This is a genomic window from Lentzea sp. NPDC004789, from assembly GCF_053601075.1.
In genome coordinates, this window is the sequence record NZ_JBSGBE010000015.1 from 54,487 (window position 1) to 247,056 (window position 192,570).

The 192,570-nt window shown below is 69.7% G+C and carries 172 protein-coding genes, 3 pseudogenes and 1 riboswitch (1 of these 176 only partly in view); of the genes and pseudogenes, 98 read left to right on the forward strand and 77 right to left on the reverse strand.

Features of this window, described 5'->3' with window-relative positions; translation table 11 throughout:
* The 4 genes from yajC to ACWEIJ_RS30090 all read left to right on the forward strand — a co-directional run.
* Nucleotides 1–104: the end of a preprotein translocase subunit YajC gene (yajC, locus tag ACWEIJ_RS30075; RefSeq protein WP_449840607.1), read on the forward strand. It extends 241 nt beyond the left edge of the window; only the last 104 of its 345 coding nucleotides appear in the window; its start codon lies off the left edge, out of view; its stop codon occupies nucleotides 102–104.
* A 129-nt stretch (nucleotides 105–233) separates the two neighbouring features.
* A complete protein-coding gene (gene secD, locus ACWEIJ_RS30080) occupies nucleotides 234–2,024 on the forward strand; it encodes a protein translocase subunit SecD (RefSeq protein ID WP_449840608.1) in 1,791 nt (596 codons plus the stop codon).
* A gap of 1 nt (nucleotide 2,025) precedes the next feature.
* Complete coding sequence (gene secF / locus ACWEIJ_RS30085; protein ID WP_449840609.1) at nucleotides 2,026–3,177, forward strand: protein translocase subunit SecF; 1,152 nt, start codon at nucleotides 2,026–2,028, stop codon at nucleotides 3,175–3,177.
* Nucleotides 3,178–3,200: 23 nt separating this feature from the next.
* Nucleotides 3,201–3,692: an adenine phosphoribosyltransferase gene (locus ACWEIJ_RS30090; protein ID WP_449840610.1), complete on the forward strand. Its 492-nt coding sequence runs from the start codon at nucleotides 3,201–3,203 to the stop codon at nucleotides 3,690–3,692.
* Nucleotides 3,693–3,885: 193 nt separating this feature from the next.
* Here the strand turns inward: ACWEIJ_RS30090 and ACWEIJ_RS30095 are convergent, their stop codons facing one another.
* Nucleotides 3,886–4,134, reverse strand: coding sequence for a hypothetical protein (locus ACWEIJ_RS30095; protein WP_449840611.1), 249 nt, complete (start codon nucleotides 4,132–4,134; stop codon nucleotides 3,886–3,888).
* A 284-nt stretch (nucleotides 4,135–4,418) separates the two neighbouring features.
* A complete protein-coding gene (locus ACWEIJ_RS30100; RefSeq protein WP_449840612.1) occupies nucleotides 4,419–4,685 on the reverse strand; it encodes a hypothetical protein in 267 nt (88 codons plus the stop codon).
* Between ACWEIJ_RS30100 and ACWEIJ_RS30105 the strand changes: the two genes are divergently transcribed.
* The 3 genes from ACWEIJ_RS30105 to ACWEIJ_RS30115 all read left to right on the forward strand — a co-directional run bounded on the left by ACWEIJ_RS30105 (nucleotide 4,678) and on the right by ACWEIJ_RS30115 (nucleotide 8,404).
* Nucleotides 4,678–5,160, forward strand: coding sequence for a hypothetical protein (locus ACWEIJ_RS30105; RefSeq protein WP_449840613.1), 483 nt, complete (start codon nucleotides 4,678–4,680; stop codon nucleotides 5,158–5,160). The two genes, ACWEIJ_RS30100 and ACWEIJ_RS30105, sit on opposite strands and share 8 nt — an antisense overlap.
* An 80-nt stretch (nucleotides 5,161–5,240) precedes the next feature.
* Nucleotides 5,241–6,086: a hypothetical protein gene (locus ACWEIJ_RS30110; RefSeq protein WP_449840614.1), complete on the forward strand. Its 846-nt coding sequence runs from the start codon at nucleotides 5,241–5,243 to the stop codon at nucleotides 6,084–6,086.
* Nucleotides 6,083–8,404, forward strand: coding sequence for a hypothetical protein (locus tag ACWEIJ_RS30115; RefSeq protein WP_449840615.1), 2,322 nt, complete (start codon nucleotides 6,083–6,085; stop codon nucleotides 8,402–8,404). The genes ACWEIJ_RS30110 and ACWEIJ_RS30115 overlap by 4 nt, the downstream gene beginning before the upstream one ends.
* Here the strand turns inward: ACWEIJ_RS30115 and ACWEIJ_RS30120 are convergent.
* Genes ACWEIJ_RS30120 through fxsA form a run of 4 tightly spaced genes read right to left on the reverse strand, consistent with a single transcriptional unit; the run spans nucleotide 8,352 to nucleotide 14,770 of the window.
* Complete coding sequence (locus tag ACWEIJ_RS30120; protein WP_449840616.1) at nucleotides 8,352–9,482, reverse strand: cation:proton antiporter domain-containing protein; 1,131 nt, start codon at nucleotides 9,480–9,482, stop codon at nucleotides 8,352–8,354. The two genes, ACWEIJ_RS30115 and ACWEIJ_RS30120, sit on opposite strands and share 53 nt — an antisense overlap.
* On the reverse strand, nucleotides 9,482–10,462 hold the full coding sequence (locus tag ACWEIJ_RS30125; protein WP_449840617.1) for a hypothetical protein: 981 nt from the start codon (nucleotides 10,460–10,462) through the stop codon (nucleotides 9,482–9,484). The genes ACWEIJ_RS30120 and ACWEIJ_RS30125 overlap by 1 nt, the downstream gene beginning before the upstream one ends.
* A gap of 15 nt (nucleotides 10,463–10,477) precedes the next feature.
* Nucleotides 10,478–14,611, reverse strand: a complete 4,134-nt coding sequence (gene fxsT, locus ACWEIJ_RS30130; protein ID WP_449840618.1) for an FxSxx-COOH system tetratricopeptide repeat protein — start codon at nucleotides 14,609–14,611, stop codon at nucleotides 10,478–10,480.
* 24 nt (nucleotides 14,612–14,635) lie between these two features.
* Nucleotides 14,636–14,770 (reverse strand): FxSxx-COOH cyclophane-containing RiPP peptide, encoded by a 135-nt coding sequence (gene fxsA, locus ACWEIJ_RS30135; RefSeq protein WP_449840619.1) that lies wholly within the window; start codon nucleotides 14,768–14,770, stop codon nucleotides 14,636–14,638.
* Between the two features lie 296 nt (nucleotides 14,771–15,066).
* Here fxsA and ACWEIJ_RS30140 point away from each other — a divergent pair, with 296 nt between their 5' ends.
* The 6 genes from ACWEIJ_RS30140 to ACWEIJ_RS30165 all read left to right on the forward strand — a co-directional run bounded on the left by ACWEIJ_RS30140 (nucleotide 15,067) and on the right by ACWEIJ_RS30165 (nucleotide 21,936).
* Nucleotides 15,067–16,179, forward strand: a complete 1,113-nt coding sequence (locus tag ACWEIJ_RS30140) for an FxsB family cyclophane-forming radical SAM/SPASM peptide maturase (RefSeq protein WP_449840620.1) — start codon at nucleotides 15,067–15,069, stop codon at nucleotides 16,177–16,179.
* Nucleotides 16,176–17,279: an aKG-HExxH-type peptide beta-hydroxylase gene (locus ACWEIJ_RS30145; RefSeq protein ID WP_449840621.1), complete on the forward strand. Its 1,104-nt coding sequence runs from the start codon at nucleotides 16,176–16,178 to the stop codon at nucleotides 17,277–17,279. Before ACWEIJ_RS30140 ends, ACWEIJ_RS30145 begins: the two co-directional genes overlap by 4 nt.
* 114 nt (nucleotides 17,280–17,393) lie before the next feature.
* A complete protein-coding gene (locus ACWEIJ_RS30150; RefSeq protein ID WP_449840622.1) occupies nucleotides 17,394–18,248 on the forward strand; it encodes a helix-turn-helix domain-containing protein in 855 nt (284 codons plus the stop codon).
* On the forward strand, nucleotides 18,223–18,399 hold the full coding sequence (locus ACWEIJ_RS30155; protein WP_449840623.1) for a DUF397 domain-containing protein: 177 nt from the start codon (nucleotides 18,223–18,225) through the stop codon (nucleotides 18,397–18,399). The genes ACWEIJ_RS30150 and ACWEIJ_RS30155 overlap by 26 nt, the downstream gene beginning before the upstream one ends.
* Nucleotides 18,400–18,521: 122 nt before the next feature.
* Entirely contained in the window at nucleotides 18,522–20,807 is a 2,286-nt protein-coding gene (locus ACWEIJ_RS30160; protein ID WP_449840624.1) for a RelA/SpoT family protein, read from the forward strand.
* 70 nt (nucleotides 20,808–20,877) lie between these two features.
* Nucleotides 20,878–21,936: a DUF1883 domain-containing protein gene (locus ACWEIJ_RS30165; protein ID WP_449840625.1), complete on the forward strand. Its 1,059-nt coding sequence runs from the start codon at nucleotides 20,878–20,880 to the stop codon at nucleotides 21,934–21,936.
* Between the two features lie 36 nt (nucleotides 21,937–21,972).
* Here the strand turns inward: ACWEIJ_RS30165 and ACWEIJ_RS30170 are convergent, their stop codons facing one another.
* Nucleotides 21,973–22,827, reverse strand: a complete 855-nt coding sequence (locus ACWEIJ_RS30170; protein WP_449840626.1) for a peptidylprolyl isomerase — start codon at nucleotides 22,825–22,827, stop codon at nucleotides 21,973–21,975.
* 114 nt (nucleotides 22,828–22,941) lie between these two features.
* Between ACWEIJ_RS30170 and ACWEIJ_RS30175 the strand changes: the two genes are divergently transcribed.
* From ACWEIJ_RS30175 to ACWEIJ_RS30185, 3 genes and pseudogenes are all read left to right on the forward strand, one after another.
* On the forward strand, nucleotides 22,942–23,637 hold the full coding sequence (locus ACWEIJ_RS30175) for an MBL fold metallo-hydrolase (RefSeq protein ID WP_449840775.1): 696 nt from the start codon (nucleotides 22,942–22,944) through the stop codon (nucleotides 23,635–23,637).
* A 5-nt stretch (nucleotides 23,638–23,642) separates the two neighbouring features.
* A pseudogene (gene hisS / locus ACWEIJ_RS30180) lies at nucleotides 23,643–24,893 on the forward strand (histidine--tRNA ligase); the annotation flags it as partial.
* 86 nt (nucleotides 24,894–24,979) lie between these two features.
* Nucleotides 24,980–25,609, forward strand: a complete 630-nt coding sequence (locus tag ACWEIJ_RS30185) for a hypothetical protein (protein WP_449840627.1) — start codon at nucleotides 24,980–24,982, stop codon at nucleotides 25,607–25,609.
* Here the strand turns inward: ACWEIJ_RS30185 and ACWEIJ_RS30190 are convergent.
* Nucleotides 25,606–26,442 (reverse strand): spermidine synthase, encoded by an 837-nt coding sequence (locus tag ACWEIJ_RS30190; RefSeq protein ID WP_449840628.1) that lies wholly within the window; start codon nucleotides 26,440–26,442, stop codon nucleotides 25,606–25,608. The two genes, ACWEIJ_RS30185 and ACWEIJ_RS30190, sit on opposite strands and share 4 nt — an antisense overlap.
* A 45-nt stretch (nucleotides 26,443–26,487) precedes the next feature.
* Between ACWEIJ_RS30190 and ACWEIJ_RS30195 the strand changes: the two genes are divergently transcribed.
* On the forward strand, nucleotides 26,488–26,841 hold the full coding sequence (locus ACWEIJ_RS30195) for a DUF1304 domain-containing protein (RefSeq protein WP_449840629.1): 354 nt from the start codon (nucleotides 26,488–26,490) through the stop codon (nucleotides 26,839–26,841).
* On the opposite strand, the gene ACWEIJ_RS30200 is transcribed toward ACWEIJ_RS30195, so the two are convergent.
* Genes ACWEIJ_RS30200 through pnuC form a run of 3 tightly spaced genes read right to left on the reverse strand, consistent with a single transcriptional unit; the run spans nucleotide 26,762 to nucleotide 29,749 of the window.
* Nucleotides 26,762–28,153, reverse strand: a complete 1,392-nt coding sequence (locus ACWEIJ_RS30200; protein WP_449840630.1) for a YibE/F family protein — start codon at nucleotides 28,151–28,153, stop codon at nucleotides 26,762–26,764. The genes ACWEIJ_RS30195 and ACWEIJ_RS30200 overlap by 80 nt on opposite strands.
* Nucleotides 28,131–29,192 (reverse strand): AAA family ATPase, encoded by a 1,062-nt coding sequence (locus ACWEIJ_RS30205; RefSeq protein ID WP_449840631.1) that lies wholly within the window; start codon nucleotides 29,190–29,192, stop codon nucleotides 28,131–28,133. The genes ACWEIJ_RS30200 and ACWEIJ_RS30205 overlap by 23 nt, the downstream gene beginning before the upstream one ends.
* The gene (pnuC, locus tag ACWEIJ_RS30210) at nucleotides 29,189–29,749 is read right to left on the reverse strand and encodes a nicotinamide riboside transporter PnuC (RefSeq protein ID WP_449840632.1); all 561 of its coding nucleotides are present in this window, start codon (nucleotides 29,747–29,749) and stop codon (nucleotides 29,189–29,191) included. The genes ACWEIJ_RS30205 and pnuC overlap by 4 nt, the downstream gene beginning before the upstream one ends.
* 45 nt (nucleotides 29,750–29,794) lie before the next feature.
* Here pnuC and ACWEIJ_RS30215 point away from each other — a divergent pair, with 45 nt between their 5' ends.
* Nucleotides 29,795–31,771, forward strand: coding sequence for an intein-containing Rv2578c family radical SAM protein (locus tag ACWEIJ_RS30215; RefSeq protein WP_449840633.1), 1,977 nt, complete (start codon nucleotides 29,795–29,797; stop codon nucleotides 31,769–31,771).
* Here the strand turns inward: ACWEIJ_RS30215 and ACWEIJ_RS30220 are convergent.
* From ACWEIJ_RS30220 to ACWEIJ_RS30240, 5 genes are all read right to left on the reverse strand, one after another.
* Entirely contained in the window at nucleotides 31,758–32,285 is a 528-nt protein-coding gene (locus ACWEIJ_RS30220; RefSeq protein ID WP_449840634.1) for a DUF4865 family protein, read from the reverse strand. The two genes, ACWEIJ_RS30215 and ACWEIJ_RS30220, sit on opposite strands and share 14 nt — an antisense overlap.
* A gap of 12 nt (nucleotides 32,286–32,297) precedes the next feature.
* Nucleotides 32,298–32,486 carry a hypothetical protein gene (locus ACWEIJ_RS30225; RefSeq protein WP_449840635.1) on the reverse strand — a complete coding sequence of 63 codons (189 nt, stop codon included), beginning with the start codon at nucleotides 32,484–32,486 and terminating at the stop codon, nucleotides 32,298–32,300.
* A complete protein-coding gene (locus ACWEIJ_RS30230) occupies nucleotides 32,483–32,644 on the reverse strand; it encodes a hypothetical protein (protein ID WP_449840636.1) in 162 nt (53 codons plus the stop codon). Before ACWEIJ_RS30230 ends, ACWEIJ_RS30225 begins: the two co-directional genes overlap by 4 nt.
* Nucleotides 32,645–32,730: 86 nt before the next feature.
* The gene (locus ACWEIJ_RS30235; RefSeq protein WP_449840637.1) at nucleotides 32,731–33,075 is read right to left on the reverse strand and encodes a nuclear transport factor 2 family protein; all 345 of its coding nucleotides are present in this window, start codon (nucleotides 33,073–33,075) and stop codon (nucleotides 32,731–32,733) included.
* Nucleotides 33,076–33,094: 19 nt separating this feature from the next.
* The gene (locus tag ACWEIJ_RS30240; protein WP_449840638.1) at nucleotides 33,095–33,826 is read right to left on the reverse strand and encodes a putative protein N(5)-glutamine methyltransferase; all 732 of its coding nucleotides are present in this window, start codon (nucleotides 33,824–33,826) and stop codon (nucleotides 33,095–33,097) included.
* A gap of 127 nt (nucleotides 33,827–33,953) precedes the next feature.
* On the opposite strand from ACWEIJ_RS30240, the gene ACWEIJ_RS30245 reads away from it, so the two are divergent.
* The 8 genes and pseudogenes from ACWEIJ_RS30245 to ACWEIJ_RS30280 all read left to right on the forward strand — a co-directional run bounded on the left by ACWEIJ_RS30245 (nucleotide 33,954) and on the right by ACWEIJ_RS30280 (nucleotide 43,279).
* Nucleotides 33,954–34,481, forward strand: coding sequence for a TetR/AcrR family transcriptional regulator (locus ACWEIJ_RS30245; RefSeq protein WP_449840776.1), 528 nt, complete (start codon nucleotides 33,954–33,956; stop codon nucleotides 34,479–34,481).
* A 76-nt stretch (nucleotides 34,482–34,557) separates the two neighbouring features.
* Entirely contained in the window at nucleotides 34,558–35,289 is a 732-nt protein-coding gene (locus ACWEIJ_RS30250; protein ID WP_449840639.1) for a TIGR03084 family metal-binding protein, read from the forward strand.
* Nucleotides 35,286–36,808 (forward strand): annotated as a pseudogene (locus tag ACWEIJ_RS30255) (acyclic terpene utilization AtuA family protein). Before ACWEIJ_RS30250 ends, ACWEIJ_RS30255 begins: the two are co-directional and overlap by 4 nt.
* On the forward strand, nucleotides 36,805–37,920 hold the full coding sequence (locus tag ACWEIJ_RS30260) for an acyl-CoA dehydrogenase family protein (RefSeq protein WP_449840640.1): 1,116 nt from the start codon (nucleotides 36,805–36,807) through the stop codon (nucleotides 37,918–37,920). The pseudogene ACWEIJ_RS30255 and the gene ACWEIJ_RS30260 overlap by 4 nt, the downstream one beginning before the upstream one ends.
* Entirely contained in the window at nucleotides 37,920–39,470 is a 1,551-nt protein-coding gene (locus tag ACWEIJ_RS30265; protein WP_449840641.1) for an acyl-CoA carboxylase subunit beta, read from the forward strand. The genes ACWEIJ_RS30260 and ACWEIJ_RS30265 overlap by 1 nt, the downstream gene beginning before the upstream one ends.
* Nucleotides 39,471–39,478: 8 nt before the next feature.
* Nucleotides 39,479–41,326 carry an ATP-binding protein gene (locus ACWEIJ_RS30270; RefSeq protein ID WP_449840642.1) on the forward strand — a complete coding sequence of 616 codons (1,848 nt, stop codon included), beginning with the start codon at nucleotides 39,479–39,481 and terminating at the stop codon, nucleotides 41,324–41,326.
* Nucleotides 41,323–42,462, forward strand: a complete 1,140-nt coding sequence (locus ACWEIJ_RS30275; protein WP_449840643.1) for an acyl-CoA dehydrogenase family protein — start codon at nucleotides 41,323–41,325, stop codon at nucleotides 42,460–42,462. Before ACWEIJ_RS30270 ends, ACWEIJ_RS30275 begins: the two co-directional genes overlap by 4 nt.
* A 13-nt stretch (nucleotides 42,463–42,475) precedes the next feature.
* The gene (locus ACWEIJ_RS30280) at nucleotides 42,476–43,279 is read left to right on the forward strand and encodes an alpha/beta fold hydrolase (RefSeq protein ID WP_449840644.1); all 804 of its coding nucleotides are present in this window, start codon (nucleotides 42,476–42,478) and stop codon (nucleotides 43,277–43,279) included.
* Here the strand turns inward: ACWEIJ_RS30280 and ACWEIJ_RS30285 are convergent.
* On the reverse strand, nucleotides 43,219–44,139 hold the full coding sequence (locus ACWEIJ_RS30285) for a hypothetical protein (RefSeq protein WP_449840645.1): 921 nt from the start codon (nucleotides 44,137–44,139) through the stop codon (nucleotides 43,219–43,221). The two genes, ACWEIJ_RS30280 and ACWEIJ_RS30285, sit on opposite strands and share 61 nt — an antisense overlap.
* 179 nt (nucleotides 44,140–44,318) lie before the next feature.
* On the opposite strand from ACWEIJ_RS30285, the gene ACWEIJ_RS30290 reads away from it, so the two are divergent.
* The 10 genes and pseudogenes from ACWEIJ_RS30290 to ACWEIJ_RS30335 form a co-directional block, all read left to right on the forward strand.
* Entirely contained in the window at nucleotides 44,319–45,479 is a 1,161-nt protein-coding gene (locus ACWEIJ_RS30290) for a S8 family peptidase (RefSeq protein WP_449840646.1), read from the forward strand.
* Between the two features lie 86 nt (nucleotides 45,480–45,565).
* Nucleotides 45,566–46,639, forward strand: a complete 1,074-nt coding sequence (locus ACWEIJ_RS30295) for a S8 family peptidase (RefSeq protein ID WP_449840647.1) — start codon at nucleotides 45,566–45,568, stop codon at nucleotides 46,637–46,639.
* 115 nt (nucleotides 46,640–46,754) lie between these two features.
* Nucleotides 46,755–47,924, forward strand: a complete 1,170-nt coding sequence (locus tag ACWEIJ_RS30300; protein ID WP_449840648.1) for a S8 family peptidase — start codon at nucleotides 46,755–46,757, stop codon at nucleotides 47,922–47,924.
* A 207-nt stretch (nucleotides 47,925–48,131) separates the two neighbouring features.
* Nucleotides 48,132–49,301: a S8 family peptidase gene (locus ACWEIJ_RS30305; RefSeq protein ID WP_449840649.1), complete on the forward strand. Its 1,170-nt coding sequence runs from the start codon at nucleotides 48,132–48,134 to the stop codon at nucleotides 49,299–49,301.
* 59 nt (nucleotides 49,302–49,360) lie between these two features.
* On the forward strand, nucleotides 49,361–50,941 hold the full coding sequence (locus ACWEIJ_RS30310; protein ID WP_449840650.1) for a hypothetical protein: 1,581 nt from the start codon (nucleotides 49,361–49,363) through the stop codon (nucleotides 50,939–50,941).
* 8 nt (nucleotides 50,942–50,949) lie between these two features.
* Nucleotides 50,950–51,312: a hypothetical protein gene (locus tag ACWEIJ_RS30315; protein WP_449840651.1), complete on the forward strand. Its 363-nt coding sequence runs from the start codon at nucleotides 50,950–50,952 to the stop codon at nucleotides 51,310–51,312.
* A 325-nt stretch (nucleotides 51,313–51,637) separates the two neighbouring features.
* On the forward strand, nucleotides 51,638–53,413 hold the full coding sequence (gene aspS / locus ACWEIJ_RS30320) for an aspartate--tRNA ligase (RefSeq protein ID WP_449840652.1): 1,776 nt from the start codon (nucleotides 51,638–51,640) through the stop codon (nucleotides 53,411–53,413).
* Nucleotides 53,413–54,354, forward strand: coding sequence for a DUF389 domain-containing protein (locus ACWEIJ_RS30325; protein WP_449840653.1), 942 nt, complete (start codon nucleotides 53,413–53,415; stop codon nucleotides 54,352–54,354). Before aspS ends, ACWEIJ_RS30325 begins: the two co-directional genes overlap by 1 nt.
* A gap of 102 nt (nucleotides 54,355–54,456) precedes the next feature.
* A complete protein-coding gene (locus ACWEIJ_RS30330) occupies nucleotides 54,457–55,629 on the forward strand; it encodes a hypothetical protein (protein WP_449840654.1) in 1,173 nt (390 codons plus the stop codon).
* 41 nt (nucleotides 55,630–55,670) lie between these two features.
* Nucleotides 55,671–56,213: pseudogene (locus tag ACWEIJ_RS30335) on the forward strand (SGNH/GDSL hydrolase family protein); the annotation flags it as partial.
* A 180-nt stretch (nucleotides 56,214–56,393) separates the two neighbouring features.
* On the opposite strand, the gene ACWEIJ_RS30340 reads toward ACWEIJ_RS30335, so the two are convergent.
* Together ACWEIJ_RS30340 and ACWEIJ_RS30345 are read right to left on the reverse strand one after the other, a co-directional pair.
* Nucleotides 56,394–57,743 carry a sensor histidine kinase gene (locus tag ACWEIJ_RS30340; RefSeq protein WP_449840655.1) on the reverse strand — a complete coding sequence of 450 codons (1,350 nt, stop codon included), beginning with the start codon at nucleotides 57,741–57,743 and terminating at the stop codon, nucleotides 56,394–56,396.
* Complete coding sequence (locus ACWEIJ_RS30345) at nucleotides 57,721–58,437, reverse strand: response regulator transcription factor (protein WP_449840777.1); 717 nt, start codon at nucleotides 58,435–58,437, stop codon at nucleotides 57,721–57,723. The genes ACWEIJ_RS30340 and ACWEIJ_RS30345 overlap by 23 nt, the downstream gene beginning before the upstream one ends.
* A 99-nt stretch (nucleotides 58,438–58,536) precedes the next feature.
* On the opposite strand from ACWEIJ_RS30345, the gene ACWEIJ_RS30350 reads away from it, so the two are divergent.
* The 3 genes from ACWEIJ_RS30350 to ACWEIJ_RS30360 all read left to right on the forward strand — a co-directional run bounded on the left by ACWEIJ_RS30350 (nucleotide 58,537) and on the right by ACWEIJ_RS30360 (nucleotide 61,125).
* Nucleotides 58,537–60,252: a bifunctional metallophosphatase/5'-nucleotidase gene (locus ACWEIJ_RS30350; RefSeq protein ID WP_449840656.1), complete on the forward strand. Its 1,716-nt coding sequence runs from the start codon at nucleotides 58,537–58,539 to the stop codon at nucleotides 60,250–60,252.
* A 74-nt stretch (nucleotides 60,253–60,326) separates the two neighbouring features.
* The gene (locus tag ACWEIJ_RS30355; protein WP_449840657.1) at nucleotides 60,327–60,782 is read left to right on the forward strand and encodes a hypothetical protein; all 456 of its coding nucleotides are present in this window, start codon (nucleotides 60,327–60,329) and stop codon (nucleotides 60,780–60,782) included.
* Nucleotides 60,783–60,792: 10 nt separating this feature from the next.
* On the forward strand, nucleotides 60,793–61,125 hold the full coding sequence (locus tag ACWEIJ_RS30360; protein ID WP_449840658.1) for a sunset domain-containing protein: 333 nt from the start codon (nucleotides 60,793–60,795) through the stop codon (nucleotides 61,123–61,125).
* On the opposite strand, the gene ACWEIJ_RS30365 is transcribed toward ACWEIJ_RS30360, so the two are convergent.
* Nucleotides 61,122–61,604, reverse strand: a complete 483-nt coding sequence (locus ACWEIJ_RS30365; protein ID WP_449840659.1) for an HAD domain-containing protein — start codon at nucleotides 61,602–61,604, stop codon at nucleotides 61,122–61,124. The two genes, ACWEIJ_RS30360 and ACWEIJ_RS30365, sit on opposite strands and share 4 nt — an antisense overlap.
* A gap of 16 nt (nucleotides 61,605–61,620) precedes the next feature.
* Here ACWEIJ_RS30365 and mug point away from each other — a divergent pair, with 16 nt between their 5' ends.
* Together mug and ACWEIJ_RS30375 are read left to right on the forward strand one after the other, a co-directional pair.
* Nucleotides 61,621–62,124 carry a G/U mismatch-specific DNA glycosylase gene (gene mug, locus ACWEIJ_RS30370; protein ID WP_449840660.1) on the forward strand — a complete coding sequence of 168 codons (504 nt, stop codon included), beginning with the start codon at nucleotides 61,621–61,623 and terminating at the stop codon, nucleotides 62,122–62,124.
* A 101-nt stretch (nucleotides 62,125–62,225) separates the two neighbouring features.
* The gene (locus ACWEIJ_RS30375) at nucleotides 62,226–65,078 is read left to right on the forward strand and encodes a BTAD domain-containing putative transcriptional regulator (RefSeq protein ID WP_449840661.1); all 2,853 of its coding nucleotides are present in this window, start codon (nucleotides 62,226–62,228) and stop codon (nucleotides 65,076–65,078) included.
* Nucleotides 65,079–65,082: 4 nt separating this feature from the next.
* Here ACWEIJ_RS30375 and ACWEIJ_RS30380 read toward each other — a convergent pair whose 3' ends face one another.
* Complete coding sequence (locus tag ACWEIJ_RS30380; protein ID WP_449840662.1) at nucleotides 65,083–65,634, reverse strand: hypothetical protein; 552 nt, start codon at nucleotides 65,632–65,634, stop codon at nucleotides 65,083–65,085.
* Nucleotides 65,635–65,777: 143 nt separating this feature from the next.
* On the opposite strand from ACWEIJ_RS30380, the gene ACWEIJ_RS30385 reads away from it, so the two are divergent.
* The 8 genes from ACWEIJ_RS30385 (at nucleotide 65,778) to ACWEIJ_RS30420 (ending at nucleotide 71,267) form a co-directional block, all read left to right on the forward strand.
* Entirely contained in the window at nucleotides 65,778–66,245 is a 468-nt protein-coding gene (locus ACWEIJ_RS30385; protein WP_449840663.1) for a hypothetical protein, read from the forward strand.
* A 47-nt stretch (nucleotides 66,246–66,292) separates the two neighbouring features.
* Nucleotides 66,293–67,051: an LLM class flavin-dependent oxidoreductase gene (locus ACWEIJ_RS30390; RefSeq protein WP_449840664.1), complete on the forward strand. Its 759-nt coding sequence runs from the start codon at nucleotides 66,293–66,295 to the stop codon at nucleotides 67,049–67,051.
* Nucleotides 67,052–67,126: 75 nt separating this feature from the next.
* Nucleotides 67,127–67,756 carry a DUF4041 domain-containing protein gene (locus ACWEIJ_RS30395; protein WP_449840665.1) on the forward strand — a complete coding sequence of 210 codons (630 nt, stop codon included), beginning with the start codon at nucleotides 67,127–67,129 and terminating at the stop codon, nucleotides 67,754–67,756.
* 21 nt (nucleotides 67,757–67,777) lie between these two features.
* Nucleotides 67,778–68,227: an SRPBCC family protein gene (locus tag ACWEIJ_RS30400; protein WP_449840666.1), complete on the forward strand. Its 450-nt coding sequence runs from the start codon at nucleotides 67,778–67,780 to the stop codon at nucleotides 68,225–68,227.
* Between the two features lie 28 nt (nucleotides 68,228–68,255).
* A complete protein-coding gene (locus tag ACWEIJ_RS30405; protein WP_449840667.1) occupies nucleotides 68,256–68,990 on the forward strand; it encodes an ABC transporter ATP-binding protein in 735 nt (244 codons plus the stop codon).
* Nucleotides 68,987–69,967 (forward strand): hypothetical protein, encoded by a 981-nt coding sequence (locus tag ACWEIJ_RS30410; RefSeq protein WP_449840668.1) that lies wholly within the window; start codon nucleotides 68,987–68,989, stop codon nucleotides 69,965–69,967. Before ACWEIJ_RS30405 ends, ACWEIJ_RS30410 begins: the two co-directional genes overlap by 4 nt.
* 42 nt (nucleotides 69,968–70,009) lie before the next feature.
* Complete coding sequence (locus tag ACWEIJ_RS30415; RefSeq protein WP_449840669.1) at nucleotides 70,010–70,387, forward strand: GntR family transcriptional regulator; 378 nt, start codon at nucleotides 70,010–70,012, stop codon at nucleotides 70,385–70,387.
* 19 nt (nucleotides 70,388–70,406) lie between these two features.
* On the forward strand, nucleotides 70,407–71,267 hold the full coding sequence (locus ACWEIJ_RS30420) for an ABC transporter ATP-binding protein (RefSeq protein WP_449840670.1): 861 nt from the start codon (nucleotides 70,407–70,409) through the stop codon (nucleotides 71,265–71,267).
* Between the two features lie 147 nt (nucleotides 71,268–71,414).
* Here ACWEIJ_RS30420 and ACWEIJ_RS30425 read toward each other — a convergent pair whose 3' ends face one another.
* Genes ACWEIJ_RS30425 through ACWEIJ_RS30435 form a run of 3 tightly spaced genes read right to left on the reverse strand, consistent with a single transcriptional unit; the run spans nucleotide 71,415 to nucleotide 74,349 of the window.
* Nucleotides 71,415–72,953, reverse strand: coding sequence for a phytoene desaturase family protein (locus ACWEIJ_RS30425; protein WP_449840671.1), 1,539 nt, complete (start codon nucleotides 72,951–72,953; stop codon nucleotides 71,415–71,417).
* Nucleotides 72,950–73,813 (reverse strand): NAD-dependent epimerase/dehydratase family protein, encoded by an 864-nt coding sequence (locus ACWEIJ_RS30430; RefSeq protein WP_449840672.1) that lies wholly within the window; start codon nucleotides 73,811–73,813, stop codon nucleotides 72,950–72,952. Before ACWEIJ_RS30430 ends, ACWEIJ_RS30425 begins: the two co-directional genes overlap by 4 nt.
* Nucleotides 73,810–74,349, reverse strand: a complete 540-nt coding sequence (locus ACWEIJ_RS30435) for a hemerythrin domain-containing protein (RefSeq protein WP_449840673.1) — start codon at nucleotides 74,347–74,349, stop codon at nucleotides 73,810–73,812. The genes ACWEIJ_RS30430 and ACWEIJ_RS30435 overlap by 4 nt, the downstream gene beginning before the upstream one ends.
* A 210-nt stretch (nucleotides 74,350–74,559) precedes the next feature.
* On the opposite strand from ACWEIJ_RS30435, the gene ACWEIJ_RS30440 reads away from it, so the two are divergent.
* Nucleotides 74,560–75,798: an ABC transporter substrate-binding protein gene (locus ACWEIJ_RS30440; protein ID WP_449840674.1), complete on the forward strand. Its 1,239-nt coding sequence runs from the start codon at nucleotides 74,560–74,562 to the stop codon at nucleotides 75,796–75,798.
* A 103-nt stretch (nucleotides 75,799–75,901) separates the two neighbouring features.
* Nucleotides 75,902–76,087: a hypothetical protein gene (locus ACWEIJ_RS30445; protein WP_449840675.1), complete on the forward strand. Its 186-nt coding sequence runs from the start codon at nucleotides 75,902–75,904 to the stop codon at nucleotides 76,085–76,087.
* A gap of 63 nt (nucleotides 76,088–76,150) precedes the next feature.
* Here the strand turns inward: ACWEIJ_RS30445 and ACWEIJ_RS30450 are convergent, their stop codons facing one another.
* Complete coding sequence (locus ACWEIJ_RS30450; protein WP_449840676.1) at nucleotides 76,151–78,481, reverse strand: Tex family protein; 2,331 nt, start codon at nucleotides 78,479–78,481, stop codon at nucleotides 76,151–76,153.
* Between the two features lie 48 nt (nucleotides 78,482–78,529).
* Here ACWEIJ_RS30450 and ACWEIJ_RS30455 point away from each other — a divergent pair, with 48 nt between their 5' ends.
* The 3 genes from ACWEIJ_RS30455 (at nucleotide 78,530) to ACWEIJ_RS30465 (ending at nucleotide 82,797) form a co-directional block, all read left to right on the forward strand.
* Nucleotides 78,530–79,621, forward strand: a complete 1,092-nt coding sequence (locus ACWEIJ_RS30455; protein WP_449840677.1) for an alkaline phosphatase family protein — start codon at nucleotides 78,530–78,532, stop codon at nucleotides 79,619–79,621.
* An 11-nt stretch (nucleotides 79,622–79,632) separates the two neighbouring features.
* The gene (locus ACWEIJ_RS30460) at nucleotides 79,633–80,493 is read left to right on the forward strand and encodes a patatin-like phospholipase family protein (protein WP_449840678.1); all 861 of its coding nucleotides are present in this window, start codon (nucleotides 79,633–79,635) and stop codon (nucleotides 80,491–80,493) included.
* 198 nt (nucleotides 80,494–80,691) lie between these two features.
* Entirely contained in the window at nucleotides 80,692–82,797 is a 2,106-nt protein-coding gene (locus ACWEIJ_RS30465; RefSeq protein ID WP_449840778.1) for a discoidin domain-containing protein, read from the forward strand.
* Here ACWEIJ_RS30465 and ACWEIJ_RS30470 read toward each other — a convergent pair.
* The gene (locus ACWEIJ_RS30470; RefSeq protein ID WP_449840679.1) at nucleotides 82,782–83,690 is read right to left on the reverse strand and encodes a phosphotransferase; all 909 of its coding nucleotides are present in this window, start codon (nucleotides 83,688–83,690) and stop codon (nucleotides 82,782–82,784) included. The two genes, ACWEIJ_RS30465 and ACWEIJ_RS30470, sit on opposite strands and share 16 nt — an antisense overlap.
* Before the next feature lie 71 nt (nucleotides 83,691–83,761).
* On the opposite strand from ACWEIJ_RS30470, the gene ACWEIJ_RS30475 reads away from it, so the two are divergent.
* From ACWEIJ_RS30475 to ACWEIJ_RS30485, 3 genes are read left to right on the forward strand one after another with little or no spacing between them, the layout of a single operon-like run.
* Nucleotides 83,762–84,340 carry an RNA polymerase sigma factor gene (locus ACWEIJ_RS30475; protein WP_449840680.1) on the forward strand — a complete coding sequence of 193 codons (579 nt, stop codon included), beginning with the start codon at nucleotides 83,762–83,764 and terminating at the stop codon, nucleotides 84,338–84,340.
* Nucleotides 84,337–85,185: a hypothetical protein gene (locus ACWEIJ_RS30480; RefSeq protein WP_449840681.1), complete on the forward strand. Its 849-nt coding sequence runs from the start codon at nucleotides 84,337–84,339 to the stop codon at nucleotides 85,183–85,185. Before ACWEIJ_RS30475 ends, ACWEIJ_RS30480 begins: the two co-directional genes overlap by 4 nt.
* Before the next feature lie 52 nt (nucleotides 85,186–85,237).
* Nucleotides 85,238–86,152: an alpha/beta fold hydrolase gene (locus tag ACWEIJ_RS30485; RefSeq protein ID WP_449840682.1), complete on the forward strand. Its 915-nt coding sequence runs from the start codon at nucleotides 85,238–85,240 to the stop codon at nucleotides 86,150–86,152.
* Here the strand turns inward: ACWEIJ_RS30485 and ACWEIJ_RS30490 are convergent.
* A complete protein-coding gene (locus tag ACWEIJ_RS30490; protein ID WP_449840683.1) occupies nucleotides 86,062–86,565 on the reverse strand; it encodes a hypothetical protein in 504 nt (167 codons plus the stop codon). The two genes, ACWEIJ_RS30485 and ACWEIJ_RS30490, sit on opposite strands and share 91 nt — an antisense overlap.
* A gap of 50 nt (nucleotides 86,566–86,615) precedes the next feature.
* Nucleotides 86,616–88,028: a WS/DGAT/MGAT family O-acyltransferase gene (locus ACWEIJ_RS30495; protein ID WP_449840684.1), complete on the reverse strand. Its 1,413-nt coding sequence runs from the start codon at nucleotides 88,026–88,028 to the stop codon at nucleotides 86,616–86,618.
* A gap of 263 nt (nucleotides 88,029–88,291) precedes the next feature.
* Between ACWEIJ_RS30495 and ACWEIJ_RS30500 the strand changes: the two genes are divergently transcribed.
* On the forward strand, nucleotides 88,292–89,068 hold the full coding sequence (locus ACWEIJ_RS30500; protein ID WP_449840685.1) for an esterase/lipase family protein: 777 nt from the start codon (nucleotides 88,292–88,294) through the stop codon (nucleotides 89,066–89,068).
* Here ACWEIJ_RS30500 and ACWEIJ_RS30505 read toward each other — a convergent pair.
* Entirely contained in the window at nucleotides 89,065–89,817 is a 753-nt protein-coding gene (locus ACWEIJ_RS30505) for a helix-turn-helix transcriptional regulator (RefSeq protein WP_449840686.1), read from the reverse strand. The two genes, ACWEIJ_RS30500 and ACWEIJ_RS30505, sit on opposite strands and share 4 nt — an antisense overlap.
* A 69-nt stretch (nucleotides 89,818–89,886) precedes the next feature.
* On the opposite strand from ACWEIJ_RS30505, the gene ACWEIJ_RS30510 reads away from it, so the two are divergent.
* Entirely contained in the window at nucleotides 89,887–90,615 is a 729-nt protein-coding gene (locus ACWEIJ_RS30510; RefSeq protein ID WP_449840687.1) for an SDR family oxidoreductase, read from the forward strand.
* 10 nt (nucleotides 90,616–90,625) lie between these two features.
* Here ACWEIJ_RS30510 and ACWEIJ_RS30515 read toward each other — a convergent pair whose 3' ends face one another.
* On the reverse strand, nucleotides 90,626–92,008 hold the full coding sequence (locus ACWEIJ_RS30515; RefSeq protein ID WP_449840688.1) for a glycoside hydrolase family 28 protein: 1,383 nt from the start codon (nucleotides 92,006–92,008) through the stop codon (nucleotides 90,626–90,628).
* A 77-nt stretch (nucleotides 92,009–92,085) separates the two neighbouring features.
* The gene (locus ACWEIJ_RS30520) at nucleotides 92,086–93,231 is read right to left on the reverse strand and encodes a helix-turn-helix domain-containing protein (RefSeq protein WP_449840689.1); all 1,146 of its coding nucleotides are present in this window, start codon (nucleotides 93,229–93,231) and stop codon (nucleotides 92,086–92,088) included.
* A gap of 95 nt (nucleotides 93,232–93,326) precedes the next feature.
* Between ACWEIJ_RS30520 and ACWEIJ_RS30525 the strand changes: the two genes are divergently transcribed.
* Nucleotides 93,327–94,205, forward strand: a complete 879-nt coding sequence (locus ACWEIJ_RS30525; protein WP_449840690.1) for an alpha/beta hydrolase — start codon at nucleotides 93,327–93,329, stop codon at nucleotides 94,203–94,205.
* Nucleotides 94,202–95,176, forward strand: coding sequence for a serine hydrolase domain-containing protein (locus ACWEIJ_RS30530; protein WP_449840691.1), 975 nt, complete (start codon nucleotides 94,202–94,204; stop codon nucleotides 95,174–95,176). The genes ACWEIJ_RS30525 and ACWEIJ_RS30530 overlap by 4 nt, the downstream gene beginning before the upstream one ends.
* Here ACWEIJ_RS30530 and ACWEIJ_RS30535 read toward each other — a convergent pair.
* Entirely contained in the window at nucleotides 95,141–96,109 is a 969-nt protein-coding gene (locus ACWEIJ_RS30535) for a DUF2332 family protein (RefSeq protein ID WP_449840692.1), read from the reverse strand. The genes ACWEIJ_RS30530 and ACWEIJ_RS30535 overlap by 36 nt on opposite strands.
* Nucleotides 96,110–96,212: 103 nt before the next feature.
* Here ACWEIJ_RS30535 and ACWEIJ_RS30540 point away from each other — a divergent pair, with 103 nt between their 5' ends.
* Nucleotides 96,213–96,971 (forward strand): enoyl-CoA hydratase/isomerase family protein, encoded by a 759-nt coding sequence (locus ACWEIJ_RS30540; RefSeq protein ID WP_449840693.1) that lies wholly within the window; start codon nucleotides 96,213–96,215, stop codon nucleotides 96,969–96,971.
* Nucleotides 96,972–96,989: 18 nt separating this feature from the next.
* On the opposite strand, the gene ACWEIJ_RS30545 is transcribed toward ACWEIJ_RS30540, so the two are convergent.
* The 9 genes from ACWEIJ_RS30545 to trxA form a co-directional block, all read right to left on the reverse strand.
* Nucleotides 96,990–97,955, reverse strand: coding sequence for a ribosome-inactivating family protein (locus tag ACWEIJ_RS30545; protein WP_449840694.1), 966 nt, complete (start codon nucleotides 97,953–97,955; stop codon nucleotides 96,990–96,992).
* Between the two features lie 146 nt (nucleotides 97,956–98,101).
* Nucleotides 98,102–98,701, reverse strand: coding sequence for an MBL fold metallo-hydrolase (locus ACWEIJ_RS30550; protein ID WP_449840695.1), 600 nt, complete (start codon nucleotides 98,699–98,701; stop codon nucleotides 98,102–98,104).
* Nucleotides 98,701–99,789: an S-(hydroxymethyl)mycothiol dehydrogenase gene (locus ACWEIJ_RS30555; protein WP_449840696.1), complete on the reverse strand. Its 1,089-nt coding sequence runs from the start codon at nucleotides 99,787–99,789 to the stop codon at nucleotides 98,701–98,703. Before ACWEIJ_RS30555 ends, ACWEIJ_RS30550 begins: the two co-directional genes overlap by 1 nt.
* A gap of 13 nt (nucleotides 99,790–99,802) precedes the next feature.
* Complete coding sequence (locus ACWEIJ_RS30560; RefSeq protein WP_355453319.1) at nucleotides 99,803–100,321, reverse strand: VOC family protein; 519 nt, start codon at nucleotides 100,319–100,321, stop codon at nucleotides 99,803–99,805.
* Between the two features lie 37 nt (nucleotides 100,322–100,358).
* On the reverse strand, nucleotides 100,359–101,222 hold the full coding sequence (locus ACWEIJ_RS30565; RefSeq protein WP_449840697.1) for a chorismate transformation enzyme, FkbO/Hyg5 family: 864 nt from the start codon (nucleotides 101,220–101,222) through the stop codon (nucleotides 100,359–100,361).
* A gap of 85 nt (nucleotides 101,223–101,307) precedes the next feature.
* Complete coding sequence (locus ACWEIJ_RS30570) at nucleotides 101,308–101,577, reverse strand: DUF4235 domain-containing protein (protein WP_449840698.1); 270 nt, start codon at nucleotides 101,575–101,577, stop codon at nucleotides 101,308–101,310.
* Nucleotides 101,574–101,861 (reverse strand): DUF3618 domain-containing protein, encoded by a 288-nt coding sequence (locus ACWEIJ_RS30575; RefSeq protein WP_355453327.1) that lies wholly within the window; start codon nucleotides 101,859–101,861, stop codon nucleotides 101,574–101,576. The genes ACWEIJ_RS30570 and ACWEIJ_RS30575 overlap by 4 nt, the downstream gene beginning before the upstream one ends.
* Nucleotides 101,858–102,247: a phage holin family protein gene (locus ACWEIJ_RS30580; RefSeq protein WP_449840699.1), complete on the reverse strand. Its 390-nt coding sequence runs from the start codon at nucleotides 102,245–102,247 to the stop codon at nucleotides 101,858–101,860. Before ACWEIJ_RS30580 ends, ACWEIJ_RS30575 begins: the two co-directional genes overlap by 4 nt.
* A 33-nt stretch (nucleotides 102,248–102,280) precedes the next feature.
* The gene (gene trxA / locus ACWEIJ_RS30585; protein ID WP_449840700.1) at nucleotides 102,281–102,646 is read right to left on the reverse strand and encodes a thioredoxin; all 366 of its coding nucleotides are present in this window, start codon (nucleotides 102,644–102,646) and stop codon (nucleotides 102,281–102,283) included.
* Between the two features lie 253 nt (nucleotides 102,647–102,899).
* On the opposite strand from trxA, the gene ACWEIJ_RS30590 reads away from it, so the two are divergent.
* From ACWEIJ_RS30590 to ACWEIJ_RS30605, 4 genes are read left to right on the forward strand one after another with little or no spacing between them, the layout of a single operon-like run.
* The gene (locus ACWEIJ_RS30590) at nucleotides 102,900–103,802 is read left to right on the forward strand and encodes a transporter substrate-binding domain-containing protein (RefSeq protein ID WP_449840701.1); all 903 of its coding nucleotides are present in this window, start codon (nucleotides 102,900–102,902) and stop codon (nucleotides 103,800–103,802) included.
* Nucleotides 103,792–104,595 (forward strand): amino acid ABC transporter permease, encoded by an 804-nt coding sequence (locus ACWEIJ_RS30595; protein ID WP_449840702.1) that lies wholly within the window; start codon nucleotides 103,792–103,794, stop codon nucleotides 104,593–104,595. Before ACWEIJ_RS30590 ends, ACWEIJ_RS30595 begins: the two co-directional genes overlap by 11 nt.
* Nucleotides 104,582–105,340 carry an amino acid ABC transporter ATP-binding protein gene (locus ACWEIJ_RS30600; protein WP_449840703.1) on the forward strand — a complete coding sequence of 253 codons (759 nt, stop codon included), beginning with the start codon at nucleotides 104,582–104,584 and terminating at the stop codon, nucleotides 105,338–105,340. The genes ACWEIJ_RS30595 and ACWEIJ_RS30600 overlap by 14 nt, the downstream gene beginning before the upstream one ends.
* 1 nt (nucleotide 105,341) lies before the next feature.
* Nucleotides 105,342–107,006: a PAS domain-containing protein gene (locus ACWEIJ_RS30605; RefSeq protein ID WP_449840704.1), complete on the forward strand. Its 1,665-nt coding sequence runs from the start codon at nucleotides 105,342–105,344 to the stop codon at nucleotides 107,004–107,006.
* On the opposite strand, the gene ACWEIJ_RS30610 is transcribed toward ACWEIJ_RS30605, so the two are convergent.
* The gene (locus ACWEIJ_RS30610; protein ID WP_449840705.1) at nucleotides 106,984–107,163 is read right to left on the reverse strand and encodes a DUF397 domain-containing protein; all 180 of its coding nucleotides are present in this window, start codon (nucleotides 107,161–107,163) and stop codon (nucleotides 106,984–106,986) included. The two genes, ACWEIJ_RS30605 and ACWEIJ_RS30610, sit on opposite strands and share 23 nt — an antisense overlap.
* Complete coding sequence (locus tag ACWEIJ_RS30615; RefSeq protein ID WP_449840706.1) at nucleotides 107,141–107,980, reverse strand: helix-turn-helix domain-containing protein; 840 nt, start codon at nucleotides 107,978–107,980, stop codon at nucleotides 107,141–107,143. The genes ACWEIJ_RS30610 and ACWEIJ_RS30615 overlap by 23 nt, the downstream gene beginning before the upstream one ends.
* Before the next feature lie 123 nt (nucleotides 107,981–108,103).
* Between ACWEIJ_RS30615 and ACWEIJ_RS30620 the strand changes: the two genes are divergently transcribed.
* From ACWEIJ_RS30620 to ACWEIJ_RS30645, 6 genes are read left to right on the forward strand one after another with little or no spacing between them, the layout of a single operon-like run.
* Nucleotides 108,104–110,377 carry a chitobiase/beta-hexosaminidase C-terminal domain-containing protein gene (locus ACWEIJ_RS30620; RefSeq protein ID WP_449840779.1) on the forward strand — a complete coding sequence of 758 codons (2,274 nt, stop codon included), beginning with the start codon at nucleotides 108,104–108,106 and terminating at the stop codon, nucleotides 110,375–110,377.
* Nucleotides 110,378–110,409: 32 nt separating this feature from the next.
* The gene (locus ACWEIJ_RS30625) at nucleotides 110,410–112,620 is read left to right on the forward strand and encodes a P-loop NTPase fold protein (protein ID WP_449840707.1); all 2,211 of its coding nucleotides are present in this window, start codon (nucleotides 110,410–110,412) and stop codon (nucleotides 112,618–112,620) included.
* Nucleotides 112,617–113,009, forward strand: a complete 393-nt coding sequence (locus tag ACWEIJ_RS30630) for a PPOX class F420-dependent oxidoreductase (RefSeq protein ID WP_449840708.1) — start codon at nucleotides 112,617–112,619, stop codon at nucleotides 113,007–113,009. The genes ACWEIJ_RS30625 and ACWEIJ_RS30630 overlap by 4 nt, the downstream gene beginning before the upstream one ends.
* Nucleotides 112,990–114,177, forward strand: coding sequence for a precorrin-6y C5,15-methyltransferase (decarboxylating) subunit CbiE (gene cbiE, locus ACWEIJ_RS30635; RefSeq protein WP_449840709.1), 1,188 nt, complete (start codon nucleotides 112,990–112,992; stop codon nucleotides 114,175–114,177). The genes ACWEIJ_RS30630 and cbiE overlap by 20 nt, the downstream gene beginning before the upstream one ends.
* Nucleotides 114,174–114,914 (forward strand): precorrin-4 C(11)-methyltransferase, encoded by a 741-nt coding sequence (gene cobM / locus ACWEIJ_RS30640; RefSeq protein ID WP_449840710.1) that lies wholly within the window; start codon nucleotides 114,174–114,176, stop codon nucleotides 114,912–114,914. Before cbiE ends, cobM begins: the two co-directional genes overlap by 4 nt.
* A complete protein-coding gene (locus ACWEIJ_RS30645) occupies nucleotides 114,911–115,630 on the forward strand; it encodes a cobalt-precorrin-6A reductase (protein ID WP_449840711.1) in 720 nt (239 codons plus the stop codon). Before cobM ends, ACWEIJ_RS30645 begins: the two co-directional genes overlap by 4 nt.
* Here the strand turns inward: ACWEIJ_RS30645 and ACWEIJ_RS30650 are convergent.
* Nucleotides 115,584–116,510: a LysR family transcriptional regulator gene (locus ACWEIJ_RS30650; protein ID WP_449840712.1), complete on the reverse strand. Its 927-nt coding sequence runs from the start codon at nucleotides 116,508–116,510 to the stop codon at nucleotides 115,584–115,586. The genes ACWEIJ_RS30645 and ACWEIJ_RS30650 overlap by 47 nt on opposite strands.
* A gap of 92 nt (nucleotides 116,511–116,602) precedes the next feature.
* On the opposite strand from ACWEIJ_RS30650, the gene ACWEIJ_RS30655 reads away from it, so the two are divergent.
* Complete coding sequence (locus ACWEIJ_RS30655) at nucleotides 116,603–117,784, forward strand: MFS transporter (RefSeq protein ID WP_449840713.1); 1,182 nt, start codon at nucleotides 116,603–116,605, stop codon at nucleotides 117,782–117,784.
* On the opposite strand, the gene cobJ is transcribed toward ACWEIJ_RS30655, so the two are convergent.
* Genes cobJ through ACWEIJ_RS30670 form a run of 3 tightly spaced genes read right to left on the reverse strand, consistent with a single transcriptional unit; the run spans nucleotide 117,759 to nucleotide 120,936 of the window.
* On the reverse strand, nucleotides 117,759–119,207 hold the full coding sequence (gene cobJ, locus ACWEIJ_RS30660) for a precorrin-3B C(17)-methyltransferase (protein WP_449840714.1): 1,449 nt from the start codon (nucleotides 119,205–119,207) through the stop codon (nucleotides 117,759–117,761). The two genes, ACWEIJ_RS30655 and cobJ, sit on opposite strands and share 26 nt — an antisense overlap.
* The gene (locus ACWEIJ_RS30665) at nucleotides 119,204–119,824 is read right to left on the reverse strand and encodes a precorrin-8X methylmutase (protein ID WP_449840715.1); all 621 of its coding nucleotides are present in this window, start codon (nucleotides 119,822–119,824) and stop codon (nucleotides 119,204–119,206) included. The genes cobJ and ACWEIJ_RS30665 overlap by 4 nt, the downstream gene beginning before the upstream one ends.
* Complete coding sequence (locus ACWEIJ_RS30670; RefSeq protein WP_449840716.1) at nucleotides 119,821–120,936, reverse strand: hypothetical protein; 1,116 nt, start codon at nucleotides 120,934–120,936, stop codon at nucleotides 119,821–119,823. Before ACWEIJ_RS30670 ends, ACWEIJ_RS30665 begins: the two co-directional genes overlap by 4 nt.
* An 8-nt stretch (nucleotides 120,937–120,944) precedes the next feature.
* Nucleotides 120,945–121,076: riboswitch (cobalamin riboswitch) on the forward strand.
* A 35-nt stretch (nucleotides 121,077–121,111) separates the two neighbouring features.
* Between ACWEIJ_RS30670 and cobN the strand changes: the two genes are divergently transcribed.
* Nucleotides 121,112–124,675 (forward strand): cobaltochelatase subunit CobN, encoded by a 3,564-nt coding sequence (gene cobN / locus ACWEIJ_RS30675; protein ID WP_449840717.1) that lies wholly within the window; start codon nucleotides 121,112–121,114, stop codon nucleotides 124,673–124,675.
* Between the two features lie 89 nt (nucleotides 124,676–124,764).
* Here cobN and ACWEIJ_RS30680 read toward each other — a convergent pair whose 3' ends face one another.
* Complete coding sequence (locus tag ACWEIJ_RS30680) at nucleotides 124,765–125,418, reverse strand: helix-turn-helix transcriptional regulator (protein ID WP_449840718.1); 654 nt, start codon at nucleotides 125,416–125,418, stop codon at nucleotides 124,765–124,767.
* Nucleotides 125,419–125,496: 78 nt separating this feature from the next.
* Between ACWEIJ_RS30680 and ACWEIJ_RS30685 the strand changes: the two genes are divergently transcribed.
* The 3 genes from ACWEIJ_RS30685 to ACWEIJ_RS30695 are packed head-to-tail and all read left to right on the forward strand — an operon-like array spanning nucleotide 125,497 to nucleotide 127,173.
* The gene (locus ACWEIJ_RS30685; protein ID WP_449840719.1) at nucleotides 125,497–125,877 is read left to right on the forward strand and encodes a DoxX family membrane protein; all 381 of its coding nucleotides are present in this window, start codon (nucleotides 125,497–125,499) and stop codon (nucleotides 125,875–125,877) included.
* Nucleotides 125,874–126,422: a GTP cyclohydrolase I FolE gene (gene folE, locus ACWEIJ_RS30690; RefSeq protein ID WP_449840720.1), complete on the forward strand. Its 549-nt coding sequence runs from the start codon at nucleotides 125,874–125,876 to the stop codon at nucleotides 126,420–126,422. Before ACWEIJ_RS30685 ends, folE begins: the two co-directional genes overlap by 4 nt.
* A 10-nt stretch (nucleotides 126,423–126,432) precedes the next feature.
* On the forward strand, nucleotides 126,433–127,173 hold the full coding sequence (locus ACWEIJ_RS30695; protein WP_449840721.1) for a maltokinase N-terminal cap-like domain-containing protein: 741 nt from the start codon (nucleotides 126,433–126,435) through the stop codon (nucleotides 127,171–127,173).
* Here ACWEIJ_RS30695 and ACWEIJ_RS30700 read toward each other — a convergent pair.
* From ACWEIJ_RS30700 to ACWEIJ_RS30710, 3 genes are read right to left on the reverse strand one after another with little or no spacing between them, the layout of a single operon-like run.
* Nucleotides 127,152–127,655: an EF-hand domain-containing protein gene (locus tag ACWEIJ_RS30700; protein WP_449840722.1), complete on the reverse strand. Its 504-nt coding sequence runs from the start codon at nucleotides 127,653–127,655 to the stop codon at nucleotides 127,152–127,154. The two genes, ACWEIJ_RS30695 and ACWEIJ_RS30700, sit on opposite strands and share 22 nt — an antisense overlap.
* Nucleotides 127,656–127,689: 34 nt before the next feature.
* Nucleotides 127,690–128,568, reverse strand: coding sequence for a prolipoprotein diacylglyceryl transferase (lgt, locus tag ACWEIJ_RS30705; protein ID WP_449840723.1), 879 nt, complete (start codon nucleotides 128,566–128,568; stop codon nucleotides 127,690–127,692).
* A gap of 40 nt (nucleotides 128,569–128,608) precedes the next feature.
* The gene (locus tag ACWEIJ_RS30710; RefSeq protein ID WP_449840724.1) at nucleotides 128,609–131,158 is read right to left on the reverse strand and encodes an AAA family ATPase; all 2,550 of its coding nucleotides are present in this window, start codon (nucleotides 131,156–131,158) and stop codon (nucleotides 128,609–128,611) included.
* A 280-nt stretch (nucleotides 131,159–131,438) separates the two neighbouring features.
* On the opposite strand from ACWEIJ_RS30710, the gene ACWEIJ_RS30715 reads away from it, so the two are divergent.
* Nucleotides 131,439–134,063, forward strand: coding sequence for a LuxR C-terminal-related transcriptional regulator (locus ACWEIJ_RS30715; RefSeq protein ID WP_449840725.1), 2,625 nt, complete (start codon nucleotides 131,439–131,441; stop codon nucleotides 134,061–134,063).
* On the opposite strand, the gene ACWEIJ_RS30720 is transcribed toward ACWEIJ_RS30715, so the two are convergent.
* The 3 genes from ACWEIJ_RS30720 to ACWEIJ_RS30730 form a co-directional block, all read right to left on the reverse strand.
* Nucleotides 134,017–134,379 carry a LapA family protein gene (locus ACWEIJ_RS30720; protein ID WP_449840780.1) on the reverse strand — a complete coding sequence of 121 codons (363 nt, stop codon included), beginning with the start codon at nucleotides 134,377–134,379 and terminating at the stop codon, nucleotides 134,017–134,019. The two genes, ACWEIJ_RS30715 and ACWEIJ_RS30720, sit on opposite strands and share 47 nt — an antisense overlap.
* A gap of 57 nt (nucleotides 134,380–134,436) precedes the next feature.
* Nucleotides 134,437–134,793, reverse strand: a complete 357-nt coding sequence (locus ACWEIJ_RS30725; protein ID WP_449840726.1) for a DUF742 domain-containing protein — start codon at nucleotides 134,791–134,793, stop codon at nucleotides 134,437–134,439.
* A 207-nt stretch (nucleotides 134,794–135,000) separates the two neighbouring features.
* Nucleotides 135,001–135,924, reverse strand: a complete 924-nt coding sequence (locus ACWEIJ_RS30730; RefSeq protein ID WP_449840727.1) for an anti-sigma factor RsbA family regulatory protein — start codon at nucleotides 135,922–135,924, stop codon at nucleotides 135,001–135,003.
* Between the two features lie 101 nt (nucleotides 135,925–136,025).
* Here ACWEIJ_RS30730 and ACWEIJ_RS30735 point away from each other — a divergent pair, with 101 nt between their 5' ends.
* The gene (locus ACWEIJ_RS30735) at nucleotides 136,026–136,847 is read left to right on the forward strand and encodes a MerR family transcriptional regulator (protein ID WP_449840728.1); all 822 of its coding nucleotides are present in this window, start codon (nucleotides 136,026–136,028) and stop codon (nucleotides 136,845–136,847) included.
* Between the two features lie 88 nt (nucleotides 136,848–136,935).
* Nucleotides 136,936–137,331, forward strand: a complete 396-nt coding sequence (locus ACWEIJ_RS30740; protein WP_449840729.1) for a subtilase-type protease inhibitor — start codon at nucleotides 136,936–136,938, stop codon at nucleotides 137,329–137,331.
* Here ACWEIJ_RS30740 and ACWEIJ_RS30745 read toward each other — a convergent pair.
* The 3 genes from ACWEIJ_RS30745 to ACWEIJ_RS30755 are packed head-to-tail and all read right to left on the reverse strand — an operon-like array spanning nucleotide 137,328 to nucleotide 139,514.
* Entirely contained in the window at nucleotides 137,328–137,966 is a 639-nt protein-coding gene (locus tag ACWEIJ_RS30745) for a GTP pyrophosphokinase (protein ID WP_449840730.1), read from the reverse strand. The two genes, ACWEIJ_RS30740 and ACWEIJ_RS30745, sit on opposite strands and share 4 nt — an antisense overlap.
* 28 nt (nucleotides 137,967–137,994) lie before the next feature.
* Nucleotides 137,995–138,966, reverse strand: a complete 972-nt coding sequence (locus ACWEIJ_RS30750; protein ID WP_449840731.1) for a D-cysteine desulfhydrase family protein — start codon at nucleotides 138,964–138,966, stop codon at nucleotides 137,995–137,997.
* A 17-nt stretch (nucleotides 138,967–138,983) separates the two neighbouring features.
* Nucleotides 138,984–139,514: an NUDIX domain-containing protein gene (locus ACWEIJ_RS30755; RefSeq protein WP_449840732.1), complete on the reverse strand. Its 531-nt coding sequence runs from the start codon at nucleotides 139,512–139,514 to the stop codon at nucleotides 138,984–138,986.
* 178 nt (nucleotides 139,515–139,692) lie between these two features.
* On the opposite strand from ACWEIJ_RS30755, the gene ACWEIJ_RS30760 reads away from it, so the two are divergent.
* The gene (locus tag ACWEIJ_RS30760) at nucleotides 139,693–140,043 is read left to right on the forward strand and encodes a hypothetical protein (protein WP_449840733.1); all 351 of its coding nucleotides are present in this window, start codon (nucleotides 139,693–139,695) and stop codon (nucleotides 140,041–140,043) included.
* A gap of 71 nt (nucleotides 140,044–140,114) precedes the next feature.
* Nucleotides 140,115–141,122 (forward strand): hypothetical protein, encoded by a 1,008-nt coding sequence (locus tag ACWEIJ_RS30765; RefSeq protein WP_449840734.1) that lies wholly within the window; start codon nucleotides 140,115–140,117, stop codon nucleotides 141,120–141,122.
* Here ACWEIJ_RS30765 and ACWEIJ_RS30770 read toward each other — a convergent pair.
* Complete coding sequence (locus ACWEIJ_RS30770; RefSeq protein WP_449840735.1) at nucleotides 141,019–142,479, reverse strand: IucA/IucC family protein; 1,461 nt, start codon at nucleotides 142,477–142,479, stop codon at nucleotides 141,019–141,021. The genes ACWEIJ_RS30765 and ACWEIJ_RS30770 overlap by 104 nt on opposite strands.
* Nucleotides 142,480–142,502: 23 nt before the next feature.
* Between ACWEIJ_RS30770 and ACWEIJ_RS30775 the strand changes: the two genes are divergently transcribed.
* Together ACWEIJ_RS30775 and ACWEIJ_RS30780 are read left to right on the forward strand one after the other, a co-directional pair.
* Nucleotides 142,503–143,972 carry an IucA/IucC family protein gene (locus ACWEIJ_RS30775; protein ID WP_449840736.1) on the forward strand — a complete coding sequence of 490 codons (1,470 nt, stop codon included), beginning with the start codon at nucleotides 142,503–142,505 and terminating at the stop codon, nucleotides 143,970–143,972.
* Between the two features lie 10 nt (nucleotides 143,973–143,982).
* Nucleotides 143,983–146,055: a glycoside hydrolase family 2 TIM barrel-domain containing protein gene (locus tag ACWEIJ_RS30780; protein ID WP_449840737.1), complete on the forward strand. Its 2,073-nt coding sequence runs from the start codon at nucleotides 143,983–143,985 to the stop codon at nucleotides 146,053–146,055.
* Here ACWEIJ_RS30780 and ACWEIJ_RS30785 read toward each other — a convergent pair.
* The 3 genes from ACWEIJ_RS30785 to ACWEIJ_RS30795 all read right to left on the reverse strand — a co-directional run bounded on the left by ACWEIJ_RS30785 (nucleotide 146,052) and on the right by ACWEIJ_RS30795 (nucleotide 150,130).
* Nucleotides 146,052–147,011 (reverse strand): chitinase, encoded by a 960-nt coding sequence (locus tag ACWEIJ_RS30785; protein WP_449840738.1) that lies wholly within the window; start codon nucleotides 147,009–147,011, stop codon nucleotides 146,052–146,054. The genes ACWEIJ_RS30780 and ACWEIJ_RS30785 overlap by 4 nt on opposite strands.
* A 123-nt stretch (nucleotides 147,012–147,134) precedes the next feature.
* On the reverse strand, nucleotides 147,135–148,043 hold the full coding sequence (locus tag ACWEIJ_RS30790; RefSeq protein ID WP_449840739.1) for a hypothetical protein: 909 nt from the start codon (nucleotides 148,041–148,043) through the stop codon (nucleotides 147,135–147,137).
* A complete protein-coding gene (locus ACWEIJ_RS30795; RefSeq protein ID WP_449840740.1) occupies nucleotides 148,040–150,130 on the reverse strand; it encodes a hypothetical protein in 2,091 nt (696 codons plus the stop codon). The genes ACWEIJ_RS30790 and ACWEIJ_RS30795 overlap by 4 nt, the downstream gene beginning before the upstream one ends.
* A gap of 272 nt (nucleotides 150,131–150,402) precedes the next feature.
* On the opposite strand from ACWEIJ_RS30795, the gene ACWEIJ_RS30800 reads away from it, so the two are divergent.
* The 3 genes from ACWEIJ_RS30800 to ACWEIJ_RS30810 are packed head-to-tail and all read left to right on the forward strand — an operon-like array spanning nucleotide 150,403 to nucleotide 152,571.
* On the forward strand, nucleotides 150,403–150,894 hold the full coding sequence (locus ACWEIJ_RS30800) for a helix-turn-helix domain-containing protein (protein ID WP_449840741.1): 492 nt from the start codon (nucleotides 150,403–150,405) through the stop codon (nucleotides 150,892–150,894).
* Nucleotides 150,830–151,390 (forward strand): hypothetical protein, encoded by a 561-nt coding sequence (locus ACWEIJ_RS30805; protein WP_449840742.1) that lies wholly within the window; start codon nucleotides 150,830–150,832, stop codon nucleotides 151,388–151,390. The genes ACWEIJ_RS30800 and ACWEIJ_RS30805 overlap by 65 nt, the downstream gene beginning before the upstream one ends.
* Nucleotides 151,390–152,571, forward strand: a complete 1,182-nt coding sequence (locus ACWEIJ_RS30810; protein ID WP_449840743.1) for an MAB_1171c family putative transporter — start codon at nucleotides 151,390–151,392, stop codon at nucleotides 152,569–152,571. Before ACWEIJ_RS30805 ends, ACWEIJ_RS30810 begins: the two co-directional genes overlap by 1 nt.
* Here ACWEIJ_RS30810 and ACWEIJ_RS30815 read toward each other — a convergent pair.
* From ACWEIJ_RS30815 to ACWEIJ_RS30825, 3 genes are read right to left on the reverse strand one after another with little or no spacing between them, the layout of a single operon-like run.
* Nucleotides 152,559–153,044, reverse strand: coding sequence for a flavin reductase family protein (locus tag ACWEIJ_RS30815; RefSeq protein ID WP_449840744.1), 486 nt, complete (start codon nucleotides 153,042–153,044; stop codon nucleotides 152,559–152,561). The two genes, ACWEIJ_RS30810 and ACWEIJ_RS30815, sit on opposite strands and share 13 nt — an antisense overlap.
* Complete coding sequence (locus tag ACWEIJ_RS30820; protein ID WP_449840745.1) at nucleotides 153,041–155,086, reverse strand: tetratricopeptide repeat protein; 2,046 nt, start codon at nucleotides 155,084–155,086, stop codon at nucleotides 153,041–153,043. The genes ACWEIJ_RS30815 and ACWEIJ_RS30820 overlap by 4 nt, the downstream gene beginning before the upstream one ends.
* Entirely contained in the window at nucleotides 155,083–156,246 is a 1,164-nt protein-coding gene (locus tag ACWEIJ_RS30825; protein WP_449840746.1) for a DUF3267 domain-containing protein, read from the reverse strand. The genes ACWEIJ_RS30820 and ACWEIJ_RS30825 overlap by 4 nt, the downstream gene beginning before the upstream one ends.
* A 322-nt stretch (nucleotides 156,247–156,568) precedes the next feature.
* Here ACWEIJ_RS30825 and ACWEIJ_RS30830 point away from each other — a divergent pair, with 322 nt between their 5' ends.
* Complete coding sequence (locus ACWEIJ_RS30830) at nucleotides 156,569–157,165, forward strand: flavoprotein (RefSeq protein ID WP_449840747.1); 597 nt, start codon at nucleotides 156,569–156,571, stop codon at nucleotides 157,163–157,165.
* A 4-nt stretch (nucleotides 157,166–157,169) separates the two neighbouring features.
* Here ACWEIJ_RS30830 and ACWEIJ_RS30835 read toward each other — a convergent pair whose 3' ends face one another.
* A complete protein-coding gene (locus ACWEIJ_RS30835; protein WP_449840748.1) occupies nucleotides 157,170–159,998 on the reverse strand; it encodes an ATP-binding protein in 2,829 nt (942 codons plus the stop codon).
* 208 nt (nucleotides 159,999–160,206) lie between these two features.
* On the opposite strand from ACWEIJ_RS30835, the gene ACWEIJ_RS30840 reads away from it, so the two are divergent.
* Nucleotides 160,207–163,320, forward strand: a complete 3,114-nt coding sequence (locus ACWEIJ_RS30840) for an AfsR/SARP family transcriptional regulator (RefSeq protein ID WP_449840749.1) — start codon at nucleotides 160,207–160,209, stop codon at nucleotides 163,318–163,320.
* Nucleotides 163,321–163,345: 25 nt separating this feature from the next.
* On the opposite strand, the gene ACWEIJ_RS30845 is transcribed toward ACWEIJ_RS30840, so the two are convergent.
* Nucleotides 163,346–164,806 (reverse strand): non-reducing end alpha-L-arabinofuranosidase family hydrolase, encoded by a 1,461-nt coding sequence (locus ACWEIJ_RS30845; protein WP_449840750.1) that lies wholly within the window; start codon nucleotides 164,804–164,806, stop codon nucleotides 163,346–163,348.
* 283 nt (nucleotides 164,807–165,089) lie between these two features.
* On the opposite strand from ACWEIJ_RS30845, the gene ACWEIJ_RS30850 reads away from it, so the two are divergent.
* Entirely contained in the window at nucleotides 165,090–167,093 is a 2,004-nt protein-coding gene (locus ACWEIJ_RS30850; RefSeq protein WP_449840751.1) for a glycoside hydrolase family 31 protein, read from the forward strand.
* 3 nt (nucleotides 167,094–167,096) lie between these two features.
* Here ACWEIJ_RS30850 and ACWEIJ_RS30855 read toward each other — a convergent pair whose 3' ends face one another.
* The 3 genes from ACWEIJ_RS30855 to ACWEIJ_RS30865 form a co-directional block, all read right to left on the reverse strand.
* Complete coding sequence (locus tag ACWEIJ_RS30855) at nucleotides 167,097–169,085, reverse strand: alpha-L-fucosidase (RefSeq protein WP_449840752.1); 1,989 nt, start codon at nucleotides 169,083–169,085, stop codon at nucleotides 167,097–167,099.
* A gap of 233 nt (nucleotides 169,086–169,318) precedes the next feature.
* Nucleotides 169,319–170,002, reverse strand: a complete 684-nt coding sequence (locus tag ACWEIJ_RS30860; RefSeq protein ID WP_449840753.1) for a FadR/GntR family transcriptional regulator — start codon at nucleotides 170,000–170,002, stop codon at nucleotides 169,319–169,321.
* A gap of 34 nt (nucleotides 170,003–170,036) precedes the next feature.
* The gene (locus ACWEIJ_RS30865; protein WP_449840754.1) at nucleotides 170,037–173,012 is read right to left on the reverse strand and encodes a tetratricopeptide repeat protein; all 2,976 of its coding nucleotides are present in this window, start codon (nucleotides 173,010–173,012) and stop codon (nucleotides 170,037–170,039) included.
* A gap of 166 nt (nucleotides 173,013–173,178) precedes the next feature.
* Here ACWEIJ_RS30865 and ACWEIJ_RS30870 point away from each other — a divergent pair, with 166 nt between their 5' ends.
* Complete coding sequence (locus ACWEIJ_RS30870) at nucleotides 173,179–173,550, forward strand: hypothetical protein (RefSeq protein WP_449840755.1); 372 nt, start codon at nucleotides 173,179–173,181, stop codon at nucleotides 173,548–173,550.
* Between the two features lie 80 nt (nucleotides 173,551–173,630).
* Here the strand turns inward: ACWEIJ_RS30870 and acpA are convergent, their stop codons facing one another.
* Nucleotides 173,631–175,289, reverse strand: a complete 1,659-nt coding sequence (gene acpA, locus ACWEIJ_RS30875) for an acid phosphatase (protein WP_449840756.1) — start codon at nucleotides 175,287–175,289, stop codon at nucleotides 173,631–173,633.
* 155 nt (nucleotides 175,290–175,444) lie between these two features.
* The gene (locus ACWEIJ_RS30880) at nucleotides 175,445–177,466 is read right to left on the reverse strand and encodes a GDSL-type esterase/lipase family protein (protein WP_449840757.1); all 2,022 of its coding nucleotides are present in this window, start codon (nucleotides 177,464–177,466) and stop codon (nucleotides 175,445–175,447) included.
* 279 nt (nucleotides 177,467–177,745) lie between these two features.
* Between ACWEIJ_RS30880 and ACWEIJ_RS30885 the strand changes: the two genes are divergently transcribed.
* Together ACWEIJ_RS30885 and ACWEIJ_RS30890 are read left to right on the forward strand one after the other, a co-directional pair.
* Nucleotides 177,746–178,528: a hypothetical protein gene (locus ACWEIJ_RS30885; protein ID WP_449840758.1), complete on the forward strand. Its 783-nt coding sequence runs from the start codon at nucleotides 177,746–177,748 to the stop codon at nucleotides 178,526–178,528.
* A 64-nt stretch (nucleotides 178,529–178,592) separates the two neighbouring features.
* A complete protein-coding gene (locus ACWEIJ_RS30890; RefSeq protein ID WP_449840759.1) occupies nucleotides 178,593–178,847 on the forward strand; it encodes a Smr/MutS family protein in 255 nt (84 codons plus the stop codon).
* A gap of 2 nt (nucleotides 178,848–178,849) precedes the next feature.
* Here ACWEIJ_RS30890 and ACWEIJ_RS30895 read toward each other — a convergent pair whose 3' ends face one another.
* The 6 genes from ACWEIJ_RS30895 to ACWEIJ_RS30920 form a co-directional block, all read right to left on the reverse strand.
* Entirely contained in the window at nucleotides 178,850–179,719 is an 870-nt protein-coding gene (locus ACWEIJ_RS30895) for an ABC transporter ATP-binding protein (RefSeq protein ID WP_449840760.1), read from the reverse strand.
* Nucleotides 179,716–180,111, reverse strand: a complete 396-nt coding sequence (locus tag ACWEIJ_RS30900) for a GntR family transcriptional regulator (protein WP_449840761.1) — start codon at nucleotides 180,109–180,111, stop codon at nucleotides 179,716–179,718. Before ACWEIJ_RS30900 ends, ACWEIJ_RS30895 begins: the two co-directional genes overlap by 4 nt.
* Before the next feature lie 45 nt (nucleotides 180,112–180,156).
* A complete protein-coding gene (locus ACWEIJ_RS30905; protein ID WP_449840762.1) occupies nucleotides 180,157–181,155 on the reverse strand; it encodes an ABC transporter permease in 999 nt (332 codons plus the stop codon).
* Nucleotides 181,152–181,895: an ABC transporter ATP-binding protein gene (locus tag ACWEIJ_RS30910; RefSeq protein WP_449840763.1), complete on the reverse strand. Its 744-nt coding sequence runs from the start codon at nucleotides 181,893–181,895 to the stop codon at nucleotides 181,152–181,154. Before ACWEIJ_RS30910 ends, ACWEIJ_RS30905 begins: the two co-directional genes overlap by 4 nt.
* A gap of 214 nt (nucleotides 181,896–182,109) precedes the next feature.
* A complete protein-coding gene (locus ACWEIJ_RS30915; RefSeq protein ID WP_449840764.1) occupies nucleotides 182,110–183,261 on the reverse strand; it encodes a right-handed parallel beta-helix repeat-containing protein in 1,152 nt (383 codons plus the stop codon).
* Between the two features lie 198 nt (nucleotides 183,262–183,459).
* Nucleotides 183,460–184,485 carry a LacI family DNA-binding transcriptional regulator gene (locus ACWEIJ_RS30920; protein ID WP_449840765.1) on the reverse strand — a complete coding sequence of 342 codons (1,026 nt, stop codon included), beginning with the start codon at nucleotides 184,483–184,485 and terminating at the stop codon, nucleotides 183,460–183,462.
* A gap of 141 nt (nucleotides 184,486–184,626) precedes the next feature.
* Here ACWEIJ_RS30920 and ACWEIJ_RS30925 point away from each other — a divergent pair, with 141 nt between their 5' ends.
* The 5 genes from ACWEIJ_RS30925 to ACWEIJ_RS30945 all read left to right on the forward strand — a co-directional run.
* Nucleotides 184,627–185,946 carry an extracellular solute-binding protein gene (locus tag ACWEIJ_RS30925; RefSeq protein ID WP_449840781.1) on the forward strand — a complete coding sequence of 440 codons (1,320 nt, stop codon included), beginning with the start codon at nucleotides 184,627–184,629 and terminating at the stop codon, nucleotides 185,944–185,946.
* Nucleotides 185,943–186,827: a carbohydrate ABC transporter permease gene (locus ACWEIJ_RS30930; protein ID WP_449840766.1), complete on the forward strand. Its 885-nt coding sequence runs from the start codon at nucleotides 185,943–185,945 to the stop codon at nucleotides 186,825–186,827. Before ACWEIJ_RS30925 ends, ACWEIJ_RS30930 begins: the two co-directional genes overlap by 4 nt.
* A complete protein-coding gene (locus ACWEIJ_RS30935) occupies nucleotides 186,824–187,648 on the forward strand; it encodes a carbohydrate ABC transporter permease (RefSeq protein ID WP_449840767.1) in 825 nt (274 codons plus the stop codon). Before ACWEIJ_RS30930 ends, ACWEIJ_RS30935 begins: the two co-directional genes overlap by 4 nt.
* 22 nt (nucleotides 187,649–187,670) lie before the next feature.
* A complete protein-coding gene (locus ACWEIJ_RS30940) occupies nucleotides 187,671–189,989 on the forward strand; it encodes a beta-xylosidase/alpha-l-arabinosidase (RefSeq protein WP_449840768.1) in 2,319 nt (772 codons plus the stop codon).
* Nucleotides 189,990–190,321: 332 nt separating this feature from the next.
* On the forward strand, nucleotides 190,322–192,570 hold a 2,249-nt coding region (locus ACWEIJ_RS30945), incomplete at its 3' end, for an SdrD B-like domain-containing protein (protein ID WP_449840769.1).

A 192,570-nucleotide genomic window follows, 5' to 3' on the forward strand; every position in this document is an offset into this window, starting at 1 on the left:
TCGAGACCGACGAGACCGTCGTCGAGGAGAACGCCGACGAGACCGAGGAGCCGGTGACCACCGCACAGGTCGCTGAGCCCCTCGACCACAACGCGAAGAAGTAACGACATAAGCTCGCACTCCTGGAGTTGGCAACTGTGAAGACCGCCAACTCCAGGTAGTGACGCGCAGCTCACGCTGCTCGCGTTACGCTGCGCGCTCGGAAACCATCGCTACTAGGAGACGGACGGATCGTGGCACCTCCGGCCGGGCAAATTCGCCCTGCGAAGTACTTGGCGAGTTTTGTCCTCATCGTGGTCGCGCTTTACGCCCTGGTGTTCTTCACCGGGAACGGTTCGGCCAAACCCAAGCTCGGTATCGACCTCCAGGGCGGCACCATCGTCACGCTGACCGCGCGTCAGGAAGACGGTGCCCAGCCCAGCGAGGACGCGCTGAACCGCGCACGTGACCTCATCGAGGTCCGCGTCAACGGTCTCGGTGTGTCCGGTGCCGAGGTCGTGCGCGACGGCAACAACCTGACGATCACCGTGCCCGGCGCGGACAGCGAGGGCGCGAAGGGCCTGGGCCAGACCGCCCGCCTCGCGTTCCGCAAGGTCCTCGGTCAGCCGTTCCCGGCCGCCGCGGCGCCGAACACCCAGGCGCCGTCGTCGAGCACGCCGCCGTCGTCGGGCAACCCGAGCACGCCGCCGTCCTCCGGCCAGACCGTCGCGCCGCCGCCGTCGAGCGGGGCCCCGCAGGGCCGTCCCGCTCCGAACCTGGCCGCGCAGCCGTCGAGCACGCCGCCGTCCTCCAGCTCCGCGCCCTCGTCGAGCGCGCAGCCGAGCACGCCGCCCGCCCCCTCCAACGTGGACCCGAAGCTCGCGAAGGAGATCCAGGACGCCAAGGCGCTGCGCCAGAGCACGGACCAGCAGGTCCTGCAGCAGGCCGCGCTCATGCTCGACTGCTCCAAGCCGGACCCGCTGCGCGGCAACGACGACCTGGACAAGCCGCTCGTCACCTGCGGTGAGAAGGGCACGTACAAGTACATCCTCGCGCCGGTCAACCCGCCGAAGGAAGACACCCAGACCAAGCCGGACGACTACGCCACCTACTCCCGCCTGACGGGTGAGGACATCAACAACGCCGCGGCCAACAAGAACCCGAACGGCACCGGCTACGTCGTCAACCTCGACTTCAAGAGCGAGGGCGGCTCGAAGTGGGCCAAGTTCACCTCGGCCAACGTGCAGCAGGCCGTCGCGGTCGTGCTCGACGGTGAGGTCATGTCCGCGCCGACCATCCAGTCGGCCATCACCGGTGGTTCCACCGAGATCAGCGGCAAGTTCACGCTGACCGAGGCGCAGAGCCTCGCGAACACCCTGAAGTACGGCGCGCTGCCGCTGTCCTTCGACGCCTCCGAGGCGCAGACGATCTCCCCGACGCTCGGCCTGCAGTCGCTCAAGGCGGGTCTCATCGCCGGTGGCATCGGCCTCGCGCTGGTCTTCGTCTACTGCATGTTCTACTACCGCCTCCTGGGCATCCTGACGATCCTGTCGCTGGCCCTGTCCGGCGTGATCGTCTACGGCGTGCTGGTGCTGCTCGGCCGCTGGATCGGGTTCACCCTCGACCTCGCGGGCATCGCCGGTTTCATCGTCGCCATCGGTATCACGGCCGACTCGTTCATCGTCTTCTTCGAACGCCTGAAGGACGAAGTGCGTGAAGGCCGCACGTTCCGCTCGGCCGTGCCGCGTGCATGGGTCCGTTCGCGCCGCACGATCCTTTCGGCCGACGCGGTCAGCTTCATCGCCGCCGCCGTGCTGTACGTGATCGCGGTCGGCCAGGTGAAGGGCTTCGCGTTCACCCTGGGCATGTCGACGATCCTCGACCTCGTGGTCGTGTTCCTCGTGACGCACCCGCTGGTCGCGATCGCGTCGAAGTCCAAGTTCCTGTCCAACCCGAACCTGTCCGGCCTGGGCGGCGCCGCCCGCGAGGGTGCGGCTCACCGCGCCGCCTCGACCGGCAAGACCGCTGCCGTGAAGGAGGCCTGACATGGGCAACGTGTTCACGCGCCTCTATGTGGGCAACGGCGCTTTCGACATCGTCGGCAAGCGCATCCGCTGGTACATCACCTCGGGCATCATCCTGTTGGTCTGCATCGGCTCGATGGTGTTCAACGGCTTCAACCTGGGCATCGACTTCAAGGGCGGCACGAAGATCTCGATGCCGGAGGTCACGGTCTCCGGCTCCAAGATCGCGACGAGCGCCGTCGAGGACGCCTACGCGAAGGCCCTGCCCGGCAAGAAGCCGAACGCCGTGCAGGCCGTGGGCCAGGGTGACAGCGCGACGATCCAGATCAAGTCGCCCGCGCTGACCATCCAGGAGGTCGCGACCCTCAAGACCGCGCTGGCGACCGACACCACGCCGAAGGGTGGCCAGGGCGCGATCTCGGACAGCGCCGTCTCCGCCTCGTGGGGCGGTGAGATCAGCTGGAAGGCCCTCTGGGCGCTGTTCTGGTTCTTCGTCGTGGTGACGCTGTTCCTGGCGTTCTACTTCGAATGGCGAATGGCCGTCGCGGCGCTCGTCGCCGTGTTCCACGACGTCATCATCACCGCGGGCGTGTACTCGCTCATCGGGTTCGAGGTGACGCCGGCGACGGTCATCGGTCTGCTCACCATCCTCGGCTTCTCCCTGTACGACACGGTCGTCGTGTTCGACAAGGTCAAGGAGAACACCCGAGGCCTGCTGGGCCTGACCCGCCGCAGCTACGCCGAGGCCGCGAACCTGGCGCTCAACCAGACCCTGATGCGCTCGATCAACACCTCGCTGATCGCGTTGCTGCCGGTCATCGGCCTGCTGGTCGTCGGCGTCGGCATCCTCGGCGTCGGCACGCTGCAGGACCTGGCGCTCGTCCAGCTCGTCGGCATGTTCATCGGTGCCATGTCCTCGATCTTCATCGCCACCCCGGTGCTGGTGGACCTGAAGATGCGCGACCCGAAGTACATCGCGCAGGCCAAGCGCGTGGCCGCCCGCCGCGCCAAGGCCTCCGGCCCGCAGGCCGAGGGCATCGAGTCGGCCGACGACGACGCGCTCGCCGCCGACCTGCGCCAGGAGGAGGCGCTCGCCGCCGCCGCGTCGGTGCCGCACCGCACCGCCAAGGCCGCGGACGCCCGCCGCCGCCCGACCGGAAAGCGTCAGCGTTGAAGCTCGACCGTGCGCTGGAACTGATGCGTGAGGTCCCGGACTTCCCCCAGCCGGGGGTCGTCTTCCGGGACCTCACGCCCGTCCTGGCCGACCCGGACGCCCTGCGCGCCGTGGTCGACGCCCTGCAGGACAAGATCGACGACAGCACCCAGGTGATCGCCGCCATCGAGTCGCGCGGCTTCCTCCTGGGTGCCGCGCTGGGCTACGGCTGGCGCTACGGCGTCGTACCGCTGCGCAAGCCCGGCAAGCTGCCCGTGGTGGCCGACTCGGAGTCGTACGACCTCGAGTACGGCACCGCGTCGCTGGAGCTGCCCGCGGATGCCGTTCAGCCCGGTCAGCGCGTCGTCGTGGTGGACGACGTGCTGGCGACCGGCGGTACGGCCGAGGCGGCGTGCAAGCTGGTGGAGCGGGCCGGTGGGATCGTGACCGGGGTGTCCGTGGTGATCGAGATCGCCGCGCTGAACGGCCGGTCGCGGCTGGCGGGGTACGAGGTCAGCGCCCTGATGGCGGTCTGACTGCGCGCGAAGTGAGCGGGGCGGCGGGCGCGGTGTCGCCGCGTCAGGCGGCTGCTCGCGGTCTGAGCGGGCGTGGCCGGTGAGGCCGGGTGTGGCGGTCTGCTGAGTTGTGCAGCGTGAGGCGGGTCAGGCGCCTCCTCACGGCTTGAGCGGGGCGGTGCGGCGACAAGCCACACCGCCCTGTTGCGTTACGTCAGGCGGGTGGCGGCGGGGCCACGAACGCGGCGCTGATCGTCACGAACACCAGCGCCACGATCGACACCAGCACCGTCCACACCGCCAGCTGCCACAGCCGCGCCTCGGCGGCGTCGCGGAACAGCAGCCAGCTCGCCGCGGTGGCGAGCACCCAGGCGACCGCGGTGCCGGCGAGAGCGCGCGGGTCGAAGTGGGCGGCGTCGTCCAGGGCGAGGTAGGCCATGCCGCCGAGCCAGACGACGTTCATGGCGCCGCACCACAGCAATGTCCTCACATCCGGTGAGTCTTCCAGGTCCCTTTCCGATACCCGGAGTCAAGGCCGGTAGTCCGTTCGGGGTCAACTGGCGGCGCCTTTGGGCAAAAGTGTCGTAATCACGCCCGAACCCCTTCACGATCTGTCGGAGGGAGTTACGGGAACCGATTCGGGAACGACACACGAGGTGTGCGCGGAGAAGAACGAACGTGGGGAGGCCGCATGACCGGCCGGGTGTCGCTCCTCGTTCTCCTGGTGCTGGCCGGCTGTGGTACTACTCAGACGATGTCCGATGCGGCACTCGTGTACTGCTCCGCCCACCGATCAGACACCATCGACGCAGCGGTGGCACTCGGTGTGGTGAATTCCAAGGCGATTGGAAATCGGGTCGTTCTGGGCGGGAGCACGGTGGAATTCGACGAATGGCGCAGAACTCGGCAGCGGGAATTCGAACGGGTCTGCAACGCGGTCTCCGAACCGGTGATGCGGCCGCCCTCGCCGAGTTCGACGCCGACCTGGCTCTCCACGCTCATCACGGTGCTCACCGGTCTTTTCTCCGCGTTCGTCGGCGCGCGGCTCACGTGGGTGACCACCAATCGGCGCGAGGACCGCAACCGCGCCAAGGAGCACAGCGTCGCGCTGCGCCGGGCGAGCCGGGAGTTCGTCGACGAGGTGCGGGCGTACTGCGACGCGCAGCTGAAGGGGCCGGCGACGACCGTTGAACTGCGGCGCAAGCGGGACCTGCTCACGACTCAGCTCGCGGTGACCAAGCTGATGCGGCCGGAGTGGACCGCGCCGGACGTGTTGCGGGCCGAGCTCGACGCGTTCAGCGCCGATGCGGAGCAGCGGTGGGGGTTCACGCGCGACCGGAGCGAGCGGCAGCCGAGGGTCGACGAGGTGACGAAGGCGGTCCGGGAGCTGGACCGGCGGATCGAGGTGGTCGTGCAGGCGTTGCAGCTGCCCTCCGGTGACGCCGCCGCGTTGCTGGACGCCGAGTTCGAGCAGGTGGTCGCCGCGTGAACCCGTACGAGATCCCCGGCATGGGGGCGCGGCCGGAACCGCTGTGCCCGCACGAGAACAAGGAGCACGAGCGGTACTACGTGCCGGTCGACCACACGCAGACGGCCTTCGAGGCGTTCCAGCGGGAGATCGGTGACGGCACGTCGCTGCGCGGCAGGGGAAGGCTCGTCGCCGCGCTCGGGTGGGACCGCTGCGGCAAGACCTCCCTGCTCAACCGGTGTGCCGCCTGGGTGCGGGACCAGCTGGGTGAGGAGAACTGCCACGTGCTGTCGTTCGTGGACGCCTGTCAGGTGAGCGACGATCGGGCGTACCGGGAGAAGACCGTCTTCCAGTCGTTGATCTACGAGCTGGGGTACAAGGAGCTCCTCTCACCGCAGCTGCGCGAGGAGATGACCGAGCAGCTCAACAGCGGCGAGCTCAACCTCGGCTACCGGCATGCCAGCAGGTACGTGCTCATGCCGAAGAAGGCGGTCGCGGTGATTCTGCTGCCGCGCACGGAAATTCCGCTCGAAATGGAAAACTACGCTCGGTGGGCGCATCCGAACCTGTTGTTCCTCGCCGAAAGCCGCCAGATCGGGGCGGTCCACGCGCACTGGCCGAGGATCGAGAGCGTGCACCAGTCGTCGACCCCGATCCGGCTCGACGTGGGGCCGCTCGCCCTGGACGACGGGTGGACCTTCGTCCAGGCCCGCGACGGCGATCGAACGGATGCGCCTCATCCGTTCGTGGCGAAGGAAACGATACGTGAAGTGATCGCGGCGCGAGAACTTTCGATCGGTGAGCTGCATGACCTGCTCTACGGGATGTACCAGGAGATTCTGGAAAAGAATGCGAAGCCGGGTTCGGTAGGCTCCAGCCCGATGGGCGAGGTGACCCTCCTGGATCTCATGAAGTTCTACATCCGGCGGTTGGGGAGTCAGAGATGAGCGAGCGCCCAGGACGAGCCCCCAGCGACGACAACCCGTTCCTGTCGGCCGGAGTCGCGAAGCCGAGGGAGTTCGACGACACCACGGTGTCGGTGCCGACGCCTGCCATCGCCGAGGCCATGAGCCTGATCGACGCCTTCCTCCGCCCGTCCGCGCGGCCGTCCGGCAACGTGATCGCGATCCAGGGCGAGTACGGCACCGGCAAGAGCCATCTCGTCGGTGCGCTGCTGCATCACGCGCGGGGCCGCGAGGAGGAGCACCGGCCGCGGGTCGCGCTGCTGGAGGCACGGCCTGCCACGTTCGTCGACCTCTACCGGCAGCTCGTCGGCGACGAGCTGACCAAGGACGACGTGCGCGAGCAGGTGCAGGAGTTCTACGCGCACGTGCTCGCGGACGAGCTGGGTGCCTCACCGTTCACCGCCGAGATCGCGGACCGGCTGCGCACCGGCCGCCTCGACCCCGTGGAGACCTCCGACCGGCTGAACCTGATGGAGAGCAGGCACCTGGACATGCTCCAGCGGGTGCTGGAGCGGGTGACGAACAACCCGGCGTTCGGGATCGCGCTGCCGTTGCTGCTGCGGCACGACTTCACCGACGCCGCGTGGGAGTGGCTCACCGGGCACCAGCCCGACCAGGTGCTCGTCGACCGCGGCATCGACACCGCCATCGACACCGAGGAGCTGGCGCTGGAGGCCATGGGGGTGCTGGCGCTGCTCTACAGCCAGCGCGGCCGCCGGTTCGTGCTGGCGATCGACGAGATGAACAAGGTCGTGTCGGCGAGCCGCAAGCCCACTGAGAACGCCGTGGAGGCGTTCGAGAAGATGCTGGAGGTCTTCGGGGGCGCGCAGGCGCTGCTCATCCTCTCCGGGCTGCCCGACTACCTCGACGAACTCGGCGGTGCGGTGCGGCAGCGCATCGGCCGCATCATCCAGGTGTCACCGCTGACGCCGGAGAACACGATCGAGTACATCCGGCAGAGCCAGAGCAGGCTCGGCCGCGGCCCGGTGCTCGACCCGTTCACCGAGAACACCGTGCGGTACCTGGTGAAGCTCACCGACGGCAACGCCCGGCGCATCATCAGGCTGTGCAGTCACCTGTACCGGCGGGCGATCGACGCGAGCCCGCGTGATCCGGCCCGTGCGCGGGTCACCGAGGCGATGGTCCGCGAGGTCGCGCGCGAGCACGCCGGAGCCACCACGATCGACCACGTGCGCAACGAGATCCGCCAGGTGCTCGCCGCGCAGGGCCTCAACTACGAGCGCGACACGTGGATGAACCCGGACACGGACTCGCGCGCGGACTACTGGGTGCCGTTCGACGAGACCGGGTCCGGCTGCGCGCTGGTGCTCAGCGAGTCGGTGCTCAACCAGACCGAGCGCGACGCGCTGGTCAACCGGGCGACGTTCCTCCAGTCCGCCGTCGAACGGATGGAGGTCGTGCTCATCGTCGTCGGTCTCGTGCACGCCGACCACGTGCCGGCGTTGACCGAGGCCTTCAGCGTCGAGCCGATCATCTACGACCAGTACACCTTCAACGACACGTTGTCCGCTGTGCTGGAACGGCAGCTGAGCCTGCTCGGCGAACCGGGTGACGACGCGCTGGCCGGGGTGCGGGAGCGGTTCAGCAGGCTCAGCCGGCAGCAGGCCAACACCCAGCGCATGCTCGAACAGGCGCTGAAGACGCTGACCGTGCTGCGGTCGTCGTCGGACCGGTCGCTCAGCCAGATCCACCGCGAGCTCGCGGAGTTCAACGCGGCACGGACGATTCCCGCGCAGCAGCACGAGGAACCGGTGCGCCCGGTCCGCCTGCCCCCGGTCGTGCTCAAGTTGTTCTCGGCCGCACGGAAGTCGCTCGACTCGCTCGACCAGGTCGACGCGACGCTGCGCGCGATGTTCGCCGCCACGGAAGGCGATCCCGCGCGCGCGATCGACGCACGCGTCGCAGTGCGCGCGCAGTTGCGGTCACAGCGCGTCTTCCCGGCGCTCGGGGTGTCGGCGATGCTGCACATGCTGCTCGCCACGTTCCAGGACAGCATCAACGAGTGGTTCCACACCTACGTGCCGGGTCCGTCCGGCCAGCCGTACCCCGTCGACCGGGACCGGCTCGGCGCGTTGTGCCGTGCCTACGACACGGTCTACGAGTACATCCCGTTCTTCCGCCTGGAGGAGCTCGACCAGTTCGCCCCGCACCTCGTCGACGGCGACGCCGCCGGGGTGGTGGTGTCGACGCCGCAGCTGGCCGAGTCGCGCGAGCTGTTCAGCCGGCTCAGCGCCCGAGTTCACGCCGCGGCTCTCGAGTCGGTGGCAGACGTGCGCTGAGCGCGTTCGCCATCCGGTCGCCGTACCGGTCGCAGAACCCGGTGAACAGGCCGTGCAACGTGTTGATCACCAGGATGGCCGGTGCCACGACGGCCGCGCTGTGCGGGAAGTCCGGTTCCAGCAACAACACCAGCACGATCGCGGTGATCCCGTTCTGCTGGGCGAACGCGATGTAGGTCCGGTCCTTGCGCGTCAGCCCGCCGGTGATCAGCAGCCCGACCACCACCTGGGCGAAGAACGCGGCGAGCCCGAGCACCAGCCCCGGCAGCGGTGCCCACCCGCCCACGAGCAGGATCCCGAGCGCGACCGCGGCCGCGAAGAACGCCACGCGGGTGACCCGGTCGAGCCACTGCCCGATCGGCGGCCGCGCGACCAGCCCGGCGATCGCCACGCCCAGCATCAGGAACTGCCAGACGCCGACGCCGAGCGTCGCCACCACCAGCACCACCTGGCCGGCGGTCCGCACGGTTCCGGACGACTTCCGCGACCACACCCACCACAGCCCGGCGACGACGGCGCCGAACGCGATGTTCGCGATCACGTTGACCCCGAAGGAGAACAGCCCGCCACGGGCCAGCGCGCCGGACGACGGCCCCAGCGCCAGCGCGGACAGGTACACCGTCAGCAGCATGGTGACCGGGTCGTCGAACGACGCCCACGCCGCGAGCACGCTCTTCGCCCGCTCCGACAGCCGCGTGCCCGCCGCCGACGCCGCGGTCGACAGCGGATCGATCTGCGCGACCGCGATGGCGAGCACGAGGTACGCGGGATCGCGGTACACGAGCCACAGAACGGCCGCGATCAACGCCGCTTTCAGCAGCACGCCGACGGTCACCGCGGTGACGACGATGCGCAGGTGCTTGCGAATGTCGTCCAGCCTGATGCCGTAAGTGCTGCTGTACAGGCCGATCGCGAGCAACGTGCCGGCGGCGACGAAGTACCACCGCGTCCGCGGCACGTCACCGAGGTCGGCGAACCGGGCCAGCAGCCAGCCCGCGCCCGTCGCCGCCGAGAGCAGCGCCAGCCGTCGCATCGTCAGGGCGAAGGCGCTCGGCCCGCTGACCCTCGCCTCGGTCATCACAACGAGCGTGCGGCCGCGGCGAGCCGGGCGATCTTCTCGTCGGAGGGGGCGACCTCGTTCTGGTTCAGCGTGACGCCGACGAGGAACTGCGAGGGCCGCACGCGGTAGTAGAAGATCGCGCCCTGCTCCACGTCGAGCACGAGTCGTTCCAGCCGGCCGCCCAGCGTCCTGCGGCACATCCGGCCGTACTGCGTGACGAGCTCCGGCAACCGCTCGCACAGGCCCTCGTAGAACCGGCGGCGCTGGGCCACGGTGATGCCCTCGTTGAAGAACCTGCCGACCTTGACGTCCTCGAAGACGTCGAAGGTGAACACCGGTTTCCCGTCCACCCACGACGTGGCGTAGTGCAGGTCGCGCGGGTCGACGATCTTGCGGCACTGGTCGGCGAGCACGCTCGACAGGTCACCGGTCTGGCGGAGCGATCCGGGCTTCGCGACCGGCGAGAGCGTCGGGTCCACGTCGTCGTCGGGGTCGTGCGCGGTCTGCCAGCCGCCGGGGTTCAGCGACTGCCGGCTCACCCGCGCGCGGAGGTCCGTGGCGAGCCGCGAGGTGAGCTCGTCGGCGGCACGCACGTTGCGGCCCTGGGTCAACGGCACCGCGTCCGGCAGCGGGTCGGTCCGGCCGAACCCGATCACGTGCTGGTCCGGCACGACGGAGTCGCAGTACGCCATGCCCTGACCGGTCTGCAGCACCACCCGGATCAACGACCCGGTGCGCACCTTGACCAGATCCGCTTCGAGCTCGCTCACCGCCGCGCTGAGGGTGCGCGCCGTCTCCAGGTACTCCTCCGGGTCGCACTCCTCGTGCTCCGCGGCGGGGTCGCCGAGCACGTCGGTGGCGATGTCGTCGAAGCCGTCGGTGTAGTGCCCGAGGTGACACAGCAGGTGCTCACCGCTCATCGCGGTCGTCAGCAGCTCGACGACGTCGTCCCAGCGGGCGTCGACGTGTGGCGCCCTGTGCACACGCGGTCCAGTCACATCGACCACCTCCGTTCACATGTCCGGTACATCGAGGACGACGCACTTCCATTCGGCGGCCGGGACTCTCAGGTTCGCCTCGGCCCGTCCGGTGATCGGGTGCGCGGTGCCCAGGAACTCCACGCAGTCCTCGTGCACCTCGCGCAGCTTGCTCGCGCCGCGGTCGACGTCCTCGGTGCGTGCGTCGATCACCGCGTGCGCGAGCCTGGCCGCGAGCGTCCACGGGTGGACGTCCCCGAGCCTGGTGACGAGCCCGTCGCGGGCTTCCTTCGCGGATTTCAGCGCCTCTTCCTGGCCGCGGCCGAGGCTGTGCAGGAAGATCGCGCAGTCGTGCAGGCTCATCAGCGTGAACGCGTGGTACGCGCCCAACCGCTGCTGGTAGGCGCGATGGCACTCGCGGCCGAGCCTGATCGCGGTCTCGAAGTCGCCGATGGCGTGGTGGTCGGCCGCGAAGCTGAGCTTGCACGCCCGCGTGTCGGCGTGGTCCTCGCCGAACACCTGCCGGTAGCCGCGCAACGTCTCCCAGGTGAGGCTCTTCGCGCCCGCGGCGTCGCCGAGCAACCGGTAGGTGATCGCCTCGTTCCACTTGATCCGCAGCTCGTACCGCGGACTGGCCGGGGCGATCGCCGCGATCCGCTGGAACGCCTCGTGCAGCTCGTCGAGCGCCTGGTCGTAGTGCCCGAGTTCGCGCAGGTACCTGCCCGCGGAGCAGGCCGACCACCACACGTTCGGGTCGTGGGGGCCGAGCACGGCGAGCCGGCGTTCGAAGTTCTCCCGCTGGACCTTCAGCGCCTCACCCGTCTCACCGGCGAGGAACAGCGAGAACGCGAGGTTGTTCGTCGCGGTCAGGGTGTCCGGGTGGTCCGGGCCCAGCACGGCACGCATCTGCCGCACGGTCCGCAGCTCCGCGGCCTGCGCCGAGCGGAAGTTGCCCAGCACGCGGTGCCCGTGCGCGACACCGCGGGCGGTGCGCAACGTGCGCGGGTGGCTTCTGCCCAGGAGCGCGGTCTGGTCGGTGAGGAGCTGTTCGTCGATCCGCAGCGCGACCATCGGCTGGTCGAGCGCGCGGTGCAGGTTGGCCAGGTGGAAGCGCAGCCGCATGGACAGCTCGGCCTGCTCACCGGCCGGCCAGTTCGCGAGCATCCGCTTGCCCAGCTCGACCGCGAACGTCCACGCCTCGGGGTCGCCCGCCTGCTGGAAGTACCGCAGCTGGTTGACCAGCCAGCGCCGCACGACCGGCGACGTCGACGTCACGGCGTCGCTGGAGACGATGTGCTCGCGCAGCTCCCGCACGTCGGCCGTGCGGCTGCCGTCGTCGATCTGCGACTCGGACGGCGCGAGCGCGGCGAGCCCGGCCAGCACGCCTTCGCGGACGGCCGCGCGTTCCTCGTCGTCCATGAGGTCCGCGACGAGTTTCAGGACCAGCCGATGGATGATCAACGTCGGCGGCTTGCCCCACGGCACGTCGAACAGGCCGTAGCGCACGCCGTACCAGACGACGCCGTCCAGTTCGAGGTCGTCGAGCTGCTCCACGTCCGGCGCGGCCGACGCCACCGCGAGCATCGGCGCGGTGTGCAGCAACGACAGCGAGACGCCGGCGCCGGACAGGAACGAGCACACCTTCGCCAGCTGCAGCACGGACCGGCCGAGCCGCTGCTGCGCCAGCGTGCCGGCCACCACCCCGAGGGCCCGCCCGGCGCAGGACTGGTGTTGCGACGCGGAGAACAGCTTGCCGAACTCGTCGGCGGCGCTGATCGCGGCCTCCTCCCGGGACGCGGTGTCCTGCCGCCGCCGCTTGGCGATCTGCCGGATCCACGCCCGCGCGAGCCGCAGTGCGAGCGGCTCGTTCTCGCAGAGCGCGGCGACGTGGGTCAGGTGCGCCTGCGGGAGGTCGCCCAGCTCGGTGCGCAGGTACGCCACGCTGTCCTCGGGGGTGAGCGGGCCGAGTTCGGTGACGGTGTGGCGGGCGGGGTTGCCGAGTCCGGTGCGCGGGCTTGGTTCGGTCACCGTGTGGCGGGTGGGGTCGCCGAGCGCGGCGCGTGGGTTCGCCACGCCGTCCGCGGCCGTGTGCGGGCCGGGTTCGGCGGCGGTGTGGCGGGTGGGGTCGCCGAGCGCGGCGCGTGGGGTCGCCACGTCGTCCGCGGCCGTGTGCGGGCCGGGTTCGGCGGCGGTGTGGCGGGTGGGGTCGCCGAGCGCGGCGGGCGGGGTCGCCACGTCGTCCGCGGCCGTGTGCGGGCCGGGTTCGGCGGCGGTGTGGCGGGTGGGGTCGCCGAGCGCGGCGGGCGGGGTCGCCACGTCGTCCGCGGCCGTGTGCGGGCCGGGTTCGGCGGCGGTGTGGCGGGTGGGGTCGCCGAGCGCGGCGGGCGGGGTCGCCACGCCGTCCGCGGCCGTGTGCGGGCCGGGTTCGGCGGCGGTGTGGCGGGCCGAGTCGCCCGGCACAGCGCGCGAGGTGACGACCACGTGTCCGCTGCCCCGCGCGGGCACCAGACCGCGCAGCACCTCGGGATCGTCGGCACCGTCGTAGATCAGCAACCAGCGGCGGCTCTCCGCGGCGGCACCGAGCCGGTCGAGCACGCTCTCGGTGACCCGGCTCTCCATCTCGATGCCGAGCACCCTGGCGAGCCCCGCGAGGTGCTCGGTGATCGTGCGGCGGTCGTGCGCGGGGATCCACCACACGTGCTCGTAGTCGAACCCGAACCGGTGCGCGTACTCCTTCACGAGCTCGGTCTTGCCCGACGCCGCCGGGCCGGTGAGCCACCACGTCCGCAGGACCGAGGCGTCCGAGAGCGCGTCGCGCATCGCCTCCAGCTCGGCGGCCCGGCCGGTGAACCCCTCCAGCCTGCGCGGCAGGTGCCGTTGCCGCCTCTCGCGCTTTTCGTTGCCGACCAACGGAAAGCGCACGCCGGTGGCCGGGCCGGCGACGAGTGCGAAGGCCTCCAGCAGGCGGGTGCGGGCGGTGGCCTCGTCCACGCCGGCCAGCGGCACGTGCTCGCCGTCGGGTGGTTCGCTGTCGTCGACCGTGAGGACGACGACGCGTCCGCCGAAGTGCTCGCGGTCGGCGGGGGAGTTCCGCGAGCAGATGCGCACGAGCGAGATGCCCGATCCCGCCGGGCCGGTCACCTCGGCGCCCGCGCACGTCAGCTGCGACCGCACCCAGTCCGCCCACGGCCGGTCCGCGGGCACGTAGTCGAGCGCGATGTGCGTGGGGTTCAGGCCGATGCTGCGCCGGTAGTTCTCCCGCAGCTCCTGCGGGAACTCCCGCACGGTGCCGATCTCGGCGCCCGCGAGGGCGGAGGCGAGCCGGTGGTAGGCGTCGAGCTGGGCGCCGCTCTCGTCGACGAGGACGGCGAGCGTCTCCACGACGGACTCCCTCAGGTACAGCGGAATCCCCACCAGCTCGGCCGACAGGTCCCGGCCGAACGGGTCGGTGTCGTGGTCGAGCAGGTCCTCGAACGCCGACCTGATCGCGATCTGCGTCTGCTCGGCGCGGTCGGCGTCGCGCTTGTCGAACTGCACCGGCACCGCGAGCACCCGGACGCCGACCGGGGCCGACTCCCACACCTTCTTCGCGAAGGCGGAGGCCTGGGAGATGCTGCTGCGCAACGGCTGGAAGCACACCGCCACCACGTCGCACAGCCTGGCCATCCTCGTGGCGGCCTCGGTGGACAGGTTGGTGGGGCTGTCGATCAGCACGTAGTCGTAGGAGGACCGCCGGACGCCCTCCCGCAGGGTCTCCACCTCGCCCTGGCCCCGCGGCGCCGGGGAGAAGCCGCGGATCGGCGTGCTCGGGTCGCGGGAGGACAGGATGTCGACGCGGCCGAGCCCGCCGGGCAGCTCGTAGCGGCGGGCCTGCAGCTGGGGGAACGTCTCCTCGTCGAAGAGCAGGCGGCGCGCCGGCGTGCTGTACGGCGAGACCTCCATGACCTCTTCGAGCAGCTCGGCGACCTCCAGCGTCCTGGCGTGGAACGGTTGCAGGAAGTCGTGCACGTGCGGTGCCTCGGTGCCCCAGTCGGCGACCGCGACCCGGTGCCCGGACGCGGCGAGCACCCAGGCCAGGTTCGCCACGACGGCGGTGCGCCCGATGCCGTTCGTGGAGGACGTGAACGCGGCGATCGTCGGCGCGTCCGGTGCAGGCCGATCGTCGGTCATCGTTGCTCCACCGTGAACTGTCGGTCAGATGCGGTTCTGGAACGACGCGAAGTGGTCGGTGCCGGAGGAGTTCTCCCGCAGCACGCGTCTGAGCGCATTGGTCAGCACCCCGGCGGGCAGCTCGTCGAGCAGGCTGAAATCCACTTCGCTCAGATCCACCAGGTCCGATCGCAAACCCGTGTCGGGCTGCTGTGCCATCCGCGTTGCCCCGTCCGTCGGTCTCCGCCCCTTTGCGGTGCGCACCGATTGTAGTTCGGGCGCGGACGATCCCGCGTTAGCAAACGACGCAATGTGTAATCTGGCAGGGCCTCGCTTTGCACCTTTGGAGTGACGCATTATCGAGCTACCGCGTGGACGTGTCGATCGGCCACTCGGGCGATCGGGGCGCACTGCCGGGTTTGATTCTCGTCTATCGTCGACACTGATTCTCGCAATCGCGGGGGAAGCGGTGCGATATGGACGAGCCAAGCCCATTCCGGCAGTTCATCCTGAAGGTGCACGAGCGGTGCGATCTGGCCTGCGACCACTGCTACGTCTACACGAAGGCCGACCAGCGCTGGCGCACGCGCGACCGGACGATGTCGCTCGCGACCGCGGACCAGGTCGCCCGGCGCGTCGCGGAGCACGTGCGCGCGCACGGCCTGCCCACGGTCGAGATAGTGCTGCACGGCGGTGAACCGCTGCTAGCAGGCGTTTCGCACCTGCGCGCGCTGGTGCGCCTCTTCCGCTCGCTCGTCCCCGTTCCGGTGCAGGTGAGCCTGCAGACCAACGGCACGCTGCTCGACGCGCCGACCCTGGCCGAACTGGCCGACCTGCGCGTCCGGGTCGGGGTGAGCCTCGACGGGGACAAGGCGGCGCACGACCGGCATCGCCGCAGGCACGACGGCAGCAGCAGCTACGACACGGTGGCCGCGGCCGTGCGGTTGCTGGCCACCGAACCGTCGGTCTACGGCGGCCTGTTGTGCACCATCGACGTCGAGAACGACCCGGTGCGCACCTACGAGGCGTTGCTGGAATTCGCCCCACCGGCTGTGGACTTCCTTCTGCCCAACGGCAACTGGTCCGACCCACCACCGCGCATCGGCTTCGGCACGCCCTACGCGTCGTGGCTGATCACGGTGTTCGACCGCTGGTACGCAGGTGGCGGCGAGACCTCGGTGCGGATGTTCACCGAGATCATCAACGTGCTGCTCGGCGGCACTTCCGCGGTGGAGGGTTTCGGCACGTCACCGCCCGCGATGGTGGTCGTCGAGACGGACGGCGCCATCGAGGTCTCCGACATGCTGAGCTCGGCGTTCGAGGGCGCCGCCGCCACCGGCCTGACCGTCTTCGAGTCCTCGTTCGACGACGCGCTGCCGGCACCGGGCGTGGTCGCCAGCCGATCACCCCTGTGCACCACCTGTCAGGCCTGTGAGCTGCGCGAAGTGTGCGGCGGCGGGCTCTACGCGCACAGGTACCGCGCGGGCTCGGGGTTCGCCAACCCGTCCGTGTACTGCGCCGACCTCCGACGCCTGATCACGCACGTCAGGGCCACTCTCGCAGCCGACGTGGCGAGGTTGTGCCGATGACGTTCGAGATGGGGCACCGGATGTTCGCCGAGCTGGCGAGCGGTGGTGGCGATGCCGGGACCTCGCGCTTCCTGCGCGGCGTCCGGCGCAGCCGCACGCTCCTGCTGCTCCACGCTGCAGGCGACCCGGCGTTGGCGCAGCTCAGAGCACTTCCAGCGGACGCGGTCCGCGCGGTCGTCGACCATCCGCGCGTGGGAGCGTGGGCACTGCGAGCCGCGTTGAACCGCTCCGGCGCGAGCGAGCTGGCGGCGGTGCTGGCCGCCGCGAGGTTCCACGCTCGGGTCGGCGGCGTGGTCGAGCTGCCGGGTGGTCGTCCGGTCGTGCTGCCGTCTGTCGGCACGTTCCACCCGGCGGGCACGGGTCCTGTACGTGTCGTGACCAGCCAGAACGGTGGTTTCGTCGCCGACGACGTGGTGTCCTGCGACCTGTCCGGGCCGGAGTCCGAGCACTGGCGTCCGCTGCGGCGGCTGCACGCTGAACAGGACGGCCTGCGCCTCGCGCTCGCCGTCGACCACCTGCCGGCCGAACGACTGCCCGACCACGTTGCCATGGCCTCGGACCTGCGGGAACGCGAATGGGGCCCGCTGCTGAGCGCCAGCTGGCGGCTGCTGGTCGAGCACCACCGCCCGGTCGCCGAGGAGATCGCGGCGATGTTGTCGGTGCTCACGCCCCTGTCGACGTCCCTGCCCGGCCACGCGAGCGTGACCTTCGCGAACGCGCTGGGCTGCGTGGCGATGTCCCTGCCGGACGACCCGCGCGTCATGGCGGTCGCCTTCGCCCACGAGGTGCAGCACGCCAAGCTGTCCGCACTGCTCGATCTCTTCCCATTGGTGGACCGCGACTCGCCCGTGCGTTTGCGAGTGGCCTGGCGGCCCGATCCACGCCCTCCGGTGGCCGTTCTGCACGGCGCCTACGCCCACCTCGCCGTGGCCGCATTCTGGCGCCGGCACGCAGACGCGGCGGCGCGCGCGGAATTCACCCGGTGGAGTTCCGCGACCCGTGCCGCGGTTGGTTCACTGGAGTCCTGCGGGGCGCTTACCGGGATGGGCCGGATTTTCGTCAGCCACATGCGCCGCAGGCTCGACTCGTGGATTCAATGACAACGGATGGACAAAAGCTGGCCACGGTTTGTTCTGGGTCGCGTGGAATCAAATAGAACTTTCACCCGATTGAGCTGGTTCTTGGACCGGGTTCAAGCCCTAGCGTCGGGTCGCATGACTGCGATGACCTCCACCGCCTACAGCCGTGACCTCGGTGACGAGCTGCGCCGGTTGCGCGAGAAGTTCACCGGGTTGACCGGCTTCGCGTTCGCCGAGCAGCTCGGGTGGGACCCGAGCAAGGTGTCCAACATCGAGAACGGCAAGGCGCGGGCGAGCGAGATCGACCTCGTGCAGTACCTGCTGACGTGCGGGCGGGACAGCGTCTTCTTCGAGCGCTTCCGCGACCGGTACCGCTACGCGTTCGACCCGTACGTGGTCCTCGTGCCGGACAACCTGCGCACGCTCGCGAAGGCGGAGGCGCAGGCCAAGAAGATCACCTGCTACGACGTGCTGTCGGTCCCAGGCCTCATCCAGACGCGCGAGTACGCGGAAGCGCTGCTCTCCACAGGTCGCAAGACGCCGGCCGACGTGGACAAGAGCCTCAGGTGGCGGATGGACCGGCAAGCGATCCTGAGTCGGGTGCAGAACCGCCCGGAGTGCCGCTTCTACGTGCACGAACTCGCCCTGCAGCTGCGGGTGGGCGACGAGCGGGTGATGGAGGAGCAGTACCTGCGCATGCTGTTCAACACCCACATCCTCCGGATCGTGCCCATGTCCGCCGGTCCCGGCCCGATCAGGATGTCGCCGCGCATGCTCTTCCACTTCGAGAAGCTGATCCCGGTGGCGTACAGCGAGACCGACCTCGGCAACGTCTTCGCGCACGAAGGCGTCGCCATCGCGGACAGCCGGGAGTTCTTCAAGTGGTTGGATGCCCTCGCCTTGGATGAGGGACAATCACGCAGCCTGCTGGCGAACTACGTCAGCGGACTGCGAAAGGACTCCCATGTTCCACGAGCGGAGTTGGCGTAAGAGCACCTACAGCGGTCCCGAGGGGGACAGCGCGTGCGTGGAGGTGTCGCTCGCCCAGGACGCTCTCGTGCGTGACTCGAAGGCCACTCGCGGTGACGTGCTGGCGTTCTCGATCTCCGCCTGGCAGGCGTTCGTGGCGAGCGTCGCCTGATCGGCCCAGTAGAAGTCCGGGCGGCGTTCACCGTGTGAGCTGCGCCGCTCGGCGCGCGTCCGGAAGTTTCGTCAGCGTGAACGCGTTATCCTCGGTACTCGCGAGACCCGAGGAGCGTGGGGTTGAGTCAAGACACCGAACCCGCTGCGACGGTTGTTCAACCGTCGGCTACCCGGCGTGTGCGCGCCCGCCTCGCGCGGCGCATCACCGCCCAACGTGCGGCCCCGGTGAAGCAGGTCCTCGAACCTCTCGCCGCCGTGCACCGTGACCTCCATCCCAAGGCCGATCTGGCGCTTCTGCAGCACGCTTATGACGTCGCCGAGGAGAAGCACCGCCCGCAGCGCCGCAAGTCCGGCGACCCGTACATCACCCACCCGCTCGCCGTGGCGACGATCCTCGCCGAGCTGGGCATGGACACCACGACGCTGGTGGCCGCGCTGCTGCACGACACCGTGGAAGACACCGACTATTCGCTCAACCAGCTGAAAGAGGACTTCGGCGAAGAGGTCGCGCGCCTCGTCGACGGCGTCACGAAGCTGGACAAGGTCAAGCTGGGGGCAGCGGCCGAGGCGGAGACCATCCGGAAGATGGTCATCGCGATGGCGAAGGACCCGAGGGTCCTGGTCATCAAGCTCGCCGACCGGCTGCACAACATGCGCACCATGCGGTTCCTGCCGCCGGAGAAGCAGGCCCGCAAGGCCCGTGAGACGCTCGAAGTCCTCGCGCCGCTGGCCCACCGCCTGGGCATGGCGACCGTCAAGTGGGAGCTGGAGGACCTCGCGTTCGCGATCCTGCAGCCGAAGAAGTACGACGAGATCGTGCGGCTGGTCGCCAAGCGCGCGCCGTCGCGCGACACGTACCTGCGCACCGTCGTCGAGGAGCTGAACTCGCAGCTCGACGCGGCGCGGATCGTCGCGAAGGTCGAGGGCAGGCCGAAGCACTACTACTCGATCAACCAGAAGATGATCGTCCGCGGCCGGGACTTCGACGACATCCACGACCTGGTGGGTGTGCGGATCCTGGTCGACGAGGTCCGTGACTGCTACGCGGCCATGGGCGTCGTCCACGCGGCCTGGCAGCCGATGCCGGGCCGGTTCAAGGACTACATCGCGCAGCCGCGGTTCGGCGTCTACCAGTCGCTGCACACGACCGTCATCGGTCCCGACGGCAAGCCTCTCGAAGTGCAGATCCGCACGCACGAGATGCACCAACGGGCCGAGTACGGCATCGCGGCGCACTGGCGCTACAAGGAGACCAAGGGCACGCACAACGGCAAGTCCGTCGAGATCGACGAGATGGCGTGGATGCGCCAGCTCCTCGACTGGCAGCGGGAAGCCGCGGACCCCGGCGAGTTCCTCGAAGGGCTGCGCTGGGACCTCGCCGCGCGCGAGATCTTCGTGTTCACCCCGAAGGGCGACGTGCAGACGTTGCCCGTCGGGTCGACGCCCGTCGACTTCGCCTACGCGGTGCACACCGAGGTGGGTCACCGCTGCATCGGTGCCCGCGTGAACGGACGTCTGGTCGCTCTCGAACGCAAGTTGGAGAACGGCGAGGTCGTCGAGATCTTCACGTCCAAGGCCGAAGGCGCGGGCCCGTCCCGCGACTGGCTGTCGTTCGTCGCGTCCCCGCGCGCCAAGGCGAAGATCAAGCAGTGGTTCGCCAAGGAGCGCAAGGAAGAGGCGATCGAGCAGGGCAAGGACGCGATCACCAAGGAGGTCCGGCGCGTCGGGCTGCCGATCCAGCGCCTGGTCAGCGTCGACTCGATGCAGGCCCTGGCGAAGGAACTGCACTACCCGGACATGAGCGCGCTGTACGCGGCGGTCGGCGAGGGCCACACCTCCGCCCGCCACGTCGTGCAACGGCTCGTCGCGCAGCTCGGCGGCGTCGAGCACGCCGAGGAGGAGCTGGCCGATCGCGCCACCCCGTCCACCGTCACCCGGCGCCGCCCCACCGGCGACGCGGGCGTGATCGTCAAGGACGCGGGCGACGTGTGGGTGAAGCTCGCCCGCTGCTGCACCCCGGTGCCGGGCGACGACATCCTGGGCTTCGTGACCCGCGGCGGCGGCGTGTCCGTGCACCGCACCGACTGCACGAACGCCGACGAGCTGCTGAAGTCGCCGGAACGCCTCCTCGACGTCGAGTGGGCGCCGTCCGCGTCGTCGGTCTTCCTGGTCGCCATCCAGGTCGAGGCGCTCGACCGGCACCGGCTGCTGTCGGACGTCACGAAGGTGCTGGCCGACGAGCGCGTGAACATCCTGTCGGCGTCGGTGACGACGTCGCGGGACCGGGTGGCGGTGTCGCGGTTCTCGTTCGAGATGGGCGACCCGAAGCACCTCGGGCACGTGTTGAAGGCGGTGCGCAGCGTGGAGGGCGTCTACGACGTCTACCGGGTGACGTCCGCGTCGTAACTGGGGAAAGACGAAAGGAGCCCTCGACTGTTCCAGTCGGGGGCTCCTGACTTTTGGCCGTGATTTGACCTTGAAATGTCGCACGCCCCTGGCAGGATTGCGATGCTCGTGCCGGATTTCGGGAAGGTGCGCCCGAATGTGGAGTTTTCTTTCCGCCTACTGGCCGGGTGTTGTCGTCGTCGAAGCGCTGATTGTCGTGTGGGCGTTGCGGCGCCCGATGTTGCCGCGAAAAATCCTGACGGTGCGAACCGACCGCGGCTGCGGTGCGGCGGCCGGTCGGCCCAAGCGCTACTGGTTGTACCGGTTCCGCTTCCTGCCGGCGGGGGTCACGGTGCGCGTCTGGCTGCTCAGGGACTCGTCGAAGCCGGTCAACGTGCGACTCATGGACGGCTGGAACTACCGCCGCTTCAAGAAGATGAAGCGCCACAGCTACATCGGCGGCTGCGTCGGCGACACCACGCCGATCGACCTCAGGGTGCCCAGGAACGGTCGCTGGTACCTGGAACTGGACCTCGGTGGCAGCCCGGGCAAGGTCGAGAGCGCCGTCGACGTCGTGACCGGGCCGCTCCAGCGAAGCCAGCCGGAAGCCGGTCCACTGGCGAAAATCGTGGAAAACCTCCGGAGAGTCCACAAGACCAGTCCCGGTGAAGAGCAGTACGACGTATTCATTTCTCATGCGCACAGGGATGGCGCTGAGGTGGCCCACAAGCTCAGCGATCACCTCAGGGCGCGCGGTGTCACCGTCTGGATCGACCAGCTGAACCTGAACACCATCGGCCAGAGCATCAGCACTGAAATCGACCGCGGTATCGCCCGCAGCCGCTTCGCCGCCATCATTCTCACGCCCGCGTTCTTCGAGCAGTCGTGGACTCGGCTGGAGCTGGGCGGTTGCGTGGCTCGGCACATCGCAGGACGGCAGCAGCTCCTGCCGATTCCGCACAACATCACGATCGACGAGGTGCTGGAGCACAGCCCGATGCTCGCCGACGTGCTCTCTCGAAGCACGGGGCAGTACGCGATCAGCCAGATCGCCGCGGAGATCGCGAGGGTCGTCAAGGAGAAACCCCGAGTGGCCGAGGAGCAGGTGGACGACCCTGCCAAGACCGGCCAAAACGGAACGGGCCCCTGAGCAGTCGCCCAGGGGCCCGTTCCGAGAAGTGAAGAGCTAGTTCGCGACCAGCGCCGACTTGATGTCGACCGGGGTCTTCGGCTTGCCGTCACCCTGGCCGGGGGTCTGCGAGATCGTGCCGGTCTTCGCGACCTCGTCGATCTTCTTCAGCGAGTCCTCGTCGACCGTGCCAAAGATCGTGTAGTCCGGCTTCAGGTTCGAGCCGTCACCGTAGACGATGAAGAACTGGGATCCGTTGGTGTCCGGGCCTGAGTTGGCCATGGCGAGCACACCGCGACCGTAGGTCTCCTCGGGGTAGGTCTCGTTCTTGAACGAGTAGCCGGGGCCGCCCATGCCGTTGCCGCCGGGGTCGCCGCACTGCAGGACCTGGATGCCGGTCACCACGAGGCGGTGGCAGGTGGTGTTGTCGAAGTACTTCTGCTTGGCCAGCGAGATGAAGTTGTTGACCGTGCAGGGGGCGAGCGACCGGTCGAGGTTGAACTTCAGGTCGCCGATCGAGGTGCCGAGCGTGACCGCGACCGTGCCGGTCGTGGGCTGCTCGCCGTTCGCGGGCGGGGTGTTCTCCTTCGCCGCCGGCTCCTGGCCCTTCGTGTACTCGCAGTTCACCTTCGCCGGCAGCGGCTGCGGCCGCTTCGGGATCTGGTGCATCGCGGTGGGGATGTTCTCCGCCTTGTCCACCGACTCCTGCTTCGGAGTCTCCGAGGCCGCGGCGTCACCGTTGCCGAAGTCGTGGGTCGCGAGCCACCACACACCACCTCCGACGAGCGCAACAACGACGACCGTCGAGACGACGGCGATGATACGACGCTTCTTGGCCCGCTCCTGGCGGTAGACCATCTGACGCTCAAGCTTGCGCTTGGCTGCCGCGCGTCGCTGCTCGTTGGTGGGCACGTGCTCCCTCCCCAGGGACTCATGCGAAAAGGGCGGACGGCTCGGGAGTCTAGGGCCTGCGCATATGAGCTTTGTGTGGTGGTTAGGCTAGGCGTGACCAGGGAGGTAATTTTCGTGCTCGTGATCGGGTTCCCCACTGGTGCCCTTCAGGCGAACTGCTTCGTCCTGGCGGCCGGTGAGGGCGAGCCCTGCGTGATCATCGATCCCGGTCAGGACGCGGTCGAGCCGATCGAGCAGGCCCTGCGCAAGCACCGGCTCGCACCGGTCGCCGTGCTGCTCACGCACGGTCACTTCGACCACACCTTCTCCGTCACGCCGGTCTGCGACGGCAACGACATCCCCGCGTACATCCACCCGGACGACGTCGAGATGCTCGCCGACCCGCTCAAGGGCATCAGCCGCGAGTCGGCCGCGTTCTTCGGCGGCAATCTCGAAATGCGGGAGCCTTCGGAGGTACGGGAGCTGACCGACGGCGTCGACCTCGACCTCGCCGGGTTGAAGATCACCGTCGACCACACGCCGGGCCATACCGGCGGGTCGGTGATGTTCCGCTCCGGCGTGCAGGAAGGGGGTCGCCTGGTGATCTCGGGTGACACGCTCTTCGCCGGTTCCATCGGACGCACCGACCTGCCTGGCGGTGACCACTCGCGCATGCTGTCGTCTCTGCAGAACAAGGTCCTGACCTTGCCCGACGACACGGTGGTGCTGCCCGGCCACGGACCGACGACGACCATTGGCCGTGAGCGTGCGACGAATCCGTACCTGCTCCAGCTGCAGGATGCTCCGGCCGCCCCGCACCGAGGACTTTGAGAGACGTGTTTTCCGCACCCAAAGGCGTTCCCGACTACATCCCGCCGACGTCCGCCGCTTTCGTGCACGTCCGGTCGACCTTGACCCGTGCCGCCGAGCTCGCCGGCTACGGCTACGTCGAGCTGCCGGTCTTCGAGGACACGGCGCTGTTCGCGCGCGGTGTCGGCGAGTCGACCGACGTCGTGTCGAAGGAGATGTACACCTTCCTCGACCGCGGCGACCGCTCCATCACGCTTCGCCCCGAGGGCACCGCGGGCGTGATGCGGGCCGTGATCGAGCACAGCCTCGACCGCGGCCAGCTGCCGGTGAAGCTCTACTACGCGGGCCAGTTCTTCCGCGCCGAGGCCCCGCAGGCCGGCCGGTACCGGCAGTTCCACCAGGTGGGCATCGAGGCGATCGGCGTCGACGACCCGGCGCTCGACGCCGAGGTCATCGCCGTCGGTGACGCCGGGTTCCGCGCGCTGGGCCTCACCGGGTACCGGCTGGAGATCACCTCGCTCGGTGACTCGAACTGCCGTCCCGCCTACCGCGAGCTGCTGCAGGCGTTCCTCGCGAAGCTGCCGCTGGACGAGGCGACCCGGCAGCGCGCCGCGCTGAACCCGCTGCGGGTGCTCGACGACAAGCGGCCCGAGGTGCGCGCGATGGTCGCCGACGCGCCGCTGATGGTGGACCACCTGTGCGACGCGTGCCGTGAGCACTACGAGCTGGTCAAGGGGTACTTGACCGAGCTGGGCGTGAAGTTCGTCGAGAACCCGCGCATGGTCCGCGGTCTCGACTACTACACGAAGACGACCTTCGAGTTCGTGCACGACGGACTGGGCGCGCAGTCGGGCATCGGCGGCGGTGGCCGGTACGACGGCCTGATGGCGCAGCTCGGCGGCCAGGAGCTCTCCGGCGTCGGCTTCGGCCTGGGCGTGGACCGGGCGCTGCTCGCCGCGCAGGCCGAGGGTGTGCTGCCGGAGTTCAGCCGGGTCGACGTGATCGGCGTGCCGCTGGGCGAGGCCGCGCGGGCCCGGCTGGTGGCGATCGCGGGCGAGCTGCGCGCGGCCGGCGTGCGGACCGACCTCGTCTACGGCGGCAAGTCGATGAAGGCGGGCTTCAAGGTCGCCGACCGGTCCGGTGCCCGGCTGGCGCTGGTGCTCGGTGAGCGCGACCTGGAGGCCGGTCTGATCGGGCTGAAGACGCTGGCCACGGGCGAGCAGGTGTCCGTGGCGCTGGCGGACGCGGTCGGCGCGGTGCTCACCGCGCTGGACCCGGCCGCTGCCGACGTGGTGGCCGGGGTGCCCGGTGGTGCCGAGGCGCTGGCGTCGGACCTCGGTGCCGAGGCGGTGCGAGAGCAGCCGTGAGCTCCGACGACAAGCTCGGTCTCGACCTGCTGGACCAGGAGACGGTCCGCAAACGCGCGCGCATGGTGGCGATCGGCGGCCTGATGGTCGCCCTCGCCTTCGGCGCGATCGTCGGGTTCATCGGCGGTCGCTGGGCCGGCATCATCGCGTTCCTGATCGTGTCGCTGCCGGTCGTGCTGCTGGCGCTGTCCGAGGCCCGTCGCACGGTGTGGCTCGAAGGCACGAAGGTGCACGTGCGGGCGTTCGGCACGCGCACCGTCGACCTGGCCACCGCCGACGACCTCGACCTGCTGGTCACGGACCTGCGCGGGGCCCGGACGGTCGGGCTGTTCGTGCGCGGCGGCAAGAAGGCGATCAACATCGCGTTGTCGATGTACTCCGGTGTCGGTGGCCGTGAGCTGGGCATCTACCAGCTGCGCCGGCTCGCCGACACGTTGGCGGGCCGTGGCGACACGCCGGGGCTGGTGTTCTCGGAGCTGCTCGTCGCCCAGCTGCGGGCCGAGGCGCGCGGGCTGGCCGCTCCGGAACGCCCGCTGTACCGGCTGGGGTCGCTCGCGCCGGCCGGGCGGATGGCGCAGAAGCTCCATCCGGACGCCGTCTCGAAGTTCGTGACCTCGCTGGACTAGGTGCCCCAGAGGCCCGAAGGCGGCGCGGGGGACAGGGTCGCGGTCGCATCGGTGGTGACGGGTGCGCCACCGATGAACTTCGTCAGCCCCGTGCCGTGCTCGACGCGGCCGGGGAACGGGTCACCGGCCGTGGCACGGGTCAGCTGCTGCATCGGCAACCCGGTGTGCGAGCCGAAGATCACGAAGTTGCCGAACCGGCGGCCCCGGAACACGCCGGGCTCGGCCAGCACGCAGACGTGTTCGAACACCGCGCGCACGGTCGCGCACTGGGACCGTGCGAACTGCAGACCGTTGCCGTCGCCGATGTTCGCCGCGTAGACCCCGTCCTCGGCCAGCGCGGCGGACGCCTGCCGGACGTACTCGACCGACGTCAGGTGCGCGGGCGTGCGGGCGCCGGCGAAGCAGTCCGTGACGATCAGGTCGAACGACGCTGGACGGCTGCGGGCGAGCACGGCACGGGCGTCCCCGGTGGTGATCTTCACCCGCGGGGGTGGCGGGAGCTCGCGGCGGATGAACGCGATCAGGCCCGCGTCGATCTCCGCCACCTGCTGAGACGACCGGGGCAGCAGGTTCGCCACGTAGCGCGCTAGCGTGAGAGCGCCACCACCGAGGTGGAGCACACGCGAAGGCGCGGTGAGATCGACGACGTGACCGAGCCGCCGGACGTACTCGAACTCCAGGTAGGTCGGGTCGTCGAGGTCCACATGCGACTGTGGGGTTCCGTTGACCCGCAACGTCCACGAGTTCCGTCCACCGAGGTCCGGGACGAGCTCCGCGACGCCGGAGTCGATCGACTCGGTGATCGCCTCTGTGTCGGGCCGTTGTCTTCCCACTGCTCTATTGTCTCACCGGGTGTGTCAGTCCAGAGGAGGACCCAAGTGCAGGTTATCGCCAACATCCTGATCGCCTTGGTGGCGCTGATTCACCTCTACATCGTGGTGCTGGAGATGTTCCTCTGGACGACACCGCGCGGCCAGAAGGCGTTCGACCTCACGCCGGAGTTCGCGCAGGAGACCAAGACGCTCGCGGGGAACCAGGGCCTCTACAACGGTTTCCTCGCGGCCGGTCTGATCTACGCGCTGGTCCGGCAGGACTTCGGCGCGGCCGTGCTGTTCACCGTGTTCGTGATCGTCGCGGGCGTCTACGGCACGTTCACGGCGAGCCGGAAGATCTTCTTCGTGCAGGTGGTGCCTGGCGCGCTGGCGCTGCTCTTCGTGCTGCTCGCGCACTAGGGCGTTCCCACGGCCCCTTGTCGGGGTCGTAGCCGATGAAGAGGTCGCCCTCGATCCGGTCCCGCCGCGGCTTGGCCACGGGCTTCGCCTTGGCCTTCGCGGCGGGCTTCTCGGGCTTTCCAGGCTTTTCGGGCTCGGGTTCCGGTTCGGCGGGGGCGACCTCCTGGCGCACGGCCACGAGCGCGGCCAGGGCGGTGGTCACCGGGACCGCCGCCACCAGGCCGATGCTGCCGACCAGGGTGCGGACGATCTCCTGGGCGATCTGCTGCGCGGTCAGGATCTCGCCCAGCGACCGGCCCGCCAGCGAGATCGCGAGCAGCAACGGCAGCGCCGCGCCCGCGTAGGCCATCACCAGCGTGTTGACCACCGACGACATGTGGTCGCGCCCGATCCGCGACCCTGCGGCGAACAGTTCGCGCCACGTCAGCTTCTCGTTGGCCCGCCGCAGCTCCCACACCGCGCTGGTCTGCGTCACGGTCACGTCGTCGAGCACGCCCAGCGCGCCGATGAGCGTGCCCGCCAGCAGCAGCCCGCGCGTGTCGATGTCGGTGCCGAGCACGGTGACGAGGTTGATCGTGTCCTCGTCGAGCCCGGTCAGCTTCGACACCACCGAGAACAACGCGCCCAGCACGCCGATCAACGCGAGGCTGACGAGCGTGCCGAGCACCGCCGTGGACGTTCTCGCGGACACGCCGTGCGTCAGGTAGAGCACCCCGAACATGATCAGCCCGGCGCCGACGACCGCCACGAGCAACGGGCTCTCGCCGGCCAGGATCGACGGCATCACGAACAGCACCAGCACCGCGAAGCTCAGCAGCAACGCGCCGAGCGCCGCGAGGCCCTGCCACCGTCCGAGCAGGAGCACCGCCGCGGTGAAGAGCAGGGCCAGCACGACGAGCGACCAGCCGCGCTGGAAGTCGACGATCTGGTACGACTCGGCGGCCTGCGGCTGGCTGCCCGAATAGGACAGCACCACCTCGTCGCCGATCTGGAAGTGCGGTGCTCCCGGGCCGTGCGCGGTCGGGATCGTGATGCTCTGGCCGTTGGCGTCGCCGCTGGTCATGCGCACGGTCACCGCGATGCACTTCTCGCCGCAGTTCTCCTGCATGCCGGTGACGACCGCGTTGACCGGTTTCTGGTGCAGCCCGACCGCGGCGCCGGTCTTCTGCTCGTGCCCGAACGGGTAGAGCAGCACCGCGCCGATGATCGTGGCCAGCGCCAACGGCACCAGCAGCCACATCAGCAACGTGCGGACGCGTTGCGAGGCGGGCTCTGCTGGTTGCGCGTGGCTATGCCCGTGACCGTGACCCACGCGCGACATCCTGCCCCATGAGCTGTTCGACGGCAGTGACGGCTGTGGCGAACCTGTCGTCCGTGAGCTTCAGCCACGGCACACCGCGCTCTTCCAGCTCACGTTCGAACAGACCGGTCATCCACTCCCGCAGGTGCTCGCCGTCACGCCAGCCGTCCTGTTCGAACGGAACGCCGGCGTGGTCGGTCAACAGGTAGAGGTCCGGTTCGGTGCCCTGGAAGACGTTCGGGCGGAAACCGAGGTAGCGCTCGCCCCAGACGGTCGCGGCGAACGCGTCGTTGTCCGCGACGACCAGCGGTGCGGTCTCGGCCTGGATGCGGCGTTCCTGTTCGCGGGCAACGTCTTCGAAATCACCGAGCGTCCACACCAGACTGTCCACGGTGGCTGTTCCCGAGAACGCCCGTGCGGCGCGCAGCTTGTGCTCGGTGTGCTCGCGCCCGTACTCGGGGATCCACGGCGCGGCGAAGTGGCCGGCGAGCTGCTTCGAGAGCGTGGTCGTGCCGGTGCTCTCGGCGCCGACGACCACGACCTTCCACCCGAGACCGCGCTGCGTCGCGGGCGCGAGGTGGTGCCAGTGCGCGAACGGGTCGTTCCGGACGGCGGTGCCGGAAACGGCGTGGGTGACGCGGTCCAGGTCGACGAGCACGTGCTGGGCGCCCAGCCGCCTGGCCAGTTCGTCGCCGTACTTCTCGCTGGAGAAAACGACGTCCACGGGTGCCTGCGCGGGATCTCCGTCGGCGATGGCGCGCCGGGCGAGCACCGCCTTCGCCAGTTCGACGTGCAGGCTCCAGATCTCGTCGGAGTCGAAGTCCATCGGGTGGTCGTCGAGGTCGCCGATGATCCGCACGCCGGGGGTCGCGCGGTGGGTCTCGGTGAGCCAGCGCACCCGGTCGTCGAGCGGGATGGTCTCCGCCGACGCCGCGAGCACGGTGACCGTCGTGCGTTCGCTGCGGGCCGCCGCGGTCTCGATCAGGTGATGATGGCCGTTGTGCGGTGGGTAGAACTTGCCGAGCACCAGCGCGTGGCGGAACTCCTTCATACGCGCACCACGTCCTTGCTCCACGACCGCAGGCCGATCACGCACAGCACCATGAACCCCACGTACAACACCGCTGTCAGATAGAGGTCCTTGTACGCGTAGAGCGGCACGTAGATCACGTCCGCGGCGATCCACAGCCACCACGACTCGACCTTCTTGCGCGCCTGGCCCCACGTGGCGAGCAGGGACAGCACCGTCGTGACCGAGTCCCAGAACGGCACGGTCGACTGCGTGAACGACATCAGGACCCAGTGCAGCAGGCCGGTGGCGAGCACGCCGGCGACCGCGAGCCAGATCCACTGCTGCGAGGTGGTGCGGGTGACGTGCAGGACGCTGTGCTGGTCACCGCCGCGCAACCACGCCCACCAGCCGTAGACCGCCAACGCGATGTAGACGACTTGCAAGCCGGAGTCCGCGTACAGGCCGCTGGTCCAGAACAGGACGAGGAACGCGACGTTGTTGGCGATGCCGATGGGCCAGTTCCAGGGGTTCTGGCGGGCGACGAGCCATACACACAGTGCGCCGGTGATGAAGCCTGCTACCTCAACGGGTGACACGCGCTCTCCTTGACCGATGTTCGAACATGTGTTCGAATCGATGATGTGCGATGGGACGGACAGAAACTCGAGGCAGAGCCGCAGCAGGCACTACCGGGGCTACCGGGACTGGTGCGCAGCGTACGAACTCCTGAGTTCGCGGACGTGGTGTTCCACGAGGTCCGCGCCAAATCCGTGCTCAACGGAGTACCGGGGTCGTCGCTGCCCTTCTCGTGGACGGTGAACCCGTATCGGGGCTGCTCACACGCCTGCACCTACTGCCTGGCCGGTGACACCCCGGTCCTGATGGGCAACGGGCGCACCAAACCGTTGTCCCAGTTGCGGGTCGGCGACGAGATCTACGGCACCGAGCTGGTCGGCAACTACCGCCGCTACAAGCTGACCACCGTGCTGGCGCACTGGGAGACGCGCAAGCCCGCGTACCGGCTGACCCTGGAGGACGGCACGTCGGTCGTCGCCTCCGGTGATCACCGCTTCCTGACCGACCGCGGCTGGAAGCACGTGACGGGCGAGACCGCGGGCACCGGCCGCCGCCCGCACCTCACGACCGGCAACAAGCTGATGGGCACGGGGGCTTTCGTCGAGCAGCCCGACGTGACCGACGACTACCGCCGCGGCTACCTGCGCGGCATGGTCGACGACGAGAACGAGTTCCGCATTCCGTTGGCCGACATAGAGGCCATGGACCGCACACAGGAGTACCTCGACTACTTCGGTGTGCGAGAGGGGAGGGGATTTCTGCACCAAGTGCGCGAGCTCGCGCACTGGCAGATAGCCCCGAACCCGGACTGGCTCAAGGGTTTCCTGGCCGGTGCGTTCGACTACCTGGGGACCTGCTCGCGCAGCATCCTGCGGATGTCGACGCGCAACGCCACCGTCGTCGAGGCGATCTGCCTGGCGCTGAAGCACTTCCACTTCGACTTCGCGATCGAGGAGCTGCGCCGCCGGCGTGGCGTCCGGGTCGTGCGCCTGCGCGGCGGCCTGCGGGAGAACCTCCGCTTCTTCCACACCGTCGACCCGGCGATCACCCGCAAGCGCGACATCGACGGCGTGGCGATCAAGTCGCAGCAGCCGTTGGGTGTGGTGTCGGTGGAACCGCTGGACGAGATGACGCTGTACGACATCACGACCGGCACCGGTGACTTCATCGCCAACGGAGTGGTGTCGCACAACTGCTTCGCGCGCGGCACACACTCCTATTTGGACCTCGACACCGGCCGCGACTTCGACAACCAGCTGATCGTCAAGGTCAACGCGGGGGAGGTGCTGTCGCGCCAGCTGCGCTCGCCGAAGTGGAAGCAGGAGCACGTCGCGCTGGGCACCAACACGGACCCGTACCAGCGGGCGGAGGGGCGGTACGCCTTGATGCCAGGGATCATCGAGGCCCTGACCGCCTCCCGCACCCCCTTCTCGATCCTGACGAAGGGCACGGTGCTGGCCCGCGACCTGCCGTTGCTGACCGCGGCGGCGCAGGTCGTGCCGGTCGGCATCGGGGTGTCGCTGGCGTTGATGGATCGCGACCTGCACAAGTCGCTGGAACCCGGTACTCCCACGCCCGCGGCCCGGCTGGAGCTGGTGCGCAAGGTGCGCGAGGCCGGTCTGCCGTGCGGGGTGTTCGTCGCTCCGGTGCTGCCTGAGCTGACGGACTCCGTCGAGCAGCTGGACTTCCTGCTGGAGCAGATCGCGGCCGCCGGAGCCACCGGGGTGACGGTGCTGCCGTTGCACCTGCGTCCAGGTGCTCGGGAGTGGTTCGCCGCCTGGTTGCGGCGCGAGCACCCGGACCTCGTGGAGACGTACCGGTACCTCTACGGTTCCGGGTCCTATGTGGACAAGCGATACCGCGCCCGGTTGCGCGCGCGAGTGGTGCCGTTAATCGAGAAGCACGGCCTGGCACCGCGCGGCCGTGCCACCGACGCCGTCACCGGTGTGCCCGGCGACGACGACGGCGTGTGGCCCGACGGCAGCCTGCCGGTGGGTGTGCCGGCGCCGCGCGTGGACCAGGAACAGCTCACCCTGCTGTGATCCGGTCGAGCTCCGGCTCGCTGAAGTGGAGGACCTCGTAGACACCCTCTTCCCCGGGGTGTTCCTCCCACAGTTCGAAGCGCACGACCTCCCACGTGCGCGGATCCACGCCGATGGCCGCCGAGTGCAGGCCCGGCGTCTTCTCCAGCTCCAGCTTCGCGACCTCGTCGATCGGGTTCGCCTCAGGCGCGAGCCGCGTGATCTTCCGTGTCGCGTAGTTCGCCTTCGCCGCGTCGCCGCGCAGGAACGCCACCCCCGGCCAGTGCTGGACCACGGGCCGCCAGAAGTCGTTGAGAATCCCCTGGAAGCCGCCGCCCCGGTAGAGGAAGTCGGCCATGCCGGCGGTGCTGTTCCACACGTAGAACGGCGCGTACTGCGTGCCTCGGGTCAGATAAGCCTTGAACCCCAGACCTTTGAAGTGGTCGAGCGCATGACCGCGGGTGCGGACGCGTTCGCGGATGATCTCCATGTCGTAGTTCGACGGCAGTGTGATCTCGTACTGCATCGCGATCATGCTTCCGTTCTATCAGTACGCGATCCAGTACTGGTCGTCGTGCCCGTTGCACAGCCATTGCACGACGGCGCCGCCACCGCCGACGATGCAGCCGTACTGCGGCAGCTGGAGCCCCTTGGTGAGCCCGTTGCCCGAAACGTCGAGGCAGTCCCCGAAGTCGTTCACGATCCACTGATAGGTGTGCCCGTACCGGTTGATCACCGCGCTGCTGGACCGCCGCCAGTGCTGGTCGGGAAGTGGCCGTTGCCGCCCTCTGCGGCCAGGCACAGCTTGGAGTGCTCGTTGCCCCACTGGGCCGCGCTGTCGGCCATGGCCGCCGGGGCCAGGGCGGCCGGCGCGACGAGAGGTCCGGTTCTCATGGTTCCTCCTGCTGTCGTTGAAGTGCCGGGGCGCTCAACCGACCACGACCGTCCTGGCCTCCGCGCGGCCTCGGATCAGAGCCGGCTCAGGCCCAGCCGCCCTGGACCATCGTCTGGAACTTCCACTCGCCGCCGACCTTCACCAGCAGATCGCCGTAGCGCACGGTCATCCCGTTGATCGTGCCGTCGGTGATCACGAAGACCAGGCCGTCGTTGATGAAGTGCGGGGTCCTCACCGACTCCATCTGCACGTCGCCGCCGAGCTGCGCGCTCATTTCGCTGAGGAATCTCTCGCGGTCCCACGACGTGGCCGAGCCGTCCGTGACCGTGTTGACCGGGAACAGGGCCATGTCGGCCATCTTCTCGACGTCGCCCCTGGTGGCCAGCTCGTCCCACCGCGCGAACCACTGCATGATCTCGTCGTACGTCATACCGTACATCGTACGGAGTTTAGGTCCTGCCGACCACTGCCGTGGTGTCCTCGCTGGTCACGAGCTTGGCGTCCAGTCCGGCGGCGGTGAACGCGGCGAGTGCTTCCGGTGCCTGGCGCTCGCTCGTCTCGCTCATGAGGTGGCCGCCGGGCCGGAGCCAGTGGGTGGCCTGGGTGGCCACGCGCCGAAGGATGTCGAGGCCGTCCGTGCCGCCGTCGAGGGCGATGCGTGCCTCGAAGTCGCGTGCTTCGGGCGGCATGAACCGGATGTCGTCGGTGGGCACGTACGGCACGTTGGCGACCACGACGTCGATGTGGCCCTTTATGTGTGTGGGGAGTGCGTCGAACAGGTCGCCTTCGAACACGTTCGTGAGGTTCTTACGCGCGCACTCGACCGCCACGGGGTCGATGTCGGCTGCGTACACCGTCGCGTCGGGGAGTTTCCGCTGGATCACCGCACCGATCGCGCCCGAGCCGCAGCACAGGTCGACGGCGATTTCCGGGTTGAGTTCGGTGGCGAGGTCGACCAGCAGCTCGGTGCGGTGACGCGGCACGAACACGCCCGGGGCGATCGTGATGCGTTGACCGCAGAACTCGGCCCAGCCGACGACGTGTTCGAGCGGCAGGCCCTGGACCCGTTGCGTGACCATCTCTTCGAGGTGCTGCGCGGACGTGGCGGCTTCGTGGAGCAGGGCGGCCTCGTCCTCGGCGAACACGCAGCCCGCGGCCCTGAGTCGATCAACTGTGCTCATCGGTCGTGGACGCTAGCAGCCGGTATTTACAAGCAGGCTTGACTGTTTGTTTGTGGCCCGGAACACTCGGGCCGTGGAGACGAGGCAGCGCCAGGCCGACCGCACGCGCGAGACCAAGCGCAAGCTGATGGAGGCGACCGTCGAGTGCCTGGTGGAACGTGGCTGGTCAGGCACCACGACGACTGAGGTGGCCGAACGGGCGGGGGTGTCGCGCGGCGCGCAGCTGCACCACTTCCGCACCCGCGGCGAACTGGTCGCGGCGGCCGTGGAGCACGTGGGCGCGGAGAGCGTCGAGGTGCTCAAGCGGCAGGCGGAGATCGCGGACAAGAGCACGCACGCCGTGGTGGAGCTGATCGCGGACTTCCACGCGAGCGACCTGTTCACCGCGGCGCTGGAGCTGTGGGTGGCGGCGCGCACGGATCCGGAGCTGCGCTCGCAGGTGCTGGAGCTGCAGGCGCGGCTGGGGCGTGAGGTGTACGCGCTGGCGCTGGAGCTGCTGGACGTCGACGACACCAAGCCGGGCGTGAAGGACGCCGTGCAGGCGACCCTGGACCTGGTGCGCGGTCTGGCGCTGGCCAACCAGCTGTCGGACGACGGCAAGCGCCGCGCGCACGTGGTGCGGTACTGGGCGGGGATGTTGGAGGCGCAGCTGTGATCGCCGGGCTGGTGGCCGACGACGGCAAGCGCGCGGACGTCGTGCGCTACGGGGCGAGGGTGCTGGAGGAGCAACTGTGATCACCGAACTGCTGGCCGATCTCGAAGCCGAGTCGCAGGAGCTCGACGACCTGGTGGCCGGCGCCGACCTGACCCTGCCGACACCCGCCGAGGGCTGGACGATCGGGCACCAGATCGGCCATCTCATGTGGACGGACAAGGCGGCGATCCTCGCCATCACGAACCCCGAGGCCTTCCAGGCCCAACCGCTCACCGGCGACATCGTGGACCGCACGGCCGCCGAGGCCGCGACGTTGCCGGACCTGCTTCCGTTGTGGCGCAACGGCCGTGCCGCGCTGCGCGAACACCTCGCGACCGCCACGGGGAAGATCGTGTGGTTCGGGCCGCCGATGAGCCCGGCGTCGATGGCGACCGCGCGGATCATGGAGACGTGGGCGCACGGGCAGGACGTCGCGGACGCGCTCGGCGTGGTGCGGGAGCCGACCGCGCGGATTCGGCACGTGTGCCACCTCGGGGTGCGGACGATGGGGTTCGCGTTCCTGCTCAACGGGTTGGCGGCGCCGGAGGCGGAGGTGCGGGTCGAGTTGACCGGGCCCGGCGGCGAGCTGTGGGCGTGGGGGCCGGAAGGGGCCGAGAACCGGGTTTCCGGGCCTGCGCTGGACTTCGCGTGGCTGGTGACGCAGCGGCGCAACCGCAAGGAGCTGGCGATCGAGGCGGTGGGGCCGGTGGCGGAGGAGTGGGTGCCGATCGCGCAGGCCTTCGCCGGGCCGCCCGGAGGTGGCCGATGATCAGGATCGGCAACGCCTCCGGCTTCTACGGTGATCGGCTGTCGGCCGTGCGGGAGCAGCTGGAAGGCGGCGAGCTCGACGTCCTGACCGGCGACTACCTCGCCGAGCTGACCATGCTCATCCTCGGCCGCGACCGCGTGAAGGACCCGAGTCTGGGCTACGCCAAGACGTTCCTGCGGCAGATGGAGGACTGCTTGGGGCTGGCGCTCGACAAGGGCGTCAGGATCGTCGTCAACGCCGGTGGGCTCAACCCGGAAGGGTTGGCGCGCAAGCTCGACGCCAAGGTCGGGTACGTCACGGGTGACGATCTCAAGGCGCGGTTCCCCGAAGCCCTCACCGCCAACGCCTACCTCGGTGCGTGGGAGATCGCGGAGTGCCTCAACCAAGGGGCGCAGGTCGTGGTCACCGGACGGGTCACCGACGCGAGTCTGGTGGTGGGGCCCGCTGCGGCGCACTTCGGGTGGGCGCGTGACGACTGGGACAGGCTCGCCGGCGCTACGGTGGCCGGGCACGTGCTGGAGTGCGGGACGCAGGCGACCGGCGGGAACTACTCGTTCTTCACCGAGATCGACGCGACGCGGCCGGGGTTTCCGATCGCGGAGATCGAGGAGGACGGGTCCTGCCTGATCACCAAACACGACGGGACCGGTGGGGCGGTCACCACGGACACCGTGACGGCACAGCTGTTGTACGAGATCGGGGCACCGGAGTACCTCGGGCCGGACGTCACCACGCACTTCGACACGATCCGGCTCGAAGAGCACGACCGGGGCGTCCGGATCAGCGGCACCAGGGGAAGCCCACCGCCGGACACGCTCAAGGTGTGCCTGAACACGTTGGGCGGCTTCCGGAACGCCACGACGTTCGTCCTCACCGGACTCGACGTCGAAGAGAAAGCCGCGCTGGTCAAGCGGCAGCTGCAGCAAGCCGTCGGCGACGACGGGCTGACGTGGACGCTGGCCAGGACCGACCACCCGGACGCGGACACCGAGGAACGGGCCAGCGCGTTGCTGCACGTCACGATCAAGACGACGGATCCCAAGCGGGCCAAGGGGTTCAGCCGGGCGGCGGTCGAGCTGGCGCTGGCGAGCTATCCCGGCTTCCACGTCACGGCGCCGCCGGGCGACGGGACGCCGTTCGGGGTGTACCGGGCGGCGTACGTGAGCCGTGACGAGGTCAGTGCGAAGGCGGTGTTGTTGTGAAGCGGCCGCTGGGAACGATCGCCGGTGCGCGCAGTGGTGACAAGGGCGGGGACGCGAACCTCGGGGTCTGGACCCGCACGGAAGCGGCCTACGAGTGGCTCAACGGCTTCCTCACGACGGAGAAGCTCAAGGAGCTGCTGCCGGAGGCGCGGGAGGTCAGCCGGTACGAGCTGCCCAACCTGAAGGCGCTCAACTTCGTGCTGCACGGGCTGCTGGGGGACGGCGTGGCGAGCAGCACGAGGTTCGACCCGCAGGCGAAGGCGCTCGGCGAGTGGTTGCGCAGCAGGGAAGTCGAGATCCCGGAGGCGCTGCTGTGATCACCAAGGATCTCTTCGACGAGCGCGAGGAACTCCGTCGGCTGGTCCGCGACTTCACGCGGAAGGAGATCGTCCCGCACCTCGCCGAGTGGGAGAACCGGGGCGAGGTGCCGCGCGAGCTGCACGAGAAGGCCGCGAAGATCGGCTTGCTGGCCATCGGGTTCGAGGACGGCGACCTGGTCGACTCGGTCGTGCTGACCGAGGAGATCATCCGAAGCGGAGGGTCGAGCGGGTTGATCGCGGCGCTGTTCACGCACGGCATCGCGATCCCGCACATCTGGCAGAGCGGGAACGAGGACCTGATCGAACGGTTCGCGAAGCCGGCCATCAGGGGCGAGAAGATCGGCAGTCTCGCGGTCACCGAACCCGGTGCGGGCTCGGACGTCGCGAACATTCAGACCAGGGCGGTCAGACAAGGCGATCACTACCTCGTCAACGGCACCAAGACGTTCATCACCTCGGGGTGCCGGGCGGACTTCGTCACGACGGCGGTGCGGACCGGTGAGCCGGGCTACCAGGGCATCTCGCTGCTGGTGATCGAGGACGGCTTCACCCGCCGCAAGCTCGACAAGATGGGCTGGCACTGCAGCGACACCGCGGAGCTGCACTTCGACGACGTGCGGGTGCCGGCGGGCAACCTCGTGGGTGCGGAGAACGCCGGGTTCGTGCAGATCATGCGGCAGTTCCAGGTCGAGCGGGTCACGATGGCGGTCGAGGCGTACGCGACGGCGCAACGCGCGCTGGACCTGACCGTCGAGTGGACGCGGAACCGGGAGACGTTCGGCAAGCCGTTGATCAAGCGGCAGGTGGTCGGGCACAAGCTCGCCGAGATGGCGCAGAAGATCGACCTCGCGCGCACGTACACGCGGGAGGTCGCGGCGCGGGTCAGCCGGGGTGAGGACGTGATCACCGAGGTCTGCTTCGCCAAGAACGCGGCCGTGCAGGCCTGCGCTGAAGTGGTGGACGCGGCGGTGCAGCTGCACGGCGGCATGGGCTACATGCGGGAGTCCGAAGTGGAGCGTCACTACCGGGACGCCCGCATCCTCGGCATCGGGGGCGGGGCGAGTGAAGTGATGACCGAGCTCGCGGCACGACGATTGGGGTTCGCCTGATGGGCAACAGGGAGGCGCTGCTCGCGAAGATCGCGGAGCTGGACGCCGAGCACGCGAAAGCGCTTGCGGGAGGTGGGCCGAAGTACGTCGAACGGCACCACAAGCGGGGCAAACTCCTTGCGCGCGAACGGATCGAGCTGCTGATCGACGAGGACAGCCCGTTCCTGGAGCTCTCGCCGCTCGCCGCGTGGGGCACCGACTTCCCGGTCGGCGCGAGCGTGGTCACGGGCATCGGGCGGGTCGAGGGCGTGGAGTGCGTGATCGTCGCGAACGACCCGACCGTCCGCGGTGGCGCGAGCAACCCGTACACGCTGCGCAAGAGCCTCCGGGCCAACGACATCGCGCTGCAGAACCGGCTGCCGCTGATCAGCCTGGTCGAGTCGGGCGGCGCGGACCTGCCGACGCAGAGCGAGATCTTCATCCCCGGCGGCCGGGCGTTCCGCGACCTCACGCGGCTGTCCGCGGCGGGCATCCCGACGATCACGGCGGTGTTCGGCAACGCCACGGCCGGTGGCGCCTACGTGCCGGGCATGTCCGACTACGTGATCATGGCCAAGGACCGGTCGAAGGTGTTCCTGGGCGGTCCGCCGCTGGTCAAGATGGCGACCGGCGAGGAAGCGGACGACGAGTCGCTCGGCGGCGCGACCATGCACGGCACCACGTCCGGGCTCGCGGACTTCGTGGCGGAGGACGAGACCGACGCCATCCGCCTGACCCGCCGGGTGGTGGCGCGGCTGAACTGGCGCAAACAGGGGCCGGAACCGCACGAGGTCGAGGAGCCGCTGTTCGACGCCGACAGCATCCTGGACGTCGTCTCCGAGGACCAGCGAGTGCCGTTCGACCCGCGCGACGTGATCGCGCGGATCGTCGACGGGTCGAAGTTCGACGAGTTCAAACCGTTGTACGGCAACAGCCTCGTCACCGGGTGGGCCAGGATCCACGGTTACCCGGTCGGCATCCTCGCCAACGCGCGCGGCGTGCTGTTCAGCGAGGAGTCGCAGAAGGCCACCCAGTTCATCCAGCTGGCGAACTCCAGCGACACCCCGCTGGTCTTCCTGCAGAACACCACCGGCTACATGGTCGGCGCGCAGTACGAGCAGGGCGGCATCGTCAAGCACGGCTCGATGATGATCAACGCCGTCTCGAACAGCCGGGTGCCGCACCTGACGATCACCATGGGCGCCAGCTACGGCGCGGGCAACTACGGCATGTGCGGCCGGGCCTACGACCCGCGGTTCCTGTTCACCTGGCCCAACGCCAAGTCTGCCGTGATGGGACCCGCGCAGCTCGCCGGCGTGCTGTCGATCGTCGGACGGCAGGCCGCCGCGGCCAAGGGCCAGGAGTACAACGAGGAGCACGACGCCGCCATGCGCAGGATGGTGGAGGCGCAGATCGAGGAGCAGTCGCTCGCGCCGTTCCTGTCCGGCAAGCTCTACGACGACGGCGTGATCGACCCTCGCGACACCAGGACCGTGCTCGGCGTGTGCCTCTCCGCTGTCCACAGCGGACCGATCAGGGGCGCCGACGGCTTCGGCGTCTTCCGGATGTGATGACTCCAGTGATCAAGACGTTGCTGATCGCCAACCGCGGCGAGATCGCCCGCCGGATCATCCGCACCTGCAAGGCCGGCGGCATCCGCACGGTCGCGGTCTTCTCCGACCCGGACGCGAACGCCCCGCACGTCCGGGAGGCAGACTTCGCCGTCAACCTGCCCGGCGCGTCGCCCGCCGAGACCTACCTGCGCGGTGACCTGATCGTCGAGGCGGCCCAGCGGGCGGGCGCGGACGCCGTGCACCCCGGTTACGGCTTCCTGAGCGAGAACGCGGAGTTCGCGCGTGCCGTGGGCGCGGCCGGGCTGATGTGGGTCGGGCCCGCACCGGACGCCATCGAGGCCATGGGCTCGAAGGTCGCCGCGAAGAAGCGCATGGCGGCGGCCGGCGTGCCCACGTTGCCGGAGCTGGACCCGGAGACCGTCACCGAGTTCCCGGTGCTGATCAAGGCCTCGGCGGGCGGTGGCGGGCGCGGCATGCGGATCGTCCGTGCGAAGAGCGAGTTCGCGGATGCGCTGGCCAGTGCACGCCGGGAGGCCGAGTCGGCGTTCGGCGACCCGACGGTGTTCTGCGAGCCGTTGCTGGAGCACGCCCGCCACGTCGAGGTGCAGATCCTCGCCGACGTGCACGGCACGGTGTGGGCGCTCGGCGAACGCGAGTGCTCGATCCAGCGCCGCCACCAGAAGATCGTCGAGGAGTCGCCCAGCCCGGCGGTCACCGACGACCTCCGCAAGCGCCTGTTCGCGGCGGCGACGGCGGCGGCCGAGTCGATCGGCTACGTCGGCGCGGGCACCGTCGAGTTCATGCTGAAGGGCGAGGACTTCCACTTCCTGGAGGTCAACACCCGGCTGCAGGTCGAGCACCCGGTCACCGAACTGGTGTACGGCGTCGACCTGGTGGAATGGCAGCTCAGGATCGCCGAAGGTGCCGAACTTCCGGTAGCGGCACCGGAACCGGACGGGCACGCCATCGAGGTCCGCCTCTACGCCGAGGACCCCGACCACGACTGGCGACCGGCCAGTGGCACGCTGCACCGGTTCCACGTGCCCGGCGACGTGCGGCTCGACAGCGGCGTGGAGGACGGGTCGGAGATCTCGGTCCACTACGACCCCATGCTGGCCAAGGTGATCGCGCACGCACCGACGCGCAGGGCCGCCGCCCGCAAGCTCGCGACGGCACTGGAGAGCGCGCAGATCCACGGCCTGATCACGAACCGTCAGCTGCTCGTGGACGTCCTCGAACACGACGCCTTTCTCAACGGTGACACGCACACCGGGTTCCTCAGCGAGCACGCGTTCACCCGGACCGTTGACCCGCAACCGTTTGCGCTCGCCGCCGCGCTCGCCCAGGCGGCCACGCGCAAGGCCGGGCACCTGCCGCTCGGCTGGCGCAACGTCCGGTCCCAGCGGCCGAAGGCGAAGTTCCTGTTCGGGGACAGCGAGATCGAGGTCGAGTACGACCCGGAGCAGGCCACCGCCGGCACCGTCGTGCTCGATCTGGACGGTGTCAGGACACCGTTCCACGTGGCGCGCTACGGCGATCTGGTCGAGGTCGACTCGCCGCGCGGCTCGGTGTCGTTGCGGGTCGTGCCGCGCTTCCCCGAACCGGAGACCAAGCTCGCGCCCGGCGCGACCATCGCTCCGATGCCCGGCACGGTCGTCCGGGTCAGCGTGGCCCGGGGCGACACCGTCGAGGCCGGCGCCGAGCTCCTGGTGCTGGAGGCCATGAAGATGGAACACCGCGTGCTCGCGACCAACGCGGGCACCGTCACCGAACTGCTCGTCCAGCAAGCCCAGCAGGTCAACGCCGGAGACGTCCTGGCCGTGGTAGCCGAAAAGAGTGGAGACGAATCGTGAGCTTCGTCGAGTCCGAAGAGCGGATCGCGCTGCGCAAGGCCGTGGCGGATCTGGGGGCCAAGTACGGCAACGAGTACTTCCTGGCCAAGGCCAAGTCGGGGGAGAAGGCCACCGAGCTGTGGGAGGAGGCGGGCAAGCTCGGCTACCTCGGGGTGGCCGTGCCCGAGGAGTACGGCGGCGGTGGTGGCGGCATCGGCGACCTCGCGGCGGTGTGCGAGGAGCTGGCGGCGGCGGGATGTCCGTTGCTGCTCATGGTGGTCTCGCCGGCGATCTGCGCCACGGTGATCGCGCGGTTCGGCACGGAGGAGCAGAAGTCCAAGTGGCTGCCCGGTTTCGCGGACGGCACGCTGAAGATGGCGTTCGCGATCACCGAGCCGGACGCGGGCTCCAACTCGCACCAGTTGAAGACGCACGTCCGGCGCGACGGTGACGACTGGATCCTCAAGGGCACCAAGACGTTCATCTCCGGCATCGACGAGGTCGACGCCGTGCTCGTGGTCGCGATCCAGCAGACCGGACCGGTGCTGGTGGTCGTGCCGACCGACGCCGAGGGCTTCACCTGGCACCAGATCGACATGGACCTCGTCGTGCCGGAGAAGCAGTTCACGCTGTTCTTCGACGACGTCCGGCTGCCGTCCGACGCCGTCGTGGGCTCGCCGGACCAGGGGCTGCTGCAGGTGTTCGCCGGCCTCAACCCCGAACGGATCATGGGCGCGAGCATGGCCACCGGTTCGGCGCGGCTCGCGATGGGCAAGGCCGTCACCTACGCCCGGCAGCGGCAGGTGTGGGACAACCCGATCGGCTCGCACCAGGGCCTCGCGCACCCGCTGGCGAAGATCCACGTCGAGATCGAGCTGGCCAGGCTGATGACGCAGAAGGCGGCCGCGCTCTACGACTCCGGTCGCGACAAGGAGGCCGGTGAGGCCGCGAACATGGCCAAGTACGCGGCGGGTGAGGCCATCGCGGCGGCCGTCGACCAGGCCATCCAGACCCACGGCGGCAACGGGCTGACGTCGGAGTTCGGCCTGGCGTCCATGCTCGGCATGTCCCGGCTGTCCCGCATCGCACCGGTCAGCAGGGAGATGGTGCTCAACTTCGTCGCGCAGAACTCGCTGAAGCTGCCACGCTCCTACTGACACACTGCGGGGCATGGGGACATTCAGGAACGCGGACGGCCTCGGCCTCGCCTACCACGGCGAGGCCGACGACCCGTTGATCTGCCTGCCCGGCGGCCCGATGCAGGCGTCGTCCTACCTGGGCGGTCTGCCGCTCGACGACGTGATCAGGCTCGACCTGCGCGGCACCGGCGACTCGGAGCAGGCCGGCCACTACCGCGTCGATCGCCAGGTCCACGACGTGGACGCGCTGCGGCGGCATCTCGGGCTCGACCGGATCAGCCTGCTCGGCCACTCCGCGGGCGGCACCCTCGCGATCCTCTACGCCACGCGATTTCCGCAGCACGTCAAGGAGCTCGTGCTCGTCGCACCGAGCCCGCGGGTCGTCGGCATCGACGTCACGGACGCCGACCGCAGGGAGATCGCGGAACAACGCGCGGAAGAACCCTGGTACGCCGAGGCGATCAAGGGGTTCGAGGAGATCTGGGCGGGCAACGTGACACCGGAGGCGTTCGCGAAGATCAGCCCGTTCTGGCACGGCCGCTGGGACGACGCGGCACGGGCGCTGGACGACCACCCCCGCAACCCCGAGGCCGCCCAGGAGTTCTACGCCGGCGGTGCGTTCGATCCGCAGGAGGTCCGCGAGAAGCTCGAAACCCTCGACGTGCCAACGCTTCTGATCGCGGGCGAGTTCGACGTCGCGCTACCGCCCAAGCGCGCGCAGGAGTACGCGGACCTGTTCCCACGCGCGCGGCTCTTCGTCCAGCCGGGAGCCGGTCACTTCCCCTGGGTCGACGACCCGGAGGCGTTCGCCGCCGCCGTCCAGCGCATGCCGTAGAGCCCAGGACCGAAGTCGAGAGCGGCGGCGTGCGCGTAACCCCAGGCGTCCACCGGGGCCGGCCGCGCGCCGCCGAACATTTCCGTTCCGGCCGGACCGGACGCGAATTGCTCGCACGACGCGGGCGGCGACTCGACCGGGAATTTGATCTCCAGCACGTAGTCGTGCACCGGCTCGGCGAACCGGCGGAAATGCGTGTGCTCGACCGTCGGATGTGGATAGATCAATTCGTACTCGATCGCGATCGAGTCACCGGCGGACATCGGTTCGTCGAACAACAACTCCGCGACGAGCACACCGTTGGTGCGTTCACGGGCAATCCGGCCGACCCTGCAGGCGCGGACCGCGGTGAGCGCGGGCAGAGCCGATCCGGTCTGGGCCGATCCGGTCTCGTGGCAGAGGATCCAGCGGTCCACCCCGGCCGACGTGGCCTGCATGACCTGACGTGACCGGACACCGCGCACCCCGCCGCAGGACGCGACGTCGACCCGGTCGTGCTGGGCGGTCAGCACCAGCCCCGAACCGTCCCACGGCGCCCGTGCCGACAGCTCCCGCCTGCGCGAACGTCCACGCGGCCGAGGTGGGCCCAGCAGCCTCGACAACGCCGTCTCCGGCAGGCCGAGCACGTCCTCCAGATGGGCGAGCGCCATCAGCGACTCCGGCCGTTCGGGTCTGCGGCGCCCTGATTGCCAGTAGCTCAGCGCGGTCACGCTGATCGGCGCACCGCGCATCCGCAGCCGGTGCTGCAACCGTTCCAGACTCAAGCCCCGCACCTGTATCGCCACTCGCAACGCGTCCGCGAACGGACCCGTCACCAACAGGTCGGCGAGCTCCTCGCGCGGTGGGTAAATCGTCAGCATCACCCCTCCGTTTCCCGGGGTCAAGGTCGGAAGGCTATCGGCAGCAATGGGAACGCGGTACAGCCGATCGGCGGTTTCGGCCCGGAACGAAACCGGGAAAGTTCAGATCTCGGACCTATTACGCCGCCAATGGTCTCGATTGGGTTCCTGATCACCCCTGCGACGAACAGGACTACGCAATGCGCAAGACAGCAACCCTCCTGGGCTCGGCGGTCATGATCGCCGCCTTCGCGGCACCGGCCTCCGCGGCGGTCGGCGAGATCCACACCTCTCCCGGCGAGAACATCGCGGGCAGCTTCATCGTCAAGCTCAAGGACAACAGGGTCACCGCGAGCGCGCAGACCCTCGGTTCCCGCTTCGGCGGTCAGGTCGGCTACGTCTACGACGCGGCGTTCAAGGGGTTCTCCGTGAAGATGAGCGACGCCCAGGCGCGCAGACTCGCGGCCGACCCTTCCGTCGAATACGTCGAACGCGACCAGGTCGTGCACGTCGAGGCGACGCAGACGAACCCGCCGTCGTGGGGCCTTGACCGGATCGACCAGCGCAACCTGCCGCTGGACCAGAAGTACACCTACAACTCGACCGGCGCGGGTGTGAACGCCTACGTCATCGACACCGGTGTCCGGATCTCGCACCAGACCTTCGGCGGCCGTGCCAAGAACGGCTACGACTTCGTGGACAACGACGGCGTCGCGCAGGACGGCAACGGGCACGGCACGCACGTGGCCGGCACGATCGCCGGCTCGCAGTACGGCGTCGCGAAGGCCGCGAACATCATCGCCGTGCGCGTGCTCAACAACCAGGGCTCCGGCACCATCGCCGGTGTCGTCGCGGGCGTGAACTGGGTGGCCGGCAACCACGTCAAGCCCGCGGTCGCGAACATGTCGCTCGGCGGCAGCGCCAACACCTCGCTCGACACCGCCGTGCAGGGCGCGATCACGCGCGGCGTGACGTTCGCGGTCGCGGCCGGCAACTCCAACGCCAACGCGTCCGGCTTCTCCCCGGCCCGCGTGGCCTCGGCGATCACGGTCGGCGCGACCGAGCAGACCGACGCGCGCGCCTCGTACTCGAACTACGGCTCGCTCGTCGACGTGTTCGCGCCCGGCAGCGGCATCACCTCGGCGTGGAACACCAGTGACACGGCCACGAACACCATCTCCGGCACCTCGATGGCGACGCCGCACGTCGTCGGCGTGGTGGCCCGCTACCTGCAGGGCAACTTCAACGTGACGCCCGCGCAGGTGGAGGCCGCGATCAAGTCCAACGCCACCAACGGCAAGGTGACCAACCCCGGTGCGGGTACGACGACCAGGCTCCTGTACTGGCCGCCGACCAGCTGATCACGCTCGACCCGCGGCCCCGGCTCCCCGCGAGCCGGGGCCGTTTTTCCCCTGCAGCTCTTACCCTGCGCCGAAAGGAAAACCCCGTGAGATCCCTGCTGGCAGTCGCCGCCCTGGGGGCAGCGGTCGTGGTCGCTCCGGCGGCCGCGGCCACGTCGTCCTACATCGTGGTCATGAAGGACGGCATCGCGTCGTCGTTCAGCGGTGCGGTGGAGCACCGGTACACCAGTGTCTTCAACGGTTTCAGCGCCCGGCTGACGGCCGCGCAGCTGCGTGCGCTGAAGGCGGATCCCAACGTGTCCCATGTGGAGCATGACGGGATCGTGCACGCCAACAGCACGCAGCCCGACGCGCCGTGGGGGCTGGACCGGATCGACCAGCGCGCGTTGCCGTTGGACCAGAAGTACTCCTACACGACCACCGGTCTCGGCGTGAACATCTACGTGATCGACACGGGTGTGCGCGTGACGCACACGGACTTCGGCGGCCGTGCGCGCAACGGCTACGACTTCGTCGACAACGACGGCGTCGCACAGGACGACAACGGCCACGGCACGCACGTCGCCGGCATCGCGGCCGGAGCAAAGTACGGCGTCGCCAAGCAGGCCACCGTGTGGGGTGTGCGGGTGCTGAACGCCCAGGGCAGCGGCACGATCGCGGGTGTCATCGCGGGCGTCGACTGGGTGACCAAGAACGCCGTCAAGCCCGCCGTCGCCAACATGTCGTTGGGCGGCACCGCTTCCACGGCGCTGGACGACGCCGTGCGCAAGTCGATCGCTTCCGGCGTCTCGTACACGGTCGCGGCGGGTGGCGGCAACACCGACCCAGGAGGTTCCTCGCCCCAACGGGTTTCCCAGGCGATCTGCGTGGGAGCGTTGATGCCGAACGACACGAAGTCCGGGTCGTCGAACTTCGGCCCGCTGGTCGACATCTGGGCGGCGGGCTTCAACGTACCGTCCGCGTGGAACACCAGCGACACGGCCACCGCTACGCTCAGCGGGTCCTCGATGGCCGCACCGCACGCGGCCGGTGTCGCGGCCCGTTTCCTGCAGTACCACCGTGCCGCCACGCCCGCGCAGGTCGAGCAGGCGCTGGTTACCACGGGAACTCCCGGCACACCACCCGTCACTCGTATCCTCTACTGGCCGCCAAGTCTGTGAATCGTCAATTGTTGGGGGCGGCAAGTCCGTCCAAGCCTTAGGACCCCCTTGGCAGGAACCGGATCGCTCCATAGCTTCGAATGTGTTCGTTCCCCTGCGAAGAACGGAATGCATGATGACGCGAAAGATCCGGTTCCTGGCCGGTGCCGGCGCGGCGACGCTCGCCATGTCGGTTCTGATGGTTCCTCAGGCCTACGCCGCCGAGGGCGAGGTCCTCTCGCTCAACGCGCCCGAGAAGGTCACCGGCAGCTTCATCGTGAAGCTGAAGGAGGGCAAGGGCAACGCGCGCTCGCTGGCGTCGCGGTTCGGTGCCGGCGTCGAGCGGGAGTACTCGACCTTCGGCGGTTTCAACGTGAAGCTGACCGAGAAGCAGGCCAAGCGCCTGGCCGCGGATCCGTCGGTCGAGTTCGTCGAGGCCGACCAGGTCGTGCACGTCGAGGCCACCCAGACCAACCCGCCGTCGTGGGGTCTCGACCGCATCGACCAGCGCAACCTGCCGCTGGACCAGAAGTACAGCTACACCTCGACGGGCGCGGGCGTGACCGCGTACGTCATCGACACCGGTGTGCGCATCACCCACTCCACGTTCGGCGGCCGTGCCAGCTACGGCAAGGACTTCGTCGACAACGACAACACCGCGCAGGACGGCAACGGCCACGGCACGCACGTGGCGGGCACCATCGCGGGCTCGCAGTACGGCGTCGCCAAGGCGGCCAAGATCGTCGCGGTCCGCGTGCTCGACAACAACGGCTCCGGCACCCTCGCCGGTGTCGCGGCGGGCATCGACTGGGTGGCCGCGAACGCGGTCAAGCCGGCCGTCGCCAACATGTCGCTCGGCGGCAGCGCGAACGCCACGCTCGACTCGGCCGTGCAGAAGGCCATCGCCAAGGGCGTGACCTTCGCGGTCGCGGCCGGCAACTCCAACGCCAACGCGTCCGGCTTCTCCCCGGCCCGCGTGCCCGAGGCGATCACGGTGGGCGCCACCACGAACACCGACGCCCGTGCCTCGTACTCGAACTACGGTTCGCTGCTGGACATCTTCGCGCCGGGCAGCAACATCACCTCGGCGTGGAACACCAGCGACACCGCCACGAACACCATCTCCGGCACGTCGATGGCCACCCCGCACGTCGTCGGTGCCGCGGCCCGCTACCTGTCGACCAACCGCGGTGCCACGCCGGCCCAGGTCGCCTCGTACCTGGTCGCGCAGTCGACGCCCGGCAAGGTGACCTCGCCGGGTTCGGGCTCGCCGAACCGCCTGCTGTACCTCGCGCCCACCGCGTGAGCTGACCGTTCCCGAGAAGGCCGCGACCTCAGGTCGCGGCCTTCTCGGCGTTCTGGCCACTCGTGTCCTTCGCCGGCCGCCCTCGTTGTGAATCGTGAATCGTTACATGTTCGCAGGACGTTCCGATCTTCGGGAAACCCTTGGCAGGAAACGGATCTCTGCTTAACGTCGTCGTTGTTCGTCTCCCTGCGAAGAACGGTGTGCACCATGACGCGAAAGATCCGGTTCCTGGCCGGTGCGGGCGCGGCGACCCTCGCCGTGTCGGTTCTGATGACTCCGGCGGCCTCCGCGGCCGAGGGCGAGGTCCTCTCCCTCAACGCGCCCGAGAAGGTCGCCGGCAGCTTCATCGTGAAGCTGAAGAAGGGCAAGGCGAACGCCGGCTCCCTGGCTTCGCGCTTCGGCGCGAAGGTGGAGCGGACCTACTCCGGCTTCGGTGGTTTCAGCGTGAAGCTGAGCGACAAGCAGGCCAAGCGCCTGGCCGCGGATCCGTCGGTCGAGTTCGTCGAGGCCAACCAGGTCGTGCACACGCAGGCCACGCAGTCGAACCCGCCGTCGTGGGGCCTCGACCGCATCGACCAGAAGAGCCGCCCGCTGGACCAGTCCTACAGCTACAGCTCGGACGGTGCGGGCGTGACCGCGTACGTCATCGACACCGGTGTGCGCGTCACCCACTCCACGTTCGGCGGTCGCGCCTCCAGCGGTTGGGACTTCGTGGACAACGACGCTGACGCGGACGACGGCAACGGTCACGGCACGCACGTCGCCGGCACGATCGCGGGCGCGGAGTACGGCGTCGCGAAGGGTGCGAACATCGTCGCCGTCCGCGTGCTCGACAACGACGGTTCCGGCACGATCGACGGCGTCATCGCCGGCATCGACTGGGTCGGCAACAACGCGGTCAAGCCCGCGGTGGCGAACATGTCCCTCGGCGGTGGTGCCAACACCTCGCTCGACACGGCGGTGAAGAACGCCATCGCCAAGGGCGTGACGTTCGCCGTCGCGGCGGGCAACTCCAACACCAACGCGTCGAGCTCCTCGCCGGCCCGTGTGTCCGAGGCGATCACGGTGGGCGCCACCACCAACACCGACGCTCGTGCCTCGTACTCGAACTACGGCTCGGTGCTGGACATCTTCGCGCCCGGCAGCAACATCACCTCGGCGTGGAACACCAGCGACGACGCCACGAACACCATCTCGGGCACGTCGATGGCCACCCCGCACGTCACGGGTGCCGCGGCCCGCTACCTGTCGGCCAACCCCGGCGCCACGCCGGCCCAGGTCGCCTCGTACCTGATCGCGCAGTCGACGCCGTCGAAGGTGACCAGCGCGGGTTCGGGTTCGCCGAACCGCCTGCTGTACCTCGCGCCCACCGCGTGAGCCCGCTCTGACGGAAAAGGCCGCGACTCCGGTCGCGGCCTTTTCCTATGCTCCGGCCCGTGCTGGAGGGACTGGAGGACATCGCGTGGGACCGGCTTGACCACAGCTTCGGGACGGCGGAGGAGATTCCGCACCTGTTGCGCGCCCGCCGGTACTCGACGAAACCGGACTGGGACCTGGGCGAGCTGCTGTGGGCCCGCGAAGGCGTGCACTCCGCCGCGATCGCGGCACTGCCCTTCCTGATCGACCTCGCGTCCTCTGTGGACACTCCAGGGCGGACGTGCGTCCTGATCACGTTGTCCCGGCTGGCCCGCGACGGTGCCGACGACCCGGAGTGGCGCGGTGTCTGGGACCGGGAACGGCCGCGCGTGCTGGCACTCGTCGAGGATGCCGAACCGGCCGTCCGGCGGCACGCGTGGCGCACGTTCGGTGAAGGTCGCGGCTCGGCCGACGGTGTGCTGGAGGTCGTGCGGCGGTGCTGGTCCGACGTGCCGTCGCGGCTCGACATCGTGGTGGCGGCCGGGAAGTTCGCGGCCGACGACGAGATCGCGGCGTGGCTGCGCGGGTTGCCGGTGCACGACGATCCGCAGCTGCGGCTCGCGGTCGCGCACGCGTTGCGGCTGGGCGTCGAGGAGTTCCTGCCGGGGTTCACCGGCGACATGTCGGTGTGGCGGGGGACCGCGTCGTTCGGGTTCGTGCCGAGCGCCGTGATCGGCGAGCTGACCGAGGTGTTCGCGGAACGCCCCGCGGAGCACACGGCGTTGCTGCGGCAGCTCAGCACGGCACCGCACCGGCGAGTTGCCGTCGTGCGCAACGCGGCCGCTCTGCTGCACCGGTGGCGGTCCCCTGCCGCGGACCTGCTGCCGATCGTGGCGTCCTGGCTCGGCGATCCGGACGTCCGCGGCTCAGCGCTGCACCTGCTCGGCTGCGCGCGGGCGCAGGAGTACGCGGACGAGATGGCCGCGCTGCTCGACCACGAGCAGGCCGGTGCCGAGGCGGCGTGGTCGCTGGCCAGGTGCGGACGGCAGGTGCCTGGTCTGGTGCGTCGTCTGCGGCCTGCCCTGAAGGAGACGCTGGGGTCACTGTCCACCACGGCCTTGCCGGATGTGTCGGAACTGGTTCCGTTGCTGGACACCGACCTGAGGCCGACCGCGTTGCTCGCGCTCGGCCGGATCGGGACGCCGGTGCCGGAACTCACCCCGGTGGACCCGCTCGCGGCGTGGGCGTGGTGGCGGTGCGGCGGGGACGCGGCGCAGGCGGCCGACGTGATCGCCGGCGAACTGGACGTGCGGGCCGTGCAGATGCTCGCGGACATCGGCCCGGCCGCCGCGCACCACGCCGACCGGCTGCCGTTGGCGGACGAGCGGATCGCGATGCGGGTCGCGACCCGGCACGCGTTGCTGCGGATGACCGGCGAGGCGGGGGATCTCGTGCCGGTGTGCCTCCAGGCGCTGGACGGTGTCGATGCCGGACGGTTCGAGCCCGTGATGATTCCTGCGGCGTGGGCGCTGGTGGCGGCGGGTGCGCGGGTAGAGAAGGCGCGGGCGGCGCTGGCGTCGGATCGGAGGTTGTGCCGCGTCGGTGGGGCGCGGGGATTCGACCAGGACGAGGACCTGCGCGCAGCGTTGCGGCAACTATGATCCGCGGGATGCTGGAGGGCTTGGACGCCGTCGCGTGGCACGAGATCGACCACGCCTACGGCCCCGCACTGGACACGCCGGGCCACCTGCGGGCGTTGCTGTCCGGTGATCCCGAGGTCGTCGCGCGGGCGATCACCGATCTCGACCGGACCGTGTACGAGGAGGGCGGGTTCGTGTGCCCGGCGGCCACGGCCGTCCTGCCGTTCCTCGTCCAGGTGATGCCCCTCGTGGACGTGGAGAGCCGGGCCGCGCTGCGCGACCTGGTCGAACGGATCGCCGACGACGGCGAGAACGCCGAGCAGGTCGACCCCGGCTGGCACGCTGCGTGGGCCGAGGCGAAGCCGAAGCTGGAGGACCTGTTCCGCGACTGAGAGCGCCACGAGATAGAGCGCGGAACCACGTCGCGAAGGTCGCGGACAGCCCGATGACGATGGTGCCGGCCGTCGCCATCATGAATGGCGCACAGCAGGCGCCGGTGCACGTGTTGACCGGCGTGAAGCCCAGAACGCCGAGGAACAGCACGCCGACGGCGACCACGAACATCACGACCATGCCGAAGACCGCCACCGGGATCCGCATACCGCGGACGGTGGTCAACCGAGATCACTTCCGCGGGAAAGCCCTGCCTGAAATTCTGTCGGTGCCGCCAGCTAGCCTTGACGGCAAAGCTGACTTCGTCTACAAGGAGCCACCACCGTGTTGCGCACGCACGAGGCCGGATCACTCCGGGCCGAGCACGCCGGGCAGTCCGTCACCCTGACCGGGTGGGTCGCTCGCCGGCGTGATCACGGCGGTGTCATCTTCATCGACCTGCGCGACGCGTCCGGTGTGGCCCAGGTCGTCTTCCGCGAGGGCGAGATGGCCGAGCGCGCGCACAAGCTGCGCAGCGAGTACGTCATCAAGGTCACCGGCGACGTGAGCAAGCGGCCCGAGGGCAGCGAGAACCCCGACCTCGCGACCGGCGCCATCGAGGTCTACGTCACCGACCTGCAGGTGCTCAACGAGGCCGCGCCGCTGCCGTTCCAGGTCGAGAGCGACACCGAGCCGGGCGAGGAGGCCCGCCTCAAGCACCGCTACCTCGACCTGCGCCGCGAGGGCCCGGCCAAGGCCATCCGCCTGCGCAGCGAGGTCAGCCGCATCGCCCGCGAGGTGCTGCACGGCGAGAAGTTCGTCGAGATCGAGACCCCGACGCTGACCCGCTCCACGCCCGAGGGCGCGCGCGACTTCCTGGTGCCGGCGCGACTGCGTCCCGGCTCCTGGTACGCGCTGCCGCAGTCGCCGCAGCTGTTCAAGCAGCTGCTCATGGTCGGTGGCCTGGAGCGCTACTACCAGATCGCGCGCTGCTACCGCGACGAGGACTTCCGCGCCGACCGGCAGCCGGAGTTCACCCAGCTCGACATCGAGATGAGCTTCGTCGAGCAGGACGACGTGATCGCGCTGACCGAGAAGCTGCTCGCCGCGATCTGGATCCAGACCAAGGGCGTCGAGCTGCCGCTGCCGTTCCGCCGCATCTCCTACGCCGAGGCGATGTCGAAGTACGGCTCGGACAAGCCGGACCTGCGTTTCGACCTGGAGCTCACCGAGCTCACCGAGTACTTCAAGGACACGACGTTCCGCGTGTTCCAGGCGCCGTACGTCGGTGCCGTGGTCATGCCCGGCGGTGCCTCGCAGCCGCGCCGCACGCTCGACGCGTGGCAGGAGTTCGCCAAGCAGCGCGGCCACAAGGGCCTCGCGTACGTGCTGCTGGCCGAGGACGGCACGCTGGGCGGCCCGGTCGCGAAGAACCTGACCGACGCCGAGCGCGACGGCCTGGCCAAGGCGGTCGGCGCGAACCCCGGCGACTGCATCTTCTTCGCCGCGGGCGACCCGCGGGACGCGCGCGCTCTGCTCGGCGCGGCACGGGTCGAGATCGCGCACCGCGTCGGCCTGATCGACGAGAACGCGTGGGCGTTCGCGTGGGTCGTCGACTTCCCGATGTTCGAGGCCGTCGACAAGCTAGAGGCCGGTGACGTCGCGGTCGGCGGTGGCAACTGGACTGCGCTGCACCACGCGTTCACCTCGCCGACGCCGGAGTGGATCGACAACTTCGAGACCGACCCGGGCAACGCGCTGGCCTACGCCTACGACGTGATCCTCAACGGCAACGAGCTCGGCGGTGGCTCCATCCGTATCCACCGCGCGGACGTGCAGCAGCGCGCGTTCAACGTCATGGGCATCGGTGCCGAGGAGGCGCAGGAGAAGTTCGGCTTCCTGCTCGACGCGTTCAAGTACGGCGCGCCGCCCCACGGCGGCATCGCGCTCGGCTGGGACCGCCTCGTCATGCTGCTCGCGGGGGTCGACTCGATCCGCGAGGTCATCGCGTTCCCGAAGAGCGGTGGCGGCTACGACCCGCTGACCGCTGCCCCGGCGCCGATCACCCCGCAGCAGCGCAAGGAAGCCGGCGTCGACTTCAAGCCGGAGCAGAAGGCCTGATGCTGCGGCTGAGGGTGGTCTGCCCGGCAGACCAGTCCGAAGCCGCGCTGACGATCCTCCGCGACCACGCAGGGGCCACCCACCTGGTGTTCCTGCGTGGCGCGGCGGTCGCCCCCGCCGGTGACCTGATCACCGCCGACGTGGCGCGGGAGGCGGTCGACGAGATCGTCACCGCGTTGTGCGAGCTGCACATCGACCACACCGGCGGCGTCACGATCGAGACGATCGACACCTCGCTGTCCGACGCGGCCGATCGGGCCGAGGAGCTCGCGCCCGGCGAGGGCTCCGACGTGATCGTGTGGGAAGAGCTGATCGCGAAGTCGGGCGAGGAGTCCCGGCCGAGCGTCACGTTCCAGGCGTTCCTGACCATCGCGTGCCTGCTCGCGGCGGTGGGCGTCGCGACGAACTCGCCGGTCACCATCGTCGGCGCGATGGTCGTCGGGCCGGAGTTCGGACCGCTCGCCGCCATCGCGGTCGGGTTGGTCGCGAAGCGGTGGGACCTGGTCAAACGGGCATCGATCGCGCTCGGGATCGGGTTCCCGCTGGCCATGGTGATCACGTCCGCGCTGACGTGGTTCGGCGAGTTCGGCGGGCTGTTCGACAGGACCGCGCTGGTCAACGGCCACCAGGTCGACTTCGTCTACCAGTTCGGCCCGTTCTCCCTGATCGTGGCGTTGCTCGCGGGCGCGGCGGGCATGCTGTCGATGACGTCCGCGAAGTCCGCGGCGCTCGTCGGCGTGTTCATCTCGGTCACCACGGTTCCGGCGGCCGGCTACGCCGCATTGGCCGCCGTTCTCGGAGTGTGGGACAGAGTGGGCCCCGCAGTAGCCCAGTTGGGCATCAACTTGATCGGTATTGTCGTCGCCGCCGCGCTCGTTCTGTTGATCCGCAGGCGCCGGGCAACGGATGGTGTTTCCACACGTCCACTGTCCAAGGGGTGATCCGGGAACAGCGCGAGCCGTTATCAACGAGTGGTGGTAGTCGCAGCCTGGCCGGATTAGCGTCGGTCCGGCTCACGGACATGGGGAGTAGGGTCGGAGGGGATGAGCGTGGAGATCACCGCGGGCCCTCCCGACACGACTTCACCTGAGATCGCCGAAGCTGTCGACGCGGCCGAGCGGGTACTGACCAGGCGTTTGGGCGCACAGGTGCGTCTTGCAGACCCCGAGGCTCTCGGGGGTACCGGTCGTTCCGTCGTGATCCGGGTCAGAGTGGCGTCCTCGCCGTTCTCGATGCCCCGCACGCTGGTCGTGAAGCGTTATCCGGCCGGTTCCGGAGATCGCGACCCGTGGGCGCACGAGGCCGTCAGCCACCAGCTCCTCACCGCGTTGCCCGCGGAGGAGCGCGCCACCCCGGAGCTGTTCGCGCACGACGTGACGTCACGTCTGGTCGTGCTGGAGGACCTGGGCCGTGCGCCGAGGTTGTCCGAGAAGCTGCACGCGAAGGACGCGCGCGCTGCGGAACGTGGCCTGCTCTCGTGGGCGCACGCGATGGGGCGCCTGCACGCCACGACGGCGGGCCGGGACGCGGACTTCGACGCGTTGATGCGCCGGGCCGGCGCGCAGTGCTGCCAGGACCCGATCGCGGTCGACGTGCACGCGGCCATCGCCGGGTTACCGGCGCTGCTCGAGTCCACGCTGGGCGTGGAGACGTCCCCGCAGGCCACCGAGTTCGCCGCCGCGGCCGCACGGGCGTTCAGCACCTCACGACGGCGTGCGTTCAGCCCGTCGACGTCGTGTCCGGACAACCACCTGGTCACCTCGCGCGGGGTGCGGTTCGTCGACTTCGAGGGCGGCTGCGTCCGCGACATCGTGTTCGACGCCGCCGCGTTGCGCGTGCCGTTCCCGTCCTGCTGGTGCGGGTGGGGACTGCCGCCGGGCATGTCCGAGGCCATGGTCGCCGCGTGGCGGGCCGAGGTCGGCTCGGTGTGGCCGGAGATGGACGACGACGCGATCCTCTTACCGCGCCTGCTGGAGGCCCAGCTGCTGTGGGTGTGGCTCGCGACGTGGCGGGCGCTGTCGAAGCCGATGCCCAACGTTGTCAACGCGCCGCCGCGCAGCGTCGTGCTGACCGGCCGGTGGGTGCGGCTGCGGGGCGACGCGCTGATCCTGGGCGAGAAGACCGTCGCGTCGCACGCCGACGCGGTGATCGGCGCACTGGTCGACCGCTACGGCGCTGAGGTGCTCGAACTCCCTCTTTACCCAGCATTTCGCTGAACGGTTCCCACACGGTCATTCCCGGATCACCGGGCACGCTGATGCTGAGTCGTGTGCTGGTGCTACTCGGTGACTCGACGGCGGTCGGGATCGGCGACCTCGTTCCCGGCGGCTGGCGCGGCTTCGGCCCTCTCCTCTCGTCCGCGTATCCGGACAACGGTTACCGCAACTACGCCGTCTCCGGTGCACGGCTGGCGGACGTGAGGCGCACCCAGCTGCCGCAGGCGTTGCGCGACCGGCCCGGCGCCGCCGTCGTCATCGCGGGCGTCAACGACACGCTCCGGTCGGACTTCTCGGTGCGGCAGATGCACGAGGACCTCGACCACATCTGCCGTGAGCTGACGAACATCGGCACGTCGGTCGTCACCGTGCGGTTCCACGACCAAGGCCGCGTGTTCAAGCTGCCCGGCAGGCTGCGGCGGGTGCTGAAGGAGCGCATCGACTCCTACAACCGCGTCGTCGACGTCGTGGTGGCGCGGCACGGTGTCCGGTGCGTCGACCTGCACGCGTTGCCCGGCGCGTACGAGCTGGAGACGTGGGCGGTCGACCGGCTGCACCCGTCCGAACGCGGCCACCGGATGCTGGCGCAGGCGTTCGCCCGCGAGCTGCGCGCGTTGGGCCACGCGGTCGGCGAGGTCAGCCTGGAGTGCTCGGGTGGCCGCGAGCTGACGGTCTGGCACCACGTGGCGTGGTTGCTGCTGAAGGGGATTCCGTGGCTGTGGCGGCGGGGCGCGGACCTGCTGCCGTTGCTGTGGAACGAGGCCTCAGACCGGCAGCGAGACGGTGAACGTGGTCTTGCCCGGGACGCTCTGCACGGACACCTGGCCATCGTGCGCGCCGACGACGGCGGCCACGATGGACAGCCCCAGCCCCGTGCTGCCGGCGGCGCGTGACCTGCTGCTGTCGCCGCGGGCGAACCGCTCGAACACCTCCAGCCCTTCCGGGATGCCCGGTCCGTCGTCGGTGACCGTCAGCTCGACTTGTCCGTTGTGGACTTTCAGGCCGGTGGTGACCGTGGTGCCGGGCGGCGTGTGGGTGCGGGCGTTCGACAGCAGGTTGCCCAGGACCTGGTGCAGCCGTTGCACGTCGCCGGGCACGGTCACGGGTTCCTCGGGCAGCTCGATCTGCCAGCGGTGGTCCGGGGCGGAGATCCTGGCGTCGCCGACCACGTCCAGCACCAGCCGCGACAGGTCGACCTCCGCTCGCTCCAACGGGCGGCCGTCGTCGAGGCGAGCGAGCAGCAGCATGTCCTCGACCAGCGACGTCATCCGCACGGCCTCGGACTCCACGCGGCTCATCGCGTGCGCGATCTGCGGTGACACGTCCTCCTCCGAACGCCGGGTCAGCTCGGCGTAACCGCGGATGGCGGCGAGCGGGGTGCGCAGCTCGTGCGAGGCGTCCGCGACGAACCGGCGGACGCGGGTTTCGCTGTCGTGCCTGGCTTTCAGCGCGTCGCCGACGTGGCCGAGCATGCGGTTCAGGGCCAGGCCGACCTTGCCGACCTCGGTGTCCGGGTCGGTGTCGGGCACGCGTTCGGCCAGCGCGACGTCACCCTCGTGCAGCGGCAGCTCGGACACGCGGGTGGCGGTGTCGGCGACGCGGTCGAGCGGCACGAGCGCACGCCGGATGATCCGCCGGCCGACGAGCGCGGCCGCGGCGACACCGGCCGCGGTGAGCGCCATCAGCAGCCAGATCATCTGCCACACGACCTGGTCGACCGGTCCGGACGGCAGGCCCTTGATCCGCGTCTGGCTGACCTGGACGCGGAAGTAGCCGATGTCCTTGCCCAGGTCGAGACCGTGGTTGCCGGGACCGAGCTCCTGCAGTTCGTGAGCCTCCTGGGAGCTCAGGGGGCGCGGCTGGCTCCAGAACGGCAACTCGATCGTGCCGGTCACGGTGCCGTCGGCGTTGATCTGCGCGTTGATGCCGCGCGCACGCTGCCCGACCGGCGGCTGCCTCATCTCGCCGATCTGCCGGTCGAGGTCGTGGGTGAGGAAGCCGTGCAGGGCCAGCGCCGCGATCGCGCCGGTGCCCACGGACAACGCCAGCAGCACCGCGATCTGGCCGGCGATCAGCTTGGCCCGCAGCGTCCTAGGCCGAAGGCTTGAGGACATAGCCCGCGCCCCGCATCGTGTGGATCATCGGTGCGCGCCCGGCGTCGATCTTCTTGCGCAGGTAGGAGATGTACAGCTCGACGATGTTGGCCTGGCCGCCGAAGTCGTAGCTCCACACGCGGTCGAGGATCTGCGCCTTGCTCAGCACCCGCCGCGGGTTGCTCATCAGGTAGCGCAGCAGCTCGAACTCCGTGGCGGTCAGGGAGATCTGCTCGCCGCCGCGGGTCACTTCGCGCGTGTCCTCGTTGAGAGACAGATCGCCGACGACGAGCTGTGCGCCCGCGTCCTCCTCAGTGACACCGGTGCGCCGCATGAGTGCACGCAACCGCAGCACGACCTCTTCGAGAGAGAAAGGCTTCGTCACGTAGTCGTCGCCGCCCGCGGTGAGGCCGGCGATGCGGTCCTCCACGGCGTCCCTGGCGGTCAGGAACAGCACCGGCAGGTTCGGCTGCTCGGCGCGCATGCGGCGCAGCACCTCGAAGCCGTCGAAGTCCGGCAGCATCACGTCCAGCACGACGGCGTCCGGCCGGAACTCCCGTGCCGTGCGAACGGCGGTGGTGCCGTCGAGCGCGGTGCGGACCTCCCACTTCTCCATGCGCAGCGCCATCGTCATCAGCTCGGCCAGAGTGGACTCGTCGTCCACCACGAGCACCCGCACGGGCTGCCCGTCAGGCCTGCGGAGTTCGGATTTCATCGTGCGCATGGCTCCTATCGTGGCTGCTGAGCCTGTGTATCACCTGTGAGAGCGGTCCACCGTTCGGGCGATTGGCGGTTACGTCAATTGTGAGCAGCTATGTTCGGTTTGAGGGCCCGGCGACTGACGGAGGTGAGCGGCCTGCGCACGTTCACGCTGACCGTCATGGGGTCGACCGACCTGCACGGCAACCTCTTCAACTGGGACTACTACCGCGACAGGGAGTTCGACGACTACGCACACGACGACGTCGGGCTCGCGAAGATCTCCACACTGGTGTCCGGAGTGCGAGACGCCGTGGGTCGGCAGCGGACGTTGCTGCTCGACGCCGGTGACACCATCCAGGGCACGCCGCTGGCGTACTACTACGCGCGCGTCGAACCGATCACGCGCGCGCACGTGCACCCGATGGCCGCCGCGATGAACGCCATCGGCTACACGGCCGCGGCGTTGGGGAACCACGAGTTCAACTACGGCCTGGAAGTGCTGCGGACGTTCGAACGGCAGGTCGACTTCCCGCTGCTCGCGGCGAACGCGGTGGACGTCTCGACCGGGCAGCCGGCGTTCACGCCGTACGTGGTCAAGACGGTGTGGCGGACGGGAGGGCCGCCGTTGCGGGTCGGCATCCTCGGGCTCACCAACCCCGGCATCGCGGTGTGGGACCGGGCGGTCGTGGAGGGCGTGCTGACGTTCCCCGGGCTCGTGGAGCAGGCGCTGCACTGGGTGCCGGAGGTGCGGTCCAAGTCCGACCTGGTGATCGTGGTGGCGCACTCCGGGGCCGACCTGTCGTCATCGCTGGGGGACCAGGTGCCGTTCCCGGAGAACTGCGCGGAACTGGTCGCCGAGACCGTGCCGGGCATCGACGCCGTGCTGGTCGGGCACGCGCACGTGGAGATCCCGCAGCGGTTCGTGACGAACAAGGTGACCGGACGGCCGGTCCTGCTGACCGAGCCGTTGTACTGGGGCAAGCGGTTGTCGGTGATGGAGTTCGACCTGGAGTTCGGCGGCCGGTGGTCGGTGGCGTCCTCGCGGTCGTCCGTGCTGTCGTCCTCCACCGCGGCCGAGGATCCGCGGATCGTGCGGCTGCTGCGGCACGACCACGAGAAGGTCGTCACCTACGTCAACGCCCGGATCGGCACCTGTGCGGCGGCGATGTCGGCGGAACGGTCGCGGTTCGAGGACACGCCGGCGTTGCGGTTCATCAACCACGTGCAGGCGCTGGAGGTGGCCAAGTCGACGTCGCTGCCGGTGCTGTCGTTGTGCGCGCCGTTCAACCGGACGGCGGCGATCCCGGCCGGCGAAGTGTCCATTCGGGACGTTGCCGGGCTGTACATCTTCGACAACACGTTGCTGGGCGTGCGGTTGACGGGCGCGCAGCTGCGGGACTTCCTGGAGGAGTCGGCGCGGTACTTCCGGCAGGTGCCCTCCGCGGGGCCCTGGTCCGCGGCCGAGGTGTCGGCGGACGTGCCGGACTACAACTTCGACATCGCCCACGGGCTGTCGGCGCCGTTGACCTACGACATCGACATCGCGCAGCCGGTCGGGTCGCGGATCGTCGGGCTGTCGTACGACGGGGTGCCGGTGGAGGACGATTTCGAGTTCGCGGTGGCCGTGAACAACTACCGGCAGGCCGGTGGCGGGGACTTCCCGCACATCGCCTGCGCGCCCGTGCTGCACAACCAGCAGCAGGAGATCCGGCAGCTGCTGATCGACTGGGTCAAGGCCGCGGGCGTGCTGGACCCGTCGGCCTTCGCGGGCCGGGACTGGCGGCTGGTGGCGTCCGGAGTGCCCGTGATGGTCTCCACGAACGGGTGAATTCGGGTGCCCTGTCCTGCGCCTTCTGCTCCAGGTGGTGGCATTCCTGCCGCCGGATGCGATAGGTCAGGCGCGTGCAGTTGCCGCAGCGCGTCTTCGTCGGCGCCCTAGTAGTGCCGATGCTGCTCGCCTCGGTGGGCACCGCGTTCCGCCCGGAAGCGGAGATCGCACCCGGCCACCTCGTGCTCGCGGTGCGCTCGGCCGAGATCGTGCTGGCCGGCACCGCGGGCTCCGCGGTCGAGCGTCAGGAGGTCGTGGACGCCGTGCGGGAGCTCACCGCCTCCCACCGCATCACCGACATGATCACCCCGAACGCGGGCGAGCGGATGCCGGTCACCCCGGCCGTCGCCGCCTCCGTGCTCGGCGTGGTGCTCGACCAGGACGTCACCGACTTCACCGGCGTCGTCCACAAAGGACACCTGACCGCGTCGGCCCGGGTGGCGGACCCGGAGCGCGCGGGCCTGCTGAGCGACGCCCTGCGCGCCGCCGCCCCCGGCCTGCGCGTCGACGAGGACTTCACTTCGGACTAGGAGCTCTGCGTTGTTCGGCTTCTTCATCCAGATGTTCCTGCTGTGCGCGGGCGCCTTCCTCGCGGGCGTGCTGCTGACGTGGGTGACCCTGCGCTCCCGCGCCGCCGCTTCCGCCCCGGCTTCGGCTTCGGCTTCGGTCGAGGGTCGCCTGTCGATCATGGAGGAGCCGGTCGCGCTGCCGCCCGCGATCAAGGCCAACTCGCGCACGATGATGTTCCACACCCCGGAGTCGCCGTACTACAAGCGGATGAAGGGGGACGCGTTCTTCCACTCGCCGGAGGACGCGCGGCGGGCGGGCTACACGATGTGGACGCCGCGGCCTCGGGTGCCGGCCGCGTCCTAGTCCTGGGTCGTGCGGAGCCAGGCGTCGAGTTCGAGGTAGTCGGCGTCGGTCAGGCCGTGGCGCGGGTTCACCTTGTGCAGCAGGGCTTTCGGGTGACGTTCGGCGACCCGCGCGCGGTCCCGCTCGGTGAGTTCGTCGTCCACCCAGGCGAACGGCCTGTTGCCGGCGAGCGTGACCAGGCCTCGGGTCTTCCAGTGCAGGCCCTGGCGCGCGTCGGCGGCCTCGGTGACCGGGTCGTCCGGCCAGGTCGCCACCGGCAGCGCCGGGAGCCCGAGCAGCGGTGCCAGGAGGTCGTTCGCGTCGTCCATCCACGTCGTGGCCCACATCAGCTCACACGGCAGTGCGGTGAGCCACGGGCCGTGCAGCGGGTCGAGCCGTGCGAGCAGCGGGTTGTCGTGCTGGAGTCCGCGCCCGGCGACGCCCTCACCGAACGGGAGCAGTGGGCCGTCGACGTCGAGGAACAGGATGGGGCGGCTCACCTCGTAAGCTTGGCCGGTGATTCCCGACGTGATCAAGCCCGGGCTCGACGTGCTCTTCTGCGGCATCAACCCCGGCCTCGTCTCGGAGGCGACCGGTCACCACTTCGCCCGGCCGGGAAACCGGTTCTGGCCCGCGCTGCATTTGTCCGGTTTCACCCCGCGTCTCTTCGCGCCCGCCGAGCAGTCGCGGCTCCTCGACCTGAACCTGGGCATCACGAACGTCGTCGCGCGCCCTTCGGCCAAAGCGGACGAATTGACGATTGACGAGCTGAAAGCCGGTGGGCTGGAGCTCACCGAAAAAGTCGAGCGGTATTCACCGAAGGTTCTCGCGGTGCTGGGCGTGACGGTGTACCGGGCGGCCTTCGGTCGCAAGAAGGCGCAGGTCGGACCGCAGCTGGACACCGTGGGCGGGGTGCGGGTGTGGTTGTTGCCCAATCCGAGCGGGTTGAACGCGCACTGGCAGCTGCCGGCGCTCGCGGAGGAGTTCGCGAGGCTCAAAGCGAGCATTCATCGTCACTGAAAGTGGGCGCTCTGCGTCCATTCGAGTGGCCTTCACCCTAAAGTGGAACCAGGTACGCCGGACTGCGTCAATATTTCGCGATGTCGCGCAGAACTCCGTGAATGTTCAACACTGGTGGGGGCACAGTGGAGGTCAGGATTCTGGGGCCGGTCGAGCCGTCAGTGCCGCCGAAGCCCGCGCAGATCCTAGCGGTCTTGGCGGTCGAATGCGGGAAGATCGTGCCGGTCGAGCGGTTGATCGACCTCATCTGGGGTGAGGAGCCGCCGCCGCAGGCCCGCAAGTCGCTGCAGGTGCACATCAGCAGCCTGCGCAGGGCCGGGTTGCCCGTGGAGCACCGGGCCGCTGGGTACGTGCTGAACACCGAGCCCGAGAAGGTGGACCTGCACCTGTTCCGCAGACACGTCGCGCGGGCGGCCGAGGACACCGACCTCAGGGTCAAGGCCGAGACGTTGCAGCAGGCGCTCAGGCTGTGGCGCGGGACGCCGGTGGTGTTCGCGCAGACGCTGGAGGTGCAACGGCTGGCGGCGGCCGAGGCGTGGGTCGACGCCGAACTGGCGCTGGGGCGGCACGCCGAGCTGATCGACCCGCTCGGGGCCTTCGTGTCGGAGTACCCGCTGGCGGAGCGGCTCCGGGGGCAGCTGATGTCCGCGCTGGCCAGGGCGGGGCGCCGGGCGGACGCCATGCGGGTGTTCCGGGAGACGCGCAAGGTGCTCGTCGACGAGCTGGGTGTCGAACCCGGCGAGCAGCTGCAGCAGCTCTACCGGGACGTGCTGGAGGGCGCGCGGGACAGCCGCCGCAACTACCTGCCGCGCGACGCCGGTGACTTCACCGGGCGCGCCGAGGAGCTCGGCAGGCTGCTCGACAGCGACGGCGGGGTGTGGTGGATCGAGGGTCCGGCCGGGGTCGGCAAGTCGGCGCTGGCGAACCACGCGGCGCATCGGCTCGCGGACCGGTATCCGGACGGGCAGCTGTTCGTCGACCTGCACTCGCCGTCCGGGGCGCTGGACTCGTTGCTGCGCGCCATGGACGTGCCCAGCGAGCGGATTCCCGAGTCGGCGGAGGAACGCGCGGCGCTGTGGCGGGCCACGGTCAGCGGGCGGCGCGTGGTGATCGTGCTGGACGGCGTCACGAGCGTGTCGCAGGTCCGGCCGCTGCTGCCGGGCAGCCCGGGGTGCCTGACGCTGATCACCAGCCGCAGCCGGTTGTGCGGGCTGGAAGGCGTGCGGCGGATCGCCCTCGACGTGCTCAGCGGCGAGGAGGCGGTCACGTTGCTCAAGCGGATCCTCGGCGACGACCGGGTGGCCGCGGAACCGGACCAGGCCCACGAGGTCGCGCGGCTGTGCGGGTACCTGCCGCTCGCGGTGAGGATCACCGGCGCACGGCTCGCCGGCCGGGCGCACTGGCCGGTGTCGAAGCTGGTCAGGAGGCTGTCGGACGAACGCAGCCGGCTCGACGAGCTGGTCGCGGACGACCTCGCGGTCCGGTCGAGCCTGGAGCTCACGTACCGGGCGCTCGACGAGAACGTCCGGCGCGCGTACCGGATCTTCGGGTTCCTCGGGCTGCCCGAGGTGCCGAGCTTCCTGTGGGTGCACCTGCTCGACGAGGACGTGCTCGACCAGCTCGTCGACGCACGGCTGCTCGACGTCATCGGCAGCGCGCGGTACCGGATGCACGAGCTGGTGCGGCTGCACGCGCGAGAGCTCGCCGAAGCCGAGGACCCGCAACAGGAACGCGAGGACGCCGTCCGGCGCGCCGTCGTCGCCGCCCTGTCCACTGTGGACGGACTGACCGAACAGCTCTTCCTCGCCGTGCCGCGCATGCAGGATTCTCTCGGCGTCGTCACGACGGCGGCGCGTCCCACCGACAAGGACGCGTGGTTCGGCCGCGAGGAGAACCTGCTGACCAAGCTCGTCGAACGCGCGGCGGAGCTCGGGCTCGCGGAGATCGCGTCGCAGCTCGCCGAGGTGCTGGTGTTCGCCTGGTTCGGGCTGAGAAACCGTTACGAGGCTTGGGAACGAACACACACGGCGGCGCTGGAGGCCGTGTGGCGCAGCGGGGACATCAGGCTGGAAGCGGTGCTGCGCTGCAGCCTCGGTCAGATGCACTACAAGCGCGACAACCTGACGGAGGCGCGGTCGTGGTTCGACACCGCGCAGACGTTGTTCGTGAACCTGGGCGACAAGCACGGCGAGGCCGTCGCGATGAACGGCATCGGCATGGTGTGCCGGGACCTCGGCGACTACCCGTGCGCGCTGGAGGCGCTGGGCAGAGCCCGTGAGCTGCTGGAGTCGCAGGACCAGGAGGGCGTGGCGCACGCGCTCTACGGGATCGGCTCGATCAGAAGAGAACTGGGCGACGACGAAGAGGCTCTGCACACCCTCGCGCTCGCGGAGACGACCTACCGTGCGGCGAAGAGCAGACGGGGTGAGGCCCTGTCGGCGCGGGGCATCGGGCTCGTGCACCGGGCAAGAGGAGAGCTGGACCTGGCGGAGGAGCACGTCGTGCGCGCCCACGAGATGGTCGCGGGCACCGGGGACGAGCTGCTCGGCTGCTACACCGCCCAGGCGTGGGCGAAGGTGCTGACCCGCAAGGGCCTGTTCGACCCGGCCGAACGGCTGCTCGCGACCGCGCTGGACGGCTGCCGCGACGTCGGCGACCGGTTCGGCGAGACGCTGGTGCGCCGCACAATGGGGGAGTGGCGGCTCGCGGCCGGCGATCACGCCGGCGCGCTGGTGGTGCTGACCGAGGCCCTGGCGTCGTGGACCGACCTGGGGCTGCCGTTGTGGCGGGCACGAACGCTCAGGGACCTCGGTGCGGCCCACGCCTGCCGGGGGGATGTCGCAGACGCGGACCGCTGCTGGGGGGAAGCCGCCGGGCTGTTCGCGCGGCTGGGCACCAGGGAGTCCGCAGAGGTGCCCAGCTGGCGCGTCCAGTGGGGGCTTGCCATCAGCTAGCTGGTCAGTCGCGGATCTTGTTGTACTTCCACGGCAGGTAGTTGCCGTCCTTCAGCGACGCGAGCGAGTCGATCTCGTGGTCCATGTCGTCGCGGGTGTTGCCCTCCTCGTAGATCCACACGGAGGTGTGCGCCGAGTTGGCCCACTTCTCGAACAGCTTGACGTGGCCGTTGCGCAGGATCATGTCGCCCGGCTTGAGGCTGCCCCACGAGATCCGCGTGGCGACACCGTCCAGGGTGTCCGTGGTGCGGCTGCTGGTCAGCTTCCACGTCATCGACACGAAGCCCGAGCAGTCCTGGCGGTACTTCTTGCCGTGGTTGACGTCCCACGCGTAGGAGGTCTGCGAGTACGGAACCTTGCGGTTCCACCAGTCCTTGGCCCTGGTGATGACCTCGTCGCGCTTGATGTTGCCGCCGTACCCGGCGGCCGCCTGCTCCTGCGAGATGGGCGTCTCCGGCTCGGCGGGACCTTCCGGCATCGCGTTGGCGATGCCGGACAGGCCGGCCAGCAGTCCGAACGAGAGTGCGGTCGCCGCGACGGCGTGGCGAATGCGCATCGTTGTAGCTCCGATCGACTGGGTGATGACGACCGGGACTGTCCACTCCCGCGCCAAAGATCGGCCTAAGGCCGGTTTAGGCGGCTCTTTACCGCTCGTTCCTAGCTTCTGCCCACCTTGCTTCGGGCAGAAGGAGAGAGAGCATGTTCGTTCGCACGATCGCCGCTCTGATCGCGATGTTCGCGGCGCTGATCATGGGCGCGTCCATCGCGTCGGCGGCTCCGGCCAAGTACACCCACGCGCAGGCGACCGCGCAGCTGCGCGCGGCCGGCATCACCTGGTCCTCCAGCGGCGGCTGCAGCGACCGCAACCGCTCGAACTGCACGTCGTTCGAGCAGATCAACCAGACGACCATCGCGGGCATCAAGACGTTCAAGAGCGCTTCCGGCTGCGCGGTGAACATCACCGGCGGCACCGAGACCGGCCACGCGTCGGGCACCTACTCGCACTGGAACGGGTACAAGGTGGACATCTCGCTGTCGAGCTGCGTGACCAACTACATCAAGAGCAAGTTCACGTCCATCGGTGGCGACAAGTGGAAGTCGAACGCGGGCAACATCTACTACTACGAGGGCAACCACTGGGACATCACGTACCACAGCGCCGGCTGATCCAACCCTGTTGCTGAACCACGGCCGCGGCCGGTAGTAGTGAACGGGTGACCACACTCGGCGCTGTCTACCGGCCTCAGCTTCCTCCGGAGAACCTGCGTTCCGTCGTCCTCGCCGCCGAGGAGTCCGCAGTGGACTCGTTGTGGCTGTGGGAGGACTGCTTCCTGGAGAGCGGCATCGCGACCGCCTCCGCCGCGCTGGCCTGGACGTCGCGGCTGAACGTCGGGGTGGGACTGCTGCCGGTGCCGTTGCGCAACGTCGCGCTGACCGCGATGGAGGCCGCGACGCTGGACCGGTTGTTCCCGGGACGAGTCACGATCGGCGTCGGGCACGGGCTGCAGTCGTGGATGGGCCAGGTCGGCGCACGGGTGTCGTCGCCGCTGACGTTGCTGCGCGAGTACACCGGTGCGTTGCGGGCCTTGCTGGCGGGCGAACGGGTCACCTGCTCCGGCACCTACGTGTCGCTCACGGACGTGGCGCTGGACTGGCCGCCGCACGCGCCGATGCCGGTCTACGTCGGCGGGCTCGGCCCCAAGACCCTCGACCTCGCGGCGGAGGTCGGCGACGGCACGATCCTGGACTCCTCGGCGGACCTCGACCGGGTCCGTGCGACGAGGGCGTCGCGGGAGCACCCGATCGTCGTCTACGTCGAGACGGACTCACGGGACCGCGCGTACGTCACGGATCTGGTGGCACAGGTGGCCGAAGCGGGCGCCACCAGCGTGATCTTGCAGCAGTCGGCCACGAGCGAGGACCCCGAAGGTTTCGTTCGTTTTGTGGGTTCACTCGATGGTGTGAGTGCATAGCGCGCTAGATAACGGTGGATACCTCCTTGCGATGGAACGGTCGTGGGCCTTTCGTCGCCGTTCGGGGAGGTAAGCATGCTCGGGCGCAAGAACCGCCGGATCGCTGAGCTGGAGCAGGCCGTGGAAGGCCTGCAGGAGCTGCTCGCTCGAATCGGTGACGCCCGAACAGCGCAAACCGACGCGCTGGAGGAGGTCGGCCGCGCGGGTGCCGAGCTGGTGGCGTTGCGCCACCGGATCAAGAACGCGCGGGCCGAGCTGCAGCCGTTGAAGGAGGAGCTGACCTTCCAGCGGGCCGGTGTGTTCCGCACCGAGGCGGCCGCCGACCACCAGGCCCAGATCGACCTGATCCACGACGAGATGAAGACGCTGATCAAGACCGGTGGCGCGGTCGAAGGTGGCGGGCAGGTCACCTACAACGGGTCGGACGTCACCGGACGGCGGCTCGTCGAGGACTGGTCGGCGCTGATGCTCCGCTCGTACAACTGCGAGGCCGAGAACTGCCTGCGCATGTTGCGCGCCGGTGGCCTGGACGCCGCCCGCAGGCGGCTCGATCGCGCGGCGTCGGCGATCGAGCGGCTCAGCGGCACGTTCGCCCTCCGGATCGCGCCGCGCTACCAGGCGTTGCGGACCTACGAGCTGGAGCTCACCGCCGACCACCTGCAGCGCAAGGCCGAGAGCCGGCGGACGCGCCGGATTGCCTCCTGACGCACGGGGTACCTCCTCGGCGTGGCTGAGGTCTCCCTGGACGTAGAAGCGCCCATCGACGCCGTCTGGACGGTGCTCGCCGACGGATGGTCTTACGCGGGCTGGGTGGTGGGCGCGTCGCACATTCGCGACGTGGACACCGGCTGGCCCTCGCCCGGCACGCGCATCCACCACAGCGTGGGGCCGTGGCCGCTGGTCATCCAGGACACCACCGAGGTGGTGCGCTGCGAGCCGTCCCGGCTGCTGGAGCTGGACGCGCGGCTGTGGCCGGCGGGCGCGGCGCGGATCACGATCACCCTGCACGCCCGGTCGGCGTCGCTCACCGAGGTGCGGATGGCCGAGCAGGTCGTGCGCGGACCTTCGGTGGTGCTGCCGAAGTTCATGCAGGACCTGATGCTCATTCCACGCAACAGGGAATCGCTGCGGCGCCTCGCTGCGATGGCTCGCGGACGCACACCTTTCACTAGGTGACTAGTGAAAGGGTGATACGGTCGCTCCCATGGGAGCGAGGGAGCACCTGCCGGTGCTGGCGGAGAACCTGGGGAAGAAGTACTCGCGGGGCTGGGCGTTGCAGGACTGCGCGCTGCAGGTGCCGGCAGGGCGGATCGTCGCGCTCGTCGGACCGAACGGGGCCGGCAAGAGCACGCTGATGGGTCTGATCACCGGACTGCTCCGCCCGACCACGGGCCGGATCGCGGTGTTCGGCGACGTGCCGAACGGCCGCGGGATGCACGCCTCGGTGGCGTTCCTGACGCAGGCCAAGCCGCTGTACCCGCAGTTCACGGTCGCGGACACGCTGCGGTTCGGCCGCAACGCCAACCCCGGCTGGGACCAGGCGTACGCCGAGGAGCTCGTGCGTCGAGCGCGGGTGCCGTTCGAGGCGAAGGTGGGGACGTTGTCGGGCGGTCAGCGCACGCGGGTCGCGCTGGCGCTGGCACTGGGCAAGCGGCCGCGGTTGCTGATGCTGGACGAGCCGCTCGCGGACCTCGACCCGCTGGCGCGCGAGACCGTGCTGCAGACGCTTCTGCAGGAGTGCCGGGCGCAGGGCATCACGGTGCTGCTGTCCTCGCACGTGCTGGCCGAGCTGGAGGGCGTCTGCGACCACCTCGTGCTGTTGACGTCGGGCCGGGTGCAGCTGGCCGGTGACGTCGACCGGCTGTTGCGGCAGCACGGCGAGCCGCGGCTCAGCCGGCTCGTGCTCACCCACCTGCGGTCGGAGAGGATGGCGGCATGACGTGGATCGTGTGGCGTCAGCAGCGCCCGGTGTTCATCTCGCTCGCGGTCGGGCTGGTCGTGGCGGTGGCGGCCATCCTGTTGATGCGGGCGGGAATGATCGCCGACCTCAAGGCCGGCAACCTCCTGGACTGCGCGGAGCAGAAGCTGCCGTCCTGTCGCGGCGAGGCCGTTCGTGACTTCCAGAACACGTGGTACGACCTGATGCACGGCGCGCAGTACGTGGTGCTCGTGGTGCCGTTGCTGGTCGGTCTCTTCATCGGAGCCCCGTTGTTCGCGCGTGAGTTCGAACAGGGCACGCACGTGCTGGCGTTCACCCAGTCGGTCAGCCGGACGCGCTGGACGGCGACCAAGTTCGTCGTCGTCGGGGTGCCCGCGGTCCTCTTCGTGGCGGCGTCGCAGCTCCTCGTGCGCAGCTGGCTGAACGCGGCGGGCAAGCTCGGCCCGTTGAGGGGAGGACCGTGGGACCCTGCCATTTTCGACACCCAGAGCGTGTCACCGGTCGCGTACACGATCTTCGCGTTCACGCTGGGCGCCTTCGCCGGCGCGCTGTTCAAGCGGACGCTCGTGGCCATCATGGTGACGCTCGGCGTCTTCGTCGCGGTGCGGGTCGTGCTCAAGACGCGAGAGGATCGGTTCGGCGAGCCGGTCCGAGTGCTGTCGGACGAGCTGACGGATCCCTACGCCGGCTCCGGAGTCGACGAGAAGGTGTTGAGCACGGGCTTCCTGGACGCCAAGGGAGCCGTGGTGGCCGACCCGGGTTCGGCACAGGCGCCGTGCGTGCCGAACACACGGGTGGAGGTCTCGGTCGAGGACCGGATCGCCTGCTGGCAGCAGCACGGCCTGGCGCGGAGGTTCCGGGAAGTCCTCCCGGTGGACCAGGCGACCACGATCCACCTCCTGCAAGCGGGGATCTTCGTCGGGCTCGCGGCGTTGTTCATGATCGGCCTGGTGTGGGCGGTGCGCAGGCAGTCGTGACAGAAGCGGTCGGGGACGGGGCAGGCACCTATGCTGAGCGGCGTGATCGAGTTTCGCATCGATCGGCACTCGGGGGTGTCCACCTATCTCCAGATCGCCGCACAGGTCAAGCAGGCCATGCGGATGGGCCTGCTCGGACCCGGCGACAAGCTGCCGACGGCACGGGAGGTGGTGGAGGCCACCAGGGTCAACCCCAACACCGTGCTGAAGGCGTACCGCGAGCTCGAACACGAAGGCCTCGTCGAAGGCCGGCGTGGCATGGGCACGTTCATCACGGCCTCGCTCGCGACCTCGTTCGCGCGCCCCGACGCACCGTTGCGTCAGGACCTGGACGAGTGGATGGGCCGCGCGGTGGACGAGGGCCTGTCGTCCGACGAGGTCGACGCGATCTACACGGACGTGCGTTCCGCGCACTACTGATGTCCATTGTGGAGTCTCGATGAACGCCAGTCCGGTGCACGCTCACGGCGTGGCCAAGCACTTCGGCCGCTTGCGCGCGCTCGACGACTGCAGTTTCTCGTTGCCTCCCGGCAGCGTCACCGGCCTGGTCGGACCGAACGGGGCGGGCAAGTCGACGTTGCTGTCGTTGATCGCAGGTCTCGCTCGGCCGACGCACGGCTCGGTGAGCGTGCACGGCACCCCTGTGCGCGGCCGCATGCATCCGGACGTGTCGCTGCTGACGCAGAAACGTCCGTTGTACGACCAGTTCACCGTCCGCGAGATGATGCGGGCGGGTGCGGCGCTGAACGACCGCTGGTCTTCCTCGCGTGCCTCCGAGGTGCTCGATCTCCTTGCGGGCGTGGACAAGGACGCTCAGGTGCACACGTTGTCCGCCGGCGCGCGCACGCAGGTGGCGATCGCGTTGGCGTTGGGCAGGCTGCCGAAGGTGTTGTTGCTGGACGAGCCGTTGTCCGACCTCGACCCGTTGGCACGTGACGAGACGTTGCGGATCGTCATGACCGAGGTCGCGGAACGGGGCACCACGGTGCTGCTGTCGTCGCACCTGCTCACGGATCTCGGCGATGTCTGCGATCACCTGTTGCTGCTCGACGAGGGGCGGGTGCAGGTGGCGGGGGAGATCGACGAGATCCTCGACGAGCACCAGGTCCTGGTGGGGCCTGCGGGGCTGGAGCTTCCGGTGGACGGCCTCGTCGAGTCCTCCCGCACGGCGCGGCAGACGACCGCGTTGGTGCGGGGCGGGGGCGTGCCGGTGGGGTGGGAGGCGGCGCGGCCCGATCTGGAGGTGCTGGTCATGGGGTACTTGAGGGCGTCGCGAGCGCGCAGGTCGGCGCGCCGGTAGGGGAGTTGCGGCTGCCGGGCGCGTGGAGGGCGAGAGGGCAGCGTTGCCTGGCTTTGCCCGCGGTGCCACGGGTGCCGTCGGATCGCCGCAGCAGCCCGCCTGGCCGCAGCCCGCCTCACCTCACCGCGGCCCCGACCACCGAACCCGTCAGTAGATCGCTTTCTGCAGGCCCTGAACCAGCGTCTTGTAGACCTCGCCCGCCGCCCCCCACCGCGCGAGCGCCGCCCGTGCCGCGTTCGCGCCCGCCGCGCCGTGCACGCCGCCGCCCGGCCAGGCCGACGACCCCGCCAGGTAGAGGCGGTCGAACGGGGTGTCCGCGCGGCCGAGACCCGGTACCGGGCGGAAGATCAGCTGCTGGTGGATGGCCGACGTGCCGCCGTTGACCGAGCCGATCTCCGCCGGGCCCAGCACCGAGCGTTGCAGGATGCGGGAGCGGAAGCCGGGCGCGCGTTCCTCGATCATCAGTTCCACGCGGTCGGCGCGGCGCTTCAGGCGGTCCGGCGTCCAGTTCCCGCCCAGCGGCACGTGGGTGTACGCCCAGGCGGCCTCGGTTCCGGCGGGGGAGCGTGACGGGTCGGTGGTCGTCATCTGGCCCATGACCATGAACGGGTTGCGCGGCACCTTGCCGCACGCCAGTTCGTGGGCCACGGTGGCCAGGCCGTTGACGTCGCCGCCGAGGTGGACGGTGCCCGCCCGCGCGGCTTCCGGGTTGGTCCACGGGATCGGGCCCGACAGCGCCCAGTCGACCTTGATCGTGTCGCCGTCCCACTGGAACCGCTTCAGGTCCTCGGCGAGCCGGGACGGCAGTGCGTCGGCGCCGATCAGGTCCAGGTACAGCGAAGGTGCTGTCACGTCGGCGAGGACGGCTCGCCGTGCGCGCACGACGGATCCATCAGCCAGACGCACGCCAACGGCGACGCCGCGCGCGTGCAGTACGGAGGTCACCCGTGCGTTCGTTTCGACGCGTCCGCCGAAGCGGCGCACGAGAGCCGCGGTCAGTTCGCCCGCGCCACCGCGCGGGACCGGGTTGCCGACCTCCTGCGCGAGCATGGCGAGCAGCCAGCCGAAGCCCGCGCCGCCGGCCTGGTCCGGACCGAGGTCCGTGTGCATCGTGTTGCCTGCCAACAACACACGCGCGCCTTCGCCCTCGAAGAGCTCCTCGCCCAGACGGCGCACCGGCAGCGTGAGTGTGCGCGCCAGGCGCAAAGCACCGCCGACGCCTGCGGCTTTCACGAGAGAAAGTCCGCCACGCACCGGTGGGAACGGACTCAGCAGCGAGTTGATCACGGCGTCACGGACGGACAGCCAGTGCGCGTACTCCGCCTGCCAGCGGTCGGCGTCGGCGTGTGCGAACGTGCCGACCGACTTGGCCGTGGTCTCGATCTCACGAGAGAGAAGAGCCACACGATCGTCCGGCAGGACGTGGGCGAGCACGGCCGGTGCGTGCTGCCACTGCACGTCGAGGTTCAACGCGCCGAGGACCGGCGAGCCGAGGCCGAGAGGGTAGAACGCGCTGTAGACGTCGTTCGTGAAGCCCGGCGCGGTGATCTCGGCGGACGTGACGGCGCCGCCGGGGGTGGCGCGCTGCTCCAGGACCAGGACGTCCCAGCCCGCGTCCGCCAGCAGGGCCGCCGCGACCAGGCCGTTGGGGCCTGAGCCGATGACGACCGCGTCCACCTCGTTCACACACGCCTCCCCATCGCCGTGACCACCTCACGCAGCACATCACGTGCGTCGTGTTCCGGCCACCATTCCAGATCTTGGTGCGCGCGGGTGGTCTGCACCAGAGGCGCCTGATCCGCCATCCGGACCCACTCCGGCGTGAGCGGCTGCAGGCCGAGCTTCGCCGTCGCGCCTGCCAGCTTCTCGACCAGCGGATACGGCACGGGGAGCCGGCCGGCGCCCACGAGGTCGGCGATCATCGGTGCCGTGAGCACAGGTTCGGCAGCCAGGTTGTAGGCACCGAACGCCTTGAGGCGCACTATCTGGACGATCGCGCGCGCCACGTCGTCGGAATGCACGAGCTGTAGGCGCAGACCGTTCCACAACGGCATGGGCAGCAACGGCAGCAGTTTCGGTGAGAGCCAACGGCTGAGCAGCCACCGTCGCAGCTGCTGGGCCGCCGACGCCTGACCGATCCCGCACGGCCTGATGACCGTGCACGGCAACGGATAGCGGCTGATCATCTCCTCCAGCCGCACCTTGTGGGCGCTGTACGTGCTGCCGGGAATGCCTGTCGTGGGCCACGTTTCGTCCACACGGCCGTAGCGCGCCGCCGGTGCGTAAGCCGCGACCGACGACGCGCAGACCAGGTGGCCGACGTCTTCTTTGACGCAGGCAGCGAGCACGTGCTCGCTGCCGTCGATGTTCGTCTCGCGGTCGGTCGGTTTGATCGCCCACGCCAGATGCACGACGACGTCGGCACCGCGAACGGCGTCCCTCAACGACGACAGGGTGCGCACGTCGACACCGACGTCATCGAAGTCGAGGTGACGCCGTAGCGCGGTGCCGACGTTGCCGGTGCCGCCGGTGACGACGATCCTCACCCGAGCACCTTGCGGATCGCGTCCCGTGCCTTGTCCACCACGGCGACCAGCGGGCCGAGCGCCAGGTTCGCGACCGGGCTCTCGACGCCGGGGTGCGGGCGGGTCGGCGCGATCGCCTCGGCGGCCTCCACGGCCTTCGCCATCCGTTCGAGGCGTTCCTGGTCGTGCACCTTGCGCAGCAGCGGGAACTCGGCCTGCTCCTCGTGGTCCGCGTGCGCGAGCACGTCGTCACGGAGCTGTACGAGCAGAGTGTCGAAGCCCTCGGCGTCGGGCCCCATGTCGTTCATCGTGCTGAGGAGCTCCTTGGCGCGTCGCTCCTCTGCGACCCGTGCGTCGACGACCGACTCTCCGCCGGCCACACGCGCGACGGCGGGATGAACGATCTCCTCCTCCGCGGTCTCGTGAATCGAAAGCAGACGCACGAGCCGATGCCACGCGTCGTCGCGTTCGTCGCCGGTGGCGGTCTCGACTTCGGCGAACAGCGTGCGGATGGTCTCGTGTTGCCGGTGGAGCAGCTTGATCACGTCATCAGCCATGCCGCGGGGATACCCGAAAAGTGATCGACAACGCCGTATCTCATTTCATTCGGCACCGAAGAGCTAGCACAGCGAGTAATCGAGCGGTAGTCACATGAACCTAACAATCCTGTGTCACGTACCACATAAGTAGGCAATATGTGACTGCTCAACGAATACTGAGCTACCGCTTAGTATGTTCGCCGCTGATCTTTCGACAAGGACTGCTGCATGCCCTCCCGCCGTCGTGTACTGCCCATCGCCTTAGCGCTCGCCGTCCTGGCGGCCGGCTGCTGTGCGAAGGAAGACCAGAAGACCCAGGTCAAGACAGGTCCGGGCGTCACGGCCGACACGATCTCGCTCGGCATCCTCACCGACATGACCGGCCCCTTCAAGGCGTCCGCACTGACCAGGATGAAGGGCTACGAGCTCTACCTGAAGCAGATCAACGACCGCGGCGGCATCTGCGGTCGCAAGATCGAGCTCAAGGTGAAGGACCACGCCTACGACGTGCAGAAGGCGCTCGACGCCTACTTCGACCTGGAACCGCAGGTCCTGGGCCTGCTGGAGCTCGCGGGCACGCCGATGACCGCCGCCATCGAGCCCGACATCATGCAGACCCGCACGCTGACCGCGCCCGCCTCGTGGGCCGCGTCGCTGCTCGGCAACCCGCACATGATGATCGTGGGCACGACCTACGACCTCGACGTGATCAACGGTCTCGACTACTACAAGCGCCGCGGCATCATCAGGGAAGGCGACACCGTCGGCCACATCTACGTCCAGGGCAGCTACGGCGACAACGCGCTCGAAGGCTCCACGTTCGTCGGCGAGCAGTGGAAGATGAACATCGCCAAGCAGCCCATCGGCGAAACGACCGCGGACCTCAGCCAGCAGATGGCCGCGCTGAAGGCCCAGGGCGCGAAGGCGATCGTGCTGAGCACCGCCCCCGCCCAGACCGCGGCCGCCGTGGGCGTCGCAGCGGCGATGAAGTGGGACGTGCCGTTCATGCTCAACATCGTCGGCTACGACCCCGCGCTCCTCGACTCACCGGTCGCCGCGGCGGTGGAGAAGCAGGTGTCCGTGGTGACCTCGGTGGCGCCGTTCACCAGCACCCAGCCGGGCCCGCGCGAGGTGGCGGCGGCGTTCAGCAAGAACTTCCCCAACGACAAGCCCGCGCTGTACGTCGACCACGGCTACACCGTGGCCAAGGTGTTCCTCTCGGTCGTCGAGAAGGCCTGCAAGAACGGTGACCTCACGCGGGACGGCGTGCTGAAGGCGTTCCACGACACCAGTGGCCTGGACACCCAGGGGCTGACCGGTGAGCTGCACTACTCGCTGGTCGGACGGCCCTCGTCCACGCAGTCGTACATCACCAAGGTCGACCGGTCGGCGCCCGGTGGTCTGACGACGGTGGAGGAGCTGTTCGAGTCCGGGCTGGTGAAGCTCAAGGGCACCCGCGCCAGGTAACGGCTCCGGCTCGGCTGGACAACGGCCGTAACTGTCCGTGAGATCCATGCGATGTGGTCGTCACACAGGCGCCGCCGCCTGTGCATGAACCACAGGAGTCGCCATGGCCGCATCCAGCGCGATCCATGAAATCCTCGTTGCCGCCGCTGTCCCGGAACCCACGCCGGGCGTCCTGCGGGCGGTCGGCATGTTCCTGATGCAACACCCGGTACCGGTATTCGTGATCATCGCAGCCCTCGTCATCGGCGTCTGGTACCTCGCCGCCTCGGCGACGAACAAGAAGCCGTGAGGAGAACCGGACCAACGCGGAAGAGCCCCTCCCGGCCTCGGGAGGGGCTCTTCCGCGTTCGCGCTACTTGCCGAAACCGGCCTTGCGGAGCGCGTCCGCCATCGACCCGTTCGCGGGCGGCGGCGAGTTGCGCTGCTGCCCACCGCGCTGCTGGCCACCACCGCGCTGCGGCCGGCGGTCACGACCACCGCCGCCACCGCCGCCCTGCTGCTTCGGCGCGGGCTTGCCCGGTTCGTCGGTCAGCCGCAGGGTCAGGCCGATGCGCTTGCGGGCCTCGTCGACCTCCAGCACCTTCACCCGCACCACGTCACCGGACTTCACGACGTCGCGCGGGTCCTTCACGTAGGTGTTGGACAGGGCCGAGATGTGCACCAGGCCGTCCTGGTGCACGCCGATGTCCACGAACGCGCCGAACGCGGCCACGTTCGTCACGACGCCCTCCAGCACCATGCCGGGCTTGAGGTCGGCGATCTTCTCGACGCCGTCGGCGAAGGTCGCGGTCTTGAAGGCGGGGCGCGGGTCGCGGCCCGGCTTCTCCAGCTCCTTCAGGATATCCGTGACGGTCGGCAGACCGAACTGCTCGTCCACGAACTGCTCGGGCCGCAGCTTGGTGAGCACCGCGGTGTTGCCGATCAGCTCGGCACCGGCGGCCTGCTGCATCTTCCGCACCACCGGGTAGGCCTCGGGGTGCACGGAGGAGGCGTCCAGCGGTTCGTCGCCGCCGCGGATCTTGAGGAAGCCCGCGCACTGCTCGAACGCCTTCGGGCCGAGCCGTGCCACGTTCTTGAGCGCCGTGCGGGTCTTGAACGGGCCGTTCTGGTCGCGGTGCAGCACGATGTTCTCCGCGAGACCGGCGGTGATGCCGGAGACGCGGGTCAGCAGCGGCACGGACGCGGTGTTCAGGTCGACGCCGACCGCGTTCACGCAGTCCTCGACCACGGCGTCCAGCGACCGCGACAGCTTCGACTCGGACAGGTCGTGCTGGTACTGGCCGACGCCGATGGACTTCGGGTCGATCTTCACCAGCTCGGCCAGCGGGTCCTGCAGCCGCCGGGCGATCGAGACGGCGCCGCGGATCGACACGTCGAGGTCCGGGAGCTCCGACGACGCGTAGGCCGAGGCCGAGTACACCGACGCGCCCGCTTCGGACACCACGATCTTGGTGAGCTTCAGCTCGGGGTGGCGCTTGATCAGGTCGGCGGCCAGCTTGTCGGTCTCGCGCGAGGCCGTGCCGTTGCCGATCGCGATCAGGTCGACGTTGTGGGCCTTGGCCAGCGCCGCGAGCTTGGCGATCGACTCGTCCCAGCGGTTCGCCGGCACGTGCGGCTGGATCACGCCGTGCGCCACGACCTTGCCGGTGGCGTCGACGACCGCGACCTTCACGCCGGTGCGGTAGCCGGGGTCGAGACCCATCGTGGCGCGCGTGCCGGCCGGTGCGGCCAGCAGCAGGTCGCGCAGGTTCGAGGCGAACACCTTCACGGCCTCGTCCTCGGCGAACTGGCGCAGGCGTCCGCGCAGGTCGATGCCCAGGTGGACGAGGATGCGGGTCCGCCACGCCCAGCGCACGGTGTCGGTGAGCCACTTGTCGGCGGGACGGCCGCGGTCGTCGATGCCGAACCGGGCCGCGATGCGCACCTCGAACGAGGACGGGCCGCCGTCCTCGTTGGGCTCCTCCGGCTCCAGGACGAGGTCGAGGACCTCCTCCTTCTCGCCGCGGAACAGCGCCAGGATGCGGTGCGACGGCAGCTTGCCGAAGGGCTCGTCGAACTCGAAGTAGTCGGCGAACTTGGCGCCCTCGGTCTCCTTGCCCTCGCGGACCTTGGAGACGACGCGGCCGCGCGTCCACATCTGCTCGCGCAGCTCGCCGATCAGGTCGCCGTCCTCGCCGAACCGCTCGACCAGGATGGCCCGCGCGCCCTGCAGGGCGGCTGCGGCGTCCGCGACCTCCTTGGCCGGGTCGACGAACTTGGCGGCCTCCTCCTGCGGGTTCAGGTTCGGGTCACCCAGAAGTGCGTCGGCGAGCGGTTCGAGACCGGCTTCCTTCGCGATCTGGGCCTTCGTGCGGCGCTTCGGCTTGTACGGCAGGTAGAGGTCCTCGAGCCGGGCCTTGGAGTCGGCGGCGAGGATCTGCGCTTCGAGCGCGTCGTCGAGCTTGCCCTGCTCGCGGATCGAGGTGAGAACCGCCGCGCGGCGCTCCTCCAGCTCGCGCAGGTAGCCGAGCCGCTCCTCGAGCGTGCGCAGCTGCGCGTCGTCGAGACCGCCGGTCGCCTCCTTGCGGTATCGGGCGACGAACGGGACGGTCGCGCCACCGTCGAGCAGCTCGACAGCAGAGCTGACCTGGCCCGCGGCCACGCCGAGCTCGTCAGCGATCTTCTGGTGGATGAGCGTTGTCACAGCGCGCCATTCTGCCCGCTGTCCGATTCCGCGTGGCACGGTGTCCAGGTGAGCATCGCCGAGGTCGTGCCTTCGCTGCTGTCGGGCCTGGACGTTCCGGGTGCCGACAACACCCTGGACCTGCCGTCCGCCCGGCGTGTCGTGCTGCTGCTCGTCGACGGGCTGGGGCACGAGCTGCTGCGCCGGCACGCCGAGCACGCTCCGTTCCTGTCGAGCCTGCCGGGCAGGGAGAGCTCCGCCGGGTTCCCGTCGACGACCGCCACCAGCCTCGCCTCGATCGGCACCGGCCTGCTGGCGGGCGGGCACGGCATCGTCGGCTTCACGTTCTGCATCGGCGACGAGGTGCTCAACGCGCTGACCTGGTCGCGGGCCGGCGACCACCACCACGACCTGCGCGAGGTGCTCGTGCCCGAGGTCGTGCAGCCGCACCCGACGCTGTTCGAACGGGCGGCGGCGGCCGGGGTGGCGGTCAGCGCGGTCGCGCCGCTCGCCCAGCGCGGCAGCGGCCTGACGCGGGCGGTGCTGCGCGGCTCGTGGTTCCGCGGCGCGGCGGGCTTCGGCGACCTCGCGCTGGGCGCGGCCGCCGCGCTGCGGCAGGACCGCTCGTTCTGCTACGCCTACCACGGTGACCTCGACACGATCGGCCACTTCTACGGGCCGGGTTCGGACGAGTGGTTGCTGCAGTTGCAGTTCGTGGACGCGCTGGCCGAGCGCATGGCGTCCCGCCTGCCGTCCGGCTCCCTGCTCGTGGTGACCGCCGACCACGGCATGATCACCACCGGCGACCGGATCGACTTCGACACCGAACCCGTGCTGTGGCAGGGAGTTCGCGTCATCACCGGTGAGCCTCGCGTGCGCTACCTGCACACCGAGAGCGACGAGGTGCTGTCCGTGTGGCGGGAGTTCCTCGGCGACCGCGCGGACGTGGTGTCCAAGCAGGACGCTGTGGACGCCGGCTGGTTCGGCCCGGTCAGTCCACTTGCGATGGACCGCATCGGAGACGTGGTCGTGGCGATGAAGGGCTCGGCGGTGGTCGTGCGCGGGCAGGCGGAACCCGTGCTGAGCAAGCTGATCGGCATCCACGGCTCGCGGACGCGGGAAGAGCTGGCAATCCCGGTGCTCTTCCACCGCACGCCCTAGGATCGTTCGCTGTGACGATCTCATTGCCCGGACCGGTCGCCTTCGTGCTCGGCGGCGGAGGCAGCCTCGGCGCCTCGCAGGTCGGCATGCTGCGCGCGTTGCAGGAACACGGCGTGCGCCCGGACCTCGTCGTCGGCACGTCCGTGGGTTCGGTCAACGGCTCGTTGCTGGCGCTGGACCCGGAGAAGGCGCCGTCCCGGCTGGCCGAGCTGTGGGAGGGGATGACGCGGCAGCGGGTGTTCCCCGGCGGCCCGCTCGCGCAGCTGCGGTCGTTGCGCACCAACAAGACCTACCTGTTCCCGAACACCGGGCTGGCGGACGTGCTGGCCGAGGGGCTCGACGGGTGCGCCGACTTCGCCGGCCTGACGCTGCCGTTCGGGGCGGTGTCGGTGGACTGCGTCTCCGGGGAGGCCGTCAACCTCACGTCCGGCCCGCTGGTCCCGGCGATCCTCGCCAGCGCGGCGATTCCCGGCGTGTACCCGCCGGTGCGCATCGGTGACCGAGTGCTCTACGACGGCGGCGTGCTCGCGAACGTGCCGATCCGGCAGGCGCTCGCGATGGGCGCGAAGTCGTTGGTGGTGCTGGACTGCGCGTTCCCCGGCCATCTGCCGGGGGTGCCGGGGACGCTGGCCGAGACGTTGCTGTTCTGGGCGACCCTGGGCATGCGGAACCAGGCCGTGCTGGAGGTGGAGCTGGCCTCGCAGCACGCGCCCGTGCTGTACCTGCCGGGGCCGCCGGTGCAGGCGGTGACGCCGCTGGACTTCTCGCACACGGCGGAGCTGGTCGAGGCCTCGTACGTGGCGTCGGCGGCGTTCCTGACCTCGGTGGAGATCGCCGGGGCTGGGCTGTACGGCCATCCGTCCCACGGCTGAGACATCGGCTCATTTGGAGCCTTTTTCGATTCAGTTCGCCCTGAAACTCGGTCATACCTCCGAGGACCTATTGAACTTGGACGGCTGAGTGGCGTAGACCTTTGCGCGGTAACACCGAGCACGTCTTCCTTCCGCCGCAGGAGGCGTCCACCAGGAGGCTGGCTCGTGCGCAAAACGTTGCGTCGTCTCGGCGTGTTGATGACCGCCGCTCTACTCGTTGCAGGCGTGAGCTCTCCGGCGCGCGCCGAGGTGCTGAATCCCCGCCAGGACTGGCTGCGGGCGTCCACGGCCGGGTTGTTCCTGCACTGGGGGATGCGGACGAATCCGGGCTACACCAGTTGCAGCGCCTGGGAAGCCGCCGTCACCGGTGGTGGCTGGTCCGCCAAGTACTGGGTGGACGAGGCGAAGAAGCTGCACGCGCAGTACATCGTGCTGGCGTCGTTCCACTCGCGCCTCGGCTACGCGCGCGCGTGGCCGTCGTCGATCCCGGGCAGCTGCTCGACGAAGCGGGACTTCCTCGGTGAGCTGATCGACGCGGCGTCGGCCGAGGGTGTGAAGGTCATCAACTACATGACCGACGACCCGCAGTGGCACGACGAGGGCGGGCACGAGTGGCTCGACTCGGCCGCGTACTCGAAGTACAAGGGCAAGACGGTCAACCTGCAGGAGCGGCCCGGGTTCGGGCAGTTCAGCTACGACAACTTCGTCGAGGTCATGCAGCGCTACCCGAAGCTCGCCGGGTTCTGGATCGACAACGACAACGCCTACTGGGAGCAGAACGGTCTCTACGAGCGGATCCGCAAGGAACGCCCGGACATGCTGCTCAGCAACAACAACGAAGACACGCCGATCATGGACACGATCAGCAACGAGCAGAAGACCGGCATGACGCCGTCGTACGACTACCCGCAGGCGATCTACACGGCGGCGCCGCGGCTGACCGAGGCGTGCTTCAAGCTGCCGACCGGCGGGGCGTGGTGGTACTCGGGCACGAACTCGACGGTCGACTACAAGCTGACGCTGGGCCGGCTGATCACCAACGCCGGGTCGGACGTCAAGGCGCTGATGGCCGAGACCGCGATGGTCAACGGCAAGTTCCCGTCGAACCAGGTGTCCTTCAACAACTTCGCCGACGGGTACCTGCGGGACATCTGGGAGTCGATCGGCGGCACGTACGGCGGCGGCTACCTGCACGGCGGGCTCAAGCCGGGATTCTGGAACGACGGCGCGCACGGTGTGACGACGGTGTCGAAGACCAACCCGGACCAGCACTACATCCACGTGATCACCAAGCCGTCCGGGTCGACGTTGAAGGTGCGCGACAACGGCTACAAGGTCAGCCGCGTGACGAACGTGCGGACCGGCGCGGCGGTGAACTGGTCGCAGTCCGGCGGCACGATCACGCTCAACGGCATCTCGAACTGGGACCAGTACGACACGGTGTTCAAGGTCGAGACCGCTGGGCGCGAGGGGATCATCGCGCCGTCCTCGTACACGATGAGCGCGTCGGCGTCCGCTTCCGGTCACCCGGCCTCGGCCGCGGCGGACGGCGACTACCAGACCTACTGGGACGCAACGGGTGCCGGCACGGTGTCGCTGCGCTTCGACCTCGGCTCGGCGAAGAAGGTCTCGTACGTGGCGCTGAACCAGCGCGAGGACTCGACCACGTATCCGGCCTCGGGTTCCGCGCGCATCAAGAACTACAACGTCTACACGTCCAACGACGGTTCCAATTGGACGAACGTGAAGTCCGGGTCGCTGCCGAACCACCGCGGTGTGCAGTTCATCGACCTGCCGGCGAACACGACCGCGCGGCACATCCGGGTGGAGAAGACGTCCACGCAGGGCAAGGCGCAGCTGCGGATCGACGAGGCGTGGCTCGGCTCCTCGTACCCCGGTTCGGGAGGCGGCGGTGACCCGACGCCGTCGTCGCGGTACGAGGCGGAGAACGGCGTCGTGACGCAGGGCGTGGTGGAGTCGAACCACGAAGGGTTCTCCGGCACCGGATTCGTCAACTACGACAACGTGTCCGGCTCCTCGGTGGAGTTCAAGGTGACCAGCGACGTGGCGGGTCCTCGCCCGGTCACGTTGCGGTTCGCCAACGGCACCACGGTGAACCGGCCGCTGGACATCTCGGTCAACGGCCAGCTCGCCGTGGACGAGCAGGCGTTCGCGGGCACCGGGGCGTGGACGACCTGGCAGTCCACGACCGTGACGCTCGACCTGGCGGCCGGGGAGAACACGATCCGCGCGGTCGCGACGACCGCGAACGGCGGGCCGAACCTGGACTACCTGGAGATCTGACCCAGCACGCGCTCGATGTTGTGGTCCGCGATTTCCCGCATCGCGTCGCGGTGCGGGAAATCGCCGTCCAGCAACCGAAGCGGGCCTTCCACCAGCGACAGGTGCTGGGCCAGGCGGTAGAGGTTCATCCGCGCCGGGTCGAGGTTCGCGGCAGGACGGTAGTACTGGCCGAACCTGAGTTCCAGGAACGCGTGCTCCCACTCGACGTCGAAGAACATGACGCCCTCGATGTCGATCAGCACCGGCCGCCCGTCGGTCACCAGCACGTGGTCCGGCCCGAGCTCGCCGTGGACCAGGCCGTAGGACGTGCGCGGCTCGATCACCGAATGCCGTTGGCGCAGCTCGGTTTCCAGGAGCTCTCGTTCGGCGGCGATCCGCGGAACCCGTTCACAACAGGCTTCCAGGTGCGTGAGGGCTCGCTGGAGGATCACGTCCGGCACCGGCGGCGCGTCCGCGGGTTGGAGGGCGCTGGGACGGCCGTAGCGCGGGCTCTGGCGTGCGTGCATGGCCTCCACGTCGTCCCACAGGCGTTCCAGCGCCTCGGTGTCGAGCAGCTTCTCCAGGAACTCGCTCCCCAGGTCCTCGACCACGACGGTGTCCTGGTCGACCAGCACCAGACGAGGCACGGACATCCCGGCCTCCGACAGCACGGTGTGCGCGGTGAGGAACAGGTCGCGCCCGCTCGCGTTGCCGAACAACGGGTCGGGCTCGTGTTCGGGCCAGTAATCCTCGCTCGCGCGCCACACGTAGGCGATGCCCGTGGTGCCGTCGTCGAGCGTCAGGCGGTAGACGCCCTTCTTGCTGCCGCCGTGCAGACGCGCCACCTCGCGCAGCGAACGGCCGTACGCCGCGTGCGCGAGGTCCGTCAGTTCCGCCACCCCCAGATGTGCCACGCTCCGCAACGTTAGGGAGGGGCACGTGAAACTGGTGCCAACATCGGCGCGGCGGGCGGACACGAACAGGTATGACAACCGAAGACCCTGACGACCGCGCCCTGTGGTCGCAGGCCGCCGGGGGCAGTGCGCACGCCTTCGGGGCGCTGTTCGACCGGCACGCCAAGGCGGTTTACAACCACTGCTTCCGGTTGACGGCCTCCTGGGCCGAGGCCGAGGACCACCTGCAGGCCACGTTCCTGCTGGCCTGGCGCAAGCGCGCCGAGGTGCGGCTGGAGCGCGACTCGGCGTTGCCGTGGCTGCTCACGGTGGCGACGAACGTGGTGCGCAACGGGCAGCGCTCGCTCACCAGGCGGCTGCGGAACCTGCGGCGGGTCGGGGAGGAGCCGCCGGTGCCCGACCACGCCGACCAGGTGGCCGAGCGGCTGGACGACCAGCGGCGGATGGCCGAGTTGCTCAAAGCCGTCGAGAAGCTGCCGCGCAACGAACGCGAGGCGCTCGCGCTGTGCGTGTGGTCCGAGGTGACGTACGCGGACGCGGCGGCGGTGCTCGGCATCACCGAGGGCAGCGTGCGCGCGAGGGTCAGCAAGGCCAAGTCGAAGCTCCAGCAGCAGCACCGCGAGCTCGTGCACACCGGGGAGGACCGATGACCAGCATGCTTCCGCCCACCCGCGACCTGCCGCCCGGTCGTCACATGCGGATCCGGGCCGAGCTCGAACAGGCGATCGGCCGCAAGCGGTCCCGGCTGACCGTGCCGATCCTCGCCGCGGCGGCCGCTGTGTTCACCGTGGCGGCGAGCGTGGTGTTGCTGCGGCCGGGACCGTTGGATCCGACGCCTCTCGTCCAGATCACCACGTCGCCGTCTCCGACCTCCGCCTCTGTCGACTTCGGGGTGCCACCGGAGACCGTTGCGGAGATCGAGAAGGGGTGTGCGAAGGCGGGTGGGGTCGGCAAGGCGACGCTGCGTCAGTTGGTGCTCGAAGAGCCCCGGTTGGCGTTGCTCTACGCCGACGACGTGGCGCTGAGGTGCGAGATCGGTGTCGGCGCCGGGGGGTACAGCGTCGGCAGTAGCAAGGGCGACATGAGGTGGTTGCCGGGGCACTTCTCGGTCGAGGAGACGAGGGCCGCCTCCGGTGGCGACATTCCGGCCGCCAAGCCCGCCGACGCGGGGAAGCGAGGTTTTCGCCAGGCCGTCGGGCGCGTCGACGAGAAGGTCGCACGGGTGACGATCAGCGCCGACAACCTGGTGGTTGACGCCAAGATCGTCAACGGTACCTATGCCGCGCGGATCTACTACCCGTCGACGTGGCACTTTCCGGATCCGGAGAACGACCCGGCGCCGGTCGTCCGGGCCTACGACGCGGCGGGGAACCTGCTCGGCAGCAGCGACACGTCGTGGCAGACGTGCTACCAGAACCCGCAGACCGGCGAGCTCGTCGGCAGCGTCCGGCAGAAGCCGACGGACCAGTGCCAGCCGGCGCTGCCCTGGAAGTGACCCCGCCAACGGCCGCTACCGACCGGTTGGGCTTACCGACATACTGGTTGGTATGACGACTGTGGCGAACTTCGGCGGCACCAGCCACTACGCGGACCTCGACGGGCCCGTGCACTGGGTCGACTTCGGCGGGCCCGAGGACGGGCCGCGGATGGTCCTCGTGCACGGGCTCGGCGGCTCCCACCTCAACTGGGCGTTGCTCGCGCCACTGCTCGCGAAGAAGGCACGGGTCGTGGCCGTCGACCTGGCCGGGCACGGGCTCACGAACCCCGAGGGCCGCCAGACCACGGTCCAGGCCAACGCGAAGCTGCTCGGCCGGTTCGTCGCGGAGGTGGTCGAGGAGCCGGTGATCCTGGTCGGCAACTCCATGGGCGGGATGATCTCCCTGTTCCACACCGCGTACAACCCCGACCTGGTCAGAGGCCTGGTGCTGGTCGACCCGGCGCTGCCGATGGTGTTCGGCACGCGGCCGGACCCGACGATGCTGGCCACGTTCTTCATGTACTCGGTGCCGGGGCTGGGCGAGCGGTTCCTCGCCAAGGCGAAGACCGTCCCGGCGCGCAGGCAGGTGGAACGGCTGCTGGAGCTGGTCTGCGCGGACCCGTCGGGCATCCCCGAGGAGCTCAAGCAGGCGAGCGAGCACCTCATCGGCGAGCGCGCCAAGGTCGAGGGGCTGGACGCGGCGTTCCTCGCGGCCGCGCGCAGCACCGTGTTCACGACGTCCAAGCGCGGTGCCTACTACGCGGCGATGGCCGAGCTGCGGGTGCCGGTGTTCCTGATGAGCGGCGACCGCGACCGGCTGGTCAACGTGGCCGCCGCCCGCTACGTGGCCCGCAGGCACCCGCACTGGCGTTACGACGAGTACGAGGGCATCGGTCACGTGCCCCAGATGGAGATCCCCGAGGTCGTGTCCGAGCGGGTGCTGGACTGGATGGACGCCAACCGCCTGAGCACCGCGGCCAGCTGACCGAGCGTGAGCCGCTCCCGCAGCACGGGGGCGGCTCCGGTCAGCACGAAGTGGTCGTCGAACTGCTCGACACCGGTCAGCCGGATGCCGCGGGGCAGCTCCGGCACGGCGAACACGCGCGCCGGCAGCCACCGGTGCAGGCGCACGTGCAGTTCCGAGCCGACCAGCTGGACCGTCAGCGGCAACCAGCTGATCCGCTGCAGCTCGGGGAGGTCGGACAGGGCCACCTCGACGCGGAACTCGACCGGCGCCGACACCAGCGTCGCGGGCGGGTTCACGTGGACGTCCCGGCACACGACGGTCGCGCGGCGGGCCCGCCAGCGCGACCAGCGCACGTTCTCCAGCTCGATGCGGACGTCGTCGACCTGGCCGAGCGCCACCCCGAGGGCGCCCAGCCGCGCGTCGAGTCCCACCACGGTCAGGTGCAGGTCGTGCGCACCCGCCTGGACCGTCAGATCGTGCCTCAGACCGTCGACTCCTCGGCCGCCTTCTCCTCGGCCTCCGCCGCGAGCGCCACCAGCTCGTCGAAGCCCGCCCGGATGCCGTCGGCGAGCAGCTGCACGTCCGGCACGCCGTCGAAGTCGGCGTTGATGCCGAACGTGAACTTGTCCAGGTAGGAGAAGATGCCGACGGTGATCCGGATCGTCGACGCGACCGGCACGTACGGGAACATCTCCACCAGCGGACGGCCGAGCATGTAGAGCGGGATGCGCGGGCCGGGCACGTTCGTGGTGACGGTCTGCAGGATCTGCTGCGGGAACCGCATCGCCGTGCGCGAACCCAGCGCCATCAACGTCGGCGCGGCGAAGTTCGACAGGTTCGTGATCACGTCGGCACCGGCGGCCTGGCGCGAGTTCTTGAGGTCGTCCATCTGCTCGCGGATCGACGCGAGGCGCTTCACCGGGTCAGCCTCACCGACGGGCAGATTGACCAGCACGGCGCTGACGCGGTTGTTCAGCTCGTTGTGCTGGTCGGCCTTGCGCATCGACACGGGCACCATGGTTCGCACGACCATGCCGTCGGTCAGCTCGCCGCGCTTCTCCAGCAGGTCGCGGAAACCACGCGTGATCGCCGTGAGGATCACGTCGTTGACCGTGCCGCCGGCGGCCTTGCGCACCTGCTTGATCTCGGCCAGGTTCGCGCGCGCCCACACCCAGCGGCGGTGCGGCCCGATAGGACCGTTCAGCGACGTGGCGGCCCGCGTGATCAGCCGGCGCGCGGTGCCGGGCAGCGACCCGAGCACCGACTTGCCGAAGTCGACGATCTCGTTGAGCGACCGCATGTTCCGCGCGATGGCGGGCAACGCGGAGAGGTGCTGCACGGGCGTCACGACGGCGTCGCGCACCCCGTCGACCACCAGGTCGAGCGTCGAGGGCGTCGGCGCGGGCTTCCACTCCTTCGGCTCCGGCAGCGCGGTCTCCTGGCGGAAGTCCAGCAGGAGCTGCAGCATGTCCGTTCCGGACACTCCGTCGATCATGCAGTGGTGGACCTTGGAGATGATCGCCCAGCGGCCGCCTTCGAGTCCTTCGACGAGCCAGGCCTCCCACAGCGGCTTCTTGTCGTCGAGCTTCTGCGCGAAGATCCGGCCCGCGAGGTTGCGCAGCTGGTCCTCACCGCCCGGAGACGGCACCGCGGTGTGTCGCACGTGGTAGAGGATGTTGAAGTGGTCGTCGTCGACCCAGACCGGACGGCCGACGTGGAACGGCAGCGCCTTCACCTTCTGGCGGTAGCGCGGCACCTGGTCCATGCGGGCCATGAAGAGGCGGATCACATCGCCGTAGGACGGCGCCGGGCCGTCGAAAACCAGGACGGAACCGACGTGCATCGGCACGTTCTCGTCCTCGATGAAGTAGAAGCCTGCGTCCAAAGAGCTCATCCGATCCACTCGAAAAATGGTAGAGGAGCTTTCCGTCTGAATCGACGTCCATGCAGGTGAGAGGCACTGCACACGTGTGAGGTTGCCGACGTGTTACCTGGACGTGGCGAATCGAGACTCGAAAGTACTGGCGAAAAGATCGTTCACGAAACATCATGGACTCACTGGGCAACGCCGCCCAGAGCGCCGGCTCGGGGTTGTCGACGTGTGGGGAGGCTCCTATGTCTGCCGTACCATCAGACGAGGTCTTCGACGTTCCTGTTGTGTCTCCCCTCCACCTGGTCAGAGGAAGCGCGCCGGGGCTCTTCTGGTACCTCACCGAGCCCACCCGCTGCGCCCTCGACGTCGGTGAGTTCGTCGCCACCCGGTCCATGCTGCGCGGTGCGCCCGCCGGTGACGGTCACCCGGTGCTGGTCTTCCCCGGTCTCGGCGCGGCCGACTCGTCCACGGTGATGCTGCGCCGGTTCCTCTCCGGTCTGGGCTACGACGTGCACCGATGGGGTCTGGGCCGCAACATCGGGCCGACGCGCAAGGCCGTCGACGGCATGCACGCGTTGGTGAAGAAGGTGTCCGACGACTTCGGTGGACCGGTCTCGATCGTGGGCTGGTCGCTCGGCGGGATCTTCGCGCGCGAGATGGCGCGCGACCACCCGCACCGCGTGCGCCAGGTGATCACGATGGGCTCGCCGTACAACATGAGCGATCCCGTGCAGTCACGGGCGATGCCCGCGTTCGCGTTGTTCTCGCGGCTGCACATCCCGCGCGAGGAGTTCCCGCCGCCGGAGTCGACCCGGCCGCCGATCCCGGTGCCTGCCACGTCGATCTACTCCAAGACGGACGGCATCGTGTCGTGGGAGTCGTGCGTCGAGGAACCGGGCCACCGCAGGGAGAACGTGCAGGTGTCGTCGTCGCACCTGGGCTACGGCTTCAACGCCACCGTGCTGTGGGTGGTGGCTGACCGGCTGGCGCAGGCGGAGGGCACGTGGGCGCCCTTCGCCGCGCCGCCGGGAATGGCCCGGCTGTACCCGCGCGCGGCTTAGCAGGGCTTCGGGTCGGCGTAGATCACCAGCGTGTGGTCGGGCTGCTCGGCGAGGTGGAACGCCGTGTACGCGTAGTCCACCGCGCCGAGTCGCCTGTGCCGCAGGCGTTTCCGGCCGCTGTGCTGAGCCTGCACGTCGTGGTGGGGCCACCAGGTGCGCACCTGCGGGCTGGCCTCGTGCAGCTCGTCGATCAGCCTGGCGAACCGCGCGGGGTACCGGGCCGCCAGCGCGCGCAGCCGGGCGAGCAGGCCGCGCGCCTCCGGTTCCCAGTCGATCACGACGTGCCGTGCCTCGGGATCGGTGAACACCCATCGCGCGAAGTTCGGCTTTTCTCCTTCGAGCACTGGGAAGAGCTCTGCTGCCGCCTCGTTGTGGGCCACCACGTCGTAGGTCGGGTCGATGATGTAGGCCGGGCTCGGCTGCAGCAGCGCCGGAACCGCGGCCGCTTCGGGCGAGAGGGCCTCCTCGCGCTCGTCCGCCGGTGCCCGGCCCGCCAACAGGAACAGGTGGTCCTTTTCGGACCGGTCGAGCCGGAGCGCGGCCGCGATGGCCCCGAGCACCTGGTCGGAAGCCTGCACGTCCCGGCCCTGTTCGAGGTACGTGTACCAGGTCGCGCTGACCCCGGCGAGCACCGCGAGCTCCTCCCGGCGCAGTCCCGGCGTGCGGCGCCGGCCGGTCTGCGGCAGGCCGGCCTCGGCGGGCGTGATCCGTTCCCGGCGGCTGCGCAGGAACGCGCCCAGTTCGCTCATGCTGGTACCTCCGGTTCCAGCACAAGGCGGCTCTGGATACGGGGATGAGCTCGCCGCAGGCTTGGTGTCATGTCAGGAATCAACGGCAAGGTCGTGGCGATCACCGGGGCGAGCAGCGGGATCGGGGCGGCGGCCGCGCGGTTGCTCGCGAAGCAGGGTGCCCGGCTCGTGCTCGGGGCACGCCGGGAGGACCGTCTCGCGGACCTGGTGGCGGAGCTCGGCGGCGACGCCGTGCAGGTCCGCACCGACGTGACGCGGCGAGAGGATCTGCGGGCGCTGGTCGCGTTGGCCCAGGAGCGGTTCGGCAGGCTCGACGTGCTCGTGTCCAACGCCGGAGCGGGACCGATCTCGCCGCTCGACGACCTGCGGGTCGACGAGTGGGACGAGATGGTCGACATCAACATCAAGGGCGTGCTGCACGGCATCGCGGCCGCGCTGCCGGTCTTTCGCGAGCAACAGGCCGGGCACTTCGTCACCACCGCGTCCACGGCGGCCTTCACCGTCGCGCCGGGCATGGCGGTCTACGCGGGCACCAAGGTCGCCGTGCGGGCGATCTGCGAGGGCCTGCGTCAGGAGTCGAACGGCGTTTTCCGCGTGACCACGGTGTTTCCGGGATTCGTGCACACGGACTTCGCGGAGGCGTCGAGCAATCCCGAGGTGCGGGCGCGCATCTCGGCGATGCGGGACGAGATCGCGATCTCGCCGGACGCGATCGCCCGCGCGGTGGCGTTCGCGATCGAGCAGCCGGCCGACGTCGACGTGAACGAGGTCGTCGTGCGACCGGCTGCCCAGGCCTAGCTGTTCAGAGCTAGCTGTTCATCGGCTTGCCGTTCGCCGTGACGTTGGTGAACTTCAGGCCGTCGACGTTCTTGACGGTGTTGGAGGTGGAGCTGACGGTGAACTTCGAGTCCCGCAGCTCCAGCCCCTTCACGTGCTCCTGCGACAGGCCGGACACGTCGAGGACCTTGGAAGCCTTGGTGCTGCTGCAGTTCGAGAGGGAGAACGGGCCGAACTTCGGCACGTAGCTGCCCGTCTGCGAGTTGTAGGTCGTTGTCACGTAGACGAACGAGCGCTCGAACACGCCGGACACGCTGTCGAGGTTGATGTTCTGGCTGAAGCCGCCGCGCTTGGTGTTCGACTTGACGTGCAGCGCGAACTTCGTGGCACCGACGCAGTTCAGCTGGTAGCCGTAGACGTTGCGGATGCCGCCGGTCTGCTCGGAGCCGCACGTGATGGCGCCCCAGTTGCCGTTCATGCGGCAGTTGACGACGACGAGGTTCTGGCACGGCACGTTGATCCGCCGGCCGTCCTCGTCGCGGCCGGACTTGATGGCCACGTTGTCGTCGTGCGCACCCAGGTCGCTGTTGGAGATCACGACGTGATCGCACGACTCCGGGTCGCACGCGTCGGTGTTGCTGGAGGCCGTCGACGGGTCGGTGTGCACGTCGTCGACCGTGACGTTCTTGCAGAGCGTCGGATGGATCTGCCAGAACTTGGGGTTCTTCAGCGTGACGCCCTGGATCAGCACGGTGTCGCAGTCGTACGGTTCGACGAACGTCGAGCGCATGTTCTTGCCGGAACCGGGAACCACGCGCTTCTCCGGCGGGGTTCCCTTGGCCACCAACGACTCCAGGTACGAGCGGTCGCTCCCTTTGTTCCAGCTGCCGGTGGCGCCCGCGTCGAGCGTGCCCTTGCCGGTCAGCGCGATGTTGGTCTGCTTGTGCGCGTAGACCATGGGGGAGCGGTTCATGCACTCGATGCCCTCGTACCGCGTGAGCACGGTCGGGAACTTCGAGGCGTCACCGGAGAACTTGATGAGCACGCCGTCCTCCAGGTGGAAGTCGACGTTGCTGAGCAGGTGGATCGCGCCCGTGACGTAGGTGCCCTTGGGCACGACCACGTGACCGCCGCCGGCCGCGTTGCAGGCGGCGATGGCCTTCTTGAACGCTTCGGTGTTGTCGGTCTTGTTGTCGCCCTTGGCGCCGTACGCGGTCGCGTCGAAGTTCTTGTCGGGGAACGACGGGAGCTTCGTGTTCCGCACGATCTCGTTGGCCGCGGGCCAGGGCAGTTCGGGTACCGCTGCCGAGAGTGAGATCGGGGCTGCGAGGGCGGTCCTGGTCAGGACCGGGGTGGCGATGGCGGCCACGACGGAGGCTTTCATCAGCAGTCGGCGGTTGATCCTGCCGTCCATTCGACGTCCTCTTCCACAGTGAAGGCAACGTTGGGCGGCGGCGTTTCAGAAACGACTGTAAACGTTTGCGACGCGTGTCACAACAGCCGGAAGGCCGCGAGGGCCAGGCGAACACGTCCGACGTCTGACACGTCCAGCACGCGGCCGATCTGGTCGAGGCGGCGGGACACGCTGCTGTGGTGCAGGTGGAGGAGGTCGGCGGCGCGGCGGAGTGAGCCGGTGGTGCAGTAGGCGTCCAACGTTTCGAGGTCGTCGGGGGACAGGGCGGCGATGGCGGCCACGTCGGCGTTGGCGCGCAGGGTGGCGGTGGGGACGTGGGCCAGCAGGGCCAGGGCGCCGAGGTCCGGGTGGCGGACGACCGGGGTGCGGGTGGTGGTGAAGCGGAGCGCGGTCTGGGCTTCGGACCAGGCGCGGGCGGGGTGGGGGTCGGCGCTGATGCCCGCGCGGACGCCGGGAGGGAAGTCGCCGAGGCTGGTCGCGAGGAGGACGCCGGTGCTGAGCGCCGGGGTGGGAGTCGCGGGCTGGGGCAGGTTGGCTGCCGGGGTGGGCGTGGGCAGGTGGGATGGGTTGGCTGGCGGGGTGGGCGCGGCCGGGTGAGATGGGCTGGCTGCCGGGATGGCCCAGCTCGGCGAGCCTGCCGCCGCGCCAAGCGGTGCGGCCTTCACCAGGTGCGCCGGGCACACCGCCGCCGCCACCCGGTCCAGCGCGAGCTCCGAGCAGACCGCCGCCACCAGCACCGGCCGATCGGCCGCGAACCCCAGCAACCGCAACGCCCGCGCCCGCCCCGCCTCGTCGCTGTCCGCACTGATCACCAGTTCCACCAGCGCGGGATCCGCCATCGTGGTGCGGGCGGGCCCGTAGCGTTCGACGACGGCGGCGACGGCGAGCGCGAGGCGGTCCAGCACGACCTCGTCGAGCGGCCAGGCGCCCCCGGCGCGCTCCAGCCACACCTCGCCGATCTCCTCGTCGTCGAGCGTGATCGGGCTGCGCGACGACATCGGTTGTGCCACACCGGCTTCGGTACCCGCGGGTGACATGCGGACCACCTTGCCCGTGCTGTGCAGGCGGATTCCGGCGATGCACTCGGCCAGCCCCGCCGACGCCCGCGCCAGGGCGGGGAGGTCGACGCGGCGGCGCATCAGGGTGTCGTAGAACATCACGACGCGGATCGCGCCCTCGACGTGCGAGTCGAGGTTGGACAGCCGGGTCGCCAACGCCTCCATGTCCTCGACGATAGCGACGAATGGCGCGCGGACGGGTCCGATTGCGCGACGAGCGTCGGCTGAAGATCGTCGCGATGCCCGTGAGGATGGACGGCATGGATCCCGAGTTGGAAGCATTCGTCCCGTTCTTCCCGAAGGCCGAGCTGGTCGACGTGGCGAAGGAACGTCAGGTCCTCGCCGAGCTCGCGGCCGGCATCCCGGCGGAGACGGACGGCATGGAGGTCGAGGACCGCCTGGTGCCCGGTGACCCCGATGTGCCCGTGCGGATCTACCGGCCGTACGAGGCGCACGGCACGGTCATCTGGATGCACGGCGGGGGCTGGTGCATGGGTGACGTGGAGACCGAACACCCGTGGGCGTCACGGGTCGCCGCGCGGTCGCGGGCGACGGTGATCTCGGTGGGGTACCGGCTGGCGCCCGAGCACCCGTTCCCCGCTGCCCTCGACGACGCGTGGACGGTGCTGCGGTGGGCGCATGAGACCGTCCCCGAACCCGACCTGATCGCGGTCGCCGGGCACAGCGCGGGCGGTGGGCTGGCGGCGGCGCTCGCGTTGAAGGCGCGGGACGAGCAGGGGCCGCCGATCCGGTTCCAGCTGCTGCACCAGCCCGGGCTCGACGACCGGCTGACCAGCTGGTCGGCCCGGCACTTCACCGAGACGCCGTGGTTCAACCGCGCCAAGGCCGGTCAGGCGTGGCAGCACTACCTCGGCGGGCGGCCCGCCACGCCGTACGCGGCACCGGCTCGTGCGGAGGACCTGTCGGACCTGCCGCCCGCCTACGTCGCGTCGGCAGAGTTCTGCCCGAACCGCGACGAGAACATCGCCTACGCGGTGCGGCTCATGCAGTCGGACGTCCAGGTCGAGCTGCACCAGTGGCCCGGCACGTTCCACGGGTCGCAGGCGTTGCTGTCGGCCGATGTTTCCCAGCGTCAGTTCGCCGAGATCGGCGACGTTCTGAGGAGGGCACTGGCATGAAGGCCGAACTGGAGGCGATCCACCGCGCCGGAGTGCCCGGTGTGTGGGCGGAGGTGCGCGAGAACGGCCGCGTGTGGCGTGGCGCTTTCGGTGACGTCACGCCGGATGTGCGGCACCGCATCGGCAGCGTCACCAAGACGTTCACCGCGGCGGCGATCATGCTGCTGGTGGAGCGCGGCAGGATCGGGCTGGACACGCCCGTGCACGGGGACGCCACGGTCCGGATGCTGCTGAACATGACCAGCGGCCTGGCCGACTACCGCTTCCTCGCGTTCCCGTCGTTGCTGGAGGGCTCGCCGAAGAGCCTGGAGGACAACCAGTTCCGGCACTTCCACCCGCGCGAGCTGATCGAACTGGGCGTCAACGCGCCCGCCGTCCCGCCGGGGACCTACTCCAACACCGGCTACCTGTTGCTCGGCCGGCTGATCGAGAAGGTCACCGGCATGCCGGCCGAGCGGTGGATCACCCGCAACGTCGTCGAACGCGCCGGGCTGTGCAACACGATGTTCCCGACCGGCACGCGCATCGCGGGGCCCCACCCGCCGATGTACGAGGCGCTGTTCGGACTGCTCGACCCGCCGCGCGACTACAGCGTCTACGACATGTCGTGGGTCGGTGTGTCCGCGTCGCTGATCTCGACCGTGGAGGACCTCAACCTGTTCTTCGCGGCACTGCTCGACGGCAAGATCGTGTCGCGGGAGTCGTTGGCGCTCATGCAGCAGACCGGTCCGGTGGTCGCGTTCGACGGCTCGACCGTCGACTACGGACTCGGGCTGCACCGCAAGGGCGGCTTCTGGGGCCACGACGGCTCGGTGTGGGGTGCCGGCACGTGGTCGTTCCACAGCGCGGACGGCGAACGGCAGGTGTCGCTGGCCGTCAACCTCCAGCGGTGGAACAACTCCGCGATCGACGAGGCGCTCGCGCAGTTCCAGCGGTCAGCTGTAGATCGTGACCGTCAGCCGGGGGTTTGAGCGGAAGTCGGTCGACTCGTAGGCGACGCGGGCGAGCGGCATCGACCCCGCCGCGGCCGTCAGCGTCGTCTCGATCTCGTTGCGCTCGTCCTCGGTCAGGTACGGCCAGAACGAGCTGTGCCAGATCACCGTGTACGTGCCGCGCTCGTCCGGCGGCACGAGGTTCTCCCGCAACCACCGCCCGGCCGGCGACCGCGCCACCTTCACGCCGACCTTGGCGGCCAGCTCGATCGCGTCGTCGAGGTCCCACCGCAACGAGTCGTGCTCTGGCGGGATGAACGAGTGCAGGATCATCGCGTGCTTGGGATCGCTCGGGTCCCGCGGCTGCAGGTCGCAGCCGGCGCGGTCGACGATCTCCAGGTCTGGCGGCCGCGGCCCGGCGGCGGCGAGGCGCACCGGCGAGTCCTTCTCGCCCCACTCCCAGCCGAGGCCGAACCAGCGGTAGCGGTCCAGGATCAGGTTGAGCCCCGCGCAGGCACCGAGCTCCAGCAGCCGGACCTTCGGCGCGCCGATCATGGTCAGGCCGCGCAGGAGGAACCCGGCGGTCTTCGGCTGGTGCTGCTGGACCGTGCGGTCGAGCGCGGCCAGGATCTCGCCCGCGTTCTCGACGATCGCGCGCCGTGCCGCGAGCCAGGCCAGCAACGCCGTGGAGTCCGACTCGCCGGCCATCGCGGCGGCGTGCGCGCTGGCGAACCGCTGGCTCAGCTCCGGCGCCTTGCCCGACAGCATCAGCAACCGCACCCCGGCGAGCGCCTGGATGCCGAACAACGGGCTGTGCACGGCGCTGTGCGAGCAGAGCAGGTCGGCCACCGGGCCGCCGCGGTCGAGCTCGCTCGCGAGCTCGGAGAGGATGCGCGCGGAGACCGGCGCGCTCGTGCGCAACCGCACCGCGAACGTCCGCAGTGTGGAGGCGCCGATGCCTGCCGCGGTCACGCACCCCTCCCTTCTTCGGCAGAGGACTTTACAAGGGAGGGAAAGCATTCATCCCATATGAGACCGAGCGTGACGCCACAGCCCGATGGGTATCGTGCGGCACGTGAGCGAGTTCCTGGAGCTGTCCGCGGCCGGTCCGGTCGCCACGTTGACGATCAACCGTCCGGCCAAGCGCAACGCCATGAGCTACGACATGTGGTCCGCGCTGCCGGGGTTGATGGCGCGTGTTTCCGCTGATGAGAGCATCCGGGTGCTGGTGATTCGCGGCGGGGGGCACTTCTCGGCCGGTGCCGACATCGCCGAGTTCTCGACCCTGCGCCGGGGTGCCGCGGGCGCCGCGCACTACGGCGAGGCGGTGCACAACGGCGAACGCGCCATCGCCCAGCTGGAGAAGCCCACGATCGCCGCGATCTCCGGCTTCTGCGTCGGCGGTGGGTGTGAGATCGCCCTCGCCTGCGACATCCGGGTGGCGTCCGCGGACGCGCGATTCGGCATCACGCCCGCGAAACTCGGCATCGTCTACAGCTTCACGTCCACCAAGCAGCTCGTCGACGTGGTCGGCCCGGCGTGGGCGAAGCAGATCCTGTTCTCGGCCGATCTGATCGACTCGGCCACGGCGTTGCGGATCGGTCTGGTCAACGAGGTCGTGGAGTCGGTCGAGGCCCGCGTGAAGGAACTCTCCGAACAGATCGCGGGGCGGGCGCAGGTGTCGGTGCGGGGCGCGAAGAAGATCATCAACTCGATCACGGACGGCGGGCACGAGGACGACTTCGTGCGAGCGCTGTACGCGGAGGCCGCGTCCAGTGCCGACTACGCGGAGGGCGTGTCGGCGTTCCTGGAGAAGCGGCCCCCGCGGTTTTAGAGGGCGTTGCCGGTCAGGTCAGCGTGAGCGCTGGTTCGAGGTGGCCAGCACGTACTGCGCGTAGTTGATGGCGGTGCGCAGCGTGTACTGCAGCGGACGACCGTTGACGATGCGTCCCCATCCCGTGTACGGCTGCTGGGTGTCCTGGGCACCTTGCGGCCGGCGCAGCAGGTCGTTGAAGCGGTTGCTCAGGTTGCCCCAGTTGTTCTCCTGGGTGGCGTACTCCTGCGGAACCCGGAAGTAGTTCCCGTTGTCGTTCATGACCAGGGCGATCTCGTCGCGCAGCGGCCGGAAGCGAGCGGCCTCCGAGAGCCACTGGGTCATCTGCAGAACACCCTGGGCCATGTGCTGCCTGTTGTTGGCTTCCAACAGGTAGCGGACCGCACCGTTGACCGTCCACGGATTGATCGCCAGACCGGCGCGGCCCTGCCCCGCGGCCTCCTCGATGCTGTTGTAGTTGTCGGTGAAGCCGGCAGAACGGTGCTGGTGGTCGTTCGGACCGCCGTCACCGTAGCGGCTGGACGGTCCGTTGTCCGCGTTCTGGCCCTCGGCACCCAGGTAGCGGTACACACCGTCAGCTCCCCACCAGCCGACGATGTACAGGTCTGAGCGCCGCACCTGGATGCGCACGTAGTCGGGGCTGCCCATCGCGTGGATGTCGACCCGGATGAAGTCGTTGCTGTCCCTGGTGGACACGTTGATCGTGTGGTTGACCTGGTAGGCGTTGCCGGCGCCGGGAACCACGCTGCCCTGGTTGTCGCTGACCCGGCTGCGCACGTCGTTGATGAAGTTGATGTAGCCCTGCGAGCCGCCGCCTCCGTCGAGGTAGAACGTGGCGTTGTTGTCCTCCGCGTTCGCGCTCGGCGCGGCGCCCAGCAGGCCGGCCAGCGTCGAAGTGACCAGTGCGAACGCGGCCGAAGCCAGCGTGAACCTGCGGCGACGGGAAATCGCCCGCTTCAGCCAGGGGGTGTCCGTTTTGGACATTCCTTTACCCTCCCGTTGTCCGGATTTCGCCGCGAGATCTTGCTCGCGGGCAGCACCGAATCTGCCGTCCGGCGGAACACCGAACAATGGGGGACGGAATTAGTGGGTAGGGCGGCACCGATGAATGGGTACCGCCCCCGGCCTGCCTAGAAGCGCTCGGCGTCGATCGTGGTGTCCGGGCCGTGTCCGGTGTGGACCACGGTGTCACCGGGCAGTTCGAACAGCTTCTCCCTGATCGACTGCTCGATCGTCGGCCGGTCCGAGAACGACCGCCCGGTCGCGCCCGGCCCGCCCTGGAACAACGTGTCGCCGGTGAACACCGCGCCCAGCGACGGCACGTAGAAGCACACCGCGCCCGGCGAATGTCCTGGCGTGTGCAGCACGTGGATCTCCTGGCCGGCCACGGTGAGGATCTGGCCGTCCTGCAACGCCAGGTGCGGGATCACGCCGGTGTGCGTCAACGACCACACCACGTGATCGGCCTGGTGCAACGCCATCGGCGCGCCCGTCGCGTGAGCGAGGTCCGGTGCGACGCGGACGTGGTCGTCGTGCGCGTGGGTCAGCAGGATCGCCACGACCTTCCGGCCGTCCACGACCTTGAGGATCGCGTCCACGTCGTGCGGCGCGTCGATGACGACGCACTCCGCGGAGTCACCGATCACCCACACGTTGTTGTCGACGTCGAAGGTCTCGCCGTCCAGCGAGAACGTGCCGGACGTGACGGCGTGGTCGACTCGCAGGCTCATCAGAAGACCACGACCGATCGCAGCACGTCGCCGTGGTGCATCTTCTCGAAGGCGGCTTCCACGCCGTCCAGCGGGATCTCCTCGGTCACGAACGCGTCGAGGTCGAAACGGCCCTGCTGGTACAGGTCGACGAGCATCGGGAAGTCGCGGGACGGCAGGCAGTCGCCGTACCACGAGGACTTGAGCGAGCCGCCGCGCGAGAAGAAGTCGATCAACGGCATCTCGAGCTTCATGTCCGGCGTCGGAACACCCACGAGGACAACGGTTCCGGCCAGGTCGCGGGCGTAGAAGGCCTGCTTCCACGTCTCCGGGCGGCCGACCGCGTCGATCACGACGTCCGCGCCGAACGAGTCCGTCAGCTCCTGGATGGCCTCCACGACGTCGGGCACCTCGCGGGCGTTGATGGTGTGCGTGGCGCCGAAACCCTTGGCCCACTCCAGCTTCCGCGGGTCGGTGTCGACGGCGATGATCTTCGCGGCACCGGCGATGCGGGCGCCCGCGATGGCGCCGTCGCCCACGCCGCCGCAGCCGATCACGGCCACCGAGTCGCCGCGCGTCACGCCACCGGTGTTCACGGCGGCACCGACACCCGCCATGACACCGCAGCCCAGCAGGCCGACGGCCGCCGCGCGGGCGGACGGGTCGACCTTCGTGCACTGTCCTGAGTGGACCAACGTCTTCTCGGCGAACGCGCCGATGCCCAGGGCCGGGGACAGCGGGGTGCCGTCGGCCAGCGTCATCGGCTGCGACGCGTTGAACGTCGAGAAGCAGTACCAGGGCTTGCCGCGACGGCAGGCCCGGCAGGTGCCGCAGACGGCACGCCAGTTCAGCACGACGAAGTCGCCGGGCTCCAGGTCCGTCACGCCTTCACCCACGGACTCCACGACACCCGCGGCCTCGTGTCCCAGCAGGAACGGGAAGTCGTCGTTGATGCCGCCCTCGCGGTAGTGCAGGTCGGTGTGGCAGACACCGCACGCCTGCACGCGGACCACGGCCTCGCCGGGGCCTGGATCGGGCACCAGCACCGAGGTCAGCTCGACGGGAAGACCTTTGCCACGGGCGACGATGCCCTTGACCTCTTGCGCCACTGCGACTCCGTTCTCACCTGATCAAGGTCGTGCCTTCGAACTCGCCGAGAACCTCCCGGTAGAACTCAATCCCTACACCGTTGGGGTCGCGGATGTACAGGCTGTCCTCGACGCCGCGGTCGGGGCCCAGGTACTCGATGCCCGCGTCGTCCAGCTTCGCCTTGATCTCGTCGAACCGCTCGGGCGAGGTCGACAGCGCCAGGTGCTGAACGGCGCCGATCGTCTCCGTGAACGCCGGGTGGTCGTGGCCCGGGAAGTCGAAGAATCCCAGCAGGTTCTTGTTGCCGAGGTCGAAGAAGAAGTGGCTGGAACCGCGGTAGTCGCGGTTCTCGACGAGCTCCACCAGCGGGAAGCCGAGGAACTCCTGGTAGAACCGGATCGTTTCCTCGACGTCCTTGCAGATCAACGCGATGTGGTGGACGCCGCTGGTGGGCGAGCCGCCGCGCTCGTCGAGCGGCTTCACGTATTTCTTGCGCAGCTCATCGCGTTTGGCGCGGATCGCGTCGAGCTCGGCACCCTCTGGCTGTGGCATGTCGCAGAGAATAGTTGAGAATTCAAACGTACGCAGGTCACCCGGCGACGCCTTCGAACTCGATGTCGCGTTCTTCCGGCAGCAGCGTGGCCTGCAGGAATGCCACGCTCGTCTCGCGATCCAACCGCGTCTCGCAGTCGAACCGCGCCAGCGAGAGTTCACCCGGTTGCCGAGCATAGGCCTTCAGCGTCGTGATGTCGTGCAGGCCGAAACCGTCGTCGATGCCCCAGTTCGCGAGGCTGGCCGCGCTCATCAGCTCCTCGGCGTCGTCCAGCGAGGGTGCCGTGAAGAACAGCCTGCCGCGCACGTAGACGCCCCGCGCGCCGCTGGGGGAGATCAATGTGACCGGGGCACCCGTGCGGCAGGCCAGGAAGTGGAACGCGATACCGCCGCCGAGTGAGCCCACGACCGTCGCCGCGGGCAGGCCGCTCCACGTGACGGGGCGTTTCGCGAACGCCTCCGCCTGGCCCAGCAGGAACTCGCGGTAGTTGCGCGGGTTGAGGTCCTGCAGGTAGTTCCACATCCGGAAGACGTGGTGGTAGCCGAGCTTCCCGGCCAGTTCCAGGGCCGCGCGGAACGCCAGCCTGCCCGCGTAGGTGTGCTCATCGGTCGGGGGGATCCGCCCGGCGCAGAACAGGTACTCGCCGTCGTGGGCGTAGGTGATCGCCTTGTGCTCACCGGACTCGACGCCGCGCGAGGTCGTCCAGACCTCGGCGAAACCGTGCCCCTCGTCCTCGGCCAGGTGCACGGTCAGCTCCGGATGCCCGTCCCGCAGCACCGGGTTGAACGACGTGCCGGCGAACCGCACGACACCCAGCCGGGAGCGGGCGGGGTCCTCCGCGACCGCGGAGAGCGGCTCGAACCTCGACGACAGCGCACGAACCCGCAACTGACGAGTCATCACTGGCCCTTTCGAAGGCGACCGGGCCCAGATTAAGTTGCGGAACGATTGCCGTGCACCACAGCGTCTCGATTGGGCGGTCCGCTCAATCCTCTTCGTCGCCGGGCCATTTGCCCGTCAGCTTCTGAAAACCCTTGGCGCCACCGCGGTCGATCGCGGCTTTGACCAGCCCGAAGATGGCTCCCTGCAAGGCCGCGGCCAGCAGCACCTCGCGCCAGGTCCGGTTCCGCATCGTCGCGCTCGGCGCTTCTTCGTCACCCGCGACGACCTTCCACACTTGACCGAAGATCATGGTGGCGAGGAAGCCGCCCAACGCGCCGAGCAGCATTCCCAGTGGGCGGTACAGCAACTTCATCCATTCCTCCTGGAAAGTTTCCAGATCAAGAGGACCAGCGTGATGAGCACCGCCGCGATCGCCGCCGGATGCCGGCGCGCCTTCTCCACCTGTTCCGCCACCGGGTCGGGCAGCGCCTCGATGGCCTCGCTGGTGGCCCTGGTCATCCTGACCTTGGTCTCGCGCGCCTGCTCCTTCACGCGACCGGGCACGTCGACCTTGTGCGCCAACGCTTCCACGGTCTCGCCCAGCTCACGGCGGGTGCGTTCGACGTCCTTCTGGAGCTCGTCCCTGGGGTCGCTCATCGGTGTGCACGCTCCTTGATCGTCGCGATGTCCTGCTGCACGTTGTCCATCGCCTGCCGCGGCACCGGCGGCGCGGCACGCCGGACCTGCGCGCGTCCCACGAGCGCCATGACACCGGCGACGAGCAAAAGGGCGGCCGCGACGATCAGTGCGGCCGCCCACGGCGGTAGTACGAGGCTGAGGGCGAGGATGATGCCCGCGACGACGCTGAGCCCGCCCCACCACGCGAACACGCCGGCCGCGCCGAACATCCCGGCGCCGACACCGGCGTGCTTGCCCTTGTCCTTCAGCTCGGCGACCGCGAGTCGGATCTCATCGCGCGCGAGCCTGCTCACCTGCTCGGAGAGCCGGTTGACCAGCTGTGCGGTCGACGTGTCGGTGTTCATGCACGTCAGGTACCCACAGCCGGGGTCGGTGAATCAGCCCTGCTGAGCTTCCTTCACCTTGGCGTGGACCTCTTCCATGTCCACGTCACGGGCCTGCTGGATCAGGCTGTCCAGCGCGTTCGCCGGCAGCGCACCGGGCTGCGCGAACAGCACGACGCCCTCGCGCACGATCATCAGCGTCGGGATGCTGCGGATGCCGAACGTCGCCGCCAGCTGCTGCTGCGCCTCGGTGTCGACCTTGCCGAACACGAGGTCCTCGTGCTTCTCCGACGCGGCCTCGAACGTGGGCGCGAACGCCTTGCACGGGCCGCACCAGTCGGCCCAGAAGTCGACCAGAACGATGCCGGACCCGCCGACCACGTCGTCGAAGTTCTCGGTGGTCAGCTCGACCGTCGCCATGGGGGTCCTCCTCGTTGTTCCTGGGGCTACCCGTTTCAACGGACGCCGTCGTTGAAGAATTCCCCGGCGTGCCGCCGGTCACCCCACCGGGCTCGCGTCTCGGCCTGACGTGCAGAAAGCAGAATTGAACAGAAATGGAGAAAACAATTTCCTGCCGGTTCCTCGTCCTCGACGGGCCGGCCTCGCGCGGGCGACCTGGGCGCTCTTCAACTTTTTGTGGACGTCTTCAACTGGGCGTTGTACCGTCCCGGCCATGATGCCGCGCCTGCTCGTGACCTCGTTGCTCGTCGCAACGCTCGCTGCCTGCGGAGGCACGTCTGACACCGCGCAGACGACCACCCCGCCGTCGTCGGACCTGTCCGGCGTCCAGAAGGACGACAAGCTCGCCGCGCTGGTGCCCGCCGAGATCGCGTCGGCCGGGAAGCTCCGGGTCGGGTCGAACATCCAGAACCCGCCGAACAACTTCTACGACCAGGACGGCAAGACGCCGATGGGGTCTGAGGTCGACCTGGTCAAGGCGATCGCGGCCAAGCTCGGGCTGAAGGCCGAGCACAGCGACATGGCGTTCAGCTCGCTGATCACCAGCCTGGAGACCGGGCGCGTGGACGTCACGATGGCGGCGATGAACGACACCGCCGAGCGCCAGCAGAAGATCGACTTCGTCGACTACTTCACGTCCGGCATCACGATCATGGTGCAGAAGGGGAATCCCGAGGGCGTCAAAGGCCCGGACGACCTGTGCGGCAAGGGTGTCGCGGTGAACCTCGGCAGCTCGCAGGAGCAGTTCGCCAAGGAGCAGACCGAGAAGTGTGTCGCCGCGGGCAAGCCGAAGGTCGAGCTCAGCGTCACCGACAGCGACACCGGCAACCAGAACCAGCTGCGCACCGGCCGCGTCGCCGCGATCCTCAACGACCTGCCGACCGCCGTCTACGTCGCGAAGACCGCGGGTGACGGCAAGTACTTCGAGGTCGTCCAGCTCCCGCCGATCAACGGCGGCCCGTACGGCATCGGTGTCAACAAGAAGAACGCCGAGCTGTCCGAGGCGATCAAGGGCGCGCTGCAGGCGCTGATCGACGACGGCACGTACACCAAGATCCTCACCACGTGGGACATCAAGCAGGGTGCGATCACCAAGGCCGCGATCAATGGCAAGTGATCTGGAAGTAGTGCCTTTGCGCCACCCCGGCCGGTGGATCAGCGCGGCGATCGTGGTGCTGGTCGTCGCGGGCCTCGGCTGGGCGATGGCCGGGGCGCAGATCCAGTGGGAGGACGTGCCGGAGTTCTTCACGCACCCCGTCATGCTCGAAGGCCTGCTCAACACCATCGTGCTCGCGGTCGCCGCGCAGGGCGGCGCGATCGTGCTGGGCGTGGTGATCGCGTTGATGCGGCTGTCGGCGAACCCCGTCGCCCGCTGGTTCGCCGTCGGGTACATCTGGCTGTTCCGCGGGCTGCCGGTGCTGCTGCAGATCCTGATCTGGTTCAACCTCGCGCTGGTGTTCAAGGAGATCAGCATCCCGATGCTGTTCACCGTGCCGACGAACGTGGTGATGACCGCGTTCGTCGCGGCACTGCTCGGCCTGGGGCTCAACGAGAGCGCCTACATGGCCGAGATCGTCCGCGCGGGCCTGAGCAGCGTGGACGCCGGCCAGACCGAGGCGGCCAAGTCGATCGGCATGACACCGCTGACGACGTTGCGCAGGGTGGTGCTGCCGCAGGCGATGCGGGTGATCATCCCGCCGACCGGCAACAACTTCATCAACATGATCAAGGGCACCTCGATGGCGTCGGTGATCGCCTTCCTGGAGCTCATCCACGCCGCGAACAACATCTCGTCGCGCAACCTGGAGATCATGGAAACCCTGTTCGCCGCCGCGGCCTGGTACCTCGTGCTGGTGTCCCTCGCGTCGGTCGGGCAGCACTACCTGGAGCGTGCGCATGGCCCTCGTTGAGGCGGTAGGTGTCCGGAAGTCGTTCGGCCACACCGAGGTGCTGCGCGGCGTCGACCTGGAGGTGGAGCGCGGCGAGGTCGTCTGCCTGCTCGGGCCGTCCGGCGCGGGGAAGTCGACGTTCCTGCGCTGCGTGAACCACCTGGAGACCATCGACGCCGGCCGGATCTGGGTCGACGGCGTGCCGGTCGGGTTCCGCGCGCACGGCGGGAAGCTCTACGAGCTGCGCGAACGCGAGGCCGCCCACCAGCGACGGGACATCGGCATGGTGTTCCAGCGCTTCAACCTCTTCCCGCACCGCACGGCGCTGGAGAACGTCATGGAGGGCCCGGTCCAGGTGCTCCGGCGTGACCGCGCCGAGGTGCGCGGGGAGGCGCTGGCGTTGCTGGAACGGGTCGGCCTCGCCGAGAAGGCGGGCGCGTACCCGGCGCAGCTGTCCGGCGGCCAGCAGCAACGTGTTGCGATCGCGCGCGCTCTGGCGATGAAGCCCAAGCTGATGCTGTTCGACGAGCCCACGTCCGCGCTGGACCCGGAGCTGGTCGGCGAGGTGCTCGACGTGATGACCTCGCTGGCCCGCGACGGCATGACGATGATCGTGGTCACTCACGAGATCGGTTTCGCCCGCTCGGTCGCCGACCGCGTGGTGTTCCTCGTCGACGGCGCCGTGGTGGAGAGCGGCACTCCGGCAGACGTGCTGGACAATCCACAACAGCCGCGCACGCAACAGTTCCTCGCAAAGGTGCTCTAAGTTGATCGACACCTCGTACCTCGCCCAGTTCCGCGAACCGGAGGGGTACCTCGACTTCGCCCGCTTCGGCCCGCCGTCCCTGGCGGTGGTCACGGCCACCTCGCGGCTGATGGAACAGGCCTCGCTCGCCGGGCCCTCCACAGTGGACACGCTGATGCGCGAGGAACAACGGGTGAAGGCCGCCGTCGCCCGGCTGTGCCGCTCCGACACCGACCACGTCGCTCTGGTTCCGAACACGTCGATCGGCCTCTTTCAGGCCGCGTTCGGGCTGTCGGGGACCGTCATGTACTCGGCGTCGGAGTTCCCGTCCAACACCTACCCGTGGATGCGGGCCGGGTTGCCCTCGGTGGTGCTGGACGGACAGCCGACGCCTTCCGCAGTTGCGGCCGGTTTGACCGCCGAGGTCTCCGCGCTGTCGGTGTCCGCTGTGGACTTCCGCACCGGCTACCGGGCTGATCTGGCCGTGCTGCGCGAGGTCGTCGGCGACCGGTTGCTGATCGTGGACGGCATCCAGGGCTTCGGCGTGGCCGACGAGCCGTGGGAGCTGGCCGACGTGCTGGTCGTCGGCGGGCAGAAGTGGTTGCGCGCCGGGTGGAGCACCGGTTTCGTGGTGCTGTCGGACCGGGCTTTGGAGCGGCTTTCCCCCGTTCTGTCCGGGTGGACGGGCGCGGTCGACGCCGGCTTGTTCGACAACTCGGTGCACGAGCCCGCGCCGGACGCCGCCTCCTGGAACATCACGAACCTCTCGCCGGTCGTGTCGGGCGCGTTCGCCGAGGCGCTCGAACTGGTCGAGCTGGCCGGGGTGGGTGCGTTGGACGCGGCCGTCTCGGACGTGGTCGCCGAGCTGGAGGAGATCGTGCTGTCGTGCGGCGGCCAGATCGTGTCAGCGCGCGAGCGGCGGGCGGGGATCCTCGCGTTCACCATGCCCGAGGCGGCGTCGGTGGTGGGGGAGGCGCTGAACGCCTTCGGTGTCACGGCGACCGTGCGGCCGGAGCACGTCCGGTTGTCGCCGCACGCCACGACCACGCGCGGGACGCTCGAACGCGTGCGGGCCGCGCTGAAGTCGCTGTCCGGGGGAGTTTCGTCGCCGGTGCCGGCCGCGTTGTCGGCGCTGGTGCCGACGGTCGACAGCCTCGCCTCGGCGTTGGGGCCGGACACCGAGGTCGTCGTGCACGACCTCTCGCGGCTGCCGAACTCGATCATCGCGATCGCCGGGTCGCTGACCGGGCGGCAGGTGGGCGGGCCGATGACCGACCTGTTGCTGGGGCTGGTCCGGCGTGGCACCACGACCGACATGCCGGGCTACGAGACCTACGCGCCGGACGGGCGGGCCATCTGGTCGTCGACCACCTTCGTGCGCGACGCGAACGGTGTGGCCGTGGGGTGCCTGTGCGTCAACAAGCTGGCGGCGCACGAGGCTTCCGGGCCGGTCGAGTCGTTCCCGCAGGACGTGGACACGTTGCAGCGGGTGCTGGTCGAGAAGGCCATCGCCGATGTGGGCGTGCCGGTCGAGCTGATGAAGAAGGTGCACAAGTCGCAGGTCGTGCGAGTCCTGGACGAGGCCGGGTTCTTCCTCATCCGGGACTCGGTCGACCATCTGGCGGGTGTGCTGGAGGTCACCCGCTACACGATCTACAACTACCTCAACGAGAACCGAGGGACCTGATCAGCGCGTTCCAGGCGGGGGGCGAGAACGCGAGGACGTCGCCGCTCGCGTTCTTCGAGTCCCGGACCAGCGCGTCATGGGCGAGTGACACCTCGACGCATGCACCGTCGTCTGTGCCGTCGCTGTAGCTGCTCTTACTCCAAGTGCGGTCCTGCATGATCGGGTTCCTCTCGCGGACGGCCGACGTACTCCGCCAGCCTGCTCCGCGATTGTTCCGCACTCAAGGCGATCTCATCCAGGCGGTCGAAGAGGAGCCTGGTTCGGGCGATGGCACCCGGATCCTGCACGAACACCTTCGCGAGATTGGTCTCGCTGTAGACCACCGCCCGCACTTTGTCGAATTCCCACAGCATGCAGCTGGTGGCGGCGATCGGTGCGTTCGCCGGTACGATCCGGATGGTGTGCGTGTTGAACAGCAGTCGGGCGTACTGGTCCTCCATGACCGTGCCGTTGCCGACCTGGAGTTGCAGCGCATGCTCATGGACGAAAAACAAGCAAGTCGGCCGATCGTGTCGACGCAGTACCGTTTGCCGCTCAATCCTGAACTGGACGAGGGTCGGGATGCGTGCCTCCGTCACCACGCCGGTCATCCGGAAGATGGCGTCCGCGTATTCGGGTGTCTGCAGGAGGCCCGGGATCGTCTGCGTGTCGTAGGTGACGATCGTGGTGGCAGTCGACTCGGCCATTGCGACCGTTCGCAGGTTGTCCGACACCTGGATGAAGTACTCGTCGAAGGCGTACTGGTAGCGGCGCTTGAAGTCGTTCACGAAGTCGATGTCCTTGCCGCACATGGACAAGTACTGGATCAGGTCGATCTCGCTCGCGCGCGACTTGCCGTGCTCTATGGTGGAGACCTTGCTGGGGTCCCAGCCGAGCTTCTTGGCCAGTTGGTGGCCCTTGAGGCCGGTGCAGGTCTCGCGGAGTCGGCGCAGCTCGTCACCCAGGTCCCGGCTGTACGCGGTGGAAGCAGTCATGTGTCGACGCTATGGCTTGAATCCAAAACAAGAAGCCGCTCGTTCGGGTGAAAACGTCGCTTGTTCAAAACTCTTCCGCCGCTTACCGTTCCAGGTGTGAGAGCGCTCTCAAAGGTGAGATGGCTGGCCTGTCTGGCCGCCGCAGCGACTGCCCTGTCGTCACTGGCGTCGTCCACCGCCGCGTCCGCGGCCGAGGACTACACGCAGACCGTGACGGCGCTGGACTCCACTCAGGCGAGGATCGACTTCACGCCGACGACCCCTGCCCTGTACGTCGACGTGCACTACCTGATCACCAACATCCCCCAGCAGAACTTCCGGATGACCAACAACGCCGGGACCTGGCAGAAGACCGTCGGGTCGCTGTCGTCCGGCACGCAGATCGAGTACTGGTTCACCTACGAGAAGGGCGGGCCGCAGTACGACACCCCGCACTTCACGTACACGCACGGCAGCGCGCCCGCGCAGGTCGCGACGCCGACGTTCAGCCCGCCGGGCGGTTCCTACGCGTCCGCGCAGACCGTGACGATCTCGACCACGACCTCCGGTGCCTCGATCCGGTACACAGTGGACGGTTCGACGCCCACGGCCAGTTCTCCGCTCTACACCGGGCCGATCTCCGTTCCCGGTACCAGGACCGTGAACGCGATCGGGATCAAGTCCGGTCTGGCGAACTCAGTCGTCGCCAGCGCGACCTACACGATCGGCACGCAGCAGGGTTGCGTCCAGTCCGACAACCCGAACTTCGGGCCGAACACGCGGATCTTCGACCCGTCGATGTCCGCCGCGAGCATCCAGGCGCAGCTCGACACGGACTTCAACGCGCAGAAGGACACCCTGACCGCGCAGATGGCGCCGCGCCGGGTCGCGCATCTGTTCAAGCCTGGCACGTACAACGTCCATGACGACGTGGGCTTCTACACGTCCGTTGCGGGTCTTGGGCGCAACCCCGGTGACGTCGTGATCAATGGTGACATCACGGTCGACGCGTTCAACGAGTCGGACAAGGGTGTGGCGCTGCAGAACTTCTGGCGGTCCGCCGAGAACATGACGGTCAACCCGAGCAGCGGCACCAACCGGTGGGCCGTGGCGCAGGCGGCGCCGTTCCGGCGGATGGACGTGCGCGGCAACTTGGCGCTGTACCCGGCTTCCTACGGGTACGCCAGCGGTGGTTACACGGCTGATACGCGGGTGTCCGGGCAGACGGCGTCCATCTCGCAGCAGCAGTGGTACACGCGCGATTCCAACTACGGCAGTTGGGACGGCGGTGTGTGGAACATGGTGTTCTCCGGAACTCCCGGGGCACCTGCCAACACGTTCCCCTCGCCGCCCGAGACCACGTTGGGCACCACGCCGGTGTCGCGGGACGTTCCCTACCTCTACTTCGAGGCCGGGAAGTACCGGGTGTTCCTGCCTTCCTTGCGCACCAACGCTTCCGGTGCGTCGTGGCTCAACGGCGGCACGCCCGGCACGTCGGTGCCGATGAGCCAGTTCTACGTCGTCAAGTCCGGTGACACGGCCTCGACGATCAACACGGCGCTGGCGCAGGGGTGCGACCTGTTCTTCACGCCCGGCATCTACCACGTGAACCAGACGCTGCAGATCACCCGGCCGAACACCGTCGTGCTCGGCATCGGGTACGCGACGATCGTGCCGGACAACGGGGTCAACGCCATGCAGGTCGCCGACGTCGACGGCGTGCGGATCAAGGGCCTCCTGTTCGACGCGGGCACCACTCGCTCGGACGCGTTGCTGACGGTCGGGCCTTCGGGTTCGTCGGCGGCGCACGGGAGCAACCCGACGACGTTGCAGGACGTGTTCTTCCGGGTCGGCGGGGCGGTGGCGGGCAAGGCGACCACCAGCCTGGTCGTGAACAGCAGCAACACGATCATCGACCACACCTGGGCGTGGCGGGCCGACCACGGCAACGCGGGCACCTACGGGTGGACCGAGGCGGTCGGTGACACGGGCGTGCTCGTGAACGGCAACAACGTGCTGGCCACCGGGTTGTTCGTCGAGCACTACCAGAAGTACCAGGTGATCTGGAACGGTCAGGGCGGACGGACGATCTTCTTCCAGAACGAGATGCCGTACGACGTGCCGAACCAGGCCTCGTGGATGGCGCCCAACGGGGTCACCGGGTACGCGGCCTACAAGGTCGGCGACAACGTCACCACGCACGAGGCGTGGGGGCTGGGCAGCTACTGCTTCTTCGACGTCAACCCGGCGGTGCGCGCCGAGCACGCGTTCGAGGTGCCGAACCGGTCTGGCGTGCGGATGCACAACCTGCTGACGGTGTCGCTCAACTACCGGGGAACGATCACGCACGTGGTCAACGACGTCGGGGCGGTGACGCCGCCGGGCACGGTGCCGGTCAACGTCGTCAGCTACCCGTAGCCGCCGGGGGATCATCCGCCACAATCATCGGTGTGGCGGATGATCTTCCTTGGGTGCGGGACGTCGACCGGACGAGGTTGCTGAGGGAGCCGAGCGGTTCTCCCAGCGTCTACCTGCCGCGCGATGTCGACGGTCAGCTCGACCGCGCGCTGCGCCGGCCCGGGGTGGTGATCGTGCAGACCGATCCGGGCGGGGCCGGTGCGCGCCGGGCCGTCTACGAGGCGTTGTTGCGCGTGTTGCCGGACAAGCCCATCGTGGTCAGTCCCGCGGAGGGCGAGGCGGCCATCCCGGACTCCGTGCTGTGGATCGACTGGGGCTCGGCGCCTGAGCACATGGACCTGAGCACACCACGATGGATCATCGTGTTCACGTCGGCCAACACGCGGGAGCTGCCGTTGTGGGCGCATGACGCGGTGGTCGTGCGGGTGTCGATCTACCTCAGCGATGACGAGAAGGAGACGGTGCGCCGGCTCTACCCGGGACTGCCCGAGGTGGAGACCGTGCCGGAGTTCCTGAGCCAGGTGCGCGAGCTCGGACCCATCCGGACGCACGCGGGCTACCGGCCGGACGTCGACGAGGGCGTGGACCGGCTCGGCATCTCCTCGGACGTCGAGATGCTCGCCGACCTGGCGGCCTCGCGGTTGATCAAGCCACCGCTGTCGATCGGGCTGTTCGGCAACTGGGGCAGCGGCAAGAGCTTCTTCATGCGGCAGATGGAGGCGCGGATCGACGACCTGGCGCGGCGGTCGGCCGCGGCGGACCACTCGGTGTACTGCGCGTCGGTGCGGCAGATCAGGTTCAACGCGTGGCACTACGTCGAGGCGGACCTGTGGGCGTCGCTCGCGACGCACATCTTCGACAACCTCGCCGGCGGGTCGACGCACGACCTGGAGCGGATCGCGGACGAGTTCGCCGAGCAGCGCAAGGAGAAGACGTCGCTGACCGATCGGCTGGCGAGCGTCCGGCTGGAACGGATGGCGGTCGCGGCCCGGCAGCAGAAGGTGCTCGGATCGGCGCGGCGGAAGCTGTCGAAGCAGCTCGGCGAGGGTGATCTGACGTTCGTCGCGCCCGGTGTGAAGGTGCCGGAGTTCGTCTGGGGGCAGGTTCGCCGGGATCGGGCGGCCGTGGTCACGCTCGTGCTGGGCGTGCTGGTGGTGGCCGGGCTGTTCTTCGTCTCGGTGAAGTGGCCGCTGGTGCTCGCCGCGTCGGTGGCCGCCGCGACACCGGTGCTGACCCGTGCGGCGAAGGCGGTGACGTGGTTCCGCGAGCTCAAGGACCGCGAGGACCCGCTGGACTCCCGGCTCGCCGAGCTCGACGAGGAGATCGAGGGGCTGGAGCAGTCGATCGCCGCACTCGCCCCCGACCTCGCCGAGTACGCCCGCGGCCGCGACTACCAGCAGCACCTGGGCGTGGTGTCGCTGGTGCGCAAGGACCTGGAGATGTTCGCGGCGATCCTGGCCCACTCCGCGGCCGGTCCGGAACGGATCGTGCTCTACATCGACGACCTGGACCGGTGCCCGCCGCCCGTCGTGATCAAGGTGCTGGAGGCGGTGCACCTGCTGCTCGCGCAACCGGTGTTCGTGGTGGTCGTCGGCGTGGACGCGCGGTGGCTGCTGCGGGCGTTGCGCGAGCACTACACCGAGATGCTCGACGACCCCGTCGACTACCTGGAGAAGATCTTCCAGGTGTCGTTCGCGCTGCGGCCCATGGACGGGCCGGGGTTCCGGCGGCTGGTCTCCGACCTGGCCGAGGAGTTCGGGGAGGCGACGCACGTCACGCCGGCCGATGCCCTGCGGGCCGGGGTGCCGGTCCTCCTCTCCGGCCGGAGCGAGCCGGTCGAGGAGGAGACCCCCGGCGCGTCGTACGACCTGACGCCGCGCGGCATGCGGTTCAGCGGGCCGGAGCTGCTCTACCTCGAACAGCTGTCGCCGCTGGTGCGCACACCGCGTGCCGCCAAGCGTCTGGTGAACCTGTACCGGCTGGTCAAGGCCCGGATGGCGCCTTCGGAGACGGACGCGTTCCTGGACGTCGACTACAAGGTCGTGCTGGTGCTGCTGGCCGTGCTCGTGGGCCGGACGAGGCAGTGCGACGCGCTGTTCGACGCCATCGAGTCGGGGCGGGACTGGCGGCAGGAGATGGACCGGCTCGTCGGCGACCTGGCCGTGCCGGACGACCTTTCCGCGTACCGGAAGTGGCTGCCCCTGGTGCGGCGATTTTCGTTCACGACCGCCGCTTGTGCATGATTCATGACATGTCGATCGAGCGGGGCGCCGAGTTCGCCGAGTTCTGGACCGAGCGGCACCTGTGCACGCTGTCGACCGTTCGTCCGGACGGAACGCCGCACGTCGTGCCGGTCGGGGTGACGCTCGACCAGGAGGCCGGCGTGGCGCGGATCATCACGGACGGCGGGTCGTGGAAGGTCAAGCACGTGCGGCGGGCCGGGTACGCGGCGGTGTGCCAGGTGGACGGTGGGCGGTGGTCCACGTTGGAGGGTCCCGCGGTGGTGCGGGACGAGCCGGAGGCCGTGGAGGAGGCGGTGCGGCGGTATGCCGTGCGGTACCGGCAGCCTCGGGTCAACCCGACACGTGTGGTGATCGAGATTCAGGTGCGGCGTGTCACCGGAACCCTCTGACGTCGTCGTTGTCGGCATCGGGGCCGACGGGTGGGACGGGCTTTCGCCCGCGGCTCAGCGGGCGGTGCGCGGCGCTCGGGTGTTGATGGGGAGCCAAAGGCAGCTCGACCTGGTACCGCGGGGGTTCGGCGGTGGGTCGGGGGCGGCGGAGCCGGTGCCGGGTGAGCAGGAGCGCGTCGCGTGGCCGTCGCCGCTGGTCCCCGCCTTGCCCGGCCTGTTCGAGAAGTACCGCGACGTCTGCGTGCTGGCATCGGGCGATCCCATGTTCCACGGCATCGGCACCACGTTGGTGCGCCTGCTGGGCCCGCGCGTCACGGTGATCCCGCACCCGTCGTCGGTGTCGCTGGCCTGTGCGCGGCTCGGGTGGGCGTTGAACGAGGTCGAGGTCGTGTCGCTGGTCGGGCGGTCGCCTGACCTGCTGCGGCCCGCGCTGACGCCGGGCCGGCGGATTTTGGTATTGGGTGGTGACCCGCAAACCGTTGCGGAACTGGCTGGGCCGATTACAGTGCTCGAACAGTTGGGTGGGCCCGCCGAGCGGGTCTACCAGTGGTCCGGGGAAAGTGCGGATCCGTTGTGCGTCATCGCTGCCGAGTACGCCGGGAGCGCCTATTCGCGGGTGCCCGGGCTGCCGGACGACGCGTACGAGACTGACGGCCAGTTGACCAAACGTGAGGTGCGGGCTATTTCGCTGTCGACGTTGGCACCGTTGCCGGGACAGGTGCTGTGGGACGTCGGTGCCGGGTCGGGATCCATCGCGATCGAATGGGCGCGGACGCATCCGACGTGCCGGGCGATCGCCGTGGAGCAGGACGCGGTGCGTGCTGAGCGGATCGGGCGCAACGCGGCCGCGCTGGGCGTGCCGGGGGTCGAGGTCCACATCGGACGGGCGCCCGTCGCGTTGGAGGGGCTGGAGAAGCCCGATGCCATCTTCATCGGTGGCGGGCTGACGGTGCCCGGTGTGATGCAGACCTGCTGGGACGCGCTGGGGGCCGGCGGCCGGCTGGTCGTGAACGCCGTGACGCTGGAGTCGGAGGCCGTGGTGGCGCAGTGGTACGCGCGGCTCGGCGGTGACCTGGTGCGGATCGCGGTGAACCGCGGGTCCTCGGTGGGCAAGTTCACCGGGTGGCGGCCGCACATGCCGGTGACGACCTGGAGCGTGACCAAGTGACCGTGCACTTCATCGGCGCTGGTCCAGGGGCCGCTGATCTGATCACCGTGCGGGGGCGGGACCTGATCGCCGCTTCGCCGGTGTGCCTGTACGCGGGTGCGTTGGTGCCGGTTGAGCTGCTGGACTTCTGTCCACCTGGCGCGCGGCTCGTCGACACCGCCTCGCTGACGCTGGACGAGATCGTCGCCGAGCTCGCCGCGGCCTCTGCCGAGGGCCTGGACGTGGCTCGGTTGCACTCCGGGGATCCCGCGGTGTTCAGCGCGATGGCCGAGCAGATGCGCCGGTTGGACGCGTTGGGGATCGACTACGACGTGACGCCCGGTGTGCCCGCGTTCGCGGCCGCGGCGGCTTCCCTGCAGCGGGAACTGACCGTGCCCGGAGTGGGACAGACGGTGATCCTCACCCGCACTTCGCAGCGGGCCACGCCGATGCCCGCCGGTGAGGACCTCGACACGTTGGGGCGCAGCCGGGCGACGATGGTGTTGCACCTGGCGGTGCAGCGGATTTCCGACGTCGTCGCCGAGCTGGTGCCGAACTACGGGCCGGACTGTCCGGTCGCGGTGGTCGCGTACGCCTCCCGCGCGGACGAGGTGGTGCTGCGCGGGACGTTGGACGACATCGCCGCGCAGGTCGAGGCCGCCGGGATCAAGCGGACCGCGGTGATCATCGTGGGACGGACGCTGGGGGCCACGCAGTTCCCCGACAGCCACCTGTACTCGACGACCCGCGTTCGATGATCCTGATCCTGGGAGGGACGGGCGAAGCACGCGAGTTGGCTGCTCGTGTCCCCGCGATCTCGTCGCTGGCCGGGCGGGTGAGTTCGCCTCGGCTTCCCCTCGGCGAGGTCCGGGTCGGCGGTTTCGGCGGTGTGGCCGGGCTGGCGCAGTGGTTGCGGGACAACGACATCCACGCCGTCGTGGACGCCACGCACCCGTTCGCGCGGCAGATCACCGCGAACGCGTTCGAGGCGTGCGCGCAGGTCGGGGTGCCGTTCCTGATCCTGCGGCGTCCCGGGTTCACGCCTCGTGCCGGCTGGCGCTGGGTGGACGGCGTTGCGGAGGCGGCGCGGGACCTGCCGGGGTCGCGGGTGTTCCTCACCACCGGGCGGCAGGACCTGGCGGAGTTCGCCTCGTGTCCGCAGTGGTTCGTGGCGCGGATGGTCGAGCCGCCGGAACCGCCGATGCCGCAACGGATCGAGGTGCTGCTGTCGCGCGGACCGTTCACTGTGGATGGTGAGCTGGAGCTGATGCGGTCGCGTGGGATCGACGTACTGGTGACCAAGGACAGCGGCGGGTCGATGACGTCGGCCAAGCTCGAAGCCGCTGAGCAGCTGGGGATCCCGGTCGTGATCGTGCGGCGGCCACCGCTGCCGCCCGCGCAGGTGGTGGCGACCGTGGACGACGCCCTCACCTGGCTGAACAACCCCAAGAAGGACGCCACGCCTCCCCGCTGAGCGGTGCGAGGCCCCGGAAGTGGTCGATGATCGGCCGCAGTCCCGGGTGCGGTTTTCCGGGCAGCAGGAGCGACAGCGGGTAGACGAGCATCGGGTCCACGATCGGGATGCGGCGCAGGTCGTAGGCCGCCGGCCAGACGTACCGGTCACGCGCGCCGACGAACGTGGCCACGTCGGCCGACTCCGCGAGGGTGTCGAGGAGCACCTCGTCGCCGAAGTGCGGGCCGGCGCCGTCCACGCGCAGGTCGAAGGCGGTCACGAGCTGGTCGTAGAAGTCCGCCCACTCGCTGCGGGGCGCGATGCCCGGCACCCAGATCCGGTGCCGGCGCAGCTGGGCCGGGGTCAGCGTGCTCGCCGGCGCCAGCGGATGCCGCGGGCCGACGAGAAGTTCCAGCGGTGAGTCGAACGCGTGGATCATCCGCACGTCGTGCGGCAGCGCGGCCGGGTCGGTGATCGTGCGGAACGACGCGTCGATCTCGCCCGCCCGGATGGCGGCGACCACCGCGCGCGGGTCGTTCTCCCTGAGGGTCACCACGTCGAGGTGGACGCCGGGACGCGACCGCCAGTACTCGTGCAGCACAACGGCCTGCGCGCTGCGGAAGCCGAGCACGTCGATCCGCGGGGCGCCGGGGGTCATCGCGGTGATGGCGCGGTCCACGCCCGTGACGATGCCTCGCGCGTGCGGCAGGAACGCCTGTCCGTCCGCGGTCAGTTCGACACCCCGGGCGGTGCGGGTGAACAGCTGGACGCCGAGCCGCCGTTCCAGGGTGGCGATCCGCTTCGAGACGGCCTGCTGCGTCACGCCCAGCTCGTCGGCCGCGTGCTGCAGCTGCCCGAGCTCGGCCGCGCGGACGAACGATCGCACTGCCTCGGTGTCCATGCGACGAGCCTAAACACGGCCAACCGATCGTTGTGGCTCGCCGGGCGACGGTTGTTTGATCTTGCCTGGGTACGGGCGATGTGATGCGGTGCATGGGACACGGCTTCCGATGGTTGTGGTCGGCATATGCCGTCAGCACTTACGGCACGTGGATCGCGTTCGGGGCGTTTCCGCTCATCGCGGTCCAGGTGTTGCACTCCACGGCGTTCGCGGTGTCGTTGCTGGAAGCGGCAGGGCTCGCGGTCGCGGCGGTGGTCGCGCTGCCGTTCGGGCCGTGGGTCGACCGCAGGGCCAAGCGGCCCGTGATGATCGCGATGGACCTGGTCAGGTTCCTCGCGATGGCGAGCGTTCCGGTCGCGCACTTCTGCGACCTGCTGTCGTTCGGTCAGCTGCTGGCCGTCTCGGTCGTGTCCGGAACCGCGAGCATCGCGTTCACCGCCGCGTCCGGCGCGTACCTGAAGCACCTCGTCCGCGGCGACCGGCTGCTCGTCGCGAACGGGAGGTTCGAGGGCACGAGCTGGGTCGCGACCGCGGCCGGTCCACCGCTGGGCGGAGCGCTCGTCGGGCTGCTCGGCCCGGTCGTCACCGTCCTCGCCAACGCGGTCAGCTACCTGTTGTCCGCGCTCGGGATCCTGTGCATCCGGGGCAGCGACGTCGCTTCACCCGAGGCGGCGCGAGTGCCCGGGTTCCTGTCCGGACGGCGGTTCATCCTCGGTGACCGCGTGCTGCGGCGGCTGTTCCTCAACTCGGTCCTGGTGAGCGGGCTGATCATGGCCGCGGTTCCGGTGCTGTCGGTGCTGCTGCTGGGCGAGTACCACTTCCCGGCCTGGCAGTACGGTCTGGCCTTCGGCGTCCCGGCGCTCGGCGGCTTCGTCGGCGCGCGCCTGTCCGCACCGCTGTGCACGCGGTACGGCAGCCATCGGGTGATGATCGTCTCCGGCTGGTTGCGCTCGTTCTTCCCGCTCGGGCTGGCGCTGGTCCGGCCCGGTGTCGCGGGGCTGCTCACCGTGATCGTCGTCGAGGGACTGCTGATCACGTGCATGGGCGTGTTCAACCCGATCCTCGCGACCGAACGCCTCCAGCGCACGCCGGCGGACCGGGTGGCGCAGGTGCTCACGACGTGGAGCGTCAGCGGCAAACTCGTGCAGGCCGCCCTGATGGTGATCTGGGGCGGACTGGCGACGCTCACCAGCCCGCTCGCCGCGATCACCCTCTCCTGCCTGTTCCTGCTGGCGACTCCGTTGCTGCTCAGGACGGATAGCGCCGGGGCGTGAAGACCACGCCGTGCTCGGTCACCACGGTCTGGGACGAGCCGATGATCAGCAGGCAGCGCATGTCGACGGTCTCCGGGTCGAGCGCCTTCAGGGTGCCGACGCGGATCTCCTCCTCGGGGCCGCCCACATCGCGTCCCACGACGACCGGAGTGTCCGGGGAACGGTGCTGCAGCAGCAGGTCCCGCATGTCCGCGACCTGGTGCGTGCGGGCCTTCGACGCCGGGTTGTAGATCGCGATCACCAGGTCGGCCTTCGCGGCGGCGGTGAGGCGTTCGGCGATGACGTCCCACGGCTTGAGGCGGTCGCTCAGCGAGATCACCGCGTAGTCGTGCCCGAGCGGGGCACCTGCCTTGGCCGCCACGGCGTTCGCGGCGGTGACACCGGGGAGGACCTGCACCGGGATGTCCTGGGTCTCCGCGGCGACTTCCAGCACCGCGGTGGCCATGGCGAACACGCCTGGGTCGCCGGAGGACACGACCGCCACGCGCTTGCCCTTGCGCGCCAGGTCGAGGGCGAAGGCGGCGCGTTCGGACTCGACCTGGTTGTGGGAGGCGTGTTTCGTCTGGCCGGGGCGGTCCGGGACGCGGTCGAGGTAGGTGGTGTAGCCGACCAGGTCGTCCGCGGACTCCAGCGCCTGCCTGGCTTCCGGGGTCAGCCAGGCCCGTGTGCCGGGGCCGAGGCCGACGACCGTGACGTGGCCCTTTTCCGGCGTGGGCCTGGAGTGGCTGGGCAGCAGGGCCAGCGAGAAGTACGGGACGGTGTCCGGATCGACGTCGGCCAGCGGGGACGTGCGCTGGCGGCCCGTGGTGGCGCGCTCGACGTACCAGGCGTTCTCCAGCCGGTTCGCGTCTTCGAGGGCTTGCCTGACGTTGCCGAAGGTGCGGCCCAGCTTGAGGATCGCGGCCGAGTCGGTGCTCTTCAGACGTTCGGCCAGTTCTGCCGGCGGGAGCGTGCCGGGCAGGATCGTGAGGACCTCGTCGCGTTCGACCAGCGGGGTGCCGAGCACCGCGCTCGCGCCGCTGACGCTCGTGACGCCGGGGACGACCTCCCACTCGTAGCGGTCTTTCAGGCGCTTGTGCATGTGCATGTACGAGCCGTAGAAGAACGGGTCGCCCGCGGCCAGCACGACGACGTCGCGACCGGCGTCGAGGTGCGCGGCGAGGCGTGCGGCCGCTTCCTCGTAGAACTGGTCGATCTCGCCCTGGTAGTCGTCGGTGTCCTCGGTGGTGACCGGGTAGACCAGCTGTTCGAGGATCTGACCCTGGCGGAAGTACGGCTCCGCGATGGTCCTGGCGACGCTTCGGCCGTGGCGGGCGCTGTGGAACGCGACCACGTCGGCTTCCCCGATGAGCCGCGCGGCCTTGACCGTCACGAGTTCCGGGTCGCCAGGACCCAGACCGACGCCGTAGAGCTTGCCCGTCACTCTTCTTCACTCGCAATCGCGTTGATAGCCGCCGCCGTCATGGCACTGCCGCCGCGCCGGCCGTGCACCACAAGGTGCTCCAGATCCGTTGCGGCCAAAGCTTCCTTGGACTCCTTCGCACCGATGAAGCCGACCGGGATGCCCAGGACGGCGGCCGGGCGCGGTGCCCCTGCGTTGATCAGGTCGATCAGGTGGAACAGCGCGGTGGGGGCGTTGCCGATGGCGATCACGGCGCCTTCGAACCTGTCCTGGAGGAGCTCCAGGGCGGCGGCGCTGCGGGTGTTGCCGATGGCCTTCGCGAGGCCGGGCGTGCGCGGATCCTGAAGGAGGCAGAGGACTTCGTTGTCCTTCGGCAGGCGGCGACGCGTGACGCCGGACGCGACCATGTTGGCGTCGCACAGGATCGGGGCGCCGTTGCGGAGTGCCTCGCGCGCGCTGCGGACGACGCCGGGGGAGAAGGCCACGTCGTTCGGCAGGTCGGTCATGCCGCACGCGTGGATCATGCGGACGACCACCTGGGCGACGTCGGGCGGGAACCTGGTGAGGTCCGATTCCGCGCGGATGGTGGCGAACGACTGGCGGTAGATCTCCGCGCCGTCCTTGATGTACTCCGTCACCTGATCTCCTCGTAGCCGTCGCCGGTCGCGACGAACTCGATCACATCGCCGGCGGGGCGGCCGCAGCGGCGTGCGCAGCCCGCCCAGTGCACCGGGCGCTGCGGAATCGATCCGGATTGGAGGGCCCCCTGGGGGGATCGGGTCCCCACTCCAATCGTCGCAGAAGGGTCTGACAATTCCGGGCGGCCGAGCCAGGCGTGGACGTCGGCGCGCACGTCGGACAGCGACTTGACGCAGCCGGGGCGGCCGGTGCACGCGCTCACGCCGTGCCAGGGCGAGGCGGGGTCGGTGATCAGGCCGGAGACGTCGGTGCCCGCGGGCACGACCAGGCTGCGCCACGGGGTCAGCCGGATCGGGACACCGGGGAGCTGGTGGGCGTCGAGGCGGCCCAGCGGAACGCCCGGCGTCGAAGCCGAAGGTGCGACCGGTGTCACAGCCGGGGTGATCCGCGGGGCATCGGTGGCGCCGAAGTGCTCGGTGATCTTTCGCACACCGTCGTCCACTTCGGACAGGCGCCAGGCCGTGCCGCGCATCTCCTGGAAGAGGCGGGCGGCGGTGATCAGGGCGTCGACGGGGTCGGTGACGCGGACACCTGTATCGGTACCGGCGAGGAGGAGGGCGGTGCGAGGCGGGGCTGCGTCGCCGACCGGCCCGCTGTCGCCGTCCCGGTCCGCCTCGACGTCGCTGACCAGCCCGAAGTCGCCCCCGAGCCCACTCACCGACAGTCCGACCGTGACGAGGAAACGCCCTGGCAGCGCGGCCAGCGCCGGGTCCGCGCACAGGGCCGCGTCCAGTGCGTCGACCAGCGCCTGGTTGTCCTCCAGCGGCGCGGCGATGACGTTGCGGATGCGTTCGTGCGTGTCGGAGGGCAGCAGGCCCGCGGCACGCAGGCGCGCACCCAGCTCGACGCCGTCCGCGAGGCCCCTGATCTGGAGGTTCGCCCGCGAGGTCAGCTCCAGCGAGCCGTTGCCGAGTTCCAGCGCCGCGACCCGGACCGCGTCCCACTGAGCAGCGGAAAGAGTGCCGCCGGGGACCCGGATGCGCGCGAGACCGCCGTCGGCCGCCTGGTGCAGCTCGACGGCGCCTGGGCAGGCATCCGGGTGAGTACGCATAGGTCGGACTGTAACCCGCCGGTTAGGGTGAGCCCGAACGACGAAGCGCAGGAGGAAGCCGGTGTGAATCCGGCGCGGTCCCGCCACTGTGACCAGCGGCAGCTGGGAGTCAGGAACTCCGCTTCGCCTGTCACCCGCAACCTGGGGCGAGGACCCCACGAGGGATGGAGCCTGCGTGATCCTGCTGCTGTCGACCTCCGACACCGACCTGCTGTCGGCTCGGGCGAGTGGTGCCGAGTACCGGCTCGGCAACCCCGCGCGGCTCACGGCCGACGACCTGCCCGCGCTCGTCCAGGACGTCAACCTGGTCGTGGTGCGCATTCTCGGTGGGCGCCGGATGTGGGAGGAAGGGCTCGACTGGCTGCTGGCCAGCGGGTTGCCCGTGGTGGTGCTGGGCGGTGAGCAGCAGCCCGACGCGGCGCTGATGGAGCTGTCGACGGTGCCCGGCGGCGTGTGCGCCGAGGCGCACCTCTACCTGGCGCACGGTGGGGCCGCGAACCTCGCCGAGCTGCACAAGTTCCTCGAAGACACGATTCTGCTGACCGGGCACGGGTTCGCCACGCCGCAGGCCACGCCGACCTGGGGTGTGCTGGAGCGCGAGCCGTCGAACGAAGGCCCGACGGTCGCGGTGCTCTACTACCGGGCGCACCACGTCGCGGGGAACACGGCGTTCGTGCACGCGTTGTGCGACGCGATCGAGGCCAAGGGCGGCAGGCCGCTGCCGGTCTACTGCTCGTCGTTGCGCACCGCCGAGCCCGAGCTGCTGGAGACGCTCGGGCAGGCGGACGCGCTGATCGTCACGGTGCTGGCGGCCGGTGGCACGAACCCCGCCAAGGCGAGTGCCGGTGGGGACGACGACGCGTGGGACGTCGGGGCGCTCGCCGCGCTGGACGTGCCGATCCTGCAGGGGTTGTGCCTCACCTCCAGCCGCGAGTCGTGGGACTCCAACGACGACGGACTGTCTCCTTTGGACACCGCGACGCAGGTGGCGATCCCCGAGTTCGACGGGCGGATCATCACGGTTCCGTTCTCGTTCAAGGAGATCGACTCCGACGGGCTCACCGTGTACGTGGCCGATCCCGAACGGGCGCTGCGCGTCGCGGGCATCGCGGTCCGGCACGGCAAGCTGCGCCACATCCCGGTGGAGGACCGCAGGATCGCGGTCATGTTGTCGGCGTACCCGACCAAGCACAGCAGGATCGGCAACGCGGTCGGCCTGGACACGCCGGCGTCGACCGTGCGGTTGCTGAAGGCCATGCGGGAGCACGGTTACGACATCGGCACCGAGCTGCCCGGCGTCGACGAGCTGGACGGCGACGCGCTGATCCACGCGCTGATCGCGGCCGGTGGGCAGGACGCGGACTGGCTCACGCAGGAGCAGTTCGAGAGCAACCCCGTGCGCATCGCGGCAGCCGACTACCGGGCGTACTACGAGACGCTGCCCGAGGACTTCCGCGAGTCGATGCAGGAGCACTGGGGTGAGGCGCCCGGCTCGTTGTTCGTCGACCACTCGAAGTCCCGCGACGGCGAGATCGTGCTGGCGGCGTTGCGGTCGGGCAACGTCGTCGTGATCGTGCAGCCACCGCGCGGGTTCGGCGAGAACCCGATCGCGATCTACCACGACCCGGACCTGCCGCCCTCGCACCACTACCTCGCCGCCTACCGGTGGATCGAGGCGGAGTTCGGCGCGGACGCGGTCGTGCACGTCGGCAAGCACGGCAACCTGGAGTGGTTGCCCGGCAAGACCGTCGGCATGTCGGCGTCCTGCGGCACGGACGCGGCGCTCGGCGACCTGCCGCTGATCTACCCGTTCCTCGTCAACGACCCCGGTGAGGGCACGCAGGCCAAGCGGCGCGCGCACGCCACGCTGGTCGACCACCTCGTGCCGCCGATGGCCCGCGCGGACAGCTACGGCGACATCGCCCGGTTGGAGCAGCTGCTCGACGAGTACGGCAACATCTCCGCGATGGACCCGGCCAAGCTGCCGGCGATCCGGGCGCAGATCTGGACGTTGATCCAGGCCGCGAAGCTCGACCACGACCTCGGCCTGGACGACCGGCCGCACGACGCCGAGTTCGACGAGTTCCTGCTGCACGTCGACGGCTGGCTGTGCGAGGTCAAGGACGTCCAGATCCGCGACGGCCTGCACGTCCTCGGCCAGGCGCCGACCGGCTCGGTCCGGGTCAACCTCGTGCTCGCGATGCTGCAGGCGCGGCAGATGTGGGGCGGTCAGGTCGCCGCACTGCCGGGGCTGCGGGAGGCGCTCGGGCTCGTCGGCACGGCCCGGGAAGACGTTGACGCCGTTGAGGAACAGGCGCGCGCGCTCGTCCAGGCGATGGAGGACGCGGGCTGGGACGCCGAGGTCGCGAAGACCCTGCACGAGTCCGTTGACGTGCAGCGGATCCTGGAGTTCGCGGCGGTCGAGGTCGTGCCCAGGCTGGCGCGCACCACGGACGAGATGACGAACGTGCTGCACGCGCTGGACGGCGGGTACATCCCGGCCGGGCCGTCCGGATCACCGTTGCGCGGCCTGGTGAACGTGCTGCCGACCGGGCGCAACTTCTACTCGGTCGACCCGAAGGCCATCCCGTCGCGGCTCGCGTGGGAGACCGGCCAGGCGATGGCCGACTCGCTGCTCGCCAGGTACCGGGAGGAGAACGGCGGCGAGTGGCCGCCGTCGGTCGGCCTGTCGGTGTGGGGCACGTCGGCGATGCGCACGGCCGGTGACGACATCGCCGAGGTGTTCGCGCTGCTGGGCGTGCGGCCGGTGTGGGACGACCAGTCGCGCCGGGTGACCGGCCTCGAAGTCGTTCCGCTCGCGGAGCTGGAGAGGCCGCGCATCGACGTCACGGTCCGGATCTCCGGGTTCTTCCGAGACGCCTTCCCGCACGTCGTGTCCCTTTTGGACGATGCCGTGCAACTGGTGGCCGCCCTGGACGAGCCCGCGGAGCAGAACTTCGTCCGCGCGCACATGCTCAAGGACCTGGAAGAGCACGGCGACCAGCGCAGGGCCACGTTGCGGATCTTCGGCTCCAAGCCGGGCGCGTACGGCGCGGGCGTGCTGCCGTTGATCGACAGCCGCAACTGGCGCGACTCCTCCGACATCGCCGAGGTCTACGCGGTGTGGGGCGGGTACGCGTACGGGCGCGGCGTCGACGGCGTGGCGGCGCGGCAGGACATGGAGTCGGCGTACCGGCGGATCGCGGTGGCGGCCAAGAACATCGACACCCGCGAGCACGACATCGCCGACTCGGACGACTACTTCCAGTACCACGGTGGCATGGTCACGATGGTGAAGGCGCTGACGGGCAAGGCGCCCGCGGCCTACGTCGGTGACAGCACGCGTCCGGAGGCCGTCCGCACCCGCACGCTGACCGAGGAGACCTCGCGGATCTTCCGCGCCCGCGTGGTGAACCCGCGCTGGGTCGGGGCGATGCGGCAGCACGGGTACAAGGGCGCGTTCGAGCTGCAGGCCACGGTCGAGTACCTGTTCGGGTACGACGCCACGACCGGCGTGGTCGCGGACTGGATGTACGAGAAGCTGACCGAGACGTACGTGCTCGACCCGGAGACCCGCAAGTTCCTGCAGACCTCGAACCCGTGGGCGTTGCACGGCATCGCCGAACGGTTGCTGGAAGCGGCCGAGCGCAAGATGTGGGAGCACCCCGAGCCGTCCACCTTGGACGCCCTCCGCTCCGCCTACCTCGAAACCGAGGGCGACCTGGAAGACGGCGCCTAGTCCCAACACTCTTTCGGCTGATTCTTTTCCGCACGCGGGGACCTTTCGTACTGCAGGAGAGTACGAAAGGTCCCCGCGTGCGTTCCGGGCTAAGCGGGGGTGCGGTCGAGGCGCACGCAGCAGTGACCCGGTGACGGGTCGAGGCTCGCGGTGTGGCTGCGTGCCGCGATCCCGTCCAGGATTCCGCTGACCAGGCAGAGGTTCATCCCGCACACCAGCTGGGTGTGCTTCTGGGCCAGGCTGTGGAAGGGGCAGTTGCCCAGCAGGATCGTCCCGTCCTCCGGCTGCGGCTCGAACCCGAGGTCCTCCAACGCCCGGACGACGTCACCGTCCGCCTCCGCCGCCAGGTCCGAGCCCCACTCGTAGGCGCGCCGGTTGAGGATCTCGCGCGCGGGCTCGCCCGTGGTCTCGGCTTCCAGGAGCGCGTCCGTGAGCAGGTGGCTCGCGGCCTCGTACCGCCGGTCGGGCAGCGACACCTCGATCTGCTCGCCGGAACGGCGGTAGAGCTTCGCCGGGCGGCCGGCGCCGGGGCCGGTGCGGCCAGACCGGCGTTCGTGCAGCACGTCCAGCAGGCCCATCTCGACCAGCTTGTCGAGGTGGAAGGCCGCGGTCGTGCGCGGCAGGCCGATGGCCTCGGAGGCCTCGTCCTTGCTGATGGGCGCGGTCTGGCGCACCACGAAGTCGTAGAGCTTGCGGCGGTTCGGCTCGTCGAGAGCCGCGACGGCGGCGACGGGGTCGGCCATCTCTAAAACCTACTCCAGTTGACGATAATCGGCACCTAGTTCTAACGTTAACGCAAGTTGTCGTTAGAAGGAGGAACCATGGCGGTCATGACGCGCACGGACCCGGCCACGCAGGCGTTCGTGCTGCTGCGCACGGTGTTCACGGTGGCGCCGATCCTGTTCGGGCTGGACAAGTTCTTCAACCTGCTCGTCGACTGGCCGCAGTACCTGGCGCCGTGGATCGACTCGATCGTGCCGGGCACCCCGCAGACGGCCATGTACATCGTCGGCGTGATCGAGATCGTGGCCGGCGTGCTCGTGGCGCTGCGACCGAAGTGGGGCGGGCTCGTCGTCGCGGCCTGGCTGTTCGGGATCATCGTCAACCTGCTCACCCTGTCCGGCTACTACGACGTCGCGTTGCGCGACTTCGGCCTGCTGGTCGCGGCGCTCGCGCTGTCCAGGCTCGCGGTGCGCGCGTGATCGACACCGAGGCGGCGCGGCAGGCGGTCTCGGACCTGTTGAAGGCGCTGGGCAAGGACCCGTACTCGGTGCACCTGGCCGACACCCCGCGCCGCGTCGCCGAGGCCTACGCCGAGCTGCTGACACCGCGTTCGTTCAACCTCACGACGTTCCCCAACGACGAGGGCTACGACGAACTGGTGCTGGCGCGCGGAATTCCCGTGCAGTCGTTGTGCGAGCACCACATGCTGCCGTTCCACGGCGTCGCCCACGTCGGTTACCTGCCGGGCGAACGGATCCTCGGCCTGTCGAAGCTCGCGCGGGTCGTGGAGATGTTCGCCCGCGACCTGCAGGTGCAGGAACGGCTCACCAAGCAGGTCGCCGACTGGCTGCAGGAACACCTGCAGCCCCTGGGAGTCGGCGTGGTGATCGAGGCCGAGCACATGTGCATGGCGTTGCGCGGTGTGCGGGTCAACGGATCCCGCACCGTCACGTCGGCGCTGCAGGGCCTGCTGCGCAAGGATCCCGCGTCACGGCAGGAGTTCTTCACCCTCGTGCACGCGTAGCCTGCGAGGCATGGGGAAGATTCACGCCGGTGCCGCGCTCACCCCGCACTTCCGCGATTTCCTGCCCGCGTGGGTCGCGGCTCAGCCGTGGTACTCGGGGACGGGTGCGGTGCGGCCGGTCGGGTTCTTCCGGTTCGAGGACCCGGCCGGCGAGGTCGGCGTGGAGACGCATCTGCTCCACGACGGTCAGGCGGTCCACCACGTGCCGCTGACGTATCGAGGCGCACCGCTGGCCGGTGGCTCGCTCGTCAGGACGGCCGAGCACAGCGTGCTCGGGACGCGGTGGATCTACGACGCGGTGAGCGATCCGGTGTGGGTGGCCGCGGTGCTGGACCTGGTCGCCACGGGCGGGGCGGCGGAACCGGCTGCCCGTACGGGGTTCGATGCGGCCGGGGCACGCGGTGCGCTGCTCCGGCCGGGTCGGTTCAGCCCGGACGCGGTGAGGATCGACGTGGACCGGAGGATCGTGCCGGACGGCCTGGTGGGTGTGGACCGGCGGGTCGTACCGGGCGGCCTGGTGGGTGTGGACCGGCGGGTCGTACCGGGCGGTTCGGCGGGTGACGGGGTCGGTGTGGACCGGAGGATCGTGCCGGACGGCTTGCCGGCGGACGCGGCCAACGTGGACCGCCGGGTCGTACCGGGTGGCCCGCCCGAAGACGCGGTCGGCCTCGTCACCGGTTTCTGGCACCAGGACGGCGAGCAGAAGACCGGCCGGCTCGCGGTGGTCCGCTACACCGGGCCGAACACGTAGGTGCCCGCCGCCGAGGCGTCGTCGCCGGCCCAGAACTCCAGCCACAGCTGGGCGAACTCCTCGCGCGACAGCCTGCCGTCGCCGTCGGAGTCGAGCGCGGCGAAGTCGGTGACGCCGTCGTGGCCCAGCCAGGCGGCGATCATCGTCCGGTACTCGTCGGGGGAGATGTAGTCGTCGCGGTTCTCGTCGACGGCGGCGAACATCGCGTCGGCGGTGTCGGTGACCGCCTCCGGGGTCTTCGGGAGCGCGTCCACGATGCTCAGGACGTGGTCGATGGTCACCTCGTCCCTGCCCGCGATGGCGGAGAGCGTGGCCCACCAACCCATCATCACGCCGGACAGCAGTTCCTCGTCGCCGCCGCGCAACGACACCCACCGCGCGGTGAGCGCGCGGAAGTCGCTTTCGGTCAGATAACCGTCCCCGTTGGCGTCCATTGCTCCGAACACCACTGTCACCTTGCGTCTTTGCAGGTCACTGGCCATGCGCGTCACAATAGGCCGAATGTTGCAATGGAAACTATCGGCCGAACGGGTCCGAACCAACCGGCTCGCGGCCGGGATGCCGCCGTGCCGACAGGACGGTGAGGACCACGGCCGTCAGGCCCACGAGGAGTGAGGTCCAGATGTTCAGGCGCAGGCCGAGGACGTGGTTCGCCGTGTCGGTCCGGAGTGCTTCGATCCACAGCCGGCCCGCCGTGTAGAGCGCCACGTAGAGCCCGAAGGCGCGGCCGTGGCCGAGGCGGAACCGGCGGTCCGCCCAGATCACCGCGGCGGCCACGGCGAAGTCCCACAGCAGTTCGTAGAGGAACGCCGGGTGGAACGTGCCCAGGACGACGGCCGCGCCGTCCGGTCCGTTGACGGCGTGCCCGGCCGCCTGGTCCCATTCGTGGATCCGCAGGCCCCACGGCAGGTCGGTGGGGCCGCCGTGGACCTCATTGTTGAACCAGTTGCCGAGGCGCCCGATCCCTTGCGCCAGCGCGATTCCCGGCGCCGCCGCGTCGGCCATCGGGGCCAGTGACACGCCCGCGCGGCGCGCACCGATCCACGCTCCGAGCGCGCCGAGGGCGATGGCGCCCCAGACACCCATGCCACCGTGCCAGAGGTACAGGGCCGAGATCGGGTCGCCGCCGGGGCCGAAGTACGGCTGCCAGGTCGTGATCACGTGGTACAGCCGGGCACCGACCACGCCGAACGGGACCGCCCAGGTCGCGATCTGCCCGACCGCACCGGCTTTTCCGCCGCGCTGCACCCACCTGCGCTCGGTGAGCCAGACGGCGACCAGGACGCCCGCGATGATGCAGAGTGCGTAGGCGCGCAACGGAATCGGCCCGAGATGCCACACGGCCTGGGTGGGACTCGGGATGACGGAGTGGATCGGTCCTGCCCCCGGAACCATCGCGCCAGGATGGCCGGAGATCCGTTACCTCCCGGTGAAGCTAGTCCACGTCGAGTGCCTCGGACAGCTGCAGGCGGCCGGAGACGCCGAGCTTGCGGTAGGTGCCGGACAGCACGCCCTCGACGGCGTCCGCGGGCATCAGCAACGCCGAGGCGATCTCCTCGTTGGACCGTCCTCCGGCCGCGAGCGCCGCCACCTGGTGCTCGGTCGGGGTGAGCGCGGTCGGGCCGGTCTGGCGCAGGCGTCGCGGCCCGGCGCCGGTCGCCACCAGCTCGGAGTAGGCCCGCGCCGCCATCGCGGACGAGCCGCACTTCTGGGCGAGATCCAGCGCGTCACGCAGACAGGCGCGCGCACCGGCACTGTCGCCCTGACGTCGTGACACCACACCGAGATCGACCAACGCGCGCGCCAGTTCCAAGCGGGCGGGGGAGGACCGCAGCACCCGCACGGCTTCGTCCAGCAGCGTCCGCCCGGCCGCGCCGGCCGTGACCCGGCCCGCCGCGCGCAACGCCATGCCCAACGCGCGTGGAGCGCCCCACGCGCGTGCCAAAGCCACTTCTTCCAACGCGAGCTCACGGGCGCGTTCGCCGTCGCCCAGCGCCGCGCAGGCCAGTGCGGCGCCGGAACGCCACGCCAGCGCCGCGGGATTTCGGTAGGGCCACAGCGCGCAGTGCCGTCCGGCGGCCAGAAAAGCCTCCAACGCCTCGTGATCGTCGCCGCGCGCGGTGAGCATCCGTCCGCGAACGGTCAGCAGTCCGCCGAAAGACCACACGCGCCGGGCCTCCTCGGTCGAGGCCTCGGAGATCAGGGCGTCCGCCTCGTCCAGGCGGCCCTCTTCGAGCAGGATGTCGGCGAACAGCGCGGCGTGCCAGGCGGAGATCGCGTGCCACCGCCGGTCCTGGCGCAGGTGGTCACCCGCCAGCGCGAGGTCGGCGCGGGCGGACGCGAGATCTCCCTTGCGGCGCTGGACGTTCGCGCGCATCACGTACGTCAGCGCGCGCAACGCCGGAGCCCGGGCGCGGTCCACGTCGTCCAGCACGGTCAGCGCCGAGTCCAGCGCGTCGGCCAGGTTCAGGACCATCGCGGACGTCAGCGCGGACGTCGTCGTCCCGGTCGACACCAGCGCAACGGCCTCATCGGCGCTGATGTCGCCGACCATCACGTGGTGCAGCACCCCGGCGGGTGTGTCGAGTGAGGCCGAAAGCGGCACGGCTTCCTGCCACGCCAGCCCGTGCACGGCCAGATGTGCCCGCGCCCACGGCGAACAACCCGCCAGCAGGGACGTCAGTTCGGCTGCTTTCCCCTCGGCGTGCAACGCGTAGGACAACGCGACGGCCGACTCGTCATCGTCCTCATCGGACTGACAGGCCTCGCGCAACCGGGCCGTCGCGCCGGGCAGGTTCCCCACCAGCTCGGCCACTCCCAGCAGCCGCAACGCCCGTGACGGGTTCGCCACCGGCTCGCGCAACGCCCGCCACAGCAACCGCGCGGCACCGGACGTGTCGCCGCGGTTCACCGCCTCCTGCGCGGCCCGGTCCAGCACCTCGGCCGCCCACGGCTCCAGGCCCGGCGAGGTCTCCAGCAGCTGATCGGCCACGACCCGATCGGACGCACCGTGCGCGCGCAACGCCTGCGCGGCCCGCAGGTGCAAAGCAGCCCGCGCGGACGCGGGCATGTCGTCGAGAACGACAGGCCCGACTGCGCCGAGCAGCTCCACCGTGCGCATCGCCTCGGCCAGCTCGGCCGGGCTCAGCCGCGTCAGCTCCGCCAGCACGCCGGGATGCGGTGACGGCCCGAGCACCGCCAGGCAGTGCGCCGTGGTGACGACGGTGGCCGGACGACGCCGGAGCCGGGCGACCACGACCTCGCCGCACACCTCCACACCGCGTTGCGCGACCTGCCACGCGGCCTCGGCGGTCGGTGGGACCCCGTCCTCCGCCAATGCCTTCACCAGGCGCGTCACGGTCAACGGGTTGCCGCCGGTCGCGTCCAGGCAGGCGGTCACGAACTCGGGAGCCGGCGCACCGAGCGTTGCCGAGACGAGATCGCGCACCGCGTCCCACGACATGTTGCCGAGCACCACGCGGCGACACGTCGCGATGATCTCGCCATAAGAAGGATCATCACACCGCTCACCCACGGCCAGCACGAGCGCGATGGGCAGGCGCTGGACCCGCAGGGCCAGGTAGGCGAGCCAGCGCAACGACGCGGCGTCCGCCCACTGCACGTCGTCCACCGCGACGAGCAGCCCCGACGTCCCCGCCAGCGCCGCGGCCAGCCGGTACACGCCCTGCAGGACGGCGAAGTCGGCGGCCGGCGCGGTCAGCCGGAGCGCGCCGAGAGCCTCCGGCGGCACGAGCGCGGGGTCGGTCTGGTCGAAGAGCTGGGCCACGATCCCGAACGGCAGATCGCCCTCCAGCGCACTCCCGCGCGCTCGCACGACGTGCCCGCCCGAGTCCTCCCAGCGCGCGGCGAGGTCGTCGAGCACCGCGGTCTTGCCCGTACCGGGCGCACCTTCCAGCACGGTCGTCGTGCCCGGCGTCACCTGGTCGCTGATTCCGGCACACCACGCTTTCCGCCGGTTTTTCACGATCTCTCCACAATCTGCGGGTGAATGGATCAGCGGAATTGATGCTAGGAGAAAGAACGCCACTTGCCCAGGTAAAGCTTCCTGCGCTATGGGCGTCTCAACAGGGGTGCGGCCCGTATGATCCGCCGGGCAACTACTCGAATGGGTAGCGGCAGCCGGGAGGCGGCCTCACGTGGTCATCCGGACGGCCCAGCGGTGCGGCTCGGGGCTGGTCGGTGCGGGGGTCGTTGTGGTAGGGCAGCACTTGTTCTCCGCCGCCGCGGAGCGAAAGGAAAAATGGGTGTCGGCGAATCGGGACGGGGTGTTCCGCGGCCGTGAAGGAGAACGCGAGCTCCTGAGCGGTGTGCTGGACGCGGGCACCGGAGTGGTGTTGGTCGACGGCGCGGCGGGAACCGGCAAGACGCGGTTGCTGGCCGAAGCCGCCGCCCTCGCCGCGCGCCGCGGTTTCGAGGTGGCCGCGGCGGAGGACGAACTGGACCAGCCCTTTCTGCTGGCCCGCTTGGCCGAACGCCCACCGCAGAGCCCGGCGCTCGTCGTGCTGGACGATCTCCACCTGGCCGAGCCGGGAACCCTGGCCGCTCTGCGCGCACTGCTACCCGCCTCCGCCCAGCAGAAGGTCGTCTGGCTGCTCGCCCGCCGGTGCGGTGAGGGCGCGGACCGCCTGTTCACCGCCGCCGCGGCACGCGGTGCCGTGCGGATCGAGCTTCGACCGCTGACGGACAACGTGGTCGCGGACCTCGTCGCCGATCTCGTCGGTGGAACTCCGGACCACGACTTGCGTGCGTTGGCGTCGACCGCACAAGGGAATCCCGCTGCGCTGATCCGTCTTCTGGCCGCGCTGCGCGAAGACGGTCAGGTCCGGCTCTCCGACGAGCACGCGTCGTTGCGCGGCGACTGCTCGCCGCGGCGGACCGAGGCGTTGCTGCGCGACCGCGTCAGTTCGTTGAGCGGCAAGGCGAGGCACGTGCTGCAGGTGGCGTCGGTGCTCGGGCCGCGCTTCGAACCCGGTGACCTCGCGGAGATGCTGGCGTCCAGCACCGCGATCCTGTTGCCCGCGCTGGACGAGGCCATCGGTGCCGGTCTGGTGGCGTCGCTGGACGACCGGCTGGCGTTCCGGCACGAGCTGGTCTGGCGGCTGATCGCCGACTCCGTGCCGCCACCGGTGCGGCGGGCGCTGCACCGCGAGGCCGGCGAGATGCTGCTGGGGCGCGGGGATTCCGCCGTCACGGCCGCCCAGCACCTCCTGCACGGCGCCCAGCGCGGTGACGTGCGGTCGATCGACGGGCTGGTGGCGGCAGCGAAAGCCGTGCTGTGGAACGCTCCGCAGGCCGCGGCCGAACTCGCGGTGCGGGCGCTCGAACTCACCGACCAGTCGTCCGCCTCCCTGGTGCACCGCACGGTCGTGGCGGTGCGGGCGTTGACCGCGGCGGGCAAGCTCACGGCCGCGCAGGCGCTCGCGCAGGACGCGTTGTCCCGTCAGGTCTCCCCGGAACCGGCCGCCGAACTGCGGCACTGCGTGGCGACCACGACGTTGCTGGGCGCGCAGCACGCCGAGTCGGTGGAGATCTCCGAGGTGCTGCTCGCCGAGCCGGATCTGCGGCCGGAACTCGTGCCGTGGGTGGAGATCACCCGGATGATGGCGCTGCTCGGCCACGACCGGCGACGAGCGGAGGAGCTGGCCGACGCGGTCGTGCGCGCGCACACCGGTTCGCCGGACGACGTGCTGGCCACCGCGCTCGCGGTGCTGGCGGCGATCGCGCGCGACGCCGGACAGCCCGGCGCGGCACTGGAACTGGCGCGCGAGGCCGCGCAGTCCGTCACCTCGCACGACCTGTGCGCGTACCCGCAGCTGCTGCTGGCGACGCTGCACTCGGGGCTGCGCGAGTTCTCCGAGGCCGACAGCGTGGTGCGGCGGGCGCGCAGCGGACCGTCGTCGGTGGTCACCAAGCAACTGCTGACCTCGGTCGTGCATGCGCGGATCCTGTTGCAGGCGGGGCGGATCGAGGAGGCCTCGGTCGAGGCGCGCGCCGCGCTGTCCGCGGCGGAGGAGACCGGGCACACCGCGCTGGTGGCACCGGCGCTCGCCGTGCTCGCGAAGGTCGCGCTGCACACCGGTGATCTCCCGGCCGCGATCGAGCACGTCGAGCGCTACCGCGGCCAGTTCCCGGTCGACGGGATCATCTTCTCGCGCGCCTACTACCAGTGGGCCGACGTGCTCGTGTCGTACGTGGGTTTCGGCCTGGACAAGGCGTTGGAGCTGCTGACGGACGAGTATCCGGGGCTGGTGGCGTCCGGGTTGTTCGCCGAGGAACCGCGCGCGGCCGGGTGGTTCGTGCGGCGAGCCCTGGAGGCGGGCGACGAACGGCTGGCCAAGGCCGTGGTGGACCGCGTGGAACGACTTGCCGAGGAGAACCCCGGATTCCGCGCGGTGGCGGCGGCCGCGTTGCACGCGCGAGGTCTGCTCGACGGCGACGCCTCGTCGGTGGAACGGGCTTCGCAGCAGCACCGGGACCTGTGGGCACGGGCGAACGCCGCCGAGGACCTCGGCGTCATGCTGACGGAGTCGAGCGACCGGGCGGCGTCGGTGAAGGCGCTGGAGACCGCGCTGGGGCTCTACCGGGAGATCGGCGCGTCGCGGGACGGCGCGCGGGTGCTCGGACGGTTGCGCAAGCTCGGCCGGCGCCGGCGGGCCGCACCGGTGCGCCCTGCGTCCGGATGGTCCAGTTTGGACGACACCGAACGGGCGATCGCGAACCTGGTGGCGAAGGGTCAGACGAACCGGCAGATCTCGACGCAGCTGTTCATGTCACCGCACACGGTGAACTTCCACCTGCGCAAGATCTTCCGCAAGCTCGGGATCAGCTCTCGCGTCGAGCTGGTGATGAGGTCGAGGGACGACCAGTGACCGCCCGCTTCGCCTGACGCCGCAGCTGCAGGATGCGGGCCGCGCCGACGACCGCGACCAGCAGCGCACCGCCGATCGCGCTGAACAGCAGCGCCACGCCGAGCGGCAGGCTGGCCTGGCCCCACAGGAAGTTGATGGTCGCGTTGTCACCGTTCTGCAGGATGAACACGAGCAGGAAGATCAGCACGACGATCGCGACCAGCACGGCCACCCAGGCACCGCTGATCCTGGTGGGCCGCGGTTTCCTCGGTGCGGCCTCGCCTCCCGGCGCGGGCACGGGCTTCGTGATCGGTTCGGAAGTCTCGTCGTTCGGCATCGCCACAGGCCGATTATCGGCGACCCGGCGTGATCTCGCTCGTCGGCGAACGGGTGGCTACAACCGGCGCAGGCCGGCCAGAACCCGTTCGAGCAGCGCCATGTTCGGCTTGTCGCCGGGCTCGTGCACGGCGACCAGGCCGAGCGTGATCAGGTCGCTCAGCAGCACGCGCGTGACGCCCAGCGGGATCTTCATGAGCGCGGAGATCTCGGCGACCGACCGCGGCTGCAGGCACAGCCGCATCATCGCCGCCTGGTCGTTGTTCGCGCGGTGGAGCCGGTCCTCGTCGGTGGACAGCAGCGTTTCGAGGCGGAGATCGTGGCGGGCCGCGGTGCGGCCACCGGTGCGCGCGTACGGGCGAACGAGCGCGCTGTCCTGTGTGTGAGCGGGTGGTGCGTCTTCTTCTTCCTGCATCGGCCACTCCGGCGGCGGTTCCGGTGGGCGTTGGCGCAACGGTTCCTGACGAGGCAGTTGTTGCGTCACCGAGTCGTGGGTTCGCTCGTCACGCAGCCGTCTCCGGGTCTTCGGGGACCCGAAACGAGCCCCCGTGTAACCGATTTCCGTCGCTTCCTCGTCGTGCACGTGCCCAAGCTATAACGAGAACGCCCGAATGTATGTCGATCACGTTGCCTTTTTGTTCCCCAGATCGAATCTGACCTGGATCGCGGTCCCCGACGACGTCGTTTGGGTGCGCACGAGGTCGGCCAAACGGTTCACCAGCAACAGACCGCGACCACCTGGGTCGTTTGCGTGAACAGGCGTGCGGCCAGCCAGAACATCGGTGATGTGACCGTTGTCGTTGACTTGGCAAACAATACTTTCTCTTTCCGCCCAGACCCGGACCGTGCTCTCTCCGCCGCCGTGCCGCACGCTGTTGGTCGCGAGCTCGGTGACCGCGAGCGCGAAGTCGTCCAGCCGTTCCGCCGCCAGGCCCAGCTTCAGCGCCTGCTCACGGGCGAACGTCCGCACCGCCGCCATCGCACCGGCACCGACCGACGTGCTCGCCGCGTCCTCCGGGGCGGGCAACGGCAGCGAGTGCGCGGCGACGACGACCCGCGCGGGGTGGAAGTGGTCGCTGGGGCGGTGGCCGCCCGCGTCGATCACGACCGGGTGGGTCTTCTCGGCGTCGGCCAGCACGTCGTGGTTGAGCGCCGAGGTGTTGTACGGGCAGAGAATGCTGAGGTCACGGCCGCTGAACGCGTAGTTGACCAGTGCCTCGTGCAGGGCGCAGGCAGGGTATTCGACCTCGGTGCGGTGGTCCCACACCGGTTCGCTGATGATCCGCACGGGCCCGCGGTGCCGGTCGGCGAAGACGCGCAGGTCGGGGATGATCCGGCCGGGGTTGCGGCCGGTGTCGGCCATGTCGATGAACGTGATGAGGTGCGCGAACCCGCTCAGCGACTCCCTGAGCAGCCGCAGGTTCGTGCCGGGCACCGCGATGGCCACCGGCTCGGCGTTCGCGAGCCCTTCCACGACGAACGGGACGGTCCCGTCGATGTAGGAGTCCTCATCGGAGTAGAACAACGCGGGATGCGCGAACGTCATGTGCCACCTCTCGTCAACGCCCCAGGATGCGCACCCGGCGCGTTGCTCAAACCATCATTTCTTGACCCTCACACCGTGTCAGCCCCTACACAGGAGCAGTCATGTTCACCATCGGAGACTTCGCCCGTCTGGGGCGTGTGTCGGTGCGGATGCTGCGCCACTACGACGCGGTCGGGTTGCTCCCACCGGCCCACGTGGACCCGTCGTCGGGCTACCGCTTCTACACCGCCGCGCAACTGCAGCGGCTCAACCGGCTGGTCGCGCTGAAAGATCTCGGTCTGACCCTGGACCAGGTTCGCGTGGTGCTCGACGAAAAGCTTTCCGTCGAGCAGCTGCACGGAATGCTTTCGTTGCGACGTGCTGAGCTGCGGCAGCAGATTCTTGCGGACGAGTCGCGGTTGCGCCGCGTCGAGGCACGTCTCCGCGCCATTGAAAGGGAAGGCGCCATGCCTGCCGACGAGATCGTTGTGAAGCCCGTTCCCGCTGCCCGAATCGCTCGTTTGACGGCGACCGCCGCTTCTTACGGGCCGGAGGACATCGGTCCGGTCATCCAGCCTTTGTACCCGGAACTGCTGGCGCGAATCGAGCGCGCCGGAGTGGAGATGACCGGCTACGGGATCGCCACCTACGAGCCGGCCGAGGGCGACCAGGTGGTCGTGCGGGCCGGCGTGACGGTGTCGGTCGAGCCGTCGGACTCCTACGACTTCGAGATCGTGGACCTGCCGGCGCTGGCAGAGGCGGCGACGATCGTGCACCGCGGGCCGATGGACGACGTCGACGCCACCTACCAGGCCGTCGCGACGTGGGTCGAGGCGCACGGGTACCGGCAGCACGGGTACGCCCGCGAGGTGTACCTCAACTACGGCCACGGTGACCCCGCCGACTGGGTGACCGAGCTGCAGCTGGAGATCAGCAGGCCGTAGCGTCCTGTGTGGACCGTGCAGCGGTGGGACGATTGGCACGCGGCACGGAATATGTTGGCTCTCCGGGGTGCGGGGGAAGCCGAAAGGCATGAACAGCAAGCGAATCGTGTTCCTGTCCGCGCTCGCCTGTGCGGGCCTCGCGTTCCCGCTGGCCGGGACCGCCGCGGCGGCCGAAGGCGAGCTGACCACGACCATCACCCCGGAGGGCCAGGCCCCCGCCACCGTGCACACGCTCACGTGCGACCCGGACGGCGGTGACCACCCGAACCCCGACGCCGCGTGCGCCGAGATCGAGGCCGCCCACGGCGACCTCACGGCGCTGCCCGGCGAGCCGGCGCTCCTGTGCACCGACATCTACCAGCCCGTCACGGTGACGGCGACGGGCACCTGGCGGGGCCGCCAGATCTCCTACGAGCACACGTTCCCGAACACGTGCGAGCTGATCCGGGCGACCGGATCGGTGTTCGTGCCCGAACTGATCTAGTTCTCGTTCTCGTCCTGGTGGATGCGGCGGTGCAGTGACTCCATCCGTTCGTCGAGCTGCGCCGCGATCATCGCCGACGACATCAGCTCGTCCACGAAGTCCGCGGGCGGGCTGTCGTCGTACTTGTAGAACAGCTTGTGCTCCAGCGTCGCCCAGAAGTCCATGGCGATCGTCCGCAGCTGCACCTCGACCTTCACGTGCTCGACCCGGTCCGACAGGAACACCGGGATCCGCACGATGAGGTGCAGGCTGCGGTAGCCGTTGGGCTTCGGCGACGCGATGTAGTCCTTGGTGCGCAGGATCTCCACGTCGTGCTGACGCGCCAGCATCGCCGACACGCGGTACACGTCCGACACGAACGGGCAGATGACCCGCACTCCGGCGATGTCGTCCAGCACGTCGCCGATCGAGTCGACGTCGAGCGGCAACCCCTTGCGCCGCAGCTTCTCCAGAATGCCCTCTGGCTTCTTGACGCGGTTGGTGATGTGCTCGATCGGGTCGTGCCGGTGGACCGAGTCGAACTCCTCGCTCAGGATGCGGAGCTTCGTCATGAGCTCCTCGATCGCGAACTTGTAGACGAGCAACCGCCGTTCGAGGTCGCGCAGAAGGCTCAGGTCGTCGGCCAGGTCGGTCACGCCACCCAGCGTACTGACCGGCCGCCGGTCAGAACTGCGCGACCGCCTCCGGCGCGTAGCCGTAGAAGCCGGGCAGGCCGCCGGTGTGGAGGAACACCACGGGCACCTCGCTGGCCGGCGCCAGGCGCTGGAACGCCACCGCGGCCTTGCCCGTGTAGACCGGGTCGAGGATGACGCCCTCGGTCTGCGCGAACAGCTTCAGGACGTGCCACATGTCCTGGGTCGGCACGCCGTAGCCCGGCCCGATCGTGTCGTCGGTGACGGTGACGTGGGCGAGCTTCGGGGGCTCGGCCTTGAGCAGCTCGGCGGCGTCGCCGGCCAGCTGCCGCAACTCGTTCCGCGCGTCCTCCTTCGCGTGGGAGACGCTCGCCGCGTGGACGGTGCCCGGCCAGCCGAGCAGCTCGGTGCCGAGCGCGATGCCCGCCGCCGTGGCGCCGCTGCCCTGGGGGACGACGATGGTGGCGTTGTCGATGCCGCGCTCGTGGAGCTGGCCGACCAGCTCGGCCGCGGCCGCGACGTAGCCGAGCGTGCCGAGGCCGTTCGAGCCGCCGACGGGCAGCGTCACGGCCCTGTCGTGGTTGACGCTCTCGTAGACCCGCGCGGTCTCCTCGGCGTCCGCGCAGACGTGCACGTTCGCGCCGAACATGTGGTCCAGCACGACGTTGCCGGACCTCTCGTACGCGTCGCCGGTCATCGGCACCTTGGCGGTGAGGACCAGCTCGCACCGCAGGCCGAGCTTGGCGCACGCGGCCGCGGTCTGGCGGCCGTGGTTGGTCTGCAGCGCGCCGAACGTGATGATCGTGTCCGCGCCCTGCTCGACCGCCTGGCCGAGCAGGAACTCCAGCTTGCGCAGCTTGTTGCCGCCCGCGCCGAGGCCGTTGACGTCGTCGCGCTTGATCAGCACGGGCGGGCCGCCGAGCGCGGCCGCGAGCCTCGGCGCGTCCTCCAGCGGGGTCGGCCAGCTGCCCAGTGCGACTCGGGGGAACGCGCTCAGGTCCATGTGGGCGAGCTTAGGCGTCATACCGGCCGTCCGAACTCCGCGTAGTGCGTGGAACCGCTCTCGAGCGCCCTGAGCGCCAGGCTGAGCCGCCGGTGCAGCGACGGGTAGATCCGCGGCCTGGCCTCGTCGAGCGTCAGGTACACGACGCCCTCCAGCTCGTCGTCGTGCGCGGTGGCGTTGTCGATCACGCCGCCGTCGAACACGAACTGGTGGCAGTCGCGCCACACGCCGTTGCCGGGGGTCCAGTCCACGACGAGCAGCGGTCCCAGCTCGACGTCGAGGCCGAGCTCCTCGCGGATCTCGCGGACGGTCGCCGCCTTCGGGGACTCGTCGGCCTCCGTCATGCCGCCGGGGATGTCCAGCACGGCCTTGTACGTCGGCACCACGAAGAGCACACGTCCGGTGGAATCGCGGATCAGCGCGCCGCCGGCGGAGGTCTTGGCGGGACGCCGGGACGCGATGCCGGGCTCGTACTCGGGCTCGGCCGGGCCCTCGTCGAGGACGTCGGCGGCGAAGGAGGCGGGGTCTCCCGCGTGCAGTGCGGACACGGGTCGATGATCACACCACGGAGTGAATCCCGCACGGACGGTCCGGCGATTCGCGCCTGGTGGGCCGAGGTGCGGAAGATGACGGACTGCGACCAAACGACCGGGGAGTACGCTGGGGGTTGTAACTCCGTGCGATCAATCGCCGATGTCCACGGCAACATCGGTGGAGGTGACGCCAATGGGGGCAACCGGTGCCGCCAAGCGCAGACGCGACGGTAGATCGGCCCCGTGGTCGGTGGTCGGGCTGACGGTCGTGTTCGTCGTGGTGGCCCAGGTCCAGTTCGCCATCGCGATCGCGGAATCGGTCTGGTGGCCGGCCGCGGTCGGGATGTTGCTGCTGGCTGCGGCGGTCGCGTTCGTGAAGACGGCGCGCAGGCTGCGTTGGGACGACGACAGCGACCCGTACGAGGCACCGCCTGAGGTGGCCAAGCCGCTTCCGGCCGGGTACGAGCCCCACGTCGACGCCGACGGAAGCCTCGCTCGCGCGGTCGGCGACGTGGTGCACGCGTCCAGGCGCTGGCGGGCCTGACAGCTGCACAGCGAAGGCCGGGCCCTGGCGGTGTGGCCCGGTCATCTCGTCCTGTCCTGGACAATTGGGCCATGCCGACGTCGCGACAGTGGCTCGAAGTACGCGCTCACCTGCTCCAGCACCGCCACGCGCTCGCGCTCAAGGCCGCGGGGGAGTACCCGGACGTGCCCAAGGTCGCGGGCACGCCGTTGCTGACCGCGCCGCACTGGACGCCGGCCGGACCGGTGCCGCTGGCGGACCTGTCGCTGTCACTGGAGACCTCCTCCGAATTCCCCTCCTTCGCGTCCGGCCTGCTCCCGGACGGTTTCCGCAGCTACTCCGAGGCGATGGCCGCGCTGGCCGCGCCGGCGGTGTTCGAGAACCGCGAGACCTACCGGCTGCTCGGCTTCACCGACCGGCACCTGACGTTCGGCATCGGCTCGTACTTCGACGGCATCGACGTGGGCGAGGCCTGCGCGCACGAGTACGCGGCCCGCGAGCTCGGCCACATCGGCGAACTGCCGCTGCGTGCCGCGGTCGGTGATCCGTGCGACCCGGCGAACCGCCCGACCAACGTCGCCGTCAGCACGCTGACCGTCCGCCACGACTCGGCGACCGGCGACGCGACGTTCTTCCTGCACTGGCGCGACCCGAAGCGCGTCGGGCACGCGGGCGGCATGTACCAGGTGCTGCCGGTCGGGGTGTTCCAGTCGGCCGGTGACGGCGACTTCTCGTTGTGGCACAGCATGATCCGCGAGTTCGCCGAGGAACTGCTCGGCGTGCCGGAGATCCACGGCGCCGACTACGCGACCTGGCCGTTCGCGCGGGAGCTGACCGCGGCGGCCCGCGTGTCGTACCTCGGCATGGGCGTCGACCCGCTGACGTTCGCCACGGACATGCTGACCGTCGCGGTGATCGAGGCCGAACGGTTCGACGCGCTCTTCGGCGATTTGGTGTCGCACAACGACGAGGGCCGGGTCCTGAAAGGACTCCCGTTCACCGCCGAGAACGTCGAGCGCTTCGTCCACCGCGAACCGACGCAGGCGGCGGGGGCGGCGTTGTTGTCGCTCGCGTGGCAGCACCGGGAGTCGTTGCTCTGAAGGGGTTGGGCAGGTGTGCCCACCGCGTCGTCCGCGGGTCGAGCCGCATCAGCGTCAACGGCTTGGCGGGCAACGGATCCCGCAGCAGCGCGGCCCGGTCCGGGGTGTCCGGGACCGTCTTCGCCACCGCCTGCCACAGCTCGTCCGCCGGGGCGTCGAGTGCGCCGACCAGACCGGTCAGCGCGGTCGCGAAGAACGTGGCGAACGTCTTGGCGCGCAGGGCCTCGCGGTCGGCGTGCAGGCGTTCCGGCAGGTCCGGGCGCGGGCTGACGCGGATGTCGGCCAGGTCGCGGTAGATCAACCGGCGCGGTCGTCCGTCCACCAGGCCCACCAGCAGGTTCTGCTCGTGCGCCTCCAACGCCACCCCGCGGGCGAGCAGGGTCAGCAACGGCGGCACGGCGAGATTCGCGAACTCCGCGAGCCACTCGACCGGGTCACCGAGCTGCCGGATCGGAGGCGGGCCGCCGTCGACCGGGCGCGCGGTCAGGGCGGCCAGCGGCAGCAGGGTCTCGTTCTCCCGCGGCGCGGGCTTGTCGCGCAGGATCACGCCGAGCCTCCGGTCGGGCTCGCCGTTCGTGAGCACCGCGGCCGAAGCCCGGTTGTGCTGCAGTTCGACGCCCTCGACGACGCCCGCGAGGAACTCGGAGACCGTCGTGGCCGTCGCGATCGAGCCGGCGGAGATGTCCCGCACGGCCGAGGTGATCTGGGCGCTCAGCGTCGTCTTGACGTGCCAGTTCCCGGCCGACAGGGTCCGCAGCGCCATCAGGGGCGCGGCGTCCAGCGTGCCGGAGCTCGTGACGTTCAGGCGGTCGGCCTGCCACGGGTGCACGGGCAGCAGGATCTCCCGGCCGTCCCGCAGCTCGTCCGGCCAGTCGCCGAACACCACGTGGTTCGCGGTCGGGTGCACGCGCAGGGCGACCACCGGCCGGTGTTCGGGCCCGTACGCCAGGTGGTCACGTGCGGTGAACCCGGTGCGGTTGCGGCAGCACGGGTGCAGCGGATGGCCGTCGACCACGCTCTGCTCGTGTTCCTCCAGCGACCGGTCGAGGAACGGCGTGGTCAGCGGGCTCGTGGTGCGGGACAGCGCCAGTCCGGCCACGCTGTGGGCGACCTCGGCGATCAGGTTCTCCGAGTCCGGCCAGCGCAACGCGGTGAGCAGCTCGGCGGGATGCTCGGCCTCGATGGTGCTGACCTGCGGCAACGGCTCGATCGCGAGGGCGCGGCGCAGGCGTGCCAGAACGGCCGCGCGGGCTCCCGGCAGGGCCGCGAGGAACCGCTCGGCGCGCTCGCCGTCCAGGGCTTCGGCGAATTCGGTCTCGACCCGCGTCTGCGTCAGAATGACCTGATCCTGACACATCGCCAGTAGGGAAGCGGACACCGGTGGAATCGACCCCTGATCCCGACGGCATCACCACGACCGCGCTGCTCAACTGCCTGCGGCGCGAGGTCGGTCAGGTCGGCCCGGACGGCACGATCCGCCTGCCGCGGACCGGTGTCCTGCTGCGCGCGCGGCAGGGCCGGTGGCTGTCCGATCCCGAGATCTTCACCGGATCGTGGCACTCCCTGCCGTGGCACGAGCTCGCGGTGCTCATCACCAAGGAGCTCGGCGACCCGCCGGTCGGTTTCCTCGACGAGATCGCGGGCTCGCGGTCGGCCATCGCGGCGATCCTCGGGGCACGTCCCGCGCCGCCCGCCGACCTCTACCAGCGCTCCGAGCAGGCGCTGGTCGCCGGGCACCGCTACCACCCCGCGCCGAAGGGCCGCGGCGGCCTGCCCGCGCAGCAGTGGCTGCCGTACGCGCCCGAGGTGCACGCGAGCTTTTCGTTGGCGCACTTGGAAGGTTCGTTCGTCGACGACGGCGACGTCCCGTTGCCCGCCGGGGTGCTGCCGGCGCATCCGTGGCAGCTGGAGTTGCTGGGCATGGCCGGTGAGGCCGCTGATCACGTCGTGTGGCCGACCTCTTCGGTGCGCACGGTGTACGACCCGGCCGCGGACCTGTTCTACAAGTTCAGCCTCGACGTGCAGATCACCAACGACGTCCGCCGGTTGTGGGCGCACGACCTGCGCTGGATCCCGCCGCTCGCGCGGGTGCTGAGACCGGTGTTCGCCGACATCGCCGCGGCCTACCCCGGCACGGCGTTCCTGATCGACCGCGGCTACCGGACGTCGCCGGAGGAATTCGAAGGCCTTGCGGTCGTGGTGCGCGACGGCGTGCGGCGCCACGCGTTGCCGGGCGTGACCCCGTTGCTGGCGGCCGGGATCAGCGAGGGTTTCGAGGGAAACCCGTTGGACGGCTTGAGCTCCGCCGAGGCCCTGCGGTGGTTCCGGCAGTACGTCTCGGTCGTCGTTCCCCCGGTGCTGCACGCGTTCTTCGCGCACGGTGTCGTGATGGAGTGCCACCTGCAGAACGTGCTGGTGGGCGTGGACGAGTCGGGCCTGCCGGTACAGGTGTTCTACCGCGACCACGAAGGCATGCGGTTGCTGCCGAGGCACGCCGCGCTCCTGTCCGAAGTGGATGGTGATGGCGGCTCGCGCGGCGTCACCGAGGCGAAGGGCTGGGAGCGGCTGCAGTACTGCCTCGTGGTGAACCACCTGATGGAGATCGCCGGCGCGGTGCTGGCCCGGCACCCCGAGCTGGACGTGTGGGCCGAGGCGCGGGACGTCTTCCGCGCGTTCGGATCGTTCACACTGCTGAACTCGTTGCTGGAGAGCCCGTTCGTGCCCGCGAAGGCGAACCTGCTGCTGCGCTGGACGCGCGCGGAGGGTGCGGCGAGCCGGTACGTCGACTGCCCGAATCCCTTGTACCGGAACTGGCTGATTTCGTTGACGCCGCTTTCGCGCCGCCAATAGCGTGCGGGGCATGACACGTCTGCTGGCGTTGCTCGTGCTGATCTCGGCGATGGTTGTCGACGCACCGGCAGCGTCGGCCTACGTGCCCCCTGTCATCCGCACCGCGACGAGCCTCGACGCCGGCTGGCGCTTCCTGCGCGCCGACGCCGCTGGAGCCGAGGCACCGGCGTTCAACGACTCGTCGTGGACCCCGGTGAACGTCCCGCACACGTGGAACGCCGCCGACGGCCAGGACGGCGGCTCGAACTACTACCGGGGAATCGGCTGGTACCGCAAGCACTTCACGCCGCCCGCCACGTTGGCGGGCCGTCGGCTGTGGCTGCAGTTCGACGGCGTGAACCAGGTGGCGGACGTGTGGGTGAACGGCGTCCGGCTCGGCCAGCACCGCGGCGGGTTCGCCGGGTTCCGGTTCGACGCGACCTCGGCGTTGAAACTCGGCCAGGACAACGTGATCGCGGTGAAGGTGGACAACCGTGCCGCCACCGACGTGGCACCGCTGTCCGCCGACTTCACCTTCTTCGGCGGCATCTACCGCGGTGTGTCGCTGATCGGGCTGGACCTGCTCGGCGTGCGCATGGGCGACTACGGCGGCCCTGGCGTCTACCTGCGACAGCGTGCGTTGACCGACACGTCCGCAAGCGTCGAGGTGACCACCAAGGCCTGGAACAACCGGAGTTCCGTTGCACGCGTGCAGGTCCGCGCGGTCGTCACCGATCACACGGGCGTTGTCGTCGGCGAGAGCGTGTCCACCGCCCGTTCGGTCAACGCCGCCACCGGTTTCGACACCGTGCAGACCGTGACGATCCCACGCCCGCACCGCTGGAACGGCAAGGCCGACCCGTACCTGTACCGGGCGAGCGTGGAGATCGTCGACGCCGACACCGGTGTGGTGAAGGACGTCGTCACCGAACCGCTGGGCCTGCGGACCGCCGCGGTCGACGCGTCGACCGGTTTCTCGTTGAACGGCAGGCACTTGCGCCTCAACGGCGTCAACGCCCACCAGGACCGGCTGAACACCGGCTGGGCCGTCACACCGGACCAGCACCGCCAGGACTTCGACCTGATGGACGAGATGGGCGTCAACGCGCTGCGCACCGCGCACTACCAGCAGGCCGAGCAGGTCTACGACCTCGCCGACGAACGCGGTTACCTGGTCTGGAGCGAGATCCCGCTGGTCAACGAGGTGACCGACAGCGCGGCGTTCCGCGCCAACGCCCAGCAGCAGCTGCTGGAGCTGATCCGGCAGAACTTCAACCACCCGTCCATCGCGTTCTGGGGTATCGGCAACGAGCAGAGGACCAGCGACACCGCCACCAACAACCTGCTGCGGGACCTGGCCGCGTCCGTGCGCGCGGAGGACTCCGGCCGACTCTCGACCTACGCGAGCAATCTCGGCGACCTCGACCCGGTCTCCAGTCACGCCGATCTGGCCGCCTACAACAAGTACTACGGCTGGTACGACAAGAGCAGCACGGGCCCCGGCGCGTGGGCCGACCGCCTGCACGCCGCCGACCCGGCACGCCGGATCGCGCTCAGCGAGTACGGCGCGGGCGGCAGCGTCGTCCAGCACGAGGAGAACCCGAGCCCGCCCGTCACCACGTCCCGCTGGCACCCGGAGGAGTACCAGACCCTGGTCCACGAGAACTCCTGGGCGCAGTTGCGCAGCCGGGACTTCCTGTGGGGCACCTTCGTGTGGAACATGTTCGACTTCGCCGTCGACAGCCGCTCCGAGGGCGACACGTTGGGGCGCAACGACAAGGGCCTGGTCACCTACGACCGTGCGGTGCGCAAGGACGCGTTCTGGTTCTACAAGGCGCAGTGGACCGACACCCCGTTCGTGCACCTGAACAGCGCTCGCTGGACGCAGCGCACCGCCGCCGCCACGACCGTCCGCGCGTACGGCACCACCGACACCGTCCAGCTGTTCCTGAACGGTGTCGCGGTCGGCACGCCGAAACCGCCTGCGGCAGACCACATCTGCACGTGGCCCATCACCTTGCGGCCGGGCGTCAACACGGTGACCGTCACCGGCGTGCGAGATGGCCGTGCCTACACCGACACGGCCACCTGGACGCTGAACTAGCCGTTGTACGCCGAGAAGATCCGAGCGAACTCGTAGGGCTGCTGCGAGATGTTGGTGCAGCGGTACAACGCACCGTTGCACGCGTTGGCATCCCGTCCCTGCTCCCAGAACGAGAGCATGCCCAGGTGCACCGAGCTCGCGAAGCTCACCAGCGCCCGCGCGTCCTTCTGGTAGAAGATCTCGTTCTGCGAGTCGTTCACGCCCAGCATCGGCGTGACCCCGATCTTCTTCCACGCGGCCGAGTCCGACAGCCCGTAGACCGACTTGACCTGGGCCTGCGTCGCCTTCGCCGCCGCGATCGCCTTGGCGCCCTGGTCACCGGCGCCCTGGTAGTAGTCCATCGCCATGATGTTGACCAGGTCGAGGTTGACCCCGGCGTTCTTGGCCGACCGCACCACGTTCACGCCGTCGGCCGTCAACCCGTTCGGCAGCACCGGCAACGTGAGCGAGATCTTCAGTCCGGGATTGCGGTCCTGCAGGATCTTCAGGGCCTGCGACCGCCGCTGGACGGTCGTGGGATCGGCGACTGCGGCGCCCTCGATGTCGAAGTCGACGTACTTCAGGGCGTACGCCTTCACGACGGCGTCGTACTCGTTCGCCAACGTGGTCGGCGTGGTGCAGTAGTAGGCCAGCTCGATGCCCGACGCGCCGCCGAAGGAGATCTTCACGTCACCGCCGGCCGCGCGCAGCTTCTGAATCTCCTCCTTCTGCCAGCCGGTCCTGGGGTCGTAGGCGCCGAACCAGCTGGCCTTGCAGCCGTAGGAGGTGACGAAGCCGAGCGTGAAGCTCTTGACGCCGCCCTTGCTCGCCATCTCGGACAACACGGGCGTGGGCCACGCTCCCATGTCGACGTAGGGGGCGACCGACGACGCCGTCGCCGCCTGACTCGTGCCGGCCGGCAGCGCCATCGCCACCATCGCGGCGACCATGCCGATCTCGAGCAGCTTGTTCCGCATGACGAACCTCCTCAGTGCAGGGGTGAGGCGGGGCCAATATTGGTATAGACCATCAGCCCGGCGATGGCCAGACCGGAGTTGCCTTCCGGCGTGGAAACGCCGGAAAGCTCCCGATATGCACCTTCAGGTGGTTCGCGTCAGCGCGGTCGGTTCGTCGATCTCGACGACCTCGTGGTCGCGCAGGTGGACGTCCAGATCACCGACGTACCAGCGGTCGTCGCCGTGATGCTCGGCGACGCGGAGGCCGCCCGGTTCCTCGCGCGCCCGCACGAGCAGTTCCGCGTGTGGCGCTCGGCAGGTGAAGTACCGCGTGCGTGCGGGGCGGGGAGCCCAGGCCCGCAGCAGGCGGGTGGCGGTCTCCGGGCCGATCTCGGTCAGCGTGCCGCAGGCGAACCCGTGGCGGATGCTGTAGATCGCGCTCGACCCGACCCAGCCACCGTCGTAGTGCTCGTCGTACTCGGCTTTCTCGCCGATGCGCGTGCGCGCGATGAGCGCGGGGTTCTCGACGTCCGGCGCAAGCGGGTTCGTGATCGCGTAGTAGCGGTAGGTCGTGTCGCCGCACACGCGCAGAGCCTGGGTCTTTTCGAACGCGTCGGCGTCCTCCCTGGTGATCCGGATCCGCCTGCCCTCGACCGCGCCGTCCTCCCAGACGAGGTCGGTCGTGTAGCACTGCTCCCGCCCGGTGAGCCAGAACCGCCGCAGCACGGTCAACGGGTCGTCGAACGGGTGCTCGGCGGTCTCGATCGCGTAGTGGTGGACGTCCGGGTAGTAGCCCTCGTGGGCGTACCCCCGCAGTCCGCTGCGCTCCGGATCCCTGTCCTCCAGCGGTCCCGTCGGTTCGAGCATCGGCAGCAGGGCGAACGCCTGCTCCTCGGTGATCGGCACGTTCGTGAACCAGCTGCGGCACAACGGGTCGCAGTGCTGCCACCCGTGGCCCGGCACGTACATCTCCTCCCAGCCGTCGTCGACCCGCACGACCATCAACGGGTTCTCGATCGGACGGTCGTCGTCGAGCAAGGCGAGGTACCTCATGCGGCGCCTCCGGCGATGCGCTGCTCGACCCGATGGCGATTCGACTCCGTGAGCCTGACCGCGTGGCCCGCCGGCCGGTCCCTGCGCTGCACCCACGCGCCGTAACCGGTGGCGCGGGTGTACTCCTCCAGCATTTCCAGGCCCTTGTTCGACCAGGTGCGGATGAGTGCCAACGGGTTGCGCAACGGATGCTCGGCGTCGGTGATCGCGTAGTAGACGTGCGACGCCACGACGGCCCGTGCCTCGACGGCTCGTTCGACGAGCATTTCCTTGACGTGCAAGGCTTCTACCTGCGAGATGCCGATGATCTCGTAGTCCTTGTCGCCGCGGCTCACGTCCTCCCGCACCCAGCTGATCGACCAGTCGTCGCGGTGCGCGCTGAACTGCTCCTCGCGCTCGCGCTTCCCCTCCTGCGAGATGCGGAGGAGGCCTGCCGCGGGGCGAGGCCTCTGGCCGCTCTCCTCGATCAGCGCGCAGTAGGTGTACTCGGGCTCCGGTGGCGGTGGCGGCGTGGGATTGCCGTGCGCCACGAAGCTCCGCACCGCCGCGATGTCGAACGGCTGCTCGAAGTGGGCGGCCTTGTCGCTGCTGGAGCGAACGTGGGCGCTCGTCCCGGTCCAGTGCCACGCGCCGTCCCGGAAGTGTTCCTGGCGGATGGCGCCCAGGTCGTTGCGGAAGCGCACCAGGGTGTCGAGGAGGCCGGGAGCGCCGACCGTGCCGCGGTAGCACCAGAGCGGCGTGTCCGGACCGGAGCCGCAGAGTTCCCTCAGCCGCGCCGCCTTTTCCGGTGGCACGGGGACGAGCTCGCGTTCGTCGAACGGCGGGACGTAGATCCACTGGTCGCCGTGGACCTCGGTGATCCACACGTTCCGGTCGTCGACGACCTTGCGGACGACCGCGGCCGGGTCCTCGGGGTCGGGGTGGAAGGCGTTCACGACCGCGTAGTACCGGAACGTGGCCTCACCGAACACCCGGCGGAACTGCGTCTCCTCGAACCGGAGCGCGTCGGCCGCGGTGATCGGGACGCGTTCCCCGCCCGTCTCGGCCCGTTCCCACTGCAGCGCCTCGGTGTAGACCTCCTCGATGTCACCGCGGACGCGCACGACCGTCGGCGGATCGTCGACGGCGTAGTAGCGGAAGAGCGGGCGCCACACCGGTTCCTGTTCGAGACCTGGCTCGGGCGTCCAGGTCTCGCGCAGCGCGTCGGCGGCCGCCGCGGTGATCGGCACCACCCTGCCGGGCCGCTCGCCCGCCCTGATCGCGATCGCGGCGTTCGTCCGCACCCACTGGCCGTTCGCGCGGTACACCTCGTCGTACGGCAGGCAGCACGGGGAGATGTGGTGGCGCACCAGGGCGGCCGGAGCGGTGACGTCCGGGTGGTCCTCGGTGACGACCGCGTAGTAGCGGTGCGGGCTGGTCTTCCGCAACCGCTTCGCCATCGTGGTCTCGAAGGCCAGCACGGTCATGAAGCCGATCGGCACGCGCCGGCCCTCGGCGTCGCCCGGTTCCCACTTCAGGTTCTCCGTGTACCGCTCGAACTCGCCCGTCGCGGGCCGTTCGCGCACGACGGTCCGCGGGTTCTCGACGGTGTGCTCGTCGTCCACGATCGCGACGTAGTGGTAGAACTCGTGGCCGGTCTCGCGTTCGTGCAGGACGGCGGCGAAGCGGTCGACGGCGGCCGGGTCGATCGGGACCGCCTCGGCGGTGTCGGGCACGGGCGGCGTGCTGGGTGCCCATTCCGTCATGGACACGAGGTGTTCCTCGTGCTCGTCCGCTCCCTCGGCCCACCTCCGCACGACGGCCAGCGGCCGGTCCGCCGGGTGCTCTGCGTCGGTCAGCGCGAAGTAGCGGAACGGCCGGTCCAGCGGCAGGAACCGGTTGAAGGTGTTCCAGTCGATGATGAGCCGGGCTCGCCGTTCGTCGATCTCGTGCTGCAGGAAGCCGCGGCGTTCGGACACGTGACTCGGCCGCCAGCCCTCGAGCGCGACGAAGATCTCCTCGCGATCCCCGTCCTGCCGCAGCACGTCGTAGGCCCGGCCGGTCTGCTTGTAGTCGGCGATCGCGAAATACCGGTACTGGCGCCTCATCATGTCCCCCCAGACACATGACCTGTTGCGTCCAAATGCGACGGTCCGCATGAGTCGGGCACCCACCATCGCATCGGGGTGGGTAGCCCCGCGTGGGAGGCGTTCACCTGGCTTCACCTGTACGAACGCCGACCGCACCGACTGTACTCAACCCCCAGATGAGTACGCTCAGCAATCTAGCCGCCTGTCACGGGTGACTGTCAAGTAAAGTTTAGTGAACACGGAGTGGTCTCGGTCACCAGGTCCGGGGCGTCGCAGTGGGGAGGAAATTCGTGCCACCTGCAGGCGAACAGCGCAGCCTGGCGCGGGCGTTGTCCACGCTGATCGAGAAGAAGGCGCAGCGCGACGGGCCGGACAGCGTCGCGGACCAGGTGATCGGCGAGCACATCGGCAAGTCGCGCACCACGGTGTGGAAGCTGCGCACGGGCCAGGAGACCAACCCGAAGATCGAGACGCTGGAAGCGCTGGCGCGGTTCTTCGGCGTGCGGGTGAGCTACTTCCTCGACGAGGACAGCGCGGCCGCGGCCGACGAACAGCTGGACTCGCTGCAGGCGGCCCGGCGGCTGCAGCAGGTCGCCGAGCAGCACGGGGTGCGGGGCGTCAACGCCCGGCTCGGCAGCCTGTCCCCGAACAGCCTGGCGGCCGTCGCCAGGCTCATCGAGAAACTCGGCGAATCCGAAGAACAGGGACCCGCCACGCATGACCGAACCACGCCGTTCCAGCCGCCGAAGCCTGCACGGCCTCCGCAAGCGGATCGACCGTGAGCTGAACGAGCTCCAGTGGCCGGTGCCGTTCGACATCGGCGTCCTGCTCGACCAGATCGCGGCCCGGCGCGGCAAGCCCATCACGTTGTTCCCCGCGGAACTGCCGGCCGACGGTCCCGGCGGTCTCGTCGTGGAACGGCAGGACGACCTGGTGATCGTGTTCGACGACCGGCTGCCCATGTTGCAGCAGGAGCACATCATCATGCACGAGGTCGCGCACGTCCTCTTCGGACACCGCGGCACGACGCTGGACGACCTCGGCGGCGCGGACGACCTGTCCGAACTGGACCCCGAGGTGGTCGAGTCGGCCCAGCGGTTCGCGCGCAGGCACGGCTACTCGCAGCTGGAGGAGACCGAGGCCGAGATCGCCGCGGCGTTGATGTGGCTGCGGGTCGGCGCGGCGCGCAGCATGATCCGGCCCCGCGTGCGGACACCGGAGATCGCGGAGGCCGACGAGCGCTTCCGCGCCGCGCTCACCCGTGCCAGGAGCCGCTGATGCCGCCGATCATCGTCGCGATCCTGCTCACCACGGTGCTGTGTCTCGGATACATGGTGCGCTCGCTGGTGCTCAACCCCGCGAACCACGCGTTGCGCGCGGCGTGCGCGGCGATGCTCGCGATGTTCGTGGCCATCGCACTGGGTCTGGTCACCTCGGGTGCGCACCTGATCCACCCGATGAGCCCGGTCAAGTGGGCGATCTCCGTGGTGCAGCACGCGTTCACCATGAGCAGCCTCTACCTGATCATGCTGTTCTTCCTGTTCTCGGTGCATCCGCGGCCGATGGCCGCGCGGCTGGCCAAGCGGCACGGAGCGGTGCTGCTGGCCGCGATCGTGGTCATGACGGCGTTCGCGGTGATGGCCGGCCCCGCCGACTACTCCGCCGGGTTCGTCGCCCACTACGCCGAGGCGCCGTTCTCGTCGCTGTACCTCGCGGTCTACGCGGCCTACCTCGGGGTGATGGTCCTGACCGGTGCCCTGTTGTCCGCGCGGTGGGCACGGCTGGCGAGCGACCCGTGGATCCGGCGCGGCATGGCCGTCGGTGCCGTCGGTTGCGCGGCCGGTGCCGTCTACAGCGCCATCAAGGTGACGTACACCCTGTTGCCGCGCTTCGACATCACGCCGGCGGTCGGCGAGATGGTCCTCACCGGACCGGTGATCCTCGTGGCCGTGCCGCTCGGACTCGCCGGCCTGACCGTGCCCGGCTGGGGGCCGAGGCTCACCGCGCTGACGCAGTGGGCGCGGCGGTACCGGGCGCACCACCAGCTGCACTCCCTGTGGGCGGCGCTGACCGGGCGGTTCCCGCACGTGACGATGAACCTCGGCGGCACGAGGCTCGGCCGCCGGTGGGACGACAAGTGGGCGCCGCACCCGCGTGAGATGGACCTCCGCCTGCACCTGCGCGTCGTCCAGATCTGGGACGCCCGCCGCGCGCTGACCGACTACTGCGACCCGGCCGAGTACGACCGGGCCCTGTCCGAGGCCGACCGCGCCGGTCTCACCGGTGACGAACGGGCGGCGTTCGCGGAGGCGGCGATGCTGACCGCCGCGCTCGACCGCACCGAGCGCGTCGAGTCCGCCGCGGCGGTCCACGCGCCACCCGCGGTGGAAGCGGATCTCGCCCGCAACGTGGCCTGGTTGCGGAAGGTCTCGCGGTTCGTCGCGGGTCAGCAGAGCTGACGGTGCGCGCTGTCGAAGAACACCAACGGGTCTTCTTCGTCGCGTTGCGCGCACCAGCACGGGCTGCCGAACACCAGCACGTGATCGGCGACCTCGACGACCTGGCGCACGTCGCACACCGCCGCGGCCGTCGCGGCGTCCAGCACCGGGATGCCGAGGTGCGCGCTCCACGGCACGCCCGCGAACCGGTCGCCGCCCGTCGCGAACCGGGCGGCGAGACGGCGGTGCGCGAAGCCGAGCACGTTGACACCGAACGACTCCCGCCGCCTGATCGCCGCGAGCGTGCCGCTCCGGTGCGCCAGTGAGATCATCAGCAGCGGCGGGCGCAGGGAGATCGAGGTGAACGCGTTGACCGTGCAGCCGACCGGGTCCCCGCCCGCCGTGCTGGTCACCACCGCGATGCCGGTGGGCCAGGTCCGCATGAACGCCCGGAAGTCCGCGCCGGTGAGCGCGGGCTCAGCACGGGCGGTCATCGGTGGTCCACCAGCTCGGCCTCGCACATCTTCCGCCGGTGCAGCAGTTCCGGCTCGTCGGCGCCGGGAAGCACCAGTGCGCGGGAGTAGTCGTCGATGGCCTCGCGGAACCGGCCGGCCGCCTGGTGCACGAAACCCCTGTTGTACAACAGGTCGGGGTTGGCGGTGTCGAGCTCGATGGCGACGGTGAGGTCCTCGACGGCGGCGTCCTGGTCGCCGAGGACGTGCGCGAGAGCGGCGCGGCTGGCCCGTGCGGCCACGAGGTGGGCGTCGACGCGAAGTGCATGATCGAACTCCTGGGCCGCGAGGTCGAGATCGTCCGTCTCCATGGCGAGCAGGCCGCTCGCGTGCAACAGCCGTGCGTCCTCCGGGTGCACCCGCAGGCCTTCGTCGACGTGGGCGCGGGCGGTGTCGAACGCGCCGGTGTCGATCAGGAGGCTGATCAGGTTGATCCGCGCGTCCAGCTGGTCCGGTTCCAGTTCGACCACATAGGACAGATCGGTGATCGCGCCCTCCAGATCACCGAGCTCGGCCAGCAGGTCGGCGCGGTTGTAGTGCAGTTCGAGGAACGGCGCGGTCAGCGTCGTGGCCTTCGCGTAGTCCTCCAGCGCCCGCTCGGGTTCGCCCAGCTTGCGCCATGCGTCGGCGCGGTCGAAGTAGTAGTCGGGGTAGTTGGGGTCGACCTCGATCACCGCGTGGAGGTCGGCCAGCGCCTCCTCGACGCGGCCCAGTGCCATCAGCACCTTGGCCCTGTTGTTCAGCAGCACCGAGCGGTGCAGCTGGTGCTTGGCGGGGTCCAGTTCCGCGTCGAGCCGCCGCACGCCCTCGTTGACCAGGTCGAGCGACCCCGGGAGGTTGCCGAGGTGCATCTCCACCAGGGCCTTGCCGTTGTTCTGGAAGACCGTCTGGAACGTCCGCTCCTCGATGTCCGGCAGCAGCGACGCGATGGCGACGGCGTTGTTGAGCAACACCTTGGCCTGGTGGTGGTCCTTGTGCTCCGGCGGGTGGTGGCGCGTGTAGAGCATCGCCATCGCGTAGGAGCTGAACAGGTGCACCATCGGGATCGTGTAGCGCTCACGCAGTTCGTCGTAGTACGGCAGGCTTTCCAGACTGCGGTCGAGCGAGGCGAGCGCGGTCGTCATCTTCGTGGTGAGCAGCCAGTGGCGTTCCTGGTCCGCGAACGGGTCCGTGATGGCCCTGCCGCGCGGCACGATGTCCAGCAGCATGTGGTAGAAGCCCATGTCGAAGCAGTGGTTCGCGGCGTCGAGCATCGCGATGCTGCCCGCCTGGGCCGGGTCGCTGCCGTGTTCGAGGTGGTACAGCAACGCACCCAGCCCGAGGCTGCTGTCCCCGCCGGTGAGCTCGGCGGCGCGTTCGTCGTGCAGCCGCGCGACGACGGCGGGGTCGGCGGTGGCGTACGCGGCGAGCTGCCGAGGGTCGTCGGAGACGCAGTCGGAGTCGATGAACGCCTGAAGGGCTTCCTCGTCGGTGCCGGTGAACTCGGGACGCCGCGGCGCGCTGATCTGCCGCGCGTACCGGCGCAGCGAGGACTTCAGCTCATCGGTGACGTCCTCGGTGCGGGTGGTGATCACGAACCGGAGCGGGCCGGAACCCGCGCGCCGCAACGCGATAGCGGCGAACTCCTGGTCGGTGTGGTCGGCCAGGTCGAGGTTCGTGAACGCCAGTGTCAACGGGTCGTGGCCGGCCAGATCGGCGTACGAGCGCAGGAACTCGAAGATGCCGTGGGCGAGGCGGCGCGTGCGGTTCGCCGGGTAGATCCTCGTGCGCTCACTGGGAATCGCGAGCGAGGTGAGGGTCTGCGGCCCGGCGCCGATCAGGCCGGACAGCTCGGGCGCGGCGGACAGGATCTCCAGCGCGTGCCGGCCGACGAGGTCGGGCCACCTGGTGTGCGCGTCCGGCACCAGCGCGCGCATTAGCGTGCCCACGCCGGTGTACGGCCCGCGCAGTCTGGAATGGCAGTCGACCTCCGCGTCACCGAAGGCCTCGGCCCGCGGCCCGATCCGCCACAGGTGCTCGCTCATGCTGCTTCCTTCCCCGATGTGCGGTCGCGGCGCGAGACCACGACCAGCAGGACGACCTGGATCACGATCAACAGCACGGACACGGCGGAGTCCCAGAAACCCGCACCGCCCGAGGTGCCCCGCACCAGCGCGGTCCACGTCCGCACCACGAACCCCACGACCACCGGCACGATCGCGACGACGAACGTCACCAGCAGGAAACCCGCGCCGGCGACGGTGATCAGCGCGAACCACGGCGCCACCCGCCGATCGCGCGGAGACCAGTCCTGATCGTCCGATGTGGACTTGCGAACGCCGGGCAGCCAGGCGAACTTCCCGCGCAGGTAGGCGGTGGTGGCCTCGTGCAGGTTCGTGCAGCCCAGCATCGTGGTGAAGACGAAGTAGAGATCGGTGCGCAGGAACACGTAGAACTGCCAGGCGAGCCGCAACACGGTCATGTACGCGAGAGCGAGACCCAGGCGCCCCACCAGGTTCGGCCCGGTCAGTGCGGCGACGACCGTCAGCAGGCTGAACAGCAGCACGTCGGCCAGCATGCCCGCGAGGAACGGCAGGTACCGCTTGCGGCGCGGCACGCTGAGCAGACCGTCGAGCTCGGTCTGCACGACCAGGAAGTACAGCCGCCTGCCGACGCTCAGCCTGGACGGCAGGCCGAGCCTGCGCCCGGCGAGCACGTGGAAGCTCTCGTGCAGCAGCACCGCGGGAAACTGGGACAACGTCAGCACCACCTGCACCGCGACGAGCGAGGAGGTGAAGAAGACCTGCTCCGCGTGCGGGCGCAGCGCGGGCAGGAAGGCCAGCACGGCCAGCGCGGCCGCGACCAGCGCGGCGTAGGCGGCCCAGGCGGCCGGTGCGAACGCCGCACGACCGAGCCGTTGGAAGCGGACTTCCCGCCGCACCACCGGACTTTCGCCGTCCTCGCGGATGAACCGGAGCTCGTGCAACGCCGCGACGAAGTCCTCCATGTCGATGGCCTCGCCGAACTCGGTCCGGTACCAGTCGGCGGCTTCGGGCACCGGCATGCCCTCGGACAACCGGCGCAGCAGCTCCGCCCCGTCCTCCGGGAGCGTGGCGTAGGAGTCGGCGTCGAGCCGGCCGACGGTGATCCCGTCGTGCTCCTCGACGAAGGTCAGCGGGTGGAACTCAAGGCGGTGCACGGACATCGACGACTCCGGGAGGTAGGTGGTGGATGGCCGCTCACGAGCGACGTGGCACGGGAGCGGCCATCCGCCCGGTTCATCAGCAACAAGGAATGCAGTAGCCGGGCGCGGAAGTCGTGAGCTTGATGGAGCCGTTCTTCCGGATCGACATCTTCTTCATTCGAATCACCTCCGTCCCGCCGAGGCGTCGGCGGAACTCACCGTGTCAGCGGCGGGGGCCGCCCGGCAGTGGGGATCCGGCCCCGGAATCCGGACGGGCCGCCGGACCTGGAACGGGGGCATGCCCCCATGGCCGCCGCCGGGCCGGGCGTTGCACGGTGTGGGCATGCGAGACGACGCGCTTTCGATCATCGTGACCGGATCCAGCGCCGCGCTGGGGATGCCGGGGTATCTGACGTGGTTGCGGCAGGAGGTCGACCTGAGCCTGCGGGTCCTGCTGACGCACAACGCCGAGCGGTTCCTGCGGCGCGAGGTCGCCGGCTGGTACGCGGACGAGGTGTGCGTCAGCGACGACCCGGACCTCAACCCCGTCGAGTTCGCCCGGCGGTCGCTGGGGATCGTCGTGCTGCCCGCCACCGCGAACACGCTGGCGGCGTGTGCTCTCGGCCTCGGCTCGTCACCGGCGCAGACCGCGCTGCTGGCCGCGACCCGGCCCGCGTTGTTCTTCCCCGCCATGAACGAGGTCATGTGGGACAAACCGGTGATGCGCCGGCACGTCGAGACGCTCCGCGCGGACGGGCACACCGTGGTCGAACCGCAGCGGCGCCCCGTCTTCGAGCTGTGGCAGAAGGAGAACGTGCTGGGCATCGGCATGCCGGAGCCGGAGGAGGCGATCGAGCTGATCGTCGCCTGGCTGGAGGTCCTCCTCGACAGCGTCGTCGAGGAGGACACCGGGACGGACGCCGTGCCGCTCACCGGGTGACCGGTCAGCCGGCGAGATCGCTCACGTGGTCGATGGCGAACCTGTGCAGCGACCTGCGGTCGTGCTCACCGGTCTTGGCGAGCAGGCTCGCGACGTGCTTCTCGGCCGTGCGCGGCGAGATGTAGAGCCGTCTGGCGATCTCGGTGTTGCCGAGCCGTTCGGCCAGCAGCCGCAGCACCTCGTTCTCCCGCGCGGTGATGCCGAGCACCCGCAGCCGGGCGGGCACTTCGTCGGTGCCGTGACGGCGTTGCGACGCGGTCCACCCGGCGCGCCGCAGCAACGCACGGCAGGCGTTCGCGACCGCGCTCATCTGGCCGACGTGGAAGTACTCCTCGGCCTCGCGCAGCCAGGTCGCCGGGTCACCCCACCCGTCGGTCAGCGCGGCGTCCGCCACCAGCCGCAGCCCGAGCCGGCGGGCCAGGGCGAACGGTTCGGAGACCCTGCCGTGCTCCGCCATCACCTCGGCCGCCTCCGCCGGGCGCCCGTTCCGTCCCGCGATCACCGCCTTGGCCAGCAGCAGGAACTGGCGGTGCCACGCCCATCCGGCGGCGGCCGCCTCGGGGTGGTGCGATCGGTCCGTCACACCGTCGAGCACCCCCAGCAGGACTCTCAGCCCGTGCGGCCAGGTCGCGAGGTGCTGCGCCGGATTGCCGATGCCGGCCCGCGCGGCGAGATCGAGCGCCTCCACCGCCCGTTGCCGGTCCTCCTCCGCCAGCGCGCAGAACGTCTCGCAGACCGCCTGCACGAGAGGGGACGCGCTGCCGTCCAGCGACCGCACCGCGCGTTCCATCGCCGGCCGTTGCCCGCGGTGCGCGAACATCACCGCCTTGGCGATGATCACCTCGTTGGCCACGTCCCGCAGACCCAGCCTGGTCATCACGGGAAGGCAGCGGTCGGCGAGCTCGGTAGCGAGCACGAACTCGCCGCGCAGCACCGTCGTCAGGACCAGATCCGCCTGCAGCAGGTGTCCCTCCAGCACCGCGCCCGCCTCGAACGCCCGTCCGCACGCCTGGCGCAGCCGGGTGTCGTCACCGGATCGCAGGACGTCGTTGAACCCGGACCTGGCGCGCGACCGCAGGCGCATCGCCGGCAGCCGGTGCTGGTGCGCCAGCTCGGCCATCCGCCGGAAGTGCGCGTCCGACTCGGCCAGGTCCCGTTGCCGCGCAAGGGTTCCCAGCAGCTCCAACGCCTCGCAGGCGACCACCGGCAACGTCGACCGCGCGGCCTCGGCGAGCGCGCGCAGCGCCGGTTCTCCCGCGCCCGTCAGGTTCGCGGTGATCAGGTCGATCCGCGCGGTGAGCTCCGGCGCGGCATCCGGACGTAGCAGCGCGCGTGCGGTCTCCACCTCGTCGTTGCCCCGGGACCACAGCCGCGCCCGCACCGCCACCAGCGCCAGCGTCGTGTGCAGCACGGCCCGTCCCGAGTCGTCGAGGCCGAGGTCGTCGATGCCCGCGGCCAGGGCGAGAGCCCGCTCGACCTCGCCCGCCTCGGCGAGCGCGGTGAGCAGCGGTGCCAGCACGGCGATCGGCTCGCAGCAGTCCGTCGCCAGCTCCTGCGCCCGGCGCAGCAGCGTCACGGCCGTGGCCGCGTCGCCGTCGACGAGCGCACGCCGTCCCGCGTCGACGAACAACCGCCGGGCGGCCTCGGTCTCACCGGCCGCGAGCCACAGGTCCGCCGCCACCGCGCACCACTCGCCGGGCAGCTCCGGCCAGCAGCTCTCCAGCGCCTCGGCGGCGCGCCGGGCGAGCTCCGCCCGTTCACCGGCACCGGCCAGCTGCAGCAACGCGTGCGGGGTCAGCGCCTGCCGGAACGAGTACCGGTCGGCCGCGAGGTCGTCCGGCGTGACGAGCTGGTTCGCCACGGCCGGCCGCAGCCGTCGCACCAGGTCCTGCCGGCTCAGGCCGCACGCGATCCGCAGCACCGGCAGCGGAAACCGGCGCCCGAACACGGCCGCGACGGTGAGCAGCTCGGCGAGCTCGCAGCCGAGCCGGCGCACCCGTTCCGCGACGCTGTGCACGACCGCCTCCGGGACCGCGGTGCCCGGTTCCCACCCGGATCGGGTCGGCACGTGGTCGCTGATCAGGCGGCCGGGCGGGACCGCGGTGCCCGGGTCCCGCCCGAGGCCACCACCACTGATCAGGCCGCCGAGCAGTTCCTCCGCGATGAACGGCACCCCCTCGCTGTCCCGGAACACCAGGTCCACGGCCGCACTCGGCGCCTCCCCGACACAGCAGGCGACCAGGTCCCGCACCTGGGACCGGTCCAGCCGGGCCGGTTCGACGACGGTGACGCCGCCGCGCCTGCCGCCCCGCACCAGCTCCAGCACCGGGCTCTGCTCGCACCTGGCGGTCGCGAGCACGGCCACCCGCCCGGCCAGGTTGTCGGCGAGGTAGTCGAGGATCGCCACGGTGTCCGCGTCGGCGTCGTGCAGGTCTTCCAGGACCAGCACGCATCCGGTGTCGCGGCCGACCGCGCCCAGCAGCCGCAGGAGACCTTCCGCCACAACGGGAAGCGCCTCGCGATCACCGAAAGCCCTGTTGTCGCGCCATTCCGGGGCGAACCGGGCGAGTGCGGGGCGGTAGGGCAGCAGCTCCGGGTCCGGCGGCACGCCGCTGGCCCTGGTGAGCGAGAGCAGTGCTTCCGACACCGACCGCAGTGGCGTGGCCGCGTCGGCCCGGCCGCGCAACACCCGCATCCCAAGTGAGACGGCGTGTTCCGCGGCCGCGGCGGTGAGCCGGGACTTCCCGATGCCCGGCTCGCCGAGCACGAGCGCGGTGCCGCCGTTCTCCACCACGGCCGTGAGCACCCTCAACTCCTCGTCGCGTCCGATCATCCGGGGCGAAGGCACTGTGAAGAATCGCATCGGCCGCCTTTCCGCTTTCGTGGCACGGACATCGGCACGATCGGCTGTTCGCGTACACAACGGCGTATACGGCCTCGTGTACGGGACGGGCGCTTCACTCCGATTGGGTGCGTACGAGTTGCGTTCCCGACCGTAGGCTCGAACCGTCGACAGTCCCCGGCGACGGTGGAGAGTGTGGGTGAGGCTTCGCATTCTCGGACCGGTCGAGATCGCCACCGACCACGGTCCCGCGTTGCCGGCGCGCCGGATGGCCAGGGTGCTGCTCGGCACGCTCGCGTTGCACGCCAACACTTTCGTGCCGGCCGACCGGATCGTCGACGCGCTGTGGGGCGGGTGTCCGCCGCGCTCCGCACGGATCAACCTGCGTTCGTACGTCAGCGATCTGCGCCGGTTGCTGCGGTCCGGTGGCAGGGACAGCACGCGAATCGAGACGGCGAACGGCGGATACCTGCTCGCGGCCGAGCCGGACGACCTGGACGTGCTCGCCTTCACCGCGCTCGCGGAGGCGGGCCGCGACTGTCTCACCCGCGGTGACTACGAACAGGCCGTCGAGCGGCTGACGAGTGCGGGCGAGCTGTGGCGGGGCCCGGTGCTCGACGGCGTGCCGGTGCCGGAGGCGGTGCAGCCCACGGTGCGGATGCTGGAGGACCGCCGGGTCGACGCCATCGAGGACTGCGTGCAGGCACGTCTGGAACTCGGCAGGCACGCCGGGCTCGCGGCCGAGCTGCGCGAGCTCACCGGCCAGTACGAGCTGCGGGAACGGTTGTGGGGCCAGCTGATGCTCGCGTTGTACCGCAGCGGCCGGCCGGGCGAGGCGATGCGCGCGTACGACCGGTTGCGGCGGGTGCTCGACGCGGAGCTGGGTGCCGACCCGAGTCCGGAGATCAAGCAGCTGTACCAACGGATTCTGCGCGACGACCCCCGGTTGGCCGGGCCCGCGCGGGCCGCTGCCGTGCTGCCGCGCGCCACGCCCGTGCCGTGGCAGCTGCCACCGGACGCGGACCCGTTCGTCGGCAGGCACGACGAGCTGCGCCGGCTGGACAACTTCACCGGCGCGGCCGCCGCCGTCGTCGGAACGGCAGGCGTGGGCAAGACCGCGCTGGCGGTGCACTGGGCGCACGGCGCGCGGAGCCGGTTTCCCGACGGCTGCCTGTACGTCGACCTGCGCGGCTACGGCCCGGAACCGCCGGTGCCGCCGGAACAGGTGCTGGCCGGGTTCCTGCGGGTCCTCGGCGAACGCGCCACCGACATCGGCCACGAGACCGCCGAGCTGTCCGGCCGGTACCGGACGTTGCTCGCGGACCGGCGAATGCTGGTGGTGCTGGACAACGCGCGTGCCTCCGACCAGGTGCGGCCGCTGCTGCCGGGCACCGCGGGCTGCCTGGTCGTGGTGACCAGCCGCGACGACCTGGCCGGCCTGGTCGCGCGGGACGGCGCGCACCGCGTGCGGCTGGACCCGATGCCACCGGACCAGGCACGGGCCCTGCTCGGCCGGCTGATCGGCGACCAGCAGGGCGTCGGCGCGATCGTGGAGCGGTGCGCCGGACTGCCGTTGGCGCTGCGCATCGTCGCCGAGCTCGCCGCCCAGTCCGGCACTTCCCTCGCCGAGCTCGCCGACCGGCAGCGCGGCCTGGAGGACCTGGACGCGGGCGGCGATCCGAGCACCGCCGTGGTGGAGGTCTTCGACTGGTCATACCGCGTGCTGCCTCCGCCCGCGGCAACGGCTTTCGGCCTTCTCACCTGGCATCCGGGCGCCGGCTTCGACGAGTACGCGGCCGCCGCCCTGCTGGACACCACCCCCGCCGAGGCGGGCCGGCTGGTCGGCGTGCTCTGCCGCGCCCACCTGGTGCAGCGCGACGGCGCGGGCCGCTACCGCATCCACGACCTGCTCCGCGCCTACGGCCGGCGCCTACCGGCCACCGACGCCGTGCAAGCCGCACTGACCCGGCTCTTCGACTACTACGTGCACGCCGCAACCGTTGCCGAGACAACGCTTCCGTTGGGCCGAGGCCGCCCACCTGACCCGGCCGCGTTCCAGACCCCACCGCTGCACGACCCGGTGCTCGCCGCGCACTGGCTCAACGCAGAACGGGCGAACCTGATCGCCGTCGTCGCGCACTGCGCAACGAACGGCTGGCACGTCCAGGCCTGTGAGCTGTCCCAGGCGCTGCGCCCTTACCTGGAGCAGGGACGCCATCTCGCCGAAGCCCACACCGCCCACCGCCACGCCCTGCACGCGGCCCGCCGCCTCGACGACCCCGGCCGCATCGGCGCCGCGCTCAACAACCTCGGCGGCGTTTACCACCACCTGGGCCGCTACGCCGAGGCCATCGAGCACCTGGAGGCGGCGCTGGCGTTGCGCAGGCAGACCGGCGACCGCACCGGAGAGGCGAGGACCATCAACAACCTGGCCGGCGTGTACGGCAGACTCGGCCGGCACGCCGAGGCGGGCGAGACCTACCAGCTGTCCCTGCACATCGCGCGCGAAACCGGCGACCTGGCGAGCGAGGCCATGGTCCTGGCCAACCTCGCGTTCGTGCACCTGCGACTCGGCCGTTACCGGGAAACGGTCGACTGCCACCGGCGCGCACTGGAACTGGCCGAACTGCTGGGCGACCGGATGATGGAGAGCATCGAGCTCAGCAACCTGGGCCTGGCCTACGCCCTCCTCGGCCGCTACCACGAGTCGGCCCACTCGCTGCGGCACGCCGCCCGCCTGTGCCGCGAACTGGGCGACCACCAGGGCGAGGCCTTCGTCTCGGGAAACCTGACCGTCCTGCACACCCGGCTCGGCAACCACTGGGTCGCCCGCCGCCACGCGGAACGCGCCCTCGCCGTGCACAGCGCGTCCGGCGACCTCGCCAGCGAGGCCGCGGTGCTCGGCTACCAGGGCGACCTGCTGCTGCGCATGGGTCTGCCGGCCCAGGCCCTGCACTCGTTCCGCCAGGCCCTGACCCTCGACCGCCGCCTCGGCGAACGGTTCCAGGAAGCCCAGGCCCTCAACGGCATCGCCGCCGCCGCAACGGCCATGCGCCGCTTCGACCAGGCCGAGGTGCACCACGACGCGGCGCTCGCGCTGGCGACCGCCACCGGTGACCGGTACGAGCGGGCCCGTGCGCTCGACGGTCTCGGGCACCTGCGGTGCGGGGTAGGGGAGGTGGCTGCGGCTGCTGCTCTGTGGGGGGAGGCGGCCGGCATCTACGCTGAGATCGGGGTGCCGGAGGCCGAACAGCTCAAGGCTCGGTTGCAGGCGCTCAGCGTGCCGACCCGCCTTCCGTCCACAGTGGAGTGAAGGCGGGCCGGCACGGGTCAGGCGATCAGCGCTGCAGCGTCAGCACACCCGGCCGCCAGGGCAGGGAGTTGTACGGAAGCCCGTCGGACTTCGGGTCCCGCCCCTGGTACAGGAGCTGGAGGTTGCACGGGTCGATGGTCTTGGTCTGGTCGGGGTTGGCGCGCACGAGGTCACCGTGGCTGATGTCGTTGCTCCACGTGGCGCCGCTGTTGGCCTTGCCCGCGAACGGGTTGCTCTCGGTCGTGGCCTGCGGGGTCCACGACCCGTTCAGGCTCGTGGCGGTGAACGAGCGGAAGTAGCGGCCGTTGCTGCCGAGCGCCTCGACGAGCATGAGGTACTGGTTCTGGTCCTTGACCTTGTAGACCTCGACCGCCTCGAACAGCTTGTCCCGCGTGTCGGTCATGATCGTCGTGTAGGAGGTGCCGAAGCTGCCGGGGAAGTTCCCGATCGGCATGCTGGCGCGGTAGATGCTGCCGTTGTCGCCGGCGAAGAACATGTACATGTTCGTGCCGTCGCCGATGATCGTCTGGTCGAGGGCGCCGCCGCCGGGAATGTTGCCGGAGAACAGCTCCTGCGGCGCGGACCAGCCGTTGGGGTTGGTCGGGTCGCTGGAGGTCCGGTAGCTGAAGGTGGTCGCACCCCACTGGTAGGTCAGGACCCAGATGTTCTTCGGCGCGAAGTAGAACAACGTGGGCGCGACGGTGCCGATGTTCATCCCGGTCTGCGTGGCCGAGGCCATGTCCGACCAGTTGGTGAACGGCGCGAAGCCCATCGAGCCGTAGTGCTGTCCTGAGGCGTCGACGGTCGAGCCGTAGACGATGTGCTTGCCGTTGTAGACGACGTTGGTGAAGTCCTTGAGCGAGACCCAGTCGGACTTCGGGGTCGCCAGTGCGCCGGTGGAGGACCAGCGGTAGGTCGTCGGCAGGGAACAGGTGCCCGGGGTGTCGCTCACGCGGGCCAGTTGCCACTGCTGGTTGGCGCCGTTCCAGTCGCCGTACTGCACGACCGCCGCGCCGTCCGCGGTCGACAGGCCGGTGACCTCCACGGCCTTGCCGCTGTTGCGGTTGATCAGCCTGACGTAGCCGCCGTCGGAGTCCGCGAGCCGGAACTGCTGGTTGGTGCCGTTGAGATCGGTCCACTGCTGGACCTTGCCGCCGTCGGCGGTCGACCAGCCGGACACGTCGAGGACCTTGCCGGAGTTCCTCGACTTCAACCGGTAGTAGCCGCCCCCGGCGTCGACGAACTGCCACTGCTGGTTGTTGCTGTCGTGGCGCGACCACTGCTGCACGGTCGCCCCGTCGGCGGTGGAGGCGTTTGCGACGTCCATCGCCTTGCCGCTGTTGCGGTTGACCAGCACGTACCACGCGTTCGTGTCCACGGTCGCCGCCGACGCCGCAGTGGTGTCGATCGCGACCGTCCCGGCGGCCGCGAGCACGATGCTCAGCGCGGCCGCCCACCTGCGCCGTCTCGGTCGGACCTGCTCCATCGAATCCACGGTGATTCCCCTCAGAGTCAAAGTCACGTACGTGCAATAGGCAGTGTTAGCGTTAACATTCTGCTTTTCAAACTGCCAGATCATTTTCGGAATTTCAAGGGGTGGCGAGCTGAAGACCTGCGGATTTGTCGAACGAATTCGACGCGAAAAAAGCTGACCCGCCGCGTCTCGATTGGCGAGGAGGTGAAGTCGGGCAACGCCATTGTCGGTGGATGTGCCGGTTTGGTAGGTTCCGCAAATCGAAGCGCTTCAACGCCGTTTTGGGGGAGACGCCGTGCCTGCTTTGGTGCACAACGCCGGTGGCCTGGAGCTGCGCACGCCGCAGGAGGTCCTGCGGATCGAACCGTGGGGGCCGCACGCGGTGCGCGTCCGTGCGGCGGTGACCGCGATCGAGCCCGGACCGGCCGGCGCACTCGACGCCGTGGCACCGCCTTCTCCCGACGCCGAACTGACGGTGCTGGACGACGGGTCGGCGCGGCTGGTCAACGGCAGGCTCACCGCCGAGGTGGACGCCGGCGGCCGGATCCGGTTCCTGCACGCGGCGACCGGTCGAGAGCTGCTCGCGGAGAAGCGGCCGTACACCGGCCACACTGGACCGAGGGTCTTCTCGCCGCGGGTCGACGGCGGCTACCACGTCCAGCAGCACTTCGCGGCGTACGAGGACGAGCGGATCTTCGGCCTTGGCCAGCACCCGAACGGCCGCCTGGACCAGAAGGGCGTGGTGGTCGACCTGATCCAGGCGAACACCGTCGCGGCCATCCCGTTCCTGCACTCCTCCCGCGGTTACGGCCTGCTGTGGCACAACCCCGCGCTGGGGCGGGTGGAACTGGGTGCCGACACCACCCGGTGGGTCGCCGAGTCCACCCACCAGCTCGACTACTGGATCACCGCGGGCGACACCCCGGCCGACATCGCGGCCGCCTATGCCGATGCCACCGGCCGTCCGCCGCTGCTGCCGGAGTGGGCGAGCGGGTTCTGGCAGTCGAAGCTGCGCTACCGCGACCAGGAGGAGCTCCTCGCGGTCGCGCGCGAGTACGCGCGGCGCGGTCTGCCGTTGTCCGTCATCGTCTGCGACTTCTTCCACTGGCCGCACATGGGCGACTGGCGGTTCGAACCCGGCGAGTGGCCCGATCCGGCGGCGATGGTGGCGGAGCTGTCGGGACTCGGCGTGCGGCTCGCGGTCTCGGTGTGGCCCACCGTGGAGCCGAGCAGTGACAACCACGACGCGATGCGCACGGACGGGCTGCTGGTCCGCGACTCCCACGGCGGCCTCCTCACCACGCACTGGCCGTCCCGCGAACCAGGACCCGCCTATCAGCCGATGGCCTGCTACGACGCCACCGATCCACGCGCTCGCGAGTTCCTGTGGCAGCAGCTGAGCGAGCACTACCACGCGAACGGCATCACGTTGTTCTGGCTCGACGCCTGCGAACCGGACTTCCCACCGCACCTGGCCTCCCGCGCCCTCTACGCCGCCGGCCCCGGCACACAGGTCGGCAACCTCTACCCGTTGCGGCACGCGCAAGGCGTGGCCGACGGCCTGCGGTCCACCGGTGAGGACCGCCCGCTGACGCTGATCCGCAGCGCCTGGGCGGGCAGCCAGCGCCACGGCACCGCGCTGTGGTCCGGTGACATCCCGAGCACGTTCTCCTCGCTCGCGACCCAGATCCGGACCGGTCTCAACGTCGGGCTGAGCGGAATTCCGTGGTGGCACACCGACATCGGCGGCTTCCACGGCGGCGACCCGGACGACCCGGCCTACCGGGAGGTCCTCGTCCGGTGGTTCCAGTACGGCACCTTCAGCCCGATCATGCGGCTGCACGGCGACCGGAAACCGAACCAGGCCTTCGGCACCTCGATGACCGGCGGCCCGAACGAGGTGTGGTCCTACGGCGAGGAGGCCTACGAGATCCTCACCGCGCACCTGCGGCTGCGGGAACGCCTGCGCCCGTACCTCGCCGAGCTGTCCGAGGCCGCCCACCGCACCGGCGCTCCACCGATGCGGCCGCTGTTCTTCGACTTCCCCGGCGACGAGCGCGCCTGGACGGTGGACGACCAGTTCCTGCTCGGACCCGACGTGCTGGTCGCGCCGGTCATCGAGGCCGGAGCCCGATCCCGGTCCGTGTACCTGCCGGCCGGGACCCGTTGGCGGCAAACGACGACCGGTGCGGTCCACGACGGCGGCACCACCGTCGACGCCGCGGCCCCACTCGCGCACCTCCCCGTCTTCGTCCGGGAAGGTGCGGCGGTGGGCGCAGCGTTCGGTGCCGCGGACTGACGGTCAGACCGCCGAGATCGTCCAGTGGTTGTTGGTGCTGCCGTTGGGAGTCCACAGGACGACCGCGGAGCCGGACGTGGTGTTGCCGGCGCCGTCGAGCGCGGTTCCGGTGCCCCGGTTGATGATCTGGTAGCGGCCGTTGCCGACGGAGTTGAGGCGCCACTGCTGGTTGACGCCGCCGTTCCAGGTGTTCTGCACCGCGCCGGCGCCGTTGGCGGTCGCGCCGTTGCTGTCGACCACCAGGCCGTTGGTGCGGTTGACGAGGCGGTAGTAGCCGGTGCCGAGGTCGACGAGCTGCCACTGGAGGTTCGGGCTGCCGTCCCAGGTCCACTGCTTGACGATCGACCCGGCCGCGACGTTGCCGCCGCCGTCGAGGGCGAGGTTGCTGGTCGCGTTGCTCAGCTTGGCCCAGCCGGTGGGCAGCGGAGCCGCGCCCAGCGTCGGAATCTGGCCGGAGAACGTCAGTTTTACGACGTACGCGGGCGCGGCGAACGGTGCGTTCGAGGAGGGCATGGTGATGTGCAGGCCCGAGCTGTCCTGGCTGCGGCCGGGCAGGTCGATGTAGGTGCCGGCGCTGGAGCCGAGCAGCTGCGCCGAGGTCAGCGTGCCGAGGTTGATCCGCGCGGACGTCATCGTGGTGATGTTCAGGGTGCTGCCCGGCCAGCCGAGGACCGTCGCGTACAGGACGGTGTTGGCCTTGTTGCGGGTGAAGCGGATGTCGGTGTTGGTCCCGGCGTGGGGGGTGGTGAAGGAGCCGCCGCCCATCTTGGTCGGGCCCTCCCCGTACGCGGACCAGGCGCGGGTGGCGTAGATCGACTCGCCGAAGCGCCTGAGGTAGTCGCCCATGCCCAGCAGGATCGTGCGCTGCTCGGCCGGGATCGTGCCGTCCGCCATCGGCGCGATGTTGAGGACCATGTTGCCGTTCTTGCTGACCCGGTCGATCAGCGAGTGCAGCATGGCGTTGAGCGAGTAGTAGCCGATTCCGACCGTGTAGCACCAGCTTGAGCTGGAGATGCTGTCGTCGGTCAGCCAGTACGGGCTCTGCAGGTCGCCGGGGCCGCCGCGTTCGAAGTCGAAGACCTCGCCTCTGTTGTTGAAGCCGTCCTTGTAGGTGGCGACGACTTCCTTGTTCCACGCCACGGCCTTGTTGTAGTAGTACGCCAGGAAGTTCAGCCGTTGGGCTTCGTCCACAGCGGACAGGTTGAAGTCCTGCCACAGGATGTCTGGCTGGAAACCGTCGACGATCTCCTTGAGCTTGTCGTACCAGAGCTGGTTCTGCGCGGCCGAGCCGAGCTGTCCGTAGAGCTTCTTCAACGTGGTGGTCGGCTGCGCGGGCACGTGGTCGTAGAAGCCGGTGAAGTTGTACGCGTGGTGCATCGCCACCATCAGCTTCAGGCCCTTGGCCCGGATCGCGTCGGCGTGCAGCCGCACGAGATCCAGCTTCGGTCCTTTCGCGACGGAGTTCCACTCGTTGACGCTGCTGTTCCACATCGAGAACCCGTCGTGGTGCTCGGCGACCGGTCCCGCGAACTTCGCACCGGCGTCGGCGAACAGCTGCGCCCACTCCACGGGGTCGAAGTTGCCGCCGGCCGACTTGAGCTTCGGGGCGAACTGGACGTAGTTGCCGTTCTTGTCCCGGGCCCCTTCGATGAAGTTGTGGTACGGCCAGGAACCCGGATCACCGAACACGCTCTTGTGGTGGGTGTTCGCCGCGGAACCGTCGATGTACATGTTGCGCGGGTACCACTCGTTGTCGTAGGCCGGAACGCTGAAGACACCCCAGTGGAAGTAGATGCCGAACTTCGCGTCCTGGAACCACTCCGGCGCCGGCGGGTGCTGGTCCACCGACGCCCAGGTCGGCGAGTAGCTGGTCGGTCCGGGAATCGCGGCGCCCGCTCGCGGCACGCCGAAGGTGCCGGACAGGGCGGTCGCCGCTCCGGCCGCCCCCAACGCGGTGAGGAACTGGCGACGGTTGTGGGGGGATGGAGACATGAGGGTTCCTCCCGATCGGTGCGGTGGCCGCAACACGCGAGACATCTGACGTTAAGCCCAGGAAACCTGAACCGTCAACGTCCTGTCTCGTCCCGTCGCACCGTCTGATCGGTCAAGAATTACCTTTGGTCACAACGTTTGTTGCTGATCAGGTGGTCGCATCGATGAGCTGACCTTGGCCGTTCGACAATCGACCGCACCAGCAGTGAGGGTGATTCGTCCGATGTATCGGCTCAGGTGTTGGAGAGGATCGCGCGCAGCCACGCTTCCGAGGTGTTGACGTGCACCATGGCGGTGGACTGCGCGAGCAGCTGGTCGCGTGACCGCAGTGCGTGGTAGATCGCCTCGTGCTCGGCGAGCGTGATGTGCGAGGCGTTGCCCTCGATGAGACCGCGCCACACCCGTGCGCGAACGGTCCGGGTGGACAACCCCTCCAACAGGGAGGCGAGTGTCTCGTTCCCGGTCGCGGCGACGACGGTGCGGTGGAACGCGGTGTCGTACTGGATGAGCAGTTCGGCGTCGTCCTGAGCGGTCCTCATGTCCTCGAGGATCTTGCCCAGGGCGTCGAGGTCCTCCGCGGACATGCGGATCGCCGCCAGACCCGTGGCCATCGGCTCCAGCAGCCGGCGGACCTCCATGACCTCCAGCAGGGTGTCGTCGCGCAGCAGTTCCACCGCGAGGCCGAGCCCTTCGAGCAACAGGCCCGGCCCGAGACTCGTGACGTACGTGCCGTCACCGCGGCGCACGTCGAGCACGCGTGCCGCCTCCAGCACCTTGACCGCTTCGCGCACGCCGCTGCGGGACAGCCCGATCTGAGCGGCCAGCTGGGGTTCGGGTGGCAGCCGCGCACCCGGTGGCAGCTCGCCGGACCGGATCATGGCCCGGATCTTCGTGATCGCGTCGTCGGTCAGTGCCATGCCGGTCCCTCGATGCCTGTGCCAGGGGCGGACATCATATCTTTGATCTTGTCGACGCGGCGGTGTCCGCGAGTCGCGCGCCGACCACCTCGGCACTGGGGTGGTGCAGCCCGGTCAGGATCTGGTGCGAGAGCTGCCAGGAACGTGCCGCGCCGGCCCGGTCTCCCTGCTGCTGCAGGCATTGGCCGATGCCGTCGAGCGCCGCGGCCTCCTCCAGCTTGTTCTCGGCGGAGCGGGCCGAGCGGAGCGCGCGGTCGAACTGCACGAGGGCTTCGCCGGTCTTCCCGCAGTGCCACAGCGATCGGGCCATGCCGTTGAGAGCGGGGGCTTCCAGGCTGTGGCTCCCGATCTCCTCGATGAGCGCCCACGCGCGGTGGTGGTGGTCGAGTGCCTCGTCGATCCGGTTCAGGCGGCCGTAGACCTCGCCCGTGCTGGTGAGGGTGCGGGCCTCGCCGTGCCGGTCGGTGAGCTCGCGGCACAGCGCGAGGGCCTCGCCGAGCCACCGCAACGCCTGCGGCAGGTCGCCGAGTTCGCGGTGCAGCTCGCCCAGGTTGCCCAGGGTGGTGCTCTCGCCGAGCCGGTCGCCCGTTTCGCGCATGACCTCGAGGGTGTGCAGGAAGTAGCTCCTGGCTTCGGTGTACCTGCCGGAGTCGAGGCAGAACGCGCCGAGGTTGCCCGACGCGATCGCTTCGCCGTGACGGTTGTGCTGTTGCCGGCAGATCGCGAGGTCGCGTTCGAAGCAGACCAGCGCCTCGTCGAACCTGCCCAGCTTCTTGCAGGCGTTGCCGAGCGCGGCGGTCGCCTGGCTTTCGCCGCGCAGGTCCCCGAGCGTGCGGAACAGCGGCAGCGCCAGCAGCAGGTGCTCGCGTGCCGCGGCGAACTCGCCCGCCCGGTACAGGGCGAGGCCGAGGTTCGTGCGGATGACCGCCTCGCCGCGGCGGTCGCCGTCCTGGACGGTCCGCGCGAGCGCCACCTCGCTGATCTGGCGCAGGTCCTCGGTCCACCCCTGCCGGTGCAGGTAGCGGTGCAGTTTCGCGGCGAGCTGCCAGCAGGGTCCCGTTCTGCCCTCGGCCGCGCTGATGCGGGTCACGGCGAGCAGGGCGACGCGCTCGGTGTCGAACCACGCCACGGCCTCGTCGGCGTCGGCGAGTTCGATCGGCGGTGGTGTCGCCGGTGCGGCCGCGCCGGCCTGGAACCGGCCGGGTGGGGCGATCAGCGCGTCGGCGACGTCGGCGGCGCGCAGGTAGTGGTCGACGAGCCGGGCGAGCGCCTCGTGGCGTTCGGCGTCTCCGACAAGGGTTCTCGCGTGCTGGCGCAGCAGGTCGTGGCACCGGTGGCGGCCGGGTGCGGAGGGCTGGAGGAGGTGCACGTCGACGAGGTCTTCCAGCAGGTGTTCCGCGGCACCGGGCGCGAGGCCGGCGAGGGCGGCCGCGGCGGGCACGTCGAAGTCGTCGCCGGGGTGCAGGCCCAGCACGCGGAACATCCGTTGCTGCTCGCCGGTCAGGTCGCGGTAGGAGAGGTCGAACGCGGCCGCCACGCCCAGGTCGCCGGTCGAGAGCTCGGCCAGCCGCCGGGCGAAGTGCTCGATGGTCCACTGTGGACGGCTGCGCAACCGCGCCGCGGCGAGGCGCACGGCCAGCGGCAGGCAACCGCAGCCGCGCACCACTTCTCGCACTGCGCCGGTCTCCGCGGCGGCGCGTTCTTCGCCCACGATGGAGGTGAACAGCGCGACGGCGTCGTTCAGCGGCAACACGTCCAGCGAGACCGTTCGCGTGGTCGGCAGGTCGACCAGCCTGCGTCTGCTGGTCACCAGCGCCAGGCAGCCGGCGGCGCCGGGCAGCAGCGGCTGGACCTGCGCGCTGTCCAAGGCGTTGTCCAGCACCACGAGCACGCGCCGGGCCGCGAGCTCGGCCCGCCACAACGCCGATCTCTCGTCCACGTCGTCCGGAATGTTCTTGGCGGGTACGCCCAGCGCCCGCAGCAGTGCCTCCAACGCCGCACCGGCGGGAGTGGCGTCGCGGTCGCCGCTGTGCCCGTGCAGGTCGATGAACAGCTGAGCGTCCGGATACCGGTCGACGAGCCGATGCGCGAGATGCACCGCGAGCGCGGTCTTTCCGACACCGGCCATGCCGTCGATGGCGTCGATCACCACCGCGGTGGCGTCGGAGTCGACGGTTTGCAGCAGTCGCAGCTCGTCCGCGCGGCCGGTGAAGTCGGTGACGTCGCGCGGCAGGTCGTTGCGGCCAGGTCGTGGTCCGGCCGGCGACAGGACCTCACCGCGCAGGATCTTCTCGTGCAGCCGCTGCAACGGCGGGCTCGGGTCGCTGCCGAGCTCGTCCGCGAGTCGTTCGCGCAGCTGCTGGTAGTGCTGCAGCGCGTCGGCCGGCCGGCCGCTGCGGCACAGCGCGAGCATCAGCTGACCGACCGGGCGTTCCCGCAGCGGGTGCTCGACCGTGAACGCCAGCAGCTCGCCGATCACCTCCTCGTGCCGGGCCAGGTCGAGGTCGGCCTCGACCGCCAGCTCGGTCGCGGCGAGCCGCAGCTCGGTGAGCTCGGCGGCGACCCGGTCGCGCAACCGGTCCGACGCGACGTCCGCCAGCACCGGCCCGCGCCACAACGCCAGCGCTTCGCGCAGCAACGCCGACCGCTCGGCCGGGTCGCGCAGCATGCGCGCGTCGGCGACCAGCGCGCGGAACCGATGCGCGTCCACCGACTGCGGATCGACCTCGGCCGAATAGCCCCCGTCGCGCGCGACCAAACGCACGCTCTCATCGCCCGCCAACGCTTTGCGCAGCCGTGACACGTGACTGTGCAGCTGCGTCCTGGCCTTCTCCCCGGCGGCGTCGTCCCACAGCAGGTCCAGCAACCGTTGCGTGCCGAGCACTGCGTGCGGCTCCAGCAGCAACAACGCCAGCAGGCACCGCTCGCGCTTGCGGCCGAGCGGAACCGCGCGACCGCCTCTTTCCGCCTCCACCCGCCCGAGCAGCCGGAACGTCGTCCTGTCGGACACAAGCTCCCCCTCGTCGCCGACGCACGCGATGGTAGTCGCGTACGGCCGCAAACGTCATGGCTTTGGCAAGGGGTTTGGCAAGGAGGCGCTGCCACTGTCGGTGTCGCAGGAGTTCAGACCAGTGACAGGAGACGTCATGAACGGCCGAACGGCTTTCAGGTGGGGGATGTCGGTCGCGTCCCTCGTGTTCACGGCAGGTCTGCTCGGGGGAGCACCCGCGTCGGCGGCCACCTCCTCGGACGAGGTGACCGCGCAGGCGTGCGCGACGCACGAGATCTATGTCCCGAACAAGCCGAACCGCATCGTGAGCATGCGGTACAGCGAGTGCCACCGCACGTACAACGGCGTCAAGCAGAGCAGCACCGCGATGTGGCTGTGGGACAACAAGGAGGGCGACGGCAAGTGCGCCGTCGGCCGGGTCACGATCGGCAGCTGGAAGTACAAGTGGCAGTGGTGTGACGCCACCAAGCCCAGCCCCAAGTACATCAGCGGCTGGCACAACGGCGCGGACGCGAAGGTCACGCTGGAAGCCGCCTGATGCGGTCGAGCGGGTCACCGTCAGGGGGTGCGGTGACCCGCTCGGCGCTGCACTGTCCGATGTGGACTAGAAGGCTCCGCCTACCACCGCCGGAACGCCGTGAAGAGGTCGCTGACCGCGGCATCGCGCGTGCCGAGCGGCTTGAGGTGGAACTGGTGCTCGATCGTCGCCATGATCGACGTCGTGTCGTGCGACGTGTGGTCGACGGAGAACCGGCGCGGCAGCAGGGGCGAGATCACCAGCGCGGGGATGCGGGTGCCGGGACCCCACTGGTCGCTGACGCCGCGGCGGGACGGCGGCGGGACGTGGTCCCACTGGCCGCCGAACTCGTCGTAGGTGACCACGACCATGGTGTGGGCGGCGTCCGGGCCTTCCTCGATCGCCTTGAGCAGGTCGACGAGGTGGCGGCTGCCGGTGTCCTCGCTCGCGTAGCCGGGGTGCTCGTTCTCCTCGCCGACGGGCTTGATCAGGCTGACCGGCTTGAGGTGGCCGGACTTCGCCGCGGAGATGAACTCGACCTCGTCGCGCAGGTGCGCGGCGCGTGCGGCGGTGCCGGGGGCGTAGTTCGCGTAGTAGTTGAACGGCTGGTGGTGGTACTGGAACGTCGCATCAGGACAGTTCGGGTACACCGCGCCGGCCGCGGTGCGCGGGCTCGTGCAGGTGCCGGGGGTGGTGCCGTTCGTCCAGCCGGGGCCGCCGACGTTGCCGTTCGCGTTGTCCCAGCCGCCGGAGTACCAGGCCCAGTCGACCTTGGCCGCGGACAGCCGGTCGCCGATGGTCGGCGTCGTCTGCGGTGGCAGTCGCCGCTCCGCGGGGGTGCCCGGCGCGAACGGCTGGTACGGCGGCTGGACCGTGTTGACCGCGTAGTCGCCGCACGTGGTGCCCTTGGGCGGGGCCGGCACCCCGGCCGGGACGGCGCACGTGCCGTCGGGGTTCGCCGCCTGGGTGAGCGCGCGGTCGGCGGTGCCCGGTGCGGCGGGGTGCAGCGGCGAGGAGCCGGGGTCGCCGTCCGGTCCCACGACCGAGTGCAGGTCGTTCGCCGAACCGTCGCGCACGGCACCCGGCCACGTCGGCGTGTTGGGCGTGATCAACCACTGGTGGTTGAGGAACGAGCCGCCGAACGCGCCCTGGAAGAAGCGGTCGGCGATCGCGTAGTTCGGGGCGTGCTTGCCGTGCAGGTACTCGTAGATCGGCAGGCCGCGCGTGTCGTAGTTGCCCATGGTCAGGCCGACCGCGTCGCTGGCCGCCACGTAGCGGTCCATCTTGCCGCCGTCGATCTGGTACTGCTCCTGGTAGTAGCGGTGGACCAGGTCCCGCGTGCAGCCGCCGGGCAGGCCCTGGCCCTTCGGCACGCCGTTGGGCAGGAACTGGCCCGGCTTCGGGCACGTCGTGTCCTCGGGCTTGATGTAGTCGTCGATCTGGAACGGCTTGTTGGTGAACGCCGAGCTGGTCGTGCCGCTGGTGCAGGTCGCGGGCAGCGGGGGCGAGGTGAGGTTGACGTCGTTCTGCGGCAGGCAGGGCAGCACCGTGCCGTCCGGCGCGACCTGCGGCCGCGGGTGGGCGCCGCGCAGGCCGTCGACCCGCTCCCAGCCGCCGAACAGGTTGTCGAAGCTGTGGTTCTCCTCGTAGATCACCACGATGTGGTCGATCCGGTTGCCGTGTGCCTCAGCAGTGCCGGCGAGCGTGCCGGCGAGCAGCGCGGGCACCGCCAATCCCAGCACAACCGTTCGCGAGACCATGCCGCCCCTCCCATGCCGTTGACCGCTGTGCAGCTTCACCCACCACCCGGTCACGGGCAACCCGAGCTGTCCGAAATGGGCGCCTTACCTGCACTGGTCATCTCGCCCGGCGTGCCGGGCCGCCGGATCGTCCGGCAACCCGGCGGGGCCGGTCGCTAGATCCGCTCCACGAACATCCCCTCCGGTCCCGCGCCGGGAGTGTTCCGGCAGGTCGCGTTCTGCCCCAACGCGGCGTAGAGGGCGAGGCATCTGCCCATGGCGCGCTGGCCGTAGAAGTCGGGGTGGAAGGACTCCTGCGTCTGACCCTGGACGACACCGGTCACGAGGAACCGCGCCCACTCGCTCAGCACCGGGTCCGGCGGGGTCTTCGAGGTCACCAGCCGGCTGGAGACGGAGCAGACCTCCCGGCCGTTGAACGCGTCCTGCAGGTCGAGGAAGCCCACGCCCGCGTTGGTGGCGGCCTGCTTGAGCAGACTGGAGATCTCGCCCACCAGCTTGCCGCGCGCCCAGTCGGCGTCGGCGTTCCAGAACGGGCAGCCTCCGGTGTGCCACCGCTCCCAGGTGCCTTCCTGGTAGCGGATGTCCTTGGCCAGGGGGATGGGCGACGGTGCGGACTGCAGGACGATCCGGTAGTGGCCGGGCTGGTAGCCGGCGTCCGTCATGGTCGCCTGGATCTCGGTGATGGCCTTCACGACGTTCTTGAGCGTGGGGCCCAGCTTGGGCAGCAGGCCCTTCTGCTGTTCGTCGTAGCAGGGCGGGTTGCCGAGGGTGTACGCGCTGATGCAGGCCTTGATGATGGAGGAGAAGCCGAGGTCGTTGCCGCCGATGGACAGCGCGATCAGCCGCACGTCGTACTGCTTCGCCACCGCGAGCAGCTGGTCGGCCTGCGGCGCTTCCGTCTTGTAGGGCTGGCCGCCGTTGCTCGCGCGGAAGACGTTGACGGTCTTGGCGCCGGAGCAGGCCAGGTTGATCTGGACGTCGTTGACGTCGCTGCTGTGCGCTTCGGCCGAGTCGGACCGGTTGCACCCGTCGTTGTAGGAAGAGCCGTAGACGATGCTCGGGTCGTAGCGCTCCCAGCCCAGATAGGCGCGGTCGGTGCCGTCACGGCTCTGCAGCCCGTAGTTGCTGTTGCCCTGCCAGCGGCCCGCCTCGCCGGACATGAAGCTGTCGCCCAGGGTCACCGTGGCCGTCGGAGCGCCGACGGTGAGGAACTTCCACGTCATCGACTGCTGGTCGCCGCTGTTCCAGTCGCGCGTGCGCACGGGCGCGGTGGTGGGTGAGGTGGCGCCGGCGTCGACGTTCTGGGTCGCGTCCCCGGCCCACCGCAGGGCTTTCGCCCCGAAGTACTTGTCCGGGCTGAACGTCCAGAGCTCGCGGTCGTCGCTGGGATAGGTCAGGTCGTCGACGCGCAACGGGCCGGCGGTGCCGCCGCCGTAGGTGATCACCTTGCCGTACTGGGGGTTGTAGAGGACGAACGGGCCGTTCTGCGGTCCGAAGGGGAGCCATTCGCAGGCGCGGTCCTGGGTGTTCGCCGACAACCGCACCGTGCCGTCGGTGGCGGCGCACAGGACCTGATTCGTCCACATGTTGCTCGTCACGAACACGGCGGCGGCCGACTTGGCCACCTGCGGCGCCGCGAGGTCGCCGGCCTTCCGGACGTTCCAGGTCTGCTGGGCCAGGCCGTTCCCGTCGGCCAGCACGACCGGGCCGTCCGCGGGGGTGTCGCCGTTTCCCGCGTCGACGTTCTGCTTCTGGTCGGCGAACCACTGAAGGGCGCGGTTTCCGCCGTCCTGCGCCGGGCCCCAGGCGAAGTTCTGGGCGGCCGTGGCCGGATAGGCGAGTTCCGCCATGACGAGCGGCGCTCCCGCGGCGTCCCCGCCGAGGACCATGCCCTTGGCGGGGTTGAAGAAGGTGAACCGGCTGTCCTGGCCGATCTGCTCCCACTGGCAGTACGGGTTGCTCGCGTCCCGGCCGACCCGGACGTAGAGGTCGTCCGGGTTGGCGCAGAGGACGATGTCCGCCCAGCCGCCGTTCGTGATGTTGACCAGCGTTCGGCTGTCCTGGCCGATGTCGGCGCCGGCCGCGGCCGCGCTCGTCGACGCCGCCACGATCAGGCTGCCGGCGAACATCGCGGCGGTGACGCTCGCGATCGACCGGCGAGCTCTGCGTTTCCGCACGGTGAATCCCTTCCCGGGGACGTTTCGGATGGCGGCCGATCGTGGTTCGACGAGGTCGTCGGTAACCCTGCAGATTTCTTGACGCGCAGGTCAGGGCGCGTCCTGCGCCGTCAGAACCGCGCTCGTGAGGCCCTGCGACCTGCGCGTTGAGAAACCTGCAAGGTTTCGACCCAGCCCGGTGCCGGATCTTTGCGTCGGTGCACGGCGGGCCCGCGCCGCCCGTCGTGTGCCGACCCCGAGCTTCTGATCCGCGTCCTGGGAGGACAGATGGAAGATTTCATGATCAGCCGGCGACAGGGCCTGAAGGCCCTCGGTGCGGCGGTGGGTTCCGCGGTGATCGGCACGACTCTGATCACCGCGGCGAACGCGACTCCGCGTTTCAGAACGAGCCCCCGGCTGCCCGTGGCGAAGGCCTCCACCGCGGTCGCCGGCACGACCTACACCCTCACCGTGCTGAACGAGTCGATCAACGTCTTCGACATGTGCGTCTACCAGGTCGACCCCAACATCGGTAACCCGAACGTCATGTCGCTGGCGTGGTTCACCCAGGAGTCCTACCCGACCACCAAGAGCATCTTCTCCTGGCAGATCGACTACTCGTTCGTCTGGTCCCAGACCGGCGTCCTGGTGCCAGGAGTGACCTTCAACGCCTCGCAGAGCTGGCCCGCCGACCCGAGCGTCGTGGGTGTGTCCACGAGCGTCAAGGGCGGCAACCAGATCGGGTTCTCCAAGCCCAGCAAGGCGTACACGTTCACGTCCACCGGCACGCCGAAGGCCCAGGTCGGCACGCTCTACGTGGCCGAGGACAAGACCCTCCCGCTGCAGCAGGCGTCGGTCGGCATCGGCATGGGCGGCTCCGGCACGTTCGCCGTCCAGGCGCAGCCCAACCTGCCCCTCACCTTCACGCCCCACCCCGTGTACTACCTGACGGCGGGCCAGTACGCGAAGGGTGAGGTCCTCGACATCGGGGCGGTGACCAACCCCGTGCCCATCGAGTTCGGGCCCGGCGTGTTCGACGTGGTCGCGACGCTCAACAAGGACAACACCTGGACGGTGAGCTGACGGATGCGGCTGGTGCGGTTCCCGCGCGGGTGCGCGGTGAACCGCACCCGCAGTAGGGTGCCCTGTGGCCGCGAAGATCACCGTCGACCTGCACCCCGTCTTCCGCAGCGATCGGGACATCGCCACCGCGGTGCGCAACGCGCTGTTCCGGGCGGCCGGGGAGAAGGTGCCTCTCGTCGAGATCATCACGGGCAAGGGTTCCGGCAAGCTCAGGAGCCGCGTGCTCGCGATGCTGAAGCAGCCGCACGTCAAGAAGCTGTACCGGCGGGTGGAGACGGCTCCCGGCAACGACGGCGTGGTGCTGGTGCACCTGACGTAGACCTACCCGTGCTGGGCCGGCGACCGCCGGTCGCGTGACGCGCGCAGGTAGCCCATGACCAGGGACTCCAGGTCCGGTTCGGTGTCCGCCCACCCCTGCGGCGCCGGCCCGGCGTCCCGCAGCAGCAGCGTGGACTGGCGCTGGGTGTGGGTCGCGCTGACGAGCGTTCCCTCCACAGTGGACTGCTTGGCGGCCGGGCCGACCAGGATCCGGTGCCGTGCGAGGACTTCCTCGATGTCGCCGTCGAGCTGGACCCTGCCCTCGTCGACGAGCAGGAGGTGGTCGCACACCTCGCGCAGGTCGCTGAGCAGGTGCGAGGACATCACCACGGTGGTGCCGCGTTCGGCCACCTCGGTCATGATGATCCGCAGCGTCTCGTCGCGGGCCAGCGGGTCCAGATCGGACAGCGGTTCGTCCAGCAGCAGCAACCGGGGGAGCCGTCCCAGTGCCATCGCGATGGCCACCTGGCTCACCGCGCCCGCGGACAGGGTGCGGATCTTCGCCCGGTGGTCCACGCCGCCCAGCAGGCCGAGCACCTCGTGGACCCGGTCGGCGGACCAGCGGTCGTTCATGGCCGCGCCGACGCGCATCAGTTCGCCCACCGTGAGATCGCGGTAGAGCGGACGGTTCTGCGCCAGGAACGAGATGTCCGGGTGGATGCGGTCGCGCGACGGGGTGCCGAAGATCCTCAGCTCACCGGTGGTCGGGCGGACGAGCCCCGCGGCCATGCGCAGCAGGGTGCTCTTGCCCGCGCCGTTCGGGCCGATCAGCGCGACCACCTTGCCCTCGGGGATCGCGAAACTGCAGTCGCGGACCGCCCAGCGGGTGCGGTATCGCTTGCCCACGGCGGTGGCGCTCAGGGGAGTCGTCATCGTTCCTCGGCGGGGTAGATCTCGTCGCGGACCGCGGTGTACAGGGCGTCGACGTCCTCGACGACGAGGCCGTCCGCTCGCGCGTGCCTCATCCAGCCGGTCAGCTCCCGTCGCAGCGGTGCGTCGTCACCGGTGGTCGCTTCGGAGGACAGCGACTTGGTCACGAAGGTGCCCAGGCCGCGGCGGCCCTCCGCCAGTCCCTCGCGTTCCAGCTCGCGGTACGCCTTGAGCACGGTGTTGGGGTTGACGGTGGTCGCCTCCACCACCTCCCGCGCCGCTGGCAGCCGGTCGCCGGGGTTCAGCAGTCCCAGTCGCATGGCTTGTTTGACCTGCTGGACGATCTGCATGTAGGTGGAGACCCCGGAGCGCCGGTCGATCCGGAACTCGATCACACCGGTCAGCATAGGTGCTGCCGCGGCTGGGGGCCTCCAATCCGGTCAGCTCTGTCGGCGCAGCGCCCAGGTGGTGCCCGCCAGCAGCAGGACGGCGAGCGCGCAGAAGATCGAGGCGTCGACGAGGTGCACCTGCCAGGCCTGGCTCTCCGGGATGACGTCCGCGTACTGCTCGGCGAGACCGGACTTCGGCAGGCAGGCCATGAACTCCCGCTGCGAGTCCGCCGTCCCCGTCCCCTGCGGTGTGCTCTTGCAGGCGTCGATCAGAGTCCTGACCCTGTCCGCGGGAACAGGTTGCCCGGCGGCGTCGAGATAGCCCTCGTCGAGCACCAGGCTGCCGTCCTGGTGCACGGTCAGCTGCTGGTCGGCCGTCACCTCCACGCGCTGGGCGGGAACCAGGCGGTCCACCACGCCGGCCAGGGCGAGGCGCACGGCGACGAAGGCGCCGAGCCCCGCGGTCATCGCCACCAGGCTGCGGCGGGACACCACGCCGAGGAAGGTGCCGAGGGCGAAGGCGAACAGCGCGTAGCCGACCGGGGAGACGTGCGCGATGCCGAAGTTGATGGCCGTGAACGGACCGTTCATCAACGGCCCCAGCGTGCCGGCCGCGGCCAGCAACCACGAGACCAGCCACTGGAGCGCGACCAGCACGACGAGCGCCGGCACCAGCGCGATCAGCAGCTTGCTCGCCATCCACCGGGTACGGCTCACCGACTGGGTGAAGGCCAGCACGTGGGTGCCCTGTTCCAGCTCCCTGGCGAAGAGGGGAGCCCCGATGAAGACGCCGATCAGGGCGGGCGCGCAGATGATCAGCATCCGCCCCATGTCCAGCGGGTTCGCCCACGCCTCCGCGAAGCCCTTCACCGCCTTCGCCGGTGCCGTGCACTGGTCGAGGGGCGCCGTCACGCAGCCGGTGAGCTTCGCCGAGGTGAGGTCGTCGATCATGTTCGACCGCAGCAGCGCGATGGCTGCCGCGCCGACGACCAGCAGGCCGAGCAGGGTGATCAGTTGCAGGCGCTGCTGCCGCCACGAAGCCCAGATCATGCCGCTTCCTCCTGTGCCGCCGCCGTGCGCATGTGGTGGAGAACCAGTTGCCCGAGCGGAACGCCGTTCGGGCTGAGCCGGCCGACGTCCCCGGCCAGCAGTACCTGTCCTTTGTGGAGCAGGACGAGGTGGTCGCACACGCCTTCCAGCTCCGCCAGCACGTGCGAGGACAGCACCACGGTGATGCCCTGGGTCTTCGCCTCGGTGATCAGCGCGCGCAGCACCGTCTCGCGGGCCAGCGGATCCAGATCGGCCAGCGGCTCGTCGAGCAGCAGCAGCCGCGGCCGCTTGCCCAGCGCCAGCGCCAGCGCGACGCGGGTGCGCTGCCCGCCGGACAGCGTGCCGATCTTCGCGGGCATCGGCACGCCGGCCTGCTCGACCAGGTACTCGGCATAACCCTGGTCCCAGGTCGGGTTGGTGCGCGCCCCGTACGTCAGCGTCTCGGCCACGGTGAACTGCGGGTACAGCGGCTTCTGCTGCGCCAGGTAGGAGACCGCCGGGTGCAGTCCCCTGCCGGTCGGGCGTTCACCGAAGACGGTGATCGCCCCGGTCGTCGGCCGCAGCAGGCCGGTGGTGAGCCCCATCAGCGTGCTCTTGCCCGCACCGTTCGGGCCGACGAGCGCCACGACCCGGTGGGGCGGGATCACCAGCGACGTCTCCCGCAGCGCCCATCCCCTGCGGTACCTCTTGCTCACGCTTTCGGCGATGACCGGCAGCGTCTGGTCGGGTGGTCTGTGCATGGTCCCGACCGTAACACCTTTCACTAGTGAAGTAGTGAAAGGGTGAGATCCCCCTCGCGGGGGCAACCCGGGGTGTGTCGCGGACGTCATCACTGCGTCGCGCGGTTGCTCTCCGGTCCATTAAGGACAGTGCGTTTCGCCTGTGCGGACGTGACACCTGCGCGTGACGCGGACGGGGTGACCGATGCGCTCGGTCACCCCGCGTTCCTCGCCGCTACGAGCACACCACGCCCAGGCAGCCGGACGGATCGCCGTGCGAGACGTTGCCACCGCCGTCCGTCACCGAGCCCGGGACCGCCTCGATGCCGTAGTCGGCGTTCCCCTTGGTGAAGTTCCCGGTGATCTCCACCGGGCTGTTCGCCGGCACGTTCACGTGGATCCCGTCGTTGATCGGACGCCCGGCCTTGTCGACTCGCCCACCGGAGCTCTTCCCGTTCGCCTTCAGGACGTTCTTCTCGATCCGCACCCAGTAGGGGCTGTGCACCGCGGCGGAGTCGAGGAGGATCCCGGCGACCGCGTTGTCGACGAACGCGTTGCCGGAGATCGTGATCCCGTTCTCCATGCCGACGAACACGTCGGACGCGTCCACCCCGATCTGGTTTCCGGTGAACCTGTTGCGGATGATGCGAAGGTTGGCCGACGAGATCGCCTGCTGGACGAACACCGCGCGGTCGCCGTCGCTGAAGCGGTTGTCGGTGATCGTGGTGTTGTGCGAGCCGTTCAGCACCCGGACGTAGCCCTGCTTGAAGGTGTTGCCGGACACCGTCAGGTCGTCCGCCTCGCGCAGGCTCACCCCGGACCTGATCAAGGTGCTGCCGGTCAGGGAACCGTTGTTCGCGTTCGTCGAGAACGTGATCGGGCTGTCGACGAAGGTGGAGCCGGAGAAGTGCGGCGAGCGGCTGGTGAGCTTGAGTTCGATCGCGGCCTGACTGAATTCGGAGCCGGTCACGGTGAGCCCGGAGGTGGTGTTGATTTCCACGCCACCGCGGCGGATCTTGCAGCCGGTCAGTTTGAAGCCGGTGCTGTTGTCCGCGGTTTGGACGTTGTGACCGGTGTTGTCCGTGAGGATCAGATCGACGAGTTCGCCGTCAATCGATTCCGCGAAGAAGACGCCGCGGTCGAAATTCGAGATCCTGCCGTTCCGCACGCGGACTCCGGCCTGTTCGACCGCGGAGATGCCGGTGCCGGTGCCGGATCCGGTGATGCTGTGGCCCTTGAGGTTCACGACGACGTTGGCGGCCTTGACGATGAGGCCGGGGCCAGTGCAGTGCAGGTCGGCGGAAAGGCTGATGTCGGTGGTGACGGTGTCGCCGCACTGGATCGCGGGCGGCGGGCCGGCGTGGGCCAGTCCCGAGTTGACTGCCACGAGCAAGGCGGTGGTGGTCAGAACGGTTGCGGAGCGGCGAACACTGAACGGTGGAATGCGCATTGGTCACGTCCCGTCGTCTGATGTTCCTCTCATCGTCGCGCCGAAGGCCGTGTTACGGTCCATCGCCTATTTCGTGCATTAATTCCACAATGAATGGAAAGGTGATCGGCGGTATTGCTCCGAACGGATGTCCGGTCAGGCGCCGCGCGGTGGTGCGGTGGACTCGCGGACGACGAGCGTGGTGGCGAGTTCCACGCGGGTGCTGTTCAGGGTGTCGCCGGCCGCGAGCCGGAGCAGGGCGTCGGCGGCGGCACGGCCCATTTCGGCGAACGGCTGCCGCACCGTGGTGAGCGGTGGTGACGCCCAGCGGCTGGGGGACATGTCGTCGAAGCCGACGACGCTGAGGTCTTCCGGGATGCGCAGGCCGCGGACTCGGGCCGCGGCCATGACGCCCAGTGCTTCCGGGTCGTTGGCGGCGAAGACCGCGGTCGGCGGGTCGGGCAGGGCGAGCAGGTCCAGGCCTGCCTGGTAGCCGCTCTGGAACGTGAAGTCGCCGGGACGGATGAGGCCGGGGTCCGCCGGGATGCCGGCCGCGGCCAGTGCGGCGTGGTAGCCGTGCAGCCGGGCGACCCCGCACAGCGCGCCGGCTCGCCCCTCGACCATGCCGATGCGGCGGTGGCCGAGTTCGGTGAGGTGTTTGGCGGCGTCCATGCCGCCGCTGAAGTTCGTCGCGCCGATGCTCGGCAGCGACTGGTCCGGGATGTTCACCGGGTCGATGAGCACGAGCGGGACGCCGGTCTCGGTGAAGTGGTTGCGCTGCTGCTGCGACAGCGTGGAGGTGACGAGGATGACGCCTTCCCGCTGGGCGTTGGCGATCCGGCGCGCCCACTCCGCGCCGATCGGGTCGTCGGGCAGCACGCCGACGACGACCGCGATGCCCGCGTCGGCGACCGCCTCGGTGACGCCGCGGACGATCTCCAGGTTGTTCGGGGTCTCCAGCGCGTCGAAGACGAGTTCGAGGCTGCGGCCGCCCTGGGGCACGCCACCGAGGCCGCGGGCGACGTAGTCGTGGTCGAGCAGCGCGGCCTGGATCCGGGCGCGCGTGGCCGGTGCCACGTCGCTGCGGCCGTTGATCACTTTCGACACCGTTGCGATCGACACGCCGGCCGAGCGCGCGATCGCGCCGAGCGTGACGCGTCGCCGGGTGGCTTCCTCGGTCACCGACTTCCCCCTTCACCTGGTGAAACCCTGCCGAAAACTTTGCGAAGCTTCAGCCGTTGACGCTCGAAAACTCTGCTGCCTACTTTACTCGAACTAGTTGCACCTATGTTTCGAAAACTTTTCGACAGGACGGCAACAATGATGTTCCGAAAGCAACTCCCAAAGCAACTCCCAAAGCAACTCACTGCCGTGGCGGCCGTCGCCGTCACCCTCGTCGCCGCGTGCGGCACCAGCGGACCGAGCGCGGCCGGCGGTACGGCGACGGCCTGGTCGCTCACCGGCGGGGACGAGCAGACCTTCCGGTCCTCGTTCGGCTCGTGGAACAAGGCCCATCCCGACGCCGCCATCACGCCGACGTTCTTCGCCAACGACGCGTACAAGCAGAAGGTCCGCACCGCGCTCGGCGCGAACCAGGGACCGACCCTGCTGTTCAGCTGGGGCGGCGGCACGCTCAAGTCCTGGGTGGACGCCGGCAAGGTGCTCGACCTCAGCGACGAGGTGGCCGCCGATCCGCAGCTCGCCGGCCGGTTCCTGCCGTCGGTGGTGAAGACCGGCACGGTGGGCGACAAGACCTACGCGCTGCCGAACAACGCCATGCAGCCGGTCGTCCTCTACTACAACAAGGAGCTCTTCACCCGCGTCGGCGCCGAGCCGCCGAAGACGTGGGACGACCTGCTGTCGCTCGTGGCCGAGTTCAAGAGCGCGGGCATCGCCCCGTTCAGCCTGGGCGGGCAGAGCAAGTGGCCGATGCTGATGTGGCTGGAGTACCTCGTCGACCGCATCGGCGGCCCGCAGGTGTTCGCCGACATCGCCGCGAACAAGCCGGACTCGTGGTCGAACCCCGCGGTGCTGCAGGCCAACACCATGATCCAGCAGCTCGTCGACGCGGGAGGGTTCGTCAACGGGTTCGCGTCGATCGCCACGGACAGCAACGCCGACCTCGCGCTGCTCTACACCGGCAAGGCCGCGATGTACCTGATGGGCAGCTGGGCGTACCCGACGATCAAGACCGCCAACGCCGGGTTCGTCTCCGGCGGCAAGCTCGGCCACACCACGTTCCCCGCCGTCGCGGGCGGCAAGGGCGACCCCGCGAACATCGTCGGCAACCCGGCCAACTTCTGGTCGATCGCAGCGACCGCGTCCGACGCGCAGAAGCAGGCCGCGTTGTCCTACCTCAAGGACGGCGTGATGAGCCCGCAGTACGTCGACGCACTGCTCGCGGGCGGCGCCGTGCCGCCGGTCAAGGGGCTGGAGAGCAAGATCAGCGCGTCGCCCGACGGCGCCTACCTGTCGGACGTCTACAAGCTCGCCGGTGACGCGCCGAGCTTCCAGCTCTCGTGGGACCAGGCGCTCGACCCCGGCCAGGCCGACGCGCTGCTGACGGCGCTGAGCCAGGTGTTCCTGAAGCAGATCACCCCGCGGCAGTTCACCGACACGATGAACAAGACGATCAAGCCATGAGCACCGTGCGCGAAAGGCGCGGGCCGACGTTGTTCATGGCGGTGCCCGCGCTGGTGTTCTTCGCCGTGTTCGCCCTGGCCCCGCTCGCCGGCGTCGCCGTGCTCAGCCTGACGCGCTGGGACGGACTCGGCACCCCGTCCTGGGCGGGCCTCGCGAACTGGCCGGCGGTGCTCGGCGACCCGGTCACGCACGAGGCGATCTGGCTCAGCGCCAAGGTGATGGTCCTGTCCTGGGTGGTGCAGACGCCGTTCGCGCTGCTGCTCGGTCTGTTCACCGCGCGCCGCGGCCGCTACCGCGAGCTGCTCGGGGTGCTGTACTTCCTGCCGCTGCTCCTGTCGTCCGCGGCGGTCGCCATCGCGTTCAAGGCGTTGCTCGACCCGAACTTCGGGATGAGCCAGGCGCTGCACCTCGCGGCGCTGTCGCAGGACTGGCTGGGCGACCCCGATCTCGTCCTGTTCGTCGTCGTGTTCGTCATCGGGTGGCAGTTCATCCCGTTCCACACGTTGCTCTACCAGGCGGGCGCACGGCAGATCCCGGCGGTGCTCTACGAGGCGGCGGCCATCGACGGCGCCGGTCCGGTGCGCCAGTTCGTCAGCATCACGCTGCCGCAGCTGCGCTACACGATCATCACGTCCTCGACGCTGATGCTCGTCGGATCGTTGACCTACTTCGACATCGTGTTCGTCCTGACCGGGGGAGGACCGGGCAACGCGACCCGGCTGCTGCCGCTCGACATGTACCTGACCGGGTTCTCCAACAACGACATGGGCCGGGCCGGCACCATCGCCGTCCTGCTCGTGGTGGTCGGTGTCGCGCTGTCGCTGGGCCTGTCGCGCCTCGCCCGGTTCGACCGCGGCAGCCAGCAGGAGGGAATCGGATGACCGCCCGTCCACGCCCGAACCTCGCCGGTGGCCTCGGCGGGTTCCTGTGGCTGCTCGTGATCCTCGTGCCGGTCTACTACGTCGTCGTCACGAGCCTGCGCAGCCAGGCCGGGTTCTTCGACGGCAACCCGCTCGCGCCGCCGTCCGATCCCACGCTCGACAACTACCGGCTGGTCCTCGCCAACGACTTCGCCACGTACTTCGCCAACAGCGTCGTCGTCACCCTGGTGACCGTCGTGATCACCGTCGCGGTGTCGCTGATGGCCGCGTACGTCGTCGTCCGCCGCACCGGCCGCGCCGCCGCGGTCACCTACAGACTGTTCCTGCTCGGGCTCGCCATCCCGTTGCAGGCCGTGATCATCCCGATCTACTACATGATCACCAGGCTGCGGCTGTACGACACCCTGCTCGCGCTGATCCTGCCGTCCATCGCGTTCGCCATTCCGCTGACGGTGGTCATCCTGGCCAACTTCCTGCGGGACGTGCCGAAGGAGCTCTTCGACGCGATGCGGGTCGACGGCGCGGGAGACTGGCGCACCTTGTGGAGCCTGGTGCTGCCGGTGACCAAACCCGCGGTCGTCACCGTCGCGATCTACGACGGCCTCACGGTCTGGAACGGGTTCCTGTTCCCGTTGATCCTCACCCAGAGCCCGGAGCAGCGGGTGCTCCCGCTGGCGCTGTGGTCGTTCCAGGGGCAGTTCACCGTGAACATCCCCGCGGTGCTCGCGGCCGTCGTGCTGTCGACCGTTCCCGTCCTCGTGCTCTACGTCCTCGGCCGCCGTCAGCTCGTCAGCGGCATGACCGCCGGGTTCGGCAAATAGCCCATCACGCAAAGGAAGACCCATGCCATCGAACAGCCGTCCGCCGGCCACCGACGACCGCGTCGAGGCACTGCTCGGCGTGATGACGCTGGAGGAGAAGCTCGCCCAGCTCGGCAGCGTCTGGCCGGGTGCCTCGCACGGCACCGACGACGAGGACGTCGCGGTCGAGAACGTCGCACCGATGCAGGACATCTTCGCCCAGCAGGTCGACTTCGAGACCGCGACCCGGCACGGGATCGGTCACCTCACCCGCCCGTTCGGCAGCAGGCCGGTGGATCCGGCGGAAGGAGCCGCCGCGCTCGCTGAGCTCCAGCGCGAGCTCGTGGCGAAGACCCGGCTGGGCATCCCCGCGATCGTCCACGAGGAGTGCCTGACCGGCTTCACCACCTACCGCGCCTCGGTGTTCCCCGCTCCGCTGGCGTGGGCCGCCACGTTCGACCCCGCCCTGGTCGAGCAGATGGCGCACGCGATCGGCACGGGCATGCGCCAGGTGGGTGTCCATCAAGGACTGTCGCCGGTGCTCGACGTCGTGCGCGACTACCGGTGGGGACGGGTCGAGGAGACTCTCGGCGAAGATCCTCACGTAGTGGGCATGATGGCCTCTGCGTACGTCCGCGGCCTGGAGAGTGCGGGAATCGTGGCCACGCTCAAGCACTTCGCGGGCTACTCGGCCTCACGAGCGGCGCGCAACCACGCACCGGTCGCGATGGGCCGGCGCGAACTGCACGACGTCATCCTGCCGCCGTTCGAAATGGCCGTCCGCGAGGGCGGCGCGCGTTCGGTCATGAACTCCTACAACGACATCGACGGCGTTCCGGCCGGCGCCGACGAGTCCCTGCTCACCGGCATCCTGCGCGACGACTGGGGTTTCGAGGGCACGGTCGTGTCCGACTACTGGTCGATCGCGTTCCTCGCGACCATGCACCGCGTGGCCGACTCCTACGGCGATGCCGGCGCGCTCGCGTTGCGCGCGGGGATCGACGTCGAGCTGCCCGACGCGCTCTGCTACCGCGAGGACCTCCTCGACCGGATCCGGTCCGGCGCGGTCGACGAGCAGCACGTCGACCGCGCGGTCCGGCGGGTGCTGCGCCAGAAGGCCCAGCTGGGTCTGCTGGACGACGACTGGGCGCCGGAGCCGGCCGGCACCGTCGACCTCGACCCGCCGGGCAACCGGGACATCGCCCGCCGGCTCGCCGAGCGCGCCGTCATTCTGCTCGACAACCCGCAGGGTGTGCTTCCGTTGCCCGCCAAGGCATCGATCGCGCTGGTGGGTCCGTGCGCGGATGACCCGCAGGCGTTCTTCGGTTGCTACTCCTTCCCCAACCACGTGCTGCCCCGCCATCCCGACCTGCCGCTCGGCGTCGAGGCGCTGTCCCTGCTCGACGCCCTGCGCGCGGAACTGCCGGGCGCGACCGTCGCCTCCGCACCCGGTTGCCCGATCAAGGACGCCGACCGGTCGGGCTTCGCCGCCGCGGCCGCGGCCGCCCGTGCCGCGGATCTGTGCGTCGCGGTGGTCGGCGACCGCTCCGGACTCTTCGGCCGCGGCACGTCCGGTGAAGGCTGCGACGCGGAGGACCTGAACCTCCCAGGGGTGCAGGGCGAGCTCGTCGAGCAGCTGCTGGCCACCGGCACCCCGGTGGTGCTGCTCGTGGTGTCCGGCCGTCCCTACGCGCTCGGGCGGTACGTGGGCAGGGCCGCGGCGATCGTGCAGGCGTTCTTCCCGGGAGAGGAGGGCGGCCCGGCTCTCGCGGGCGTGCTGAGCGGCCGGGTCGTGCCCAGCGGCAAACTGCCCGTGCAGATCCCCGCCCTGCCCGGAGGTCAGCCCGGCACCTACCTGCACCCGCCGCTCGGCGGGAACACCGAGGGCGTCAGCAACCTCGATCCGTCGCCGGCGTTCCCGTTCGGGCACGGGCTTTCCTACACGACGTTCGGCTACGACGATCTCCAGCTGTCCGCGGACGCCATCGCGTCGGACGGCGAGATCACCATCGGCTGCACGGTGACGAACACCGGCCCGCGCGGCGGAGAGGAAGTGGTGCAGCTCTACTTCGACGACCCGGTCGCGCAGCTCGCCCGGCCCGTCCAGCAGCTCGCCGGTTTCGCCCGCGTGGCCCTCGCGCCGGGACAACGCGCGCGAGTGACGTTCCGGCTGCACACCGACCGTCTCGCCTTCACCGGCGTCGACCTGCGGCGGATCGTGGAACCTGGCCGGATCGACCTCGCCGTCGGCGGTTCTTCCCGGGACACGCCACTGCGCGGATCGTTCGTCGTCACCGGCGGCATTCGCGCCGTGAACCACGATCGGGTGCTGACCACTCCGGTGGACATCGTCCACTTGTGACACTGCTGGGGCCGGTGGCGTGGTCACCACGGCACCGGCGCCGATTCCCGCGTCGCAGCGTCCCTTCTGCGTCGACGCGGACGAAGTATCACCCTGTCGGCGAGTTCGGGGCAAGCTGAACCGGGCTCGCGGCGCTGGTTTCACACATCGTGAGTTTGTTGCGCGGTTAACTTCCTCGAACGAGTGAGTCCTCGTGCGACTGTCCAATGTAGATCGCGTTGCGTGTCTTTCCGCCGGAACGCGTTAGCGCTATCAAGCGATCCGTCATCACCCTTCTCTCCCATTAACGTGGCCAGGTCAATGTGATCAACACTTCCGGTGGGAGAGTCCTGGTGAGAAGCGCAGTCGGCATAGCCGCCGTGGCTGCTCTCGTAGCCGCTTCGGCCGCAGTCGTACCGCCACCCGCGACCGCGGGGCCCGGCGACGGCTCGCTGACCGTCAAGGTCGTACGAGACATCAACGGCAACGGCACCTATGAGGCCGCCTTGGAACTGGGTGTGGCGGGCGCGTCCGTGCTCGTCACCGATCCCGCGGGCAAGACCGCGGCCGGGACGACCGACGCGTCCGGCAGTGTCGCGGTGGGTCTCGGCGCGGTGAGCGGCGGGAAGTACCGGGTGCAGGTGAACCCGCCCGCGGGCAGTGCGCTGCAGCCGGCCCCGGCGGGGGCCACGCTGGAGAGCAACACGATGTTCGTGGACGTCTCCGGCGGTAAGAACGTCACCGTCACGACCGGTCTGTGGAACCCGTCCGACTACTGCCAGGCGAACCCGACGCTGGTGACCGCTTGCCAGCGCTCGGTGCGCAAGCAGGATGGTGGCAGCAACGTCGATCCCGCCGCGCGTTCGTTGGTGACGTTCCCGTTCACGAACCGGGGTACTGGCCCGGCGCCGGCGCAGATCGCGAACCAGGGTGCGACGGGCCCGCTCTACGGCCTCGCGTACCGCAAGCAGGACAAGCGGGTCTTCTCCGGCGCGTTCGCGAAGCGGCTCACGGAATACGGCCCTGGTGGTCCGGGCGGGATCTACGTCACGCCCGCCGGTGGTGGCGTGACGACGCTGTTCGCCACTGTGCCGAACGCGGGTAGCACCAAGCACGTCCAGGCGACCAACTTCGACCTCGCTTTTGCGGACGTTGTCGGCAAGGAGTCGTTGGGCGACGTCGACATCTCCGAGGACGGCAGCGAGCTGTACGTCGTCAACCTGGCGGACAAGAAGCTCTACGTCTACGACGCCACGGCGCCGACCGCGGCCGCGCCGAAGGCGTCCTACGCGATCCCGTCCCCGTGTGGCAACGCGGGTGACTGGCGACCCGGTGGGTTGGGTGTGCGTGACGGCGTGCTGTACGTCGGTGGCGTCTGTTCGGGTGAGTCGACGCAGAACGTGGCCGACATGAAGGTGGTGGTGCGGAAGTTCACCGCGGGTGCTTTCAGCGCGCCGGTGATCAGCCAGCCGCTGACCTTCAAGCGCGGCAAGGTGTGGGCGGGAGATCTGCAGAGCGATCACTGGCAGCCGTGGATGAAGACCTACAAGGAGCCGGAACCCTCCAACGGCCAGCTGGCGTATCCGCAGGCGTTGCTGACCGACATCGGTGTCGAGGCCGACGGTGATCTCGTGCTGGGGTTCCGCGACCGATTCGGTGACCAGGGCGGCAGGTGGGTGCCCTCCGCCGTGACGGGGGTGTGGCTGGACACCGAGAGTGGTGGCGACCTCAACCGGGCGTGTCTGCAGGCCGACGGCAGCTTCGCCTGGGAGGGGACCGCGGCGAACTGCCCGAACCACAACACGCCGGCCAACACCGGCGGTGGCCAGCCCAGTGATGTGGTCGAGTACTACAACGGCGAGTTCTTCGCGGACAGCTCGGGTGCCCCGCACAAGGAAACCGCGCAGGGCGCGATCGCCATGGTGTACGGCGAGACCCGGATGCCCAGCACGGTCATGGACCCCACCAACTTCAGGACCGGTGGTATCGGTTGGTTCGGTCGTGAGGACGGCGGCATGATGGCCGACGGCTACCCGAACTCCTACCAGATCAGCGATACCGACGGTGAGGGCTGGGGCAAGGCGAACGGTCTCGGTGACCTGGAGGCGTTGTGTGACCTGGCGCCGGTGCAGCTGGGCAACCGCGTCTGGTTCGACACCGATGCCGATGGTGTGCAGGACGGCGACGAGCCGGCGGTGGCCGGGGTGAAGGTGACGGCGACGCCGTGTGCCGGTGGTGCCGCGTTGCCGGTGAAGACGACGAATGCCAAGGGTGAGTACTACTTCGGTGCGGCGGATGGCCTGAAGCCGGAGACCTGCTACAACCTGACGTTCGACTACAGCGGGATCAACACGGCCGCATTGCCTGGCGCGCCACCGCTCGCGAGCATCAAGTGGACCACGAAGGAAGCCGGTCCCGACCGTGTGATCGACTCCAATGTGGACGCTGCGGGCAAGGCGCAGGTGACCACGGGCAAGGCCGGTACGGCCGACCACACGATCGACGCCGGTATCAACGCCAAGGTCACCAACTCCCTCGGTGACTTCGTGTGGGTGGACACCAACCGCAATGGTGTGCAGGACGCGGGTGAGCCGGGTGTTGC

Excerpts from the sequence above, each read along its gene's own strand:
- secF (WP_449840609.1), top strand. The coding sequence starts at position 2,026 with ATGGGCAACGTGTTCACGCGCCTCTATGTGGGCAACGGCGCTTTCGAC.
- ACWEIJ_RS30090 (WP_449840610.1), top strand. The coding sequence starts at position 3,201 with ATGCGTGAGGTCCCGGACTTCCCCCAGCCGGGGGTCGTCTTCCGGGAC.
- ACWEIJ_RS30095 (WP_449840611.1), bottom strand. The coding sequence starts at position 4,134 with ATGAACGTCGTCTGGCTCGGCGGCATGGCCTACCTCGCCCTGGACGAC.
- ACWEIJ_RS30115 (WP_449840615.1), top strand. The coding sequence starts at position 6,083 with ATGAGCGAGCGCCCAGGACGAGCCCCCAGCGACGACAACCCGTTCCTG.
- ACWEIJ_RS30120 (WP_449840616.1), bottom strand. The coding sequence starts at position 9,482 with ATGACCGAGGCGAGGGTCAGCGGGCCGAGCGCCTTCGCCCTGACGATG.
- fxsT (WP_449840618.1), bottom strand. The coding sequence starts at position 14,611 with ATGACCGACGATCGGCCTGCACCGGACGCGCCGACGATCGCCGCGTTC.
- ACWEIJ_RS30140 (WP_449840620.1), top strand. The coding sequence starts at position 15,067 with ATGGACGAGCCAAGCCCATTCCGGCAGTTCATCCTGAAGGTGCACGAG.
- ACWEIJ_RS30145 (WP_449840621.1), top strand. The coding sequence starts at position 16,176 with ATGACGTTCGAGATGGGGCACCGGATGTTCGCCGAGCTGGCGAGCGGT.
- ACWEIJ_RS30150 (WP_449840622.1), top strand. The coding sequence starts at position 17,394 with ATGACTGCGATGACCTCCACCGCCTACAGCCGTGACCTCGGTGACGAG.
- ACWEIJ_RS30155 (WP_449840623.1), top strand. The coding sequence starts at position 18,223 with ATGTTCCACGAGCGGAGTTGGCGTAAGAGCACCTACAGCGGTCCCGAG.
- ACWEIJ_RS30205 (WP_449840631.1), bottom strand. The coding sequence starts at position 29,192 with ATGAAGGAGTTCCGCCACGCGCTGGTGCTCGGCAAGTTCTACCCACCG.
- ACWEIJ_RS30220 (WP_449840634.1), bottom strand. The coding sequence starts at position 32,285 with ATGATCGCGATGCAGTACGAGATCACACTGCCGTCGAACTACGACATG.
- ACWEIJ_RS30230 (WP_449840636.1), bottom strand. The coding sequence starts at position 32,644 with ATGAGAACCGGACCTCTCGTCGCGCCGGCCGCCCTGGCCCCGGCGGCC.
- ACWEIJ_RS30235 (WP_449840637.1), bottom strand. The coding sequence starts at position 33,075 with ATGACGTACGACGAGATCATGCAGTGGTTCGCGCGGTGGGACGAGCTG.
- ACWEIJ_RS30240 (WP_449840638.1), bottom strand. The coding sequence starts at position 33,826 with ATGAGCACAGTTGATCGACTCAGGGCCGCGGGCTGCGTGTTCGCCGAG.
- ACWEIJ_RS30245 (WP_449840776.1), top strand. The coding sequence starts at position 33,954 with ATGGAGGCGACCGTCGAGTGCCTGGTGGAACGTGGCTGGTCAGGCACC.
- ACWEIJ_RS30265 (WP_449840641.1), top strand. The coding sequence starts at position 37,920 with ATGGGCAACAGGGAGGCGCTGCTCGCGAAGATCGCGGAGCTGGACGCC.
- ACWEIJ_RS30280 (WP_449840644.1), top strand. The coding sequence starts at position 42,476 with ATGGGGACATTCAGGAACGCGGACGGCCTCGGCCTCGCCTACCACGGC.
- ACWEIJ_RS30285 (WP_449840645.1), bottom strand. The coding sequence starts at position 44,139 with ATGCTGACGATTTACCCACCGCGCGAGGAGCTCGCCGACCTGTTGGTG.
- ACWEIJ_RS30290 (WP_449840646.1), top strand. The coding sequence starts at position 44,319 with ATGCGCAAGACAGCAACCCTCCTGGGCTCGGCGGTCATGATCGCCGCC.
- ACWEIJ_RS30300 (WP_449840648.1), top strand. The coding sequence starts at position 46,755 with ATGACGCGAAAGATCCGGTTCCTGGCCGGTGCCGGCGCGGCGACGCTC.
- ACWEIJ_RS30305 (WP_449840649.1), top strand. The coding sequence starts at position 48,132 with ATGACGCGAAAGATCCGGTTCCTGGCCGGTGCGGGCGCGGCGACCCTC.
- ACWEIJ_RS30315 (WP_449840651.1), top strand. The coding sequence starts at position 50,950 with ATGCTGGAGGGCTTGGACGCCGTCGCGTGGCACGAGATCGACCACGCC.
- ACWEIJ_RS30325 (WP_449840653.1), top strand. The coding sequence starts at position 53,413 with ATGCTGCGGCTGAGGGTGGTCTGCCCGGCAGACCAGTCCGAAGCCGCG.
- ACWEIJ_RS30330 (WP_449840654.1), top strand. The coding sequence starts at position 54,457 with ATGAGCGTGGAGATCACCGCGGGCCCTCCCGACACGACTTCACCTGAG.
- ACWEIJ_RS30340 (WP_449840655.1), bottom strand. The coding sequence starts at position 57,743 with ATGTCCTCAAGCCTTCGGCCTAGGACGCTGCGGGCCAAGCTGATCGCC.
- ACWEIJ_RS30345 (WP_449840777.1), bottom strand. The coding sequence starts at position 58,437 with ATGAAATCCGAACTCCGCAGGCCTGACGGGCAGCCCGTGCGGGTGCTC.
- ACWEIJ_RS30350 (WP_449840656.1), top strand. The coding sequence starts at position 58,537 with ATGTTCGGTTTGAGGGCCCGGCGACTGACGGAGGTGAGCGGCCTGCGC.
- ACWEIJ_RS30375 (WP_449840661.1), top strand. The coding sequence starts at position 62,226 with ATGTTCAACACTGGTGGGGGCACAGTGGAGGTCAGGATTCTGGGGCCG.
- ACWEIJ_RS30380 (WP_449840662.1), bottom strand. The coding sequence starts at position 65,634 with ATGCGCATTCGCCACGCCGTCGCGGCGACCGCACTCTCGTTCGGACTG.
- ACWEIJ_RS30385 (WP_449840663.1), top strand. The coding sequence starts at position 65,778 with ATGTTCGTTCGCACGATCGCCGCTCTGATCGCGATGTTCGCGGCGCTG.
- ACWEIJ_RS30395 (WP_449840665.1), top strand. The coding sequence starts at position 67,127 with ATGCTCGGGCGCAAGAACCGCCGGATCGCTGAGCTGGAGCAGGCCGTG.
- ACWEIJ_RS30405 (WP_449840667.1), top strand. The coding sequence starts at position 68,256 with ATGGGAGCGAGGGAGCACCTGCCGGTGCTGGCGGAGAACCTGGGGAAG.
- ACWEIJ_RS30410 (WP_449840668.1), top strand. The coding sequence starts at position 68,987 with ATGACGTGGATCGTGTGGCGTCAGCAGCGCCCGGTGTTCATCTCGCTC.
- ACWEIJ_RS30420 (WP_449840670.1), top strand. The coding sequence starts at position 70,407 with ATGAACGCCAGTCCGGTGCACGCTCACGGCGTGGCCAAGCACTTCGGC.
- ACWEIJ_RS30435 (WP_449840673.1), bottom strand. The coding sequence starts at position 74,349 with ATGGCTGATGACGTGATCAAGCTGCTCCACCGGCAACACGAGACCATC.
- ACWEIJ_RS30440 (WP_449840674.1), top strand. The coding sequence starts at position 74,560 with ATGCCCTCCCGCCGTCGTGTACTGCCCATCGCCTTAGCGCTCGCCGTC.
- ACWEIJ_RS30445 (WP_449840675.1), top strand. The coding sequence starts at position 75,902 with ATGGCCGCATCCAGCGCGATCCATGAAATCCTCGTTGCCGCCGCTGTC.
- ACWEIJ_RS30465 (WP_449840778.1), top strand. The coding sequence starts at position 80,692 with ATGACCGCCGCTCTACTCGTTGCAGGCGTGAGCTCTCCGGCGCGCGCC.
- ACWEIJ_RS30475 (WP_449840680.1), top strand. The coding sequence starts at position 83,762 with ATGACAACCGAAGACCCTGACGACCGCGCCCTGTGGTCGCAGGCCGCC.
- ACWEIJ_RS30480 (WP_449840681.1), top strand. The coding sequence starts at position 84,337 with ATGACCAGCATGCTTCCGCCCACCCGCGACCTGCCGCCCGGTCGTCAC.
- ACWEIJ_RS30485 (WP_449840682.1), top strand. The coding sequence starts at position 85,238 with ATGACGACTGTGGCGAACTTCGGCGGCACCAGCCACTACGCGGACCTC.
- ACWEIJ_RS30495 (WP_449840684.1), bottom strand. The coding sequence starts at position 88,028 with ATGAGCTCTTTGGACGCAGGCTTCTACTTCATCGAGGACGAGAACGTG.
- ACWEIJ_RS30505 (WP_449840686.1), bottom strand. The coding sequence starts at position 89,817 with ATGAGCGAACTGGGCGCGTTCCTGCGCAGCCGCCGGGAACGGATCACG.
- ACWEIJ_RS30510 (WP_449840687.1), top strand. The coding sequence starts at position 89,887 with ATGTCAGGAATCAACGGCAAGGTCGTGGCGATCACCGGGGCGAGCAGC.
- ACWEIJ_RS30515 (WP_449840688.1), bottom strand. The coding sequence starts at position 92,008 with ATGGACGGCAGGATCAACCGCCGACTGCTGATGAAAGCCTCCGTCGTG.
- ACWEIJ_RS30520 (WP_449840689.1), bottom strand. The coding sequence starts at position 93,231 with ATGGAGGCGTTGGCGACCCGGCTGTCCAACCTCGACTCGCACGTCGAG.
- ACWEIJ_RS30525 (WP_449840690.1), top strand. The coding sequence starts at position 93,327 with ATGGATCCCGAGTTGGAAGCATTCGTCCCGTTCTTCCCGAAGGCCGAG.
- ACWEIJ_RS30530 (WP_449840691.1), top strand. The coding sequence starts at position 94,202 with ATGAAGGCCGAACTGGAGGCGATCCACCGCGCCGGAGTGCCCGGTGTG.
- ACWEIJ_RS30545 (WP_449840694.1), bottom strand. The coding sequence starts at position 97,955 with ATGTCCAAAACGGACACCCCCTGGCTGAAGCGGGCGATTTCCCGTCGC.
- ACWEIJ_RS30550 (WP_449840695.1), bottom strand. The coding sequence starts at position 98,701 with ATGAGCCTGCGAGTCGACCACGCCGTCACGTCCGGCACGTTCTCGCTG.
- ACWEIJ_RS30560 (WP_355453319.1), bottom strand. The coding sequence starts at position 100,321 with ATGCCACAGCCAGAGGGTGCCGAGCTCGACGCGATCCGCGCCAAACGC.
- ACWEIJ_RS30565 (WP_449840697.1), bottom strand. The coding sequence starts at position 101,222 with ATGACTCGTCAGTTGCGGGTTCGTGCGCTGTCGTCGAGGTTCGAGCCG.
- ACWEIJ_RS30570 (WP_449840698.1), bottom strand. The coding sequence starts at position 101,577 with ATGAAGTTGCTGTACCGCCCACTGGGAATGCTGCTCGGCGCGTTGGGC.
- ACWEIJ_RS30575 (WP_355453327.1), bottom strand. The coding sequence starts at position 101,861 with ATGAGCGACCCCAGGGACGAGCTCCAGAAGGACGTCGAACGCACCCGC.
- ACWEIJ_RS30580 (WP_449840699.1), bottom strand. The coding sequence starts at position 102,247 with ATGAACACCGACACGTCGACCGCACAGCTGGTCAACCGGCTCTCCGAG.
- trxA (WP_449840700.1), bottom strand. The coding sequence starts at position 102,646 with ATGGCGACGGTCGAGCTGACCACCGAGAACTTCGACGACGTGGTCGGC.
- ACWEIJ_RS30590 (WP_449840701.1), top strand. The coding sequence starts at position 102,900 with ATGATGCCGCGCCTGCTCGTGACCTCGTTGCTCGTCGCAACGCTCGCT.
- ACWEIJ_RS30595 (WP_449840702.1), top strand. The coding sequence starts at position 103,792 with ATGGCAAGTGATCTGGAAGTAGTGCCTTTGCGCCACCCCGGCCGGTGG.
- ACWEIJ_RS30600 (WP_449840703.1), top strand. The coding sequence starts at position 104,582 with ATGGCCCTCGTTGAGGCGGTAGGTGTCCGGAAGTCGTTCGGCCACACC.
- ACWEIJ_RS30610 (WP_449840705.1), bottom strand. The coding sequence starts at position 107,163 with ATGCAGGACCGCACTTGGAGTAAGAGCAGCTACAGCGACGGCACAGAC.
- ACWEIJ_RS30615 (WP_449840706.1), bottom strand. The coding sequence starts at position 107,980 with ATGACTGCTTCCACCGCGTACAGCCGGGACCTGGGTGACGAGCTGCGC.
- ACWEIJ_RS30630 (WP_449840708.1), top strand. The coding sequence starts at position 112,617 with ATGATTCATGACATGTCGATCGAGCGGGGCGCCGAGTTCGCCGAGTTC.
- ACWEIJ_RS30645 (WP_449840711.1), top strand. The coding sequence starts at position 114,911 with ATGATCCTGATCCTGGGAGGGACGGGCGAAGCACGCGAGTTGGCTGCT.
- ACWEIJ_RS30650 (WP_449840712.1), bottom strand. The coding sequence starts at position 116,510 with ATGGACACCGAGGCAGTGCGATCGTTCGTCCGCGCGGCCGAGCTCGGG.
- ACWEIJ_RS30655 (WP_449840713.1), top strand. The coding sequence starts at position 116,603 with ATGGGACACGGCTTCCGATGGTTGTGGTCGGCATATGCCGTCAGCACT.
- ACWEIJ_RS30670 (WP_449840716.1), bottom strand. The coding sequence starts at position 120,936 with ATGCGTACTCACCCGGATGCCTGCCCAGGCGCCGTCGAGCTGCACCAG.
- ACWEIJ_RS30680 (WP_449840718.1), bottom strand. The coding sequence starts at position 125,418 with ATGGCCGACCCCGTCGCCGCCGTCGCGGCTCTCGACGAGCCGAACCGC.
- ACWEIJ_RS30685 (WP_449840719.1), top strand. The coding sequence starts at position 125,497 with ATGGCGGTCATGACGCGCACGGACCCGGCCACGCAGGCGTTCGTGCTG.
- ACWEIJ_RS30695 (WP_449840721.1), top strand. The coding sequence starts at position 126,433 with ATGGGGAAGATTCACGCCGGTGCCGCGCTCACCCCGCACTTCCGCGAT.
- ACWEIJ_RS30700 (WP_449840722.1), bottom strand. The coding sequence starts at position 127,655 with ATGGCCAGTGACCTGCAAAGACGCAAGGTGACAGTGGTGTTCGGAGCA.
- lgt (WP_449840723.1), bottom strand. The coding sequence starts at position 128,568 with ATGGTTCCGGGGGCAGGACCGATCCACTCCGTCATCCCGAGTCCCACC.
- ACWEIJ_RS30720 (WP_449840780.1), bottom strand. The coding sequence starts at position 134,379 with ATGCCGAACGACGAGACTTCCGAACCGATCACGAAGCCCGTGCCCGCG.
- ACWEIJ_RS30725 (WP_449840726.1), bottom strand. The coding sequence starts at position 134,793 with ATGCAGGAAGAAGAAGACGCACCACCCGCTCACACACAGGACAGCGCG.
- ACWEIJ_RS30730 (WP_449840727.1), bottom strand. The coding sequence starts at position 135,924 with ATGACGTTCGCGCATCCCGCGTTGTTCTACTCCGATGAGGACTCCTAC.
- ACWEIJ_RS30735 (WP_449840728.1), top strand. The coding sequence starts at position 136,026 with ATGTTCACCATCGGAGACTTCGCCCGTCTGGGGCGTGTGTCGGTGCGG.
- ACWEIJ_RS30740 (WP_449840729.1), top strand. The coding sequence starts at position 136,936 with ATGAACAGCAAGCGAATCGTGTTCCTGTCCGCGCTCGCCTGTGCGGGC.
- ACWEIJ_RS30750 (WP_449840731.1), bottom strand. The coding sequence starts at position 138,966 with ATGGACCTGAGCGCGTTCCCCCGAGTCGCACTGGGCAGCTGGCCGACC.
- ACWEIJ_RS30760 (WP_449840733.1), top strand. The coding sequence starts at position 139,693 with ATGGGGGCAACCGGTGCCGCCAAGCGCAGACGCGACGGTAGATCGGCC.
- ACWEIJ_RS30765 (WP_449840734.1), top strand. The coding sequence starts at position 140,115 with ATGCCGACGTCGCGACAGTGGCTCGAAGTACGCGCTCACCTGCTCCAG.
- ACWEIJ_RS30770 (WP_449840735.1), bottom strand. The coding sequence starts at position 142,479 with ATGTGTCAGGATCAGGTCATTCTGACGCAGACGCGGGTCGAGACCGAA.
- ACWEIJ_RS30780 (WP_449840737.1), top strand. The coding sequence starts at position 143,983 with ATGACACGTCTGCTGGCGTTGCTCGTGCTGATCTCGGCGATGGTTGTC.
- ACWEIJ_RS30785 (WP_449840738.1), bottom strand. The coding sequence starts at position 147,011 with ATGCGGAACAAGCTGCTCGAGATCGGCATGGTCGCCGCGATGGTGGCG.
- ACWEIJ_RS30790 (WP_449840739.1), bottom strand. The coding sequence starts at position 148,043 with ATGAGGTACCTCGCCTTGCTCGACGACGACCGTCCGATCGAGAACCCG.
- ACWEIJ_RS30795 (WP_449840740.1), bottom strand. The coding sequence starts at position 150,130 with ATGAGGCGCCAGTACCGGTATTTCGCGATCGCCGACTACAAGCAGACC.
- ACWEIJ_RS30805 (WP_449840742.1), top strand. The coding sequence starts at position 150,830 with ATGACCGAACCACGCCGTTCCAGCCGCCGAAGCCTGCACGGCCTCCGC.
- ACWEIJ_RS30810 (WP_449840743.1), top strand. The coding sequence starts at position 151,390 with ATGCCGCCGATCATCGTCGCGATCCTGCTCACCACGGTGCTGTGTCTC.
- ACWEIJ_RS30815 (WP_449840744.1), bottom strand. The coding sequence starts at position 153,044 with ATGACCGCCCGTGCTGAGCCCGCGCTCACCGGCGCGGACTTCCGGGCG.
- ACWEIJ_RS30820 (WP_449840745.1), bottom strand. The coding sequence starts at position 155,086 with ATGAGCGAGCACCTGTGGCGGATCGGGCCGCGGGCCGAGGCCTTCGGT.
- ACWEIJ_RS30825 (WP_449840746.1), bottom strand. The coding sequence starts at position 156,246 with ATGTCCGTGCACCGCCTTGAGTTCCACCCGCTGACCTTCGTCGAGGAG.
- ACWEIJ_RS30830 (WP_449840747.1), top strand. The coding sequence starts at position 156,569 with ATGCGAGACGACGCGCTTTCGATCATCGTGACCGGATCCAGCGCCGCG.
- ACWEIJ_RS30835 (WP_449840748.1), bottom strand. The coding sequence starts at position 159,998 with ATGATCGGACGCGACGAGGAGTTGAGGGTGCTCACGGCCGTGGTGGAG.
- ACWEIJ_RS30845 (WP_449840750.1), bottom strand. The coding sequence starts at position 164,806 with ATGGAGCAGGTCCGACCGAGACGGCGCAGGTGGGCGGCCGCGCTGAGC.
- ACWEIJ_RS30855 (WP_449840752.1), bottom strand. The coding sequence starts at position 169,085 with ATGTCTCCATCCCCCCACAACCGTCGCCAGTTCCTCACCGCGTTGGGG.
- ACWEIJ_RS30860 (WP_449840753.1), bottom strand. The coding sequence starts at position 170,002 with ATGGCACTGACCGACGACGCGATCACGAAGATCCGGGCCATGATCCGG.
- ACWEIJ_RS30870 (WP_449840755.1), top strand. The coding sequence starts at position 173,179 with ATGTCGGTCGCGTCCCTCGTGTTCACGGCAGGTCTGCTCGGGGGAGCA.
- acpA (WP_449840756.1), bottom strand. The coding sequence starts at position 175,289 with ATGGTCTCGCGAACGGTTGTGCTGGGATTGGCGGTGCCCGCGCTGCTC.
- ACWEIJ_RS30885 (WP_449840758.1), top strand. The coding sequence starts at position 177,746 with ATGATCAGCCGGCGACAGGGCCTGAAGGCCCTCGGTGCGGCGGTGGGT.
- ACWEIJ_RS30895 (WP_449840760.1), bottom strand. The coding sequence starts at position 179,719 with ATGACGACTCCCCTGAGCGCCACCGCCGTGGGCAAGCGATACCGCACC.
- ACWEIJ_RS30905 (WP_449840762.1), bottom strand. The coding sequence starts at position 181,155 with ATGATCTGGGCTTCGTGGCGGCAGCAGCGCCTGCAACTGATCACCCTG.
- ACWEIJ_RS30910 (WP_449840763.1), bottom strand. The coding sequence starts at position 181,895 with ATGCACAGACCACCCGACCAGACGCTGCCGGTCATCGCCGAAAGCGTG.
- ACWEIJ_RS30925 (WP_449840781.1), top strand. The coding sequence starts at position 184,627 with ATGTTCCGAAAGCAACTCCCAAAGCAACTCCCAAAGCAACTCACTGCC.
- ACWEIJ_RS30930 (WP_449840766.1), top strand. The coding sequence starts at position 185,943 with ATGAGCACCGTGCGCGAAAGGCGCGGGCCGACGTTGTTCATGGCGGTG.
- ACWEIJ_RS30935 (WP_449840767.1), top strand. The coding sequence starts at position 186,824 with ATGACCGCCCGTCCACGCCCGAACCTCGCCGGTGGCCTCGGCGGGTTC.
- ACWEIJ_RS30940 (WP_449840768.1), top strand. The coding sequence starts at position 187,671 with ATGCCATCGAACAGCCGTCCGCCGGCCACCGACGACCGCGTCGAGGCA.